Origin of the sequence: Ideonella flava, from assembly GCF_051857595.1 — a bacterium.
In the GTDB taxonomy this organism is placed as follows: Bacteria; Pseudomonadota; Gammaproteobacteria; order Burkholderiales; family Burkholderiaceae_C; genus Ideonella.
The window spans coordinates 115143-341917 of the sequence record NZ_JBPZHD010000010.1 but is presented as its reverse complement, the minus strand read 5'-3'; the positions used below and the strand labels follow the sequence as shown (position 1 = coordinate 341917).

General features: G+C 69.8%; 189 protein-coding genes and 2 tRNA genes (2 of these 191 cut by a window edge). 113 read left to right on the top strand and 78 right to left on the bottom strand.

Features of this window, described 5'->3' with window-relative positions; all coding sequences use genetic code 11:
* From ACS5PM_RS22930 to tatC, 5 genes are all read left to right on the top strand, one after another.
* On the top strand, window positions 1–345 hold the 3' portion of the coding sequence (locus ACS5PM_RS22930; RefSeq protein WP_439390067.1) for a DUF4870 family protein. Its footprint begins 30 nt before the window's first position; only the last 345 of its 375 coding nucleotides appear in the window; its start codon lies beyond the left edge, outside the window; the stop codon is at window positions 343–345.
* A 16-nt stretch (window positions 346–361) separates the two neighbouring features.
* Entirely contained in the window at window positions 362–709 is a 348-nt protein-coding gene (locus ACS5PM_RS22925; protein WP_439390020.1) for a histidine triad nucleotide-binding protein, read from the top strand.
* An 80-nt stretch (window positions 710–789) separates the two neighbouring features.
* Window positions 790–1035, top strand: coding sequence for a Sec-independent protein translocase subunit TatA (gene tatA, locus ACS5PM_RS22920; RefSeq protein ID WP_439390019.1), 246 nt, complete (start codon window positions 790–792; stop codon window positions 1033–1035).
* Between the two features lie 4 nt (window positions 1036–1039).
* Entirely contained in the window at window positions 1040–1549 is a 510-nt protein-coding gene (gene tatB, locus ACS5PM_RS22915) for a Sec-independent protein translocase protein TatB (protein ID WP_439390018.1), read from the top strand.
* A gap of 73 nt (window positions 1550–1622) precedes the next feature.
* Complete coding sequence (gene tatC, locus ACS5PM_RS22910; RefSeq protein ID WP_439390017.1) at window positions 1623–2393, top strand: twin-arginine translocase subunit TatC; 771 nt, start codon at window positions 1623–1625, stop codon at window positions 2391–2393.
* A gap of 12 nt (window positions 2394–2405) precedes the next feature.
* On the opposite strand, the gene ACS5PM_RS22905 is transcribed toward tatC, so the two are convergent.
* Window positions 2406–3584 carry a S1C family serine protease gene (locus ACS5PM_RS22905; RefSeq protein ID WP_439390016.1) on the bottom strand — a complete coding sequence of 393 codons (1179 nt, stop codon included), beginning with the start codon at window positions 3582–3584 and terminating at the stop codon, window positions 2406–2408.
* A 24-nt stretch (window positions 3585–3608) separates the two neighbouring features.
* Between ACS5PM_RS22905 and ACS5PM_RS22900 the strand changes: the two genes are divergently transcribed.
* A complete protein-coding gene (locus tag ACS5PM_RS22900) occupies window positions 3609–4358 on the top strand; it encodes a Nif3-like dinuclear metal center hexameric protein (protein ID WP_439390015.1) in 750 nt (249 codons plus the stop codon).
* On the top strand, window positions 4355–5386 hold the full coding sequence (pdxA, locus tag ACS5PM_RS22895) for a 4-hydroxythreonine-4-phosphate dehydrogenase PdxA (protein WP_439390014.1): 1032 nt from the start codon (window positions 4355–4357) through the stop codon (window positions 5384–5386). The genes ACS5PM_RS22900 and pdxA overlap by 4 nt, the downstream gene beginning before the upstream one ends.
* 4 nt (window positions 5387–5390) lie before the next feature.
* Here the strand turns inward: pdxA and mscL are convergent, their stop codons facing one another.
* Entirely contained in the window at window positions 5391–5822 is a 432-nt protein-coding gene (mscL, locus tag ACS5PM_RS22890; RefSeq protein ID WP_439390013.1) for a large conductance mechanosensitive channel protein MscL, read from the bottom strand.
* A gap of 262 nt (window positions 5823–6084) precedes the next feature.
* On the opposite strand from mscL, the gene petA reads away from it, so the two are divergent.
* The 6 genes from petA (at window position 6085) to ACS5PM_RS22860 (ending at window position 10414) form a co-directional block, all read left to right on the top strand.
* On the top strand, window positions 6085–6681 hold the full coding sequence (gene petA / locus ACS5PM_RS22885) for a ubiquinol-cytochrome c reductase iron-sulfur subunit (protein WP_439390012.1): 597 nt from the start codon (window positions 6085–6087) through the stop codon (window positions 6679–6681).
* 34 nt (window positions 6682–6715) lie between these two features.
* The gene (locus ACS5PM_RS22880; RefSeq protein WP_439390011.1) at window positions 6716–8143 is read left to right on the top strand and encodes a cytochrome b; all 1428 of its coding nucleotides are present in this window, start codon (window positions 6716–6718) and stop codon (window positions 8141–8143) included.
* Window positions 8144–8168: 25 nt separating this feature from the next.
* Window positions 8169–8933 carry a cytochrome c1 gene (locus ACS5PM_RS22875; RefSeq protein WP_439390066.1) on the top strand — a complete coding sequence of 255 codons (765 nt, stop codon included), beginning with the start codon at window positions 8169–8171 and terminating at the stop codon, window positions 8931–8933.
* Between the two features lie 150 nt (window positions 8934–9083).
* On the top strand, window positions 9084–9695 hold the full coding sequence (locus ACS5PM_RS22870) for a glutathione S-transferase N-terminal domain-containing protein (protein ID WP_439390010.1): 612 nt from the start codon (window positions 9084–9086) through the stop codon (window positions 9693–9695).
* A gap of 28 nt (window positions 9696–9723) precedes the next feature.
* Window positions 9724–10293: a ClpXP protease specificity-enhancing factor gene (locus ACS5PM_RS22865; RefSeq protein WP_439390009.1), complete on the top strand. Its 570-nt coding sequence runs from the start codon at window positions 9724–9726 to the stop codon at window positions 10291–10293.
* Window positions 10294–10338: 45 nt separating this feature from the next.
* A tRNA-Thr gene (locus ACS5PM_RS22860) sits at window positions 10339–10414 on the top strand.
* A gap of 19 nt (window positions 10415–10433) precedes the next feature.
* Here ACS5PM_RS22860 and ACS5PM_RS22855 read toward each other — a convergent pair.
* Entirely contained in the window at window positions 10434–10760 is a 327-nt protein-coding gene (locus tag ACS5PM_RS22855) for a hypothetical protein (RefSeq protein ID WP_439390008.1), read from the bottom strand.
* Window positions 10761–10778: 18 nt separating this feature from the next.
* On the opposite strand from ACS5PM_RS22855, the gene ACS5PM_RS22850 reads away from it, so the two are divergent.
* The 4 genes from ACS5PM_RS22850 to ACS5PM_RS22835 all read left to right on the top strand — a co-directional run bounded on the left by ACS5PM_RS22850 (window position 10779) and on the right by ACS5PM_RS22835 (window position 18279).
* Complete coding sequence (locus tag ACS5PM_RS22850; protein WP_439390007.1) at window positions 10779–11801, top strand: M23 family metallopeptidase; 1023 nt, start codon at window positions 10779–10781, stop codon at window positions 11799–11801.
* Between the two features lie 246 nt (window positions 11802–12047).
* The gene (gene secA / locus ACS5PM_RS22845; protein ID WP_439390006.1) at window positions 12048–14792 is read left to right on the top strand and encodes a preprotein translocase subunit SecA; all 2745 of its coding nucleotides are present in this window, start codon (window positions 12048–12050) and stop codon (window positions 14790–14792) included.
* Window positions 14793–14915: 123 nt separating this feature from the next.
* Window positions 14916–16166 carry an HlyD family secretion protein gene (locus tag ACS5PM_RS22840; RefSeq protein ID WP_439390005.1) on the top strand — a complete coding sequence of 417 codons (1251 nt, stop codon included), beginning with the start codon at window positions 14916–14918 and terminating at the stop codon, window positions 16164–16166.
* 10 nt (window positions 16167–16176) lie between these two features.
* The gene (locus tag ACS5PM_RS22835; protein WP_439390004.1) at window positions 16177–18279 is read left to right on the top strand and encodes a peptidase domain-containing ABC transporter; all 2103 of its coding nucleotides are present in this window, start codon (window positions 16177–16179) and stop codon (window positions 18277–18279) included.
* A 280-nt stretch (window positions 18280–18559) separates the two neighbouring features.
* On the opposite strand, the gene ACS5PM_RS22830 is transcribed toward ACS5PM_RS22835, so the two are convergent.
* Window positions 18560–20794 carry a tetratricopeptide repeat protein gene (locus ACS5PM_RS22830; RefSeq protein ID WP_439390003.1) on the bottom strand — a complete coding sequence of 745 codons (2235 nt, stop codon included), beginning with the start codon at window positions 20792–20794 and terminating at the stop codon, window positions 18560–18562.
* Window positions 20795–21038: 244 nt separating this feature from the next.
* Here ACS5PM_RS22830 and ACS5PM_RS22825 point away from each other — a divergent pair, with 244 nt between their 5' ends.
* The 8 genes from ACS5PM_RS22825 to ACS5PM_RS22790 all read left to right on the top strand — a co-directional run bounded on the left by ACS5PM_RS22825 (window position 21039) and on the right by ACS5PM_RS22790 (window position 27810).
* A complete protein-coding gene (locus ACS5PM_RS22825; protein WP_439390002.1) occupies window positions 21039–22649 on the top strand; it encodes a hypothetical protein in 1611 nt (536 codons plus the stop codon).
* A gap of 198 nt (window positions 22650–22847) precedes the next feature.
* Window positions 22848–23180 carry a hypothetical protein gene (locus tag ACS5PM_RS22820; protein WP_439390001.1) on the top strand — a complete coding sequence of 111 codons (333 nt, stop codon included), beginning with the start codon at window positions 22848–22850 and terminating at the stop codon, window positions 23178–23180.
* The gene (locus ACS5PM_RS22815; protein ID WP_439390000.1) at window positions 23177–23362 is read left to right on the top strand and encodes a hypothetical protein; all 186 of its coding nucleotides are present in this window, start codon (window positions 23177–23179) and stop codon (window positions 23360–23362) included. The genes ACS5PM_RS22820 and ACS5PM_RS22815 overlap by 4 nt, the downstream gene beginning before the upstream one ends.
* A gap of 120 nt (window positions 23363–23482) precedes the next feature.
* Window positions 23483–24712 carry a bifunctional glutamate N-acetyltransferase/amino-acid acetyltransferase ArgJ gene (gene argJ / locus ACS5PM_RS22810; protein ID WP_439389999.1) on the top strand — a complete coding sequence of 410 codons (1230 nt, stop codon included), beginning with the start codon at window positions 23483–23485 and terminating at the stop codon, window positions 24710–24712.
* Window positions 24713–24807: 95 nt separating this feature from the next.
* Complete coding sequence (locus tag ACS5PM_RS22805) at window positions 24808–25635, top strand: ABC transporter substrate-binding protein (RefSeq protein ID WP_439389998.1); 828 nt, start codon at window positions 24808–24810, stop codon at window positions 25633–25635.
* Between the two features lie 21 nt (window positions 25636–25656).
* Window positions 25657–26355 (top strand): amino acid ABC transporter permease, encoded by a 699-nt coding sequence (locus ACS5PM_RS22800; protein WP_439389997.1) that lies wholly within the window; start codon window positions 25657–25659, stop codon window positions 26353–26355.
* Window position 26356: 1 nt separating this feature from the next.
* Entirely contained in the window at window positions 26357–27079 is a 723-nt protein-coding gene (locus tag ACS5PM_RS22795; RefSeq protein WP_439389996.1) for an amino acid ABC transporter permease, read from the top strand.
* Window positions 27076–27810: an amino acid ABC transporter ATP-binding protein gene (locus tag ACS5PM_RS22790; RefSeq protein WP_439389995.1), complete on the top strand. Its 735-nt coding sequence runs from the start codon at window positions 27076–27078 to the stop codon at window positions 27808–27810. Before ACS5PM_RS22795 ends, ACS5PM_RS22790 begins: the two co-directional genes overlap by 4 nt.
* Before the next feature lie 13 nt (window positions 27811–27823).
* Here the strand turns inward: ACS5PM_RS22790 and ACS5PM_RS22785 are convergent, their stop codons facing one another.
* Genes ACS5PM_RS22785 through ACS5PM_RS22765 form a run of 5 tightly spaced genes read right to left on the bottom strand, consistent with a single transcriptional unit; the run spans window position 27824 to window position 29924 of the window.
* Window positions 27824–28240 (bottom strand): bactofilin family protein, encoded by a 417-nt coding sequence (locus ACS5PM_RS22785; RefSeq protein ID WP_439389994.1) that lies wholly within the window; start codon window positions 28238–28240, stop codon window positions 27824–27826.
* 1 nt (window position 28241) lies between these two features.
* Window positions 28242–28586 (bottom strand): hypothetical protein, encoded by a 345-nt coding sequence (locus tag ACS5PM_RS22780; RefSeq protein ID WP_439389993.1) that lies wholly within the window; start codon window positions 28584–28586, stop codon window positions 28242–28244.
* Window positions 28564–29097 carry a bactofilin family protein gene (locus ACS5PM_RS22775; protein WP_439389992.1) on the bottom strand — a complete coding sequence of 178 codons (534 nt, stop codon included), beginning with the start codon at window positions 29095–29097 and terminating at the stop codon, window positions 28564–28566. The genes ACS5PM_RS22780 and ACS5PM_RS22775 overlap by 23 nt, the downstream gene beginning before the upstream one ends.
* Before the next feature lie 36 nt (window positions 29098–29133).
* On the bottom strand, window positions 29134–29568 hold the full coding sequence (locus ACS5PM_RS22770; protein ID WP_439389991.1) for a polymer-forming cytoskeletal protein: 435 nt from the start codon (window positions 29566–29568) through the stop codon (window positions 29134–29136).
* A 29-nt stretch (window positions 29569–29597) separates the two neighbouring features.
* Window positions 29598–29924, bottom strand: coding sequence for a hypothetical protein (locus ACS5PM_RS22765; protein WP_439389990.1), 327 nt, complete (start codon window positions 29922–29924; stop codon window positions 29598–29600).
* A 392-nt stretch (window positions 29925–30316) separates the two neighbouring features.
* On the opposite strand from ACS5PM_RS22765, the gene ACS5PM_RS22760 reads away from it, so the two are divergent.
* The gene (locus ACS5PM_RS22760; RefSeq protein ID WP_439389989.1) at window positions 30317–31612 is read left to right on the top strand and encodes an MFS transporter; all 1296 of its coding nucleotides are present in this window, start codon (window positions 30317–30319) and stop codon (window positions 31610–31612) included.
* Between the two features lie 36 nt (window positions 31613–31648).
* Here the strand turns inward: ACS5PM_RS22760 and ACS5PM_RS22755 are convergent, their stop codons facing one another.
* Window positions 31649–32833, bottom strand: a complete 1185-nt coding sequence (locus ACS5PM_RS22755; RefSeq protein WP_439389988.1) for a choice-of-anchor tandem repeat GloVer-containing protein — start codon at window positions 32831–32833, stop codon at window positions 31649–31651.
* A 139-nt stretch (window positions 32834–32972) separates the two neighbouring features.
* On the opposite strand from ACS5PM_RS22755, the gene ACS5PM_RS22750 reads away from it, so the two are divergent.
* Together ACS5PM_RS22750 and ACS5PM_RS22745 are read left to right on the top strand one after the other, a co-directional pair.
* Window positions 32973–33569: a TetR/AcrR family transcriptional regulator gene (locus tag ACS5PM_RS22750; protein WP_439389987.1), complete on the top strand. Its 597-nt coding sequence runs from the start codon at window positions 32973–32975 to the stop codon at window positions 33567–33569.
* A gap of 88 nt (window positions 33570–33657) precedes the next feature.
* Window positions 33658–34362 (top strand): SDR family oxidoreductase, encoded by a 705-nt coding sequence (locus tag ACS5PM_RS22745; RefSeq protein WP_439389986.1) that lies wholly within the window; start codon window positions 33658–33660, stop codon window positions 34360–34362.
* A 2-nt stretch (window positions 34363–34364) separates the two neighbouring features.
* Here ACS5PM_RS22745 and ugpQ read toward each other — a convergent pair whose 3' ends face one another.
* Genes ugpQ through ugpB form a run of 5 tightly spaced genes read right to left on the bottom strand, consistent with a single transcriptional unit; the run spans window position 34365 to window position 39263 of the window.
* Window positions 34365–35114: a glycerophosphodiester phosphodiesterase gene (gene ugpQ, locus ACS5PM_RS22740; RefSeq protein WP_439389985.1), complete on the bottom strand. Its 750-nt coding sequence runs from the start codon at window positions 35112–35114 to the stop codon at window positions 34365–34367.
* Window positions 35111–36175: a sn-glycerol-3-phosphate import ATP-binding protein UgpC gene (locus ACS5PM_RS22735; protein ID WP_439389984.1), complete on the bottom strand. Its 1065-nt coding sequence runs from the start codon at window positions 36173–36175 to the stop codon at window positions 35111–35113. The genes ugpQ and ACS5PM_RS22735 overlap by 4 nt, the downstream gene beginning before the upstream one ends.
* 13 nt (window positions 36176–36188) lie before the next feature.
* Window positions 36189–37037, bottom strand: a complete 849-nt coding sequence (ugpE, locus tag ACS5PM_RS22730) for a sn-glycerol-3-phosphate ABC transporter permease UgpE (RefSeq protein ID WP_439389983.1) — start codon at window positions 37035–37037, stop codon at window positions 36189–36191.
* Between the two features lie 7 nt (window positions 37038–37044).
* On the bottom strand, window positions 37045–37929 hold the full coding sequence (gene ugpA, locus ACS5PM_RS22725) for a sn-glycerol-3-phosphate ABC transporter permease UgpA (RefSeq protein WP_439389982.1): 885 nt from the start codon (window positions 37927–37929) through the stop codon (window positions 37045–37047).
* Window positions 37930–37952: 23 nt separating this feature from the next.
* Window positions 37953–39263 carry a sn-glycerol-3-phosphate ABC transporter substrate-binding protein UgpB gene (ugpB, locus tag ACS5PM_RS22720; RefSeq protein ID WP_439389981.1) on the bottom strand — a complete coding sequence of 437 codons (1311 nt, stop codon included), beginning with the start codon at window positions 39261–39263 and terminating at the stop codon, window positions 37953–37955.
* A gap of 321 nt (window positions 39264–39584) precedes the next feature.
* Between ugpB and ACS5PM_RS22715 the strand changes: the two genes are divergently transcribed.
* From ACS5PM_RS22715 to ACS5PM_RS22650, 14 genes are all read left to right on the top strand, one after another.
* Entirely contained in the window at window positions 39585–43517 is a 3933-nt protein-coding gene (locus tag ACS5PM_RS22715) for a DUF3683 domain-containing protein (RefSeq protein ID WP_439389980.1), read from the top strand.
* Window positions 43514–43999, top strand: a complete 486-nt coding sequence (locus ACS5PM_RS22710; RefSeq protein ID WP_439389979.1) for an HIT family protein — start codon at window positions 43514–43516, stop codon at window positions 43997–43999. Before ACS5PM_RS22715 ends, ACS5PM_RS22710 begins: the two co-directional genes overlap by 4 nt.
* A complete protein-coding gene (locus ACS5PM_RS22705; RefSeq protein ID WP_439389978.1) occupies window positions 43996–45375 on the top strand; it encodes a hypothetical protein in 1380 nt (459 codons plus the stop codon). The genes ACS5PM_RS22710 and ACS5PM_RS22705 overlap by 4 nt, the downstream gene beginning before the upstream one ends.
* Window positions 45376–45396: 21 nt before the next feature.
* Window positions 45397–45798, top strand: coding sequence for a gamma-butyrobetaine hydroxylase family protein (locus tag ACS5PM_RS22700; protein WP_439389977.1), 402 nt, complete (start codon window positions 45397–45399; stop codon window positions 45796–45798).
* Between the two features lie 28 nt (window positions 45799–45826).
* Window positions 45827–46558 (top strand): bifunctional demethylmenaquinone methyltransferase/2-methoxy-6-polyprenyl-1,4-benzoquinol methylase UbiE, encoded by a 732-nt coding sequence (ubiE, locus tag ACS5PM_RS22695; RefSeq protein WP_439389976.1) that lies wholly within the window; start codon window positions 45827–45829, stop codon window positions 46556–46558.
* Window positions 46552–47601: a DUF535 family protein gene (locus ACS5PM_RS22690; RefSeq protein ID WP_439389975.1), complete on the top strand. Its 1050-nt coding sequence runs from the start codon at window positions 46552–46554 to the stop codon at window positions 47599–47601. The genes ubiE and ACS5PM_RS22690 overlap by 7 nt, the downstream gene beginning before the upstream one ends.
* 19 nt (window positions 47602–47620) lie before the next feature.
* Window positions 47621–48634, top strand: a complete 1014-nt coding sequence (gene galE / locus ACS5PM_RS22685; protein WP_439389974.1) for a UDP-glucose 4-epimerase GalE — start codon at window positions 47621–47623, stop codon at window positions 48632–48634.
* A 33-nt stretch (window positions 48635–48667) separates the two neighbouring features.
* The gene (locus ACS5PM_RS22680; protein WP_439389973.1) at window positions 48668–49192 is read left to right on the top strand and encodes a hypothetical protein; all 525 of its coding nucleotides are present in this window, start codon (window positions 48668–48670) and stop codon (window positions 49190–49192) included.
* A 24-nt stretch (window positions 49193–49216) separates the two neighbouring features.
* Entirely contained in the window at window positions 49217–50788 is a 1572-nt protein-coding gene (gene ubiB, locus ACS5PM_RS22675; protein ID WP_439390065.1) for a ubiquinone biosynthesis regulatory protein kinase UbiB, read from the top strand.
* Between the two features lie 110 nt (window positions 50789–50898).
* Complete coding sequence (locus ACS5PM_RS22670) at window positions 50899–52353, top strand: high affinity choline transporter 1 (RefSeq protein ID WP_439389972.1); 1455 nt, start codon at window positions 50899–50901, stop codon at window positions 52351–52353.
* Window positions 52354–52448: 95 nt separating this feature from the next.
* Window positions 52449–52796, top strand: coding sequence for an FmdB family zinc ribbon protein (locus tag ACS5PM_RS22665; protein ID WP_439389971.1), 348 nt, complete (start codon window positions 52449–52451; stop codon window positions 52794–52796).
* A 34-nt stretch (window positions 52797–52830) separates the two neighbouring features.
* Entirely contained in the window at window positions 52831–53505 is a 675-nt protein-coding gene (locus ACS5PM_RS22660) for a DUF502 domain-containing protein (RefSeq protein ID WP_439389970.1), read from the top strand.
* A gap of 118 nt (window positions 53506–53623) precedes the next feature.
* Window positions 53624–55414, top strand: coding sequence for an aspartate--tRNA ligase (aspS, locus tag ACS5PM_RS22655; RefSeq protein ID WP_439389969.1), 1791 nt, complete (start codon window positions 53624–53626; stop codon window positions 55412–55414).
* Between the two features lie 78 nt (window positions 55415–55492).
* Complete coding sequence (locus tag ACS5PM_RS22650) at window positions 55493–56743, top strand: pectate lyase family protein (protein WP_439389968.1); 1251 nt, start codon at window positions 55493–55495, stop codon at window positions 56741–56743.
* Window positions 56744–56890: 147 nt separating this feature from the next.
* On the opposite strand, the gene ACS5PM_RS22645 is transcribed toward ACS5PM_RS22650, so the two are convergent.
* From ACS5PM_RS22645 to ACS5PM_RS22580, 14 genes are read right to left on the bottom strand one after another with little or no spacing between them, the layout of a single operon-like run.
* Window positions 56891–58195: an NAD(P)-binding domain-containing protein gene (locus tag ACS5PM_RS22645; protein ID WP_439389967.1), complete on the bottom strand. Its 1305-nt coding sequence runs from the start codon at window positions 58193–58195 to the stop codon at window positions 56891–56893.
* Entirely contained in the window at window positions 58192–59235 is a 1044-nt protein-coding gene (locus ACS5PM_RS22640; protein ID WP_439389966.1) for a tetratricopeptide repeat protein, read from the bottom strand. Before ACS5PM_RS22640 ends, ACS5PM_RS22645 begins: the two co-directional genes overlap by 4 nt.
* Window positions 59228–59656, bottom strand: coding sequence for a cytochrome c-type biogenesis protein (locus ACS5PM_RS22635; RefSeq protein WP_439389965.1), 429 nt, complete (start codon window positions 59654–59656; stop codon window positions 59228–59230). Before ACS5PM_RS22635 ends, ACS5PM_RS22640 begins: the two co-directional genes overlap by 8 nt.
* Window positions 59653–60180 carry a DsbE family thiol:disulfide interchange protein gene (locus ACS5PM_RS22630; RefSeq protein WP_439389964.1) on the bottom strand — a complete coding sequence of 176 codons (528 nt, stop codon included), beginning with the start codon at window positions 60178–60180 and terminating at the stop codon, window positions 59653–59655. Before ACS5PM_RS22630 ends, ACS5PM_RS22635 begins: the two co-directional genes overlap by 4 nt.
* Before the next feature lie 19 nt (window positions 60181–60199).
* On the bottom strand, window positions 60200–62146 hold the full coding sequence (locus ACS5PM_RS22625; RefSeq protein WP_439389963.1) for a heme lyase CcmF/NrfE family subunit: 1947 nt from the start codon (window positions 62144–62146) through the stop codon (window positions 60200–60202).
* Window positions 62143–62604 (bottom strand): cytochrome c maturation protein CcmE, encoded by a 462-nt coding sequence (gene ccmE, locus ACS5PM_RS22620; protein WP_439389962.1) that lies wholly within the window; start codon window positions 62602–62604, stop codon window positions 62143–62145. Before ccmE ends, ACS5PM_RS22625 begins: the two co-directional genes overlap by 4 nt.
* A complete protein-coding gene (ccmD, locus tag ACS5PM_RS22615) occupies window positions 62601–62768 on the bottom strand; it encodes a heme exporter protein CcmD (protein WP_439389961.1) in 168 nt (55 codons plus the stop codon). The genes ccmE and ccmD overlap by 4 nt, the downstream gene beginning before the upstream one ends.
* A gap of 14 nt (window positions 62769–62782) precedes the next feature.
* A complete protein-coding gene (gene ccmC, locus ACS5PM_RS22610; protein ID WP_439389960.1) occupies window positions 62783–63541 on the bottom strand; it encodes a heme ABC transporter permease CcmC in 759 nt (252 codons plus the stop codon).
* Between the two features lie 4 nt (window positions 63542–63545).
* Window positions 63546–64199 carry a heme exporter protein CcmB gene (gene ccmB, locus ACS5PM_RS22605; protein WP_439389959.1) on the bottom strand — a complete coding sequence of 218 codons (654 nt, stop codon included), beginning with the start codon at window positions 64197–64199 and terminating at the stop codon, window positions 63546–63548.
* Window positions 64196–64894 carry a cytochrome c biogenesis heme-transporting ATPase CcmA gene (gene ccmA / locus ACS5PM_RS22600; RefSeq protein WP_439389958.1) on the bottom strand — a complete coding sequence of 233 codons (699 nt, stop codon included), beginning with the start codon at window positions 64892–64894 and terminating at the stop codon, window positions 64196–64198. Before ccmA ends, ccmB begins: the two co-directional genes overlap by 4 nt.
* Window positions 64884–67049, bottom strand: a complete 2166-nt coding sequence (gene bamD, locus ACS5PM_RS22595) for an outer membrane protein assembly factor BamD (protein WP_439389957.1) — start codon at window positions 67047–67049, stop codon at window positions 64884–64886. Before bamD ends, ccmA begins: the two co-directional genes overlap by 11 nt.
* A 14-nt stretch (window positions 67050–67063) precedes the next feature.
* Window positions 67064–69982, bottom strand: coding sequence for a cytochrome c3 family protein (locus ACS5PM_RS22590; protein WP_439389956.1), 2919 nt, complete (start codon window positions 69980–69982; stop codon window positions 67064–67066).
* Window positions 69982–71784, bottom strand: a complete 1803-nt coding sequence (locus tag ACS5PM_RS22585; protein WP_439389955.1) for a cytochrome C — start codon at window positions 71782–71784, stop codon at window positions 69982–69984. The genes ACS5PM_RS22590 and ACS5PM_RS22585 overlap by 1 nt, the downstream gene beginning before the upstream one ends.
* Window positions 71784–72608, bottom strand: a complete 825-nt coding sequence (locus ACS5PM_RS22580; RefSeq protein ID WP_439389954.1) for a hypothetical protein — start codon at window positions 72606–72608, stop codon at window positions 71784–71786. The genes ACS5PM_RS22585 and ACS5PM_RS22580 overlap by 1 nt, the downstream gene beginning before the upstream one ends.
* A 188-nt stretch (window positions 72609–72796) precedes the next feature.
* Between ACS5PM_RS22580 and nudB the strand changes: the two genes are divergently transcribed.
* The 7 genes from nudB (at window position 72797) to ACS5PM_RS22545 (ending at window position 77724) form a co-directional block, all read left to right on the top strand.
* Window positions 72797–73291 carry a dihydroneopterin triphosphate diphosphatase gene (gene nudB, locus ACS5PM_RS22575; RefSeq protein WP_439389953.1) on the top strand — a complete coding sequence of 165 codons (495 nt, stop codon included), beginning with the start codon at window positions 72797–72799 and terminating at the stop codon, window positions 73289–73291.
* Complete coding sequence (locus ACS5PM_RS22570) at window positions 73288–74106, top strand: endonuclease/exonuclease/phosphatase family protein (protein WP_439389952.1); 819 nt, start codon at window positions 73288–73290, stop codon at window positions 74104–74106. The genes nudB and ACS5PM_RS22570 overlap by 4 nt, the downstream gene beginning before the upstream one ends.
* Window positions 74106–75404, top strand: a complete 1299-nt coding sequence (clsB, locus tag ACS5PM_RS22565; protein ID WP_439389951.1) for a cardiolipin synthase ClsB — start codon at window positions 74106–74108, stop codon at window positions 75402–75404. The genes ACS5PM_RS22570 and clsB overlap by 1 nt, the downstream gene beginning before the upstream one ends.
* Before the next feature lie 74 nt (window positions 75405–75478).
* The gene (locus tag ACS5PM_RS22560) at window positions 75479–76000 is read left to right on the top strand and encodes a class IV adenylate cyclase (RefSeq protein WP_439389950.1); all 522 of its coding nucleotides are present in this window, start codon (window positions 75479–75481) and stop codon (window positions 75998–76000) included.
* 2 nt (window positions 76001–76002) lie between these two features.
* Complete coding sequence (locus ACS5PM_RS22555; protein WP_439389949.1) at window positions 76003–76419, top strand: hypothetical protein; 417 nt, start codon at window positions 76003–76005, stop codon at window positions 76417–76419.
* 198 nt (window positions 76420–76617) lie between these two features.
* The gene (locus ACS5PM_RS22550; protein WP_439389948.1) at window positions 76618–77316 is read left to right on the top strand and encodes an MgtC/SapB family protein; all 699 of its coding nucleotides are present in this window, start codon (window positions 76618–76620) and stop codon (window positions 77314–77316) included.
* Window positions 77317–77319: 3 nt separating this feature from the next.
* A complete protein-coding gene (locus ACS5PM_RS22545) occupies window positions 77320–77724 on the top strand; it encodes a polyhydroxyalkanoate granule-associated phasin (RefSeq protein WP_439389947.1) in 405 nt (134 codons plus the stop codon).
* 24 nt (window positions 77725–77748) lie between these two features.
* Here ACS5PM_RS22545 and ACS5PM_RS22540 read toward each other — a convergent pair whose 3' ends face one another.
* From ACS5PM_RS22540 to hutI, 4 genes are read right to left on the bottom strand one after another with little or no spacing between them, the layout of a single operon-like run.
* Window positions 77749–78144 (bottom strand): DUF805 domain-containing protein, encoded by a 396-nt coding sequence (locus ACS5PM_RS22540; RefSeq protein ID WP_439389946.1) that lies wholly within the window; start codon window positions 78142–78144, stop codon window positions 77749–77751.
* A 29-nt stretch (window positions 78145–78173) separates the two neighbouring features.
* Window positions 78174–79559 carry a formimidoylglutamate deiminase gene (hutF, locus tag ACS5PM_RS22535; protein WP_439389945.1) on the bottom strand — a complete coding sequence of 462 codons (1386 nt, stop codon included), beginning with the start codon at window positions 79557–79559 and terminating at the stop codon, window positions 78174–78176.
* Window positions 79556–80377 (bottom strand): N-formylglutamate deformylase, encoded by an 822-nt coding sequence (gene hutG, locus ACS5PM_RS22530; RefSeq protein ID WP_439389944.1) that lies wholly within the window; start codon window positions 80375–80377, stop codon window positions 79556–79558. The genes hutF and hutG overlap by 4 nt, the downstream gene beginning before the upstream one ends.
* Window positions 80374–81594: an imidazolonepropionase gene (hutI, locus tag ACS5PM_RS22525; protein WP_439390064.1), complete on the bottom strand. Its 1221-nt coding sequence runs from the start codon at window positions 81592–81594 to the stop codon at window positions 80374–80376. The genes hutG and hutI overlap by 4 nt, the downstream gene beginning before the upstream one ends.
* A 184-nt stretch (window positions 81595–81778) precedes the next feature.
* Between hutI and ACS5PM_RS22520 the strand changes: the two genes are divergently transcribed.
* The gene (locus ACS5PM_RS22520) at window positions 81779–82795 is read left to right on the top strand and encodes a hypothetical protein (protein ID WP_439389943.1); all 1017 of its coding nucleotides are present in this window, start codon (window positions 81779–81781) and stop codon (window positions 82793–82795) included.
* Between the two features lie 73 nt (window positions 82796–82868).
* Here the strand turns inward: ACS5PM_RS22520 and ACS5PM_RS22515 are convergent, their stop codons facing one another.
* Complete coding sequence (locus tag ACS5PM_RS22515) at window positions 82869–83450, bottom strand: HutD/Ves family protein (protein ID WP_439389942.1); 582 nt, start codon at window positions 83448–83450, stop codon at window positions 82869–82871.
* Window positions 83447–84169, bottom strand: coding sequence for a histidine utilization transcriptional repressor HutC (hutC, locus tag ACS5PM_RS22510; RefSeq protein WP_439389941.1), 723 nt, complete (start codon window positions 84167–84169; stop codon window positions 83447–83449). The genes ACS5PM_RS22515 and hutC overlap by 4 nt, the downstream gene beginning before the upstream one ends.
* 94 nt (window positions 84170–84263) lie before the next feature.
* Here hutC and hutU point away from each other — a divergent pair, with 94 nt between their 5' ends.
* The gene (hutU, locus tag ACS5PM_RS22505) at window positions 84264–85961 is read left to right on the top strand and encodes a urocanate hydratase (protein ID WP_439389940.1); all 1698 of its coding nucleotides are present in this window, start codon (window positions 84264–84266) and stop codon (window positions 85959–85961) included.
* A 3-nt stretch (window positions 85962–85964) separates the two neighbouring features.
* Here hutU and ACS5PM_RS22500 read toward each other — a convergent pair whose 3' ends face one another.
* Entirely contained in the window at window positions 85965–87140 is a 1176-nt protein-coding gene (locus tag ACS5PM_RS22500; RefSeq protein ID WP_439389939.1) for a DUF5005 domain-containing protein, read from the bottom strand.
* Between the two features lie 32 nt (window positions 87141–87172).
* Between ACS5PM_RS22500 and hutH the strand changes: the two genes are divergently transcribed.
* From hutH to ACS5PM_RS22485, 3 genes are all read left to right on the top strand, one after another.
* Window positions 87173–88720 (top strand): histidine ammonia-lyase, encoded by a 1548-nt coding sequence (gene hutH, locus ACS5PM_RS22495; protein ID WP_439389938.1) that lies wholly within the window; start codon window positions 87173–87175, stop codon window positions 88718–88720.
* Window positions 88721–88768: 48 nt separating this feature from the next.
* The gene (locus ACS5PM_RS22490; RefSeq protein WP_439389937.1) at window positions 88769–89929 is read left to right on the top strand and encodes a hypothetical protein; all 1161 of its coding nucleotides are present in this window, start codon (window positions 88769–88771) and stop codon (window positions 89927–89929) included.
* A 155-nt stretch (window positions 89930–90084) separates the two neighbouring features.
* The gene (locus ACS5PM_RS22485) at window positions 90085–90402 is read left to right on the top strand and encodes a hypothetical protein (protein ID WP_439389936.1); all 318 of its coding nucleotides are present in this window, start codon (window positions 90085–90087) and stop codon (window positions 90400–90402) included.
* Here ACS5PM_RS22485 and ACS5PM_RS22480 read toward each other — a convergent pair.
* Window positions 90395–91696, bottom strand: coding sequence for a winged helix-turn-helix domain-containing protein (locus tag ACS5PM_RS22480; RefSeq protein ID WP_439389935.1), 1302 nt, complete (start codon window positions 91694–91696; stop codon window positions 90395–90397). The genes ACS5PM_RS22485 and ACS5PM_RS22480 overlap by 8 nt on opposite strands.
* A 91-nt stretch (window positions 91697–91787) precedes the next feature.
* Between ACS5PM_RS22480 and ACS5PM_RS22475 the strand changes: the two genes are divergently transcribed.
* The 3 genes from ACS5PM_RS22475 to ACS5PM_RS22465 all read left to right on the top strand — a co-directional run bounded on the left by ACS5PM_RS22475 (window position 91788) and on the right by ACS5PM_RS22465 (window position 97609).
* Complete coding sequence (locus tag ACS5PM_RS22475; protein WP_439389934.1) at window positions 91788–92405, top strand: choice-of-anchor R domain-containing protein; 618 nt, start codon at window positions 91788–91790, stop codon at window positions 92403–92405.
* A 135-nt stretch (window positions 92406–92540) separates the two neighbouring features.
* The gene (locus ACS5PM_RS22470; RefSeq protein ID WP_439389933.1) at window positions 92541–96224 is read left to right on the top strand and encodes a DUF2339 domain-containing protein; all 3684 of its coding nucleotides are present in this window, start codon (window positions 92541–92543) and stop codon (window positions 96222–96224) included.
* The gene (locus ACS5PM_RS22465; protein WP_439389932.1) at window positions 96221–97609 is read left to right on the top strand and encodes a DUF3999 family protein; all 1389 of its coding nucleotides are present in this window, start codon (window positions 96221–96223) and stop codon (window positions 97607–97609) included. The genes ACS5PM_RS22470 and ACS5PM_RS22465 overlap by 4 nt, the downstream gene beginning before the upstream one ends.
* Before the next feature lie 12 nt (window positions 97610–97621).
* On the opposite strand, the gene ACS5PM_RS22460 is transcribed toward ACS5PM_RS22465, so the two are convergent.
* Window positions 97622–98656 carry an asparaginase gene (locus tag ACS5PM_RS22460; protein WP_439389931.1) on the bottom strand — a complete coding sequence of 345 codons (1035 nt, stop codon included), beginning with the start codon at window positions 98654–98656 and terminating at the stop codon, window positions 97622–97624.
* A 16-nt stretch (window positions 98657–98672) separates the two neighbouring features.
* Window positions 98673–98933, bottom strand: a complete 261-nt coding sequence (locus tag ACS5PM_RS22455; RefSeq protein ID WP_439389930.1) for a hypothetical protein — start codon at window positions 98931–98933, stop codon at window positions 98673–98675.
* An 86-nt stretch (window positions 98934–99019) separates the two neighbouring features.
* Here ACS5PM_RS22455 and ACS5PM_RS22450 point away from each other — a divergent pair, with 86 nt between their 5' ends.
* Complete coding sequence (locus ACS5PM_RS22450; protein WP_439389929.1) at window positions 99020–99901, top strand: EamA family transporter; 882 nt, start codon at window positions 99020–99022, stop codon at window positions 99899–99901.
* An 81-nt stretch (window positions 99902–99982) separates the two neighbouring features.
* Here the strand turns inward: ACS5PM_RS22450 and ACS5PM_RS22445 are convergent, their stop codons facing one another.
* Window positions 99983–100336 carry a DUF1304 domain-containing protein gene (locus tag ACS5PM_RS22445; RefSeq protein ID WP_439389928.1) on the bottom strand — a complete coding sequence of 118 codons (354 nt, stop codon included), beginning with the start codon at window positions 100334–100336 and terminating at the stop codon, window positions 99983–99985.
* A gap of 98 nt (window positions 100337–100434) precedes the next feature.
* Here ACS5PM_RS22445 and ACS5PM_RS22440 point away from each other — a divergent pair, with 98 nt between their 5' ends.
* From ACS5PM_RS22440 to ACS5PM_RS22395, 10 genes are all read left to right on the top strand, one after another.
* Window positions 100435–101673, top strand: coding sequence for a 6-phosphofructokinase (locus tag ACS5PM_RS22440; RefSeq protein ID WP_439389927.1), 1239 nt, complete (start codon window positions 100435–100437; stop codon window positions 101671–101673).
* A gap of 42 nt (window positions 101674–101715) precedes the next feature.
* Complete coding sequence (locus ACS5PM_RS22435) at window positions 101716–102609, top strand: prohibitin family protein (protein ID WP_439389926.1); 894 nt, start codon at window positions 101716–101718, stop codon at window positions 102607–102609.
* 17 nt (window positions 102610–102626) lie between these two features.
* Window positions 102627–103877 (top strand): metal-dependent hydrolase family protein, encoded by a 1251-nt coding sequence (locus ACS5PM_RS22430; RefSeq protein WP_439389925.1) that lies wholly within the window; start codon window positions 102627–102629, stop codon window positions 103875–103877.
* On the top strand, window positions 103874–104449 hold the full coding sequence (locus ACS5PM_RS22425; protein ID WP_439389924.1) for a hypothetical protein: 576 nt from the start codon (window positions 103874–103876) through the stop codon (window positions 104447–104449). The genes ACS5PM_RS22430 and ACS5PM_RS22425 overlap by 4 nt, the downstream gene beginning before the upstream one ends.
* 5 nt (window positions 104450–104454) lie before the next feature.
* Window positions 104455–105090: a glutathione S-transferase gene (locus tag ACS5PM_RS22420; protein ID WP_439389923.1), complete on the top strand. Its 636-nt coding sequence runs from the start codon at window positions 104455–104457 to the stop codon at window positions 105088–105090.
* Between the two features lie 58 nt (window positions 105091–105148).
* Window positions 105149–105505: a cupin domain-containing protein gene (locus ACS5PM_RS22415; RefSeq protein WP_439389922.1), complete on the top strand. Its 357-nt coding sequence runs from the start codon at window positions 105149–105151 to the stop codon at window positions 105503–105505.
* 60 nt (window positions 105506–105565) lie between these two features.
* Window positions 105566–107155 carry an MFS transporter gene (locus tag ACS5PM_RS22410; RefSeq protein ID WP_439389921.1) on the top strand — a complete coding sequence of 530 codons (1590 nt, stop codon included), beginning with the start codon at window positions 105566–105568 and terminating at the stop codon, window positions 107153–107155.
* Between the two features lie 149 nt (window positions 107156–107304).
* Complete coding sequence (locus ACS5PM_RS22405; RefSeq protein WP_439389920.1) at window positions 107305–108222, top strand: hypothetical protein; 918 nt, start codon at window positions 107305–107307, stop codon at window positions 108220–108222.
* Between the two features lie 120 nt (window positions 108223–108342).
* The gene (locus ACS5PM_RS22400) at window positions 108343–109431 is read left to right on the top strand and encodes a sensor histidine kinase (protein WP_439389919.1); all 1089 of its coding nucleotides are present in this window, start codon (window positions 108343–108345) and stop codon (window positions 109429–109431) included.
* Entirely contained in the window at window positions 109428–110222 is a 795-nt protein-coding gene (locus tag ACS5PM_RS22395) for a LytR/AlgR family response regulator transcription factor (protein ID WP_439389918.1), read from the top strand. Before ACS5PM_RS22400 ends, ACS5PM_RS22395 begins: the two co-directional genes overlap by 4 nt.
* A gap of 268 nt (window positions 110223–110490) precedes the next feature.
* On the opposite strand, the gene ACS5PM_RS22390 is transcribed toward ACS5PM_RS22395, so the two are convergent.
* The 3 genes from ACS5PM_RS22390 to ACS5PM_RS22380 all read right to left on the bottom strand — a co-directional run bounded on the left by ACS5PM_RS22390 (window position 110491) and on the right by ACS5PM_RS22380 (window position 112881).
* Window positions 110491–111306: a mechanosensitive ion channel family protein gene (locus ACS5PM_RS22390; protein WP_439389917.1), complete on the bottom strand. Its 816-nt coding sequence runs from the start codon at window positions 111304–111306 to the stop codon at window positions 110491–110493.
* Window positions 111307–111350: 44 nt separating this feature from the next.
* Window positions 111351–111761, bottom strand: coding sequence for an OsmC family protein (locus ACS5PM_RS22385; RefSeq protein ID WP_439389916.1), 411 nt, complete (start codon window positions 111759–111761; stop codon window positions 111351–111353).
* Between the two features lie 82 nt (window positions 111762–111843).
* Window positions 111844–112881 (bottom strand): tetratricopeptide repeat protein, encoded by a 1038-nt coding sequence (locus ACS5PM_RS22380; RefSeq protein ID WP_439389915.1) that lies wholly within the window; start codon window positions 112879–112881, stop codon window positions 111844–111846.
* Window positions 112882–113198: 317 nt separating this feature from the next.
* On the opposite strand from ACS5PM_RS22380, the gene ACS5PM_RS22375 reads away from it, so the two are divergent.
* Window positions 113199–114116 (top strand): RNA polymerase sigma-70 factor, encoded by a 918-nt coding sequence (locus ACS5PM_RS22375; protein WP_439389914.1) that lies wholly within the window; start codon window positions 113199–113201, stop codon window positions 114114–114116.
* A gap of 56 nt (window positions 114117–114172) precedes the next feature.
* On the top strand, window positions 114173–114622 hold the full coding sequence (locus tag ACS5PM_RS22370) for a carboxymuconolactone decarboxylase family protein (RefSeq protein ID WP_439389913.1): 450 nt from the start codon (window positions 114173–114175) through the stop codon (window positions 114620–114622).
* A gap of 302 nt (window positions 114623–114924) precedes the next feature.
* Here ACS5PM_RS22370 and gcvA read toward each other — a convergent pair whose 3' ends face one another.
* Complete coding sequence (gene gcvA, locus ACS5PM_RS22365) at window positions 114925–115869, bottom strand: transcriptional regulator GcvA (RefSeq protein WP_439389912.1); 945 nt, start codon at window positions 115867–115869, stop codon at window positions 114925–114927.
* Between the two features lie 166 nt (window positions 115870–116035).
* Here gcvA and ACS5PM_RS22360 point away from each other — a divergent pair, with 166 nt between their 5' ends.
* The 3 genes from ACS5PM_RS22360 to ACS5PM_RS22350 all read left to right on the top strand — a co-directional run bounded on the left by ACS5PM_RS22360 (window position 116036) and on the right by ACS5PM_RS22350 (window position 117673).
* The gene (locus tag ACS5PM_RS22360; RefSeq protein WP_439389911.1) at window positions 116036–116299 is read left to right on the top strand and encodes a DUF2917 domain-containing protein; all 264 of its coding nucleotides are present in this window, start codon (window positions 116036–116038) and stop codon (window positions 116297–116299) included.
* A complete protein-coding gene (locus ACS5PM_RS22355) occupies window positions 116299–116910 on the top strand; it encodes a GNAT family N-acetyltransferase (RefSeq protein ID WP_439389910.1) in 612 nt (203 codons plus the stop codon). Before ACS5PM_RS22360 ends, ACS5PM_RS22355 begins: the two co-directional genes overlap by 1 nt.
* Before the next feature lie 79 nt (window positions 116911–116989).
* Window positions 116990–117673, top strand: a complete 684-nt coding sequence (locus tag ACS5PM_RS22350) for a hypothetical protein (RefSeq protein ID WP_439389909.1) — start codon at window positions 116990–116992, stop codon at window positions 117671–117673.
* Here the strand turns inward: ACS5PM_RS22350 and ACS5PM_RS22345 are convergent, their stop codons facing one another.
* Window positions 117674–118888, bottom strand: a complete 1215-nt coding sequence (locus ACS5PM_RS22345; protein ID WP_439389908.1) for a peptidoglycan-binding domain-containing protein — start codon at window positions 118886–118888, stop codon at window positions 117674–117676.
* 131 nt (window positions 118889–119019) lie between these two features.
* On the opposite strand from ACS5PM_RS22345, the gene ACS5PM_RS22340 reads away from it, so the two are divergent.
* Window positions 119020–120999: an alpha/beta hydrolase family protein gene (locus tag ACS5PM_RS22340; RefSeq protein WP_439389907.1), complete on the top strand. Its 1980-nt coding sequence runs from the start codon at window positions 119020–119022 to the stop codon at window positions 120997–120999.
* A 1-nt stretch (window position 121000) separates the two neighbouring features.
* On the opposite strand, the gene ACS5PM_RS22335 is transcribed toward ACS5PM_RS22340, so the two are convergent.
* Window positions 121001–123349 (bottom strand): YgiQ family radical SAM protein, encoded by a 2349-nt coding sequence (locus tag ACS5PM_RS22335; protein ID WP_439390063.1) that lies wholly within the window; start codon window positions 123347–123349, stop codon window positions 121001–121003.
* Window positions 123350–123644: 295 nt separating this feature from the next.
* On the opposite strand from ACS5PM_RS22335, the gene ACS5PM_RS22330 reads away from it, so the two are divergent.
* Window positions 123645–125579 (top strand): PAS domain-containing hybrid sensor histidine kinase/response regulator, encoded by a 1935-nt coding sequence (locus ACS5PM_RS22330; protein ID WP_439389906.1) that lies wholly within the window; start codon window positions 123645–123647, stop codon window positions 125577–125579.
* A 20-nt stretch (window positions 125580–125599) separates the two neighbouring features.
* On the opposite strand, the gene ACS5PM_RS22325 is transcribed toward ACS5PM_RS22330, so the two are convergent.
* From ACS5PM_RS22325 to ACS5PM_RS22305, 5 genes are all read right to left on the bottom strand, one after another.
* Window positions 125600–126184, bottom strand: coding sequence for a hypothetical protein (locus ACS5PM_RS22325; RefSeq protein ID WP_439389905.1), 585 nt, complete (start codon window positions 126182–126184; stop codon window positions 125600–125602).
* A 21-nt stretch (window positions 126185–126205) separates the two neighbouring features.
* Complete coding sequence (gene pdxR, locus ACS5PM_RS22320) at window positions 126206–127654, bottom strand: MocR-like pyridoxine biosynthesis transcription factor PdxR (RefSeq protein ID WP_439389904.1); 1449 nt, start codon at window positions 127652–127654, stop codon at window positions 126206–126208.
* Between the two features lie 64 nt (window positions 127655–127718).
* Complete coding sequence (locus ACS5PM_RS22315) at window positions 127719–128474, bottom strand: DUF1223 domain-containing protein (protein ID WP_439389903.1); 756 nt, start codon at window positions 128472–128474, stop codon at window positions 127719–127721.
* A gap of 94 nt (window positions 128475–128568) precedes the next feature.
* A complete protein-coding gene (locus ACS5PM_RS22310; RefSeq protein ID WP_439389902.1) occupies window positions 128569–131358 on the bottom strand; it encodes a TonB-dependent receptor in 2790 nt (929 codons plus the stop codon).
* Window positions 131359–131584: 226 nt separating this feature from the next.
* Window positions 131585–132661 (bottom strand): DUF748 domain-containing protein, encoded by a 1077-nt coding sequence (locus ACS5PM_RS22305; protein ID WP_439389901.1) that lies wholly within the window; start codon window positions 132659–132661, stop codon window positions 131585–131587.
* 137 nt (window positions 132662–132798) lie between these two features.
* Between ACS5PM_RS22305 and ACS5PM_RS22300 the strand changes: the two genes are divergently transcribed.
* The 4 genes from ACS5PM_RS22300 (at window position 132799) to ACS5PM_RS22285 (ending at window position 138956) form a co-directional block, all read left to right on the top strand.
* Window positions 132799–133632, top strand: a complete 834-nt coding sequence (locus ACS5PM_RS22300) for a DUF429 domain-containing protein (RefSeq protein ID WP_439389900.1) — start codon at window positions 132799–132801, stop codon at window positions 133630–133632.
* Complete coding sequence (locus ACS5PM_RS22295) at window positions 133629–136139, top strand: ligase-associated DNA damage response DEXH box helicase (RefSeq protein ID WP_439389899.1); 2511 nt, start codon at window positions 133629–133631, stop codon at window positions 136137–136139. The genes ACS5PM_RS22300 and ACS5PM_RS22295 overlap by 4 nt, the downstream gene beginning before the upstream one ends.
* On the top strand, window positions 136136–136537 hold the full coding sequence (locus ACS5PM_RS22290; RefSeq protein WP_439389898.1) for a YkvA family protein: 402 nt from the start codon (window positions 136136–136138) through the stop codon (window positions 136535–136537). Before ACS5PM_RS22295 ends, ACS5PM_RS22290 begins: the two co-directional genes overlap by 4 nt.
* A 130-nt stretch (window positions 136538–136667) precedes the next feature.
* On the top strand, window positions 136668–138956 hold the full coding sequence (locus tag ACS5PM_RS22285; RefSeq protein WP_439389897.1) for a YCF48-related protein: 2289 nt from the start codon (window positions 136668–136670) through the stop codon (window positions 138954–138956).
* Window positions 138957–139029: 73 nt separating this feature from the next.
* Here ACS5PM_RS22285 and ACS5PM_RS22280 read toward each other — a convergent pair whose 3' ends face one another.
* The 5 genes from ACS5PM_RS22280 to ACS5PM_RS22260 all read right to left on the bottom strand — a co-directional run bounded on the left by ACS5PM_RS22280 (window position 139030) and on the right by ACS5PM_RS22260 (window position 144423).
* Window positions 139030–139992, bottom strand: a complete 963-nt coding sequence (locus ACS5PM_RS22280) for an alpha/beta hydrolase fold domain-containing protein (protein ID WP_439389896.1) — start codon at window positions 139990–139992, stop codon at window positions 139030–139032.
* A gap of 135 nt (window positions 139993–140127) precedes the next feature.
* Complete coding sequence (rocF, locus tag ACS5PM_RS22275) at window positions 140128–141042, bottom strand: arginase (RefSeq protein WP_439389895.1); 915 nt, start codon at window positions 141040–141042, stop codon at window positions 140128–140130.
* A gap of 96 nt (window positions 141043–141138) precedes the next feature.
* On the bottom strand, window positions 141139–142041 hold the full coding sequence (locus ACS5PM_RS22270; RefSeq protein WP_439389894.1) for an LOG family protein: 903 nt from the start codon (window positions 142039–142041) through the stop codon (window positions 141139–141141).
* A 139-nt stretch (window positions 142042–142180) separates the two neighbouring features.
* Window positions 142181–142936: a HesA/MoeB/ThiF family protein gene (locus ACS5PM_RS22265; protein WP_439389893.1), complete on the bottom strand. Its 756-nt coding sequence runs from the start codon at window positions 142934–142936 to the stop codon at window positions 142181–142183.
* Window positions 142937–142983: 47 nt separating this feature from the next.
* Complete coding sequence (locus ACS5PM_RS22260; RefSeq protein ID WP_439389892.1) at window positions 142984–144423, bottom strand: S41 family peptidase; 1440 nt, start codon at window positions 144421–144423, stop codon at window positions 142984–142986.
* Between the two features lie 556 nt (window positions 144424–144979).
* Between ACS5PM_RS22260 and ACS5PM_RS22255 the strand changes: the two genes are divergently transcribed.
* From ACS5PM_RS22255 to ACS5PM_RS22220, 8 genes are all read left to right on the top strand, one after another.
* A complete protein-coding gene (locus tag ACS5PM_RS22255; RefSeq protein WP_439389891.1) occupies window positions 144980–145132 on the top strand; it encodes a hypothetical protein in 153 nt (50 codons plus the stop codon).
* Window positions 145133–145138: 6 nt separating this feature from the next.
* Window positions 145139–145753, top strand: a complete 615-nt coding sequence (locus ACS5PM_RS22250; RefSeq protein ID WP_439389890.1) for a hypothetical protein — start codon at window positions 145139–145141, stop codon at window positions 145751–145753.
* Window positions 145750–155694: a DUF6603 domain-containing protein gene (locus tag ACS5PM_RS22245; RefSeq protein WP_439389889.1), complete on the top strand. Its 9945-nt coding sequence runs from the start codon at window positions 145750–145752 to the stop codon at window positions 155692–155694. The genes ACS5PM_RS22250 and ACS5PM_RS22245 overlap by 4 nt, the downstream gene beginning before the upstream one ends.
* On the top strand, window positions 155694–157742 hold the full coding sequence (locus ACS5PM_RS22240) for a hypothetical protein (RefSeq protein ID WP_439389888.1): 2049 nt from the start codon (window positions 155694–155696) through the stop codon (window positions 157740–157742). The genes ACS5PM_RS22245 and ACS5PM_RS22240 overlap by 1 nt, the downstream gene beginning before the upstream one ends.
* A 1-nt stretch (window position 157743) precedes the next feature.
* Complete coding sequence (locus ACS5PM_RS22235) at window positions 157744–158790, top strand: hypothetical protein (protein WP_439389887.1); 1047 nt, start codon at window positions 157744–157746, stop codon at window positions 158788–158790.
* Window positions 158787–162902 carry a hypothetical protein gene (locus ACS5PM_RS22230; RefSeq protein WP_439389886.1) on the top strand — a complete coding sequence of 1372 codons (4116 nt, stop codon included), beginning with the start codon at window positions 158787–158789 and terminating at the stop codon, window positions 162900–162902. Before ACS5PM_RS22235 ends, ACS5PM_RS22230 begins: the two co-directional genes overlap by 4 nt.
* Window positions 162903–163060: 158 nt before the next feature.
* Entirely contained in the window at window positions 163061–166603 is a 3543-nt protein-coding gene (locus tag ACS5PM_RS22225; protein ID WP_439389885.1) for a hypothetical protein, read from the top strand.
* Window positions 166604–166643: 40 nt separating this feature from the next.
* Window positions 166644–172691 carry a DUF7379 domain-containing protein gene (locus ACS5PM_RS22220; protein WP_439389884.1) on the top strand — a complete coding sequence of 2016 codons (6048 nt, stop codon included), beginning with the start codon at window positions 166644–166646 and terminating at the stop codon, window positions 172689–172691.
* Between the two features lie 12 nt (window positions 172692–172703).
* Here ACS5PM_RS22220 and ACS5PM_RS22215 read toward each other — a convergent pair whose 3' ends face one another.
* The gene (locus ACS5PM_RS22215) at window positions 172704–174728 is read right to left on the bottom strand and encodes a multicopper oxidase family protein (protein WP_439389883.1); all 2025 of its coding nucleotides are present in this window, start codon (window positions 174726–174728) and stop codon (window positions 172704–172706) included.
* A gap of 164 nt (window positions 174729–174892) precedes the next feature.
* A complete protein-coding gene (locus ACS5PM_RS22210) occupies window positions 174893–176227 on the bottom strand; it encodes an NAD(P)/FAD-dependent oxidoreductase (protein WP_439389882.1) in 1335 nt (444 codons plus the stop codon).
* 102 nt (window positions 176228–176329) lie between these two features.
* On the opposite strand from ACS5PM_RS22210, the gene ACS5PM_RS22205 reads away from it, so the two are divergent.
* The 3 genes from ACS5PM_RS22205 (at window position 176330) to ACS5PM_RS22195 (ending at window position 180697) form a co-directional block, all read left to right on the top strand.
* Entirely contained in the window at window positions 176330–177583 is a 1254-nt protein-coding gene (locus ACS5PM_RS22205; protein ID WP_439389881.1) for a cation:proton antiporter, read from the top strand.
* Between the two features lie 168 nt (window positions 177584–177751).
* Window positions 177752–179446: a hypothetical protein gene (locus tag ACS5PM_RS22200; protein WP_439389880.1), complete on the top strand. Its 1695-nt coding sequence runs from the start codon at window positions 177752–177754 to the stop codon at window positions 179444–179446.
* A gap of 141 nt (window positions 179447–179587) precedes the next feature.
* Window positions 179588–180697: a patatin-like phospholipase family protein gene (locus tag ACS5PM_RS22195; RefSeq protein ID WP_439389879.1), complete on the top strand. Its 1110-nt coding sequence runs from the start codon at window positions 179588–179590 to the stop codon at window positions 180695–180697.
* Window positions 180698–180704: 7 nt separating this feature from the next.
* Here ACS5PM_RS22195 and ACS5PM_RS22190 read toward each other — a convergent pair whose 3' ends face one another.
* From ACS5PM_RS22190 to ACS5PM_RS22180, 3 genes are read right to left on the bottom strand one after another with little or no spacing between them, the layout of a single operon-like run.
* On the bottom strand, window positions 180705–181514 hold the full coding sequence (locus ACS5PM_RS22190) for a radical SAM protein (RefSeq protein ID WP_439389878.1): 810 nt from the start codon (window positions 181512–181514) through the stop codon (window positions 180705–180707).
* 34 nt (window positions 181515–181548) lie between these two features.
* Window positions 181549–182118 carry a 3'-5' exoribonuclease domain-containing protein gene (locus ACS5PM_RS22185; RefSeq protein WP_439389877.1) on the bottom strand — a complete coding sequence of 190 codons (570 nt, stop codon included), beginning with the start codon at window positions 182116–182118 and terminating at the stop codon, window positions 181549–181551.
* On the bottom strand, window positions 182115–182765 hold the full coding sequence (locus tag ACS5PM_RS22180; RefSeq protein ID WP_439389876.1) for a DUF7146 domain-containing protein: 651 nt from the start codon (window positions 182763–182765) through the stop codon (window positions 182115–182117). Before ACS5PM_RS22180 ends, ACS5PM_RS22185 begins: the two co-directional genes overlap by 4 nt.
* A 64-nt stretch (window positions 182766–182829) precedes the next feature.
* Here ACS5PM_RS22180 and ACS5PM_RS22175 point away from each other — a divergent pair, with 64 nt between their 5' ends.
* Both ACS5PM_RS22175 and ACS5PM_RS22170 read left to right on the top strand, forming a co-directional pair.
* The gene (locus tag ACS5PM_RS22175; protein ID WP_439389875.1) at window positions 182830–183186 is read left to right on the top strand and encodes a translation initiation factor Sui1; all 357 of its coding nucleotides are present in this window, start codon (window positions 182830–182832) and stop codon (window positions 183184–183186) included.
* A 92-nt stretch (window positions 183187–183278) separates the two neighbouring features.
* The gene (locus ACS5PM_RS22170; RefSeq protein WP_439389874.1) at window positions 183279–183701 is read left to right on the top strand and encodes a globin family protein; all 423 of its coding nucleotides are present in this window, start codon (window positions 183279–183281) and stop codon (window positions 183699–183701) included.
* A gap of 206 nt (window positions 183702–183907) precedes the next feature.
* On the opposite strand, the gene ACS5PM_RS22165 is transcribed toward ACS5PM_RS22170, so the two are convergent.
* Complete coding sequence (locus tag ACS5PM_RS22165; protein WP_439389873.1) at window positions 183908–185848, bottom strand: hybrid sensor histidine kinase/response regulator; 1941 nt, start codon at window positions 185846–185848, stop codon at window positions 183908–183910.
* A gap of 61 nt (window positions 185849–185909) precedes the next feature.
* Window positions 185910–186683, bottom strand: a complete 774-nt coding sequence (locus ACS5PM_RS22160) for a response regulator (protein ID WP_439389872.1) — start codon at window positions 186681–186683, stop codon at window positions 185910–185912.
* On the opposite strand from ACS5PM_RS22160, the gene ACS5PM_RS22155 reads away from it, so the two are divergent.
* Complete coding sequence (locus ACS5PM_RS22155; protein WP_439390062.1) at window positions 186682–187284, top strand: GNAT family N-acetyltransferase; 603 nt, start codon at window positions 186682–186684, stop codon at window positions 187282–187284. The two genes, ACS5PM_RS22160 and ACS5PM_RS22155, sit on opposite strands and share 2 nt — an antisense overlap.
* On the opposite strand, the gene ACS5PM_RS22150 is transcribed toward ACS5PM_RS22155, so the two are convergent.
* Window positions 187244–187318 (bottom strand) — tRNA-Arg (locus tag ACS5PM_RS22150). The genes ACS5PM_RS22155 and ACS5PM_RS22150 overlap by 41 nt on opposite strands.
* 158 nt (window positions 187319–187476) lie before the next feature.
* Here ACS5PM_RS22150 and ACS5PM_RS22145 point away from each other — a divergent pair.
* From ACS5PM_RS22145 to ACS5PM_RS22135, 3 genes are all read left to right on the top strand, one after another.
* Window positions 187477–189384, top strand: a complete 1908-nt coding sequence (locus tag ACS5PM_RS22145) for an alpha/beta hydrolase family protein (RefSeq protein ID WP_439389871.1) — start codon at window positions 187477–187479, stop codon at window positions 189382–189384.
* Between the two features lie 63 nt (window positions 189385–189447).
* Window positions 189448–190137, top strand: a complete 690-nt coding sequence (locus ACS5PM_RS22140) for a phosphoribosyltransferase (RefSeq protein WP_439389870.1) — start codon at window positions 189448–189450, stop codon at window positions 190135–190137.
* On the top strand, window positions 190134–191501 hold the full coding sequence (locus ACS5PM_RS22135) for an erythromycin esterase family protein (RefSeq protein WP_439389869.1): 1368 nt from the start codon (window positions 190134–190136) through the stop codon (window positions 191499–191501). Before ACS5PM_RS22140 ends, ACS5PM_RS22135 begins: the two co-directional genes overlap by 4 nt.
* A gap of 214 nt (window positions 191502–191715) precedes the next feature.
* On the opposite strand, the gene ACS5PM_RS22130 is transcribed toward ACS5PM_RS22135, so the two are convergent.
* From ACS5PM_RS22130 to ACS5PM_RS22110, 5 genes are all read right to left on the bottom strand, one after another.
* Window positions 191716–192270, bottom strand: coding sequence for a hypothetical protein (locus ACS5PM_RS22130; RefSeq protein ID WP_439389868.1), 555 nt, complete (start codon window positions 192268–192270; stop codon window positions 191716–191718).
* Between the two features lie 336 nt (window positions 192271–192606).
* A complete protein-coding gene (locus tag ACS5PM_RS22125; protein ID WP_439389867.1) occupies window positions 192607–196863 on the bottom strand; it encodes a translocation/assembly module TamB domain-containing protein in 4257 nt (1418 codons plus the stop codon).
* A gap of 61 nt (window positions 196864–196924) precedes the next feature.
* A complete protein-coding gene (locus ACS5PM_RS22120; protein WP_439389866.1) occupies window positions 196925–198910 on the bottom strand; it encodes an autotransporter assembly complex protein TamA in 1986 nt (661 codons plus the stop codon).
* A gap of 11 nt (window positions 198911–198921) precedes the next feature.
* Complete coding sequence (locus tag ACS5PM_RS22115; RefSeq protein WP_439389865.1) at window positions 198922–200091, bottom strand: vWA domain-containing protein; 1170 nt, start codon at window positions 200089–200091, stop codon at window positions 198922–198924.
* Window positions 200092–200133: 42 nt separating this feature from the next.
* Window positions 200134–202158: a S9 family peptidase gene (locus ACS5PM_RS22110; protein WP_439389864.1), complete on the bottom strand. Its 2025-nt coding sequence runs from the start codon at window positions 202156–202158 to the stop codon at window positions 200134–200136.
* A gap of 105 nt (window positions 202159–202263) precedes the next feature.
* Here ACS5PM_RS22110 and ACS5PM_RS22105 point away from each other — a divergent pair, with 105 nt between their 5' ends.
* The 5 genes from ACS5PM_RS22105 (at window position 202264) to ACS5PM_RS22085 (ending at window position 206001) form a co-directional block, all read left to right on the top strand.
* Window positions 202264–203295: an ABC transporter substrate-binding protein gene (locus ACS5PM_RS22105; protein WP_439389863.1), complete on the top strand. Its 1032-nt coding sequence runs from the start codon at window positions 202264–202266 to the stop codon at window positions 203293–203295.
* Window positions 203292–203879: an SCO family protein gene (locus tag ACS5PM_RS22100; protein ID WP_439389862.1), complete on the top strand. Its 588-nt coding sequence runs from the start codon at window positions 203292–203294 to the stop codon at window positions 203877–203879. Before ACS5PM_RS22105 ends, ACS5PM_RS22100 begins: the two co-directional genes overlap by 4 nt.
* Entirely contained in the window at window positions 203876–204307 is a 432-nt protein-coding gene (locus tag ACS5PM_RS22095) for a cupredoxin domain-containing protein (RefSeq protein WP_439389861.1), read from the top strand. The genes ACS5PM_RS22100 and ACS5PM_RS22095 overlap by 4 nt, the downstream gene beginning before the upstream one ends.
* 25 nt (window positions 204308–204332) lie before the next feature.
* The gene (locus ACS5PM_RS22090; RefSeq protein WP_439389860.1) at window positions 204333–205124 is read left to right on the top strand and encodes an ABC transporter permease; all 792 of its coding nucleotides are present in this window, start codon (window positions 204333–204335) and stop codon (window positions 205122–205124) included.
* 97 nt (window positions 205125–205221) lie between these two features.
* Window positions 205222–206001: an ABC transporter ATP-binding protein gene (locus tag ACS5PM_RS22085; protein WP_439389859.1), complete on the top strand. Its 780-nt coding sequence runs from the start codon at window positions 205222–205224 to the stop codon at window positions 205999–206001.
* A 38-nt stretch (window positions 206002–206039) separates the two neighbouring features.
* Here the strand turns inward: ACS5PM_RS22085 and ACS5PM_RS22080 are convergent, their stop codons facing one another.
* Both ACS5PM_RS22080 and ACS5PM_RS22075 read right to left on the bottom strand, forming a co-directional pair.
* Window positions 206040–206633, bottom strand: coding sequence for a GNAT family N-acetyltransferase (locus ACS5PM_RS22080; protein WP_439389858.1), 594 nt, complete (start codon window positions 206631–206633; stop codon window positions 206040–206042).
* A 122-nt stretch (window positions 206634–206755) separates the two neighbouring features.
* The gene (locus tag ACS5PM_RS22075) at window positions 206756–207610 is read right to left on the bottom strand and encodes an AAA family ATPase (RefSeq protein WP_439389857.1); all 855 of its coding nucleotides are present in this window, start codon (window positions 207608–207610) and stop codon (window positions 206756–206758) included.
* 99 nt (window positions 207611–207709) lie between these two features.
* Between ACS5PM_RS22075 and ACS5PM_RS22070 the strand changes: the two genes are divergently transcribed.
* A complete protein-coding gene (locus tag ACS5PM_RS22070; RefSeq protein WP_439389856.1) occupies window positions 207710–208378 on the top strand; it encodes a c-type cytochrome in 669 nt (222 codons plus the stop codon).
* Window positions 208379–208581: 203 nt separating this feature from the next.
* On the top strand, window positions 208582–210150 hold the full coding sequence (locus tag ACS5PM_RS22065) for an ABC transporter substrate-binding protein (protein WP_439389855.1): 1569 nt from the start codon (window positions 208582–208584) through the stop codon (window positions 210148–210150).
* An 84-nt stretch (window positions 210151–210234) separates the two neighbouring features.
* Here ACS5PM_RS22065 and ACS5PM_RS22060 read toward each other — a convergent pair whose 3' ends face one another.
* Window positions 210235–210669, bottom strand: coding sequence for a DUF1841 family protein (locus ACS5PM_RS22060; protein WP_439389854.1), 435 nt, complete (start codon window positions 210667–210669; stop codon window positions 210235–210237).
* 37 nt (window positions 210670–210706) lie between these two features.
* On the opposite strand from ACS5PM_RS22060, the gene ACS5PM_RS22055 reads away from it, so the two are divergent.
* Both ACS5PM_RS22055 and ACS5PM_RS22050 read left to right on the top strand, forming a co-directional pair.
* On the top strand, window positions 210707–211285 hold the full coding sequence (locus ACS5PM_RS22055; RefSeq protein ID WP_439390061.1) for a malonic semialdehyde reductase: 579 nt from the start codon (window positions 210707–210709) through the stop codon (window positions 211283–211285).
* Between the two features lie 150 nt (window positions 211286–211435).
* Complete coding sequence (locus ACS5PM_RS22050; RefSeq protein ID WP_439389853.1) at window positions 211436–212092, top strand: hypothetical protein; 657 nt, start codon at window positions 211436–211438, stop codon at window positions 212090–212092.
* Window positions 212093–212185: 93 nt separating this feature from the next.
* On the opposite strand, the gene kefC is transcribed toward ACS5PM_RS22050, so the two are convergent.
* Both kefC and kefF read right to left on the bottom strand, forming a co-directional pair.
* Window positions 212186–214045, bottom strand: a complete 1860-nt coding sequence (gene kefC / locus ACS5PM_RS22045; RefSeq protein WP_439389852.1) for a glutathione-regulated potassium-efflux system protein KefC — start codon at window positions 214043–214045, stop codon at window positions 212186–212188.
* On the bottom strand, window positions 214045–214671 hold the full coding sequence (gene kefF, locus ACS5PM_RS22040) for a glutathione-regulated potassium-efflux system oxidoreductase KefF (protein WP_439389851.1): 627 nt from the start codon (window positions 214669–214671) through the stop codon (window positions 214045–214047). Before kefF ends, kefC begins: the two co-directional genes overlap by 1 nt.
* A 78-nt stretch (window positions 214672–214749) precedes the next feature.
* Here kefF and ACS5PM_RS22035 point away from each other — a divergent pair, with 78 nt between their 5' ends.
* The 5 genes from ACS5PM_RS22035 to ACS5PM_RS22015 all read left to right on the top strand — a co-directional run bounded on the left by ACS5PM_RS22035 (window position 214750) and on the right by ACS5PM_RS22015 (window position 219165).
* Window positions 214750–215373 (top strand): nucleotide-binding protein, encoded by a 624-nt coding sequence (locus tag ACS5PM_RS22035; protein WP_439389850.1) that lies wholly within the window; start codon window positions 214750–214752, stop codon window positions 215371–215373.
* Window positions 215370–215828: a MaoC family dehydratase gene (locus tag ACS5PM_RS22030; protein ID WP_439389849.1), complete on the top strand. Its 459-nt coding sequence runs from the start codon at window positions 215370–215372 to the stop codon at window positions 215826–215828. The genes ACS5PM_RS22035 and ACS5PM_RS22030 overlap by 4 nt, the downstream gene beginning before the upstream one ends.
* A gap of 40 nt (window positions 215829–215868) precedes the next feature.
* Complete coding sequence (locus ACS5PM_RS22025; protein WP_439389848.1) at window positions 215869–216549, top strand: response regulator; 681 nt, start codon at window positions 215869–215871, stop codon at window positions 216547–216549.
* Window positions 216550–216829: 280 nt separating this feature from the next.
* Window positions 216830–218269, top strand: a complete 1440-nt coding sequence (gene ccoG / locus ACS5PM_RS22020; RefSeq protein WP_439389847.1) for a cytochrome c oxidase accessory protein CcoG — start codon at window positions 216830–216832, stop codon at window positions 218267–218269.
* A 95-nt stretch (window positions 218270–218364) separates the two neighbouring features.
* The gene (locus ACS5PM_RS22015; RefSeq protein ID WP_439389846.1) at window positions 218365–219165 is read left to right on the top strand and encodes a Crp/Fnr family transcriptional regulator; all 801 of its coding nucleotides are present in this window, start codon (window positions 218365–218367) and stop codon (window positions 219163–219165) included.
* An 18-nt stretch (window positions 219166–219183) separates the two neighbouring features.
* On the opposite strand, the gene ACS5PM_RS22010 is transcribed toward ACS5PM_RS22015, so the two are convergent.
* The 4 genes from ACS5PM_RS22010 to metG all read right to left on the bottom strand — a co-directional run bounded on the left by ACS5PM_RS22010 (window position 219184) and on the right by metG (window position 224178).
* Entirely contained in the window at window positions 219184–220044 is an 861-nt protein-coding gene (locus ACS5PM_RS22010; RefSeq protein ID WP_439389845.1) for a segregation and condensation protein A, read from the bottom strand.
* Complete coding sequence (locus ACS5PM_RS22005; RefSeq protein ID WP_439389844.1) at window positions 220041–220247, bottom strand: DUF3460 family protein; 207 nt, start codon at window positions 220245–220247, stop codon at window positions 220041–220043. Before ACS5PM_RS22005 ends, ACS5PM_RS22010 begins: the two co-directional genes overlap by 4 nt.
* Window positions 220248–220290: 43 nt before the next feature.
* Window positions 220291–221979, bottom strand: coding sequence for a SulP family inorganic anion transporter (locus ACS5PM_RS22000; RefSeq protein WP_439389843.1), 1689 nt, complete (start codon window positions 221977–221979; stop codon window positions 220291–220293).
* A gap of 147 nt (window positions 221980–222126) precedes the next feature.
* Window positions 222127–224178, bottom strand: coding sequence for a methionine--tRNA ligase (gene metG, locus ACS5PM_RS21995; RefSeq protein ID WP_439389842.1), 2052 nt, complete (start codon window positions 224176–224178; stop codon window positions 222127–222129).
* Window positions 224179–224283: 105 nt separating this feature from the next.
* Here metG and ACS5PM_RS21990 point away from each other — a divergent pair, with 105 nt between their 5' ends.
* The 3 genes from ACS5PM_RS21990 to ACS5PM_RS21980 form a co-directional block, all read left to right on the top strand.
* The gene (locus ACS5PM_RS21990; RefSeq protein WP_439389841.1) at window positions 224284–224790 is read left to right on the top strand and encodes a hypothetical protein; all 507 of its coding nucleotides are present in this window, start codon (window positions 224284–224286) and stop codon (window positions 224788–224790) included.
* Complete coding sequence (locus ACS5PM_RS21985) at window positions 224787–225146, top strand: arsenate reductase (protein ID WP_439389840.1); 360 nt, start codon at window positions 224787–224789, stop codon at window positions 225144–225146. Before ACS5PM_RS21990 ends, ACS5PM_RS21985 begins: the two co-directional genes overlap by 4 nt.
* A 178-nt stretch (window positions 225147–225324) precedes the next feature.
* Window positions 225325–226775: the 5' portion of a DUF1800 domain-containing protein gene (locus ACS5PM_RS21980; RefSeq protein WP_439389839.1), read on the top strand. The gene runs 322 nt beyond the window's last position; the window shows 1451 of its 1773 coding nt (coding positions 1–1451); it begins with the start codon at window positions 225325–225327; its stop codon lies beyond the right edge, outside the window.

Below are 226775 nucleotides of genomic sequence, written 5' to 3'. Positions count from 1 at the left end.
GACTCGCTGCGGACCATCGGCCACGTGAGCTACGCACTGCACGCCGTGGTGGCCGTGGGCGCCGTGCTGCCCGGGGTACAGGCCGCGACCCTGCTGCTGGTGATCGCGTTCGTCCTCGACCTGGTCAAACAGTCCGAGGCCGCGGGCTCCTGGCAGGAAAGCCACTTCCGCTGGCGCATCCGCAGCGTGCTCTGGGCCGGCGGGCTGTACATCCTGACGCTGCCGCTGTGGTTCCTGCTGGTCGTGCCGGGCTGGATCGCCTGGACCGGCATCTCGATCTGGTTCCTCTACCGCATTGCGCGCGGCTGGATGGCATTGAACGACCGCCGCCCGATGCCCGTCTGACTCAGGAAGCTTCCCGATGAGCACCGATCCGAACTGCATTTTCTGCAAGATCGTCGCCGGCCAGATCCCGGCGAAAAAGGCCTACGAGGACGACGACCTCATCGCCTTCCACGACATCCATCCCTGGGCCCCCGTGCACCTGCTGCTCGTGCCCAAGCGCCACATCGCCTCGATGGAGAGCGTGACGGAGCAGGACGGGGCGCTGATGGGCAAGCTGATGGTGCTGGCGCCCCGTCTCATGGCGGAGGCCGGCGTCACCGGCGGCTTCCGTCAGGTGATCAACACCGGCCGCGACGGCGGGCAGGAGGTGCATCACCTCCACATGCATGTGATCGGCGGCCCGCGGCCCTGGGCCAAGGGTTGACGACAAGACAGCGGCGGGGGTTGAACTGCACGGCCTGACCCGCACTCTTACAATCCGCAGTTGGTTTTTGGAGAAACGTCATGGGATCGTTCAGCATCTGGCATTGGCTGATCGTGTTGCTGGTGGTGGTGCTGATCTTCGGCACGAAGAAGCTGAAGAACGTCGGCTCCGACCTCGGCTCCGCGGTCAAGGGTTTCAAGGACGGTGTGAAGGGCGGCTCCGAATCGGGCGAGCCTCTGCCGCCGACCCAGCAGGTGAGCAGCAACCCGGGCGGCAAGCCGGTCGACAGCAACACCGTCGACGTCGAAGCGAAGAACAAGGTCTGACCGCTTGATCGACTTCGGATTCGACAAGATCGCGCTCATCGGCGCGGTCGCGCTGATCGTCATCGGCCCCGAGAAGCTGCCGCGCGTGGCGCGCACGGTCGGCCATCTTGTCGGCAAGGCGCAGCGCTATGTGGCTGAGGTCAAGGCCGAGGTCAACCGCTCCATCGAACTGGAAGAACTGCAGAAGATGAAGTCGCAGTTCGAGACGGCCGCGCGCGACGTGGAGACAAGCGTCCGCAACGAGGTCAACCAGGCCTCCGACGCCCTGTCCCAGAGCTGGAACGACGCGGCCGGGTCGCTCGGGTCCGGCCTGGCGGCGGGCGCCACCGAGAACAGCACCGCGTGGACGCCCGCGCCGCCGGCCTACCAGCACCCGCACAAGAACTGGCGCCTCAAGCGTGCCGCCATCCCCGCCTGGTACAAGCAGCGTGAAGGCGTTCGCCGTCACGTGCAGTCGGGCGCGGCGCGGGTGGCCCGCTTCCGGCCGCCCGGATCGACGGGCGGCGCCAAATGAGCCGTATCCGAACCATCGTGCAGGCTCCATCCCGCTGGGCGGGGCCGGCCGCAGCGCGCCCCGGGGTGCTGCGATGAGCACCGAGCCAAAGGACGAGCTCGAAGGCACCGAAGCGCCATTCGTCTCCCACCTCGTCGAGCTGCGCGACCGGCTGGTGCGCGCGCTGATCGCCGTGGGCATCGCATTCGGCATCCTGGCCGCCTATCCCGGGCCGGCGGGCCTGTACGACATGCTGGCCGCGCCGCTGGTTGCCACCTTGCCCCACGGCGCGACGATGATCGCGACGAACGTGATCTCGCCCTTCCTGGTGCCCTTGAAGATCACGCTGATGGCGGCCCTGATGCTCGCGCTGCCGGTCGTGCTCTACCAGCTCTGGGCCTTCGTGGCGCCAGGCCTGTACAGCCACGAGAAGCGACTGGTGCTGCCGCTGGTTGTCTCCAGCACCTTGCTGTTCTTCGCGGGGGTGGCGTTCTGCTACTTCTTCGTCTTCGGCAAGGTGTTCGCGTTCATCCAGAGCTTTGCGCCGAAGAGCATCACGGCGGCGCCGGACATCGAGGCCTACCTGGGCTTCGTGCTCTCGATGTTCATCGCCTTCGGCGTGGCCTTCGAGGTGCCGGTGGTCGTGGTGGTGCTGGCGCGCATGGGTGTGGTCAGCGTCGAGAAGCTGCGCGCCTGGCGCGGCTACTTCATCGTCGTGGCTTTCATCGTCTCGGCGGTCATCACGCCGCCGGATGTTGTCTCCCAGCTGTCGCTGGCGATCCCGATGTGCCTGCTCTACGAAGTCGGCATCCTGGCGGCGGGGCTATTCATCAGGCATACCCAGGCGCCGGAGACCGCCGAGTAGGTCGCAGCCGCCCTACTCCGGGTTGCGCTGAGGAGCCGAGGACTTTGGCCGCTGAGCGACCGTCACCTTCAGGTCCAGGGCCTTCTCGCCGCGCTGCACCCCGATGAGGGTCTCTGACCGCGGCTTGAGGGCCGCGACGGCGTTCATCAGCTGCGCGGTGTTGCGCACCGGCTTGTCCCCGATGCGGGTGACGACGTCACCCGGCTTCATCCCGGCACTGCTGGCGGGGCCATCCTGCAGCACGCCGGTGATCAGCACGCCTTCATGCACCGGCAGCTTGAAGCTCTGGGCAAACTCCGGATCGAGGTCGCGTGGCTGAACGCCGATCCAGCCCCGGGTGACCTGGCCTTCCGTCACGAGGCCTTCCATCACCTGCCGGGCCAGGTCGATCGGGATCGCGAAGCCTATGCCCATGCTTCCACCGCTGCGCGAATAGATCGCCGTGTTGATGCCGATCAGGTTGCCGTTGACGTCGATCAGCGCGCCGCCCGAGTTGCCCGGGTTGATGGCGGCATCGGTCTGGATGAAGTTCTCGAAGGTCGACAAGCCCAGCCCGCTGCGTCCCATGGCGCTCACGATGCCCGAGGTCACCGTCTGGCCCACGTTGAACGGGTTGCCGATGGCCAGCACCGCGTCGCCGATCTGCATCTGCTCGATGTTGCCCAGCGTGACGGTCGGCAGGCGATCGAGCTCGATCTTCAAGACCGCCACGTCGCTTTCCGGGTCCGTTCCGACCAGCTTCGCATGAGCCTCGCGGCCATCGGACAGGCGCACCTGGATGTCGTCCGCGCCCTCGATGACGTGGTTGTTGGTCAGCAGGAATCCCTCCGGCGAGACGATCACGCCCGATCCCAGGCCGACCTGCGGCTCCTGGCGGGCGGGGTGCTGGCCGAAGAAGAACCGAAACCACGGATCCTGTGATCTCGGATCGGCGGATGCCGGAGCGCGGCTGGCCGTGACGCTGACCACTGCCGGCGCGGCCCGCCGGGCGGCTGATGCGAGGGGCTGGTTGGGCACCCCACCGGTGGCCAGCGAAACCGGCACGCTGCTCGTGGGCGATGAGGTCAGCACCTGGACGCTGCCCGGGCTCAGGCCGCGCTGCAGCCATTCCGGCTTGAACGTGCCGACGACGAACAACAGCGCGACGGCGACCGTCACCGTCTGGGAAAATACGAGCCAGATTCTGCGCATGGCGTGCAAGAGGTGGGGTATCCGATGGCTGCACGGGCCGAGGTCGAGACGTTCCTTCAGCAACTGCTGGCACCGGAGCGGTTCAAGGATTATGGGCCGAACGGTCTGCAGGTGGAGGGCCGCGCGGAGATCCGCAAGGTGGTCTCCGGCGTGACCGCCAGTCTGGCCCTGATCGACGCTGCCGCGCAGGCCGGAGCCGACATGCTCCTGGTCCACCACGGTCTGTTCTGGCGCGGCCAGGACGGCCGGCTGACCGGCTGGCTCAAGGCGCGGGTCGAGCGGTTGATGGATGCCGGCATCAATCTCTTCGCCTACCACCTCCCACTGGATGCGCACCCCGAGTTCGGCAACAACGCTCGCCTCGGGATCGAACTGGGCCTGCAGGCCGATGGCCGCTTCGGCGAACAGGACCTGGGCTTCATCGGCCATGCGGGGGGGGCTATCGAACTGAAGGAGTTGCAGGAGCGGGTCGCCCAACGCCTGCTCCGCCCACCGTTGGCCGTGCCAGGCGATGGCCGGCCCCTGCGCCGCATCGCCTGGTGCACCGGCGGGGCGCAGGGCTACTTCGAATCCGCGATCGCCGCGGGCGCCGACGTCTATCTCACCGGCGAGATCTCCGAGCCGCAGGCGCACCTCGCGCGCGAAACCGGCGTCGCCTTCCTGGCCTGCGGCCACCACGCGACGGAGCGCTACGGCGCGCCGGCCGTGGCCGGGCACCTGGCCCGCTCGCTGGGCATCGAGCACCGCTTCATCGAGATCGAGAACCCCGCATGAGGATGATCGATCAACCACTGTTGGTGACGATGGGCGACCCCAGCGGCATAGGCCCGGAAATCATCGCCAAGGCCTGGGCGTCAAGCCAGTTGGGCGGAGCCGTCGTGTGCGGCGACCTGCAGGTGATGCGAAGGGCGCTGGCGACGACCGGCATCACCCGACCCGTCGCGGCGCTGGATTCACCAATCGATCTTCCGGCGGTGCCGGAGGGGGCCCTCCCGGTCTGGCAGCCTGAAGGACTGCCCGCTGGCCTGTCAGGCCTGCCCTGGGGGCAGATCTCGCCGGCGGCTGGCGCCGCGGCCGCGCGCTGCATCGAATGCGCAACGGCCCAAGTGCTGGCGGGGCGTGCGCGTGCCCTCGTCACGGCGCCGATCCACAAAGAGGCGCTGGCAGCCGCGGGTGTCGACTTCCCCGGCCACACCGAGATGCTGCAGGCCCTGGCGGCGCGCCACGCCGGCCTCGGTCAAGCGCCCGCGGTGCGGATGATGCTGGCCAACGAGGAACTGCGCGTCGTGCTGGTGACGATCCATGTGTCGCTGCGGCGGGCGATCGATCTGCTCGACACGCCGGGCATCCTGCAGACCCTGCGAATCACCCACGAGGCCGGCCGCCGATTCGGCCTGGCCGCGCCGCGCATTGCCGTGGCTGGGTTGAATCCGCATGCCGGGGAGGGCGGCCTGTTCGGGGACGAGGAACTGAGCATCATCGCGCCCGCCATCCAGGCCGCCCGCGACGAGGGGATCGACGCGAGCGGCCCTTACGCACCCGACACGGTCTTCATGCGGGCCCGCCACGCCGCCGGCCATCCCGGCGAGTTCGATTTCGTGGTCGCCATGACGCACGACCACGGCCTGATCCCGGTCAAGTACCTGGGGGTGGAGCACGGCGTCAACGTCACGCTGGGCCTGCCCTTCGTGCGGACCAGCCCGGACCACGGAACGGCCTTCGACATCGCCGGGACGGGTCGGGCGGATCCTTCCAGCCTGGTGGCGGCCACGGCCATGGCGTGCCGGCTGGCCGCCGCGTGAGGGATCAGGCGCTCGGCCGTGTGCGAATAGCGTCGCGGATCTCGCGCAGCAGCGTCACGTCCTGGGGCTCGGGAGCGGCGGCGGGCGGGGCGGGCTCCTCCTGGCGGCGCTTCAGGCGATTGATCTGGCTCACCATCACGAAAATGATGAAGGCCAGGATGGCGAAATTCAGTGCCACCGTGACGAAGCTGCCGTAGGCGAAGACGGCGCCTGCCTTCTTGGCCTCGGCCAGCGTGGTGGCCGTCTGGCCTGCCAGGGGGATGAAGTAGTTGGAGAAGTCCAGCCCGCCGAAGATCAGCCCGACGAACGGCATGATCACGTCGGCGACCATCGAGTCGACGATCTTGCCGAAGGCCCCTCCGATGATGACGCCGACCGCGAGGTCGACGACATTGCCCTTCATCGCGAATTCCTTGAACTCGGTCGCGAATCCCATCTGAAGACTCCTTCTGGTTGGTGGATCGATACCCGCCCGGGCGCGTCGAGCGGCGGTGCCGGCCGCAGTATTGCCGCCTGACGTGCCGTGTCAATGCAGGGTTGGCTCCGTGCACCCGGCGCCACAGGGCAGCGGTAAAGCAGTGTGTCTTGTCAGCTAAAATGCCGGATTGCCCGAGACCCGATCGCAAATGGGATCGTTCCGACGAGCCCTCTTGATCGCGGCGTCATCCCAGTCTTCAAGAGCTCCAAAAAGGACCCCCATGAGTGATAACGCGGTGGACCAAGGCAAGCGCACGTGGCTGATCACCACCAGTTGCGCAGGTGCCGTGGGCGGAGTGGCGGCGGCGGTGCCCTTTGTCAGCACATTCGCGCCATCCGAGCGCGCGAAGGCCGCCGGTGCGCCCGTCGAGGTCGACATCAGCGCCCTGAAGCCGGGGGAGAAGATGACTGTGGAATGGCGTGGCAAGCCGGTCTGGGTGGTCCGCCGCACGCCCGAGCAACTCGCCGAGCTGCCGAAGAACGATGCGCAGCTCGCCGACCCGATGTCCGAGCGCAAGGCTTATCCGATCCCTGCCTACGCCAAGAACGAGGCCCGCTCCATCAAGCCGGAGTACCTGGTGGTGGTCGGCATCTGTTCGCACCTCGGTTGCTCGCCGAGCGACAAGTTCGCCTCGGGCGCGCAACCCTCGCTGCCGGACGACTGGAAGGGCGGCTTCCTCTGCCCCTGCCATGGCTCCACCTTCGACATGGCCGGTCGCGTGTTCAAGAACAAGCCCGCGCCAGACAACCTCGAGGTGCCGCCGCACATGTACCTGTCGGACTCCCGCATCCTGATCGGCGAAGACAAGAAGGCCTGAGGCCTAGGCACGACCCGACTCAAGAAAGGCAACCATGGCTGAATTCAAAGTCGCGCCGGCGGACGCGCCGCTCGCCCAGAAGGTCACCGTCTGGTTCGAGAACCGGTTCCCCACCGCGTTCGACGAGTACAGGAAGCACATGTCGGAGTACTACGCTCCGAAGAATTTCAACTTCTGGTACTTCTTCGGTTCGCTGGCGCTGCTGGTGCTGGTGATCCAGATCGTCACCGGCATCTTCCTGGTGATGCACTACAAGCCCGACGCGGCGCTCAACGCCGCCGGCGTGCCGGTGGCCTTCGCCAGCGTCGAGTACATCATGCGCGACGTGCCGTGGGGCTGGCTGATCCGCTACATGCACTCGACGGGCGCGTCGGCCTTCTTCATCGTGGTCTACCTGCACATGTTCCGCGGGCTGATGTACGGCTCCTACCGCAAGCCGCGCGAGCTGGTCTGGATCTTCGGCTGCGCGATCTTCCTGTGCCTGATGGCCGAGGCCTTCATGGGCTACCTCCTGCCCTGGGGCCAGATGAGTTACTGGGGCGCGCAGGTGATCGTCAACCTGTTCGCCGCCGTGCCCTTCGTCGGCAATGACCTGTCGCTGCTGATCCGCGGCGACTACGTGGTCGGCGATGCGACCCTGAACCGCTTCTTCAGCTTCCACGTGATCGCCGTGCCGCTGGTCCTCATCGGGCTGGTCGTCGCCCACCTTCTCGCGCTGCACGACGTGGGTTCGAACAACCCGGACGGCATCGAGATCAAGGCGAAGAAGGACCCGGCCACCGGCATCCCCCTCGACGGCATCCCCTTCCATCCGTACTACTCGGTGCACGACCTGATGGGCGTGGGGGTGTTCCTGATCGTCTTCTGCGCGATCCTGTTCTTCGCCCCGGAGCTCGGCGGCTACTTCCTCGAATACAACAACTTCATCCCGGCCGATCCGCTGAAGACGCCGCCGCACATCGCGCCGGTGTGGTATTTCACGCCGTTCTATTCGATGCTGCGCGCGACCACCGACGACATGATCAAGGTGCTCGACGTCGTCATCGCGCTGGGGGCCATCGCCACGGTGCTGCGCGGCCGTCTCGGCGGCGCGGCCAAGGTGGGTGTGCTGGTCGCCGCCGCGGTGGGCATCCTGCTGCTCCATCTCTTCGACGCGAAGTTCTGGGGCGTGGTGGTCATGGGCGGCGCGGTGATCATCCTGTTCTTCCTGCCCTGGCTGGATCACAGCCCCGTGAAGTCGATCCGCTACCGCCCGGGCTGGCACAGCCTGCTGTACGGCGTCTTCGTGGTCATCTTCCTGATCCTGGCGTACCTCGGCATCCAGCCCCCTTCGGCCGCGGGCACCATCGTGTCGCAGGTCGGCACCCTGTTCTACTTCGGCTTCTTCCTGCTCATGCCCTGGTGGAGCCAGCTCGGCACCTTCAAGCCCGTGCCTGAGCGCGTGACCTTCCATCCGCACTGAACCGGCAGGAGAGCACCACACCATGATCAAGAAACTCGTTGCCGGCTGGATCGCCGCGCTGTGCCTGGTCAGCGGCGCCTTCGCTTCCGAGGGGGGCGTGGTCTGGGACAAGTTCCCGACCGAGCGGATGACCGACCTGGCCTCGCTGCAGAACGGCGCCAAGCTGTTCGTCAACTATTGCCTGAACTGCCACGGGGCCTCGTTCATGCGCTTCAATCGCATGAAGGATCTGGGCCTGACCGACGAGCAGATCAAGGACAATCTGATGTTCAGCGCCGACAAGGTCGGCGAAACGATGAAGGTGGCGCTGGAGCCCAAGCAGGGCAGGGCCTGGTTCGGAGCCGCGCCGCCCGACTTGTCCGTGATCGCACGCTCGCGTGCCGGCCAGGGCACGGGTGCCGACTATCTCTACACCTACCTGCGCACCTACTATCGGGACGACTCCACGGCAACGGGCTGGAACAACCTCGCCTTCCCTAGCGTGGCCATGCCGCACGTGCTGTGGGAACTGCAGGGCCAGCAGCGCGCCGTCTTCGAGGAGGTGTCCGATCCGCATGACCACGAGAAGACGGTCCATCGCTTCAAGGGCTTCGAGCAGGTCACGCCAGGAAAGCTCAGCCAGGCCGAGTACAACTCGGCGGTGGCCGACCTGGTCGCCTTCCTGCAATGGATGGGTGAGCCGGCCCAGGCCCACCGCGTCCGCCTCGGGGTCTGGGTCCTGATCTTCCTCGCGGTCTTCACCTTGTTCGCCTGGCGCCTGAACGCTGCCTATTGGAAAGACATCAAATAGCCGCCCATGACCGGCCGGCGGCGTGCCAAGCCGCCCGGCCTGCCGCGCAGTGAGCGCCCGCCGGCGCCACTGCGTTTTTCCGTTTCAGGCCCCGCATCGGGTCGAATCGATTTCGCTTTTCTCGACTGCTTCGAAAAGGAGCCCACCGCCATGATGGTGCTTTACTCCGGAACCACCTGCCCCTACTCGCACCGCTGCCGTTTCGTCCTGTTCGAAAAAGGCATGGACTTCGAGATCCGGGACGTCGACTTGTTCGCGAAGCCCGAGGACATCGCGCTGATGAACCCGTACAACGAGGTGCCCATCCTCGTCGAGCGCGACCTGATCCTGTACGAGTCGCACATCATCAACGAGTACATCGACGAGCGCTTCCCGCACCCGCAGCTGATGCCGGGTGATCCGGTGGCGCGGGCCCGCGTGCGCCTGTTCCTGTTCAATTTCGAGAAGGAACTGTTCTCGAACGTGAACCTGCTGGAAGGCCGCGGCATCAAGGGGACCGACAAGCAGCTGGAGAAGGCCCGCGCGCAGATCCGCGATCGCCTGACCCAGCTGGCGCCGATCTTCCTGAAGAACAAGTTCATGCTGGGCGACGACTTCTCGATGCTCGACGTGGCCATCGCGCCGCTGCTGTGGCGCCTGGACTACTACGGCATCGACCTGTCGAAGAACGCCGCGCCGCTGCTGAAGTACGCTGAGCGGATCTTCTCGCGCCCGGCCTACATCGAAGCGCTGACGCCTTCCGAGAAGGTGATGCGCAAGTAAGCGGGTTGCACCCGGCAAGCCAAGCCTCATGACCGCCACGCCTCCGACGACTCCGCCCGCACCGCCGACGGGCCCTGACCACCAGGGCACGTCGACCCGCCCGTACCTGATCCGCGCCCTGCACGACTGGTGCACCGACAACGGCTTCACCCCGTACCTCGCGGTGTTCGTCGATGGCAGCGTCCAGGTGCCCGTCGAGTACGTGAAGAACAACGAGATCGTCCTCAACGTCGGCTTCGAGGCCACCAGCGGCCTGAAGCTCGGCAACGACTACATCGAGTTCAAGGCCCGCTTCGGCGGGGTGGCGCGGGAAATCATCGTCCCGGTCGACCACGTGGTGGCCATCTACGCCCGGGAAAACGGCCAGGGGATGGCCTTCCCGATGCCGTCCGGTACGCCGGAGGGGGCACCGGCCGGGCTGGCCCTGCCCAGCGAAGGCGGCGAGGCCAACGGTGCCCGTCCGGGGCGCGGTCTCCGGCTGGCCCGGACCGAAACGACGAGTGGCGTGACTGCCACACCCGCGTCTGCGGCGGACGCCGGCCCCGGCGACGACGAGCCGCCCACGCCGCCGCGTCCTGCCCTCAAGCGTGTGAAGTGACCAGGCCGGGTCGGACGACCCGCCTAGAATCAAGCACTTGGCCGTGCCGGCTTAGCTCAGCTGGTAGAGCAACCGCCTTGTAAGCGGTAGGTCATCCGTTCGATTCGGATAGCCGGCACCATTTTTCGCGCGCGAGGCGTTCAGGCCTGCGCTGATTGAACCTTCACCCGGAGTGCAGTAGGCTTCCAGCCCCGCTCGGCCAGTGCCTGCTCGATGGCCGGCAGACATTGGCGAAGCTTGGCGGCCACCGCGCCGTTGGGCACGAGCAGGTTCCAGCCGGTCTCGTCCAGCACGCCTGCGCGCACATGGGGTTTCAGCCCCGCGGGCAGCACCTGGCGAACGGTCTCCATCCGCGCCTCGGCTTCCTTCAGCCGCTGCAGCAGCTGAGCCAGCGTCGCGTTCGCGCCGAGCGCTTCGTGGATCGGCCGGGTGTAGGGGCCGGGCGGTGAGGGAGCGGCAGGGCACATCGGGCAAGGAGTTTAGCGATGCAGATCTTGATCACCCACAGCAGCCTGGCGCGGACCCGGGTGCTGAGCCTGAGCCGATGGCAGATCAGCGTGGGACTGGCCAGCCTGGTGGTGGCGCTGCTGCTGCTGTCGGGGACCGTCTACCACTTCGTCTTTCTCAAGGCCGCCCGAGAGGGGTGGCCGGTGGTCAGTCAGCTGGTGCGGCTGGTGGTGCGCGACGAGATCGCGCAGCGCGAGCGCTACATGCAGACCAACCTCGACGCGATGGCGAAGAAGGTCGGCGAGATGCAGGCCCGCATGATCAACCTCGAGGCCATGGGCGAGCGCGTCACCGGTCTGGCGGGCGTCAAGCCCGAAGAACTCAAGGCGCTGCAGCGGCCGTCCTCGCCACCCGACCGGTCCGGCCGCGCCCCCGGCCAGGGCGGGCCGTATGTCCCCCTGGCCCATCCCAGCCTCGAACAGCTCGACCAGACCCTGAACGCCCTGGACCAGGTGGCCGACCAGCATGGCGATGTCTTCACCCTGGCCGAATCGCGCCTGTTCGAGTCGCGCCTGAAGGCCCTGATGGTTCCCAACTCGCGGCCGGTCGACGCGCCGGTCGGCTCGGGATTCGGATTCCGGATCGATCCCATCACCGGCCGTACCGCATTGCATACCGGACTGGACTTCTCTGCAGAGCCGGGCACACCGATCCTGGCCGCCGCCGGCGGCATGGTGGTCTCGACGGACTTCCATCCACAGTACGGCAATCTGCTCGAGATCGACCATGGCAATGGCTTGACGACGCGCTACGCCCATACCCAGCGCATCCTGGTGAAGGTGGGTGACCTGATCAAGCGCGGGCAGGCCGTCGCGCTGGTCGGCAACACCGGCCGGTCGACCGGGCCGCACCTGCACTTCGAGGTGCTGGTCGACGGCGTGATGCAGGACCCGGCCAAGTTCCTGGCGGCCGCATCCCCGCCGGCGATCGCGGGGGCTGCATCGGGAGCGGCGGCGGTCTCGACCGCGGCGCTGGCCATCGCGCCGTCGCGGCGCCATTGAGGGCGTCCACCAGGACCCGGGTGCTAAACTCGCCCGCTTTCGCGCCCGTGTCCGCCCGGCCTTCGCATGGCCGCCAGCAGCCGGGCGCGCCGCATAACGATTCAGCTGTCCCAGGGGCGCCACGGCGCGCAGGCTGACCTTGCAGAACGGGCCATGCGGCCCCAAGTCAGCAGGCGATCCATGGCTCGCCGACTCGGCGCCTCGCCGGTCCGGACCCGACCGACAGACTTCACCCCCGCGCGCCGCATGTTGCCCAAGCTCCTGACCCAGATTTTCGGCAGTCGCAACGACCGCCTGCTCAAAGGCTACCGCCGCACGGTCGAGGCGATCAACGCGCTGGAGCCTTCCCTCGCGGCGCTGGACGACGCGGCGCTGAAGGGCAAGACCGCCGAATTTCGCGAGCGGCTGGCCAAAGGCGAGACGCTGGACGACCTGCTGCCCGAGGCCTTCGCCGTGGTGCGTGAGGCGAGCAAGCGCACGCTGAAGATGCGGCACTTCGACGTGCAGATGATCGGCGGCATGGCGCTGCATGCCGGCAAGATCGCCGAGATGCGCACCGGCGAGGGCAAGACGCTCACGGCCACGCTGGCGGTCTACCTCAATGCGCTGCCCGCCAAGGGCGTGCACGTGGTGACGGTCAACGATTACCTGGCCCGCCGCGATGCCGAATGGATGGCGCGCGTCTACAACTTCCTCGGCATGAGCGTGGGCGTGAACGTCCCCGGCATGGATCGCGCCGAGAAGCAGGCCGCCTACGGCTCGGACATCACCTACGGCACCAACAACGAATACGGCTTCGACTACCTGCGCGACAACATGGTCCACGACGCGGGCGACCGCGTGCAGCGCCACCTGTCGTATGCCATCGTCGACGAGGTCGACTCGATCCTGATCGACGAGGCGCGCACGCCTCTGATCATCTCCGGCCAGGCGGAGGACCACACCGACCTGTACGTGCGCATCAACTCGGTCGTGCCGAAGCTGAAGAAGCAGATCGGCGAAGCGGACCTGCGAACGGGCGAGGGCGTGATCGAGGCAGGCGACTTCACCGTCGACGAGAAGAGCCACCAGGTCTTCCTGACCGAAGAGGGCCACGAGAACGCCGAGCGCATCCTTTCCGAGGCGGGCCTGCTGGCGGAAGGCGCGAGCCTGTACGACCCGGCCAACATCACGCTGATGCACCACGTGTACGCGGCGCTGCGGGCCAACCACCTCTACCAGCGCGACCAGCACTACGTGGTGCAGAACGGCGAGGTGGTCATCGTCGACGAGTTCACCGGCCGACTCATGACGGGCCGCCGCTGGTCCGACGGCCTGCACCAGGCGGTCGAGGCCAAGGAGGGCGTGCAGATCCAGAGCGAGAACCAGACGCTCGCCTCGATCACCTTCCAGAACTACTTCCGGATGTACGGCAAGCTGTCCGGCATGACGGGCACGGCCGACACCGAGGCCTACGAGTTCCAGGAGATCTACGGCCTGGAGACGGTGGTCATCCCGCCCAACCGGCCGACCATCCGCAAGGACGACCTGGACCTGGTCTACAAGACGGCCCGCGAGAAGTACAACGCGGTCGTCGACGACATCCGCAGCTGCCACGAGCGCGGCCAGCCCGTGCTGGTGGGCACCACCTCGATCGAGAACTCGGAACTCATCTCCGGCCTGCTGCAGAAGGCCAAGCTGCCGCACCAGGTGCTCAACGCCAAGCAGCACGCGAAGGAGGCCGAGATCATCGCCCAGGCCGGCCGGCCCGGCGTGATCACCATCGCCACCAACATGGCCGGCCGCGGCACCGACATCGTGCTGGGCGGCAACGTCGAGAAGCAGATCCAGTTCATCGAGGCGGACGAGAGCCTGCCGGCCGACGAGAAGGCGCGCCGCATCCAGCAACTCAAGGATGAATGGCAGGGCCTGCACGAGAAGGTCAAGGCCGAAGGCGGCCTGCGCATCGTCGCCACCGAGCGCCACGAAAGCCGCCGCATCGACAACCAGCTGCGTGGCCGCTCCGGCCGCCAGGGCGACCCGGGCGCCTCGCGCTTCTACCTGTCGCTCGAAGACCCGCTGATGCGCATCTTCGCGGGCGACCGCGTCAAGGCCATCATGGAAAGGCTGAAGATGCCCGAGGGCGAGGCGATCGAGGCGGGCATCGTGTCGCGCTCGATCGAGTCGGCCCAGCGCAAGGTCGAAGCCCGCAACTTCGACATCCGCAAGCAGCTGCTGGAATACGACGACGTCTCGAACGACCAGCGCAAGGTCATGTACCAGCAGCGCAACGAGATCCTGGAAGCGAGCTCGCTGGCCGACCAGATCACCAACCTGCGCAAGGCGACGATGACCGACGTCGTGCGCACCTACGTGCCCGTCGAAAGCGTCGAGGAGCAGTGGGACCTGCCCGCGCTGGAGAAGGTCCTGCGCGACGAGTGGCAAGTGGACGTGGCGCTGCAGCCTCTCGTCGAGGCGAGCGACTCCATCACCGACGACGACATCCTCGAGAAGGTGATCCAGGCGGCCGACGCCGCCTTCGAGGGCAAGCTGCAACTGGTCGGCGCCGAGCAGTTCACGCCGTTCATGCGGATGGTGCTGCTGCAGTCGATGGATTCGCACTGGCGCGAGCACCTGGCGGCGCTGGACTACCTGCGCCAGGGCATCCACCTGCGCGGCTACGCCCAGAAGAATCCCAAGCAGGAGTACAAGCGCGAGGCCTTCGAGCTGTTCGCGCAGCTGCTGGACGTGGTGAAGATGGAAGTGACGCGCATCCTGATGACCGTGCGCATCCAGACGCAGGAGCAGGTCAGCCAGGCGGCCGAGGCCATCGAGGAAAGCGCCGACCGCATCTCCAACGTCACCTACACCCATCCCAACGAGGACGGCAGCGTCAGCAGCGAGGCGGATCCCGCGACGCTTGCTTCGCAGGTCCCGCGCGTGGGCCGCAACGACCCGTGCCCCTGCGGCAGTGGCAAGAAGTACAAGGCCTGCCACGGGCGTCTCGCCTAACGTTCAAGTGCCGTGGATCGCGAACCGCCGATTCACGCGCGCCTTGAGCAGAGCCGGCTCGGCAGGGCTGCTCAAACCCCAGCGGGGGGCGGCCCGGGACACGCTCCCGAGCCTGGGGGCACCTTGTTCCGCATCGAGGCGGTCGACCACCAGCGCCAGCGCTTCCACGGCACCGTCGTTCTGGCGCGGCCTTGGTCCTTTGGGGCAATCACGGCGCTGCTGACCTTGCTGGTGGCAGCGCTGCTGGTGTTCGCCTGGAAGGCCGGGTTCACGCGCAAGGAAGTCGTCACCGGCATCGTCGTGCCCGACCGAGGCGTGATCCGCCTCGTGGCACCGCAGGCCGGGCGGGTGCAGGAGGTGAAGGCGGTGGCCGGGCAGGCCGTCAAGGCGGGAGACGCCCTGTTCGTCGTGCGCGACGAGCGCGTGGCCTCGACCGGCGCGAGCCGGGGCGACATCAGCCGCTCGCTCGCCGACCGCCTGCAACGCCTGGAGAGCGAAGCGCGCCAGCAGGAAGAACTGGCCACGCTGCGACAACGCGACCTGCGCGCTCGCGCCAGCCATCTCGAGGCGAGCCTTCGGCAGCTGGCCGAGGAGCGGCGCATCCAGCAGGAGCGTGCCAATGTGCTGAGCCGCGTGGCCGAAGGCCAGGCCCAGCTGGCCCGCGAAGGGATGGTCAGCCCCTTGCTCGCCGAAGCCAAGCGCGCCGAGGCGCTGGAAGAGCAGGCGCGCCTGGCGCGGCTGGACCGCAACCGCCTCGACACCGAGGGCGAGCTGGCGGCCGTGCAGGCCCAGCGGGGCGAGGCGCCTGTGCAGGCCGAGCGCGAGCAGTCCTCCCTTCGTCGCGAACTGGCGGCGCTGCGCCAGCAGATGGACGAGAGCGATCTGCAGCGCGAAGTGGTGGTGCACGCGCCGGACGACGGCGTGCTGGCCGCCGTCCTGGTGGAGCCGGGCCAGGCCCTCGATGCGGCGGCGGAGCTGGCGCACCTGGTGCCCAAGGGGGCCCAGCTGGTGGCCGAGCTGATGATGCCTTCGCGCGCGGCGGGCCAGGTGCAGCCGGGCCAGGCGGTGCAACTGCGCTTCGAGGCCTATCCCTACGAGCAGTTCGGCCTGGTTCCCGGCCGGGTGAGCAGCGTCTCCCTGAGTCCCGTGGCGACGGCCGAACGCACGGCCGGGCTCGTCTCGCCGACGACCGGCGGCGCAGCAGCCGTCTACCGCGCCCGGGTCGACATCGACATGGCCACGCTGCGCGAACGCACCGGCCAGGCGGTGCCGTTGCGCCCCGGCATGCTGCTGCAGGCCAGCATCGCGCTGGAGCACCGGACGCTCATCGAATGGGCCCTGGCGCCGCTGCTGGGCGTGGGGCGATCGCTGTGAGTTGCCCCGCATGACCGGGCGCCTGTTTGCCGGCTGGGGTCACCGGCTGCCGGTGATGATCCAGACCGAAGCCACCGAGTGCGGCCTGTGCAGCCTGGCGATGGTCGCCCACTATCACGGCCACCGGGCCGACCTCGCCCAGCTGCGGCTGCGCTTCGCCATCTCGCGCAAGGGTGCGACGCTGGAGGCGCTGATGCGCATCGCCGAGGCGCTGGGGCTGCAGACGCGTGCCCTGCGGCTGGACATGGATCAGCTGCCGCAGCTGCAATTGCCCTGCATCCTGCACTGGGACATGAACCACTTCGTCGTGCTCCGCTCGGTGAATGCACGCGAGGCGGTGATCCACGACCCGGCGGTGGGCGAGCGGCGCATGGGGCTGGCCGAGTTCGGCAAGCACTTCACCGGCGTGGCGCTGGAGGTGAGCCCGGGGCCGGGCTTCGTGGCGCAGGAGGAGGGCCCGCGGGTCTCGCTGCGCGGGCTGATGGGCCGCGTCAGCGGCCTGGGGCGGGGGCTGGCGCAGATCGGCCTGCTGGCGGCGCTGCTGGAGATCGTCACGCTCGCCACGCCGTTCTACCTGCAGTGGGTGGTGGACCACGTGCTGGTCAACGGCGACGAGGACATGCTGACCGTGCTGGGCCTCGGCTTCGCGCTGTTGGTGCTGGTGCAGGGCGTGATCCATGCGGTGCGGGGCTGGTTCGTCATCGTGCTCGGCACGAGCCTGAACTTCCAGTGGCTCGGCAACGTCTTCGCGCACCTGGTGCGCCTGCCGCTGGACTTCTTCGAGAAGCGGCACATCGGCCACATCCTGGCCAGCTTCGGCGCGGTGGGCACCATCCAGCGCACCCTCACGACCCAGTTCGCCCAGACGGTGGTCGACGGCCTGATGACCGTCGGCACGCTCGCGATGATGCTGGCCTACAGCCCCCAGCTGACCGGCGTGTCGCTCGCGGCGATGGGCGCGTACGCGCTCCTGCGGCGCGCGCGCTTTCGCGCCCAGCGGGAGGCGGAGGCGGAGCAGATCGTCCACACGGCACGCCAGCAGACCCACCTCATCGAGACGGTCGGTGGCATCCAGAGCGTGCGGCTGTTCGCCAAGGCGGACGTGCGGCGCGCCGGATGGCTGAACATGCTGGCCGACGAGTTCAACGCCGGCCTGCGCGTGCAGCGCCTCACGCTGGGCCAGGACACCGCCCGCGTGCTGCTCGCCGGGCTGGAACGCGTCGTGGTGGTCTGGCTGGCGGCACGCCTGGTGCTGGCCCACCAGTTCACCGCCGGCATGCTGTTCGCCTACCTGGCCTACCAGTGGCAGTTCTCCACGCGGGTCGCGGCGCTGGTGGACAAGCTGGCCGAGCTGTCCATGCTCAAGCTGCACGGCGAGCGCCTGGCCGACATCGTCTGGCAGCCGCAGGAGGACGCCACGCCGCTGCTGCCCGCCGAACAGGATCTCGACAAGCTCGAGATGGCGGTGGAGATGCGCGGGGTGGCCTTCCGCTACTCACCGACGGAGCCGCCGGTTCTGCAGTCCGTGGACCTGCGCATCGAACCCGGCGAGTGCGTGGCCGTGACCGGCCCCTCGGGCTGCGGCAAAACCACCCTGGTCAAGGTCATGCTCGGCTTGCTGCCGCCCACCGAGGGCGAAGTGCACGTCGGCGGCATGCGCCTGCAGCAGCTCGGCCTGGCGAACTACCGGCGGCTGGTCGGCACGGTGATGCAGGAGGACCGCCTCTTCTCAGGCTCCATCGCCGACAACATCTGCTTCTTCGACCCCGATCCGCAATGGGATCGCATCGTCGAGTGCGCCGTGCAGGCCGGCGTAGAGCGCGAGATCGCCTCGATGCCTATGGGCTTCCACACGCTGACCGGCGAATCCGGCGTCGGCCTTTCCGGCGGGCAGAAGCAGCGCATCCTGCTGGCCCGGGCGCTTTACCACCGGCCGCGGATGCTGGTGCTCGACGAGGCGACCAGCCATCTCGACCTGGGCAACGAGCGCTCGGTCAACGACACCGTGCGCGCGCTGAACCTGACCCGCATCGTCGTCGCCCACCGGCCCGAGACCATCGCGATGGCGGACCGGGTGCTGGTGATGAAGGACGGGCGGCTGGTGGAAGGGTGAAGGAAGGCGCGCCGAACAGCTCGTGGCGCGCCGAGGGGGCGTCAGCGGGTGGGTTGGGCGCCGAGTTTGGGGTCGTTGGGCACGCTGAGCGTGGGCGAACCCATAGGTCCGCCGGAGACCTGTTTCGTTTCTTTTGGCGTCAGCACCCGGATGGCAGGCACGGGAGCCTTCTTAGTCGTTGACATGTTGTCCTCCTTGAATCGACGATAGACATCGCCCGCCCTCGACGTGATCCGTTTAAGGCAGACGGCCCGCGCGGATGGCGTCAGGCCGGTCGATGCTAGAAGGCGCTCCCGGGCGCGGGCATCCCCAAGATGGGTGGCGTTCGATTCGGCACAGGGCCGTCGGCCAACAGGTAACGGGTGCTGGGCCCCTTTCCCGTTTGCACCAGCAGTCCTCGTTCTGCCAGCAGCCCGAGGTGTTTGGATGCGGTCGCCAAGCTGACGACGGCGACCTCGGCATAGGTGCTCTTGTTGATGCTGCCTTGCGCGAGAACGTGCGCCAGGACCAATTGGCGGCGGTCGCTGCGTAAAAGGTCGTCGCTGTGTTCAGCCCAGGTCTGCGAGAGGCGTTGCTCCCTCGTGAGATCCCGGGTGAAGGCCTGACGCAGGGCATCCAGTTCGGGCCCGAAGTCTTCCTGCAGGCCGTGGCGCTGAGCCAGCGCCAGTGCGCTCTCGCGCTCCTTGGCCGCGATCGCGAGGTAGGCGCGCGCGATGGCCAGGTGGGCGCGCACCTGCTGGGCTGCCCCCTGCGGCATGGCCAGGCTGGTTCGAAGGCGCTGGATGTCGGCCATTTCCTCGAAGTGGGCGGCGTACTCGACAGGGATCAGCCTGTCCGGGCCGCTAGACGTTCCCAGCGTTTCCTCTTTTAGTGTGCGAACCGAAGACCCAAGGCCTGGCGTGTTGTCTTCGGCACTCAGTCTTGCCGCCATGGCCGCATGCCGGTCGCCGAGCACCTCGTCGTCGCGCTGCCCCTTGTGCTGGAAGCGCTTGTAGTAGGCCTCGGCGAGGTTGTAGTGTGAAGCTCCGAGGTGCGCGCGCAGCCCGGCAGTCTCTTCAATACGAAGCGCTTCCTGATACTGGTCTATCGCCTGGTCCAGCTGTCCAAGATAGAAGTAGGCGACTCCCAGGTTTCCGTGGGCGCCCGCAAGGACGTCAGGCTCGACCATCATCTCGCGTGCAGCATCGATAACACGCCGGCCGTAGTCCAGCGCGCGTTCAAAATCCCGTGCCTCACCATAGATCAGGCTTAGGTTGCGATACGTGTTGAGCACGGCGCGTTGATCGCCCAGGCGCTCGTAGACGATCAGCGCCTTGTGCTTGTGCTCCAGCGCTCGCCCGGTGTCGCCCAGGCAGCGCCAATACTCGCCCCAGGTCTGTTCCAGTGGCGCCAGGATGTCGCCCGGCAGGTCGTGCTCGCGGCCCAACTGCTGGGCCTGGTCCAGCAAGGCCTTGGCGCGAGGATTGTTGCGGCGCAAGTGCAGCCATGCCAGACGCACGACGCAACTCGCGTACTCCTGCACCGCTCTCATTCGCTCGGGGTGGCCGGTCTCCGAGAGGACGCGCCGGAGGTGCTCGACGGCTTCTTCGTAACACGCAAAGGCGCGGTCTCGATCACGCGTTTCGTGAAAGCGTGCGATGGCCGCGTGCGCCACGCCGAGGCGCAGCGGATCCGCCAGATCGTGCGCTTGGCGAAGCCCGCGGCGCAGCGCCTCCTCCTCGCGGACGCTGTCATGTCGGTAGCGCCAGATCTGCGCCCGGCGCAGCGCCAGTTCGAAGCGTTCGGCTGGGCTGAGCGGAGACTCGACCTCGACCGCTTCGAGAAGCGCATCGGACTCGGGCGATCCGGCGACTTCGGTGCCGTGGTGATGCAAGGCATCGAAAAGTCCGCCGAAGTCGCCCGCCTGCCAGAAGTGCCAAAGCGCATCGGCTACCCCACCGTTCATCAAGGCGGTGCGCGCCTGCGCGCCGTGCCAGGCCTGCCAGCCGGCTTCGGGCTGAAACAGGGCCCGCAGTTCTGCGTGCGCCGCTCGGCGCAGCTGCAGGCGCTGGATGCCGGTGGGCGCTGGATCAGCGAAGACATCGATCAGTTGGCGCCGACCTTTGTCGAGGTAGCGGTAGAGCGTGCTGTGGCCGATTGCCCACAGGCCGCACAGATTCTCGATGGGCGATTCATCCGCACGCCGGTGGTATCGGGAAGGGAACGAGGGCACTGGCAGGAAGCCGTGATGGCAGGCGATCGCCAGCAGTGGCCGCCAGCTGGTGCTGGCGAGCCATGCATGCTCCTCGATACCCTCCAGTCCCGGGCTCTGATCCGGCCGCAGCTGTGACAAGCCCCAACGCATCAGCACCAGGAGCGACAAGGCGGTCCGACGTGGAGCCGGCAGCGCGTCGCCGAGGGTGTGCGTGACTCCAGCCAGCCAGCGCTCCTGCAGCAGACGCCGCAACCGCGTGTGGCGCTCGGGCAGCTCACCCAGGCTGCCGCGCCGGTACGCGTTGAGCCCAGCACCGAGCAAGGCGCCTATCGTCAATCGGGAGGTATGGGAGCGAGGCGACGGCATCGGGTGGCCTCAGGCTAGGGGGGCGGTCGGGCGACCTCGGCGTGAATCGTTCAGCAATCGTCTAGCAGCCGGGCCATTTCGGCCGCCGGCCATGCATGGGGATGGTAATGGCTGCGGCATATGGTGTTCGTGCCGTTGCATGCCGCCACAGCAGGCGGGTGCGCGCGTCCATTCATCCAATCCAAGAGGAGAAACCGCCGTGGCCCTACCCAATCTGTCCGACACCGGTGCCAAGACCGAAGGCGTGGTGCTTGCCGTCTACGCGCCGTTCGGCTCGGACGACGTGCTGAGCACCTTCCCGGACAACCTCACCGCGTCCGTGCAAACCCACCCCTTGGTGGCGGCCCTGAAGGGCGTGGCCACTGCGGGCGTTCATGTCGTGGCGTTGATCGACCGTGTCGAGGACAACTCCTGGCTGGTCGAGATTCCGGCTGGGCAGCCGGAGGCGATGCAGATCGTCTCGCGCTGGAAGCACGACTTCTCCTCGGAGCGCACGCTGGCCGGCTTGATCGCCCAGGCCCACGAGCGCTGCCCGCGTGCCGCGCTCGTTCTTGCCCTCGAAGGCCACGGCGCGGGCTACCTGCCCGATGTAAATCGGCGCAACCTGACATGGAGCCGCGTCACCGAAACAGGCAAGTTCGAATGGCACTTCTCCGACAAGGATTGCGCGCCGGTCCATCCCGATGGCAGTCCCGTGCTGCCAGCCGGATATCCGGGCTTGCCTGCGGGCTATCCAGGCCTGCCGGCGAACAGCACTTACTTGTCAACCTGGCAGCTGGGGGAGGCGCTGCGGATGGCACGTGACCTCGGTGCCCCGCGCGCTGGGGTCATCCACTTCAACAACTGCTTCAACATGTCGGTGGAGGTGCTGCACACGGTGGCGCCGTACGGCGTCTGCGCCACCGGCTACAACAACTACAACTTCTTCACTTCGGGCGCGGCCTACCCGGCCGTCTTCCAGCGGCTTCAGCAGGCCGGCACCGCCACCTGCCAGCAGCTGGCCTTGTGGTTCGCCGAGGAGAACCACAAGGCCCTGACCGCCAAGCCGCGTCACCCGACGGTGGGCGGCGTGGTCGCCCTGTCGCGGATGCCGGGCATTGCCGATGGAGTCGACCGGCTGTCCGACGCCTTGATCAAAGCCCTTCAGGGCGCCGCCCCGGGCGACCGGCCGCAGGTCGTCGGAATGATCCGCCAGGCCATCCTGGAAGCCCAGCAATACGACTCCGAGACGGGCTGGGAGCTGGAGACCCCCGACCAGCTCACCGACCTGCGCAGCCTGGCGGCGACGCTGCAGACGCAGGCCACCGGCTATCCCGCCATCCAGAGCGAGGCTGCAGGGCTGGTCAAGCTTCTAGACGGGATCAAGGCCTATGGCGACAACGACGTGCCTTGGCTGGACGAGACCGACAAGATCCGCTGGGACTTCAGTTCGCCGTTGCTGGCCATGAACATCTTTCTGCCGGACCCGCTGCGCGACGGCGTCTGGGACTGGCGATCGACCTACTACGTGGATGTCAATCCGGACCAGAAGGCGCCGCTGCAACGCGGTGTGATCGACTTCCTGAAGGACACCACCTGGGTCGACTTCCTCGTCGAGTACCACAAGGACGTGCCGTTCAAGGCCTTCCACGTCGGCTCCATCCCGCGGCTGCCGGGATTCAACCCGCGGGCCGAACCGGCGCCGCCGGAGGGCAAGCCGCCGGGTGGCGGCGACGGCGAGAGTTGCGGTCGTCCGCGGCAGCCCTGGCCGCTGGGAGCGATCGCACGCCGACTGCTGACCTGGTTGGAGCGGCACGGCGAACGCACCTGAAGTTAGGGGGGTGGATGGCCGCGCAATCGTCTGGTTTTCGTCTGATGTCTTGAGCCGATCAGTGCCTGGAGTGCATCGAAACGGGAAGGCCGGCGCAGTGCAATGAACACCGTGCCGGCCGACATCCCGACGGCGCTCCAGGCAAGGTGCCGACAGAGACGGCACCGATCACCGCACATCACAGGAAGGAAGATGCCCATGAACACCCTCGAAGACATGCTGCTCGCCGAACAAGCCCGCTGCCGCCAGCTGGCGCGCGAGTACGCCGAACTCGGCACGGCCGCCGCCTTCGCCCGCGCCCTCATCGAAGAATGCCTGCGCGCCGCCGAGGAGGCCGTGCAGTCGAAGCACCTGGTCGCGATGCAGCGCGTGCTGGAGCGCCTGCTGCGCTTCCAGACGCTGAACCACCTCGCTATCCAGCTTTCGCACGGCACGCAGCAGAAGAGCGTGCCGGTCGCGCGCCCCGCGGCCTGGCAGCGCGGCCCCCTGCGCATGCAGGAGCAGTTCTTCACCTGGACGAGGGCGGCATGAACGCGCTGCTGACCCCTGAGATGGCCGTCTGGGCGCCCGAGGACGCCCTCACCGGCCAGCCCGAGCACGCCCTCGCAGCGGCGGACCGCAAGGCCGCCCGGCTGGGAGGGGTCGTGCTGGGGGTGGCGCTGATGTCGGTGCTCGCGGCCCTCGTGCTGTCGATGTTTCCGATCGCCAATTGAACGACGCTGTCTGAACGACGCTGACAGGGAGAGTGACCGGGGCGGCTGCACCACCAGTGCGGCCGCCCCGCGTCCATAGAATCGCGGGCTCCCACCCTTCGATTCACCGGACACGCCACCATGCCCGTCAATCTCGCCGCTCCCGACCCGTCGTCCCTCGCGCCCGTGGCCGGGGTGAGCCTGGGCATCGCCGAAGCCGGCATCCGAAAGGTCAACCGCAAGGATCTCGTCGTGGTCACGCTGGCCGAAGGCTCGGCGGTGGCCGGCGTCTTCACCAGCAATCGCTTCTGCGCCGCACCGGTGCAGGTCTGCCGCGAGCACCTGGCCGGCGGCCAGGGCATCCGCTCCATCGTGGTCAACACCGGCAATGCCAACGCCGGGACTGGCGCCGACGGCCTGGCCCGCGCACGCCGCACCTGCGCGTCACTCGCCACGCACCTGGGCGTCGCGCCCGAGCAGGTGCTGCCGTTCTCCACCGGCGTCATCATGGAGACGCTGCCGGTCGAGCGCATCGAGGCCGGCCTGCCCGCCGCGCTGGCGGACCGCTCGCCTGCGAACTGGGCCCGCGCCGCCGAAGGGATCATGACGACCGACACGCTGCCGAAGGCCGCCTCGCGCACGCTGACCATCGCCGGGCGCGAGGTGCACGTCACCGGCATCTCCAAGGGCGCCGGGATGATCCGGCCCAACATGGCGACGATGCTCGGCTTCGTCGCCACCGACGCGGTGGTGGACGCGGGCTTGCTGCCTGGCCTGGTCAAGGCGGCGGCGGACGAGTCCTTCAACCGGATCACGATCGACGGCGACACCTCGACCAACGACTCCTTCGTCCTGATCGCGACCCAGCAGGCGGGCCACGCGCCCATCACCTCGCTCGCGAGCCCCGAAGGCCAGGCGTTGCAGGCGGCGGTGTTCGCAGTGGCACGCGAGCTGGCCCAGGCCATCGTGCGCGACGGCGAAGGCGCCACCAAGTTCATCACCGTGCGAATCGATGGCGGCCGCAGCGAGGCCGAGTGCCAGCAGGTGGCGTATGCCATCGCCCACTCGCCGCTGGTCAAGACGGCCTTCTTCGCCAGCGATCCCAACCTGGGCCGCATCCTGGCGGCAGTCGGCTACGCCGGCATCGAAGACCTCGACCAGGCCCTGATCGACCTGTACCTGGACGACGTGCATGTCGCCCGCGAAGGCGGCCGTCATCCGGCCTATCGCGAGGAGGACGGCCAGCGCGTGATGAAGCAATCCGAGATCACGGTGCGGGTGGACCTGCACCGCGGCGGCTCGAGCGCCACCGTCTGGACCTGCGACCTCTCGCACGACTACGTCAGCATCAACGCCGACTACCGGTCCTGAGAAAGCCTCGCGGCTCGCGGCGCGCGAGCGGAAACCGCATCTGCATAGTCGGTGCGATCCTCCTATAGTCGCCTCTCCACCTAGGAGAGCAGACCATGAACAACAGGATCCGCTTGCTGGCCGCGACCGTTGCGGTGGCCCTCTTGCCGCTGGCCGCCCAGGCCGACCAGGTCGCCGACGTCAAGGCCAAGGGCGAGCTCGTCTGCGGCGTGCTCGGCACCGACGACCCGTTCAGCTTCGTCGACCCGAAGTCGCGCGAGATCGTCGGCTACGAGGTCGACCTGTGCAACGCGATAGCGAAGAAGCTGGGCGTGAAGCCGTCGCTCAAGCAGCTCGCCGTCGCGGCCCGCGTGCCCGAGCTGCAGCAGGGCCGCGTCGACATCCTCGCCGCCTCGCTGACCCACAACAAGGAGCGCGAGGCGCTGATCGACTTCTCGCTGTCGACCTTTGTCACCGGTCAGAAGGTCATGACCAAGAAGGCCAGCGGCATCACCCAGCCTTCGCAGCTGGCCGGCCAGAAGGTGCTCACCGTCAAGGGCTCGACGATGGAGCAGAACATCAAGAAGGTGGTGCCCGCCGCCGAGATCGTCTCCTTCGACAACAGCCCGCAGGCCTTCCTGGCCTTGCAGCAGGGCAAGGGCGTCGCGTACGTCAACGACGAGACCTCGCTGATCGACGATTTCAGCAAGCTCGGCGCGGCGCAGAAGGACTACGTGATCCTGCCCGCCAGCATCAGCACCGAGCACCTGGCGCTGGGCCTGAAGAAGGGCGAGACGGGCATGAAGACCCTGGTCGACGGCGTGCTGCGCGACATGGAGAAGTCGGGCGAGGCCGACAAGCTCTTCGCCAAGTGGTTCGGGCCGGACACCAAGATGAAGTTCCCGTCGCGGCCGTTCAAGTACGAGACCGACAAGATCGACTGACGCGGCCGCGCCGCTCGCTCGATGGCGGATTTCGACCTGGCCCTGCTGACGACGGGGCCGTACCACGCGCAGCTGGTCGCGGGCTTCTGGTTGTCAATCAAGCTCGCGGCCGGCACGCTGGTGCTGGCCCTTCCGTTGGCCCTGGTCGTGGCGGTGCTGCGCATGACGCCCTCGCGGCTGCTGGCCGGCATCGGCTTCGGCTTCGTCGAGGCCATCCGCAACGTGCCGCTGCTGGCTCACATCCTGTTCTGGTACTTCGGGGCGCCCGAGCTCTTGCCCGAGGGCCTGAAGCAGTGGCTGTACCGCGGCAACATCGAGGTGGCGGCGGCGGTGATCGCGCTCACGCTCTACACCGCTGCCTACATGTCCGAAGACATTCGCAGCGGCGTGCGCAGCGTGCCCCGAGAGCAGCTGGAGGCGGCGCGTGCGCTGGGCTTCGGCTTCTTCACCAGCATGCGGCTGGTGGTGCTGCCGCAGGCGCTGCGCATCACCGTGCCGCCGCTCATCTCGCAGACCCTGAGCGTGTGGAAGAACACCAGCATGGCGATGGTGGTGGGCGTGGGCGAGCTGCTGTACCAGGCCCAGCAGGTGGAAAGCGCCACCTTCCGCAGCTTCGAGTCCTTTGCCTTCGCCACCGCGTCCTATCTCGGCGTCTCGCTGCTGATCACTGGTCTGGCCGTGGCTTACGAGCATCGCGTCCAGGGCGCGAGGCGGCACTGAGATGATCGAGCTCATCCAGGACTATTGGCTCTACTTCCTGGTCGGCCAGTACCCCAAGGGGCCGCTGGGCGGGCTGGCGCTGACCCTGCTGCTGGCTTCACTGGGCCTGGTGCTGGCCTTTCCCATCGGCGTCGCCCTCGCGCTGGCTCGGGTGAGCCCCTTGCGAGCGTTGCGCTGGCCGGCCATGGGCCTGGTCTACGTGGTGCGCGGCACGCCGCTGTTGATGGTGGTGTTCTGGGCCTACTTCCTGATCCCGAGCCTCACGGGCGTGAAGACCAACCAGTTCGCCACCATGCTGGCGGCGCTCGTTGTCTTCGACGGCGCCTACCTGGCGGAGATCATGCGCGCCGGCATCCAGGGCCTGCCCAGAGGGCAGATGGAGAGCGCGCGCTCCTGCGGGCTGTCGTGGCTGCAGGCGATGCGGCTGGTGATCCTGCCGCAGGCGCTGCGCAACATGCTGCCGTCCTTGATCAACCAGTTCGTCTCGACGATCAAGGAGACCTCGCTGGGCTACGTGGTGAGCCTGGCCGAGGTGTCCTTCATCGCCTCGCAGATCAGCGCGCAGGTGCTCACGCAGCCGGCCGAGATCTACGGCGTGCTGGCGCTGACCTACTTCATCCTGTGCTTCGGCCTTTCGCGCTGGGCCTTCTGGCTCGAGCGTCGGCTGGCCCGCCGCCGCACGGCTGTGCCGGCGGCCGAACAACCCCCGGTGCCCGCCGCATGATCGAACTGCAGTCCGTCAACAAATGGTTCGGCGACTACCACGCGTTGGTCGATATCACCGGCCAGGTCGCTAAGGCCGAGGTGGTGGTGGTCTGCGGGCCGTCCGGCTCGGGCAAGTCCACGCTGATCCGCACCCTCAATCGCCTGGAGCCGATCCGCTCGGGCCGCATCACGATCGGCGGGCAGGACATCCACGCGCCCGGGCTGGACATCAACGAGTTCCGCTCGCACATCGGCTTCGTGTTCCAGCAGTTCAACCTCTTCCCGCACTTGTCGGCGCTCGGCAACTGCACGTTGGCGCCGATCCAGCTGCGCAAGCTGAAGCCTTCGCAGGCGCGCGAGCGTGCGATGGCGCTGCTCGAGCGCGTGGGCCTGGCCCACAAGGCTCACGCGATGCCGCATGAGCTGTCGGGCGGCCAGCAGCAGCGGGTGGCGATTGCCCGTGCGCTGGCCATGCAGCCTCCGTTGATGCTTTTCGACGAGCCCACGAGCGCGCTCGACCCCGAAATGGTGGGCGAGGTGCTGCTCGTCATGCGCGACCTGGCGCGCGACGGCATGACGATGGTCTGTGTCACCCACGAGATGGGCTTCGCTCGCGAGGTGGCCGATCGCGTCTGGTTCATGGACGCGGGCCAGGTGCTGGAGCAGGCGACGCCGTCGGACTTTTTCAACCGCCCGCAGCATCCGCGGGCGCAGAAGTTCCTGTCGGATATCCGCTCGCCGTTTCAGTGAGCCCGGTCGGAGGCTACTCCGCCGAGGGCACGTCCATGTCGCCGCGGAACTCGATCTTGCCGCGCAGGCGGGCCCGCGGATGGATGTCGATGAGGGCGTCGTAGAGCGCGTCGCCGAGGAGGGTGGACGAGCCGGTGAGCTCCAGCGTCTTGCGGGCGATGACGGTGCCGCGCACCTTGCCTTCGATCAGGACGTGGTCGGCCTCGATGGTGGTGCCTTCGACGACGCCGGTCGCGCCGACGTGCACGGTGCCGCCGGTCTCGAAGCGGATGTCGCCCTTGAGCCAGCCGTCGACCTTCAGGCCCAGGTCGACCTTGGCGCTGAAGGTGCCCTCGAACTGCGCGCCTTCGGCGACCAGGCTCGAGATGTTGTTCAGCTGCTCGGCCGGCACCAGACGGGCCGGTGCGCGGTGGTTGTCAGAGCCGTTCACGTCAGGGTTCTCCTCGCGGGGTAGGGCCAGGGGCGGAGGGCGATTTTGCCTGAGCGCCTGCGGCGGCGGCAGGCCCGTTCACCAATGTTTGCAGCCGGGCGGGCAGGGGGTGTTCGCGCCACCACAGGGCCCAGGACAGCTCGACCAGGATCAGCAGGGGCAGCGTCCACAGGCTGAGCTTGTAGAGCCCGAAGACGACCCAGCGCGCACGCAGCCGCCTTCGCGCGACCTGGGTGTTGCGCTGCGCCGATCGGGCCAGCGCCGCGCGGCGGAGCTCCTCGCTGGTGGCGACCACCGGGCTCGCCTTCGGCGCGCTGCCGTCCTCAGCGGACGGGTCGGCCGGCATCGCCCTCGGGGCGCACGCGCTCCAATTGGGCGTTCAGGTCGGCGCCGTTGACCTGAAGGTGCGTGTAGCGGATGCGGCCAGAGACGCTGGCCGTGTCGTGGAGCGAGACCCGGCCGCCAGCGGCGTCCAGCGTGCCGACGGCCTGGCCGAGCACCGAGATGTTGCGGGCGCGGATGTCGCCCACGACCGTGCCCGTCTGGGTGATGGTCACGTGGCCGGTGCCGCCTTGCAGCTCGACGTCGCCCTGCACTTCGCCGGCGATGGTGAGCGAGCCTTCGATGCGCGCGCTGCCGACGAACGACAGGCTTTCGCCGATCGTGGACACGCGCGAGGCGCTTTCGGCGGAGGGCATCACCGCCTGCATGCGCGGCAGCAGCGTGGGAACGCGCTCGACCTCGGGCATCGGCTGCCCCATGGGGACATGCACCTGGACTTCCGGCGCGCTGGGCTCGCCGGTGCTCTGGTCAGGATTGACGTCGGACGGCAGGGGGGACTCGTCGTCGTGGGCCATGGTCGAAGGGTCGCGCAGAGGGGGAATCCGGATCTGTCAGTCGCCGTGCAGGATGGGCAGCGACTGGCCATGGCGCAGGGTACGGAAGGGCCCCTGCAGGACCGCTCCATCATACATGCGCAGTTTTGCGGCGATCAGCGTGCCGGTGCTGACGCCGCTGCTGGCCACATAGGCCGTGCCCTGGCATTCGATCTCGGTTCCTTCGTCGACATCGTCCTCGGTTTCGGTGGCTTCGCCCAGCTGGCCCAGGAGGTACAGGTCGCCGAGGATCCGAAAGCGCCCAATGAGGCGCGCGTCGTGCCAGACGACCAGGCGCCCGGCAATTTCGCCCACGCCTTGCAGCGTGCCCTGCAGCAGCACGCCGCCCTTGAAGAGGAAGTCGCCGGCCAGCACCGTGTCCGCCGCGATGCGGTTGACGATGTTCATCCTGACCGGGTCGATGACCAGCGTGTCCTGCGTCTTGTCGAGCAATCCTCGGCCCTCGTTTGACTAATCCGGCGTCAGCGCGCGAAGCGCTCGAACAGCCACCACAGCAATGCGCTCCACAGCGCCAGGATTCCCACCAGGGCCAGCACCATCAGCCGGCGCCGGGCCCGGGCCAGTGCATGGGTGGACACCGGCTGGCCAAGTCCCGCGTCGCCTTGCAGCGGCGAGACCAGGCCCCGTGCGGCGTGGCCCAGCAGCTCGGCCTGCGCCTCGAGCAGATGCAGGCGCAGGCCGCGCGCCGGCTCGCGCCGGATGCCTGTGCTCGGCCCCATCTCGACGACGACGGGTTCGCCCACCACCTGCTCGGTGAAATAGCGATCGATCGCCTCGCGGTCCTGCATGGCGTGAATTATGGGCGATGGTTACGCGCCTCCCTACCTTGTACGACGCTGCGCCTTGCCTGCATCCGTGGCCCGCTGCTAGGATGCGCCCTCGCATTCGCGTACCTTCCTGCCTTCTTCCGATGAAGCCCTCCCTCGCCATCAACCGACGCTGCTGCGGTCACCGACCGGCAGTCGCGTTCGTCGTCATGGCGGGAGTGATCCCGCACTAGCGGCACTCGGCTTTTCGCCCTGCAGTTCGGGCGTTCCGCCGGGTCCCCTCGGCGGAAGAACCGGAAACGGCCCCCTCCCTCTTTCGCTGCCTTTTGCTCTCGCGGGCCTTGCCTTACCCAGGCGAGGCGCCCGCCGTGGCCGAGAAAGTCGATCGACCCATGAGGTCCTGGATCCAAGACATGAAGAGCCGGCTGCGGCTGGCACCTGACGACCTCCTGCGCGGCGCGGTCTACCGCCGCCTGTGGACGTCCATCCTGATCAGCTCCCTGGGCGGACAGGTGACGATGCTCGCGCTGCCCCTGACGGCGGCCGTCCTTCTGCAGGCCACGCCGACGCAGATGGGCCGGCTGACGGCGATGGAGATCTTGCCGTTCATCCTGTTCTCGCTGCCGGGCGGCGTGTGGCTGGATCGCGTGCGCAAGCTGCCCGTCTACGTGGCGGGCGAGACCCTGCTGGCCTTCACCGTGGCGAGCGTGCCTCTGGCGTGGTGGCTGGGATGCCTGGCCATGCCCTGGCTGTACGCCGTGGCCTTCACCATCGGCACGGTCTACACGGTCGCGGGATCGGCCGCGCAGGTGGTGCTGACCCAGGTGGTCCCACGGGACAGGCTGGTCGAGGCGCATGCGAAGAACGCCCTGGCGAGTTCCGGTGCGGAGGTCGCCGGGCCGGGCGTGGCGGGTGCCCTCATCCGGCTGCTGGGGGCCCCGGTGGCGCTGCTGGTCGATGCCGTCGGACTGGTGAGCTCGGCACTGATCCTGCGGGGCATCCATGTCGTCGAGCGGCCGCAGGCGAAGGCAGGTGCCTCGGCCTTCTGGGCCGATCTGGTGGCGGGCCTGCGCTTCGTGGTCCACCAGCGATTGCTCGTCGCGCTGGCGGTATGCGTCGGGGCGCTTCAGATGTGCCACCACGCGGCGCTGGTGGTGCAGATCCTGTTCGCCACGCGCGTTCTCGGCATGGGCGAACAGGCCGTGGGCATGAGCTATGTGGGCCTCGGTGCGGGCACGGTACTGGCAAGCCTCCTCGGCGACCGCATCAGCCGGCGCGTCGGCCCCGGGCCTTGCCTGGTGCTGGGCTTCGCGATCAGTGGCAGTGGCTGGGCGCTGCTGTCGGTGGCACCGGCGGGGCCGGTCGGCGTCGCGGCCTTCGTCGCGATGCTGTGCCTGTTCGGCCTGGGCGCTGTGCTGGTGTTCATCAACTTCCTGGCCTTGCGCCAGGCCGTGACGCCGGCACCCATGCTGGGTCGCATGACCAGCACGATGCGGTGGCTGACGTTGCTGCCCGCCGGGCCGGGCGCGCTGCTCGGGGGCTGGCTGGGCGACCACGTCGGACTGCGCGCGGCGCTGGCCTTCTCGGGTGTGACCGCGCTGCTCTTGTCGCTGGTCGCGTGGCGCTGGGCGACCATCCGCGGCGTGCGCAGCCTGCCCCAGCCATCGCGTGTCCAGGGCGCCGAGAGCCTGGCCGAAGGCACGGTGTGATGGAGGCCGGCCGGGCTTGGCCCGGCCGGCCCGGTTTCAGGCTGGCTGCAGCCTGTACAGCACGCCGGCATTGCCCACGCCGCCGCTCTGGTTGGTGCCGTAGAGCCAGCCGTCCGCGCCGAGGCGCAATGCGCCGACCGGCGTGGCCCCCCCGGCGCCGGTGCCGTCGAAGCGGTGGATGAGCGTCACCTTGCCCTTGCGGCTCATGCGGAAGACCGTGCCGTAGCTCTGGGGGGCATGCCCGCCTTCGACGGTGGTGCCGTACAGCACACCGTCGGGCCCTTCCACCAGCGCGCAGCGCGGATAGGCGCCATCGTTGTCACCGCCTGCGAAGTGATGCAGCGTGGTGAACTTGCCCTGGGCCGTGAGCCGATAGGCCACGCCTCGGCTGAAGGCGCCGCCGCCGGAGGTGATGCCGTAGAAGTGGCCGTCGCTGGCCAGCAGCAGCGAGCCCCCCGGGCCGCTGCCGTCCCACGGATGGTCGAGCGCCTTGACGACCTCGAAGCCGCTGCCATCGGTGTTCATCCTGAAGAGGGTTCCCTTGTTGCCGGCCCCGCCGAAGGGGTTGGTGCCCCAGAGGCGCCCGTCCGGGCCGAACACCAGCGCCGATTCGCAGCCGCTGCCGTCGGTGTCGTTGTTGAAACGGTGGAGCTCCTTGAGCTTGCCGGTGCCGGCGTTGAAGCGGAACACGGAGGCCCGAGTGGTGCCGTAGAAGACGCCGGGCTTGCCCTCGACGAGCGAGCCCTGCGGCGAGAACAGGTTGCTGTCGGCGAGGAACTCGCAGCGCATTTCCACCTGCTCGTACGGGTCCATCGTGTAGATCGTGCCGCGGAACTCGGCGCCGCCGAAGGAGCTGGTGCCCCACAGCATGCCGTCGTGTCCCATGACGAGGCCGGACTCCGGAGCCGAAGGGCCGCTGTCGCTGTAGGCGAAGTTCTGCACGACGGCGAAGCTGCCGTCCTCGGGCGACCAGCGGTAGAGCGTGCCCAGCCCTTGCTCGCCGCCGGCCGCATGGATGCCGTACAGCATGCCATTGGTGCCGAAGGTCGGGCTGCCCACGGCGCGGGAGCCTTGGTCCCAGGTGAAGCCGTGCAGGGCCTCGAAGGTCCAGCCGGCGGCGGTCTGGCGGGCATGGGCGAGACGGGGCAGGGCCAGGGCGCCGCTGGCGCAGGCCATACCGAGAAGCGCTTGGCGGCGAGAGATGGGACGGGCAGCGTGCATGGGTGCCTCCTTGGACAGGGTGGGCGCCATGCTGGGCAACTCGACACTCGCCATCCATCCCTAACCGAACCTGCAACCTGGGGCGGTTGACGAAGCACTCACCGTTGAATATGATGATCGTCATATAACGACGTTTCACATGAGCCGCACGCCCAACGCCCGCAAGGAAGAGACCCACGAGCGGATCCTCGAGGTCGCTTCACAGGCCCTTCGCCAGCAGGGATACGACGGGGTCGGCGTCGCCGACGTGATGAAGAAGGCCGGTCTCACCCACGGCGGCTTCTATGCCCACTTCGGCTCGCGAGAAGTCCTGCTGGCAGAGGCGCTGGAGCGCGCGGGGCGCGACAGCCTCGCCGCCGTGGGGCGCGCTGCCGCGGCCGGGACAGAGCAGGGGGCGAGCGCCTTTCGCGCCTTGGTGGAGGCCTACCTCGACCCCGCTCATGCCGATGCGCCGGCGTCCGGTTGCCCGGTGGCCGCCCTGGGCTCCGAGATGGCGCGGCAGTCGCCGGCACTGCGCCAGGCCTCGGCGGCACGCGTACAGGCGCTGGTCGGCGCCGTGCGCGCGACCCTCCCGCGCGGAGGACGGTCCGCGGCGCTCGCCGTGGCCAGCACCCTGGTCGGGGCTCTGCAGCTGGCGCGTGCGTTGGGCGATGGGGCAGAAGGCCGCGCAGCGCTGGCCGCTGCCCGCAAGGCGCTCATCCAGCAATACGACGAGCCCTACGCCACGCCCCCCTGAGATCTCGTGAGTTCCTTCCCGTCGTTCCGTTCGCCCATGAATATGATAAGCGTCATATTCCTTCATTCACCTCAACCTGGAGATCTTCATGAACATCGACAACGCCGTGGCCCTCGTCACCGGTGCCAACCGCGGCCTGGGCCTGGCCTTCACTCGCGAATTGCTGGCCCGCGGCGCGCGCAAGGTCTACGCGGCGGCACGTGATCCGGCGTCCATCACCCTGCCTGGCGTCGTGCCGCTGAAGTTGGACGTGACGAGGCCGGAGGAGGTGGCGGCCGTGGCCGCGCGGGCGGGTGACGTGACCCTGCTGGTCAACAACGCTGGCGTAGCGCACGTCGGCTCCTTCATGGCCGAAGACAGCGAAGAGGTCGCGCGTCGCCAGTTCGAGACGAACTTCTTCGGCATGCTGCGGATGAGCAAGGCGTTCGCCCCCGCACTCGCCGCCCAGGGCGGCGGGGCGATCGTCAATGTGCTGTCCATCGTCTCGTGGATCAACGGCGGCCAGCTGGCGGCCTACGCGGCCAGCAAGTCGGCAGCATGGTCGCTCACCAACGCCTTGAGACATGAACTGTCGGCGCAGAAGACGCAAGTGCTGGCGTTGCACATGGGCTTCGTCGACACGGACCTGGTGAGGGCGATGGACGTGCAGAAGACCAGCCCCGAGCTCATCGTGCAACGAGCCCTCGACGGCCTGGAGTCGGGCCTGGACGAGGTGCTGGCCGACGAGGTGACGCAGCAGGTCAAGCTGGGCTTGTCGGCACAGGCGGCGAGCTACCTCCCGCAGCGGGGCTGAGCTCAGTCCGGAGCGAAGCGGTCGATGGCGTCGGTGATGATGCCGTCGAGGCCCAGTGCCCACAGCGCCTCGGCTGCACGCGGTTCGTTGACCGTGTAGACCAGCGCTCGCAGACCCGCCGCCCGTAGCGTGTTGAACAGCGTGGCGTCCATCAGCCTGTGGTTGGTGATGGCGGCGACGCAGTCCAGTTGCCGGGCCACGTCGAGCCAGCCGGGCCAGTCCTTGTCGACCAGCAGGGCTCGCTGCAGCTGCGGTGCCACTTCACGGGCCCCGGCGAGTGCCTCGGGACGAAAGGACGACAACAAGGGAGGCCTGTCGCTGCCTGCCCAGAGCCGCTCCACCTCGGCCGCCACCACCCGGCCGGTGCGCTCCTCGTCGCCTTCGGTCGGCTTGATCTCCAGATCCAGCCAGTGGCCGTTGCCGCGCATCCAGGCCGCGACCGCTGCCAGGCTCGCGGGCGGCTCGCCCGCATACGCCGGGCTGTGCCAGCTGCCGGCGTCCAACAGGGACAACTCGCTCCACGATCGATCCGCGGCACGACCGGTGGCGTTGGTGGTTCGCTCCAGCGTGCTGTCATGCAGCAGGAAGGGCACGCCATCCGCCGAAAGCTTCACGTCGCATTCGAAGGCCCGGTAGCCGTGCGAAGCGCCGAGGCGGAAGGCCGCCATCGTGTTCTCGGGCGCCAGCTTGCCGGCGCCGCGGTGGGCTATCCAGCGCGGATGGGGCCAATCGGGCAGGGCAGGGGACGTCATCCCACGCGGCGGCCGCTGCCGCGGTCGAACCAGTGCAGGTGATCCGGCGATGCGGCCAGCGCCAGGCGCTCGCCGACGACGGGCGCGCGATCGGTGCTGGGGATCCGCAGCGTGAAGGCGGCACTGCCCAGGCGGCCATGAACCAGGCGCTCGGCCCCCAGCATTTCGACCAGCTCGACCTGCAACGCCCAGCGGCCCTCGGGCCGGATCTCGGCATGCTCGGGTCGCAGGCCGAGCGTGAGCGGCCCCGCCTGGGGCGCGGGCCGAGGCAGGGGCAGCACGACATCGCCCAGCGCGAACCCATCGGGCCTCGCCTCGCCGGTCAACAGGTTCATGGGCGGCGAGCCGATGAAGCTGGCGACGAAGGTGGTGGCCGGGCGGGCGTAGACCTCCTCCGGCGTGCCCACCTGCTCCATCACGCCGGCGTTCATCACGATCATGCGATGGGCCAGCGTCATGGCCTCGACCTGGTCGTGGGTGACGAAAAGCGAAGTCACCTTCAGCTCGGCATGCAGCTTCTGGATCTCGAGCCGCGTCTGGGCTCGCAGCTTGGCATCCAGGTTGGACAACGGTTCGTCGAAGAGGAAGACCTGGGGCTGGCGCACGATCGCGCGGCCCATCGCCACGCGCTGGCGCTGCCCGCCGGAGAGCTGGCGCGGCTTGCGGTCCAGCAGGTGGCCCAGCTCCAGGATGCGCGCGGCCTTCTTCACCCGCTCGTCAATGTCGGCCTTGGGGCGCTTGGCGATCTTCAGCCCGTAGGCCATGTTGTCGTAGACGCTCATGTGGGGGTAGAGCGCGTAGTTCTGGAAGACCATCGCGATGTCGCGTTCCGCCGGCTCCAGCCGGTTGACCACCCGCGGACCGATGGCGATCTCGCCGCCGGTGATCTCTTCCAGCCCTGCCACCATGCGCAGCAGCGTGCTCTTGCCGCAGCCGGAGGGGCCGACGATGACGATGAACTCGCCGTCGGTGATCTCGGCATTGACCCCGTGGATCACCTTGTTGGCATGGGCGCCGTGACCGTAGGTCTTCTCGACGTTGCGAAGCGAAATGCTGGCCATGGGGTTGTGCGTTCTATTTTTCGGCGTCGACGAGGCCCTTGACGAACCACTTCTGCATCAGCAGCACCACGAGCGCAGGCGGCAGCATGGCCAGCATCGCCGTGGCCATCACCAGCGGCCACTCGGTCAGCGCATCGCCGCCGACGATCATGCGCTTGATGCCGATGACCGTCGTGTACATCGACTCGTCGGTGGTGATGAGCAGGGGCCAGAGGTACTGGTTCCAGCCGTAGATGAACTGGATGACGAACAGCGCCGCGACGGACGTGGCCGACAGCGGCAGCAGCACGTCGAAGAAGAAGCGCATCGGGCCGGCGCCGTCGATGCGCGCGGCTTCGGTGAGCTCGTCCGGCACCGTCATGAAGAACTGGCGGAACAGGAAGGTGGCGGTGGCCGAGGCGATGAGCGGCAGCGTCAGGCCGACGTAGGAGTTCAGCATCGACAGGTCCGACACCACCTTGAAGGTCGGGATGATGCGCACCTCCACCGGCAGCATGAGGGTGACGAAGATCATCCAGAAGAAGGTGCGCCGCAGCGGGAAGCGGAAGTAGACGATGGCGAAGGAAGCGATGATCGAGATGGCGATCTTGCCGATCGCGATCATCAGCGCCATGGCCAGGCTGTTGAGCATCATGCGGCCCACCGGAGCGCCGGCCCCGCGGGTGGAGCCGCCCGTCAGCACCTGCACGTAGTTCTCGAGCAGGTGGCTGCCGGGCGTCATCGGCATGGGCACCGTGAGCACCTCGTCCAGCGTGCGCGTCGAGGCGACGAAGGTCACGTACAGCGGGAAGGCCACCACGGCCACCGCGGCGATCAGCAGCACGTGGGTGAGCAGGTCCAGGCCCTTGCGGTTCTCGATCATCCGGCCCTCACCCGTACTGCACCTTGCGCTCGACGAAGCGGAACTGGACCACCGTGAGCGCGATCACGATGATCATCAGGATCACCGACTGGGCCGACGAGCCGCCCAGGTCGGCCGACTTCACGCCGTCGGTGTAGACCTTGTAGACCAGGATGTTGGTGGCCTGGGCCGGGCCGCCGCCGGTGGTGGCATCGATCACGCCGAAGGTGTCGAAGAAGGCGTAGACGATGTTCACCACCAGCAGGAAGAAGGTGGTGGGCGACAGCAGCGGGAAGACGATGGTCCAGAAGCGCCGCACCGGGCCGGCGCCATCGATGGCCGCCGCTTCGATCAGTGACCGGGGGATGGCCTGCAACCCGGCGAGGAAGAACAGGAAGTTGTAGCTGATCTGCTTCCAGGTCGCGGCCATGACGACCAGCAGCATGGCCTGGTCGCCGCGCAGCACCCAGTTCCAGTCGACGCCCAGCTGGCGAAGGACGTAGCTCACGACGCCGATCGACGGCGCGAACATGAAGGCCCACAGCACCCCGGCCACCGCCGGGGCCACGGCGTACGGCCAGATCAGCAGCGTGCGGTAGACCATCGTGCCGCGGGTCACGCGGTGCGCCAGCACGGCCAGGCCGAGCGAGATCGCGATGCCTAGAGAGGCGACGAGCACGCTGAACAAGGCGGTGGTCTGAAACGAGGCCAGGTAGGCCCCGTCATGCACCAGCGCGGCAAAGTTGGTCAGGCCCGCGAACTCGGTGCTCTCGCCGAACGGGTCCTGCAGCTGGAACGAGTACCAGAGCGCCTGCAGCGCCGGCCAGAAGAAGAAGACCAGCGTCACCGCGATCTGCGGCAGCACCAGCACGTACGGCAGCCAGCGGCTGCCGAAGGCCACGCGTTGACCCATGGGAGGCGCCCGGCGCTAGCGGCTCATTCCTTGGCCGTGGCCTCGAAGCGGCGCAGCAGTTCGTTGCCACGGCGCGTGGCATCGTCCATCGCCGCCTGGGCCGACTTCTTGCCCGCGAAGACGGCTTCCATCTCTTCTTCGATGACCTCGCGGCCCTGCACATAGTTGCCGAAGCGCAGGCCCTTGGAGTTGGCGGTCGGCGGCTTGTTGTTCAGCTGGCGAACGGCGATGTCGGCGCCCGGCACCTTGTCGTAGTAGCCGGCCTTGCGGGCGGCATCGTAGGCGGCGACGGTGATGGGCACATAGCCGGTGTCCTCGTGCCATTTGGCCTGCAGGTCGGTCCTGGACAGGTAGTTCAGGAACTGCGCGGCGCCCTTGTACTCGGCCGCCGACTTCTTGCCCATCACCCACAGGCTGGCGCCGCCGATGATCGAGTTCTGCGGCGCGCCGGCGATCTCGTCGTGGTAGGGCAGCATGTTCACGGAGAAGGCGAACTTGGCGTTCTTGCGGATGTTGGCCTGCGCTCCGGAGCTGGAGGTCAGCATCGCGCACTCGCCGCTGAAGAACTTGGCCTCGGCCTCGTTCTTGCGGCCCGCGTAGGTGAACCAGCCGTTCTTGGCGAAGTCGGCCAGCATCTGCACGTGCGCCACGTGGGCCGGCGAGTTGATCTTGAACTCGGTCTTCAGGCCGCCGATGCCGTTCTCCAGCGTGGCGATGGGCAGGTTGTGCCAGGCGCTGAAGTTCTCCACGTGCACCCAGGCCGGCCAGCCGGTGGTGTAGACGCAGGCCTGGCCGCTGGCCTTGAGCTTGCCCGCGACGATGCCGAACTCCTTCCAGGTGGCGGGCGCCTTGGGCTCCAGGCCGGCCTTCTTGAAGGCATCCTGGTTGATGTAGAACACCGGCGTCGAGGAGTTGAACGGCATCGACAGCATGTTGCCCTTGCGGTCGGTGTAGTAGCCGGCCACCGCCGGCAGGTAGACCTTGGAGTCGAAGGGCTGGCCGGCCTCCTTCATCAACTGCTGGACCGGCTTGATCGCGCCCTGGGCCGACATCATCGTGGCCGTGCCCACTTCGAACACCTGCACGATCGTCGGCGGGTTGCCGGCGCGATAGGCGGCGATGGCCGCGGTCATGGTCTCGGGGTAGCTGCCCTTGTAGACGGGCACGACCTTGTAGGCCGATTGCGAGGAGTTGAAGCCGTTGGCAATCTCGGTGACTCGCTCGCCGAGCGCGCCGGTCATCGCATGCCACCACTGCACCTCGACCTGTGCTCGAGCAGATCCGGTGGCCGCGATCAGGGTGGTCGCGAGGGTGGCGGCAAGCAGTGGACGCATGGGGTCTCCGGGGGTTGAGGACACGAACCGAGCCCGGCAGTGTGGCCGGCCCGTGTGACAGTCCGGTTTCTGTCACAAGCCCCTGCGCCGTGGCACTAGGGCAAGCCCTCGCGAGTCCCTGGACCGCGTCGGCCCGGCGTCCGCGACGGACGGCTCCGATCGGGCGCCGCATCGATGCCGGCGCACAAGCCCCGCAAGCCCAGGGCCCGGGCAGCCCTGCGGTAACATGAGGCCTGCGTCATACCCTGGCGCTCCCGCGTGATTTCCACTCTCGGCGGGACAGGCCCACCGAAGGCCTTGCCGCCGGCTCGCCCCAGGCCGATGAACGCTCCCATCCCCCTGAATCTGCATGCGAATGAGCTGCAGAACACCGCCGCCGCGGCCCCGCGGCTGCGGGAGATTCCGTACAACTACACCTCGCTGTCCGACCGCGAGATCGTCCTGCGCCTGCTGGGCCCGCGCGCCTGGGGCGTCCTGGATCGCCTGCGCGAGGAGCGCCGGACCGGCCGCTCCGCCCGCATGCTCTACGAGGTGCTGGGCGACATCTGGGTCGTCCAGCGCAATCCGTACCTCGAAGACGACCTGCTCGACAACCCGAAGCGCCGCCACCTGCTGATCAGTGCGTTGCACCATCGGTTGACCGAGATCGAGAAGCGAAGGACGCCGGGCGACGACGCCGAGCGCGATGTCTTCGTCGGCGAGCTGCTGGAGTCGGCACGCGGCGCCGTCGAGCGTTTTGCCGGGCGTTTCGCCGAGGTGGCGGCCCTGCGCCAGCGCACCCGCAAGGCCCTTGGCCGGCACACCGCCAAGGACAACATCAAGTTCGACGGCCTGTCGCGCGTCTCGCACGTGACCGATGCCACCGACTGGCGCGTCGAGTACCCCTTCGTCGTCCTCACGCCCGACTCCGAGGCCGAGATGGCCGGCCTGGTCAAGGCCTGCATCGAGCTGGACCTGACCATCATCCCGCGCGGCGGCGGCACCGGCTACACCGGCGGCGCGGTGCCGCTGACCTGGAAGAGCGCCGTCATCAATACCGAGAAGCTCGAGGCGATGACCGAGGTCGAGATGGTCGCGCTCCCCGGGCTGGAGCGGCCGGTCGCGACGATATGGACCGAGGCCGGCGTCGTCACCCAGCGGGTGGCCGATGCCGCCGAGCGCGGCAACCACGTCTTCGCCGTCGACCCCACCTCGGCCGAAGCCAGCTGCATCGGCGGCAACATCGCCATGAACGCCGGCGGCAAGAAGGCCGTGCTGTGGGGCACCGCGCTGGACAACCTGGCCAGCTGGCGCATGGTGACGCCCGAGGCCACGTGGCTCGAGGTGGTCCGCCTGAACCACAACCTCGGCAAGATCCACGACGTGGAGGTGGCCAGCTTCGAGCTGCGCCATTACGACGCCTCGGGCAAGAAGCTGGAGCGCACCGAAAGGCTGGACATCCCGGGCCGCGTCTTCCGCAAGGAGGGCCTCGGCAAGGACGTGACCGACAAGTTCCTCGCCGGCCTGCCGGGCGTGCAGAAGGAAGGCTGCGACGGCCTCATCACCTCGGCGCGCTGGATCGTGCACCGCATGCCGGCGCACACGCGCACGGTGTGCCTGGAGTTCTTCGGCAACCCGAGGGAGTGCGTTCCGTCCATCGTCGAGATCAAGGACTTCATGTTCGCCGAGGCCAAGCGCGAGGGTGGCGCCATCCTGGCCGGCCTGGAGCACCTCGACGACCGCTACCTCAAGGCGGTGGGCTACACCACCAAGAGCAAGCGCGGCACGCTGCCCAAGATGGTGCTGGTGGGCGACATCGTCGGCGACGACCCTGACGCCGTCGCCCGCGCCACCAGCGAGGTCATCCGGCTGGCCAACGGCCGCTCGGGCGAGGGCTTCGTGGCGGTTTCGGCCGATGCGCGCAAGAAGTTCTGGCTGGACCGCAAGCGCACCGCGGCCATCAGCAAGCACACCAACGCCTTCAAGATCAACGAAGACGTGGTGATTCCGCTGGAGCGCATGGGCGAGTACACGCTGGGCATAGAGCGCATCAACATCGAGCTCAGCCTCCACAACAAGCTGGCGCTGCTCGACGGGCTCGAGGCCTTCTTCCTCAAGGGCAACCTGCCGCTGGGCAAGACGGACGACGCCGGCGAGATCCCCAGCGCCGAGCTGCTGGAAGACCGGGTGCAACAGGCGCTGGCGCTGGTGCGTGATGTGCGCGGGCTGTGGCAGGGCTGGCTGCAGGGCCTGGACATCGTCCAGCCGGACGACCAGCGCAGCTATTTCGACCAGATCCAGGACGGCTCGCTGCGCGCGTCGTGGAAGCGCCAGGTGCTCGCGAGCCTGCAGGGCATCTTTGCCGGTGCCGCCTTCACGCCCATCGTCGAGGAATGCAAGCGCATCCACCAGCAGGTGCTCAAGGGCCGCGTCTGGGTGGCGCTGCACATGCACGCCGGCGACGGCAACGTGCACACCAACATCCCGGTCAATTCCGACAACTACGAGATGCTGCAGACAGCGCACGGGGCCGTCGCGCGCATCATGGTGCTGGCCCGTTCGCTGGACGGCGTGATCTCGGGCGAGCACGGCATCGGCATCACCAAGCTCGAGTTCCTCACCGACGACGAGATCGGCGGCTTCGCGGCCTACAAGTCGCGCGTCGACCCGCAGGGGCGCTTCAACAAGGGCAAGCTGCTGCGCGGCCAGGCCCTGGCCGCGCTAGGCGATGCCGACGTGCACGAGGCCGACCTCAGCCACGCCTACACCCCCAGCTTCGGCCTGATGGGCCACGAGTCGCTCATCATGCAGCAGAGCGACATCGGCGAGATCGCCAACTCGGTCAAGGATTGCCTGCGTTGCGGCAAGTGCAAGCCGGTCTGCGCCACCCACGTGCCGCGCGCCAACCTGCTGTACAGCCCGCGCAACAAGATCCTCGCCACCTCGCTGCTGGTCGAGGCCTTCCTCTACGAGGAGCAGACGCGCCGCGGCGTGTCCATCCAGCACTGGGAGGAGTTCGAGGACGTGGCCGACCACTGCACGGTCTGCCACAAGTGCGCCTCGCCCTGCCCGGTGAAGATCGACTTCGGCGACGTGTCGATGAACATGCGCAACCTCCTGCGCAAGATGGGGCAGAAGAGCTTCCGGCCGGGCAATGCCGCGGCGATGTTCATGCTCAACGCGACCAACCCGCAGACCATCAAGCTGGCCCGCATGGCCATGGTCGACGTGGGCATGAAGGCGCAGCGCATCGCCCACGACGTGCTCAAGCTCGCCGCCCGCAAGCAGTCCAGCGCGCCGCCGGCCACGGTGGGGGCCGCCCCGATCAGGGAGCAGGTGATCCACTTCATCAACAAGAAGATGCCCGGCGGCCTGCCCAAGAAGACGGCACGCGCGCTGCTGGACATCGAGGACAAGAACTACGTCCCCATCATCCGCGACCCGGCCTCCACGACGCCCGAGACGGAGGCGGTGTTCTACTTCCCCGGCTGCGGCTCGGAGCGCCTGTTCAGCCAGGTGGGACTGGCCACCCAGGCCATGCTCTGGCAGGCGGGCGTGCAGACGGTGCTGCCGCCGGGCTACCTGTGCTGCGGCTACCCGCAGCGCGGCTCCGGCCAGTACGACAAGGCCGAGAAGATCATCACCGACAACCGGGTGCTCTTCCACCGCGTGGCCAACACGCTGAACTACCTCGACATCAAGACGGTGGTCGTCTCCTGCGGCACCTGCTACGACCAGCTGCAGGGCTACAAGTTCGAGGACATCTTCCCGGGCTGCCGCATCGTCGACATCCACGAGTTCCTGCTCGAGAAGGGCATCACGCTGCCTGATGCCGGCAGCGGTGGCGCCACCTACCTCTACCACGACCCCTGCCACAGCCCGATGAAGCTGCAGGAGCCGATGAAGACCGTCCGGGCCCTGATCGGCGCGGGCGTGGTCAAGAGCGAACGCTGCTGCGGCGAATCCGGCACGCTGGGCGTGTCGCGACCCGACATCTCCACGCAGGTGCGCTTCCGCAAGGAAGAGGAGATCCGCAAGGCCGAGGCCGAGCTGCGCGGCAGCGGAGCGCTGGGCCCCAAGGAGGATCTCAAGATCCTGACCTCCTGCCCCAGCTGCCTGCAGGGCCTGTCGCGCTACGAGGGCGACCTGCAGAACGGCCTGCTGGAGGCCGACTACATCGTGGTCGAGATGGCGCGCAAGATCCTGGGCGAGAACTGGATGGTCGACTACGTGGCCCGCGCCAACGCCGGCGGCATCGAGCGGGTGCTGGTATGAGCTGCGAGCTGTGCTCTGCCACCGGCTCGACGGCCTGGATCGAGGTGGCGGCCGACGATCGCCTGCGCATCCTGCGGGTGCTGGATGCGCCGGACTATCCGGCGTTCTACCGGGTGGTCTGGCGGACGCACGTGGCGGAGTTCACCGATCTGTCGCTTCCCGATCGCCTGTATTGCATGGAGGCGGTCGCCGGGGTCGAACAGGTTCTGCGCGAAGCGCTGGCTCCGACCAAGATCAACCTCGCGTCGCTGGGCAACGCCGTGCCGCATCTGCACTGGCACGTCATCGCACGTTTCGCGGATGACAGCCACTTCCCGCAACCCATCTGGGGCGTGCGCCAGCGCGATCCGGCGCCACCTGCCGGCGAACGCCTCGCGAAGCCAATGAGGATGGTTGATCAGTCCGTGCAGGCGATGCTCGCGGGTTTGCCGGCGCGCTTGGTTAGGATCGGGTCATCCGCTCATCCAACGCCCGCACCATGATTCGTGTCGCCCGTGCCCTGCTAGCCCTGACCGTGGCCATCGGCCTGTCTGCCTGCGGGGGCTCGGACGGCAGTCCCGATCTCGGCAGCGATGCCAGCCTGGCCGTCACCAATTCGTCGCCCGAGACGGTGAACGCCGGCGAAACCATCACCTTCACGATCACGGTCACCAACTCCGGTCCGGCCGCGGCCAGCGACGTGACGCTGGTGCACCATCTGAGCGGCGCGCCGGCCATCGGGTCCATCACTTGTGCGTCGACCGGCGGCGCTGCCTGCCCGGCGGCGCTGGGCGAGTCGATGTCGCTCGCCAGCTTCCCCGTCGGGGGCGGCCTCGTGTTCACGATCGAGGTGCCCGGTGCCGCCGACATCATCGGTCCCGTGACCAGCGCCATGATCGTCGAGGCCGCGGCCGACACCGACCACAGCGACAACACCGGAGAGTCGACGACGATTGCCGAGGATCTGCGCAACGGCGACTACACCGTCTACGCAAGCAACGGCCGCCAGTACGTCCTGACGCTGGACTTCAACAACAAGTCCTGGGCCATGGAGGGCCAGCAGGTCGTGCAGGCCGGCACTTTCGCCCTCGACGCCAACGGCGTCGACTACGTCATCGCCGGCGCCTCGAAGTTCCGCCTGAACAGCGAAGGCTTGATCGTCGGAGGCTTCGACTTCAATCTCACCGGCAGCACGCACATCTATGACCACGGCGTGCGCCCCTTCGTGGCCTCGCGCACCTTCACCACCGAGTACGCCCCGCTGGTCGGCACGAATTTCAATCTGCTCGGCATCAATCTGCGCCGCAACGACAGCCTCGAATCGGTGGTCACGCCTGCCACCTTCGGCAACGGCGTGCTTCAGGTGTGCCTGGCACCCGTCCCGGTGACGGTGGCCCTGTGTCCCACCCAGGCGCTGGCCAGCTACACCCTGGCCGTGGTGGGCACCGAGATCCGGGGGGTCGACTCGGTGCACGACGATGCGATCCACTTCCGCCTCGCTCGCTCAGGTTCGTCTTACATCCTGTTGCGCTCGGAGGATGCTGCTGACGAGTCGGGCCGGCAGTTCCGCGTGGGACTGGTCGACACCAGTGGCCTGGCGGGTGGCACCTTTGCCGTCAGCAGTACCCGCGCGCTCTGGGGCACGAGCACTCTGACCGACAGCCATTACGCCTTCAGCGGCACGGCGACGGACGGCACGACCGTGAACGAGACGTCCGAACTCAGCGCCTTGACCAATGCCGGGCCCGCCGGCCTTCGCCGCGGCGATCGCTCCACCGATTCCGCGCCTATCTTCGTGGCGCAGAACGACCCGCTGATGGTGATGCTGGGGGTGGCCGACGGTGCTGCCGAAGGCACGCTCGACATCGGCCTGCGCTGACTTACCCGGGAGAGGAACGCCATGGCCCATCCGCAGCCGACCGCCCTGACCGTCCACCAGGCCTCGCGCCAGCTGGAAATCACCTTTGACGACGGCCGCTCGTTCCGCATTCCCTTCGAGCTGATGCGCGTCTATTCGCCTTCGGCCGAAGTGCAGGGCCACGGCCCCGGACAGGAGGTCCTGCAGACCGGCAAGCGTGACGTGGGCATCGAATCGATCGAGGCGGTCGGCCACTACGCGGTGCAACCCCGCTTCTCCGACGGCCACGACAGTGGCATCTTCACCTGGGAATACCTCTACCGCCTGGGCGCGGAGCAGGCGGAATATTGGCAGCGCTACGAGCGAAGGCTGAAGGAAGCCGGCTTGGAACGCGATTTGCCGATGCCCGTCAAGGCGGGTGGCGCTTGCGGCCACCATCATTGAGGGGCCCCGGCAGGGGAGCGAAGAACACATGACCCAAACGCATTTCGGTTACCAGAGCGTCGACGAGGCCGAAAAAGCCCGTCGCGTCAAAGGCGTGTTCGATTCCGTCGCGTCGAAGTACGACGTGATGAACGACCTGATGTCGCTCGGGATGCACCGGGCATGGAAGGCCTACACCGTCGCGGTGGCCAACCTGCACGAGGGCGACCGGGTGCTGGACATCGCCGGCGGCACGGGCGATCTGGCGCGGGCCTTTGCGCGACGGGTGGGTGCCAGCGGCCAGGTGGTCCATACCGACATCAACGAAGCCATGCTGCGCACCGGCCGCGATCGCCTGCTCGACGACGGCCTGGCGCTGCCGACCACGATCTGCGACGCCGAGCGCCTGCCCTTTCGCAGCGGCAGCTTCGACCTGGTCAGCGTCGCTTTCGGGCTGCGCAACATGACCCACAAGGAACAGGCCCTGGCTGAAATGGGCCGCGTGCTGCGAGAAGGCGGGCGGCTGCTGGTGCTGGAGTTTTCCAAGGTGGCCGAGCCGCTGCGCAAACCCTACGACTGGTACTCGTTCCAGGTCCTGCCCAAGCTGGGCCGGCTGGTGGCGGGCGATGCCGAAAGCTATCGCTACCTGGCTGAATCGATCCGCATGCACCCGGACCAGGCCACGCTCAAGGCCATGATGAAGGCGGCGGGCTTCGGCCACGTCGATGTCCACAACCTAACAGGCGGCGTGGTGGCCCTACACGTCGGCATCAAGTGCTGAGCCGACGTGCGGGCCGGCTGCTGTTCCACCCGGCATGGTGGCAGGGCCTGAGCCTTGTGGCCGGCTTCGTCCCCAGCGAGATGACCGGCCTGCCGACCGCCGTCGAGCCGGCGCTGGCCATCTGGCTGGTGGTCTGGCAGGCGGCGCGCCAGGCGTATCCCTCGCTGAATCCGATTTCCCTCCTCAGGCGCCTGCGCTTCATCGGCCAGGCTTGGCGTCGCCGCCGTGAATGGCGGGCGTTGCGCAACGTGTCCCCGGGCTCGCAACTGGCGGCGGTGATGGCCGCCCGCAGGGGCTTGGTCCACCTCATCGCCTGGCCGTATCTGCACCGCGCCTGGTCGGTTCGCCAGCGGGTGGACACGGTGGTTTCGCACTACCGGCAGATCGATGCCGCCCGCTGGCTGCAGGTGCCGCTGGGCACGCGCAGGGTGCTGGCCACGCTCGGCGAGCCCGACGCCGGCATCACCCTGCAGATCGACCAGCCGGACTGGCTGGCGCAGGAAGGCGAGCTGGCGCTGAGCCTTTTCGACGGTGACCTGCGCCTGTATTCGGTGGCCTTCTCGATCGGCCAGCGCAAGGGGCGCCCGGTGGTCTACATCGGCGCCATCCAGGGCCGCTCCGTGGAGGGTGCCAGCGAGCGCTACGCCGAGTTGACACATCGCTTCCACGGTTGCCGCCCGCGCGACCTGCTGCTGCTGGCCCTGTTCATGCTGGCCGCGGAGCTCGGCATCGAGCACGCCTACGGCATCTGCGATTACTACCGGCATTTCCGCCAGCCGCGCCTGCTGGCACGGCTGGACAAGAACATCAAGACCGCGGACTACGACGAGATCTGGCGCGACCGCGGTGGCGTCGAGACGGTGGATGGCTTCTACGAGATGGCCACCTGCTTCACGCCGCGCCCCCTGGACGACGTCCCGGCCAAGAAGCGGGCCATGTACCGGCGCCGGTACGAGATGCTCGGGGGCCTGCGTGAGGGCCTGCACAATCGGGCCCTGGCCAACCGGCTGCCCGATCAACTGATCCGCACCCCCGCCCGGTGACCCGCCGGGTCACCGCTCGATGCCCACCGTCCTTCTCACCGGTGCCGCCGGCTACATCGGCTCGCACACTTGGCTGGCGCTGCAAAGCGCCGGCTTCGAGGTCGTCGGCCTCGACGATTTTTCCAACAGCTCCGCCAGGGTGCTGGATCGGCTGAAAGAGCTGGGCGGCCGCACGCCGGTCTTCGAACGCGCCAGCGTCACCGACGCAGCCGCCCTCGACGGTGTGTTTTCCCGCCATCGCATCGATGCGGTGGTGCATTTCGCGGCTTTCAAGGCCGTCGGCGAGTCCACCGCCCAGCCGCTGAGCTACTACGCCAACAACGTCGGCGGCCTGGTGTCCACCTGCGAAGCGATGCGTCGCCATGGCGTCAAGACCATGGTGTTCAGCTCCAGCGCCACCGTGTACGGCGAACCGAAGTACCTGCCCTACGACGAGGTCCATCCGCTGGCCGCCATGAACGTCTACGGCCGCACCAAGCTGTTCGGAGAACAGATCCTGCGGGACCTGGAGGCGTCCGATCCGGCGTGGAAGGTCGCCTGGCTGCGCTACTTCAACCCGGTGGGCGCGCACGAGAGCGGGCGCATCGGCGAGGACCCGCGGGGCACCCCCAACAACCTCATGCCCTATGTCACCCAGGTGGCGGTGGGGCGGCGGGAATTTCTGCAGGTCTTCGGCGGCGACTACGACACGCCCGACGGCACGGGGGTGCGCGACTACCTGCACGTGATGGACCTGGCCGAGGGCCACGTGGCGGCTCTTCGCCACTTGCTGGAGCAACGGGCCTCGGCCACGGTGAACCTGGGCACGGGGTCGGGGACCAGCGTGCTGCAGCTCGTGGCAGCCTTCGAACGGGCCAGCGGCCGGCCGATTCCCTACCGCATCGTCGAGCGCCGCCCCGGCGACCTGCCGGCCTTCTGGGCCGACGCCACGCTGGCGCGTGAGCTCCTGGGCTGGCAGGCCCGGCGCGACCTGGCGGCCATGTGCGCCGACAGCTGGCGCTGGCAAAGCCGCAACCCGACAGGCTATGACTGAGGGCCGCGGGGGCCCCTCCTACAATCCCCGGTCATGGCAAACCCTGTGACCGACCTGCTGCTGCCCGCGGCGACCGAGCGCTTCATCCTTCTGGCCAACCATGTGCTGTCCAGCTCGCCGGCGGCCACCGAGCGGCTGAAGCCCCATCTCGGCCGCCGCCTGCGCATCGAGGTCGAGAACTGGCGTGTTCCGCTGCCACCGCCGCCGCCCCTGACGTTGCGCATCACGCCGGCCGGCCTCTTCGAATCCGCCGCCGAAGGCGAGGCAGGGGCCGAAGGCGCGCCGGAGTTGCGTCTGAGAGTCGATGCCGCGCATCCCTTCGAAGCCGCCCGGCGTGTGGCCACGGGCGAGCTGCCCGCGCTGCAGATCGAAGGCGACGTCGCCTTCGCGGCCGACGTGAGCTGGGTCGTGGCGAACGTTCGCTGGGACATCCCGGCCGACCTCGAGCGGGTCTTCGGCCCTCTGGTCGCCGGCGGCCTGGCCAACCTGGGCGACAAGGTGGCAGCCACCGCGAGAACGCTGGCCGAGGGCGCCGCGAGCGTCTGGCGCAAGCCCTAGACGCGCCGCACGGTCGCCTCCATGCTGCGCTTCGTCCTGCGGCTGGTCCGCATCGTCTTCACGCTGCTGCGGTACGGCGTCGACGAGCTGGCGCTGTCGGGCTTTCGCGAGCACCGCATCCGGATGTTGGCCGGCGTCCTCACGCTGGGCCGCCGGTTCGAGCTGCCGCCCGGGGTGCGCCTGCGGATGGCGCTGGAGCGGCTGGGGCCCATCTTCATCAAGTTCGGACAGGTGCTTTCGACGCGGCGCGACCTGCTGCCGCTGGAGATCGCTGACGAACTGGCACGCCTGCAGGACCGGGTGCCGCCGTTCCCCGCCGTCCAGGCGCGGGCCATCATCGAGGCCGAACTGAGGCAGCCGCTCGAGGCCGTCTTCGCTGAGTTCGACGACGTGCCGGTGGCCAGCGCGTCGGTGGCCCAGGTGCACTTCGCCGTGCTTCGGGATGGCCGCGAGGTGGCGGTGAAGGTGCTGCGCCCCGGCATGCTGGCAGTGATCGACGACGACCTGGCGATCCTGCACCTGCTGGCGCGCTGGGTGGAGCGCCTGTCGGCCGACGGCCGGCGGCTGCGCCCGCGCGAGGTCGTCAAGGAGTTCGACGTCTACCTGCACGACGAGCTGGATCTGGTGCGCGAGGCCGCCAATGCCGCCCAGCTGCGGCGCAACATGGCCGACCTGCCGCTGATCATCGTGCCGGAGATGCACTGGGACCTGTGCACCCGCAACGTCTGCGTGATGGAGCGCATGACCGGCGTGCCCATCAGCCAGGTGGCCCGCCTGCGGGACGCCGGCGTCGACATCAAGAAGCTGGCCCGCGACGGCGTCACGATCTTCTTCACCCAGGTGTTCCGCGACGGCTTCTTCCACGCCGACATGCACCCCGGCAACATCCAGGTCAGCGTGGAGCCGCAGACCTTCGGGCGCTACGTCGCGCTGGACTTCGGGATCATCGGCACGCTGACCGAGACCGACAAGGAATACCTGGCGCAGAACTTCATCGCCTTCTTCCGGCGCGACTACAAGCGGGTCGCCGAGCTGCACGTCGAATCCGGCTGGGTGCCGCCCAGCACGCGGGTGGATGCGCTGGAGGGCGCCATCCGCGCCGTCTGCGAACCACAGTTCGACCGGCCGCTGAAGGACATCTCGCTGGGCCAGGTGCTGATGCGCCTGTTCCAGACCTCGCGCCGCTTCAACGTCGAGATCCAGCCCCAGCTCGTGCTGCTGCAGAAGACCCTGCTCAACGTCGAGGGCCTGGGCCGCCAGCTGGACCCGGACCTGGACCTCTGGACGACCGCCAAGCCCTTTCTCGAGCGCTGGATGGACGAGCAGATCGGCGGCCGCGCGTTGCTGCGCCGGCTGAAGGACGAGGCGCCCCACTACGCCCGCCTGCTGCCCGAGCTGCCGCGCCTGCTGCACGACGCGCTGGCCGGGCGCATCGGCCACACGTCCCGCCCCACCGACGACACCGCCCTGCTGGCCGAGATGCTGCGCGAGCAGCGGCGCACCAACCGCCTGCTGGCCGGGCTGACGTGGGGCGTGGCCGGCTTCCTCCTCGGGGCCCTGGCTGCCCGCTACGCGTTGCTCTGGGCCGGGACCTGACGAAGTCTGCGAGGCGGCGCTGGCATGCCTCGTGCTGCGGTTGGCTTCGTCCCGGCCCGGCGGCGACCTGATAATGCCGGCCGCCTTCCGAAGTTATCTCTCGCCAGCCCATGAACTCCATCCTGATCACCTTCGTCGTGCTCTACCTGGTCGGCACCCTGGCCCTGGGCGTCTGGGCGGGCACCCGGATCAAGAACACCAGTGACTTCGCGATCGCCGGCCGCAGCCTGCCGCTGATCATGGTGGTGACCACCACCTTCGCCACCTGGTTCGGCGCCGAGACGGTGATGGGCATCCCGGCCAAGTTCGTGCAGAGCGGGCTGGGCGCGATCGTGGAGGACCCGTTCGGCGCCGGCATGTGCCTGGTGCTGGTGGGCGCGTTCTTCGCCACCAAGCTGTACCGCCAGAACCTGCTGACCATCGGCGACTTCTACCGCCAGCGCTTCGGCAAGGGGATCGAGGTCTTCTGCTCCTCGGCCATCATCCTGAGCTATCTGGGCTGGGTGGCCGCGCAGATCACCGCGCTGGGCCTGGTCTTCTCGGTGCTCACCAACGGCGCGATGAGCGAGACCGCCGGCATGATCGTCGGCACCCTGGCGGTGCTGATCTACGTGGTGATCGGCGGCTTCCTGGCGGTGGCCTGGACCGACTTCATCCAGATGATCGTGCTGGTGATCGGCCTGTCGATCATCGCGGTCTTCGCCAGCGACCTGGCCGGCGGCACCGGCCCCGTGCTGGCGATGGCCACCCAGAAGGACCTGTTCAAGTTCCTGCCGGAGCCGAGCTTCACGGACGTCGCGATGTTCATCGGCGCCGGGCTGACCATGATGCTGGGCAGCATCCCGCAGCAGGACGTCTTCCAGCGGGTGATGTCGGCCCGCAACGCCGAGACGGCGCGCAACGGCGCCATCATCGGCGGCCTGAGCTACATCCTGTTCGCCTTCGTGCCCATGTTCATCGTCGCCAGCGCCGTCGTCGTGATGGGCGACAGCGCGATGGACATGGCCCAGAACGACTACCAGCGCCTGCTGCCGACCTTCGTGCTGACCAAGATGCCGCTGATCATGCAGATCCTGTTCTTCGGGGCGCTGCTGTCGGCCATCAAGAGCACCTCGTCGGCCACGCTGCTGGCGCCTTCGACCAGCTTCGTCGAGAACATCGTCAAGAACCTGCGCCCGCGCATGTCCGACAAGCAGCAGCTGCTGGCCATGCGGGTGACCATCGTGATCTTCGCCGGCCTGGTGCTGCTCTACGCGATCGCGATGAAGGGCACGCCCATCTACGACCTGGTGTCCGCGGCCTACCAGATCACGCTGGTGGGGGCCTTCGTGCCGCTGGTCTTCGGTCTTTACTGGAAGCGCGCGACCACCCAGGGCGCCATCTTCTCGCTGGTGCTGGGCATCGGCGTCTGGCTGGTCTACTTTCCCCAGGTGTCCACGCTCGGCGAGAGCTTCCCCGGACAACTGGCCGGCCTGCTGGCGGCCATCGTGGGCATGGTGGGCGGTTCGCTGATGCCCCAGGTGGTGAAGAACCGGCACGAGCGCCACGTCGCCACGGTGGCTTGAAAAACCGGGCACAGGCCTCAGTTGGGTCATCGCGCGGGGGTCGGCTCCTCGGGGCCGCCCCTTATAATTTCCCGTTTTGAATCAAGGGTTTGGTCATGCCGATCTACGCTTATCGCTGCGCCGCCTGCGGCCATTCGCGTGATGTGCTGCAGAAGCTGTCCGACGCGCCGCTGACCTCCTGCCCGGCCTGCGGAGCCGAGGAGTTCGCCAAACAGATCACCGCGGCCGGCTTCCAGCTCAAGGGCTCGGGCTGGTATGCGACCGACTTCCGCAACAACAACGGCGGCGCCAAGGCCCCCGCGGCGGCCACCGGCGACGGTGCCGGCGCGAACAGCGGTTCCGCCGCCAGCGCCCCGGCTTCCGGCGGCGACAGCGGCGCGGCTTCGGCCAGCGCCTCCCCAGCCGCGGGTGGCGCCTGCGGCGGCTCCTGCGCCTGCCACTGAGGCAGCCGCCCATCGCCGCGCCACGGGACACCGCTTGAAGAAATACCTGCTCGCCGGTCTGCTGACCTGGCTGCCCCTGGCGATCACGATCTGGGTGCTGCTGTGGATCCAGGGTCTGCTGGACGGCATGTTCAAGGGCCTGTTGCGCGTGGCGCAGGCGGTCCTGCCCGTGGGCGCCACCGAGACGCTGCAGGGCCTCGGCCAGTGGCCGGGCCTGGGCGTGCTGGTGATGGTGGCCCTGCTGTTCATCACCGGCGTCTTCGTCACCAACCTGTTCGGCCAGTGGTGGCTGAAGCAGTGGGATGCGCTGATGAGCCGCATCCCCATCGTCCGGTCGATCTACAGCTCGGTCAAGCAGGTCTCCGACACGCTGTTCTCCAGCAACGGCAATGCCTTTCGCGAGGCCGTGCTGGTGCAGTATCCGCACGCCGGCTCCTGGACCATCGCCTTCGTCACCGGCCGCCCGGGCGGCGAGGTGGCGGGCAAGCTGCCGGGCGAGCACGTGAGCCTGTACGTGCCGACCACGCCCAACCCGACCTCGGGCTTCTTCCTGATGATGCCGCGCTCGGCCATCCACGCCCTGGACATGAGCGTCGACGAGGCGCTGAAGTACATCATCTCGATGGGCGTCGTGGTACCGCCCCCGCCTGCGCCACCGGCCGGCCACCTGGCCCTGCCGGAGGGGGCCGACCCCAATCGGTTGGGCTGAGCAGCCGACAGCGTCCGGCGCTCAGTCCTGAGGGTTGACCACCCCGCCCCGACAGCCTTTCAATCGCTATTTCCCGAATCCTTCGGATGCCTGCGCCGCAGCAGGCTGGAGTGCACTCATGAGAACAACGTATTGCGGCCTGGTCAGCGAAGCGCTGATGGGCCAGACCGTGACCCTGATGGGCTGGGCCCATCGCCGTCGAGACCATGGCGGCGTGATCTTCATTGAACTGCGTGACCGCGAAGGCCACGTGCAGATCGTCTGCGACCCCGACCGGCCGGAGATGTTCAAGACGGCCGAGAGCGTGCGCAACGAGTTCTGCCTCAAGGTCGTGGGTCTGGTGCGTGCCCGCCCGGCCGACAAGGAGAACACCAACCTCGCCAGCGGCAAGGTCGAGGTGCTCTGCCATGAGCTCGAGGTGTTGAACGCCTCGATCACCCCGCCGTTCCAGCTCGACGACGAGAACCTGTCGGAGACCACGCGCCTGACGCACCGCGTGCTGGACCTGCGCCGCCCGCAGATGCAGAAGAACCTCATGCTGCGCTATCGCGTGGCGATGGAGGTGCGCAAGTTCCTGGACGCCAACGGCTTCATCGACATCGAGACGCCGATGCTGACCAAGTCGACGCCCGAAGGCGCGCGCGACTACCTGGTGCCCAGCCGCGTGCACGACGGCCACTTCTTCGCGCTGCCGCAGTCGCCGCAGCTGTTCAAGCAGCTGCTGATGGTGGCCGGCTTCGACCGCTACTACCAGATCACCAAGTGCTTCCGCGACGAGGACCTGCGCGCCGACCGCCAGCCCGAGTTCACGCAGATCGACATCGAGACCTCGTTCCTGAACGAGGAGGAGATCCGCGGCATGTTCGAAGGCATGATCCGCACGGTCTTCCGCAACACGATCGGTGTCGACCTGCCCGGCTACCCGGTGATGACCTACGCCGACGCCATGCACCAGTACGGCTCCGACAAGCCCGACCTGCGCGTCAAGCTGCGCTTCACCGAGCTGACCGACGTGATGAAGGACGTGGACTTCAAGGTCTTCTCCACCCCCGCCACCACCAAGGGCGGCCGCGTCGTGGCGCTGAAGGTGCCCGGTGGCGGCGAGATGAGCCGCGGCGAGATCGACGGCTACACCGAGTTCGTGAAGATCTACGGGGCCAAGGGCCTGGCCTGGATCAAGGTCAATGACGTGCAGAAGGGCCGCGAGGGCCTGCAGTCGCCGGTGGTGAAGAACCTGCACGACGCCGCGATCGCCGAGATCATCGCCCGCACCGGCGCCTGCAACGGCGACCTGATCTTCTTCGGCGCCGACAAGGCCAAGGTGGTGAACGACGCCATCGGTGCCCTGCGCGTGAAGATCGGCCACAGCGAGTTCGGCCGCAACCGCGGCCTGTTCGAAGACAAGTGGGCGCCGCTGTGGGTCGTCGACTTCCCCATGTTCGAGCACGACGAGGGCGAGGACCGCTGGAACGCGGTGCACCATCCTTTCACGGCGCCCAAGGACGGCCACGAGGACCTGATGGACACCGACCCCGGTGCCTGCATCGCCAAGGCCTACGACATGGTGCTCAACGGCTGGGAGCTGGGCGGCGGCTCGGTGCGTATCCACCGCGCCGAGGTGCAGAGCAAGGTCTTCAGCGCGCTGAAGATCACGCCCGAGGACGCCCAGGTCAAGTTCGGCTTCCTGCTCGACGCGCTGCAGTACGGCGCGCCGCCGCACGGCGGCCTGGCCTTCGGCCTGGACCGCATCGTCACCATGATGACCAAGGCCGATTCGATCCGCGACGTGATCGCCTTCCCCAAGACCCAGCGCGCCCAGTGCCTGCTGACCGGCGCGCCCAGCCTGGTCGACGAGAAGCAGCTGCGCGAATTGCACATCCGGCTGCGCAACGCCGCCCCGGCCGCCTGAGCGCCCGCTCAGCTCCGGTGAGCGACAAACGGGCCCCTCGTGGGCCCGTTTTCTTGGGCCCCACTGAAGAGGAATGTCGTGGGGAACGTTCGATCAAAGCTGGCGCGTTGCCAGGGCCTGATGCTGGCCGTGCTGGCGTTGACCGCCTGCGGTGGAGGGTCGGGTGACCACGACACCGGGACGCCTGTGCCCGGGCCGTCGCCGTCACCCTCTCCACCACCCTCCGACGGCAGCGCGGTCCTGGAAGCCGCCCCCGAATCCGGCTGGGCAGCCGGTGCCACCGGCGGGCAAGCCGCGACCGCCTCTTCCGTCTACACCGTGAGCACGGCCACCGAGCTGCTGGCCGCCATCAGTGCAGGCGACGGCAAGCCGGTGATCATCAAGGTCAGCGGCACGATCGACATGGCGGCGGCCGACAACGGCGGTGCGTTCACCAGCCGCTCCGACCAGAGCACGCGCTCCAGGGTGCCGCTCAAGAGCAACACCACCTTGATCGGCGCGGGCACCGATGCCGCGCTGGTCAACGGCTGGATCCTGATCCGCAGCGTCGACAGCGTCATCGTGCGCAACCTGCGCATCGTGAACCCCTGCGACGTGGCGCCCGAGTGGGATCCGGACGATGGCGACACCGGCAACTGGAACGGCGAGTTCGACGGCCTGACGATCGAGGGCGCGACCCACGTCTGGATCGACCACAACACCTTCACCGATGCGCCGCTGACCGACGACAAGCTGCCGATCGAGAACGGCAAGACCAAGCAGTGCCACGACGGCGCGCTCGACATCAAGAGCGGTGCGGACTACGTCACCGTGTCGTCCAACCTTTTCGACCGGCATGACAAGAACAATCTCGTCGGTTCGTCCGACAGCGCCGCCTCGACCGATGAAGGCCACCTGCGCGTCACCTTCACCGGCAACCGCTTCAGCGCCATCACCCAGCGCGCGCCGCGGGTGCGCTTCGGCCAGGTCCACGTCTTCAACAACCTGTACGAGGGCAGCAAGAGCGACGCCGTGTACCCGCATGCCTACAGCCTGGGCGTGGGCTACAAGGCCAAGATCATCGCGGAGAACAACGTCTTCGAGATCACCGGTGCAACCAACTGCGCCGACATCGCGACCAATCCCGGCTCGTCCAGCAAGAAGGGCGCGATCACCGACAGCGGCTCGACGCTGAACGGCGCGGCGCTGTCGCTGTCGGCCTGCGATTTCGACACGGCCGTGGGCTGGACGGTGCCCTACGCCTACCAGTCGGTGCTGTTGCCGGCCTCGGGCGTCGCGGCCTCGGTGCGGGCCAACGCCGGCGCCGGCAAGCTCTCGGTGCCTTTGTAAAACGCCCGGCCGGGCTCAGCGCGAGGCGAGCGGCGCGGGCAGCGATGCGGCGTGAGCCGGCGACCACTACCACCGCCGGCAACAACACCGTCGAAGGTTGCCGGATGGATTTCAACAAGCAGTAGCGCATCGGAACGTGGGCGCCGCTCACGCCGTGCCGTGCTTGGTCTCGAACCGGATGCCGATGTCCTTCAGCAGCGGCGTCGGCAGCAGGCCGCCGGCGCAGACGATGACCTCGTCGTTGGCCAGCCGGGCCTTCGTGCCGTCGGTCGCGCTCAGCACCACCTGGGAAGGGGCGATCGATTCCACCTCGCTGCCCAGGCGCAGGTCGATGCGGCCCTCGTCGGCCAGGCGTTGCAGCCGCTCGCGGTTCTTCGCCTTCACGCGCGAGAAGGCGACGCCGCGGTAGCTCAGCGTCACGCGCGTGCCGGCCTCGCCGGCCAACGCGATAGCGGCTTCGAGGGCGCTGTCGCCGCCACCGACCACCAGCACCGCCTGGCCCTCGTACTGCGCCGGGTCGACCAGCCGGTAGGCGACCTTGGGCAGCTCCTCGCCGGGAACGTCGAGGGTACGCGGGGTGCCGCGGCGGCCGATCGCGAGCAGGACGGAGCGGGCGCTCAGCGTGCCACGAGAGGTGGTGACGACGAAGCCATCGCCACGGGCCTCGATGCCCAGCATGCGCTCGCCGAAGCGGATCGAGAGCTCGAACTGCCGCACGACACCGTGCCAGAACTCGAGCAGGCGCTCCTTGCTGACCTCGGTGAACTTCACCTGGCCGACCTTGGCCAGCACCACCGGCGCCGTCATCGCGACCTTCTGCCGCGGGTAGTGGAAGATCGAGCCGCCGAGCGAGGCCTCCTGCTCGATGACCTCGTAGCGCAGGCCCTTGTCGACCGCGGCGAGCGCCGCCGAAAGCCCGGCCGGGCCGGCGCCGACGATGAGCACATCGAGCTGGTCGCCCCGCCTGGCGCGGCCGCGTTGCGCAATGGCCTCCATCGCCTGCCGCCCCTGCTCGGCGGCCTTGCGGATCAGCCCCATGCCGCCCAGTTCGCCGGCGATGTACAGGCCCGGCATGTTGGTCTCGAACTGCGGCGTCAGCAGCGGGATGTCGATGCCTCGCCGCTCGGTGCCGAAGACCAGCGAGATCGCGTCGAACGGGCAGGCCGAGTGGCAGGCGCCGTGGCCGATGCAGGCCGAGGCGTTGACCAGCGTCGCCTTGCCCTCGACCATGCCGAGCGCCTGCTCGGGGCAGGCTTTGACGCAGGAGCCCGAGCCTATGCAGCGTGAAGGGTCGACGACGGGGTGCAGTGACGGCGGTTCGTTCAGCCCGGCTGCCACCGCCTCGGCCAGCGCTGCGGCATGGCGGCGCTCATGCCGTGCGCGCCACCACAGGTGCCCGCCGACAGCCAGGACGGGCAGCAGCAGGTAGGGCCAGGCGGCCAGGGCGTTCACGGCACGACGTCGGCGATGACCAGCTTCACGGTGCTCGCCCCCGGGGCCATCGGAGCGGAGACGGCCTCGAGATCGCCCGGCTGCGGCATGGCCTGGCCTGAGCGGGAGATGCGTGCGCCCACGACCACCCGGCTCGCCTGGCTCAGTCGCGCCTGCGGGCTCATCGCGAGGCTGTCGTCGAGCACGAAGTCGAACGGCAGCTCGCGCACCCGCTTCTTCAAGATGGCCAGTGGCATGCGCGAGCCCTCGGCGGGGCGGGCGAAGACGAAGACGGTGTCCTCGGGGCCGGCCTTGGCGGCCAGCGCAGGCGCGAGCTCCACCCGGCCACGGATGGTGGCGCCGGCCGCCACGGGCGCGGTATCGGCGGCCGGCGGCGGCAGGCCGGCGAGCTGGCGCGCCTCGGCCACGTTGTCGCGGGCCTGCTTCACCAGGTCGCTGCCGGGCGGGCCCACGCGAACGGCCTTCTCCCAATGCCGCACCGCCGCGGCGTAGTCCTTGTTCTCGAAGGCCACCGTGCCGGCGAGCATCAGCGCCTTCAGGTTGTCGGGCTCGGCCGACAGGGCCTGTTGCACCAGCTGCGCCGGCTCGCCGTCGAAGCGGCCGTCGCGTGTCACCGCCAGCGCGTCCGCGAGGTCGGCCAGCGCCTGGGCGTTCTTCGGCTCCAGCGTCAGCACGTGGCGATAGGCTGCGATGGCCGGCTCGAACTGGCCCAGCACCGCGTACGAACGGCCGAGCATCAGCCAGCCCTCGGCGTTGCCGGGCTCGTTGCGCATGCGCGCGGCGAGCTGGTCGACCATGCCCTGGATCTGCGCCAGCGTCATCGAATGGGCGGACGAGGCCGGCGGCTGCGCGTCGGCTGCCGTCACCGGTGGGGCGGGCGGCCGCGCGCCGGGCCCGGTGTTCCAGCCTTCGCGGCTGCCCAGCCACCAGGTGCCGGCCGCGCCGAAGGCGGCGACGAAGGCGACCAGGCCCCAGACGAGGCGGCGCGAGGGGTGGGTGGAGGCGGTGCGGGCGGGGAGGGCGGAGGTGGCGTCAGTCATCGGCAGGTTCGGGTTCGAAGGCTTCGTCCGGCAGGCGGCCGCGCCGGCGCAGCACCATGGCGAGCGCCACCAGCCCGGCGGCCAGCAGCAGGGCGGGGCCGAACCACAGCAGCGCGGTGCGGCTCGTCACCGGCGGCCGGTACAGCACGAAGTCGCCGTAGCGGTCGGTCATGAAGCGGCGGATCTCGTCGGGGCTGCGGCCGGCCTGGAGCTGGTCGCGGATCTGCTGGCGCAGGTCTGCGGCCAGCTCGGCGTGCGAATCGGCCACCGTCTGGTTCTGGCAGACCACGCAGCGCAGTTCGTCGGCGATGGCCATCATCCGGGCCTCCAGCTCGGGGTCGTCGGCGGCGGGGCGCGCGGTCTGCGCGGCGGCGGAGCAGGCCAGCAGCAGCGCGGCCAGCCACATGATCACGCTCCTCATGCCGCGAGCCTTTTCAGCAAGGGCTCGACCTTGTCGCGCAGCACCTCGGGCGTCAGCGGGCCGATGTGCTTGTAGCGGACCACGCCCTGGCGGTCGATCACGAAGGTCTCGGGCACGCCGTAGACGCCGTAGTCCAGTCCGATGCGGCCCTGGGGGTCGAACAGCGAATCGGTGTAGGGGTTGCCGAACTGCTGCAGCCATTCGGTGCCGGCGGCGCGCTCGTCCTTGTAGTTCAGGCCGATCAGCGTCAGGTCGCGGCCGCGGGCGAACTGCACGAGCACCGGGTGCTCGTCCCGGCAGGCGCCGCACCACGAGGCCCAGACGTTGAGCATCCAGACTTTGCCGAGCAGGTCCTCGCGGCGGAGTGCGCGGGCCGGGTCGGCCAGCGTGGGCGCGGCGAAGGCGGGGGCCGGCTTGTCGATCAGGGGCGACGGCACTTCGCGCGGATCCAGCTTGAGGCCCACGGCGAGGAAGCCGGCCAGCGCGAGGAAGATGGCCAGGGGGATCAGCGTGCGGGCCTTCATGCGGCCTCCTTGGCAAGGCTCATGCGGCGGCTCCCATCGTCGGAGCGGGCTGTGCAGCCTCGGCCCGGCGGCGGTAGCGGCGGTCGCTCGCCGCGAGCGCGCCGCCTGCGGCCATGATCACCGCGCCGAGCCAGATCCAGATCACCATCGGCTTGTGCTGCAGGCGCAGCGTCCAGGAGCCGTCGTCCTGCGGGTCGCCGAGCGAGACGTAGAGATCGCGGATGGGGCCGGTGTCGATGGCGGCTTCGGTCATGGGGTTTCGCTGCACGCGGTAGACGCGCTTCTCGGGGGTCAGGGTCGTGAGGGGCTGGCCGTTGCGAGTCACCTCGATGCGCGCCTGCACCGCCTGGTAGTTGGGTCCCGGGGCGTCGGCCACGCCCAGGAAGCGGAAGGTGTAGCCGCCGACCTCGGCCGTCTCGCCGATGCGCATGCGCACGTCGCGTTCGGCCTCGTACGTCCGCACGGTCGTCACGCCGACGATGAAGGCGGCCACGCCCAAGTGGGCGACCCACATGCCGAGCTGCGCCCGGGTCAGCAGGCGCCACTGGCGGCGCCAGCCGGCCGCGTCGACCACCACGCCGGCGGCGACCCAGGTGCCCAGTGCGTAGCCGGCGACCGACCACGGCGACGCATGGCCCGCCGTCGCCGCCACCAGCGCCGGCACGAGCACCGCCGCCACCGCCGCCCAGCGCAGCCGCCGGGCCAGCGAGGGCAGCGCGTCGCCCTTCCAGCGGGCCAGCGGGCCGGCGCCGAGCAGCACCAGCAGCGGGGCCATGAGCCAGCGGAAGACGGTGTCGAAGTAGGGCGGGCCGACCGAGATCTTGCCCAGGCCCAGGGCGTCGAGGAACAGCGGGTACATCGTGCCGAGCAGCACGGCGCCGGTGGCGCTCAGCAGCAGCACGTTGTTGAGCAGCAGGCTCGTTTCCTTCGACACCATCGAGAAGCGCTGCCCCAGCCCCACGGTCGACGCGCGCCAGGCGTAGAGGGTGAGCGAGGCGCCGACCGCCACCACCAGGAAGGCCAGGATGAACAGGCCGCGGCGCGGGTCGGTCGCGAAGGCATGCACCGACGAGAGCACGCCCGATCGCACGAGGAAGGTGCCGAGCAGGGACAGGGAGAAGGCGAGGATCGCGAGCAGCACCGTCCAGGCCTTGAAGCTGCCGCGCTTCTCGCTCACGGCCAGCGAGTGGATGAGCGCGGTGCCCACCAGCCAGGGCATGAAGGAGGCGTTCTCCACCGGATCCCAGAACCACCAGCCGCCCCAGCCGAGCTCGTAGTAGGCCCATGCGCTGCCGAGCGCGATGCCCAGCGTCAGGAAGATCCAGGCCGCGATCGTCCAGGGCCGTGACCAGCGGGCCCAGGTCGCATCCAGCCGGCCGCCCAGCAGCGCCGCGATGGCGAAGGCGAAGGCGACCGAGAAGCCCACGTAGCCCATGTAGAGCATCGGCGGGTGGAAGACCATGCCCGGGTCCTGCAGCAGAGGGTTCAGGTCGCGCCCGTCGCGCACCGGCGGCAGCAGGCGCTCGAAGGGGTTCGAGGTCAGGAGCATGAACAGCATGAAGCCCGCCGACACCAGCGACATCACCGCCAGCACGCGGGCCACGAACACCTGCGGCAGCGTGCGGCTGAACGCCGCCACCGCCTGCATCCACACGACCAGCATCGTCACCCACAACAGCAGCGAGCCCTCGTGACCGCCCCACACGCCGGCCAGGCGATAGGCCAGGGGCAGCGCGCTGTTGGAGTTGGAGGCCACGTACAGCACCGAGAAGTCGTTGCGCACGAAGCTCGCCGCGAGCGCCACGAAGGCGCCGAGCACCAGCAGGCCCTGCGCGAGCGTCAGCGGCCGCGCGAGGCTCATCCAGTCGACGCGGTGGCGCGCCGCGCCGGCCAGGCCCAGCGCCGCCTGGGCCAGTGCGACGGCGAGCGCCAGGATGAGGGCGATCTGGCCCAGTTCGGGGATCATCGGCCGTTCTCCACCAAGGTCGGCGCGGCCTGGGGAGCCTGCGCCTGCGCCCGCTTGAGCGCCTCCGCCGCCTCGGGCGGCATGTAGTTCTCGTCGTGCTTGGCCAGCACCTCGCGGGCGACGAAGACACCGTCGGGGCCCAGCGCGCCTTGCGCGACCACGCCCTTGCCCTCCTTGAACAGGTCGGGCAGCAGGCCGGTGTAGGCCACCGGCACTTCGCGCTGGGTGTCCGTCACGATGAAGCGGATCTGCACGCCCTCGCGCTGCACGCTGCCGGCGCGCACCAGCCCGCCCAGGCGGAACGGCCGCTGCTGCGGCGCCTCGCCGGCCGCCACCTGCGTGGGCGTGAAGAAGAACACCAGGTTGCTGCGAAAGGCGTTCAGCACCAGCGCGGTGGCGGCGGCCAGCGCGAGCAGCACGCCGGCCGCGATCGCCAGGCGCTTGCGGCGGGGCGTCATTCTTCGCCCTCCGCGATGCGGCGCGCGGCCTCGGCGCGTGCGCGGCGCAGCCGGGCGCGCACCGCCACCGCCTCGGCCACCAGCAGCACCACGCAGGGCAGCCAGGCGCCCCAGACGAACAGGCCGTGGCCATCGAGCCGCAGCAGGGAGGACAGATCGTTCATCGGTATCGGAGGGTTCAGTACGGGGTGGCGGCCCAGGCGGCGCCGGGCTCCTGCTCGAGGCTGAGCGCCCGGGCACGCGTGAGGGAAGCAGCGATCGCATGGGCCCAGAACGCCACCGTGCAGAGCGCCAGCGCGAGCAGCATCTGGCGCGCCATCGTCGGCGCCGCGGTCATGCTGATGGAGGCGCCCTGGTGCAAGGTGTTCCACCACTTCACCGAAAAATAGATCACCGGCACGTTCAACGCGCCGACGAGCGCGATGAGCGCGCCGGCCTGCGCCGCGCGGCGGTCGTCGTCGATGGACTCGACCAGCGCGATGTAGCCCAGGTACAGCAGCAGCAGGATCAGCTCGGAGGTCAGCCTCGCATCCCAGACCCACCAGGTGCCCCAGGTGGGCTGGCCCCAGAGGGCGCCCGTCCACAGTGCCATGGCGGTGTAGAGCGCGCCGGAGGGCGCCAGGGCGCGCGCCAGCCGCGAGGCCATCCGCACCTTGAAGACCCAGCCGACCACCGCCCACAGCGCGACCGCCAGGTAGCAGACCATAGACAGCCAGGCGGCCGGCACGTGGATGAAGAGGATGCGGTAGGCCTCGCCCTGGGTGGCGTCGGTGGGCGCCACGAAGAAGCCGACGTACATCCCGGCCAGCCCGGTCGCGATGGCCAGCACCCAGCACCAGCGCGCCACCTGGGCGGCCAGGCCGTCGAAGCGCGCGGGCGAGGCGAACCTCGTCCAGCGCGCGGGTGAGGTCGAGGGCGTGGCGGTGGCCAGGTTCATGGGTTCATTCCATGGCGATGCGCAAGGCGGCGGCGGTCAGCGGCGGCGCCAGCAACGCGGTGAGGATCAGCAGCGCGGCCTGCAGCGACAGGCCCGCCTGCGCCGGCTCGCCGTTCAGCGCGGCGAGGACGGCGCCGCTGCCGAAGACCAGCGTGGGCATGGCCAGCGGCAGCACGAGGAGGAAGACCAGCGCACTGCCGTGCCGCAGGCCCAGCGCCAGCGCGGCGCCCAGGCCGCCCAGCAGCGCGGTGACCGGCGTGCCCAGCAGCAGACTGGCCAGCAGGGCGAGCACGGCCGGGCCGGGCAGTCCGAAGGCGAGCCCGGCCAGGGGCGCCAGCAACACCAGCGGGGCGCCCCCCAGCAGCCATTGGCCGAGGATGCGTTCGGCGACGAGCGCGGTCAGCGATCGCTGGCCGAGGAGCATCTGTTCCAGCGAGCCGTCGGCCAGGTCGGCGCTGAACATGCCATGCAGGGCCAGCAGCATGGCCAGCAGGGCCGAGGCCCAGACGACCCCCGGCGCCACCCGGCGCAGCAGGGCCGGCTCGGCGCCGATGCCGAGCGGGAACAGGCTCAGGGCCGCCACGAAGAAGGCCAGCGGCAGCAGCCAGCCGATGCGATGGCGGGCGGCGGCGCGCAGGTCGCGCGAGAGCAGGTTCATCCGCCCATCGCTTCATGCGCCACCGCCGTCATGGCGGGCAGCGGGCCCGACGGCGCCAGGTCGAAGGGGCGGATGCGCTCGCCGGCCAGAGGCGTGTGGCTGGTCAGCACCACGGCGCCGCCACGATCCAGGTGCGTGTCGAGCCAGGCCTCGATGCGACCGGCGCCTTCCAGGTCCAGCGCCTCCAGCGGCTCGTCCAGCAGCCAGGTGCGCGGCTCGTCGTCGAGCATCAGGCGCGCCAGCGCCGCCTTGCGCCGCTGGCCCTGCGAGAGCGTGCCGACGAAGCTGTCGATCCGGCCGGCCAGGCCCACCTGATCCAGCGCGTGGGCCATGCGCTCGCGCAGGGCGCGGCGATCGGCCGTGCCCTCGGCATGCAGGCCGGCGAGAAAGCCCAGCGCCTCGCCCACCCGCAGCTCCTGCTTCAGCGCATTCGCGTGGCCGATGTAGCGCAGCCGGCCGCGCTGTGCGGGCGGCAGCGACTGCACCGGGTGACCCTCGAAGCGCACGTCGCCTTCGGCCGCCGGGACCAGGCCGGCGAGGATGCGCAGCAGGCTGGTCTTGCCGCAGCCATTGGGCCCGCGCAGCCACAGGCCCTGGCCGGGGGCGAGCCGCAGTGCGAGGCCACGGAACAGGCGCCGCCCGCCACGATGGCAGGCGACGTTCGAAGCCTCCAGAACGCCTGCCTCAGAAATCAAGTCGGTACCCCAAGGAGTAGTACAGCCGGGTCGAATTCTCGTTCTGTTGGGCGCTGTGCGTCCGGCTGCCTTCGATGTTCACGTCGCCCTCGAGCACCCACTTCGGGCCGCCGCGCCAAGTCACGCGCAGCCCGGGGGCCCAGCGCGAGGTGCGCACGCCGCTGGGCCCGTCCTGCTGGTACCAGCGCAGCGAGGGCTCGAGTTGCCAGCGCTCTGCCACCACTGTGAGCAGGTTGTACGACGCGAGCCAGCCGTCGTAACTTGGTCCTTTGACGGCGGTCAAGTTGAAGACGTGCGTGTCGCGCTCGGAGTACAGGTTGGTGGCGATGGCCTGCAGCGAGGCGGTCCAGATGTCGCCCGTCGCCGGGATCCCTTCGGGCAGGATGCCGGGCACCGGGGCGATGGCACCGACGTTGGTCAGGCGGACGTCGGCGCCCAGCTGCCAGTGCTCGTCGATCGGCGTGGTGACGCCGGCCAGGCCTTGCGTGGCGTAGGCCGTGGTGGCCACGACCTGCTGGCGCAGCTGGTCCAGCGTCAGGCCGGCCGCGAGCAGGTCGCGCAGCCGCCTGGGCAGGATGGCCGAGTTCGGGTCGGCCGGGAAGAACAGCGCGTTGCCCAGCATCAGCATGGGCGTGGCGCGGCGGTCGTACAGCAGGTTGACGACCGTGTTGCCTTCGCTGGTCCAGGTGCCCTGCACGGACGCGATGTTCACGCCCTGCAGGGTGGTGTCGTACTCGTACTGCGAGAACACCGAGACGCCGGGCTGGAAGTAGCGCAGCTCGGTGCCGACGGCCCGGCGGTCGACCTCGCCGTCGATGGTCTGCTGGATCGCGTAGAAGCTGCCGCCCAGGCCGGGCAGCAGCGAGTCGCCATCGAGGGAGGCGCCGTAGAAGCGGCGCCGGGTGTCGAGCAGCTTCTCGGTGGGCTGGCCGGCGACCACGTTCAGTTTCCAGTGGGGAACGAAGCTCCAGCCGAGAAGTGCGCCGTCGAAGCGCCCCAGCACCCCACCGCCGAGGCCGGACTGGCGGCCCAGCCTGGCCGAAAGGCCCGGTCCGGCCTCCTTCCAGTCGACGTACAGCGCGGTCAGCCGGTTCTCGTCGGCCTGGTCCGGCATGAAATCGGAAGTGAAGTTGTCCCGGAAGACGAAGCGCACGTCGCGGGCCTCGTCCTTCATGCGCCAGTTCACGTCGACGCTGCTGAGCAGCTGCTTCTGGTCGATCGCGTCGAGCGTCTCGTCGGAGATCACGACGGGGATCTGGCCTTCGAGCGGCGTGTCCTTCAGCTGGGTGCGCGTCTTCGAGTTGCCGCCGTAGTAGTACTGCGAGACCGCGCCGATCAGCGTGGTCGTCTCCTTCTTCTTCGCAGCCTTGGCCTCTTCGGCGGAAGCCGTCGCGGCGCCGGGTGCAGAGGGCAGGCCGGCGAGCGTGACGCGGGCCTGGTCGGCGTCGGCGCCCTCGGGGTAGAGCTGGAGGAACAGCTCCAGTTCGCGCCGGGCGCCGGCCACGTCGTTGTCGGCCAGCCGCGCCTGCGCGACCAGCGCCTGGGCTTCCCGGGTGTGGCGGTTGGGCGGCAGGTTGAGGGCCTCGTTCAGCGACTCGATGGCCAGGGCGCTCTGCCCCTTGGCCAGGGCCTCGCGCGCCTGCGTGAGCAACTCGGCGCCGCGGGCCTCGACCTGGGCGTCGAGGCCGACGGGCGCCGGCGAAGCGAGCGGTGTCGACGAGGGCCTGGCCACGGCGCGGGCGAAGGCCGCCTCGCCCAGCCCCTCGAGCACCACCTCGATGCTGCGCCGGTCGGCACCGCCCTGCACGTGGAACTTCGCCGGAGGCGCCAGACGCACCACCAGCCGCCGGTCGCGCTCGCCGTTCCCACCCTCTTCGGTGATGGTCAGCTTCGGGATGCCGTCGCCGCCGATGGTGCGGCGCTCGCCGTCGATGAAGTTGGGCTTGTCGCGGCTGGGGACCACGTCGTAGACGATCTGCACCAGGTCGCTGGAGCGCGCGGCCACTGCGCGGCGGAACTGCACGGGCACGTTGAAGCGCACCACCACCACCGCATCCGCGCCATCGCGCCGCAGCTCCACCTCCTCCATCACCTGTGCGTGTGCCGTGGCGACCCATGCCGCCAGCGCCAGCGGCGCCCATCGTGCTGCTTTCATTCCCGTCCCTCTGATCAATCCCATTCGACGTAGGTCTTGCCCTTGGTCCCCAGCGGGCGGTGGCAGCCGGACTCCGAGCAGTCCAGCGGCGTGCGGCCACGCGCCTCGTGGGTCAGCGACTTGCGCTCCATGTCGCCCAGGTAGTTGGTGCCGCTCGCGTGGCAGCTCTTGCACCAGCCGGCGCCGCCGCCCTGGCTGCCGTTGTGGTTCATGCGCATCGACGACCAGCTCGTGGTGGTCTGGTGGCAGGCGTTGCAGTCCATGGCCGCTCCGTTGAGGAGCTGCGCCTCGGGGATGTGGTTGGTCGGCTTGGCCTGCAGGCCCTGGCCCACGTAGGCCGCGGTGTGGCAGCTCTTGCAGGGCTGGCCGGCCAGCAGCGAGTGGTTGGTCGTCACGGCGGTGCCCCAGCCCGCCTGCGAGCGGTGGCAGCCGTCGCACTTCACCGTGGGCACCTGGATCGGGATGTGGCCCGGCGGCTTGCCCGTCGCGACGTTGCCGTTGTGGCAGGTGTCGCAGGTGCCGGAGCCCACCTGGTTGCCCGGCGCGTGCTGGTACTGCACGAGGGTCCAGTTGCTGGTCGACTTGTGGCAGCTCTCGCAGGTCGTCACGCCGGTGTGGATCGCATCGGCCGGCTTGCCGCGGGCGCCGAGGAAGGCGCCGGTGTGGCAGGTGGCGCACTGCGTGCTGGTCGTGAAGTAGGCGTGGAACCGGCCCGGGTTCCAGCTGCTGTAGCCACTCTTGTGGCAGGCGTCGCAGTTGGCGGTGGCCGAGACGGTGACCAGCTGGTAGGGCACGTGGTTGCCCGGCTTGCCGTCGGCGGGCGGGTAGGTGCCGGTGTGGCAGCTCGCGCACTGCGCCGTGACGACGACCTGGGTGTGGTTCCACTTGGTCGGCTTCCACGCGGTCACGCCGTGGCACGAGTAGCAGTTCGTGGTGCCCACCGGGATGTGAGTTCCCGGCTTGCCGGGCGCGGATACGCCGTTGTGGCAGCTCGCGCAGTTGGTGTTCTGGTTGTAGCCCGAGTGGTCGACGTTGGCGTTGGTCCAGCTCGTCGTGTTGTGGCACTGCTCGCAGGCCGTCACGCCGTTATGGATGGGCGTGGCCGGCTTGCCCCGCGCGCCGAGGTAGCTGCCGGTGTGGCAGGTCGAGCAGCTCGTGCTCACGCTGTAGTACGCATGGAACCGGCCCGGGTTCCACGAGGCATAGCCGGTCTTGTGGCAGCCGTCGCAGTTGGCTGAAGCCGCCGGCGGCACCAGCGCATACGGGATGTGGTTGGCCGGCTTGCCGTCGGCGGGCGGATAGCCGCCGGTGTGGCAGCTCGCGCATTGCGCGGTGACGACGACCTGGGTGTGGTTCCACTTGGTGGGCTTCCACGCGGTGACGCCGTGGCAGGCGTAGCAGTTGGTCAGGCCCACCGGGATGTGCGTGGCAGGCTTGCCCGGTGCGTTGCTGCCGTTGTGGCAGCTGGCGCAGTTGGTGGCCTGGTTGAAGCCCGAGTGGTCCACCTGCGCGCCGGTCCAGGATCGCGTGTTGTGGCAGTTCTCGCAGGTCGTGGCATTCGCGTGGGTGGCGTCGGCCGGCTTGCCGCGGGCGCCGAGGTAGGAGCCGTTGTGGCAGCTCGCGCAGTTGGCGGTGACGCTGAGGTTGGCGTGCAGCAGCCCGGGGTTCCAGCTGCTCGTGCCGCCCTTGTGGCAGCTGTCGCAGTTGGCCGAGCCGCCGCCGGGCACCTGGGTGTACGGGATGTGGTTGGAAGGCTTGCCGTCGGCCGGCGGATAGCTGCCGGTGTGGCAGCTCGCGCATTGCGCGGTGACGACGACCTGGGTGTGGTTCCACTTGGTCGGCTTCCACGCGGTGACGCCGTGGCAGCTGAAGCAGTTGGTCGCGCCCACGGGGATGTGCGTGGCCGGCTTGCCGGGAGCGTTGCTGCCGTTGTGGCAGCTGGCGCAGTTGGTGGTCTGGTTGAACGCCGCATGGTCGACCTGGGCGCCAGACCACGAACGCGTGTCGTGGCAGTTCTCGCAGGTCGTGGCATTCGCGTGGGTGGCGTCGGCCGGCTTGCCGCGGGCGCCGAGGTAGGAGCCGTTGTGGCAACTCGCGCAGTTGGCGGTGACGCTGAGGTTGGCGTGCAGCAGGCCGGGGTTCCAGCTGGTCGTGCCGCCCTTGTGGCAGCTGTCGCAGTTGGCCGAGCCGCCGCCCGGCACCTGCGTGTACGGGATGTGGTTCGCCGGCTTGCCGTCTGCAGGCGGATAACTGCCGGTGTGGCAGCTCGCGCATTGGGCGGTGACGACCACCTGGGTGTGGTTCCACTTGGTGGGCTTCCACGCGTTGACGCCGTGGCAGCTGAAGCAGTTCGTCGCCCCCACGGGGATGTGCGTGGCGGACTTGCCCGAGGCCGTGCTGCCGTTGTGGCAACTGGCGCATGAGGTGGCCTGCGTGAAAGCGCTGTGGTCGGGCTTGGCCCCGGTCCAGGTGCTCGTGTTATGGCAGCTGTCGCAGGAGGCGGTCGTGGGCAGGTGGTCGCGCGGCTTGCCGGCGGCGATGTTGCCGTTGTGGCAGCCCTGGCAGCTGCCGGGCGCGATGCCGGTGTGGCTGAAGCGCGCGCCGGCGAAGCGGCGGGTGTCGTGGCAGCTGTCGCATGCGGCGGAGGTCGGCATGTGCTGCGCCGGCATGACGGTGTTGTCCTGGGTCCAGCGGGCTCCGGCCGTGTGGCAGCTGGCGCAATCCTTGGGCGTGCCCTTGAAGACGCCCTTGAGGTGGCAGGACTCGCATCGCTCGTTGACGTGGGCGCCGGTCAGCGGATAGCCGGTGGTCGAATGGTCGAACTGGCGGCCGGCGGTCGTCTGGGCCGAGGCCGGCAGCGCGAGCAGCAACCCGAGCAGAAGGGCAGCCAGCAGGAGCCAGCAGGCCGAGCCGGCGAGGACGAGGCGTTGCATCACGGACGGTCTCCCGGCTTCGGCGCGCTGGCGGCCGGGCGGCGCGTTCGCACGGTCCTCCAATCCGATGTGCCATGGCAGGTCTCGCAGCGCGCACCGAAGGCGCCTTCGTGGGCGTCGTCGCGCCGGTGGCAGGCGATGCAGTCGCGGCCGACGGCGGCGATGGCGGCACCGGCCGGCGCGCTCTCGCGGTGGCAGTCGGCGCACTTCGCCCTGGCATGCGCGCCGTCGAGCGGCCAGCGGCCGTCGCGTCCGTGGTCGAAGCGGACCAGCGGCCAGGCGCGCGCGTTGTGGCAACTCTCGCATTTCACGCCGAGGCGGGCCTCGTGGCGGTCGTCCTTGCGGTGGCAGCCGATGCACTCGCGCGCGGCATCGCGGTAGCGCGGGGACGCGTGGCAGCTCTTGCACTCCACCTTCAGGTGGGCGCCGACCAGGGCGAATCGCGCGCGGCCATGGTCGAAGCGGGCGTCGCGCCAGCGCGTCTCGCCGTGGCAGCTTTCGCAGCGGCTGTCGAGCTGACTTTCGTGGCGGTCGTCCTTGCGGTGGCAGCTCAGGCAGTCTGCGGGCGTGTCACGGTAGTGCGTGGCATCCGCATGGCAGGCCTTGCATTCGGCCTTCAGGTGGGCGCCGCGCAGCGCGTACCGCGTGACGGCGTGGTCGAAGCGCGGGATCTTCCAGCTGCGCTCGCCGTGACAGGAGGCGCAGGCTTCGCCGAGCGTGGCGCGATGCTTGTCGTCGGCGCGGTGGCAGCCGATGCAGGTCGACGGGACCTCGCGGTACGCCGCGCTCTTGTGGCAGGACTTGCACTGGGCATCGCCATGCTTACCGAGCAGGGGGAAGCGGCTGCGGTCGTGGTCGAAGCGGCCCACGGTCTTCCAGCCGGCCTCCTGGTGGCAGCTGGCGCATTCGGTGCCGAGGCTGCCCTTGTGGGTGTCGTCGGCTCGATGGCAGGCGACGCAATCGGTGCCCGGCTTGTCGCGGTAGAGCGGGCCGGCGTGGCAGCTGTCGCACTTGACCGCGCGGTGCTTGCCGCGCAACGCGTAGCGGGTGTCGGCATCGTGATCGAAGCGGGCAGGGCGCCAGGCCTTCGCGTCGTGGCAACTGTCGCAGCGCTCGCCATAGCGGCCCTTGTGGCCCTTGCGTTGGTCGTCCTCGCGATGGCAGCCGATGCAGACTTGCGGCGCGTCGGCATAGGCCTGGCCGGCGCGGTGGCAGTCCTTGCATTTCGCGTCGGCATGTCGGCCTGCGAGCGCGAACCGGGTGCTGCCATGGTCGAAGCGCGCCTCGGGCCAGCGGTTCTCGGTGTGGCAGTCGGCGCATCGCGACCCGAGCGCGCCCTGGTGGACATCGTCCTTGCGGTGGCAGGCGGCGCAGTCCTGCGGCGCCTCGCGCCAGCGCTTGCCCGCGGCATGGCAGGTGACGCAATCGACGACCCTGGCGTGCGCGTGGCGCAGCGGCCAGTCGGTCTGCCGGTGATCGAAGCCCTTCCGGTCGAGTGGGGCGATCTGCATGTCACGCCCCTTGTGGTCGGTGTGGCAGGCGCGGCAGGGCTGGGGCTTCAGCCGGCCGTGCAGGCCGGTGCGGGCCCGCAGGTCGCCGCCGACGTCCTTGTGGCATTCCAGGCAACGTCCGTCCTGGGCTGCCCGGTCGAATCGCACGTGGCAGCTCGCGCACTGGTCTTCCGACTTGGCATGGCCGCGGATCACCGGCCCGGGCGAGAGGGCCGATTCCAGGCTCTGCGCGGCGCCGCACGAGGCGGCCAGCCACAGCAGGAGGCCGAGGGCGAGGCGGCGCCAGCCCATCAGTACGCATGCACCGCAATGACATGCACCACGGCGCAGGCCACCATCACGTAGACGAAAGGCAGGTGCAGCACGTGCCAACCGGCGAACAGCCGCTCCCACGCGCGCAGCTGCACGACGCGAAGGGTCTGTTCGACGTGGTGCTCGGCATGGCGCTGCCAGTTCGCACGGATCTCCTTCCGGCGCCTGGCATCGAAGGTGGCGGGCGCGTCGCGCAGCGCGCTCTCGATCAGTTGGTGGACCTCACGCCGCGCGGTGCGGGCAGCGCGTCGGCTGTCCCGAAGCAGGCGCACCGGTCCGGCGGCCGGCGTGGCGAGGGCCGCGGCCTCGAAGGCGAACAGCCGGTCGCGAACCTGGGGCGCCAGGGCCAGCGAGGTGGCCAGGCGTTCGTGCGTGGCATGCAGTCGCCTGCGCAATTCGGCCAGCTCGGCATGCCGGCCATCCAGCCCCTGGTGCACGTGGCGGTACAGGTAGCGCCCCACGACCCCGCTGGCGGCCACGACCAGCATCGAGGCCAGCGCGATCGCCGCGTTCAGGGACCCCACCCGGAAGTTGCAGTGGACCAGGATCAGCCAGGGTCCGAGCACGCCCATCAGCATGTGGAAGACGAACCAGTGCCTCGTCGCCCCGAGCGTGCGCAGGCTGCGCAGGCGCTTGCGCAGCGGATAGGCGAACAGGGCGAGCAGGGCCGTCCCGCCGGCGACCCCCAGCCAGTAGCCGGCCCGGGACGCCGCGTCCAGGCCCAGCACCTGGCCGACCGCCCAGGCGGATCCGAGGGCCAGTACGGCAAGGGCGAGCGGAGCAAAGGCAATCGGGGCAGGCACGGAACTGGCCAAGGACGGAAAGGGATGGATGCGAGGTCATGAACGTGCATGTCGCGCAGGGCAGTTCGGCAGGCTATCGAACGAATCTTGGCGAATCCTTAAGGCGCCTCTGCAGGCGTGTCCGGGCGTGTCCAGGTGTGTCACGGGCCCGGCGCACCTTGCCGTGCGTCTGCACTACCATCCCCGACATGAGCGTAGTGACCGCAAACCTCCGCCCCTTCAAGCTGCCGGAGTCCGTGCTGGTCGTCATCCACACGCCCGAGGGCCGGGTGCTGTTGATCGAGCGGGCCGATGCGCCGGGCTACTGGCAGAGCGTCACCGGCTCCAAGGACCTCGACACCGAATCGCTGATCGAGACCTGCCGCCGGGAGGTGGAGGAAGAGACCGGCATCCTCATCGGCAGCCCTGAAGTGCCCCTGGCGGCGCTGAACGACTGGCAACTCGCCAACCACTATGAGATCTACCCGCGCTGGCTGCACCGCTACGCGCCCGGCGTGACCCACAACACCGAGCATGTCTTCGGCCTGGTCGTGCCCGACGGCACGACCGTGCGCCTGGCCCCACGCGAGCACACCGCCTACGCCTGGCTGCCCTGGCGCGAGGCGGCTGACCGCTGCTTCTCGCCGTCCAACGCCGAGGCCATCCTGCTGCTGCCGCGCTTTTCGACCCTGCCCACCGCATGAACGCCCGCGTCACCAGCCCGGCCGGAGTGCCCGGCTTCGCCGCCTCCACCTTCACGACGCAGGTGCTGCGGGTGGCCACCTACAACATCCACAAGGGGGTGCGCGGCGTGGGGCCGCAGAAGCGGCTGGAGATCCACAACCTCGGCCTGGGCATCGAGGCGCTGGATGCCGACCTCGTGTTCCTGCAGGAGGTGCGCCTGTTCCACGCGCGCGAGGCGCGCCGCTTCGACCACACCTGGTTCGGCTGGCCCGAGCAGGGGCAGGCCGAGTTCCTCGCGCCGCAAGGCTACGAGTCGGCCTACCGCAGCAACGCCGTCACCCGTCATGGCGAGCACGGCAATGCGCTGCTGTCGCGCTGGCCCATCGGCGACATCGGCCACCACGACGTGTCGGACCACCGCTTCGAGCAGCGCGGCCTGCTGCACGTGCCGGTGACGTGGCAGGGCATGAAGCTGCATGCGGTGGTGGCCCACTTCGGCCTCATCCACGCCAGCCGGGTGCGCCAGGTGCAGCGCCTGGCCCAGTTCATCGAGGCCGAGGTGCCTCCCGGCGAGCCGGTGCTGGTCGCGGGCGACTTCAACGACTGGGGCGAGAGGCTGGACACGCTGATGGGCGCGGTCGGCCTGAAGCGCGCCATGGCCCCCGAGGGGCAGCCGGGAGCGCGCGTGACCTTCCCGTCGCGGGTGCCGGTGTTCGCGCTGGACCGCGTCTACATGCGCGGCTTCCGCTGCCTTTCGACCATGGTGCCGCGCGGCAATGCGTGGGCCCGGATGTCGGATCACCTGCCGCTGGTCGCCGAGCTGGAGCCCGCCTGATGGCGTCGAGCGACGACGTCGGGGAGCGAGCCCAGCGCCCTCATCCCGCCGCCTGGTATGGCCTGCCGCTCCCCCAGTTCCTGGGCAGTAACGAGGCACGTCTGCTGCGGGGCGGCGACGAGCTCTTCCCGGCCCTGATCTGTGCGATCGACGGCGCGCTGCACGAGGTGTGGCTGGCCACCTACATCTTCCACGTCGACGAGGCGTCCGAGGCGATCGCGCGGGCCCTGGCGCGCGCGTCGCGCCGACGGGTGAGGGTGCGCTTGGTGGTGGACGGCTTCGGCACCCACCGCGCGCTGCCGCAGCTGCAGCGCTGGCTGGCCGGCAGCGGGGTTTCGCTGGCCGTGTTCCGCCCGCTTGAGCGCTGGTGGAACTGGCTGCAGCCGGGCCAGCTGAGGCGGCTGCACACCAAGCTTTGCGTGGTCGACGGCACGCAGGGTTTCGTCGGCGGCATCAACATCATCGACGACCGCAACGACCTGAACCACGGTTTCGGCGACGCGCCCCGGCTGGACTTCGCGGTGGCCTTGCGCGGCCCGGTGGTCGCCCCCATAGAGCAGACCGTGCGCGCGATGTGGACCCGCGCCGCCTTCGGCCATGACTGGCGCGCGGAGGTGGTGTCGATGGCACGAAGCACAGAGCCGCTCACGCAGGCCCGCCGGCTCATGCGGCGCCTGCGCATCCTGCCGCCCGAGACCCCGACCGCGGTGGCCGACCTGAGCCCCGTGCGTGCCGCCTTCCTGGTGCGGGACAACCTGCGCCAGCGCCGCTCCATCGAGCGGGCCTACATAGACGCCATCCGCACCGCGCACAGCCGGATCGACATCGTGGTGCCGTACTTCTACCCCGGCCGCTCGTTCCGGCGCGTGCTGGTCAAGGCCGCGCGCCGCGGGGTGCGGGTGCGGCTGCTGCTGCAGGGCAAGGTCGACTACCGCATGGCCGGCCTGGCGGCGCGGGTGCTCTATGACGAGCTGCTGGCCGAGGGCGTGCAGATCTACGAGTACCAGCCGGCCTTCCTGCATGCCAAGGTGGCCGTCGTCGACGAGAGCTGGGCCACGGTCGGAAGCTCCAACATCGACCCGCTGTCGCTGCTGCTGAACCTCGAAGCCAACGTCGCCATCCTGGACGAAGAGTTCGCCGGTGCGCTGGCGCAGGCTTTCGACCTGGCACTGACGCAGTCGCGCCAGGTCGTCGAGGCGCCGTACCGCAAGGGGGCCCTGGCGGTGCTCGGCCGGGGCTTCGTGGCCTGGGCCGCATACTGGTACCTCCGCATGGCCGGGGTGACCGGAAAGTATTGAACCCCCCGAGGAAATGACTGCGTCATTCCGGCCCCCAGGGGCCAAACAAGGCGGCAAAGCCACATTCGCTTGAGATGCCACGAAACATAGAGATCAAGGCGCGCATCGACAGCGTCGAGCAACTGCAGCCGCGCGCGGCGGCATTGGCGGACCAGGGGCCGATGCAGATCGCCCAGGACGATCGCTTCTACGAATGCGCGAACGGACGCCTGAAGCTGCGCCGCTTCTCGGCTGATCGCGGCGAGCTGATCTTCTACCGGCGCGCCGACGAGCAGGGCCCGAAGGAATCTTTCTACCTGCGCTCGCCCACCAGCGACCCCGAAGGCCTGCACGCGACGCTGGCTGCCGCCTGGGGCGAGCGTGGGCGCGTGGTCAAGCAGCGCACGCTGTATCTCGCCGGCCGCACCCGCATCCACCTGGACCGTGTCGAAGGCCTGGGCGACTTCCTCGAGCTGGAGGTCGTGCTGGCCGATGACGACCTCGCAGAAGAGGGCGTGCGAGAGGCGCATGCCCTGATGGCGATGCTCGGGGTGGAGCCTTCCCAACTTGTCCAGGGCGCCTATCTGGATGCGCTCGATCAAAGGAATTCCGCATGACCATGGCACGCCGTTTTTTCTGTGTCCTGTCCGTCGCGGCCCTGACGGCTTGCGCGGCGACGGGTGCCCCGGCCGAAGGGCCGAGCTACACCGTCGGCGTGGTGCAGGGCCAGCGCTCGGTGATCTCCAGCGAGAACCTGTCGCTGGAGCTGACGAGCGTCGACGACAGCCGCTGCCCCCCGAAAGTGCAGTGCATCCAGGCGGGCGCCGTCTCGGTGACGCTGCGCCTGCAGCAGGCGGGCGCGGCCTCCGAACTCATCACCCTGGGCACGCCGGGCACCGCGCTGCGGCCGGCCGAGGGCAGGATCCTCGGCTACCACCTCATCCTGCAGGACGTGAGCCCGCGGCCCGCCGACGACGGGCAGGCCGTCGCCTACCGCGCCACCCTGAAGGTCGTACGCGACAGCCGCTCGCGCTAGGGAAGGGCACGGACCCCTTGTCATGCATGCGTGAGCCTCCCTCTCGGAGGGAGGCTGGTGGGAACCCAGTGCATGCTGGAACCCCCTCGTGGAGGGGGCCGGGGGAGCCCAACATTCAGCCGCGCCCCCGCCTGCGGGAATGCTCGTTGCCTGAGGCCTTCGTCGGGGTGCCTTCGCGCCCTGTTGGTTTCAGGCCCGATGGATCCAGATCTCGTTCGCATTGCTTTGCACCTGGGCGGTGCCCTGCTCGCCGGCGGGGTGATCGGCCTGGAACGCAGCTTTCATGGCCGGCCCGCGGGCTTTCGCACCCATGCCCTCGTCTCGCTGGCTTCGTGCCTGCTGATGACGGTGCCGATGTACCAGGCCTTGTGGCTGCCGCCGAACGTGCCGACAGACGCCTTCCGCACCGACCCCACCCGCATGGCGCAGGGCATCATGACCGGCATCGGCTTCCTCGGCGCTGGCGTCATCTTCAAGGAAGGCCTGTCAGTTCGCGGGCTGACCACGGCCGCATCCATCTGGATCACCGCCGCCATCGGCATCCTCATCGGCATCGGCTTCTACCCGCCGGCGGTGCTGGCCACCGTGATGACGCTGGGCACCCTGTCGCTGTTCCGTTGGATTGAAGACCGCATGCCGGCGCACTACTACGCCCAGCACGTGGTGCGATTCCAGCGCGGCCGGACGTGGCCGGAGGCCCAGTTGCGCGGCTTTCTTCAGGCCCAGGGCTTCACCGTGGCCAACATGACCTACCGCGCCATCGACGACGAAGACCTGGGTTTCGAGTACCGGATGGTGGTGCGCACGACCCAGCAGGAAAACATGTCGCAGCTGGCCGCCGCGCTGCGCCAGCGTGACGACGTCAGCGCCTTCCGCCTTTCACCCACCGGAGATTGACCCGTGGCACGACGCTCCCGCTCACAGGCCCTGGCCACCCAGGCGGCCGAGCTCGCCTTCGCCGCGCCCCAGGTGGTGGCCCACCGCCTGGGAAGGATGGCCCTGGCCGGTGCCCGCCCTTCGGCCCGTGACAGGCGCGAGTTCACGCGCATGAGCAGCGAGAAGTCCGACGCCTTCGCCGAATCCTGGCTCGCGATGGGGGCCACGGCTTGGCGCCTGCAGCTGGACTTCTGGCTCAGCTGCTGGGGCCTGGGCTTCTCGCCGTGGCTGGGCCGGGGAGGCAAGCGAACACTGAACAGCCTGGCCGACAGCCAGCGCGCGGCGGTCGCCATCCTGGCCAGCGGCCTGGCTCCGGTGCACCGGCGCGCGGTGGCGAATGCGAAGAGACTGGGACGGGTGGGCCGCTGAGCTCTCGAGGCGCCCGGGCGATGCTCAGGAGACCGCGGGCGGCTCCTCGCCGAAGCGGTTGGGCCCGCGGGTGCCGGGCAGGAAACCGTTGACGATCAGCGCCCAGAGCTGGCCGACCACGGGGATCAGCGCGATGAGGACCCACCAGCCGGACTTGTCGCGGTCGTGCCATCGCTTGACCGAGATGGCGATCGCCGGCCAGGCGATCAGCAGGTTGACCCAGCGTTCGGCGCGATCGGCGTGGACGCCCGCGATCTCCAGCAAGGCCATGCCGACCATGCCCACCACCAGCAGGGCCAGCACGCCGTGCAGCCAGAAGCTGCGCCGGTTCACCCGGCCGCGAAGGCTGAAGTACAGCCGGTGCGGCGGCATGGCCTCGGCCAGCAGGGGCGTTTCGTGGTGGTGGGTCAGCGCGAACATGGGCCCGGTATTTTCCATCCGTCCGGTGCTCATTCGCTGCCCGCCCACAGGCGCTGCATGACCGACTCGAAGTGCCCCAGGCGCTCGGCCGCGCCGCGCTGCTGGTGCTCACGCACGACCCAGTCGCCGGCCACCATCACGTCGCGCCAGGGGCGGCCCGGGCTGGAGAAGACGAGCGCGTCCAGCAGCCGGCCGGGCGGGATGCCGGCCAGGCTCGCATCGCCCAGGTCGACCACCAGCAGGTCGGCTCGGGCGCCGGGGTGGATGCCCCAGCTCGCTTCGCCGGCCGCCGAGGCGCCGCCGTCCAGCGCGCTTTGCCACAGCCGTTCGGCGGTGGCGGGTTGGCCGGCTTCGGGCGCGGCGCAGACGTTGCGGGACTTCAGGCTCAGGCGCTGGCCGTAGTCGAGCCAGCGCAGCTCCTCCCGCCAGGCCCGGGTGACCTGGCTGTCCGAGCCTATCGCCAGCGGCACGCCGGCCCTGAGCCACGCCGGCAAATCGGTCAGGCCGTCGCCCAGGTTGGCTTCGGTGCTGGGGCAGATCACCGCCGTGCTGCCGCAGTGCGCCACGGCCAGGATCTCGGCGCGGTTGACGTGCGTGGCGTGCACCAGCTGCCAGCGTGCGTCCAGCAGGCCTTGCTGGGCGAGCCATTCGACCGGGCGCAGGCCGGTGGCGGCCAGGCAGTCGCGCACCTCGGCGGGTTGCTCCGCGACGTGGATGTGGATCGGCCCGTCGAAGCCCTCGGCCAGCGCTTGCAGCCGGTGGATGGACTCCGCCCGCGCCGCGCGCAGTGAATGGATCGCGACACCGGCTGACAAGCGGGCGTGGCGCTGTTGCTGCACCGCCGTGGCGGCGGCCCAGACGTCTTCGGCGCCCAGGTGGAAGCGCGCCTGGTCCGGCCGCAGCTCGGGCAGGGCGAAGCCGGCGCGCTCGTACAGCACGGGCAGCACGGTCAGGCCGATGCCGACCTCGGCGGCGGCCTCGACCAGCGCCTGGATCATGGCGTGACGCTCGGGGTAGGGCCGGCCTTCGGGCTGGTGCTGGACGTAGTGGAACTCGCAGACCTGGGTGTAGCCGCCGCGCAGCAGCTCGCCATAGAGCTGGGCCGCGATGGCGCGCAGCATGGCCGGGTCGATGGCGCCGGCCACGCGGTACATGCGGTCGCGCCAACTCCAGAAGTCGTCGTCCTGGGTCTCGCGCCGCTCGGCCAGCCCGGCGAAGGCACGCTGGAAGGCGTGGCTGTGGGCATTGACCAGGCCCGGCAGCACCGGGCCGGCCAGCGGCGCGACACCCTCGGGCAACGGGGTGTCGGGCTGCACCTTCTGCCAGCGGCCCAGGCCGTCGATCTCGAGCAGCACCGATTCGCGCCAGCCGCCCGGCAGCCAGGCACGTGAGGCCCACAGCGTCTGCTCGTTCATGCCACAGGACTCCAGTCCAGCAGGGTCTGCACCAGCGCGCGCAGCACCGGCGCCAGACGCGAGGCGCGCAGCGGGTCGATCGCGAAGGGCTCGGTCTCGTCCATGTAGGTGGACCAGCACATCTCCAGCTGGACCGCGTGGATGCCTTGTTCGGGCCGGCCGTAGTGGCGGGTGATGTGGCCGCCCTTGAAGCGGCCGTCGACCACCTGGGTGAACTCGTTCTGGCTCTCGAGCACCTCGGCCAGTGCCCGCCGCAGCGAGGGCGCGCAGCTGCGGCCCTCGGCGGTGCCGAGGTTCAGGTCCGCCAGCTTGCCTTCGAACAGCCAGGGCAGCTCGCTCTTGATGCTGTGGCCGTCGAAGAGGACGGCGTGGCCGTGCTCCTCCTTCAGGCCGGCGAGCTCGGCGGACAGCGCGTCGTGGTAGGGCTGCCACCACTGCGCACGGCGCTCCTCGATCTGTGCCGGCGTGGGCGCCATGCCTTCGCGGTACAGCGGCTCGCCGGTGAAGAAGCGCGTCGGGCACAGCTCGGTGTTGTTGGCCCCCGCGTACATCGGCGTGTTCTCGGGCGGGCGGTTCAGGTCGATCACGTAGCGCGAGACGCGCGGCACGATCATGCTGGCGCCCAGGTCGTCGTGGGCGAAGGCGTACAGCGCGTCGAGGTACCAGTCGGTGTCTTCGGCCTTCAGCGCGCGCTCGGTGTACAGCGGCTGCAGCGGCTCGGGGATCTGCCGGCCCACGTGGGGCAGGCTGACCAGCAGCGGCTGCGTGCCGCGCACCAGGCGGAAGACGGGCGTGTCGATGATGGTGGGAGCGGTCATGCGGTGCGATGCAGGTGGGAAGGTGGCACGGTCTGCCCGCCGGCCACGACGGCCGTGCACGGGTTGTGACCGAAGCGGTAAGCCAGCTCGTTCGGATGCTCGGCAGCCCAGACGGCAAAGTCCGCGCGCCAGCCGGCTCGCAGCTGCCCGTGGCTCGCGCCCAGCCCGAGCGCCTGTGCGGCGTGGCGCGTCACGCCGGCCAGGGCCTCTTCGGGCGTCAGGCGAAACAGGGTGCAGGCCATGTTCAGCATCAGCAGCAGCGACAGCGTGGGCGAAGTGCCCGGGTTGTGATCGGTGGCGATGGCGATGGGCACGCCGGCCTTGCGCAGCGCGGCGATCGGCGGCAGCTTCGTCTCCCGCAGGAAATAGTAGGCGCCCGGCAGCAGCATCGCCACCGTGCCGGAGGCCGCCATGGCCGCGACGCCGTCATCGCCCAGGTACTCCAGGTGGTCGGCGCTGAGGGCGCCAAGGCGCGCCGCGAGAGCGGCCCCGCCCGAATCGCTGAGCTGCTCGGCGTGCAGCTTCACCGGCAAGCCCAGTGCCCGGGCCGCTGAGAAGACGCGTTCGACCTGCGCCGGGGTGAAGGCGATGCGTTCGCAGAAGCCGTCGACCGCGTCGACCAGCCCTTCGGCATGCCACTGCGGCAGCCAGGCACAGACGGCTTCGATGTAGTCATCGGCACGGCCCTCGAACTCCGGCGGCAGGGCGTGGGCGGCGAGCGAGGTGGTGCGAACCGTGATCGGCAGGGCCGTGGCCAGGCGGCGGGCCGCCCGCAGGCAGCGGGCCTCGTGCTCCAGGCTGAGACCGTAGCCGGACTTGATCTCCATCGTCGTCACGCCTTCGGCGAGCAAGGCTCTGGCGCGTGCCAGGGCGGCGCTGAACAAGGTCTCGTCGCTGGCGGCGCGGGTGGCGGCGACGGTGGAGCGGATGCCGCCGCCGGCGCGCGCGATCTCCTCGTAGCTGGCCCCCTGCAATCGCATCTCGAACTCGCGCGCGCGGTCGCCGCCGTAGACGAGATGGGTGTGGGCATCGATGAGGCCGGGGGTGACGAGCCGGCACTGCAGCTCGATCACCTCCGCCTCTTCGGTGCCGCGCCGCGCTTGCCAGGCGGCCTCGGCCTCGGCCGAGGGCCCGACCCATTCGATGCGCTCGCCTCGCGTCAGCAGGTCGCCTTCGGGCAGCCAGCCCCAGGCGGGCTCGCCGGCCGCGGCCGACATCGTGGCCAGGCGACCGCCGCGCCACCAGCGCCAGCGGGAATCAGGGGAGTCTTCAGCAGGGGCAGTGCTCACGTCCGTTGACTTTGCAAGCTAGGGGTGGAAACACCGGAGAGCTAGGGGTGAAGACCTCGGGGTGGGGGACCCTAAGATCGATTGGCATCGATACATCACAGGGAGACAACACATGCCGACATGCTGGACCAGCGCGCGTCGGCGCGCCTCGATCGCCTGCGTGGGGAGCTTGGTGGCGCTGTGCGCCACGCTGGCTGCAGGGGCGGCCGCGGCCCAGCCCGTGTACAAGATCCACGTCCTGATGGCCAAGACCGGCGTGCGCCCCTTCCTGGCGTGGGACATCAACAACCAGGGCGAGATCGCCGGCGTCGGCGTCCGCACCGAAAGCCGCGAGGAAGTCGGCATCCGCTACCGGCATGGCGCGACGACGGAGCTGCCGGACAGCATCGACGCCGACATCTTCGACATCAACGAGGGCGGCGACATCCTCGGCTGGATGTTCCTCGAAGCCCGGGGCTACCTCTGGCATGCCGATGGCACGCGCGAAAAGATCACCGGCGACATCCGGCCCACGGGCGTGAACAGCGCGCGCCAGGTGGTGGGCAACACCTGGATCGGGGTGGGGCGGGCCGTGCTGTGGGACCACGGCGTGCTGACCGACCTGGGCGACCTGGGGGGATCTTCCGAGGCCTCGAAGATCAACGACGCCGGCCACGTGACCGGTGTCTCGTGGTTGGGAAACGGCGCCGAAAGCCACGCCTTCGTCTGGCGCGACGGCGTGATGCAAGACCTCGGCCTGCTGCCCGGCAGCGGCGGCTGGTACAGCGGGGGTTCGGCGATCAACGAGCTCGACCATGTCGTCGGCCGGGCCAACGACCGCAACGGCAACGTGATGCCCATGCTGCACGACGGCACGACGATGCGCCGCCTGCCCCCGCTCGATGGCAGCGAGGAGTTCGAGCCGTCGGCGATCAACATCCACGACGAGGTGGTGGGCACCACGGCGACGAGCAGGGCGGTGCTGTACCGACGTGGCCACACCTACGACCTGAAGGCCCTGCTCGATGCGAGCGGCGCCCGCTGGGAGCGGCTGACGCGAGCCGACGGGATCAGCGACCAGGGACAGATCGTCGGCACGGGCAGGGTCGACGGGCGGCTGCGCGCCTTCATTGCCACGCCTGTGAAGTGAGCCCGCGGCGACGCAGCGGCGCAGGCGGCCCACCGTATCCGGCTTCACCGGCACCCTGGGCCTGCGCGCGGACTCAGGCATGGCGGGCCAGCTCCAGCCACCAGGCTCGCAAGGGGGCGCTGCCGGACGCGCCTGTCCGCCAGGCGGGTTCGGCGGCTTCCGTCCAGGCCAGGGTGTTCGACGCCAACTCGAACGCGCCGGTCCGGCCGCTCAGCACCGCCGCCGAGGCGGTGTAGAGGCCCCACCACCGCGCCCACAACGGCGCCATTTCGCCGGCCGCGGCGGGCCGCAGGGTGACGCGGCCGGCGGCCTGGCGGGCCATGAGGTTCAGGTCTCGCGTCGGCCCTTCGATCAGGCGGCAGGAGGGTGCGGCGGCGCCGTCGAACTGCAGCGGCAGGCTGTCCGGCGTGAGCACCCGCTCGCCGTCTTCGAAGCCGAGCACCACGCCGGCGCCCTCGAGCACCGTGAAGCAGCGCTGCACACCGGCGAAGGCCGAGAACGGGCCGTCCTGCTCGATCTCGGCCACGCTCACGCGCAGCAGCCAATCGGCACCCGAGCCCGGCGGCCAGGCCAGCAGCTCGCGCGTGACGCCGCCCCCATTGCGCCAGGGCTGCGGCGCGACGCCTGCCAGCTCGACCACGTTCAGTCCGGTCATGGCGTGAACTGCCCCTCGATGCCGTAGCGCGTGCCCGGGTGCACCAGACGGGCGATGGTGATGGCGCTGTCGACGCTGAAGGTGCGACGCACGATGATGAGGCAGGGCTCGCTGGTGGCGATGCCGAGCAGGCGGGCCTCTTCCCTGGTGGGCCGGGACGCCTCGATAGCGTACTGGGCGCGCCACAGGGCGGTGGCCTCGAACAGGTAGTGCGTCGGCGTGGTCCGGGTGAAATCCTGCGCCAGGTAGTCGGGCGCCGAGGCGGGGTTGACGTAGCGGTCCTCGCACTGCAGCGGGACCCCGTTCTCCAGGTGCACGATCAGCGTGTGGAAGACCGGCGCCCCGGGAGGCAGGCCCAGCTGGCCGGCCAGGCCGTCGGTGGCGGCAACCTCCTCCTGGGCGATCACGCGCGCCTCGTGGCGGTGGCCTCTTTCGGCGATCTCGTCGTGCAGGTCGCGCAGGGTGAGGGTGGACGAGACCTTGTGCAGCTGGGCGGCGAAGGTGCCCACGCCCTGCACCCGATCGATCAGCCCTTCGCTCTGCAGCTCTCTCAGGGCGCGGTTGACGGTCATGCGGCTCACGCCGAACCGGGCGACGAGCTCGGCCTCCGACGGCATGAGCACGCCGGGCGGCCAGTCGCCCGCGGCCAGCCGGCCCTTGAGGTAGTGCTTGACTTGCGCGTAGGGCGCCATGCCGGTGGCGGAGGCAGGGGAAACCATGGGCCCGGATGCTACTTGCCTAAACTTGTCTAGACAAGTAGAGTTCACCCCCATTCGACCGTCGCCCTTGCCTGAACCCGACCCCGGAGTGCCCATGAACGACCTGTCCCAGCCCCGCCGCGCCGTCGCCCGCCCCGTCAAGGCCCCCACCGGCAGCACGCTGCACTGCCGCAACTGGCTGATCGAGGCCGCCTACCGGATGATCCAGAACAACCTGGACCCCGCCGTGGCCGAGAACCCCGACGCCCTGGTGGTCTACGGCGGCATCGGCAAGGCCGCGCGCGACTGGGATTGCTTCGAGGCCATCCTGGAGTCGCTGCGCCGGCTGGGTGAGGACGAGACGCTGCTGGTGCAAAGCGGCAAGCCGGTCGGCGTGTTCCGCACGCACGCCGATGCGCCGCGCGTGCTGCTGGCCAACTCCAACCTGGTGCCCAAGTGGGCGACGTGGGAGCACTTCCACGAGCTGGACCGCAAGGGCCTGATGATGTACGGCCAGATGACCGCCGGCTCGTGGATCTACATCGGCAGCCAGGGCATCGTGCAGGGCACCTACGAGACCTTCGTCGAAGCCGCTCGCCAGCACTTCGGCGGCACGGCCCGCGGTCGCTGGATCCTGACGGCCGGCCTCGGCGGCATGGGCGGCGCGCAGCCGCTGGCCGCCAGCTTTGCCGGCTTCTGCTCGCTCAACATCGAGTGCCAGCAGTCGCGCATCGACTTCCGCCTGCGCTCGCGCTACCTCGACGAGCAGGCCAAGGACCTGGATGACGCGCTGGAGCGCATCCGCCGCTACACCGCCGAGGGCAAGGCCATCTCGATCGGCCTGCTCGGCAACGCGGCCGAAGTGCTGCCCGAGCTGGTCAAGCGCGCTGAAGCCGGCGGCCTGAAGCCCGACCTCGTCACCGACCAGACCTCCGCCCACGACCTCGTCAACGGCTACCTGCCGGTCGGCTGGAGCGTGGAGCAATGGCGCGAAGCGCAGGCCGACGCCTCCCGGCACGCCACGCTGCGCGACGCCGCGGCGCAAGGCTGTGCGGTGCACGTGCAGGCCATGCTGGCCTTCCAGGCCATGGGCATCGCGACGGTCGACTACGGCAACAACATCCGCCAGGTCGCCTTCGACCAGGGCGTGAAGAACGCCTTCGACTTCCCCGGCTTTGTGCCGGCGTACATCCGACCCTTGTTCTGCCAGGGCAAGGGGCCGTTCCGCTGGGTGGCGCTGTCGGGCGACCCCGAGGACATCCGCAAGACCGACGCCAAGATGAAGGAGCTGTTCCCTGAGGACAAGCACCTGCACCGCTGGCTCGACATGGCCGGCGAGCGCATCGCCTTCCAGGGCCTGCCGGCGCGCATCTGCTGGATAGGCCTGGGCGAGCGGCACCGCGCGGGCCTGGCCTTCAACGAGATGGTGAAGTCGGGGGAGCTGAAGGCGCCCATCGTGATCGGCCGCGACCACCTGGATTCCGGCTCCGTCGCCTCGCCCAACCGCGAGACCGAGGCGATGAAGGACGGCTCAGACGCCGTCTCGGACTGGCCGCTGCTGAACGCCCTGCTCAACACCGCCGGCGGCGCCACCTGGGTCAGCCTGCACCATGGCGGCGGCGTCGGCATGGGCTACTCGCAGCACTCCGGCGTGGTCATCGTCTGCGACGGTACCGACGCGGCGGCCAAGCGCATCGAGCGCGTGCTGTGGAACGACCCCGGCACCGGCGTGATGCGCCACGCCGATGCGGGCTACGAGGACGCTATCGCCTGTGCCCGGGATCGCGGCCTCAAGCTGCCGATGATCGGCTGATCGTCAGGGCAGCGGCAGCTTGATGAAGCGCGGGCGATAGATGTCTATGCCGCCGGCCTTGAAGTTCTCCCAGAAGTCGAACGTGTTGACGTGGTAGCTGATCAGCAACTCGCCCGGGGCCGAAAGATGCGGATGGGCCTTGGCGCCGTAGACGAAGGTGTTCGCCGTCAGCTTTTCTTCCGGGCACAGCCAGATCGGGATGGGCTTGCCGAAGGGGCCGACCGGGGAGCTGCCGTAGCGCACGGCGATGGTGCCGGAGATGGCATCGAGCTGATGCACGACGAGGTAGCGGCCGTCCGGCAGCGGCGTGACGCTGAGCTCCGCGCCCATGCGGTTGGCCACTGCGGCCGCCTTGTTGATGTCGGTCGCCCAGAGCTTGCCGTTCCAGAAGCGCCAGGCGCCCGCGTTGGTGACCTGGTCGGGCCGCACCCGCGCGACGAGCAGCTTCTTGTTGTAGTCGTCCGAGCGGACGCCGTAGACGTAGACGAAGCCATCGGGGTTCGGCGCGCCGGCCTGCTCGGTCAGCGGCATCGTCGCCACGCCGAAGGCGATCTCGCCCAGCGTGCCGTTGCGCGGCGCGAACAGCGGCAGGCTGCGGCGGGTGTAGCTGCCGAGGAAGGGCGCCGCCTCGGTGGCTGGCGCGGTCAGCAGATCCACCCCGACCTGCCTGAAGTTGAAGTCCCCGCCGTCGCCCGGGCCCATGCGGGAGGCGAAGAGGCGCACCTGCCCCTTCCACACCAGGCCGTCGCCGGGCCAGTACCACTGGTCGGCCTGGAGCGGCTTGACCATGGAGGCCGCCCGGCCATCGGCTTCGCGGCGGACGTTGAACTGCAGGGCCGCGGCATCGGCCGTCGCGCCGGTCAGCATCGCGCTCGTGTTGTTGACCATCACCGTGCCGCCGATGCGGCTGCCGTCCGGATGGGTGCCGCCCACGAAGCTGTCGGAGAACAGGATCAAGGTCTTCGTCGAGCTGCCGCTGCCGAAGCGCTCGTCGCCATTCATGGGAATCGTGTAGACGCCGTCGGCGCCGCTCCAGCCATCGTTCACGCCGAAGGGCGCGTTGAACAGGCCCGTCCATTCAGGCGCCGCCACGGCGCTGTAGGGTGGCACATCGGCAGCGACCGCCACCGCCCATGCTGCCAGCAGTGCAGCCGCTGACATCAGTCGTTCGAACTTCATCCAGCCATCCTAGATCCCAGGACCCGAAAACCATGTCCATGCTCACCCTCACTCCCGGACAGCTGACGCTGGAGCAGCTGCAAGTCATTCATGCCGGCGCCGCGAAGATCTCGCTCGTCGAGTCGTCACGCGATGACATCGCTGCCAGCGCCGCCATCGTGCAGGCCGCGGCCGCCGGCGATGCGCCGGTCTACGGCGTCAACACCGGCTTCGGCAAGCTGGCCAACCAGCGCATCAGCGCGGCCGATCTCGCCACGCTGCAGCTGAACCTGATCCGCTCGCACTCGGTGGGCGTCGGCGAGCCGCTGTCCCCCCCGGTGGTGCGGCTGATGCTGGCGCTCAAGGCCGCGAGCCTGGCGCGGGGCGCCTCCGGCGTGCGGCAGGTGGTGGTGGACACGCTGCTTGCGGTGTTCAACGCCGGCCTCGTGCCCTGCGTGCCGAGCCAGGGCTCGGTCGGCGCCTCGGGCGATCTGGCGCCGCTCTCTCACATGACGCTCGCGCTGCTGGGCGAAGGCGAGATGCTGGTGAACGGCCAGCGCAAGCCCGCGGCTGCCGTGCTGGCCGAGGCCGGCATCGCGCCGCTGACGCTGGAGGCCAAGGAGGGCCTGGCGCTCATCAACGGCACGCAGACGAGCGCCGCCCTGGCGCTGCATGCCTTCCTCAGCTTCGAGCCGGTGCTCGAGTCGGCGCTCGTGGTGGGCGCGCTGACGGTCGATGCCGCACGCGGCAGCGATGGTCCCTTCGACCCGCGCATCCACGCGCTGCGTGGCCAGCCCGGCCAGATCGACGTGGCGCAGTACTACCGTGCGCTCCTCAGCGGAAGCGCGATCCGCAAGTCGCACGAGGAGGGCGATGACCGGGTGCAGGATCCGTACTGCCTGCGCTGCCAGCCGCAGGTGGTGGGGGCGTGCCTGGACCAGCTGCGGCACGCATCGCTGGTCCTCGTGCGGGAAGCGAACGCCGTCACTGACAACCCTTTGGTCTTCGCCAACGACGGCGCCATGATCAGCGGCGGCAACTTCCACGCCGAGCCCGTCGCCCTGGCCGCCGATGCGATGGCCGTCGCGATCGCCGAGGTCGGCGCCATCGCAGAGCGGCGCATCGCCATGTTGATCGACACCAGCGTCTCGCGGCTGCCGGCCTTCCTGACCTCCAATGCCGGCCTGAACAGCGGCTTCATGATCGCCCACGTCACGGCCGCCTCGCTGGCCAGCGAGAACAAGTCGCTCGCCCACCCGGCCAGCGTCGACAGCCTGCCCACCTCGGCCAACCAGGAGGACCACGTCTCGATGGCCACCTTCGCCGCACGCCGGCTGCAGCCGATGATCGCCAACGTCGCGCACATCCTGGGCATCGAGCTGCTGGCCGCCGCGCAGGGCATCGAGTTCCTGAGGCCGCTGAGGAGCTCGCCCGCTCTGGAGCAGGCCCATGAGCTGCTGCGCGCGCAGGTGAGCTCCATCGACGTCGACCGCTACCTCGCGCCCGAGATCGAGCGCGCCACCGAGCTCGTGACGAACGGCACGCTGTCCTCGGTCTTCCGGGCCTTGCCGCAGATGCCCAGGCTCTGGATCCCGGCCTGAGGCCGGCAGCGCTGGTATGGTCGGCCGCTGCCGATCAGGGAGGGAACCATGAAGGCATCGAAAGCCATGCAGCGAGTGGCGCTGCTGCTGTGTGCAGTGTGGGGCGCCACGCTCGCGCAAGCCCAGACCTACGAGATCCGCACCCGGCCCATCATGCGGTCTTCCTGGGCGCCGGGCGAGTCCGTCGTCTGGGAGCTGACGCAGCTCTGGGGCGACCCGAACGACGAAACGGCCATCGATCCGCAGCTGCGCAAGGAGATGGAGGCGCTGCGCGCCGGCCCGTTGCAGAAGCTGTATCTGCGCGCCAAGGACGAAGCCGGCTGGATCCAGCGCTCGGAGTCCGGCGGCACCTACGAGCAGTCGGGCCTGCGTTCCGCGGCGCGGATGATGAACTGGGCCGCGATGGCGGCCTTCACCTTGCCGCTGGAGCACCGCATCACCCTGGCCCGTGCATCGCTGGGCCTGCTCGATTCAGTGCCGGCCTGCGGTGTGGCCGGCTGGCACGGCGTGGCCTGGGCCGAGGTCGGCGAGGACACGCTGACCCGAATCAGCCCGGCCGACCGGACGGCCCTGGTCGCGGCATGGGCGGCCTTGCTCAAGGCCGCGACCGAGGTCCGCAGCCTGCCGCAGCGGCCGGCGACCACCATGGCCGATCGCATCCGCACCTCGGGCGAAACCTTGCCCGCGCCGCTGGCGGCGCGCTGGACGGACAGGGATGCCGGCGGTGTGCTGGGCAGCGGCGAGGAGAGGGCACTGGATTGCGCGCTGGCGGCCTGGTGGTGGCCCAAGGTGGCCGCTCTGCCGACCGCCGCGCAGGGCGCAGAGGTCGATGCCATGCTGCTGACCGCGATCGACAACGAGCTGGGCCGGATCGACCTGAACGAGCCGGCACCGCATTTCGGCCGCTTCGACCACACCGAGCCGGGCGTCGAGGGCTTCCCGCCGTATGCCTGGCGGCTGGGCCTGCGAGCCGAGGTGACGGTGCGGGTGCGTCTGGATGCGAAGCTGCGCCCGCTTCGGGCCGAGGTCCTCAAGCGCGAAATCGGATCGCCCGCGTGGCTGCACGGCGACCTGCCGCTGCTGCCCGAACGCCTGTTCGATCGTGCCTCGCGCGAGCGCGCCTTCGAGCTGATGATGACGCCGCGCCAGGATGGCAAGCCACGCAATCCCGACGGCGAGGATTTCCTCCTGGCCTGGAACCTCAAGTAGGACAGCCTCATCGCCTACACAGGCGGTTCGTATTCCCACGTAACCCGTCAGGTCGTGGCAGGACCGGATCCTGAGATCCGGCCCGTTTCTCCACACCAGAACGTCACGGGATCGGGAACGTTCTGTCAGTGACTGTCATCCGTTAGGGATCAGTGATGACAACGGTGGCCCGTTCAAGGGCAAGTCCGACCAGGCGGTGCGCGAAGATCATCTCGACCAGCAACGCGTTCGAGATCGATGGCGCATCGGCCTGCAGCCAGGTCGTCAAGAACCCGGGTTCCTCGAGCAAGAGCGGCGCCATCGTCGATTCGGGCTCGCTGCTCAACGGGGCAGCGCTGAGCCTGTCCACGCAGTGCAGCTTCAGCAGCGCGGTCGGCTGGACAGTGCCCTACTCGTTCACCGCCACGCCGGCGAGCGAAGTGAAGGCAAAGGTCGTCGAAGAAGCCGGTGCCGGCCACTTGACCGTCAACTGACCGGTTCTTCGCCGAACACGCCTCGCAGCAGCGCCCGACCCACCGGGTGCTGCGGCAGCCAGCCCGCATGGGCCGGGTCGCGCAGCACCATGGCCAGCATGCCGCTGCGGTCGTCGTAGGCGCGCTGCAGCAGCGCGGCGGCGCGGTCGAACTCGCCGAGGGCGGCCAGCGGCGCCGCGTACAGCGTCGCTTCGCCCGGCGTGGTGCGCGTGCACAGCAGGCTGGCGTCGATGATGTCCAGCGCGCTTTCGCGACGTTGGAGCCGGGCCAGCACGAAAGAAAGCACGGTCCAGACGAAGGGCGGCGTATCAGGTCCTTCCGACAGGCGCCAGGCCGGCGCCTCGATGTCCGGCGTGGGCGCCACCATGGCGCGCATCGCCAGGGCGAAAGCGACCATGAGCAGTTGCCCGGGGTTCTCCGCCAGAGCCGCGTCGGCCTCGGCGAGCCCCTCCTGCCCTCGCCCGGCTTGCACCAGCGCGCGCGACAGCGTCATGCGCAGCAGCGGCGCATGGGGCGACAGGTGCAGCGCGGCGCGCAGCTGATCCACCGCCCGTGCGGCCTGGCCGGTGAAGAGCAGGTGGCGGCTGTGCGTCAGCAGGGTGTCCGGGTCGTCCGGACGGCGCTGCAGCGCTTCGGCGTGGGCCTTGGCGGCTTCGTCGAAGCGCCAGGCCATGTCGAGCAAAGTGCCGCGCGCACTGGCCAGGCCCGGGGTGGCCGCGTCTGTCCGCTCGGCTTCGGCCAGCACGGCCAGGCCCTCGCCGACCGCGTCCGCCGTCGCGAGCTGGCCCCAGCCCACCGCGGCGCCCAGGGCCTCGGCCAGGGCGACGCTCGCCGGCGTGTAGCCGGGCTCGCGCCGGACCAGCTCCCGCAGGAGCCCGACCGCCCGGCCCACGGCCGCCGGCGTGCGCTGCTGGGCGAGCTGGCGGGCGTGCAGGTAGGCATCAACGGTGGCCTGGCTCGCATCAGCAGCCACCGCGAGGCGCGGGTGCCCGGCCGACCGCGCCGTCGGAGCAGCGCCCGCGTCCAGCCGGTAACCCGTGCCGTAGACCGATTCGATCGCGAGGCCGAAGGGCACGAGCGTCCGGCGCAGGCGGCTGATGCTGCGCGCCAGGCTCTCGTCGGACATGGTGCCGCCGGCCCAGGCCGCCTCGGCGAACTCATTCTTGTGCACCACGGCGGGCCGCCGCTGCAGCAGCAAGGCCAGCACCGCGCGTTCTTTGGGGGCGAGGTCCAGCGGGCGGCCGTCGGCGACGGGAAAACCGGCTTCGTCCAGCGCCAGCACGGCGGCAGTCATTCGGGATTGTCGGGAGGCGATGATCAGGATTCGGTCAAGCTTGCCACAGTCGGCGTGCCTAGCATGGGGCATCACCTGAAGGAGCACACGCATGACCCTGCGCCTACGCATCACCGCCCTGGCCGCCCTGGCCGCGGCCTGCCTGCTGACGACCGGCACGGCCAGCGCCGCCAGCAACGGCGAGGCCTGGACGAAGACCGTCCCCATCGTCGACACGCCCGGGCCCGGCGGCCTGCTGGGCTTCAACGGCTTCGACGTCTTCGCCGAGCAGGCCGTGGCCGCCCGCTTCACCGTGCCGGCCGATGCCGACTATCGCCTGGCCCGCATCGGGCTCTGGATGATGAACAACAGCGAGACCGAGCAGCGCAAGCTGCGCGTGATGGTGCAGACCGACGCGCTGGACGAAGGCGGCCCGGAGTCCCTGCCCAGCGGCGTGGAGCTCGAGCGCTGGTCTGCCCCGGTACAGACCCTCGGCTGGAGCCCGGTCGAGCAGTTCTTCGTCACCCGCAGCGGCCCGCTGCTCAAGGCCGGCCGCTCGTACTGGGTGGTGGCGGGTTCGATGTCGCCGCCCTTGATCGACCCGGTGTGGACCTTCGCCAAGAACGGCAACATGTGGACCACCACCAGCCGCGACGGCGCCTGGCAGACGGCCGGCAACGGTGCCGCGCTGACGCTGCGCGTCGACGCCCATCGCGTCAAGGCGCCCTGAGCCGGTCGTAGCACCCGGCGATACGTCGGGTGGCCGCTCGAAGCACCCCGGGCCAACCCGGTCGAGCACCCGCTGGGGTGCCTCGCATAATCCCCGCCACTTCAAGACCAGACTGAAACGGCGAGGGGTGCGGCCATGAAGACCGTGTTCGGCATAGTCGGGATCCTCGTCGGCGCGATGCTGGCGGGATTCCCCGGGGCGGTGGTGGGGCTGTTCCTGGGGGTGGGCGGGGCGCTCGTCCTGCAGCGCCAGGGCCCCCGTGAGGAGCCGGGCGAGAAGCCGGGCGCCGCGCCGTTGTCGCTTCAGGCACGGGTCGCCCAGCTGGAGCAGCAGGTCCAGGCCCTGCGGGCCGAGGTGATGCGGCTGAACCAGCACGCCGGCATGGCGTCATCGCCGGTCAGTGCAGAAGCGGCGTCAGCGTCACTGGCGGTGCCGTTGGATGAAGCCCCGCCGCCCATCGAGCCGGTGCGGCCGGTTCCCGTGGCGGTGCCTGTGCCAGTGCCGGTGCCGGTCGCCGCCGTTCGACCGGAGCTCTCCGGGCCGCTGGCAGCCATGGCCGCCACTCCCGCGCGGGCCAGCGTGCCCGCGCCCGCCACGCCTTCCGTGCGTGCACCGATCGCGCCGCCTCCGGCGCCGCGGCCTCCCGCCCCTCCGCTCAAGGATCGCCTGCCGCCCTTCCTGCGCGACTGGATCTTCGGCGGCAACACCATCGTCAAGGTCGGCGTGCTGGTGCTGTTCCTGGGCCTGGCCTTCCTCCTGCGCTACGCGGCCGAGCGGGTCACGGTGCCGCCGGAGCTGCGCTATGCCGGCGTCGCGCTGGCCGGCATCGCGCTGCTGGCCCTGGGTTGGCGGCTGCGCGGCCGGCGCGATGCCGCGGGCGGCACCGGCTACGGCCTCATCCTGCAGGGGGCCGGCATAGGCGTGCTGTACCTGACGACGCTGGCCTCGCTCAAGCTGCACGGCCTCATCCCGCCCGAGGCGGCGTTCGCCTTCCTGCTGGCGGTGACGGTGCTGAGCGCGGTGCTGGCGGTCGCCCAGGATGCGCCCTGGCTCGCCTACGTGTCCGCGGCCGAGGGCTTCGCCGCGCCGGTGCTGGTGTCGACCGGCGGCGGTCACCACCACGTGCTGTTCGGCTACCTCGCGCTGCTGGACATCGGCGTCTTCCTCATCGCCTGGTTCAAGGCCTGGCGGCCGCTCAATCTGGTGGCTTTCGTCGGCACCTTCACGCTGGCCGGGGCCTGGGCGCAGGGCCATTACGAGGACACGCTCTACGCGGGCGTGCAGGGCTGGCTGCTGTTGTTCTTCGTGCTGTTCACCGCCATCGGCGTGCTCTTCGCCCGCCGCGCGCTGGCGCTCGGGCGCCAGCCCGACCCGACGGACCCGCTGGCGCGCCGGGCCGCCGAGGCGCTGGCGCAAGTCGGCCGGGTCGACAGCGCGCTCGTGTTCGGCGTGCCGCTGGTGGCCTACGGCCTGCAGTACCTGCTGGTCAGGGACTGGGCCGACGGGCCGGCCTGGGCCGCGCTCGGCTTCGCCTTTGTCTACCTGCTGCTGGGCGGCGTGACGATGCGTGGAGGCGGCCCGCGCTACGCGCTGCTGGGCGAGGCCTACGTGATCGTCGCCGTCATCTTCGGCACGCTGGCCATCCCGCTCGCGCTCGAGGGCGAGTGGACCGGCGCCACCTGGGCCATCGAGGCGGCCGGGATGTACTGGCTGGGCGCGCGCCAGCACCGCGCCTATGCCCGTGCTTTCGCACTGCTGGTGCTGGCGTTCGCGGCCTTGCGAACGGCCAGCGCGCTGGGGGTCGACGACTCGATCGGCACGCCGCTGCTCACCGGTTCGGCGCTGGGGCTGGCCCTGCTCGTCGCTGGCGCACTCGCGATGCATGCGGTGAGCGTGCGTGGGCGGACACGCGAAGTCGCACCGGTGGCGGCCTGGGAGTCGGTCGGCGAGGCGGGCAGTCTCGGCATCGGCCTGGCCGCGCTGGCGGCGATCGCGTGGATGCTGCTGGTTCCTCGCTGGGCCGGTGTCGCGACCTCGGCGCTGGCGCTGGCCGTGGCGTTCGTGCCAGCGCGCTGGCGCAGCCCAGCGTTGCCCTGGTCGGTGGCGGCCCTGCAGACGCTCGCCGTGTGCGGCTTCATCGCCACGCTTCATGTGCTGCACGGCCAGGCCATGCTGGACAGCGGCTGGGCCGGCCTGGTGGCGGCCCTGCTGATCGCGGCCAGCCTGTTGGCCACGGCGTGGCTGGCGATTCCATCCGCCGTGCGCGAGCGGCTTCGCGGTGCTGCGCCGTCGGACGAGCCGGTGGCCTGGCCGCTCGGTGCCACGGTGGGCCTGCTGGCCGGCATGGGCGCGATCGGTGCGAGCGTGCTGTTCGTCCTGCCGGCCGACGAAGCGGCGCGCGTGTGGCCGTGGCTGGGCGTGGCGGCGCTGTGGGCCGGCGCCAGCCTGCGGCATCGGCCGCTCGCGATCAGCGGTGCCGTCTGGCAGGCGATCTCCGGCATGGCCTGGCTGGTCTTCGCCGATTCGCCCTGGTCGTTGGCGGTGACCGGCACGACCTTTCTCACGCCGCTGGCGATCACCTTCGCGGGCCTGATCAGCGGCGACTTGCTGCACGCCGTATCGCGACGTGCGGTGCCGAAGGCCATGCCCGCTGCCGTGGCCCTGCAATGGCTCGCCCTCGTCTGGGCCCTGCTGTGGTGGACCCAGGTGCTCCCGCCCGAGCTCTGGCGCGGCCTGCAACGCCAGACGACCGACTGGCCGGGCTGGTGGGCCACCGTGCTCGGCGGCTGGGTGCTGCTGAGCTCGGTGGGGCTGGCGCTGCTGGCGCGCTGGCGTGACTGGGCTGTCCCGGGCCAGGCGACCTGGGCCACGCTGCCCGCCTGGGCGATGGTGGCCTGGCTGCAACTGGTGCTGGTCGGCGACGCGCCTCATGGCCACGGTGGCTGGCTGCTGTGGCCGCTGGCGCTGGCGTGGCATGCGGTGCTGCTGGGCTGGCAGGCGCGATGGGCGACGGTCCGGCTGCGGGTGCCCTTGCACGTGGCGGGGTTCTGGCTCTTCCTGGTGCTGGCCGCGCGTGAGCTGCAGTTCGGCCTGGCGCAGGTCGGCGAGCCCGGGTCGGCCTGGGCCGCGCTGGGCTGGGTGGTGGTGCCGGCACTGGCCCTGGCCGCGCTGACTCGGCCCGGCGTGCAGCGGCGCTGGCCCGTCGTCGAGTTCCGCGAGGCCTACCTGCTGTGGGCGGCTGCGCCCGTGGCGGCCTATCTGCTGCTGTGGGTCTGGCTCAGCAATGGCCTGCCCGGCGATGCCGCGCCGCTGCCCAACCTGCCGCTGCTGAATCCGCTGGAGCTCGGCCAGGTTCTGGTGCTGCTGGCGCTGCTGCTGTGGTGGCGTGGTTTGCCGGCGGCCGGCCAGCATCGGCTGCCGGCGCCGGCGGCCCTGGCGGGCCTGGGGCTGACCGGGTTCGCGCTCTATACCGCTGTCGTGCTGCGCGCCTGTCATCACCTGGCTGGCGTGCCCTGGCAGGGCAGTGCGCTGTTCGCATCCACGCTGGCGCAGGCCTCGCTGTCCGTCGCCTGGGCGCTGCTCGGCGTGGCCTTGATGGTGCTCGGCCACCGGCGGGCGCATCGGGGGGTGTGGGGCGCCGGGGCGGGGCTGCTGGCGGTGGTCGTGTTGAAGCTGTTCTTCATCGAGCTGGCCGACCACGGCGGGCTGTACCGCATCGTGTCCTTCATCGTCGTCGGTCTGCTGTTGCTGCTGGTGGGCTACTTCGCGCCGGTGCCGCCGAGGCGTGCCGAGCCGGCGCCGGAAGGGGAGGCGGCATGAAGCGGGGGTTGTGGGTCCTCGCGCTGCTCGCCGGCGCCGTCTCGCGGGCCGGCGAGCTCCCGCTGCAAGTCGAAGGTGAACAGGCGTACCACCGCCTGGAGATCCCGCTGGCCGTGCGCGCCCAGGCCTCACGCGCGGACCTGGGCGACCTGCGCGTGCTCAACGCGGCCGGCGAAGTGCTGCCGTTCGCCTGGGTGGACGAGGAGCGCGGCGTGACCGCGAGTTCGCGGCGCCAGCCGGTGCCGCTGTTCAAGGCGCCGGCGGCGGCCTCGGCCGTCGAGCCCTCCCTGCAAGGCGGCTGGCTGATCGACCTGCGCGCCATCGGCGGCGCGCCGCAGGAGCTGCAGCTCACGCTCGCCCCGGGCAGCCGTGGCGTCTATGCCTTCATGCTCGAAGCCAGCCCCGACCTGCAACGCTGGCACACGCTGCAGGCCGATGCGCAACTCGTCTCGCTGGAGCACCAGGGCCTGCGACTCGAGCACAGCAGCTTCGACCTGGCCGGAGTGCCCCCGGGCAGCAGCTTGCGCCTGCGGCCTCGGCCCGGCAGCGAAGTGCCGCCGCTCGCCGGTGCGCAGGTGGTGAGCGTTTCGCAGCGCAGCGCGGTGCCGGAGTGGCAATGGAGCGAACCCGTCCTCCCCAGTCGCTGCGAGCCGCGCTGGTGCGACTACCCGCTGCCGCGCCACCTGCCTTTGCAGCGCCTGCAGGTCGAGCTGGCGCAGACCAACACGCTCGCGCGGGTCCAGGTGCTCGCGCAGCCGGAGCTCGACGACGACGCCCAGTCGAACGACACGACGCGCCGCCTGCACCACCCGCTGCACGGGCAGGTCAAGGCGCTGCGCCACAAGACCGCACCCGACCCGGCCACGCGCGAGCCCGTCTGGGAGAGCCTGGCGAGCGGCACGGTGTACGCGCTCACGCTGCAGGGCCAGGACCTGCGCTCGACGGTGCTGCCCATGCCCGGCGGCCACTACAGCCACCTGCGCCTGCAGCCGACGGGCGGCATCGCCCAGCTCGGCAGCCCGGCGCCGGCCATCCGCGTGGCAGGGCGCGCCACCAGCCTGGTCTTCCTGGCCCGGGGTTCGGGGCCCTACCGACTGGCCTGGGGCCAGACCTCGCCCGACGCTGCCTTGCCGGCCCGCCTGTCCCTGGCCGAGCTGATGCCGGGCCGCAAGGCTGCAGACGCCTTGCCCGAGGTCAGTGCCCGCCCGGCCGCATCACCTGCGCCGGTGGCCGCGCCGCCTCCCGTGGCCTCCGCGCCAACACCCGCCGTGCCGGCCCGCAAGCTCTGGCTCTGGGGCGTTCTGGTGGCGGCGCTGGGGCTGCTGGGCGCGATGGCGTGGGCGCTGTTGAAACCGGCGACCGCGCGGTCCTCCAAGGCTGCTTAGCAGGGACAGGCCCTAACCGAGCCGCAGACCCTCGGCCGGCTGGATCGCCCCGACCTCGATGCCGTTCCAGTTCTTGAGTGGCACGCGCACGAGGTCCTTCATCAGCTGGGCATCGGCCTCGTCGCGCTGAGCGAGGGCCTCGATCACGGCGGCCATCGCCACCTCGGCCGCGCGCGCGCCCTGGCCGTCGTCGATCTTGATCGCCACGCCCAGGCCGCGCGTGGGCAGGGCGGCGCAGTACACGCCCTCGGCGCCCACCTTGCAGAACACGCGCTCGCCGAAGTGCTGCATGACCCGGGTGTCGAAGCGGCCGCTGCCGCCGACCATGAACGGCGCCCGGGCGACGGCCTCGCGCAGGCGCCTGGCCGCGGCTGCATGTGACGGCGCCAGGCCCTGGCCGGTGCCGAAGCGGGCGAAGCCGCGCGCCAGCTGCCGCAGCGCGATGCCGAAGGTCGGGATGGAGCAGCCGTCCGTCCCCACGGGAGCTCGATCGAGGTCGCAGCCGGTGGCAGTGGCCAGCGCGGCGCTGATCTCGCGCATCACCGGATGGTCGGGCTGGACATAGCCGCGTACGAACTCCGCCGGCTCCCGCCCCGCTTGCAGGGCCATCAGGCAGCCGACGCAGACGAAGCCGGCATGCTTGCCGGAGCAGTTGTTGTGCAAGGGGCCCGGGCCGTGGCGATGGCGGGCCAGGGCCCGGGCGGCGGCCTCGTTGTAGGGCCAATGGGTGCCGCACTCGAGGGCCGACTCGTCCAGCCCTGCTGCCGCCAGCGTGGCCGAGGCGGCCTGCGCGTGGACGGGCTCGCCGGTGTGGGAGGCGCAAGCCAGCGCGAGGGATTCGTCGCCCAGGCCGAAGCGCTCGGCCGCGCCGCTGGCCACCAGCGGCAGCGCTTGCAAGGCCTTGACGGCGGAGCGCGGAAAGACCGGGTTGTCGATGTCGCCGAATGCGGTGTGGACCGCGCCGCCCGCATCCACGATGGCCAGCGCACCGCGATGGAACGACTCGACCGTGCTGCCGCGCAGCACGTTCACCAGCACGGGGTTCACCGACGAAGCCGGCCGCTCAGGCCTGACGCTTGGCCGCGGCCTGGTGCAGCTTGTGGCTGGTGCGCGTCTTCTTGGCGTGCTTGGCCGTGACGGCGTGGCCGCCCTTGGCAGCGCCCTTGGCGTGGGTCTTGCGCGCATGCGCCTTGGCAGCGTGCTTGCTGCCGTGGGCGGCTGCGTGACCGGTGCCGGCCGGCTGGGCAGGCGCCGCGACGGCGGCACAGGTGAAGAAGGCGGCGGCAACGGCGGCGGCCAAGGCGGCGCAGGGGCGGATCGACATGTCCAGAATCTCCGAGGGCAAAGGCATTCGCGACCGGTGCGCGAACTCGGCGGGCATTGTGCGCCCGCCCGGCACAATGCCCCCGCATGTCCTGGTTTGCTCTGGCCCTGGTGCTGGTGGCCGCGTTGCTGCATGCGGCCTGGAACGTGGCGGCGAAGAAGGCCGGCGGCAACCGCCACTTCGTCCTGATGGGCGCGCTGCTCATCGTCGTGCTGTGGGCTCCGCTCGGGCTGTGGCTCGGCTGGCGAGAGCTGCCCCGCTGGGGCCTGACCGAATGGGCGCTGATCGTCGCCAGCGGGCTGACCCACCTCGTCTACTTCAACGTGCTGCTCAAGGGCTACCGCGAGTCGGACCTGACCGTGGTCTATCCGGTGGCGCGCGGGACCGGGCCCCTGCTCAGTTCGGTGGGCGCGATGCTGCTGCTGTCCGAATGGCCGAGCCTCGTCGGACTGGCGGGCCTGGCAGGCATCGTGGGCGGGATCTGGCTCATCGCCGGCGGGCCGGCGTTGTGGCAGAAGGCGCATGACCCGGCCCAGCGCGCGCGGGTCAGGGCCGGGCTGGGCTGGGGGGCGCTCACCGGCGTGCTGATCGCCGGCTACACCCTGATCGACGGCTATGCGGTGAAGGTGGTGCTGATCTCGCCGATCCTGGTCGACTACTTCGGCAACCTGGCGCGCATTCCCTTCATGATCCCTTCGACGCTGAAGGACTGGGCGGGCTTTCGGGCCGCCTGGGCCACGCTGTGGCACTACGCCTTGTTGATGGCAGTGATCAGCCCGCTGGCCTATGTGCTGGTGCTCTACGCGGCGCAGCGTGCGCCGCTTTCGCACGTGGCTCCGGCGCGGGAGGTCTCGATGCTGTTCGCGGCCCTCATTGGCGGGCGGATGCTGGGTGAAACCGACCGCGGCTGGCGCGTCGCGGGGGCGGCCCTGATGGCCGCCGGGGTCATCGCCCTGGCGATCGGTTGACACCCGGCGTGGAGTACCACGCCACCCTCCGAGAGGGTCCACGGCCGCTTCGGAGCGGCCGCGCGCTGGCCGCGTGGTGGATCACAGCCCCAGGTAGACGGCGGCCAGCGCGAGTGCGGCGGGCAGGGCCTGAACGAAGAGGATCTTGCGCGAGGCGGTGGCCGCACCATAGACCCCGGCGACGACCACGCACAGCAGGAAGAAGATCTTGACCGGGTTGCCGGCGGCGCCCTGGCTCAGGCCCCACAGCAGGCCGGCGGCGAGGAAGCCGTTGTACAGGCCCTGGTTGGCCGCCAGCACCTTGGTGTCGGCCGCCCGCTGGGGCGTGTTGCCGAAGGCCTTGAGGCCGGCCGGCTTGTCCCAGAGGAACATCTCGAGCACCAGAAAGTACAGGTGCAACAGGGCGACCAGGGCGATCAGGACGGTGGCGATCATCGGCTCTCTCCTCGGGGTGGCGGACTATGGTTGTGGCGCGGATGATGCCGCACAATGCCCCGGCATCGGCTGAACCATCGTTCATGAAGGAGGCGTGCATGTCGTCGAACGCCGGCAAGGTTCTCGTCGCGCAAGGGGGCGGCCCCACCGCGGTCATCAACCAGTCGCTCGCCGGGGTGGTGCTGGAGGCCCGAAGGCACCGCGGCATAGAGCGCATCTACGGTGCCCGCCACGGCGTGCGCGGCATCGTCAACGAAGACTTCTACGACCTCACGCAGGAGACCAGCCACAACCTGGAGCTGGTGGCCAACACGCCGTCCTCCGCGCTGGGCTCCACGCGCGACAAGCCCGATCTCGCCTACTGCCAGAAGATCTTCAAGGTCCTGCAGGCGCACGAGATCGGGCACTTCTTCTACATCGGCGGCAACGACTCGGCCGATACCGTGCGCATCGTCAGCGAGGAGGCCCAGGCCGCAGGCTACGCCCTGCGTTGCGTCCACATCCCGAAGACGATAGACAACGACCTGGTGGGCAACGACCACACGCCGGGCTTTCCGAGCGCGGCGCGCTTCGTGGCGCAGGCCTTTGCGGGGGCGAACCTCGACAACGCCTCGCTGCCTGGCGTGTACGTCGGGGTGGTGATGGGGCGGCACGCCGGCTTTCTCACCGCGGCCTCGGCGCTGGGCAAGAAGTTCCCCGACGACGGGCCGCACCTGATCTACGTGCCCGAGCGCGTCTTCGAGCTGGAGAGGTTCCTCGCCGAAGTGAAGGAGGCTCAGCAGCGCCACGGCCGCTGCGTGATCGCGGTGTCCGAGGGCATCCACGATTCGAGCGGCAAGTCCATCGTCGAGCAATTGGCGAAGGACGTAGAGCGCGACGCGCACGGCAACGTGCAGCTCTCGGGCACCGGCGCGCTGGCCGACCTGCTTTGCGAAGAGATCAAGTCGAAGTTGGGCATCAAGCGCGTGCGTGGCGACACCTTCGGCTACCTGCAACGCTCCTTCATCGGCTGCGTGTCGGACGTGGACCAGCGCGAGGCGCGCGAGGTGGGCGAGAAGGCGGTGCAGTACGCGATGTGGGGCGACGCACAGGGCAACACGTCGGGCTCGGTGGCCATCAAGCGCACCGGCTTCTACTCGGTCGACTACGAGCTGCAGCCGCTGCAGGCGGTGGCCGGCAAGACGCGCGTGATGGAGGACGAGTTCATCACCGGATCGGGCACCGACGTGACCGATGCCTTTCGCCTGTACTTGCGCCCGCTGCTGGGCTCCGGCATGCCGGATGCCTTCCGGCTGCGGCGTCATGTGGTGGACAAGCGGCTCGGCGAAGGCCGATGACACCCGATCAAAAGAATCATCAACCACTGGAGGGAATAGAGGATGGAGTTTTCGTCGCAGAGGGTGGGCGCCCGTGGCCTGGGCCGCATCGTTGGGGGCGTGCTGCTGCTGATCGTGCTGGTGTTCCTGTGGCCGTTCTACTCGGTGCCCACGGGCAGCCGCGGGGTGGTCACCCAGTTCGGCCGCATCGTCGGCATCGAGGGTGAGGGCCTGGCCGTGCTGCCGCCCTGGCAGAAGCTGCACAACTTCAGCATCCGCGCGGAGAAGGCCGACATCGAGAACGCCGAGGGCAGCACCAGCGACACCCAGCCGGTCAAGGTGAGCATGACCGTGCGCTACAGCATCGCCACCGACCGCGTGGCCGAGGTGTTCGAGAAGTACTCCCACGACGGCGACCTGTCGTCCTACGTGCAGACGGCGACGCAGGAGATCTTCAAGGCCGTGACGGCCCGCTACACCGCGCCCGACCTGATCTCGCAGCGGGCCAAGATCTCGGGCGACATCAACGCGGCGCTGCGCGAGAAGCTGGCCATCTACGGCGCCCAGGTCATCAACATCGACATGCGCAACTTCTCGTTCTCCGACTCGTACATGCACGCCATCAACGACAAGGTGACGCAGGAGCAGCTGCGCCTGGCCGCGGAGAACAAGCTGCGCACGGTGGAGGCCGAGCAGAAGCAGAAGGTCGCGGTGGCGGAGGCCGAGGCCAACGCGCGCAAGGCCCAGGCCGATGGCGAGGCTTATGCCAACCTGGCCATCGCCCGCGCGCAAGCCGAGGCGCTGCGGGTGCAGAACGCCGCGCTCTCGCAGAACAAGGACGTGCTGGAGCTGCGCCGCATCGAGGTCGAGCGCGTCAAGGCCGAGAAATGGAACGGGGCGCTGCCGCAGGCCATCTACGCCGGTGCGCCGGTGCCCTTCCTCAACGTCAGCAAGTAGGCCCCCAGGAGCCGCCCATGTCGCTGCTGTTCGCCAACGCCCGCGTCTTCGACGGCCGCAGCGGCGACTGTGCCGAGGGCCTGTGGGTGCGCGTCGCCCACGGCCTGATCCAGGAGATCTCGACCACGCCGCTGCCGGCGCCCGAGGGTACGCAGGTGATCGACTGCGCCGGCGGCACGCTGATGCCGGGCCTCATCGACTGCCACGTCCACGCCTTCGCCAGCGACGTGGCGGTGGGCAGGATAGAGAGCGCAGGCGATGCCTATCGCACCGCGCACGCGGTGCGAATGCTGGGCCATGCGCTGGACTGCGGCTTCACGACGGTGCGCGACATAGGCGGCGGCAACCACTCGCTGTGGCGTGCGCTGGCCGAAGGCCTCGTGCGCGGTCCGCGCTATTTCTACGCCGGCAAGATCTTGTCGATGACCGGCGGCCACGGCGACATGCGGCCCATCGACGAGCGGCCACGCTACGAAGCCGTGTGCGGCTGCGCAGGCGCCGGTGCCAACGTGTTCGCCGTCATTGCCGACGGCATGGACGCCGTCCTGCGCGCCACGCGAGAGGAGCTCCGCCAGGGCGCCCACTGCATCAAGATCATGGGCTCCGGCGGCGTGGCCTCGCCCACCGACCCGATCTGGATGAACCAGTACCGCGAGGACGAGATCCGCGCGATCGTCAACGAATGCACCGAGCGCCGCACCTATGTCTCGGCGCACTGCCATCCGGCCTCGGCCGTGCGGCGCTGCGTCGAGTTCGGCGTGCGCTGCATAGAGCACGGCACGCTGATCGACGACGACACCGCGAGCTTCGTCGCCGAGCGCGGCGCCTTCATCGTGCCGACCCTGTCCATCATCTTCGCCCTGGTCGAGCAGGGCCGGGCGCTGGGCTTCCCGCCGCAGAGCCAGGCCAAGGTCGAGCAGGTCTTCGAGCAGGCCATCTCGGGTCTGGAGGCGATGCGCCGGGCGGGCGTCAAGCTCGCCTATGGCACCGATTTGCTGGGCAGCACCTACACCGACCAGTGCCGCGAGTTCACCCTGCGCTCGCGGGTGTTCACGCCGCTGGAGATCCTGCGCCAGGCCACTTCGACCGCGGCCGAGCTGCTGATGATGGACGGCCGCATCGGCTGCATCGCGCCGGGCGCAGAGGCCGACCTGCTGCTGGTCGATGGCGACCCCCTGGCCGACATCGGCCTGCTGGCCGCCGACGGCCGTCACCTTCGCGCCATCGTGCGTGCCGGCGAACTCGTCAAACGGGAGACCACTGCATGAACACCTCCATTCGCCTAGGCGGCTGCGCGCTGGCGCTGGCTCTGGCCGGCTGCGCCGGCGGCCGCACCCAATCGCCGCCGGCGCCCATCACGAGCAGCAGCGACAAGCCGGGTGCGGCCGAGTCCGCGGTCGGCCAGGCGGTGACCTCGCCGCTGTCCGACCTGAACCTCGTCCAGGCCAACATCCCGGCGGTGCTGAGGGAGGCGCACAAGTCGCCCTACGGCTCGCCCGCCGACACGAGCTGCGAGCAGCTGGCCCAGCAGGTGAAGGCGCTCGACGAGGTGCTGGGCACCGACCTGGACGAGCCGCCCACGCCCGCCAACCCAGGCCTCGTCGAACGAGGCAGCAAGGAGGTCGGCAACGCCGCCGCCGGCGCCCTCAAGAGCGCGGCCGAAGGCATCGTGCCGTTCCGCGGCTGGGTGAGAAAGCTCAGCGGCGCCGAGCGCTACTCCAAGGAGGTGGCGGCCGCCATCGCCGCCGGCACGGTGCGCCGCGCCTACCTCAAGGGCCTGGGCGAGGCGCGCGGCTGCGCCGCCCCGGCCGCCCCACAACACCACGAACCGAAGGCCTGACGACGATGGAACTGGTCGGCATGCTGGATTCGCCGTACGTGCGGCGGGTCGCCGTTTCGCTGCAGCTGATGGGGCTGCGCTTCAGCCACAACAACCTGTCGGTGTTCCGCACCTACCCGCAGTTCGCGGCCATCAACCCGGTCGTCAAGGCGCCCAGCCTGGTCTGCGAAGACGGCGAGGTGCTGATGGATTCGACGCTGATCCTGGACCATGCCGAGTCGCTGGTGCCGCTCGAACGGCGGCTGATGCCGGCCGATCCGCGCGAGCGGCAGCACGCGCTGCGCCTCGTCGGCCTGGGGCTGGCCGCGCTGGAGAAATCGGTGCAGATCATCTACGAGCGGGCCATCCGCCCGCCCGAGATGCAGTACGCGCCCTGGGTCGATCGCGTCAGCGGGCAGCTCAAGGCGGCTTGCCGCGAGCTCGAGGATGAAGTGGCCAGGCGCCCGTTCGCGCCGGCCGCCGAGCGAATCGACCAGGCCGGCGTCACGACGGCGGTGGCCTGGACCTTTCTTCAGGCCCTGGTCGCCCCTTTGGTGCCGGTGGCGGAACACCCGGCGTTGGCCGCCTGGGCCGACCAGGCCGAGCAACTGCCGGCCTTCCGCGCCGCCCCGCACAGCGAGGCGGCGATGCAACAGGCGTGAAGGCGCGGGCCCGTTCCTTGCCGGCCCCATTCCCATCGACTACCCAGGAGCGAATCCCATGGCCCTGCCCCATGCGCAATTGCTCGACGTGATCGGTGTGCGCCCCCTGGGCGACAAGCTGATCGATTCCTTCTCGACCAGCCTGATCAAGACCGACCGGCTCCAGCTGCTGCATCTGGTGCTGCCGGCACGGCACGACGTGCCCGAGCACCACGTCGAGCAGGAGTGCAGCATCCACTGCCTGGAAGGCGACGTCGAGGTGGCCATGCCCGGCGGATCCCGCCGCCTGGCGCCCGGTGACCTCATCGTGCTGCCGGCGCGGCAGAAATACTCCCTTCGCGCCCGCGAACTCGACTCGGCCGTGCTGATGACCTTGCTGTTGCACCACGGCGATGCCGGCCCCGGCGCGCCCTGAGGCTGCCGCGACTGGCGCTGCCGCCACGGGGGGACCGGCCGCAGGCCGTAGGGGGCATGCATGACCCACATCGGCCGCCCGCCCTGCGACGCAGGCGCGATCCTCCACCCTGCTTCGGGGGAGGCCGCCGCATCGCCGCCCTGCAGCGCGGCCGGCCGTCGCTGGACCATGCTGGCCGCGATCCTGGGCTCGGGCATGGCCTTCGCCGACGGCACGGTGGTCAACGTCGCGCTGCCCGCCCTGCAACGCACGCTCGGCGCCACGGCTTCCGAGGCGCAATGGGTGATCGAGGCCTACGCGCTGCTGCTGTCGGCGCTGCTGCTGGTGGGTGGAGCGCTGGGAGACCGCTACGGCCGCCGGCGGATCTTCATGATCGGCGTGGCGATCTTCGCGGCCGCCTCGCTGGCCTGCGCCCTCTCGGCCACGCCGGGCCAGCTCATTGCCGCGCGCGCCGTGCAGGGCCTGGGCGCGGCACTGCTCGTGCCGGGCAGCCTGTCGCTCATCTCGGCCAACCATGCCGAGTCGGAGCGCGGCGCGGCGATAGGCACCTGGTCGGCCTTCAGCGGCATCACGGCAGCCATAGGCCCCGTGCTGGGCGGCTACCTGATCGACCACGCCTCGTGGACCTGGGCCTTCCTGATGAACCTGCCGATCGGCGTGGCGCTGTTGCTCATGCAGTCCCGCGTGCCCGAAAGCCGCGGCGGCGCGGCCGGAGCGCAGCGCCCCGACGTGGCCGGCGCGCTGCTCGCCACCATCGGCCTGGCGGGCCTCGTCTTCGCGCTCGTCGAAGCGCCCGGGCGCGGGTGGATGGCGCCGGTGGTCCTTGCCGCCGGCCTGGGCGGCATCGCCGGGCTGGTGCTGTTCATCGTCGTCGAAGCCCGCAGCCGCGAACCGATGCTGCCGCTGTCGCTGTTCCGCAATCGCCACTTCAGCGCCACCAACCTGCTGACGCTGCTGCTGTATGCGGCGCTGGGAGGCGGCCTGTACTTCGTGCCGCTGAACCTCATCCAGGTGCAGGGTTACGGGGCCACCGCGGCTGGCGCGGCGATGCTGCCCTTCATCGCCATCATGTTCCTGCTCTCGCGCTGGGCCGGCCGGCTGGTGGATCGCTGGGGCCCACGCCGGCCGCTGGTGCTGGGCCCGGCGATCGCGGCGCTGGGCTTCGTCGCCTTTGCCCTGCCGGGGGTGGGTGGCCGCTACGTCACCACCATCCTGCCGGCGATGGGCCTGCTGGGCCTGGGCATGGCGATCACGGTCGCGCCCCTGACCACCACGGTCATGAACTCGGTGGGCGAGGCCCGGGCCGGCATCGCCTCGGGCGTCAACAACGCCGTCTCGCGGGCGGCGGGCCTGCTGGCAGTGGCCGTGCTCGGCGTGCTGATGGCGGCCCGTTTCGAGCCCCGCCTCGAGCATGAGCTGGAGATGGCGCGCCTGCCACCGGCGGTGGTGCAGGCGGTCTGGCAGCAACGCGACAGGTTGGCCGCGGTCGAGGCGCCCACGGGAACGCAGCGCGCCGCAGCCGATCAGGTCAAGCAAGCGGTAGGCAAGTCTTTCATCGATGGCTACCGCGCGGTGATGCTGGCCTGTGCGGCCCTCGCCTTGCTCGGCGCGGGCAGTGCGGCGCTGCTGATCCGCCGATCGCGGACCTAGGCTCGCGTCCGCGACCTCACGACGAAGGCTTCTTGCCACCCGCGCGGCGAGGCCCGATGCTTCGCGACGAAGTACCGGGCCTGCCTCGGAACGCGGGCGACGCTTTCCGGGCGAGGACGCATCCACTCTTCGCGCAAAGGACGAGCTTCATGAGCACCTCGGCAGCTGCCGGAACACTTCCAGGCGACCTTCTTCGACTCGGCGCACGAATGGCGGCCGCGGCAACCGTGCTCCTGCTGGCCCCCGGCGCCGACGCCCAGGTGCTGTACTTCGGGGCCAACGTGCGGGTGTGTCTCTCGCACCTCGGCCATTGCAAGTACCGCTCGATCGGCGAACCCGGCCAGGTCTCCTCGCGCAAGAGCGGTGACTGGAGCCTGCCGGTGAGCCACGCGGCCGGCGAGCAGTCGGGGCGGGCCGGCGCCGGTGGAAGCTACGGCGCCACGACCTTCGACCTCACCCTGTCATCGTCAGGTTCGGCGGATACCCCTGGCAACTTCGCCGCGTGGGGATTGGCAGACGCTCACACCTACTACGCCGACACGGTGCGCATCGGGTCGGATGTGTTGCCCCCCGGCACGCCGGTGACCTTGCGGGTCGAGAACCTGATCGACATCGCGCTGAAGATGTCCGGCGACGCGCAGGGCTCGGACACTTCGACCGATGCCGATCGGTACGTCTGGTACCGCTTCACCCTCTGGGGGCCGCAGGGAGACCGCCCGGTCGACATGACCTGGTGCACCCGGGCCAGCGGCGACGGCTTGCCCGACCCCGACTGCAAGCTGAGGATGAAGCATCAGGACCATGAGCTGTACGTGAAGGACGTCGAGATGCGGGTGGGCGACCAGTTCGCTGTCGACGTCGAGTCGGCCACCCAGGCCTCCGTCTATGCCAGCTGCAGCACCCGGGGCGAGGACGAGCGCTGCAGCGCGATCGCGGGCACGTCCGTCCGAGGGCCGCAGAAGCTGGCGAGCCACCGGATCACCATCACGCCGATGACCGATGGGGTGCAGGTCATCGGTATCAGCGGACATGACTGGAGCCAGGGCGCAGGGCAGGACGCCCGTTAGCCGCGGTTCGTCTGCGCCGGCCGTGGCCCGGCCTCGCGATGGCGTGGCCGGTCGGTTGGCCACTGGCGCGTTGCGCCGGGGGCGGGCATGCTGGTGTGACGTCTTCTTCCGGATGCCTTCGTGATCGCCGCCGAAACCCTGCCCCCGCGCGACTACAGCCGCCTCGTCACCTGGCGCCGGCTGCGCGTGACCTTGATCGCCGCGGTGCTCCTCGGGCTGATGCAGAGCGCGACCTCCAGCGTCACCCCGGCCTATGTGTGGATCGCCCGGGCCATGACGGTCGGGCTGCTCGCGATGCTCGCCTTCGGCCTGTTCGAACAGTGGCCGGCGCGCCTGAAGCCCTGGCTGGCCCGCTGGGTGTGGCAACTGATGGGCGTGGTCTTCTCGGTTCCCTTCGGGGCCTGGTTCGCGTACTGGTGGACCACCGGCGGCAATGCCCACTGGTGGGAGGATCGCCTGCGCATGACGGGCTTCGCCGGCCTGTGCTTCATGGGGATCCTCTTCGCGCCGTGGATCGCGTTGACGGCGATGGTGCGCCAGCGCGATGCCCTGGCGCGCGACCAGGCCCTTCGCTTCCAGCTCGAGCGTAGCGAACTCGAGCGCCAGGCCCTGGATGCGCGCATGAGGCTGCTGCAGGCGCAGGTGCAGCCGCACTTCCTGTTCAACACGCTGGCCAACGTGCGGGCGCTGGTCAACACCGGGTCGCCGCGCGCCAGCGAGGTGCTCGACAGCCTCATCGCCTACTTGCGCGCCGCGGTGCCGCGGCTGGACGAGCCCGACGCCACGCTCGGCCAGGAGCTGCAGCTGGTCAAGGCCTACCTGGAGCTGATGCACATGCGCATGCCGGACCGCCTGCAATACAGCCTGCACGCCGACGAGGGCACGTCCGCGCTGCGCTGCCCCCCGATGGCGCTGCTCACCCTGGTCGAGAACGCCGTGCGCCACGGCATAGACCCGGGCGAGGAGGGCGGGCGCATCGAGGTGCACGTCGCATTGCGCGAAGGCCGCTGCAGTGCACGCGTCATCGACACCGGGGTCGGCCTGCAGCAGGCGGCCGAGGGCCTGGGCACCGGCCTGTCCACGCTGAGAGAGCGCCTGCAGCTGGCCTTCGGCGGCGACGCGCGCCTGAGCCTCACCGGCCTCGTCCCGCACGGCGTGTGCGCCGAGATCGACTTCCCCGCGCAGCGGGTTTCAGGAGGAGTGACGTGAGCCTGGACCACCCCACGGCGCTGATCGCCGACGACGAACCGCTGCTGCGCGAGGAGCTCACGCGCCTGCTGGCCGAGGCCTGGCCGGCGCTGGAGATCGTCGCGCAGGCGCGCAACGGGCGCGAGGCGGTGGAGATGTTCGAGGCCCTGCAGCCCGACATCTGCTTTCTGGATGTGCACATGCCGGGCGTCTCGGGCGTGGAGGCAGCGCGACAGATCGGCCGCCGTGCGCACCTGGTGTTCGTGACGGCCTTCGACCAGTACGCCCTCAAGGCCTTCGAGCATGGCGTGTTGGACTACCTCGTCAAGCCGGTCGAGCCCGCGCGCCTGGCCGACACGGTCTCGCGCCTGCAGGAGCGCCTGGGCGCTGCCTTGCCAGCACAGGCCACCGAGGCCTTGCTGCAGCAACTGGCGCAGCACCTGCAACAGCGCGGCACGCGCCCCTCCGACGGGCCGCTGCGCTGGATCCGCGCATCGGTCGGCCCCAGCCTGCGGCTGATCCCGGTCGACGAGATCGACTTCCTGCGCTCGGACGAGAAATACACCCTCATCGCCTGGCGCGGCGACGGCGGCCAGCCCGCCGAGGCGCTGATCCGCACGCCGCTGAAGGAGTTGCTGGTCCAACTGGACGCAAGCCAGTTCGCGCAGGTGCATCGCTCGGTGGTGGTGAACCTCAAGGCGGTCAGCCACGTCACCCGAGGCTTGAACGAGACGGCCGACATCCACCTGAAGGGCCGGCGAGAAGTGCTGCCCGTCAGCCGCAGCTACCTCCATCTCTTCAAGCAGATGTAGAGGCCGGGCAATGGCCATGGCCATCGGCCATGGCCTGCGGCCGAGTGTTCAGCTCCCCCGAGCCCCCTCCAGGAGCGGGGCTCCAGCAAGCAATGGGCTCCCACCAGCCTCCCTCCGAGAGGGAGACTCCAGCATGATTGACGAGTGCCCGTGCCCTTCGAAGGACTGGCTAGTGCCCTCCTCGCGGAGGAGGGCTGGGAGGTGTTGTCGAACTGGCTGGAGCCCCCGCTGCCAACGGCATAGAAGTGTGAGCGAACCACTCACACTTCTACGCCACCTTGATGTCGTGCAGCTTCAGCGCATCGCTGATCGAGAAGTACAGGCGACTCAGCACCTCCTGCCTGGCGAACTGCTGGCCGTCGTACCAGACCCAGAGTTCGAGCCCGATCGCGGCGCCGCCGAGGGAGGTGAGGGCGACCTGCGGCTTGGGTTCGGCATGCACGTCGGCGACGTGGGCGGCCTCGACGAGCAGCTTCTCGACCAGTCGAACGTCCGAGCCCTGGGCCACGGTCACCGGCACCCTCAGCCGCACCTCGCGGTCCAGGAAGACGTAGTTGGTGACGTTGTCGGTGATGAAGCGCTGGTTGGGCACGAGGATGGTCGTGCTGTCGGCCGTGACGATGGTGGTGCGGCGCGCGCCTATCGAATGCACCAGGCCCTCGACGCCGGCGATCTCGATCCGGTCGCCGACCTGGATCGGCCGCTCCAGCATGATGATCAGGCCGCTGATGAAGTTGCTGATGATGTTCTGCAGGCCGAAGCCCACGCCCACGCCCAGTGCGCTGGCCACCACCGCGAAGGCCGTCAGGTTGATGCCGGCGTTCTGCAGGATCAGCATCGCGCCCACCACCAGCACGGTGTAGTGCACCAGGCCAATCACGGCCAGGCGCTGGCCTTCGATCATCTGGGTGCGGGAAAGCAGCTTGCCGAGCGTGTAGCGGCTGAGCCGCCCGGCCACCATGAGCAGCAGCCAGGTCCAGATCGCGAGCTTGAAGAGCGACGAGACGGTGATCTCGGCCTGTCCGAGCATGAACAGGCGGATGTCCCACATGTCGAGGTGGGTGCGCAGGGCGGTGAGGTCCATGGGCGGCCCCGCAGCAATCGCCGTGCGAATCGCGTGAACAGCCGTTACTGCGGCGCCGGCGCGAGCTCGGTGGTGACCTCGGTGGTCGCCTGGGTCATCAGCTTGTGCAGCGGGCACTTGCCGGCCACGGCGAGGAGTTCGTTGCGCTGCGCATCGGTGAGGTCACCGGTGAGCGTCATCACCACCTTCAGCTTGTAGTTGCCCTGGCGCTCCTGGCTGTCGTCGCGATCGACGGCGACCTGGATGTCGTCCAGCGGGATCTGCTTGCGCCGGGCATACCAGAGCACGGTCAGGGCCTTGCACGCGCCGAGCGCGCTGTCGTAGAGCTCGTGCGGGTTGACGCCTAGGTCTTCACCGCCGTTGGCCGGCGGCTCGTCGACGGACAGGGTGTGGTGCCGCACCTGGACGTGGTGCTGCATTGCTTGCGCGCGGTTGCGCTTGACGAGGATGGTCATGGCGTGGCCTGGGTGAAGGGATCCGCGATTGTGATGCCCGCCTCGGGCGTGCAGACGCCTCGCCGCCGCGGCCTCGCCCTGCCTACAGGCCGACGGCCTGCAGCGCCTTGCGCAAGCGGTCCCGCGAGCCCGGGTCCACCAGCGGGTAGTTGGCGAGCCACTCCTCGGCGCGCAGATCCGGATCGAGCTGCAGGGCCTCGGTGACCTGCCATCGCGCCGCATCGTCACGGCCGGCGTCGTGCTCCGCCGCGGCCATGTACAGCCTCGCCTCCACGTTCTGCGGGTTGCGTTGCAGGGACTGCGCCAGATACTGCCTCGCCTGGCCGGTGTTGCCGAGAAAGTAGTACGCGCGGCCCAGCAGCAGCAGGTACAGCGAGGTGGCATCGCGGTTCAGACGCAGCGCCTGCTGTGCCAGGCGCAGGGCGCGCGCCGGCTCGCCGACGTAGATCTGGATGGCGGCCTGCAGCGCCAGGGCGTCGGCATACGACGAGTCGAGCCACAGCGACTGGTCCAGCTCCTGCAGGGCTTCGGCGTGCCGGCGCTGCAGCATCTCGACATAGGCCAGGGCCCAATGCGTCTCTGCCTGGTCGGCGCCCAGCTGGACGGCTTGCGTCGCCAGTTCGCTGGCGCGCTGCAGGGCGGCGCCGGCGTCGGCCTCGGCGCCCCAGCCGTGCTGTTGCTCGAGGGCATAGGTCATCGCGAGCCCGGCATAGGCGCGGGCGAAGGCAGGGTCCTGGCGGATGGCCGACTCGTAGAGCCGGCGGGCGGCGGCGTTGGTGTCCGGCCGCCGCAGCTGCAGTGCGGCCTGGGCCTGCTGAAAATCCTGCGACGCCTGCGGGTGACTGGCGCCGCTGCCCGTCCGGTCGCTGGCCGAACCGGCAGCGGCCGGGGCGGGCACAGCCCAGATATCGGGCGACTCGGACTCGTCGCCTCGCGGGCTCCACAGGCCCAGGGTGGCGGCCACGGTGACGGCCACGACCACCGGGCTGGCCAACCACAGCGGGCGCCAGTCGCGCCGGGTTTCGCGGTTTCGCCGGCTGCGTGCGGCGCGGCTTCGCAGCAAGGGGACATGACTCACGCCCTTGGGCGGGCCGGGCGGCACACAGACCTGTTCACTCATCGCGGGTTCACCGAGGGCTCATCGATCGATGGGACGGCTACGCGCGCCGCAGCCTGGCTTGTGGCGGGGGCTGCCCATGTCGCGCGGAGCGCGCATCCTAAGGCCGTGCGGCGGCGCAATTGTCATGAAGCATCTACTTTTTGTCCCCTGTTTGATGAGCGGGGGCCCGCGCAACAGGAATGTCGCTTGCTCGAATGACGTTTTGACGCCAGGCGACGGGTGTCGCTCTCCGGCCTTGACCCCCGCGGGAGCGGCCCGGCTGTCACAACCGGCGCTGCCGGTTCGTCTGATGGGAACCCGCCACTTATGCTGGACCCATGTCGACTGACCCCACCTCCGCCGACCCCGTCTTCACCGCCGCCCGCCCGCGCCTGTTTGCCATCGCCTACCGCATGTTGGGCACGCGCGCCGACGCCGAGGACGTGCTGCAGGACGCCTGGCTGCGCTGGCACCGCACCGACCCCGGCACGCTGCAGTCGGCCGAAGCCTGGCTGGTGACGGTGGTGACGCGGCTGGCGATCGATCGCCTGCGGGCCGCCAAGGCCGAGCGCGAGGCCTACGTCGGCTGGTGGCTGCCCGAGCCCCTGGTCGAGCAGGCCGACCACCGCACGCCCGAAGCTGCGATGGAGCTCGCCGGGGAGCTGTCGCTCGCGCTGCTGTGGGCGATGGAGCGGCTGGCGCCGGAGGAACGCGCGGCCTTTCTGCTGCGCCAGGTCTTCGAGCATGACTACGACGAGATCGCGGCCCTGCTGGACCGCAGCGAGGCCGCCTGTCGGCAGATGGTTCATCGCGCCACCGAGCGCGTGCAGCAGGCGCGGCCGCGCTTCGAGGTGCGGCCGGACGCCCATCGGCGCCTCGTCGAGAACTTCATGCGCGCGGTGTCCAGCGGCGAGCGGCAGGCGATCAAGTCCCTGCTGGCGGATGGCGTGACCGTCATGGGCGATGGCGGCGGCAAGGTGCCGACCTTCGGCAAGGTCCTGCTGGGTGCGGACCGCATCACCAACCTGTACTGGGCCCAGTCCCTGCGGCTGGGCGATCAGGTGAGCTACCGGCTGGCCCTCATCAACGGCGAACCTGGCCTGCTGCGCTATGTCGAGGGTCGTCTGGAATCGGCGCAGGCCTTCGTCACCGACGGCGAACGCATCCACGCCATCTACACCGTGCGCAATCCGGACAAGCTGGCCGCGATCCCGACGACCCTGGCTGTCACAAGCGCCGAAGGCCGCCCGTCTTGATGGTCAGGAAGGCCGAATGAGCGGCCGACCGGCCACTCAACCCAGAAGGAACGACCATGTCAACCCACGCTCCGCGCATCGCCTACCACCAGCTCGCCCCCAAGGCCTTCCAGGCGCTGTACAACCTGTCGAACATCGTTCACCAGAGCTCGCTGGGCAAACGCCTCGTCGACCTCGTGCTCCTGCGCGTGTCGCAGATCAACGGCTGCGCGTTCTGCATCGACATGCATTGGCGCGACTTGGTCAAGCAGGACGCCGACCCGCGCGAGCTCAACACGCTGCCCGGCTGGCGCGAATCGCCCTTCTTCAGCGAGCGCGAGAAGGCCGCGCTGCGCTGGGCCGAGATCATCACCGCCACTCCGCACAGCGATGCCAGCGACGAGGAGTTCGCCCGGCTGCAGGTCCACTTCAACGACGCAGAGATCGCCGACCTGGGGTTCACCATCGCGACCATCAACGCCTGGAACCTGCTCAACGTGGGCTTCCGCAACCCGGTGCCAGCCTGAGGCGCAGCCTCAGGCTGGCAAAGGCAATGGCCATGGCCAAAGGCCATGGCCTGCGGCCGCACATAGGCTCCCCCAGCCCCCTCCGAGCGGGGGCTCCAGCATGCAATGGGCTCCCACCAGCCTCCCTCCGGGAGGGAGGCTCCAGCATGATTGACGAGTGGCCGCGCCCTTCGACGGACTGGCTGGAGCCCCCGCTTGGAGGGGGCCCATGTACGGCCTCTAGCGTGTTCCCACAGGGAGCACGCTAGAGGGGGCTCGGGGGAGCTGAACATTCGGCCCCGCCGCCTAGGGAGCCGAGCTCCCTAGGCGGCGGTGGCGGCCGGCACGGCCGCCGCCGCCTGCGCGACCAGCCACTGCTCCAGCGCCCGCACCGCGGGCCGGGCCCGTGCGGCCGGGTCGGTGACGATGTAGTAGCCGCGCGCCGAGGCGGCTTCGCCAGCGAACGGTGCCACCAGCTGCCCGCTCTTGAGCAGCGCATCGACCAGCGGCCGGCGGCCCATGGCCACGCCGTGGCCGGCCAAGGCGGCCGCGATGGCCTCGGCATAGTTGGTGAAGCTCAGGCGCGCGGCCGGCTGCAGGTCGGCCAGGCCCATGGCGGTGAGCCAGGGCTCCCACTCCATCGGCATGCCGCCCACGTCGTTGTCCATCTCGATGTGCAGCAGCGGATGCCGCGCCAGGTCGGCCGGTTCGCGCAGGGGGTGCTCGTTGTCGCTGAGCAGGCGCGGGCTGCACACCGGCTGCAACGCTTCGTCGAACAGTCGAGTGGCGCCCGGGATCTTGCCGATCTTGGCGAAGCGGATGGCGAGGTCGAAGCCGTCTGCCGCGAGGTTGCGGTTGTCGAAGGTGGCGTCCAGCCGCACGTCGACGCCCGGGTGGCTGCGGGTGAAGCCGGCCAGGCGCGGGATCAGCCACAGCGCTGCGAAGCCGGGGGTCGTGGTCAGCGCCAGCACCTCGCGCCGGGTGGGCGTGCGGATGTCGCGCACTGCGCCTCGCAGCGTGCCCAGCGCGCTGGTGCATGCGGTGAACAGGCGCTGGCCGTCGGCGGTGAGGGCGAGGGCGCGGTGGCTGCGTGTGAACAGAGCCACGCCCAGGTCGTCCTCCAGCGCCCGCATCTGCCGGCTCATCGCGGACTGGGTGACGAAGCGCTCGGCCGCGGCGCGGGTGAAGCTCAGGTGGCGCGCGGCAGCCTCGAAGGAGGCCAGCAGGTCCAGCGGCGGCAGCTTGTCGGGCAGCTTGAGGTTTTGCATGCGTGGCGGGAATGCTTGAGGTTCCGAATCATCGTTTGTCAGCCGCACCCGGGCGGCCGCATATTCGCTCCACGCCGACGCTGACGCAAGAACTCTTGGGCAGCGTCACATGCATGCCGACCACGCATGCGGAAACCACCCCATCAGGGCCTCCCGGGAGTCCGTCATGTTGATCACCGCCCGCTCCACCCGACTGCTGATCGAACCCGGCCAGAGCACGCGACTGAGCGAGGCCCGTGCGGCTCGACTGGCCAGCGTCGCAGGAACCTTGTGGGTCACCGTCGACAACGATCCACGCGACGTGGTGCTCGAGGTCGGCGACAGCTTCGAGATCCCGGACGATGCCTCGCTCCTCGTGTCGTCCCTGGGCGGCCCGGCGGTCATGGACCTGCTGCCCGGGCCGCTGCGCCTCGTGGCCGGAGCCGCGTGATGGACGCCTCGGCCTTCATCGAGCAACTGCAGGAGGGCGTGGCCCCGCCGACCTTCCGCATCCACCGCTACCCGGCCGGCATGATCGACCGGCTCAACCTGCCGGGCCAGCGGTCGGTCGTGTTGCGACCCATCCTGCCGCAGGATGCCGACGCCGAGCAGCGCTTCGTCACCGGCCTGTCGCTGGCCAGCCGGCACAAGCGCTTCCACGTGGGTCTGCGCCAGCTCAGCCCGAGCACGCTCAGGCAGATGACCGAGATCGACTACCGCGACCACGTCGCGCTGGTCGCCCAGGTGCAGGACGACTCGCGCGCCCCGGATGCCGAGCCCGAGATCGTGGCCGACGCGCGCTACGTGCGCCTGGCCGGCACGAACGAGGCCGAGTTCGCCATCGCCGTGGCCGACGAGTGGCAGAGCCTGGGCCTGGGCCGCGCGCTGATGGCCCGCCTCGCCCGTCACGCCAAGGCACAGGGCCTGGACGCGCTGGTGGGTGATGTGCTGCCCGAGAACCGCCGCATGATCGTGCTCATGCGCGGCCTGGGCGCGACCACCCGACCGCATCCGGACGGACCTTCGCTGGTGCAGGTGGTCTACGGGCTTGCGTCCACGTGACCCCCCCGCGTTGCGGAGTCGCCGGCAACTCGTGAGAGCATGCCGGCTTGTGCGCTGCGAGGGCCTTTGCCTTCAGTTCATGGACGACGACATCGACACCCGCCTGGGCCCCGCGGCCGGGCACTCCAGGGTGCAGGCGAAGCGGGATCCATGCTCCGGGTTCAGCTACCTGCGGGTGGACCCTCCACGGCCAGCTTCCCAGGTCGGCGTTGTCTTCCTGCATGGCGCTGGCGAGCGAGGTGGCGACCCTCGCCGGGTTCTCGACTATGGCTTGCCGGCGACCCTGGTGTCAGGCACTCATGCCATCGACTCGCCGGTGTGCTGCCCTCATCTCGAGGCCGGGGAAGCGTGGGACCCGGCATCCGTCGCCCGCTTCATGGCATCGCTGCGCGGTGAGTTCCAGCGCATGGTCCTGTGCGGCTACAGCCTCGGAGGATCGGGCGCGTGCGATGTGGTCGCTGCGTTCGGGACGATCGCCGAGCTGACGATCGTCCTGGCGGGCCAGGGCACGCACGCGCCCGGCGATGTTCCCCTCGATGACCGCGTGCTCTTCATCGAGGGCGAACACGATGATTGGCCGGATACCTCTGTCCTTCGCCTGGCACTCGCCGACCGCGGCCGCCCGTGCACGCACGTGATCGTCGCCGGCGCCGGTCACTTCATCGCCGAATCGGCGATGGAGCAGGAGGCCGTCGTCGCCGAACTGGCCGCGCTGGGGGTCACCTACGGCCGGCGGAGCCCGCCAGAGCTGCCGGCCGATTGATCAGGCCAGCCCGACCGCCTTGGCCACCCGCTCGCGGTTGGTGGCCATGCGCTCGGCGAGCACGGGCGACATCGCCAGGTCGGCCTCGGGCAGCAGCGTGTACTTCACCGTGTTGCCCGGCAGGTCGCTCGCCAGGGCGGTGACCAGGTCCACCACGACGTTGAAGGCGCCGCGTGTCTTCTTCGGATTGGATTGCAGCTCGTCCTGGTTGATGGCGGCGAAGGCCGCGCAGTCGATGAGTCGGCCGTCCGGCGCCAGGTAGACGCTGCCGTTGATCACCTGGCAGCCCTCGGACCAGGTGGCCACGTCGCGGTTCTGCCCGCGGCCGCCCCAGTGGATGTTGATGGTGGTGTTGGCCTCCAGGCCGTGGGCGAGGTCGCCCTCGTCGAGCCGCTTGTCGGCCGAACGCACGACCAGCACGCCGTTGGCGAGCGGGCGCAGCGCGAGGTAGGTGGACTTGTGCCAGCCGAAGCGGTAGTCGTGCTGGCCCGGCACGAGGAAGGGCAGGCCCTTGGGATTCTGGGTCGCGCCCGGTTCGGTCGAGCCCTGGAACTTGAACACCAGGCCCTTGACCAGCAGCACGAAGAGGTCGTCGAACTTGCCGGTGATCTGCTCGCGCCGGATGCCCACGAGGTGCACGTGCCCGGCGCCGGAGGTGTCCCATTTCGCCGGCGCCAGGGTGTCGGTCGGCTTGCCGAAGGCGCCGACCATCTGCGCGATGCGGCTGGGGGCGGCGGACTGGCTCTCCTTGGCGTGGGCGATCAGGCCCAGCCAGTCGGTGTACTCGCCGGCGGCCAGCGTGCCCGCACGCCAGGCCTCGATGGTGGGAGCCCAGGCCGTCTGCAGGCCCTGGTCCAGCCAGCGGCGCAGATGACCCTGGGTGACCGGTCCGAAGCGGCCGTCCGGCACCACGCCGGCCTGTCCCTCGAACGAGCGCAGGTATTCCTGGAACAGGCGGATGGCGGACTGGGTGCGGTAGCCGCAGATGCCGTCCGCCTGGCCCCCGGGGAAGAAGCCGATCTGCTTCAGCGCCTTCTGCACGTCGGCGATGGTCATGGTCACGCCGGCATCCGGCGCCATCGGGCGCACCTGGATCTTGTCGATCCCGGGCTTCACCTCGGCCAGTTTCAGCTGGGTGAGTCGCTCGAGTTCAGTGCAGTAGGCCTGGCAGGCGGCGTCGGAGACGCCGGCATCGTGGCAGCCGAGTTCGATCATGGTCGAGCCTCCTGCGGCCGCGGACGTGGGCCGCGCGGCGAAGTATGGCGCTGCCGTCCCGGCGGCGCCTCCCCTATCTCTATCATGTCGGCCGCGGATGCGACGCCGAGAATGAGGGAAGAAGGACAGGGATGGGCGCGGGAATGATCGATTGGCGGCACTGGCTGGCAGCCGCTGCGCTGCTGGCTGGCTTGAGCGAGGTCCGGGCTGCCCTCCCGCTGGAGGCCTTTGCCGGGCTGCCAGCGGTCGACGAGGTGACCTTGTCGCCTGACGGCGAGCGCTATGCCGCGCTGATGAACGTCGGCAAGGAGACGGTGCTGATCACGCGCGAGCTGATGGGCAGCCCACCCGTGAAGGCGCTGCTCAAGACCGACAACCGCGAGTTCCGCTTCCAGTGGATCCGCTGGGTCAACAACGAGCGCCTGGTGATGAGCGTGATGTACCCGAGCCAGCGCGGCTGGGTCGAGGTGGCCGAGACGCGGCTGCTGTCGATCAAGCGGGACGGGACGGGCGTCAACAACCTGGTGCGCTACAGCCACTTCGATGACCATCGCGAACGCGCCCAGTTCCAGGATCGTGTGGTGGACTGGCTGCCGGAGGATGGCCACCACCTCCTTCTGCAGCTGACCGACACCGGTGAATCCACTCCCGGCGTCTACCGCGTCGACGTGGACACCGGGCGCCGTGTTCCGGTCCAGTCCGGCCGGTCCAACGTGTACGAGTGGATCACCGACCTTTCGCACCGCGTGCGAGTGGGAATCCGGCAGCGTGACGCCCAGGTGGAGGTGCTGGTCTGCAACCCCGACGGGTCGAACTGGCGCACCGCCTGGTCATTCGGCCTGTTCGACCGCGAGGCCGTCTGGCCGATGGGCTTCGGTACCGATCCGAACAGCTTGTATGTCCATGCCGATCATGAGGGACGCCAGGGCATCTTCGCGGTGGACCTCGCTGACCCGCGGTTGCCCCGAAAGCTGCTACTGGCCAACGAGCGCATGGATGTCGGTGGCAGCCTGATGCGAGCGCCCGGGACGCATGAGGTCATCGGCGCACGGGTGGGGCTGCACGGCGACGCCACGGTCGGCATCTGGGACGAGGCCACGAAGCAGTTGCTGTCCTCCATCGACCAGGCGCTGCCGCAGCGGCGCAACCACCTGCTCGAACTGAGCGAGGATGGCAAGCGCTACCTGCTGTACTCCTCGGGCAACGGCGTGCCCGGCCAGTACTACGTCGGCCTGAAGGACGAAGGCACGCTGAGCCTGCTGGTCGAAGAGTATCCGGCGCTGTCCGGCCTCGACCTGCCGCGCAAGCGCAGCCTGACGATCGGCGCGCGCGACGGTACCCGTCTGCCGGTGCTGTTGACCTTGCCTTCCGGGAATCCATCGCCCAAGGGGCTGCCCACCGTGCTGCTGCCGCATGGGGGCCCCGTCGCGATGGACTCGAACGACTTCGATCCGCTGGTGCAGTTCCTGGCCGACCGCGGCTACGCCGTGCTGCAGGTCAACTTCCGCGGCTCGGCGGGCTTCGGGCATGCGCACATGAGTGCCGGCCTCAGGCGCTGGGGGCTGGAGATGCAGGACGACCTGACCGACGCGGTGAAGTGGCTCACCGAAAGCGGCGTGGCCGACCCCGCCCGCGTGTGCATCGTCGGCGCCAGCTATGGCGGCTATGCTGCGCTGATGGGTGGCGCGAAGACGCCGGAGCTGTACCGGTGCGTCGTCAGCTTCGCGGGCGTGAGCGACCTGATCGATCTCGGTGCCCATGAGGCCCAGTTCGTCAACGGCCGCGGGGTGTATGCCGAACAGGTCGGCTCGCTGTGGTCGGACAGGGACCGGCTCAAGGCCACCTCGCCGAGCCGCCTGGCCGGGCAGTTCAAGGCGCCGGTGCTGCTGCTGCACGGCACGCTGGACCGCAGCGTGCCTTTCGAGCAGAGCGAAACCATGGCCGATGCACTCAAAAGCGCCGGCAAGCGATTCAGGTTCGTGCGGCAGGAAGGCGGCGACCACCACCTGAGCGGCCAGCTGCAGCGCACGGAGTTCTACCGGGAGGTCGAGGCCTTCCTGGGCGAGCACCTGGCCGCGCCGGCCGCCGCGGCGGCGCCGGCCAGCCGCTGAGTCAGCGCCCGGACTTGCGCGCCGGCGGCTTTCCTGGCCGCGCCGGCTGGCTGCCGTTGTCCCGCGGCGGCAGGCCGGTGTGCTGGGTGAGGATGCGGCCCTTGACGGGCTGCGCAGTCTTCAAGGCAATGCCCTTCTTGGCACCTGGCGCCGGCGTCGAATTGCTGCGCCGCGCGCTCTGGTAGCTGCCGTCGGTGGCGGGCTGCCACGTCGGGATGAGGTGGTGCTTGCCGTTGCCGATCAGGTCGGCGCGGCCCATCTCCTTCAGCGCCTCGCGCAGCAGCGGCCAGTTGTTCGCGTCGTGGTAGCGCAGGAAGGCCTTGTGCAGGCGCCGGCGGCGGTCGCCGCGGACGATGTCCACCGTCTCGCCACCCCGGCCCGGGTCGCGGTGGATGCCCTTCAGCGGGTTCAGGCCGGTGTGGTACATCGCCGTCGCCGTGGCCATGGGGCTGGGGTAAAAGGTCTGCACCTGGTCGGCGCGGAAGCCGTTGCGCTTGAGCCAGAGCGCCAGGTTCATCATGTCCTCGTCACTCGTGCCCGGGTGGGCGGCGATGAAGTAGGGGATGAGGAACTGCTGCTTGCCAGCCTCCGCGCTGAACTTGTCGAACATCGCCTTGAACTGGTCGTAGGCGCCTATGCCCGGCTTCATCATCTTCGACAGCGGCCCGCCCTCGGTGTGCTCGGGCGCGATCTTGAGGTAGCCGCCCACGTGGTGCTGCACCAGCTCCTTCACGTACTCGGGCGACTTGACGGCCAGGTCGTAGCGCAGGCCGGAGCCGATGAGGATCTTCTTGACGCCGGGCAGCGCGCGGGCGCGGCGGTACATCTTGACCAGCGGGCCGTGGTCGGTGCCGAGGTTGGGGCAGATGCCGGGGTAGACACAGCTGGGCTTGCGGCAGGCGGCCTCGATCTCGGGGCTCTTGCACGCCAGGCGATACATGTTGGCCGTCGGGCCGCCGAGGTCGGAGACGACGCCGGTGAAGCCCTTGGTCTTGTCGCGCATCTCCTCGATCTCGCGGATCACCGAATCCTCGGACCGGCTCTGGATGATGCGCCCCTCATGCTCGGTGATGGAGCAGAAGGTGCAGCCGCCGAAGCAGCCCCGCATGATGTTGACCGAGAAGCGGATCATCTCCCACGCCGGGATCTTGGTCGCGCCGTCGTGGCTGCCCTTCTCGTCCGCGTAGGCCGGGTGCGGCGAACGGGCGTAGGGCAGGTCGAAGACGTGATCCATCTCGGCGGTGGCGAGCGGGATGGGCGGCGGGTTGATCCAGACCTCGCGCGCCGTCTTGCCTTCGCCATGGCGCTGCACCAGCGCGCGGGCGTTGCCGGGGTTGGTTTCCAGGTGCAGCACCCGGTTGGCGTGGGCGTAGAGGACCGGGTCGCTGCGGACCTGCTCGTAGCTCGGCAGGCGGATGACCGTCTTCTCGCGCGGGGGCATCGCCACGCGGCCGGTGGCGGCGGGCCGGCGGCTCACCGGCAGGGCGATGGTGGCCTCGCGCGGGATGCCTTCGCCCGGCTGCTGGGGCTGGGCGGATGAAGCGGGGCCTTTGAGGAGCGCAGGCTGATCGGATGCCTCGCGCGCGCAGGTTTCGCCGGCCTCTTCCCACCCGTATGGGTTGATGTGATCGTCGATGCGGCCGGGACGGTCGACCTCGGTCGAGTCGAGCTCGAACCAGCCTTCGGCGGTGGGGTCGCCGGCGCGGCGGATGAAGGCGGTGCCGCGCACGTCGGTGATGTGCTCGACCGGCTCGCGAGCGGCCAGGCGATGCGCAATCTCGACGATGGCGCGTTCGGCGTTGCCGTACAACAGCAGGTCGGCCTTGGCGTCGACCAGGATGGAGCGCCGGACCTTGTCCTGCCAGTAGTCGTAGTGGGCGATGCGGCGCAGCGAGCCCTCGATGCCGCCCAGCACGATGGGCACGTCGTTGAAGGCCTCCTTGCAGCGCTGGGCGTAGACCAGGCTCGCCCGGTCGGGCCGCTTGCCGCCGACGTTGCCGGGGGTGTAGGCGTCGTCGCTGCGGATCTTCCGGTCGGCGGTGTACCGGTTGATCATCGAATCCATGTTGCCGGCGGTGACGCCGAAGAACAGGTTGGGCCGGCCCAGCGCCTTGAACGGGTCGGCCGATTGCCAGTCGGGCTGGGCGATGATGCCGACGCGAAAGCCCTGCGCCTCCAGCACCCGGCCGATCACCGCCATGCCGAAGCTCGGGTGGTCGACGTAGGCGTCGCCGGTGACGATGACGATGTCGCACGAATCCCAGCCGAGCGCCTCCATCTCGGCCCGGCTCATCGGCAGGAAGGGCGCGGTGCCGAAGCGCCGGGCCCAGAACGGGCGGTAGGCGGTCAGCGGCTTGGCGCCCTTGGCCGCCGGGGCGGCGGGCGGCCGGGGGGAGGGGCGGAGGGAGGTGTCGGAAGAAGGGGCGGTCACGAAAGCGGCGGCTATTGCCGTAAAGAAGCGGCCAACCCTCTATTGTCGTTCGACCCGGGTTTTCGCGCTCGCGTGTGGATTCGGCCCTTTGCACTCCCGTGGCGCACCGTGCATTCGGCACGTTTGTCCCCAGACACAGCAGGGCATGACGATTGCTCCCCCTTCTCAAGTTCCGCGGCCGCGAGCCGCCCGTCTGCCGAACCGATCCCAGCTGATGACGCCCACCACGACGCTGCCGAACCCGCCGCCCGATGAAGCAGAGCTGAGATCTTCCGAGAAGAGCTTCCGGCTGCTGGTGGAAAGCGTCAGCGACTACGCGATCTTCATGCTGGACAGCGAGGGGCGGGTGGCCAGCTGGAACGCGGGAGCCCAGCGGATCAAGGGCTACCGGCCGGAAGAGATCATCGGCCAATCCTTCGAGCGCTTCTACCCGCCTGAAAAGGTGGCCGAGGGCTGGCCACGAGAGGAACTGCGCCGCGCCATCGCCAACGGCCGCATCGAGGACGAGGGTTGGCGCGTCCGCAAGGACGGCTCGCGCTTCTGGGCCAGCGTGGTCATCACGGCGCTGCGCGATCCCAGGGGCCGGCTGCAGGGCTTCGCCAAGGTCACGCGCGACCTCACCGAGCGGCGCAAGCAGGAAGAGGAGCTGCGGCGCAGCGAGGAGCAGTTGCGCCTGATGCTCGAGGCCGTCAAGGACTACGCCTTGTTCATGCTGGACACCTCGGGCCGCGTGCTGACCTGGAATGCCGGCGCCACGGCCATCATGGGCTACACGGCCAGCGAGGTCCTGTCGTGCCACTTCTCGATGTTCTTCCCGCAGAACGACGTAGCGGCCGGGCGGCCCGAGCAGGAGCTGGGCCAGGCTTTGCGCACCGGCCGCGCCGAGCTGGAAGAGCAACGGGTCCGCAAGGACGGCAGCCTCTTCTGGGCCAACGTGATCATCACGCCGGTGCTCGATCGCGACGGCGTGCTGCGAGGCTTTGCCAAGGTCACCCGCGACCTGACCGAGCAGCGCCGGCTGCTGGAGCTCGAGCGCGCCAGCCGGCACATGAACGAGTTCATCGCCATGCTCGCGCACGAGCTGCGCAATCCGCTGGCGCCCATCCGCAACGCGGTCAACGTGCTGCGCATGCAGCCCGACCTGCCGCCCGTGGTCGACCGCATGGGCGACATGATCGACCGCCAGGCGCGGCAGCTGACGCGCCTGGTCGACGACCTGCTCGACGTGGGCCGCATCGCCACGGGCAAGATTTCACTGCAGCGACAGGACCTCGACTACCGTGAGATCGTGCTGGCCAGTGCCGAGGCGGCGCGCCCCTTGATGGCGGCCAAGCGCCACCAGCTGCAGGTGGAGGTGGCCGAGCACATCCCCATGCGCGGCGACCCCACGCGCCTGGCGCAGGTGCTGCACAACCTCCTGTCCAACGCCGCCCGCTACACGCCCGAAGGCGGCGAGGTCATCCTGACGGCGACCGTGGTCGGCTCGCGCAGCATCACCCGCGTGCTCGACAACGGACAGGGCATCGCACCGGAAGCCCTGGAGAGCATCTTCGGCCTGTTCGAGCAGGAGCATGGCGTGGAGCGCAACCCTTCGGAAAGCAGCCTCGGCATCGGCCTGACCCTGGCCCGCACCCTGACCGAACTGCACGGCGGCAGCCTGACGGCCCACAGCGAGGGCCGTGGCCGGGGAGCCAGCTTCGAGCTGGTGCTGCCGTGCCAGCCCTCGTCCGGGACGCGGGAGGCGGGGCGGGGCAGCGCTCCGCAGCGGGCCGACGACATGCGCGTGCTGGTGGTCGACGACAACCACGATTCGGCCGACTCCATGGTGATGCTGCTCGAGCAGCTGGGTCACGAGGCGCACGCCGCCTATGGCTCCGAGCAGGCCCTGCAGCTGGCCGGCACGGTGCGCCCTACGCTGATCCTGCTGGACCTGAACATGCCCGGAGAGGGCGGTTTCGAAATCATCCAGCGCCTGCGGGCGCGACTCGAGCACCCCGTCTACATCGCTGCCATGACCGGCTATGGCCAGCGCGCCGACCGCGAACGCACGCGCGGCGCCGGCTTCGACGAACACCTCACCAAGCCGGTGGCCCTGGACCCCCTGGTCAAGGTCATCCAGCGTGCGGCCCGCCGCGCGTCGGCCAGCTAGCTCGACGAGCTGACGTGTCTCTAGGCGTGGGCTGGCGGATCCGGCTCTGCCGGTCCATCCACGCGAGCCCCAGGGTCAGGAAGGGCGCCTCGTGGGTGCCCGGGGGCGGGCCTTCGGCAGGGGGCCGTGCCGACCCATCGTTTGGCAAGCCAGGCGATCGGCAGGCCGACGAAGAAGAGGTGGCTGCCGATGTCCGCGACCCGCCAGCTCCACATCGTCGGGGGCGGCATGGCGCGCGACAGGGGCAACACCACCAGGTGCATCACGCCGTACAGGACCAGCCCGTAGGCCAGGCCGCTGGCCCACGCCGGCGGCCGCAACAGGGCCGGCCAGCGCAGCGCCATCACGCCGTAGGCCAGGGCCATGCTGCTGGCGATGAACAGGTGCAGCGCCACGCCTAGCCAGGCCGTCGGTGGTCCGCCGCTGAAGGCCTCGCGGCCGAGCAGCCCGGCCGAGACGCTCTGGAAGATCGCCATCGGCGTGCTGCCCCGCGCGATGCCCCAGTAGGTGCACGCCAGCGTGGCATCGAGCAATGCTGCAGTGCCGCCGGCCAGCAGGGTGAATCGCAGCAGGCGTTGCAGCGCGGACGAGGTGTCGGTCGGCATGTCGGCCCTCCTTCTTCGGGGTCACAGGGCTTCCAGGGCGCGGGCGAGCAGCCGGCCGGCGGACTCGATCTCGCTGGGCGAGAGCGCGGCGAAGCCGAAAAGCAGGGCCGGCGCGGGCGGGGGGGCCACGTAGTGGTCAGACAGGGGATGCAGGCCCAGGCCGAGCGAGGCCGCTCGCGCGACGAGCGCCGCGGGCTGGGCGGCGGCGCGACCCTTGAGCCAGCCGACCAGATGCATGCCGGCGTGGCCATCCTGCAGCGACAGTGCCTCGCCCGCATGCAGGTGAAGCGTGTCGACGAGGGCTTTGCGCCTGGCGCGCAGCGCACGCACCACGCGCCGCAGGTGCCTCTCGAACCCGCCACTGCTCATGAAATGCGCCAGGGCCGCCTGCTCTATGGCCGGACAGCCCATGTCGGCCAGGCGCTTGGCATTGACGAAGTCGTGCCGCAGTCCCCTGGGCGCCACCAGGTAGGCCAGCCGCAGCGACGGCGAGAGCACCTTGGAGAAGCTGCCGATGAAGATCACGCGGTCGCCCTTGTCGATCGAGCGCAGCGCGGCCACCTGCCGGCCGTCGTAGCGCACCTCGGCGTCGTAGTCGTCCTCGACGATCCAGCTGTCGTGGCGGTCGGCATAACGCAGCAGTTCCTGCCGTCGCCGCTGGCTCATGACGGCGCCGAGGGGGAACTGGTGCGAGGGCGTGACGAAGACGAGTCCCGGCCGCTGGTCCGGCAACTTCGATGTGACCAGCCCCAAGCGGTCGACAGTCACGCCGAGGACCCGGGCCCCGTGGGCGCTCAGCGTCTGTCGCACCGAGAAATAGCCGGGTTCCTCCACCACCGCGGTGTCGCCCTCGTCCAGCAGCACGCGGGCCGCGAGGGACAGCCCCTGCTGGGTGCCGGCGACGATGATCACGTCCTCGGGCGTGGCGACCACCGCGCGCCGTGTGCGCAGGTAGTCGCACACCGCCTCGCGCAGGACCGGCAGCCCTTGCACCGGCGCATAGCCGGGCCCGGTATACAGCGCTGCGCGGGCCAGCTCGTTGCGCCACTGCTCCGGCAGCAGGGCGTCGGTGAAGGGCTCGCCGTACTGCAGGTTGTAGCGAAGTCCGGGCCGGTAGCGCCAGCGCGCGAATTCCGGTTCCAGCTCGCGTGCACGCCGCGCGTAGTCGGATGGCGCGGCGGCGCGGGCGTGGTCTTCCATCGGCGCGGCTGCGGCAGGCAAGGCGGCCGGCGGCGGCAGCTTGTCGGCGATGAAGCTGCCGGCCCCGATGCGCCCTTGCAGCAGTCCCACCGTGCTCAAGTGCTCGTAGGCGGCCCGGACGGTGTTGCGCGCCAGGCCGAGCGTCTGGGCCAGCTCGCGCGTGGCAGGCAGGCGCGTGCCGCCGGCTATGCGGCCCTGTTGCACGGCGTGCCGGATGGCACGGCTGAGCTGCAGGTACTGCGGGCCTTGGCCGTCGAGGTCGAGGTGCATGGCGGGTCCTTGTCGCTGGCATGAGCTCGTCAACGAAAAGGAGTGTGGCAGGCCAATGGCGGCATCACGGGCAACGGGCCCAGGTGGCGTTGAGCACCTTGCCCTCGACATCCTCGGCCCAGGCGACGAGGTCGATCTCGCCCTCGGCCGCGGGTGGCGTGGACGCGGCGGGCAGTTGCAGGCGCACAGTGCGCGGCGGCGCTTCACCCGACGCCGCCAGCGGCCCGGTCGCGCTGCGCACGACATGCCCGTGCAGCAGCGTGAGGCCCTGGTTCTCCCCCTGCGAGACCTGCGAACTCAGTCCGCTTTGCAGCAGCACGGCCTGCCACCTCAGCGGCGTGGGAGCGGCCGCCCCTGCGTCGATCCCGAGCTGCAGTTGCCAACCTGCGTCGCTGCGATCGACCTGCGTGAATGCGAGCGTCAACGCGGGCGTTGCAGACGCTCCCCGCAGCACGCGCGAGCGAAGAGTCCGTGCGTCGCGCCAGTCGTTGAAGGCCGCGCCATCCAGGTAGACCTGGGGCGTGGCGACGATCTTCGGCCCGGGCTGCCGCATCGCCAGGGACTGGTGCCGCCGGCTCGACTCAGGCAGCGCAAACCGGTCCTTCCAACCCTGGGCATCGAAGTAGTCGACATGCCAGACGATGGCAACCTGCTCCGGCCCCGGCGCGAGTCCCGCGAACAAGCGTTCGGCCGGCGGGCAGGCATCGCAGCCTTCCGAACTGAACAGCTCGGCGAGCACGCGCTTGCCGGTGGCCGGCGCGAGGCGGCAGTCCAGGGGTGCAGCACTGGCAATCCCTACCGATAGGGCGCAGACCGTCACGCCCAGCCATGGGCGTGCGCGGATCCGGCTTCGCCGGTCCGCTGCGCGAGCCCCCTTGGGGGGCAGCGACCAGAGGGAGCGTGGGGGCACCATTTCAAAAGGTCCAGTTCGCACGCAGGTAGACGAAGCGGCCTCGCGGGTCGACATAGCTCGGGTCGTAGCCCGCCTGGAAGAAGGACTGGCCGCCGTTGTTGGTGTAGGGCGGGTCGGTGTCGAGGACGTTCTTGACGCCCAAGGCCAGCTCCAGCTGCTTGTTGACGCGGTAGCCGGCCAGCACGTCATAGGTCGTGTACGAGGAAACGTGGTGGTAGCGGTAGGCCGGGTCCTCGGTGTCCTCGAAGGTCCCGGGGACGTCGCGGTAGCCGGTCTGGAAGTTCTGCGCCAGCGTGGCCGACCACGGGCCCTGCCGCCAGTTCAGCGCGAGGTAGTGCTTCCAGCGCGGCACGATGCCGGCGGCGTTGGCGCTGGCCAGGCTGTTGGCATCGGCGATGCCGGGCGAGAAGGTCCCGTCGAGATCCTGCACGTCGTAGCGGTGGAACCAGGTGCCGGTGAGGTTGACGCTGAAGCTGCCGTACTCGGTCCTGGGCAGGCGCAGCTTGGCGTCCAGGTCCACGCCCTGGATGCGCGTCTGGCCCAGGTTGAGCGCGAACTGGTCGATGCGAACGATGGGGCCAGGCAGGTTGGGGAATTCGGGCTGCACGGGGCCGCGGTGCACGAGGTCGCCGAAGCGATCGATGTCGCCCAGGATGGTCGCCACCGGCACGCCCGCGATGATGGTGTTCTTCAGGTGGATGTCGAAGGCGTCCAGGCCGATCGACACGCCACTCGCCGGCTCGAGCACCAGGCCGATCGTCGCGTTGCGGCTGCGTTCGGATTGCAGGTCGGGGTTGCCGCCGGCCAGGATGGGGAACTGCGTCGCGCAGTCGTTGGAGCTGTTGTTGCCGTCGATGCCGCAGCGCAACGGGTCGTTCTGGCCGTTGGCCGACACGCCGCTGACCTGCGGGCCGTAGAGGTCCGTCAGGCTGGGCGCGCGAAAGCCGCGGCCCACCGAGGCGCGCAGCAGCAGCTGCGGCATGGGCTGCCAGCGCAGGCTGGCCTTGGGCGTGGTGGCCGAACCGGAGCCCTGGTACTTGTCGTAGCGCACCGCGAAGTTGGCCTCGAAGCCCTTGACCAGAGGCGCGTTGAGCTCGCCGAACACGGCGGCGACCTTGCGGGAGCGGTCCACCGGCAGGAAGTTGCCGCCGTAGCCGGTGATGTCGCCCGACTGGATCGCGGCGCTCGGCGAGGACTCGTACGACTCGCGCCGGAATTCGCCGCCCAGCGCCAGCCCGAGTCCGCCCCCGCCCAGTGGCATGAGCTCGCCGGAGACGCGGGCCGCGAGGCTCGTCAGCCCCGTCTTGTTGACATAGGAGTTGCCGTGGTACTGCGTGTCGTCGATCAGTGCCTGCACGTCGGGCGTGTTGGGGCCGAAGAAGTTGACCTGGCCGCTGTTGAGCAGCGGCAGGATCTTGCTGTAGGCGGGGAAGCCGCCGTTGACGTCTTCGGTGACCTTGGACTCGCTGTGCAGCAGCGCGGCGTCCACGTCCCAGCCGCGCCAGCTTCCGCGCACGCCGAGCACGCCGCGCACCGGCTCGATGGTGTCGGTGATGTCGCGCGGGCCAGTGGCCACGGATCGGTAGCGCACCAGCACGTCGGGCAGCGGGTTGCCCGCACCGACGATGCCCTGCACGAAGTCGGTCGGGTAGTACGGCGAGTCCGGCTTGAGCACGATCGTCGCGTTGCCGTTGTAGGGCGCGACGTTGAACAGCGGGTGGTGGGGCGGCAGCGCGAACTGGTCCGAGATGGGCACTGGCTGGATGACGGTGTTGACCTCGTTGCGGGCGATGGAGAACTCGCCGAAGGCCTCGAAATCCTGGCCCAGCGGGACGATGGCGTTGGCCATGAAGCCCAGGCGCTCGGTGGGCGGCACGAGCTGCACATCCGGTGCGGGGTCGTAGCGGCAGACGGCAGGGCCGAAGAACGGGCTGGACACCGAGGGCGCGCATTGGTCGGGCGCCATCGGGTTGTAGCTGTGGCCGTTGAAGAAGATGTTGGCCGGGAAGGAGTTGCCCGAGGTCGTGTCGTTGTTGTGGGCGACGTTGACGCTCGACCTCGCGAAGTCGCGGTCGCGGCCGAACAGGCCTTGCTCCTTCTGGTAGGTGCCGATCAGCGTGATGTTGTAGCCGTCGCTGGCCGCGTCGCCGTGGCCCCAGACGGCGCTGAAGCGGCCGATGCCGCCATCGCCCTGCGTCGAGGCGCCGTACTCGAGCGACAGTTCGCCGCCACGGTAGTCGCGCCGCAGCACGAAGTTGATGACGCCCGCCACCGCATCGCTGCCGTAGATGGCCGAGGCGCCGTCCTTGAGGATCTCGATGCGTTCGATGGCCGCCAGCGGAATCGAGTTGACGTCCACCGACACGCTGTCGCCTATCGCCCCGAAGGCGCTGACGCGCCGGCCATTGATCAGGATGAGAGTTCGCGTGCCCGACAGGCCGCGCAGCGAAGCGCTGGAGATGCCGCCGGTGGTGGCGCCGGCGGCCATCGAGGGCGTCACGATGCCGTTGCTGGTGGCGGCCGAGATGCGCGTGAGGAGTTGCTCGGTGGTGGCCGCGCCGGTGGCCTGGATGTCCTCGCGCCGCAGCACCTGCACCGGCAGCGCGGTCTCGGCGTCTATTCGCTTGATCGAAGAGCCGGTGATCTCGACTCGCTGGGGTTTGTCCGCGGCGGCCTCGGGCTCGTCGGCCGAGGGGGTCTGCGCCGCAGCGGGCCAACTGGTCCAGATGGCGCAGGCGATGCACGTGGCACGCCAGGCGGTGCAGGCCAGACGAGGGCGGAGCGATGGCATCACGGCGGTCTCCCCCGGATCGACGGATCCGTTTCGGGGCCGATCCTAGGAGGGCCCATTCGTGCCGAAGGGCCCAATCCGCCAGGGGCCCAAGGGCCCAATCGCCACCGCCGCTGTGGTTCGCTCCTGGGTGCTCCCGCCGTCAAGGGCGTGCGCGGATCCGGCTTTGCCGGGCCGCTGCGCGAGCCCCCCCGGGGGGCAGCCCCCGGCAGGGGGCGTGGGGGCCTCAATGCCCGAGCAGCCCCTTGAAGACCTTCTCCACGCCCTCCACCACGCCCTCCATGCTCACGCCCAGCGCGTCGGCCAGGCCGGCGCCGAAGCGCATCGCCAGGCTGTCGTTGACCGAGAAGCCGGGGTCGTCGAGCCGGCCTTCGAGGGTGAAGTTCAGCTCGATCGTGTCGCGCTTCTTCAGCGCGGCGAGCGCGGCCTGGCGCGACATGCCGGCGAAGCGGCCCACCACGCCGGAGCCTTCGGCGAGTTCCAGGCCGGACAGCCGCAGGTGCCCGGGCGCCTTGAGCTTCTGGGCCTGCACGCGGGCGTCCATCGCGAGGTCGAGCTGGCCCTTCTTGACGCCGCCGTCGGCCACCTTCAGGAGATAGGGTTGCAAGGCGAGCAGGTCCGCCCCGCGCAACTCGCCGTGAAGTTGCGCGTCCCGCGTGGAAGGTGTCAGCGTCCCCTTGAGTTCGAGCTGGCCATCGTGCGTCGGGCCCTTGAACACGGCGTCGAGGTCGAGCTTCATCGGCTGGTCGAAGGCGGGCACGGCCAGCGTGTCGAGCTGCGCGTTCAGGTCGGCCAGCTGCACCCGATGCGGGCGCGCCAGCTTCAGGCTCGCGTCGTAGAGATCGACCTGCGCGCGGCGAAGCACCACGTGGTCGATGAGGACCTGCGTCGATGGCGCACTCGCTGCGGCAGCGGGCTGGGCCGGGGCACGCGACTCGAGCATCGAAGGCAGCAGCCGGAGCTTTCCCTCGCGCGTGCGCAGCAGCACCAAGCGCACGTCGTCCACCTCTATGCGTTGCACTCGCCAGGCGCCGCCGAAGGCACTCGCCAGGTCGGGCCGCACTTGCACGGTGCCGGCGTGCAGCTCCTCGTCGGCCGGCCAGCCGGGGCCGGCGGCGACGTGCAGGTCGCGCACCGTCAGCCCGGTCAGCCCGAGCTCGATCGCCCCCACGCTGGCGCGCGGCCCCAGCGCCTGCCGCAAGGCGCCATCCAGCCGCTGAAGGGCGACGTGGTAGGCGGCGAACAGCGCGGTGACGAAGACGAGGGCGGCGATGGCCAGGAGGAGCAGGCGGCGACGGGACATGCCGATATTGTCCCGGCAGCCCGCCGGGCGGCTGCTCAGGCGCACGCCAGCGTGCAATGGCGACCAGCGTGCTGCCTGCTCCCGTCCGTTGCGCTCACGGGCCCCAGAATGGTGGGCCGATGAAGACGCCTGCGCCCATGCCTGCCTCCCCGCGCCTGCTCGGCGTCGATTTCTCCAGTGCACCGCGTGCGGCCAAGCCCATCGTGGCCGCCTGGGGCCGGCGCGCCGGGGTGGTCGTGCGGCTCGAGGCACTGCAACGGCTGCCGACACTGGAGGCGTTCTCGGAGCTGCTCGCCACGCCGGGCCCGTGGGTCGGTGGCTTCGACATGCCTTTCGGTCTGCCGCGTGAGCTGGTGGAGCAGCTCGGCTGGCCCAGCGAGTGGGCCCCGCTGATGCGCCACTACGGCGCCATGAGCCGCGAGGAGATCCGTGCCGCCTTCGCCGGCTTCTGCGCCGCGCGGCCGGTCGGCTCGAAGTTCGCCCACCGGGCCTGCGATGGACCCGCCGGGTCGTCGCCCAGCATGAAGTGGGTCAATCCGCCGGTCGCCTTCATGCTGCATGCGGGCGTGCCGCGCCTGCTGCAAGCTGGTGTGCACCTGCCCAGCGTGCATGCGGGCGACGAAGGCCGGGTCGCCCTCGAGTCCTACCCGGGCCTGCTGGCGCGCGAACTGATCGGGTTGCGTTCGTACAAGGCCGACGACAAGGCTCGGCAGACGCCCGAACGCCTGATCGCCCGCAAGGACATGGTCGAGGCGTTGGAGCAGGGGCGCACGCGGCTCGCCCTGCGCCTGAGGCTCACGCATGCACAACGCGATGCGCTGGTGGCGGATGCGACCGGCGACTCGCTCGATGCCGTGCTGTGCCTGATGCAGGCCGGTTGGGCCAGCGAGCAGCCCGGTTTCGGCCTGCCGGAGGGCCTGGATCCCCTGGAGGGCTGGATCGTCAGCGCGCCGCGCCCGGAGCTGGCGTGAACCTGCAGGCGCGCGCCGACGCCTGGTTCGCCCGCCGCGGGTGGCAAGCCTTCGACTTCCAGCGCGAGGTGTGGACGGCCATGGAGCGCGGCGAAAGTGGCTTGCTGCACGCCAACACCGGCGCGGGCAAGACCTACGCCGTCGGCTTCGGCGCCATCGGCCGCATCCCGGCTTCGGCAAGAGCCGCGCCGCCGCTGTCGGTGCTGTGGATCACGCCGATGCGCGCGCTGGCGGCCGACACCCTGCGCGCGCTGCAATCCCCGCTGTCCGAACTCGCGCCTGCGGCCACGCTCGGCCTGCGCAGTGGCGACACGCCGTCGGCCGAACGCGCGAAGCAGGACAAGCGCTGGCCCACGGTGCTGGTGACCACGCCCGAGTCGCTCAGCCTGATGCTCACGCGGCCTAACGCTCAAGATGAGCTGCAGCATGTGCAGACCGTGGTTGTCGACGAATGGCATGAGCTCATCGGCAGCAAGCGCGGCGTTCAGGTGCAGCTGGCGCTGGCCCGCCTGTCGCTATGGAACCCGGGCCTGGTCGCATGGGGCGTGTCGGCCACGCTGGGCAACCTCGGCGAGGCGATGGACACGCTCCTGGGCCACGAGCCGCCGGGGCGAGGCCGCCTGGTGCAGGGGCGCGTCGACAAGACGCTGACCATAGACACCCTGCTGCCCGACGAGCCCGGCCGCTTCACCTGGGGCGGCCACCTCGGCGCGCAGATGCAGCCGGCGGTGGTGCGCGAGATCGAGGCCAGCGGCGGCACCACGCTGATCTTCACCAATGTGCGCTCCCAGGCCGAGATCTGGTACCAGCTGCTGCTGGCCGCGCGGCCCGATTGGGCCGGCCAGATCGCGCTGCACCACGGCTCGCTGGACAAGGAGGTCCGCGAGTGGGTGGAGCTGGGCCTGAAGAACGGCACGCTCAAGGCCGTGGTGGCGACGTCCTCGCTCGACCTCGGCGTGGATTTCCTGCCCGTCGAGCGGGTGCTGCAGATCGGCTCGGCCAAGGGCATTGCGCGGCTGCTGCAGCGCGCCGGCCGCTCGGGCCATGCGCCTGGCCGGCCCAGCCGCGTGACGGTGGTGCCGACGCACACGCTGGAGCTGGTCGAGGCGGCCGCCGCGCGCGAGGCGGGGCAGGCCGGGCGTGTCGAGCAGCGCCGCTCGCCCGACAAGCCCCTGGACGTGCTGGTCCAGCACCTGGTCACGGTGGCCCTGGGCGGCGGCTTCACCGCCGACGCGATGTACGACGAGGTGCGCCGCGCCTTCGCCTATCGCGGCCTGACGCGTGACGAGTTCGACTGGGCGCTGACCTTCGTCGAACGCGGCGGCGCGAGCCTGGCGGCGTATCCCGAGTACCACCGCGTGCGCTGGGTCGAAGAGGAAGGCAAGTACCGGGTGCCCGACCGCGGCATCGCGACGCGCCATCGCCTGCAGGTGGGCACCATCGTCGGAGACACCGCGATGAAGGTGGCCTGGCTGTCCGGCGGAACACTGGGCACGATCGAGGAAAGCTTCATCGCCCGTCTCTCGCCCGGCGACTGCTTCGTCTTCGCCGGCCGCGTGCTGGAGTTCGTGCGCACGAAAGAGATGACCGCCTTCGTGCGCAGCGCCTCTAAGCCCAAGGGCCGGGTGGCGGTATGGAACGGCGCGCGCATGGCGTTCTCGAGCGAGATGGGCGATGCCGTGCGCACGGTGTTGGAGCGGGCCGGCAGCGGGGAGGGCGGCGCCCTCGTGCTGGACAGCCCCGAGCTGCGCGCAGCCGGGCCGATGCTGGATGCGCAGCGCCGGCTTTCGCGCCTGCCCGAGCCGGGCCGCCTGCTGGTCGAGCGCTACCGCTCGCGCGAGGGCCACCACCTCTTCGTCTATCCCTTCGCCGGCCGCCACGTGCACCTGGGCCTGGCGGGGCTGCTCGCGTGGCGACTGGCGCGCGACGAGCCCAACACCTATTCGCTCGCCTTCAACGACCTGGGCTTCGAGCTGCTGGGCGCCAAGCCGATCTCGACCGAGGCGCTGGAGGATGGTCGCGCCTTCACGCCCGAGCACCTGCTGGAGGACGTCCTTGCCAGCCTCAATGCCCGTGAGCTGGCCCAGCGGCGCTTTCGCGAGATCGCGCGCGTCGCCGGCCTGGTGTTCACCGGCTACCCCGGGGCGAACAAGGGCCTGCGCCAGCTGCAGGCCTCGTCATCCCTTTTCTACGAGGTGTTCCGCAAGTACGACGCGGGCAACAGGCTGCTGGGGCAGGCGGAAAGCGAAGCTCTTTCGCAGGAGCTGGAGATCGGAAGGCTTCGCGGCGTGCTGGACGACATGTCGAGCCGCGTCATCCGCTGGGTCGAGCTGAAGGCGCCGAGCCCTTTCTCGCTGCCGCTGATGGTCGAGCGCCTGCGCGAGCGCCTGAGCAACGAGAAGCTCAAGGACCGGCTGGAACGCCTGCTCGCCGACGCCGAGCGCAGGCTCGCCCTGCCGGAGGATGAGGTGCGGCAAGGCCCGCGTTCCTACAATCGCAGCCCATGAGTCTTTTCGGCAAGGCCTGGCGGATCAGCGGCACGCACCGCCTCGCGACCTACCTCATCGCGCTGTGGAAGCTCACGCGCCATCCCGAGGCGCCACGAGGGGCGAAGTGGCTCGCCTGGGGCGTGCTGGCCTATGCGCTCAGCCCGATCGACCTCATCCCGGACTTCATCCCCTTCCTGGGCCAGCTCGACGACATCATCCTCATCCCCCTGGGCGTGACCCTGGTCGTCAAGCTGGTGCCCAAGCCCGTGTGGGAGGTCTGCCTGAGCGATGCCGAAGCCCACGCGGAGCGGCTGCCGAACCTGTGGTGGGGCGCGCTGCTGATCGCCCTGGTGTGGGCGCTGATGCTGGGTCTTGTGGTGTGGTTGGCGGTGCACTTCCTCTTCAGCGGGTTTTGACGATCCGGCCCGGTTTCGATGAACGTTTGTTGAAGCGTCGGCGGTCCCCGGCAACATAAAATTACACGTTTGACGAGGGCGCCGGGATGGCGCCTCGAACAACACCGGGCCAGACCCGCGGGGAGGGATGATGAAGATGATGCAAAGCCGGCGCCTTGGCGCAGGACTGTTCCTGGGCCTTTGCCTGTTCCTGAGTGCCTGTGGCGGCGGGTCGAATGACTCGCCCCCGCCGGACGAGCCGACGGCCCTGCCGGCCTCGGTGGCCATCACCAGCGGGGCCCGGCTGGAGGCCGGGACGCCGGTGCAGTTCGCGAGCGACGTGGAGAATCCACCGCCCGGCCTGCAGTTTCACTGGGATTTCGGCGATGGCATGTCGAGCGCCGAGCCGTCTCCGAGCCACCGGTTCCGCGCGCCCGGCGACTACCAGGTCACCCTCACGCTCGGCAACGAGGCGGGACAGACCCGCAGCGCGAGCCAGGCTGTTTCCGTTCGCCGCTTCTCGGTGGTTCAGGGCCTGCCTTGTGCGCAGGCTGATGCCGGCTGGTGCTGGCAGAACCCGCAACCCACCGGCAACTCGATGGAAGACATTCGATTCATCGATGGACAGACGGGGTGGGCCGTCGGTCAGGCAGGCCAGATCCTGAAGACCGTCGATGCAGGGGCGACCTGGTCGGCCCAGGTGTCCAACGTGACGACCGTCTTGAGCAACGTCCGTTTTGCATCCTCCACGGTGGGCTGGGCGGTCGGAAACTCGGGCGTGGTGGTGCGGACCGAAGATGGCGGCCTGACCTGGTCGCGGCAGGCGGGCAGCACGAACGCGGATTTCGGCAGCTCCAGCCTGGAGGTCCTGGACGAGCAACGGGCGATCGTGACTCCCGGCTACTACAGCAGCGCGCGCTACACGCTCGATGGGGGGCAATCGTGGCTGGACGCTTCGCTCCGCCCTGACCAGGTGACCGCAGACGGAACCCTTTGGAAGGTGGAAAGCGGATTCGTGCTCAAGGCCGCCCATCTCGGCGCCGAGCCAGCGGTCGTCTCGTTCAGCGAAGTCTCCGCAGGGCGGTACGTTCGCCAGTTCAGCATGGGCGACACCTCGCACGGGCTCGTCTCCCTCGACGACTTCACCGGAGTTCCCCACTTGCGGCGCACCGTCGACGGTGGGGACACCTGGATGACCGTCCCGGCCACCGGGTTGCCGCAGCGCCCCGACTACCTGAAGCAGTTCGGGCCGAGCGTCGCCTGGTCGGTTGCCGGCGGACAGCTGCTGCGCAGCACGGATGGCGGCCAGTCCTGGCGCCCCGTCAGCGTGCCATCGGACGTCGACCCCTACGAGCTGTATCACGTGACCGCCTACGACGCCGTGACGCTGTGGTTCATCCATGACGGTGGGTGCTACGTCACCGTCGATGGCGGTGCGAGCTGGGCGCTGTTCCGCGTGGACTCCGAGCGCGGCTCGTTCGTGCCGATCGAGCTGCGGGCCACCCCGGCCGGTTGGTGGCTGAGCTATGGCGAACGCGTCTATCGTTCTTCGGACGGCGGGGCCCACTGGACCCAGTCTCTTGGAGGAGCACAGGAAGAAAGCTCCGCCCTGCTGTCAGCCGTCTGGTTCTTCGACAGCCGTCGCGGCCTGGCTGCCGGGCGGGACGGGTGGCTGATGCAGACCGAGGATGGCGGCAAGCACTGGCAACGAAGGACTCTGACGGGAGAGCACACGTATTCGGACCCGCGCCTGCAGTTCATTTCACCGGCACTGGGATGGATGTCGGGACACTGGGGCGTGAGCAAATCCACTGATGGCGGTGCAACGTGGATGACGCCGCTCACGGATGCGCGACTGGCTGGTGTGCTGGACTTTCACTTCGTCGACGCCCGTGAAGGATGGGCTGTGGCCCCGGACGGCAGCATCTTCCACAGCGGCGACGGAGGTGACAGCTGGAGCTGGCTGTCCAGTCTGCCGAGCGCCCGCGCCATCCGCTTCATCGATGCCCAGGTGGGGGTGGTCGCCTGCGATGGCGGTCGTGTCTATCGCACCGTGGATGGCGGAGTCACCTGGAGCGAGCGGCCGGCCGGCGAATACAAGTATCCCGAGCGCATCACGTTCTCCGATGCGAACACCGGATGGATCGTCGGCGGCAACGGCGCCGTGATGGTGTCACGCGATGCGGGGACGACGTGGAGCGACCTGGCCACGCCCACGCAGGTCACCCTCCACGACGTTCGCTTTGCCGACTCGCTGCACGGTTGGATCGTCGGTGACGAAGGCCTGGTGATGTCGACCAGCGATGGTGGCGTGAGCTGGTCCGTCCAGGCCAGCAGTGCTTCACGCTCGTTGCGGGGCGCGTTCTTCCTCGATGCCTATACCGGATGGATAGTCGGCGACGGCGACGCCGTCCTGGCCACGGCCACGGGCGGGCGTTGATCGACCCCTGCGCGCCGGCCAGGGCGCAAGCCGTGTGCTGACGCCTGCGGGTCCGTGCCCCGCCCCTCGGGCGTCAAACATTCGCCAGCAGCAACTTCGTCCAGAGGAAGGGCTGGATCGTGCCCCACCACTTGTCGAACAGGTTCATCGACGCGGTGTGGGTCATGTTGGCCTGGGCGACCGGCGTGCAACTGCCGCCGCCGCCGTTGATGGCCGCGCAGGTGGGCAGCACGTTGCCGGACCAGGTGGCGCCTGTCTCGCTGTCGGTCGGGTTGGCGTGGAAAAGCAGGACCGGAGCGTCGCCGGCCTCGTAGGTCAGCAGTCCGCTGTTGTCGGCGTACTGGTCGATCAGCGTCGCGCCGGTCGTCACGACGGCTTGCACCTTGGAAGAAATGCCGGCGTAGGGCGGATAGGGTGCCGTGCCGCCCAGGGTGTCGGCCTCGACCGCGATCGCCAGGGCCAGGCCGCCTCCGGCAGAAGTGCCGACGATGGCGACTCGAGATGCATCGATGTGATAGGTCGACGCGTTCTTCTTCAGGTAGCGGATGGCATCCATCGCGTCCTCGGCGCCCTGCACGATCGCGGCCTGGCGGCGCTCGGCGCTGGTGGTGTTGTCCGGCGTCAGGCGGTAGTTGATCGAGGCCGTGACGAAACCGGAGCGGGCATAGCTGACCGCATCGCCGACGATGTAGTCATCGTCCTTGTCGCCGCCGTTGTAGCCGCCGCCGTGGATGAACACGACCAGAGGCATGGGCGTGGCGCCCGTTGCGTTGGGCGGCACCCAGACGTTCATGGTCAGGGTCAGCTCGTCGGTGCCGACCTCCTGCGCCTTGCGCGAATCAGAGGTGTACTGCTCGCCGTTCGCATTCGGCCGGCGCGAGTACTCGACGTTGCTGTAGGTCTTGACCTGGGCCGCCTGGTACACGGCCGACTGGAAGAACGCGCCGACACCCTGGGAGCCGTTTCCGCCCCCGCCGCCGCAGGCGGAAAGCAGGCCAAGCACCGAGAACGCCAGGATCGAGACAAAGTTGCGCATGGGGATCAGACGTGATTGGACAGGGCCGATTCTCTCCAGATCCAGCAACGCCCATGCCCACGCGCCGGTTCGCCGTGGTGAGGACCTGTTACGTCAAGTTTTGTGTCCACGGCGCCCCATCCCGGGGCGTCGTCATCACTTCCTCATGAGCGTGCTCTTGCCGAACAGGCTTTCGATCAGGTCGACGGCAATGGTGGCGGTCTTGTTGCGCACGTCCAGCGCCGGGTTCAGCTCCATCACGTCCAGGCTGCCCATGCGGCCGGTGTCGGCGATCATCTCCATGCACAGCTGCGCCTCGCGGTACGTCGGGCCGCCGGGCACCGTCGTGCCGACGCCGGGAGCGACGTCGGGGTCGAGGAAGTCGACGTCGAAGCTGACGTGCAGATGGGTGTTGCTGTCCATCGTGGCCAGCGCGAGCTCCATCGTGTGGCGCATGCCCATCTCGTCGATGTAGCGCATGTCGAACACCTCGAGGCCGACCTCGTGGACGAATTTCTTCTCGCCCGCATCGACCGAGCGGATGCCGATCTGGCGGATCCACTTCGGGTTGATGGCCGGCACCTGGCCACCGATCTCGATCAGCTCCTGCGGGCCGAAGCCGCACAGGCAGGCCACCGGCATGCCGTGGATGTTGCCGCTGGGGGTCAGCTCGTGGGTGTTGAAGTCGGCATGCGCATCCAGCCACAGCACGCGCAGCTTCTTGCCGGCCTCCCGGCAGTGGCGCGCCACCGCGCTGATGGAGCCCAGGCCCAGGCAGTGATCGCCGCCCAGCAGGATGGGCATGCGGCCGCCGGCGAGCTCGCCATGGACGGCCTCGTGGACCAGGCGGTTCCAGGTCACGACCTCATCCAGGTGGCGGTAGCCGCTCACCGGGGCCTGCCAGGGATTGGGCGGGCCGTTGAGGTTGCCGCGGTCGACCACCTCCAGGCCGTGGCTCTCGAGGATGGGGCCGATGTTCGCCACGCGCAGGGCCTCGGGCCCCATGCTGGCACCGCGGGCGCCGGCACCGATGTCGGTCGGCGCGCCTATGAGAGAGACTTTCTTCAGCATGATGGCGGGCATTGTCCGGGGTTGGTGGCCGAGGAGTATGCGTTCAGGGCCGTCTTCGACCGGATTTTCGACGGCGCCCTTGGCGTCACCAGCAATTCACAGGCCGGCCGGGTCCCCGTCGTTGCCGACCTCGTCGTCATCCAGGCCGTAGTCCTCGGCCAGCACGCTCCAGGCCTCCTCGGCCGTCTCGACGAAGCGGAAGAGCTTCTCGTCGCCCGCGCTGATCATGCCGGTCTCGATCAGCAGCTCGAAGTTGATCAGCCGCGTCCAGAACTCGCGCCCGAACATGAGGATGGGCCGGCGCCGGCACTTGCCGGTCTGCATCAGCGTCATCGCCTCGAAGAGTTCGTCCAGGGTCCCGAAGCCGCCAGGGAAGGCCACCAGGGCCACCGAGCGCATCAGGAAGTGCATCTTGCGCAGCGCGAAGTAGTGGAAGCGAAAGCACAGCTCCGGCGTGATGTAGGCGTTCGGCTGCTGCTCGTGCGGCAGGACGATGTTCAGGCCGATGCTCTTGCCGCCGGTCTCGTGCGCGCCGCGGTTGCCGGCTTCCATGATCCCCGGGCCGCCGCCGGTGCACACATAGATCGGCCTCGCCATCCGGCGAGAGCGCTCGGTCACCAGCGCGGCGAAGCGCCGTGCCTCCTCGTAGAAGCGGCTCATGGACAGCTGGGTTTCGGCGCGGCGCACGGCGGCTTCGTCCGCGGCGGCCCGGGCGTCGGCCAGGCGCGATTCGGCCACCTCGCGCGGCGGGATGCGTGCGCTGCCGAAGATCACCACCGTGCTGCGCACCCCCTGCGCCTGCTGGACCATCTCGGGCTTGAGCAGCTCCAGCTGCATGCGGACCGGCCGCAGTTCCGGCTGCAGCAGGAACTCGGTGTCGGTGAAGGCGAGGCGGTAGCTGCTCTCGGGGCCGTCGTACAAGGGCGGCGGTACGGAGACCTGCGCTTCCTCCTCGGCGCTGGGAAAGTTTCGGGCGGTCAGGTCGACGGCGGTGTCCATCTCGTGTCTTGTGCAGAAGAGGGGCGACGAGCTTACTCTCAGCCTGATCGATCAGCGCTGGCCTCGGTCGTCGACGGGCCGCCCCTGGACGACCGATCCCCTCGGGGGACCGACGCCGAAAGGCGGCGTAGGGGCCGAATCAATTGCGGTATGGCGCGCAGACCGGGCAATCCGCCTGCCGCGCCAGGCGGATCTCGTCCCAGCGCATGCTGCGTGCATCCAGCATCAGCAGGCGCCCGGCGAGGGATTCGCCGACGCCGGCCAGCAGCTTCAGGGCCTCGGCCGCCTGCATGGTGCCGACGATGCCGACCAGCGGTGCGAACACGCCCATCAGCGCGCAATGCGCCTCTTCGGTGGTCGCGTCCGGCGGGAAGAGGCAGGCGTAGCAAGGTGCTTCGGCCTGCCGGGTGTCGTAGACCGAGATCTGGCCGTCGAACCGGATGGCGGCGCCGGCCACCAGCGGCTTGCGGTGCTTCACGCAGGCGGCATTGACGGCGTGCCGGGTGGCGAAGTTGTCGCTGCAATCGAGCACGACGTCGGCCTCCGCCACCAGCGTGTCGAGCAATTCGGCGTCGGCCCGGGTGCACAGCGTGCGCACGTCGAGCGTGGGGTTGATGGCCAGCATCGCCGCACGGGCGGATTCGGCCTTGGGCGTGCCGACGCGGGCGAGGTTGTGGGCGATCTGGCGCTGCAGGTTGGTCAGGTCGACCGAGTCGTGGTCGACCAGGGTGATGCGGCCGACGCCAGCGGTGCCCAGGTACAACGCCACCGGCGAGCCCAGGCCTCCGGCGCCTATGACCAACGCATGGGACGCCAGCAGCCGGGCCTGGCCTTCGATGCCGATCTCGTCGAGGAGGATGTGCCGCGAGTAGCGCAGCAGATCGTCGTCGCTCATGGGCGCCGACGACGACGGCTCGGCCCCTTCGGGCGGCCGAAGGGGGCTCACTGCTCGGCGGTCGCCTCGGGCGCGCGCTCGGTCATGGTCTTGCTGACCATCACCGGGCGGTTCTTCAGCCGGTTCAGCGCCTGCGCGAGCTGGAAGTCTTCCGTCGTGCCGAACTCGGGCAGCGGCTTGATCGTGCCGTCCTTGATCTTGGCGGCCTGGTCTTCCAGCTTCTTGCGCGCCTCCTCGCGGGCCTTCTCGCGCGCTTCGTCCTTCTCTTCGCCGTTCATCAGGTGCTTGTCGAGGTCGGCCTCGCGCATGCGCAAGGCGGCGAAGACGTTGCCCTCGGCGGTCTCGTCGAGCCAGACGTCGGGCACGATGCCCTTGGCCTGGATGGAGCGGCCGCTCGGCGTGTAGTAGCGGGCGGTGGTGATCTTCAGGGCCGTGTCGCCCTCCGGGGTGAGCGGGCGCACCGACTGCACCGAGCCCTTGCCGAAGGTCTGCGCGCCCATGACGATGGCGCGGTGGTGATCCTGCAGGGCGCCGGCGACGATCTCGCTGGCCGAGGCCGAGCCTTCGTTCACCAGCACCACCAGCGGCACCGACTTCACCGCCGCGGGGAGGCCGCGCAGCGGGTCATAGCCGCGGCGGGCGTAGATCTCGGGCGAGGCGGTGTAGGTGGCCTTGGCGTCGGGGATCTGGCCGTTGGTGCTGACCACGACGACGTTGGTGGGCAGGAAGGCGGCCGACAGGGCCAGTGCGCCCTCGAGCAGGCCGCCCGGGTCGTTGCGCAGGTCGAGCACCAGTCCCTTGATGTTCGGATCCTGCTTGTACAGGTCTTGCAGCTTGGTCGCGAAGTCCTCGACCGTGCGCTCCTGGAACTGGCTCACGCGCAGCCAGGCGTAACCCGGCTCGACCATCTTGGCGCGCACGCTCTGGGTGAGGATCTCGTCGCGGACGATGGTGACGGTGAAGCTGCGGTTCTCGGCCTTGCGGAAGATGGTGAGCGCCACCTTGGTGTTCTTCTCGCCGCGCATGCGCTTGACCGCCTGGTCCATCGCCAGGCCCTTGACGGCCGTGTCGTCGATCTTGGTGATCAGGTCGCCGGACTTCAGGCCGGCCTTGAAGGCGGGCGAGCCTTCGATCGGGGAGACGACCTTGACGACGCCGTCTTCCATGCCGATCTCGATGCCGACGCCGACGAACTTGCCGCTCACGGCCTCGCGGAATTCCTTGTAGGACTTCCTGTCGAAGTACTGCGAGTGCGGATCGAGGCCGGCAGCCATGCCGGTGAGCGCATCGGTGATGAGTTTCTTCTCGTCGACGGGCTCGACGTAGTCGCTCTTGAGGATCTCGAAGGCCCGCGCCAATTGCTGCATTTCTGCCAGCGGGATGGGCGCGTAGTTGTTGCGGGCGATGGCCGTGAGCTGCATCGTGGTCAACGCGCCGGCCACGGCCCCGAGGGTCAGCAGACCCGTTACTTTCAGTTTGGCACCCATTCGTCCCGCCTTCGTGCGCGCCCCATTCCGGCGGGGCGCATGCCAGGGAAGTATAGGACTCGAGGTATTCCTGAAGTTCCCGTTACCGAAGAAAAGTTGCTTGAACGACGTGGCAAAAGTCGTGAGCGGGCACTTACAAATCGAATTGAAATCGGCTGGCTCGGCAAACCCTAGGGGGTTTCCCTTGCTCGGGGCTCCGGTCGCTGCCGTTGCGGTCCCTGTGTCACGCCGGCAGGCCAAACCGCAGTCTGGGCAACTCCCGGGCCCGCCGGCCGGTTTTGGGTCGGCCGTCCCCTAACCCTGGGGATGGGGACGACCCGGCGTCCGCCGTACGGTCGCGCCTGTACCGCATCCGGCCCGCCACTCCAGGGCCCACGACGAGATCGGCGAGAGGGATTCGCCGGTGAAGCCGCCGATCCGGCGGCCAAGAACCGCGACGCACGCCGGCAGGCGTTGATCGATTCTTCTTCAGCAGGCCGCGCTCGCCGACGCAGCGCGATGAAATGGTTCGTCCCGGTGCTGCCCCAGGCCAGCCGGGCCGCCGGGAGCCGTGCCCATGGACTTCATCGAGCGCTTGTTCGGCTGGTCGCCCGACGACGGCAGCGGACTGTTCGAGTTCCTGCTCTTCGCGATCCCGATCGGCGGCTTGCTGTACCTGGGATGGCGCAAGCGCCAGGCTCGGCAGGCTCGACGCAACCGCAAGGACTGAGCGTCCATGGCCGACTCCGTCGCACCGGAATTCGAGCGCTTCATCGACGCCGAGCGGCGTGCCAAGCGCGTCGCGGCCCTGCCGGGCCGCATGGTCGAGGGCCAGGTCTTCGAGCCGGTCTTCGTCGAGCAGGGGCAGGCGAGCGAGCTGATGCGGGTCGCCGCGCGCCGCGCCGTCGGCTTCTACCGGCCGACCCAGCGCACCGAGGTGGTCTGGGTCGATGGCGACCGCGAGCTGGCGGTGGGCTTCGCGGGGGTCGAGATCAAGATGACCGACGGGCTGCTCGGCGTGTTCATTCCCGTCCGCTGCGACCAGACCGGCCCGGTCGTCATGCAGGTCGCCTTCGCGGTGGGCTCCGCCGGCAAGCCGGGCGGGGTGTTCGCGGCCGCGCACCGCCGCCCCTACGGCCCCGAGCTGATCGTCACCGTCTGGGGTGACGCGCTGGTCGCCTTCGCCTGGCAGTGCGTGCTGGGCCTGGTCAGCCAGATCGCCGGCGCCACCGGCAAGGACGCGCGCGGCAACGTGCTCGTGCCGGTCGAGTTCATGGCCGATGCCAAGGGCCTGCAGATCGTGCCGATGGCGCGCTACCGCTTCAGCGGCTCGAGCGGACTCAAGACATGACTGCCTTCTCCAAGGACGAACTGGGCGTTCTCGGCAACCTGGCCGTCGCGCTGGGCTTGTTCACCGACGAAGGCCCCAACCCGGATTGGTTCAGCCACCCGGAGGCCTCGCTGAAGAAGGTGCTGGCCAACGACGAGCAGCGTGCCGCGCTGATAGCCTTCGTCGACGAGGTCTTGGGCGGGGCCGACCGGACGACGGCCCCCAACGGCGTGATCTGGCTGCCCATCGTCAGCCTCGAGAACCCGGACCTGACACTGTCGTTGACCATCGACGAGCAGGTTTCCAGCAGCCTCCTGCACATTGGCGTGGGGCTGCTGGTGCGCACCAGCAATCCCGACTCCACGAGCTCGATGTCGGTGCCGCTGTTCTGCGCCCGCAAGGGCGACGGAGCGGCGCTCGGAGCGGGCGAGCGCCTGTTGCTGGGCCAGCCCGGCGGCCGCATCCGCCTGGCCACCGGCATCACCATCGACACCGCGCCGCCGGTGCCCGGCCAGGCGCGGCTGGGGGCGATCGGCCTGGAAATGGAGCTGCCGACGGCGGGCGGCGACGCGCCACCGGTCTTCGGCCTGAGCCTGACGGACTTCCAGCTGCCGGGCGCTGCCCAGCCGCAGGACCTGCGCGTGGTGGCCGACGGCACCGACCAGATCGACGACGCCCTGCTCGGGCTGGTCCTGGCGCTGCTGAAGGCCCAGGCGGACGCGCCCGGCGCCGATCCCGCCGTGGTCGCCGTCGGCGGCCTGCTCGGCCTGCGCAGCGGCGATGCGGTGCCCGACTTCCCGCTCGCGCTGCTGCCCACGCAGGGCACGCAGGCGCTGGCGAACTGGGCGCACGGCATCCTCACGACCCAGGCGCAGATGGAGGATTGGGTCGGCTACCTCGCCACGCTGCTCGGCGGCGTCATGGGCAGCCCCCGGGTGGCCTTCGACCTCGGCGGCGATGCCGACCTCGTGCTCGATCTGCTCGTCGACGACGGCCCGTCCGGCCACGCCCGCCTCACGCCGCAGCTGAGCATCCTCCTGGGCGGCGACGACGTCAGCCTCGAGGCACAAGCGGCCCTGTTCCGCATCGACCTCGTCACCGGCCAGGCGCAGGCGCTGCCCTCGCTCGGGGTCTGGGCGGTCGCCGGCAGCCAGGCCAGTCCGCTGGTGGATGTCGCCAACCCCGAGCCACTGCACGTCGATGCGCTGCGCCTGGGTTTCGGCATCGACGAGCAGCGTCGCCTGAACTTCGTGCTCGCCGCCGACAAGGTGCAAGTCGGCGCGCACAGCTACCCGACGCTGGACCTGACCTCGCCCGATGCCCTGATGGACGTGGCCGGCAACGCAGTCGAGGACATCCTCGCCGAGCTGCTCGAGGGTTGTGGCGATGCCGAAGCCGTCGTGCGCTCGCTGCTGGGCCTGAACCCGCCCAACGGCGTGCCGGCCGTCACCATCAGCGCACTGATGGCGGACCCGCTGGCGGCGGTGTCGGGCTACTGGCAGGCTCTCGTGGCGGCGCCGGCGGCGGTCACCCAGGTGCTGGCGCAGGTGCGCGATGCACTGGCCGACGCCAGCGAAGCGATCACCTCCGTCAAGGGCACCGGCAGCCCACTGGACCCGTGGCGCGTGCCGCTGATCGGGCCGCTCGAACTCGAGTTCGCGGCCAGCGGCAGCGCCTTGACGATCGCCCTGGCTGCCACCACCAGCGTCGATGAACTCGGCCAGCACTGCACGGTCGTCGACACTCGCTTCGCCGTGACGCTGGCGCGTATCGACCTGGCGGCCCGCACTGGTGCGCTGATGCCCGGTGTCGAGGCCCTGCTCACCGCTCGCGAGCGGGGCGTCGACCCGCCGCGGGTCACGCTGGCGCTGGGCGACCTTTCCGCCCTGACGGCCGCTGGCGTCGGGCTGCGCCTGGCCTGGTCGCCTGCCTCGGGCCTGGCCGCCGAGCTGGCGGCGCCTGAACTGACACTGCACCGCGGCAGCCTGTCGCTGCCTCTGGCACTTCCGGTGGTCGGCGCCGACGGCCAGGTCAGCCTGCCGCCCGACGCGTGGGAGGGCGTCGAGACGCTGGTGGGCTACCTCGGCGAGTTCGCCGGCGGCTTCTTCGGCCAGCTGATCGATGCGCTGGGCTGGGATATCGATGCGCCCGGGCTGCAGGGGCGGGCCGATTCGGTGCGCCTGCATCTGGCCGACCTGATCGACGATCCGGCCGTGGCCCTCGCGGCCTGGCTGCCACCGCTGGCGATGAGCGAGATGGGGCCGCAGGCCCTTTCACTGCTGGCCGACCTTTTCGCCGGCTCCGGCCCGGTGCGCGGCCTGCTGGCGGGCACCGGCCATCCCGATGATCCGTATCACCTGCACCTGGCCGACGGGCTGCCCGAGGTGGCCGTCTGGTTCCCGCCGCAAGGGCTGGAGCCTCGCCTCGTCGCCGCGCCGCGCGAGCTGCAGCAATGGCGCCCCGGCGACGCGGCCCTGCCGACGGCGACGCTGGCCGCGGCCCTGCAGGCCGAGGCCGAAGTGGCGCCCGAAGTGTTCGACCTCGTCGACGGCCGCGACCTCGCCGCGGGCCTCGAGGCCATGCTGCAGCGCTGGGCGGGTGGCGACGGCCGCGTGCTCGCGCCCGCCAACCCGCCGGCTGGTGTCACCGTGCGCAAGGCCGGCGTTGCGGTCGGTCAGTTGCCGGCGCGGTTGAACCTGCAGGACCTGATCGGCCGCGTGCCGACCACCGCGCTCTTCGTCGCGCTGAAGAGTGACGCGGCAGCGGCGACTTGGCTCGCGGCAGTGCCGGCGAGTCACATCGTCGACCTGAGCGCGCCTGGCCTGGACGCCAGCATGTTCACTGCGCCGGCGGCCGCCACGGGCGATTGGCTCGTGCTGCTCGCGGGCCGCGCTGATGCGAAAGTGCCTGGCAGCGCGACCGACGGTACGCCGGAGCAGGCCGCACGGCTGCACCGGGTGCTGGAGGTGCTGGCTGATGTCAGCACTGACATCGCGGTCGTCGCCTTGGCCGGGGCCGGCCATGCCGCACGCCTCGCGGCCGAGGATTGGACCGAGGTCACCGACCTCGTGACGCTCGGCACGCCGCTGGGCGCAATCTCGCTGACGGCGATCTCGAGCCAGCCGACGGCGGATGCACTGCGCCTGCTGCACCGCCTGCTGCCGACGCCGCCAGACCTCGCGTCCGGCGACATTCCCGAGGACGACGACCTCGCCCTCGGCCGCGCCCTCGTCAACTCGATGATGGAGCTGACGACCGTGGCCGATGCCGGCGTGGAGCTGCGCCTGCCGGTACATGCCCCGCCGGCGCCGCGCGCGGGGCTGAACCTCGTCGCGGTGTTCGGCGCGGTCACCGAATCGCAGGTCGGCCGCGCGATGACATCGATCGTCGCCGCCGGCCTGGCGGAGCGCGCCCGTGCGCGGGCGGCCCAGCCGCTGCCCGAACCGACCGGCGTGCAGGCCGGCCTGCGCTACGTGCTGGCGCCGGACGACACCGGCAGCCTGCGCGTGCGGGGCGATGCGCTGCTGACCCTTTTCAGCTACGACGCCGAGGCCGAGGCGATCGACACCACGCCGCAGCTACGTACACGGCTGCGTCTGTCGGATAGGCTCGGCTGGCTGGCCGCGACGCCCGAGCTGGAGCTGCGCCAGTTGAGCGCCGAGCTGCGCTTGCCGCTGGACGGCAGCAGCACGGGGCGGGGCCGCATCACGCTGCTGGACGGGCGCGTGTTCGGCTCGTCCTGGGAGCGGCTCGTCGCGGGCAACACACCGGATGCGGTACCGCTGTTGCCGGAGGCGCGCAGCTTGCTCGCGGCGGCTGCCCAGCGCCTGACGGCCGACGCGGCGGGCGCGTCTTCGCTCGCCTTGCGGCAGCTCTTCGCTGCGCTGGGAGTGGTCGCACCTGACGGCAGCCTGGTCGGCGATGCGGTCGACCAGTTCTGCCATGACCCTGGGGGTCTGGTGCGTCAACGCCTGAGCCAGCAACAAGCCGCGATCTCGGCGGCCATCAGCGGGCTGCTCGGGCCGCTCGGCGCCGACATCGACCTGCAGACGCAAACCGTCCAGCTCCACGGCGGCAGCGATGCCCACGGCCGCTTCGGCTGGCAGTCCAACCTCGGCTTCTCGCCCTCGACCGGGCTCACCGGTCAGCTGTGGTTCGGCCCCTCGACGCCCGTGCAGCCCACAGGCAGCCTGCAACTGGTGGCCGACCTGAACCCGCTGCAGATCACGCTGCACTGGCAGCAGGGCGGTGGCGGCACCGAGGCCATCCCGCTCTGGCCGCAGCCCGATGCGCAGGCCATCGCACGCGCCATCGCCAAGGCGGCGCCGAGCCTGGGCGGCCATGCGGCACTGGAGCTGATGCGCGGGGCCGACGAAGCGGCGCGCCCGGTCATCGACGCGGTGCTGGATGCCCTCGGCCTGCTGCGCGGGGCAGCCGGCGATGCCGAGCGTGCCCTGCGCCCGCTGGCGGGCCTGCTGTCCGACCCGGCGGGCTGGCTGCGCAGTGCCGATTCGCTGGCCGCCAACCCCGGCAAGATCCAGGGCCTGTTCGACGCGCTGCGCCCGCTGCTGGGCGTGGGTGGTGCACCGGGCTCGCCGGTGCCGCTGGCCAACGGCGTGTCACTCAGCGTGGTGGCCGACGGGCCCGGCGCACGGCTGTCGTTCGATGTGGATCCGACGGCCTGGGCCGCGCCCAACGGCATCGCGGGCCGGCTCGCGGCGGGCGTCGGCGCTTCGCTGAAGCTGGGCCCGTCCGGCCCGCCCACGCTGGGCCTCGCGGCGCACGTCGGGTTGACCGGCGCTCCCTCCGGCAAGCAGGCGATCCACGCGCTGCTGCAGGCGGGCGGCGGCGCGCCGTCGCTGCAGTTGTTCCTGCGTCCCGCCAGCGGCGCCGACATCCCGCTGCTGCCCTTCGCCGGCCTGGGCTCGCTCGCCGGCCTCGCGCAAGCGGCCTTGCCCTTCGTGCTGGACAAGATCGTCGAGCAAGGCGGCACGGCCGGCTCGCTGGTGGCGCAGGTCGGCGACGTGATGGGCTTGCGCGACGACACGCCGAAGTTCGACGGCGCGGCGCTGCAGGCCTGGGCCGCGAACCCGGTCGCGGCGCTCGGGATGGTGACGAGCCAGCTGAACACGCTCGTCACGCCGCTCAACAACCTCCTGCAGCCCCTGGGCGGCATCACGGTCACCGGAGCCAGCGACGAACTGAGCCTGACGGTCAACGGCTTCACGCTCGGGTGGAACGCGACCGACAAGGCGGTGAGCCTGGGCGGCGCGAACATTCCGGTGCCCGGGATCGACAAGATCAGCTTCCTGGTGACGGTGAACCACACCGGCCTGAAGGAGCTGAGCGCCACGCTCGGGCCGGCGGCCATCGATGCCGGCGGCGTCACGATCCGGCCCTACCTGACGGTGGCGGCCGGCACGGATCCGGAAGGCGACCGCCGCGTCGCCGTCGGCATGGCGCTGGACGACAACCGGCGCTTCGCCCTGCGCTGGCTGCTGGACACGCAGCAGGTGGCGCTGGTCTCCAGCACCGGAGCCTTGCCGAACCCGGCCGAGATCGCCAACGCCGCGCAGGTGGCCGCGCGCATCGTCGAGGTCGTGGCCGACCTGGTGGCGGCCGTGGCGATGGCGCAGCAGCCGGTCGAGGACCTGCTGGACACCGCCGTCGGCACCGCGAACAAGAAGGTGCGCGACCTGCTGGCCGGCGTGCTGCTCGACCAGAACGACACCCACCAGCTCATCCCGGGACTTTTCGATCCGCTGCCCGCCACCTGGCTCGGCCGGCTGCACCAGCTCTTCGTCAACCTGGCCGGCGCGGCCATCACCATAGACGTCGGCGACTTCAACGTCGCCATCACCACCGACCCGACGGTCAACGCCATCGGCGTGCAGGTGGGCGTCACGGATCGCTTCGAGCTGCTCACCGGCGACGTGATGCTCTGGCTGGAGAACGACGACAGCTGGATCACGCCCAACCCGCCGGGAAACGGCGGCCTGTTCGTCGGCATGCTGGATTCGAACGGCGCGGCCTTCAAGCCTTGCCTGGCCGTCAACGGCCTCGGCCTGCGGGTGGGCAAGAGCTCTGGGCCGTTGCTGGACATCGGCCTGTCGCTCGATTCCATCGCGCTGCACGCTTTCGCGGGCATCGACGCGACCGGTGCGCACAGCGGTGGCGTGCAGCTGCAGTTCTCGAACCTCGCGGTTTCAGCCAGCGGGGCGCAGGGCAGCAACGGCATCGCGCAGGGCGTGATGAAGGACACCGGCCCGACGCCGCCCAAGCCCGCCTTCTCGCCGGCGCTGGCGATCCAGGTGCACCAGGGCAGCGGGGTGAAGGTGACGCTGCGCGCCGGCGACCCGCCGGGCCCGTGGTGGATCGCGATCCAGAAGGGCTTCGGCCCGCTGTACCTGGAGCAGATCGGCTTCGGCGCCACCGAGATCAACGGCCGCATCGAACGCATCTCGCTGCTGATGGACGGCTCGGTCTCGATGTTCGGCCTGACCTGCGCGGTGGACGACCTGCAGATCACCTACCTCACGACCGACGGCGACTTCTTCAACGCCGCCAACTGGCAGGTGGACCTGGCGGGCCTCGCCGTCTCGGCGGACATGGCGGGCGTGCAGATCGCCGGGGGCCTGCTCAAGCAGACCACGCCGGTCGGCATCGAGTACCTCGGCATGCTGCTGGGCCGTTTCGGTGTCTACGGCCTGACGATCTACGGCGGCTACGGCGAGGGCAACGTCAACGGCGAGAAGTTCACCGCCTTCTTCGCGGTGGGGGCGGTCATCGGCCCGATCGGCGGGCCGCCGGCCTTCTTCCTCACCGGCATCGGCGGCGGCCTGGGCATCAACCGCCGGCTGGTGGTGCCGACCGACCTGTCGAACTTCGGCGACTACCCGCTGATCCAGGCGCTGGACATCGCGGCCAAGCCGCAGGACCCGATGACCCAGCTGCGCTCGCTGGGCCAGTACTTCCCGATGCAGAAGGGCACCTTCTGGTTCGCGGCCGGGGTGTCCTTCAACAGCTTCGCCCTGGTCGACGGCATCGCGGTGCTCGGCATCCAGGTGGGCGACGGCCTCGACATCAACCTGCTGGGCCTGGCCCGCATGGCGCTGCCGCGGCCGCAGGTGGCGCTGGTGTCGATAGAACTCGCGCTGCTGGTGCGCTTCTCGAGCAGCGAGGGCGTGCTGTGGGTGCAGGGGCAACTGACCGACAACTCCTGGATCCTCTACCCCGACATCAAGCTCACCGGCGGGTTCGCCTACGTGATCTGGTTCAAGGGCGAGCACCAGGGCGAGTTCGTCCTGACGCTGGGCGGCTACCACCCCGACTTCCACCGCGAAGGCTATCCGGTGGTGCCGCGCCTGGGCCTGCGCTGGAGCATCGGCGACGCGATCGTCATCAAGTCGGGCAGCTACTTCGCGCTGACCTCCGAGGCGGTGATGGCCGGCGGCGATTTCGAAGCCTCGGCCCACTTCGGGCCGGCCTGGGCCGAGCTGAAGTGGGGCGCCCACGGGATCATCTACTTCGACCCCTTCCACTACCACGTCAACGCCTACGTCAGCATCGCGGCCGGTGTCACCATCGACACCTGGATCTTCGGCGAGGTGACGATCTCGGTTCACCTGGGCGCGCGGCTGGACGTGACGGGGCCGGACTTCCACGGCGTGGCCACCTTCGAGGTGGGCCCGATCGAGTTGAGCGTCGAGTTCGGCGGGCCCGAGAAGTCCTCGCACGTGCCGATCAGCGGCCAGGCCTTCATCACCAAGTACCTCGACGCCGGCGACAACAGCGAGGCGGACATCCATGCGCTGATGACCTCGTTCGGCGCCACGCCCTCCAAGGGCGGCGACGAGGCGACGCCAGACGGATCGGCGGCGAAGCCCTTCGTGGTCGTCTGCGAATTCGGCCTGACCTTCACCAGCACGGTGCCGGCCACGAGCGTCCGGCGGGCGAGCAACAACGGCAACGTCGACACGCAACACGCGCCGAGCAAGATCCTCGGCGTGGCGCCCATGGACGACTTCGAGAAGGCGCCCGACATCGTCCTGAACCCGCAGATCGTGCTGACGTGGCAGCGCGCGGGCGCCACCGAGGCCTTCCCGTTCGAGGTCGCGCCGCGGCCCTTCGGCCGCTTCCCGTACGGCGTGTGGGGCCCGCCGCAGGACCAGAACAACCGCAAGGTGCCCCAGGCCGAGATGGTCGAGGCGCTGAACGAGCTGTCGCTGTCCAGCACCGCCACGCCCTCGCCGGGCGGGCCGGAGATTGCCTACTTCCAGGTCGAGACCGGGCCGCGCAAGCCCTTGCCCTTCACCCGCCGCGCCGTCGATGCGGCGCAGGTGAAGGCCAGCGCGAAGGCGGTGTCCGACCTCGTCACCGAGCCTGCCAGCGTGAGCGCTGCCTTCGAGAACGCGGGCCGCTTCATGGCCGGCACCGTAACCCCGACGGCCCTGGCCGCGCTGCGCGGCGAGCGCCAGGCGCCGCCCTTGCTGGGCACGCTGACCCAAGGCCTGGATGACACCGCCCTGACGACCATCCCGGGCGTCGCGACGAGGCCTCCCGGCAAGGTCTACGACCACTTCATCGACCCGCCGGTGGCCGTGGGCCTGCTCTCGGGCGTGAGCGCCAACCTGCGCGTCGCGCCGCCGGCCCGCACGACGGTGCGCGACTCGGCGCGCGCCTGGCGGGTGGCGCCGCCGACGCTGGCCTCGGTCGAGGCGCAGCGCAGCGCGTCCATCGCGGCGCGGCTCGCGCTCGCCGACGTGCCCGCCGCGATGCAGGGCCGCACCGGCACCCTGTTGGGCGTCGCGGCCGTGCCACCCAGCGGCGTCGCTCACGCCGCGCCTGCCATCGTCGCGCGGCCGGGGGCCGGCGGCAGCGAGTCGCTCGGCCAGTTCAGCGCCGGCCTGGTGCAGGCGGGCCTGAACCTCCAGCGTGGCGCCAAGGCTGTCGGCCGGGCCGAGGTGCCGCCGGCCGCCTCGGTGCTGGTGCCGGGCCAGATGGTGGTGATGAAACTGCCGAACGCGCGCGCCGATGCGGCGATCGGCGCCGAGCGGCCGCAACTCGGCGTGAACGGTGCGCCGGCCCGAGTGGTGCTGCTGGGCCATGGGGGCGTGCTGCTGGCCGACCGGCTCATCGGCGGCGAGGGCAACGCGCCGTCGCTGCCGATCACGCAGGGCGCCGAGCGCATCGCGGCCATCGCCCAGGGCCTGGCCAGCCGCGAAGGGCTGGCGCCCGCCGGAGCCGGTCTGCTCGGCTGGCATGCCGGCCTGCAGATGCCGTACCTCGGCTGGGCCACGGCGCTCGGCCCGGGCTGCGTCGTCAAGGCGCACACGACGCCGCTGAAGATGCACCGCGAGAGGCGCGACGCGGGCTGGGTGGGCGGCGCCGAACTCGCCCGCGGCACCAGCACCGTCGTCACGAGCTTCAGCGACGCGCCCAACGTCGTGGTGGTGGTGCTCGACGATCCGGCCGCCTTCGGCCACCAGCCGACGGGCCGGCAACTGCTGCTGGGCCTCGGCGGTGCCGAACGCTTGCGTGACGCCGCGGGCCGCGAAGTGCCGCCGCAGCTGCTGGCGATGGAGAACCGCAGCGTGCTGGCCTACGAGATCGTGCCCGAGGGCGACAGGCCGGTGGTCGTGACCATCGCCACCGACGAGGGCTGGTCGCTGGTCGGCGTGATGGCCTCGGCCGAGCTCGATGCCAAGGGCGCGATCGCATTGATTTCGGCGCGCGGCCTGGATGCGGCGCTGCAGCCCTTCTCGCAAGGCGTGGCCGGCGGTCCCGGAAGCCAGCTCGTCTGGCTGGGGCCGACGCGCACCGAGGGCGAACGCAAGCTGGCCAAGACCCGCGCGCAGGGCCGCCAGCCGGCACTGGCCGCGGCGGTGGCGTCTTCGGTGGTTTCCGCGGCCACCGGCGCTCCGGCATCGCCGCGCACGGCGTCACGAGGAAGGAAACGCTGATGCCCAAGACCGGCTATTTCGTATTGCACGCCAACGTCAAGCCCAAGGTCACCGCGGGCTCCTACGACCTGGTGACAGAGCAGACGGGGCTGCCCTTCGACGTGGCCACCGAACATACCCACATCAAGGTGAGCTCGCCGCGCTACACCATGCCGACGGACCAGATCCTGTCGACCTTCCCGCCCGCCAATGCCGAAGGCGCATTCGGCGACCGGCTGCCGCAGATCGTGCTCAAGCGGCGCACGCTGCCGTGGGAGCGCAACCCCGAAGAGAAGTCGCAGACCTCGGACACGCCGTGGCTCGCGCTGGTGGTGGTGGCCGAGGGCGAGGCGCAGCTGTCGACGGCGACCGCAGTGGCGAACTGCATGACGCCGGCCATCCCGCTGCTGGAGCCGAGCGACCAGGACGTCGACCAGGGCCTGTACCTCGCGGTGACCGAGACGGTGGTCAACAAGATCTTCCCGACCATCGAGGACCTGCCGCTGCTGACGCACGTGCGCGAGGTCGACATCAACGACACCGAGCTGGCCAATGGCGACGACGACGGCTGGCTGGCGGTCGTGCTGGCCAACCGGCTGCCGGTGTTCGACAAGGCCAACGGCAAGCCGGTGCGCTACATGGCGTGCCTGGTCAACGTGGAGGCGCAGCTGCCGCACCTGGCCAAGCCGCAGGCGGCGGTGGACGAATTCACTTTCGAGCTGGCGCAGGACTGGCGCGTGCTGGCCACGCTGGACCCGAAGATCGGCGTCGACCCGCGGGTGATGGGTGGCGTCGACATCGGCGGCCTCGCGTTGCCGGCGCAAGGGCTGCAGCAGCACGGAGCGCGCGCGTCGCGGTCGTCCAGGTCGGCCAAGGCCGCGAAGGTGCAGGGCGCCCAGCAGTTCGCCGCCGGCTCGCTGCCGCGCGCTGGTGGCGGCCTCGACGGGGCGGCCTCGATGAAGGAGCCGGCCTACGCCAACCAGTGGAAGCAGGTGACGCAGGAAGTGAACGCAGCGGCGCTGGACCCGAACGCCAAGGTGCTGGTGCGCGACACCATGGCCGCCGGCTTCCGCCTGCCGATCGAGGTCTTCGCGCTGGAGACGGTGTACCGCTTCCCGGTGCTGGCGCACTGGTCCTTCACGACCACCGAGGGCGCGACCTTCGAGACCCTGATGCAGGGCCTGGACGTCGGCCTGCTCGGCACCCTGCCCGAGGCCGACCCCAAGGCGCCGCCCGCGGCCCGGCCGCCACCCGAGGTGGTCGAGACCGGCCACATCGGCCTGGATCACCGCACCCGCCGCGGCGATGCGTCCCGTGCCTGGTACCGGGGGCCGATGGTGCCCTTCCCGATGCTGCGCGACGGCGACAGCGGCAAGCCGCTGCTGGCCCACGCGTCAGACCAACTGCGTCGCGTGGTGCCCGACGGCCGCGAGGATCTCGCCCTGGCCGCGGCCTTCGAGATCGGCCGCTTGCTGGCGCTGTCGCAGCTTTCCATCGTCTCGGCACTGCTGCGCTTTCGCAACGAGCAGTTCGGCATCGCCCGCCTGCGCGAGACGCTCAGCCATGTCATCCCCTACAAGCTGCCGGAGCTGGTCGACTCGCGCATCGACTTCGGCCGCTTCGTGGCCATGCAGTTCATCGGCGACCTGGTCGTCAACCCCGAGACCATGTTGGGCCCGCGCCGCCCGGTGGCCGACCCGGGGCGCGAGTTGAAGATCGACGGCGACCTGGATGCGGTGATCGCCGCGGGCCTGGGCATCGACCTCGCCGCCATGAACAAGCTGGCCGATCAGGTCGGCGTGCTGGGCGCGGTGGCGCGCACGCCGGTGTCGGTGGCCGCGGCGACGGACGGCCTGACGCCGGCCCTGGTGGCCGATCTGCACGCGACGCTGGATGCGAGCCTGGCCGGCGTGCTGAACGTGGCGATCCCGCAGCAGAAGCTGCAGGTGCCCAAGGGCGCCAGGGTGGCCAAGGGTGCGCGTCCGGCCCAGGCACAGCCCGATGCGCTCGATGCTCTGATCAGCCGCGGCGAGGCGCGCCACGACGAGAAGGAATCCAAGGGCTCATGACATGCTGAAGAACCTCAGTGCCGACCTGGTGATCGACGCGGCGATGGCGGCGACCCAGAAGTACGTCAGCCTCGTGCTCGACAACGACCCCGACGATGGCGAGCACGTGGTGCCCGGCGAGCTGCGCCGCTTCTTCGGCCGCCTGCGGCTTCTGCACGGCGTGCCCTTCAGCTACCTGGTGCCCGACGCCGCGCTGCTGCCGATCGAGTCGATCCGCTTCTTCTACATCGACCGCTCCTGGACCGATGCGCTGGTGCAGGGCGCGCTGAGCGTGGGCACCATCACCACCTCCGACCGAAGCCAGCTCGAAGCTGTCTACCCCACGCTGCGCAACGAGATCGACGAGGCCGAGCGCTTCGCCCGCCAGCCGCAGGGTGAGGAGATGCTCAAGGCCGGCAGCGGCACGATCACGGGCTTCCTGCTGCGCTCGCGCGCGGTCTCGGGCTGGCCCAACCTGCATGTGCGGGCCTATTCGCGAGACGTGGTGAAGGACGACGCGCTGACCACCGAGGCCGAGTCCAACCCCGAGCGCATGAAGGTGCTGCGCATGGAGCGCCTCGCGCCGGCGGTGCTGCTGGTGCTGTTCGACGGCGTGCCGGCGGTGGTGCACATCGAGGAGCCGCGCCAGGGCATCCAGTTCGGCGCGCGCACCGACAAGAACACCCCCTTCGGCACCCGCAAAGTGCGCCTGCGCGACAAGAACACTGGCAACCTGGTGAACAAGGACGGCTCCAAGTCCGAGCCGACGGATCCGTTCACACCTGACAACTCGGTGGTCGTGCCCTTCCGGCCCAACGCGCCCGGCGTGATCGACCTGGCCAAGCTCAACCAGCGCCTCGCGGCCGCGGCGCCGCCGGTCGGGCCGCCGAAGCTGCCGCCGCAGGAATTCGCGCTCGAGATGCTGCGATTCCCCTATCGGCAGGTCTTCGGCGACCCGAAGGAGACCGAGGGTTCGCAGTTCTACGAGCTCGACGCCTTCCAGGTGGCGATCGGCCTGAGCGAGTGGAAGGACCAGGTCATCAACTACATGGAAAAGGTGCAGCCATGAAGCGCGCTAGCAGCGGCAAGGCGGCGCCGCTCGACCGGCTGGGCACGCCGCCCTTGCTGCGCCAGGGCGACCTGCGCGTGCAGCTGCCGCCCGAGGACACGCGCCAGCTGCTGCGCGACAAGCGCTTCCTCGCGGCCGACCGCGCCGCGATGGACATCGGCGAGATCGCCACCTGGGACAAGTACCTGCTGCGCGAGCGGCGGCTGCTGGTGCCGATCGACGTGCAGGCGCTGTACATCCCGCCGGGCCACAAGGAAGCCTTCGTTCGCCTGCCCATGCTGCTCGCCGACCCGAACGGCGAGGACCTGAAGAACCCGGAAGACGGCTTCCCGCCACCGTTCGCCGAAGGCACGCCGCGCCCGGCGGGCGTGCACCTGCACTGGGCCATGCCCGACGCCCTGCTGCGCGGCAAGCTGGACCAGCGCGACGACGGCAGCGTCAACCGGCTCACCTTGCCCCGCCTGCCCGACCGCTGGGTGGTGCTGCGTGCGCTGCTGCCGCTGGGTTCGCGCGAGGTGGTGCTGAGCGGCTGGGTGCTGGAGGCCGACCGCGCCGCGGCCATCCCCTTGGGCAGCTGGACCGAAGGCGGCAGCGCCTCGCAGAACGCGCCCATCGCCGGCGTGCCGGTCGATCGCGAGCGGCTCACCGGCACGGTGGGCGGCTCGGTCAGCTGGGCCGCGGCCTACGACGCCGTGCTGAACCGCTTCGCCCTGCACGACCCGCTCACCGACGTCGCGACCCTGGCGCCCAAAGGCGTCGACGACAACTGCGCCGCCTACCTGGTCGCCGGCTGGTGGAGCGACCCCGCGCTCGATGCGCTGGATGCCGCCCGCAGCGATGCCAGCCTGCACGAGCTGCTCGACAAGCTGCGCTGGCGCCTGCTCTACGAGTGGGGCGACGAGCAGTGGGCGCTGCAGGAGGCGAAGGCGCAGTTCGACCTGAGAAAGGCGCTGGGCCTGACGACGGCCGAGCGCTGGTCCAGCCCTCGGCCGTTCGAGGTGCCGGACGTGCCGCTGCGCAAGGCAGCGCAGCAGGTCTCCGCGTTCACGCCCATCGCGTCCACGTTCATCGAGCAGCCGGTGCTGCAGGCCAACTCCGCCTTCGCCGCCGACGCGGCTCACCGCTATGTCGCCGAGCCCTGGCACCTGCGCTCGTCGCTGCTGCACGGGGCGATCTACGGCGTCCCCGTCTCCGGCACCGTCCTCGTCGACCGGCGGCCTTCGGCCTCGACCCTGTCGGTGGCCATGGGCCACCACGACGACGACCTGCTGGCCGCCTTTGCCGCCCCTGCTCAGGCCAACCCCGAGCAGCGCCGGGCCACCGAGCGTCTGCTCGGGGCCTTCACCGCGCAGAAGGTCAACCGGCTCGGCTCCCCCGACGGCATCGCCGAACTGGAGGACCGCGAGCACGCGGTCGCCTTCCAGTCGCTGCCCAGCGGCTCGGCCGGCAGCGACCGCTACCTGCAGCGCGTGCAGACCGGCGGCGTCGGCGGCCTCGGCCTGGGCCGCTCGCGTGCTTCGCAGGCCGGCATACAGACACGGGCCTTTGCGCAGCAGAAGGCCATGAAGTCCAAGGGCCTGCAGGCCAAGGCGTTCGGGGGCGGCCAGCAGGTCGTCAGCAGCCAGATGGCCTTCGCCACCCAGTACAAGCCGACGCTGATCGAGGCCAGCGCGGCGGTGATCAAGGACCTGTCGCGGTCTCGCGTGGGCGAGGTGCTCACGCCGACAGAGGCGCGCGTGGTCGACCGGCCGGCGCCGCGCTTCACTTTCCCGACCGAGCCGATGGTCGCCATCCGCGGGGCCTCGCGCAGCCTTCGCCATGGCAACGACGGCCGCGGCTCGGCCGATGGCAAGCTCACCTGCCGCTGGCCCTCGCACGTGATCGACGAGATCGCTGGCGTGATCGCCAAGGACCGCTTCGTGCGCTCGCTCGGCAACGGCTCCATCCCGCCGGAGGTCACCACACTGGCGCGCGAGCTGCTGCTGCACGACCCTTACCACCACGCCTGGCTGGCCAACGCAGTGGCGCCTTCGGACGAGATCCGCGGCGCGGTCTTCCGCCGCCTGCAGGCCGAGTCGGTGATGCGCTTCCGCGCCGACGGCACCTACGACGGCGCGACCATCGCCTTCCACCCCACCGCGGCCAAGACCAAGGCCGCGCGCATGCGGGCCAAGGCCGCCGGCGGCAACGGCTTCTCGCCCATCGAGCCGGGCGTGCGCCAGCAGCAGACGATGATCGCCGACGAACTCGCGCGCTTCTCGCTGTACAAGGGTGCCGACCCCGACCTCGTCGGCGTGACGACCTGGGCCCAGCCCTGGGTGCCGATGTGGCTGGAGTGGGAGCTCAAGGTCGAGGGCCTGGACCCGCCGACGCTGGAGGCCTGGAAGCTCGGCGCGGTCGATCTCGACGCCGACACGACCGACATCACCGGCGACAGCGTGGCACTGCGCGGCCGCGCCCAGCTCACGGTGGGCGCGGCGAACACCCTGCACGACGCGATAGCCGACTGGCTCAAGGCCGAGGACGCGCTCGATGCCACCCCCGGCGGCGGCCTCATCGACGAGAAGACCGAGGACGCCTACCGCACGCTGGACGAGGCCGTGCTCAACCTCGACATCGTCACCGCGGCCCTGGACGGCGTGCGCAACCAGCTGCTCGGCTTCGCCGCGTCCGATGGACTGCGCCGGCCGGCCAACGCGGGCGGTGGCGTGGACCACCCCGCGCCTCTGCAGGCGCCGCACGCGCTGCTGGCCGGCTGCGTCACCTTGAGCAAGGCACGGTTGCTCGATGCCTTCGGCCGCACGCTCGACGTGCCTTTGACCACCGTCCAGGTGCCCACGCGCTCGGTCCGCACCGAGCGGCCCGGCGCGCTGGAGATGGCCCCGCGCCTGCTGCGGCCGGCGCGCTGGCTGCTGCGGCTGGTGGACTCGGCGACGCCGCTGGGCGCCGAGGGCGTGGAAGCCCGCGTCGACCAGATCGAGGCGGCGCTGCAGGTCAACCCGGTCGCCGGCTTCGTGATGCCCGACCACCTGGACGAGAGCCTCGAGGTCTTCGGTGTCGACGGGGCGCCGATCGGCGAGCTGTTGCACGAGGCGGCCAGCGGCGGCGTGATGTGGGAGATCGCGGCCGGCCGCACCGGCCCCGCGGATGCCGGGCCCTTGTTCGACTTGTCGCCGAAGCAGCAGGTGCTGGGCCGCTTCGCCGCTGGCCTGGTGGCGGCCGATGCCGCGGCGCGCGCCGGGGCACCGGCCGACGTCGAAGACGTCACCACCGAGTCCGCGCTGTCGGCCTTGCTGCGAGCCATAGACACCACGCTGTGGAGCGTCGACACCTTCGCCGCCATGGGCAGCGAGCACGTGGCCGGGCTGGTGGGGCGGCCGGTGGCGGTGGTGCGCGCGCAGCTGCGGCTGGAGCTGCGCCCGCCGGTGGACGTGGACCTGTCCGACCTGGATCGCGCGGCCGAATGGGAAGCGGCCGAGCGAAGGGCGAGGGCGTATGCCTTCCCCGTGCGCATCGGCGAGATCACCCGCAGTGACGACGGACTGCTCGGCTTCTTCGTCGACGATGATTTCTCCCGCTTCCGCCTGGTCGACAAGGCCATCGCCGGGGCCGCCACCGAAAGCGGGCGCAGCCGCGGCCAGCTGGGCCTGTACGCGCAATCCGCCGGCCTGCCCGCCAAGAAGCCGATCACGCATCCCTACATCGCCGGCAAGGACGAGGACGACACCCTGCTGCTGCACCTGGGCCAGACCGTGACGCTCACCCTCTTCATGCACCCTTCGGGCAAGGCGACGCTCAGCTCGGGCGTGCTGCCGCGCAAGGCGCTGGCGCTGGCGCGCGATTGGGTCGGCCCCGGCCTCGCCGCCATCGCGCCTTCGCTTCGAACCGGGCCGGTGCTGGTGGAGACCGACCTGGCCAAGGACGGCCAGGTGCGCCTGCCCAAGGTCTCGGTCTTCGGCAAGGACCAGAACTTCCTCTGGCGCGACACGCCCGCCACCTGGCGCACCGACGCCATCCTGGCCGCCACGCAGACGGCGCTGCTGCCGGACACGCCGGCGGAATTCAGGGAAGGCTGGATCCGCGTCGCGCCCGACAAGCCGAAGGAGGAGTGAGCGATGAGACATCCTGGGTCAACCCCCTGTTGGCGGGCCGAGCGCAGGGCCGCTCCCAAGCCGGCCGCTCCCTGGCGTGATTCGTCCACTGGACGAATCACGTCCGCGGTCGCCCCCTCGGGGGATCGGCCGACGTACCCGTCGGGCGAGGGGCTCCAATGAGCCGCTACGCCTGGCCTGCCTCGCCGCGTCACGAGAACGACGACCATCCCGCCGAACGGGGCCGCTTCGTGCGCCGCACGCGTCGCGAGTTCGACCCCGATGGCGCCCGCGAGGCGGGCCGCAAGGCGCTGGTGCCGACCCGTGCACTGTCGCGAGGTGGGGTCATGCCCAAGGCGCCCCCGGTGGGCGGCGACCCGTTCCTGTGGCAACCGCTCGGACCGGTGAACGTGACGGGCGGGCAGACGATCGGTGCCGCGCGCGTGGCCGGCCGGGTCAACATGCTGGCGGTGCACAAGGACGGCGAACGGCTGTACGCCGCTTCGGGCAATGGCGGCGTCTGGTACAGCAAGGACGGCGGGTCGAACTGGGTCTCGCTCGGCGGCTTCGCCACCACGCCGGTGGCCGGCATCAAGCGCCCCGCGCAGCGCAATGCCTGCGGCTCGATCGAGGTGGCCTTCGGCGCCACCGAGGCCGACGACGTGGCCTACCTGGGCACGGGAGAGACGACCCATTCGTTCAGCGGCCAGCCCGGTCGTTCCGAGGCCGGCATCGGCATCCTGGTGGCACAGCACCCGGCCACGGCCGGCGTGGACGACCCGTGGGTCCGCGAGGCGAAGAACCTGGTCAACGAAGGCGTCTGTCGCATCGCGCTGCAGCCGGGCGGCAACGGCGTGGTGGCGGCCACCACCATCGGCCTGTTCCAGCGGCCGGCCGGAGGCGGCCTGGACTGCGTCTGGACCAAGCTGACGCAGACGCCGTTCGACACACTGTCCGACAAGTGCTCCGACGTGCTGTGGACCAAGGGCGATGGCGCGACGCGGCCCGAGCGCCTGTGGGTCTGGGTGCAGGAGGGCGCGCAGCCTGGCCTGTGGTGCCGCGACGCCGGCGCGGGCGAGTTCAAGCGCATCGTCCCGATGGCCTTGTTCGCCGACGGCAGCGGGCCGCGCGGGCAGCTCGCGCGGGTTCCGGCCGACGTCTCGCCCACGCAGTTCTACGCCCTGTGCGACACGAGCGGCACCAACGCGCCGCAGCTGATCCGCGTGAAGTGTCCGGGCAACGCGCAGCCCACCTTCGAGCTGGTCACGGCGGGCGTACCGCCCATCATGGGGTCGGGGCAGGGCTTCTACGACATCGTGGTGGCCGCCCACCCCAGCGTGGCGGATCGCGTGGTCATCGGGGGCTCGACCTTCGCCGCGACCGAGCCCGACGGCACGCCCATGCTGGCCAGCGGCAACACCGACGACGCCGCGGTGCTGGTCGGCGAGGTGGCGATGAACGCCGGGGCGCTGACCTTCGGCTCGCCGAACCCGCCGCTGATGCTCGGGGTCAACGTGCACGCCGACGTGCACGACATCGTCTGGACCAACAACGGCAATCGGCTGTGGGTGGCCTGCGACGGCGGCGTGTTCCGCTCGGACAAGCCCGGCACGGCGGTGAGCTTCTACGCGGTCAACAACGGGCTCGCGGTGATCGAGTCCAACTACATCGCCTGTCACCCCACCTGCGAGGGCTTCATCGTCGCCGGCCTGCAGGACAACGGCGTCATCACGCGCCGCTCCAACTCGCACTGGCGGCACGACGGCGACGGCGACGGCGGCGGCGTGGCACTCGATCCGCTGAATCCCGGCCGCTACTTCCGCCAGTACTTCCGCGGCGGCTGGGAAACGGTGCCGGCGCCGGGCAGCCTGCCGGTGACGCAGGCCGAGAACGACAAGGCAGCGTTCTACTCGGAGGCCGCCGCGATCGCCGCGCAGCGTGGCGCCGCGAACTTCAGCCAGCTCATCGTCGGCACCCGGCGTGTCTGGTACTCGGAGGACTTCGGCAGCACCTGGTTCACGCTGCCCTCGGGATCCACCAGTGCCGTGGCCAACGCCACCATCGGCCTGGATGCCTTCGGCCAGGTGATCCGCGTGTGCCGCTGGCAGACGCCGGACGTCGCCTGGGTGCTCGGCGAGACCAAGCTGATGCGCTACGCGCGCACGGCCAACGCCAGCGCGCCCGGCACCTGGGGCGCGACCGAGGTGCGGCCGGTCGACGTGGTGCCCGGCGGCAAGGAGAAGAAGCGCCCGCCCGTGCCGCCGTCGATGAACGACGCGACCATGTGGACCGACATCGGGGTCAACCTCGACGGCCCGGGGGCGGTGCGCGGCACGCTCGGCGCCCTCTACCTGGGCACGACCGGCCACGAGACCAAGCCCGAGGTCGACACCCTGTGGTGGTTCGACGGCACCGACAAGTGGGTCCCCACCAAGCTGCGCACCGACCCCAAGGGCGTGCCGGCCCCGGTGGTGGCCATCGCCTGCCATCCCGACTTCCCGCAGGACGTGTGGGTGGGCACCACTGTCGGCGTGTGGCATGGCGTGCGCACCGACCACGGCGCCGATCCACCGACCTGGGCCTGGAACGGGCGGGTGAACGGCCTGCCCGAAGCGGCCGTGGAGGACCTGCAGATCTTCAAGGACGGCACGCTGGTGCTGCTGCGCGCCGGCATCGCCGCGCGGGGGATCTGGGAGCTGCGCCTGGACCAGCCGACGCTGGTGCCCAAGACCTACCTGCGGGCCCACGACGACGACCTGCGCTACCGCGATCGGGCGGTCGAGAAGAAGCGCGACCTGGTGACCGACCGCTCCTGGCACGGCAGCCCCGACGTGCGGCCGCGGCGCGCGCCGGTGTCGCTGGCCAACCCGGCCTCGCTGCCCTGGTTCCGCGGCTCGCCCGCCGTCGAAGAGGAGATGTTGCGTCGCTTCCAGAGCGCCCTGCGCGCCAGCCGCAACGATCCGCGGGTACAGCCCACCGGCCGCTGGGACGCGTACTTCAACGAGGTCCTGCGAGACCTGGGCGCAGCGATCGCCCCACCGCCACCGCCACCGCCCGCGCCGCAGGTGCCGCCGGCCGGCGCCGTCCTCATCGACAACGCGTTGTGGAACGGCGCCATGGCCGTGCCGGCGAACGCCACCGCGGAGCCTTGGGGAAACGGTGTCCCCACCGAGGCCGACCTGGCCGATTTCGCGCTGAAGCTGGAGGAGGGCGATGCCACGCAGGCCTCCTGCGCCCTGGCGCGCGCGCCGCACAAGGTCGACGTGGTGGTGCACCACCGCGGCGGCTTCGCGGTGGGCGGCGCCACCGTGCGCGTCACCCTGCTGAAGTGGGTCGACCCGGCTGCCAGCTGCGCGGCGCAGTGGAACGATGCCTCCACCTGGTTCTCGGCCGACCTGCCGTGGTTCGACGCCGTCAACCAGGTGCTGAACTCGGCCGACGGCAAGACGGCCCTCGCGCTGACGGCCGGCTGGAGCTTCGTGCTGGGCGCGGCCGGTGAGTCGCACCGCCTCGACCTGACGGGCCAGACGATCAACAACGTCCAGCCCGGCATCGCCAGCTTCGACCTCGACCTGGCCACCGCCACGCCGGACAGCCTGGTGCTGCTGGTGGCGGTGATCCGCGTCGGCAGCGACATCGCGCTCGGCGGCAATGTCAAGCTGCGGGACCTGGCCTTGACGAACCCGAATGTCGCCGTACGCTCGGTGCACGTGAAGCTGTAGCGCTGGCGAAAGTCGCGGCGCCGGCAGGAGGAGACAGACGATGGCCCGCACGATCACCATCCAGCTCACCGGCCGCGAAGAATCGCCGACGCTGCCGCCGCTGCTGACCCGGGCCAGCCGCGGCCTCGACGGCCAGCCCGACCCCTTCCTGCCGGCCGACTACCTCAGGCCCACCGCGACCTACGACGTGGGCGCCAGTGCCCGCAGCGCGGTCGCCGCCGCGACGGTGAAGCGGGAAGCGAGTGCCGACGAGCTCATCGTGCTGGAGCTGGCCGATGGCGGCACGCTGGTGACCAGCGTGGCCCAGCTGCGCGAGACGCTGGAGCGCACCCATCCCGACTGGCTAGAAGGCGAAGAGGGCATCCCGCTCGAGAAGCTGCGCGCCACCTGTGCCTCGCCCGGCCGCGGTCTCGGCGAGGCGCTCGGCGGCCTGGTCAGCAAGGTCTACACGCTGGTGGCCGGCGAGGCGCAGGACGCCGTCATCGACGCCGCCCTCGGCTGGCTCAAGGACAAGGGCCTGCAGCCGGCGGAGCTGGGGGTGACCTGGTTGGGCACCCAGGCGCTGATGTGGGCGGTGGAGTCCAAGCTGGTCGACAAGCCCGGCGTCTATCACTGGGTGGGTGGCACCGGGCGGGAGGACCGCTTCGAGCCGCCGCGCGAGGCCGAGCTGGCGGACGTGGCCGCCAAGGGCGAGCCGATGCTGGTCTTCGTGCATGGCACCGGCTCCAGCTCGCCCGGCAGCTTCGGCGACCTGCGGGTGGGCGACCGCGACCTGTGGAACGCGCTCGAGCGCCACTTCACCGGCGGCATCTATGGCTTCGAGCACCACACGCTGTCGGCAAGCCCGATCGACAACGCCCTGCAACTGGCCAGGGCCCTGCCGGCCGGCGCGCGGCTGAGCCTGGTCTCCCACTCGCGCGGAGGCCTCGTCGCCGACCTGCTTTGCCTGGGCGAGTTCGATGCCGTCATCGAGGCCTACGGGCGGCCGAAGAACCTGCCGGGCATAGGCGAACTCGATCCCGACAGCGATGAATCCAAGGCCATCGTCAAGCAGTTGGACGACGCCTACGCCGATCAGCGCAAGACGCTGCGCCTGCTGGCGGCCGAGCTGCGGGCCAAGAAATTCGTCATCGAGCGCTACGTGCGCGCGGCCTCGCCGGCCAACGGCACCAAGCTGGCGAGCGGCAACTTCGACGTCTTCCTCTCGGGCCTGCTCACGCTGATCGGCCAGGTGCCGTTCTTCTTCGGCAGCCCGTTCTACGCGGCCTTCAAGCGGGTGGTGATCGAGATCGCGAAGAACCGCACCAACCCGCACCTGGTGCCCGGCATCGAGGCCATGCTGCCGGATTCGCCGATGGCCCGGCTGCTGCGCGACGCCCCGGTGCGCGAGGGGCTGGCGATGTCGGTCATCGCCGGCGACATCGAGGGCGGCAACCTGCTCAAGCGCCTGGGCGTGCTGCTGACCGACATGCTGATCTTCGACCGCGAGGACAACGACCTGGTGGTCAACACCCCCGCCATGCTGGCCGGCATCGCGCCGCGTATCGATGCCCGCGTGATCTTCGACCGCGGGGCGGATGTCTCGCACTTCCGCTACTTCACCAACACCGGCACGCGGATAGCGCTGCGCGACTGGCTCGTCGCGAAGGAGCCGCGGGCGCTGGAGGCCTTCCGCCCCTTGCCCAACCCCGAGGACTATGCGGCAGCACTCGTCGCCGCCAGCCGCGATGCGCTGGCCACCGACAAGCCGGTGGTCGTGGTGCTGCCGGGCGTGATGGGCTCGCACCTGCGGGCCGGCCGCGACGACCGCGTCTGGTTCGACCCGCTGGACATCGCCGCCGGCGGCCTGGCCAAGATCGCCTGGGGCCGGGCCGACGTCGAGGCCGACGACCTGTTCGAGATGTTCTACGGCGAGCTGTGCCAGGCGCTGGCCGACAGCCATCGCGTCGAGCGCTTCGCCTACGACTGGCGACAGCCGCTAGACGTGCTTGGCGAACGCTTCGGCGAGTTCGTCGACCGGCTGATGAAGCAGACGCAGCAGCCGATCCGGTTGCTCGCCCACAGCATGGGCGGCCTGGTGGTGCGCGCCTGCATCCACCGCCGCCGGCCGGTGATGGATGCATTGATGGCGCGCGACGGCGCGCGGCTGGTGATGCTGGGCACGCCGCACCAGGGCGCGCACTCGATGGTGGAAAACCTCATCGGCAAGGGCGACACGCTGCGCATGCTGGTGCGGCTGGACGTGACGCACAGCATGCAGCAGGTGCTGGACATCGTCGCGGGATTTCGCGGCGCGCTGCAATTGCTGCCCAAACCTGGCTTCACTGACATGTTCCAGGGCCAGAGCGACGGCGGCGAGTTCCACGACTACCAGCAGCAGTCGACCTGGGAAGACTTCGTGCCCAAGGTCAAGGACTTCTGGTTCGGCAACGGCCAGGTAGGGCAGCCGACGCAGGAGGTGCTCGATTCCGCGGCCTGGCTGTGGCGGCAGGACGGCATGCAGCGGCCTGCCTTGCCGGCAGCCTACGAAAAGCTCGCCGTCTACGTCTTCGGCGTGGCCCGCAACACGCCTTGCGGCGTGCGCGAGATCGATGGTCGGCTGAAGATGGTCGGCACGACGCATGGCGACGGCACGGTCACCTGGGAGTCGGGCCGCATAGGCGGCATCGGCCAGTTCTTCTACATGCCCGCCGAGCACGGCGACCTGCCGGCGACCAAGGAGTACTTCCCGGCTCTCAAGCAGTTGCTGATCACCGGCACCAGCAACCTGCTGTCGGCGACGCCGCCGGCGAAGCGGGCCATCGAGCAGCCGCAGCCCCTGGCCTACGACGCCGGCCCGCCCAGCGTGGACGATGCCCAGGTGATGGGCCGCGTGCTGCTGGGCGGCTCGGCACGCAACCGCCTTCAGCCGCGCAGCAAGCGCCGGCTGGACGTGCGGGTGCGGGCGATGGACCTGCACTTCCTCTCGCAGCCCATCATGGTCGGCCATTACGAGCGCGACCCGATCGCCGGCCCGCAGGCGCTCATCGACCGCGAGCTGCTCAGCGGCGACCTCACCGAGCGAAAGAATCTGGGCCTGTACGCCGGCCCTCTCGGGACCGCGACGGTGGTGCTGCGCGTGCCCAACGAGGCCGAGCGCCTGCGCGGCAGCATGCGCGGCGCCATCGTCACCGGCCTCGGCCCCTTCGATGGCTCGCTGGGCATCGCGCAACTGACCGAGGCGGTGGTCGCCGGGACGCTGCGCTACCTGCTGCAGGTGATAGACGTGCTCGGCAAGTCGGAGCGCGAAGTGCCGCTGGCGACCCTGCTGCTGGGCTACAACTCGTCGGCCAACCTGACGGTCGAGGCCTCGATGGAGGCCCTGGTGCGCGGCGTGATGGAAGGCAACGCCCGCTTCTACGAGACCACGCGGCTGAACATACGCGTGGGCCGGCTCGACATCGTGGAGCTCTACATCGACACGGCCATCACGGCGGTGTACGCGCTGCGGCACCTGGAGGCGCGGCTCGCGGCCCAGGCCGAGCAGCACCAGACGGAGCTGGTGTGCCAGCGCCAGCTCGACCGCGGCGAAGGCATGCGCCAGCGCCTGTTCGACGGCGGCCGCACCAGCTACTGGCCGCGGCTGATGATCACCGGCGCGATCGGCGACGAGGCCTACGAATCGGTCGTGCCCGCCTCCGTCTCCGATGCGCCGACCACCCTCGTGGCCGACACCCTGCGCTTCGTCTACGTCGGCCAGCGCGCGCGTGCCGAATCCAAGCTGCACCAGCGCCAGCCCGGCCTGATAGAGCAGCTCGTGCGCCAGCAGATCCACGACAAGCTGTGGAGCGAGGACTTCGGCCGCACGCTGTTCCAGCTGATGGTGCCGCACGACTTCAAGGGCGCCGCGCGCCAGCTCGACAAGGTGGTGCTGGTAGTCGATCGCGCCACGGCCAACCTGCCGTGGGAGCTGATGCTGGCCGACGACCCCACGCGCACCGACGACGACAAGCGACCCCTGTCCTTGCGAACGGCCGTGGTGCGCCAGCTCGTCTCCACCGAGTTCCGCCGCCAGGTGCGCCAGAGCTTCGAGCGCACGGCGCTGGTGATAGGCAACCCGTCGGTCAAGGGCTTCGCCAAGGCCTTGTCGCGGCCGGATGCGCCCATCGCCGCCGATCCGCCGGACCTGCCCAGAGCGCAGGCCGAGGCCGAGGCCGTGGCGCGGCTGCTCGGCGCCATGGGCTACACCGTGCGGCCGCTCACGGGCGGCGAGCCGGCCAATTTGCTCCTGCCGGCGCTGTACCACCAGCCCTGGCGCATCCTGCACATCTCGGCCCACGGCGTGTTCGGCGTGCGCCATCCCGACGGGCGCTGGCGCAGCGGCGTGGTGCTGTCCGATGGCCTGTTCATCACGGCGGCCGAGATCGACGCGATGGAGGTCGTGCCCGACGTCGTCTTCCTCAATTGCTGCCACCTGGGCACGGTCGATGTCGGACGGGCCGGCAACAAGCTGGCGGCCAGCATCGCGCGGCAGCTGATCGAGATCGGCGTGCGGTGCGTGGTGGTCGCGGGCTGGGCTGTCGACGACGAAGGCGCGCGCCGCTTCGGCGAGACCTTCTACGAGCACCTGCTGCGCCGGCGCCAGCCCTTTGGCGAATCGGTGCTCGAGGCCCGCAAGGCGGTCTACGAGAACAACCCGCTCGACATCACCTGGGGCGCCTTCCAGGCCTATGGCGATCCGGCCTGGCGCGCCGAGCCCCAGGCCGAGGGCGGGGACCGCGGCGAGGACGACCACTTCGCCTCGCCGGAGGAACTGCTGGACGAACTGGCCCGCATCCGCGCCACGCTGGCGCGGCGCAGCGATCGCCTGAGCGACCGTGACTCCCGCGCGCAGATCACCTCGCTGACCGCGATGCTGCGCGACCGCACCCAGGCCGGCTGGCTCGACGTGCCGACCGTTCAATCCGCCCTGGGCCTGACCTGGTTCGATCTGGGCGAGTTTGAGCGCGCCCGGCTGGCCTTGACGCGCGCCGTCCAGGCCGAGGATGCCGAGGGCAAGGTGCCCATCCACGACATCGAGAAGCTGGCCAACGTCGAGGCCCGCCTGGCCGAGCGCATGGCCTGGAACGAGGTCCGCGCGATCTTCGAGCCGCCCGCGCCGGGCACCCCGGCCGCCGAAGCGCCGGCTGCAACCACCGTCAGCGGCCCGTACGGAAGGACCTCGGTGGCGGCGATCGAGACCGCCGAGTCCCTCATCGATGGCGCCATCGAGCGCCTGCAGACGCTGGACCGGCTGGTGGGCACCCCCGACCGGCCGCCGTTCAACCCGGAGCGCAGCGCCTTGCTGGGCAGCGCCTACAAGCGCCAGGCCAACCTGTACGCCTTGCGCCTGCTGGCACAGGAGCGCGTGCGGCAGGAGGCCGGCGCGAGCTCGGCGCGCAAGGTGGCCGTGTTCCAGCTCGCCGAGGGTGCGGCCGAGGGGCTGCGCCGCGCGCTGGAGGCCAGCATCTCCGCCTACCGGCGTGACGAATGCAGCGCCGGCAGCCGCGAGTTCTCGGCCTACCTGGCCCTCAACCGCCTGGCCCTGGACGCCATCACGGCCTGGCGCAGCGAGGCGGAGAAGCAGGCCGCGATCGAGTTGGCGCACGAATGCCGCCGCTACGCCGCCGAGAGCTTCGGCCGCACCGCCAGCCCGTGGGACGCGATGATGCAGCCCGAGGCCCTGCTGGTCGAGCGCCTGGTGGACGGCAGCCTGGCCGGGCAGGGCGACGCGGCCCATGCCGCGCTGGAGGAGCTGGCCGCCGCCTACGGCCAGGCGCTGGCCAACGTCACCGTGAAGCCTTCGCAGCTGGACTCCATGCTGTCGCAGATGGAGCTGCTGTCCCGCTTCCTGGACGCCTGCGGGGTGGCCGAAGAGAACCCGGCCTACTGCCGCGTGGCGACCCGGCTGCTGGAGCTGCTGCAGCGCATCCGGCCCGGCCGCCCGCCGCGCAACGACCGGCCGTCGATGCGCTCTTCGGCCAGGCCGGCGGCGACTGCGCCGGCGCCGGCGCCGGTGGCCAGGAAGGCGAGCGCCCGCAAGACGCCGGCCCGGCCTCGCAAGCGCTGAGGGCGCAGCTGCCTACGGCTTGTCGGCCCGCACCCGGATGCGGGCCATCATCCCGTCGTCCACGTGCTCGCCGATGTGGCAGTGGTAGGCGAAATCGCCCGCGACGGTGAACGGGATCTCGAGCTCCACGGCATGCGTCACGCAGGCGCCGGCGCGCCACTCGTCGACCGAGCGGCACAGGCCGTCTGCGTGCGGCACCGGTACGTTGTCGTGCAGCACGCCGCCGCGATGCTCGACCGTGCGGCCGCCCACCACGTCGCGCGACAGCAGGCTGAACTTGGTCTGGTGGATGTGGAAGTTGTGGTCCTCGCCGGCGATGTTGACGATCTGCCAGCGCTCGACGGCCGGCGTGTTGCCAGGCCCCAGCGGCACGCAGAGGGTGGGCGTGTCGGGGTTGAAGGGCGCGATGCTGAGGAAGGTGCCCGGCACCGCGTTGCCGTTCTCGTCCAGCTCTTCGTAGCCCAGCCCGAACTCGATGACGCCGCCGGGCAGGAAGCCCATGAAGATGCGTCGCTTGTGGCCCGGCGCGAGAGGCTGGCAATCGGCCTCGGGGCGGAACAGCGCGTTGCCGGCTTTGAGCTCGCTGCTCAGGCGCCGCGGGTCTCGCAGCGCGGCGTTGGCATCGCCGGTCACCGACAGCATCTGCGGCGCCCTGGCCGAAGCGGTGCCGCGGAAACTCACGCGGGCCAGGTCGATGTCGGGCCAATGGTCGCCGGCCGGGCCGGTCTTGACGTTGGCTGTGTAGAGCGTGGCGGTGGCGTTGTCACCCGCCGGCGCCAGTCGCCCGGCGGCGTCGCGGTGCGCCACCCACAGCTCGACGCGCGAGCTGGGCATCAGGAGGACGCGGCTGGCGCACAGAGGCTTGTGGGCGAGCTTGCCCGGCACATCGGCGGGGCAGGGCACGGCCTGGATGCGGGTGCCGCTCATGGTGCGCAGCTCGGCGCTGGTCGCGTTCGCGTCGGGCTCGACCGCCACGCCGTCGACCGCCAGCACCTGCATCAGCATGTCCTGTCCGCTCGCGTCGTCGCGCAGCCCCAGGTCGTAGCTCACCGTCGCCGAGCCGGTGGTGATGCGCCAGATCTCGCCGTTGCCGGAGGCCACCGGAATGTGCGGATAGACCTGCCCGTTCAGGCTGAAGAACCAGCGCCCGCCGCCGCTGGGCTCGCCGTGCATGCCGAGGCACGAGCCCTGGCGCGTGTCCCCATCCTTGACGGCCTTGGGCTTGCAGAAGGCCGGCACCGCCTGGGTGAGGATGCGGTTGCTCTTGAGCACCTGCGAATCCTTGAGCAACAAGTGGCGCACCGGCAGCGTCTGCAGGAAGGCGCCGCAGTCGGCGTCCTTGCACAGGTAGTCCGCCGGGTGGCCGACGGTGATCACGCCCGACAGACCGGAGTTCAGCTGGTTCAGCGTCAGGCCGTGCAGGTGGGCGTGCATCCAGAACAGGCCCGAGGGGTGGCTCTTCGGGATCTTGATCTCGTAGTCGGTGGACCCGAGCCGGACGTCGCCGTGCAGGATGTCGTCGCCATCCGGCGGCGGGTTGTCCGGGTTCAGCGTCATCACGTAGATGTTGTCGCCGTACGTGGGCGACTTGCGCGTCGGCCAGTGCGGCGAGACGAGCATCCCGTGCGTGTGCAGGTTCGTCGGGTTGGAGGCCAGGTAGTGGAAGCCCCGCTCGCGCGCGTGCTCCGAATCGAGCACCACGGGCAGCTTGTTGACCAGGTGCATCTTCAGCGTGTCGCCGGGCTGCAATTGCAGCCGCGTGCCGCCGTAGAGGTTGGTGCCCGGCGGCCTGGCGGGGCACGTCTCGCTGCCGTCGGTCGGGCGCGGGCAGATGTCGTAGACCCAGCCCTCGGGCTGGTAGGGCGAGAAGGTGGTGATCGGCTCGGGACGCGCGACGACCAGCAGGTCGAGCATGCCGTCCTGGCCTTGCAGCACCGGCAACTCGGCCAGCGTGGCGGCCGCGGCCGGCAGTGCGGCAGCGAGCCACGTCGACCAGACAGCGAACAGGCAGAAGTGGGAGCGCAGGCGCAACGACATCGAACAGCCTCCGGCGGCGGCATGGGGACCGGAGGATTCCAGCACAGGGCCTGCGGGCGGCCAAGCTGCGAGCGTGGGGGAGGGCGCCTCCGACAGGGCCGGAAGGCGGACCGTCGAGCCTGGCCTTTGAAGTTTCTTGACGATTGGCCGGCCCGCCGCGCGGCTCAGTTCGTCTCGGCGTCCGCCCTGATGATGGTCTCGCCCTTGAGCAGTCCCATGTCGCGGAGGTTGAAGCGGTGGCGCTTCCAGCCCTCGTAGGTCCGGCGCCAGTTCTTCAGCGATACCACGTAATACACCACCTTGAACATCAGCAGCGACAGGCGGTAGGGCAAGCCGTGGCGGAGGTCCGCGGCCAGCAAGGACATCAGCCCCTGCTTGACCTTGAACGTGTTCTTCGGGTGCATGAACATGTCGCGGATGGTCGGGTTCGTCACGCGGTAGATGAACCACGAATAGTCCCGAGGGCCGGCACGCATGCGCTTCTCGACAGCACGCCGCGCGGCCGGCAGCTGTTCGGGACGGTCGAGCGCGGTGGCCACGAGCTCGGCGCCGTCGAAGGCGCTCTGCATCGCCAGGAAGACGCCCGACGAGAACATCGGGTCGATGAACGTGAAGGCATCGCCGACCAGCAGGTAGCGATCGCCCGTCGCATGCGTGCTGGCGTAGGAGAAATTGCCGGTGGCATGCACCGCGTCGTCGACGAGCGTCGCTTCCTTCAGCCTGTCGTGCAACTCGGGGCACAGGGCGATGGTGTCGAAGAAGTAGTCCTTGAGCGGCTTGTCGCGGGCCTTGAGGTAGTAGGCCCAGCACACCGCGCCGACGCTGGTGGTGCCGTCGGCGAGCGGGATGAACCAGAACCAGCCGTGCTCGAACCAGCAGATGCTGATGTTGCCCTCGCGCTTGCCGGGCAGGCGCCGCGCGTTGCGGAAGTGGCCGAACAGGGCGGTGCTGTTGTGGTCCGGGTTCTTCTTCTTGGCCTTGAACTTGGTCGCCAGCACCGTGTCGCGTCCGCTCGCGTCGACGACGAAGCGCGCACGCCAATCCGACTTCGTGCCGTCTTCAAGAGTGGCCTGCACCGAGGCTCCGGTGTCGTCGAAACTCACCTGCCGGACCTTGGCGCCTTCTATTGCCAGGGCACCGGTCTTGGCCGCGTTCCTGAACAGCAGCTCGTCGAGCTCGGACCGGCGCACCTGCCACGCGGAATCCTTGGACGGGTCCCAGCCCTCGCTGAAATCCACGTAGCTGCGTTCATCGTGATCGGGCGGCACGAACTCGATGCCGAACTTCGGCATGCCGATCTTCTCGACCTGCTCCCGCACCCCCAGGCGTTCGAACAGTTCCACGTTGCCGGGCAGGAGCGATTCGCCGATGTGGAAGCGCGGGTGGTGGTCCTTCTCGAGCAGCACGACGCGGCGACCCTGGCGGGCCAGCAGTGCGGCGATCGTCGATCCGGCCGGGCCGCCGCCGATCACCAGCACGTCACATTCCTGTTTTTGCATCGCGGCATTATTTAACATGGGCTCTCGCCTTCCGGTCCGAGGCGGCCCTCCCATCGCCTGCCCGGACCGCCCGCGCGCGCCGCGCCTGCCGGAACCACACCCATGTCCACCACCGTGCTGCTGATGCAGCTCATCACCATCCTCGTCACCGCGCGGGCCTGCGGCTGGCTGCTGCGCCACGTGGGCCAGCCCGGCGTCGTCGGCGAAATGGCGGCGGGCCTGCTGCTGGGCCCGGTGGTCGCGGGCGCCCTGTGGCCCGAGCTGCACGCGCAGCTGTTCTCCAAGGCATCGCTGCCGGGGCTTTCCGCCTTGTCGACGCTGGGCCTGGTGCTCTTCATGTTCGTGATCGGGCTGGAGCTGCGTGCTCAGCACGGCATGAAGGCGCAGTTGAAGGCCGCCGGCTGGGTGGGCCTCATCAGCACGGCGGTGCCGATGGTGCTCGGACTGGCCATCGCGCCCGTGCTCCATCCCACGCTGGCTCCGAAGGGCGTGGCGTTCTGGCCCTTCGCGCTTTTCCTGGCGGTGGCGCTGTCGATCACCGCCTTCCCGGTGATGGCGCGCATCCTGAAGGACAGGGGCCTGTCGCGCACTTCCTTCGGCCAGCTGTCGCTCAGCGCTGCGGCCGTCGTCGATGTGTTCGCCTGGGTGCTGCTGGCGCTGGTGGTGGCGCTCGCTGGCGCGGGTGAAGGCTACGCCGGATTGCTGAGAACGACCGGCGGAGCGGCGGCGCTGTGTGTCTTCGTGTTCCTCGTGCTCAAGCCCGGCTATGCCTGGCTCCTGCGCCGGTATGCGCCGGCCGGCGAGGCTTCTACGACGGTGCTGGCCGCGCTCATGATCGGCCTGCTCGGCTGCGCCATGCTGACCGAGTGGCTGCACCTGCACGCCGTGTTCGGGGCGTTCCTGTTCGGCGCCTGCCTGCCCCGCGACGACCGCCTTCTGGATTCACTGGCCAAACGCATAGAGCCGCTGTCGATCGTCGTGCTGATGCCGCTGTTCTTCGCGCTGGCCGGCCTGGGGACGACGCCCGGCGCGTTCTCCGGCACAGGCTTCGGCGCCATGGCCCTGATCCTGGGGGTCGCCGTGGTCGGCAAGATCGCCGGTGGCGCCGTGGGCGCGCGCATCGCCGGCTATGGCTGGCGCGACAGCCTCGCCACGGGGACCCTGATGAACGCGCGCGGCCTGATGGAGTTGATCGTCATGAAGGTCGGGCTGGACGCCGGCCTGATCGGGCCTGAACTCTTCACCTTGCTGTTGCTCATGGCGCTCGTGACGACGGCCATGACCGGCCCGTTGATCAATCTTTGCGCCGGCCGCGCACAGCTCGAGCCCGACCGCGACGCCCGCGTCAACGCCTAGGGAGCCGGCCGGGTCAAGCTCCGCCCGGCCCGCCGCTTGCCGCAATACCCGAGAGCCGCATGGGGCCGGCAGGCGGCTGCGGCAAGATGGGCCGGTGTCCCGGCACGCTGCACGAAATGCCGGCAGCGACTGACGCACGGCCCGTGCCAAGCGATCAAGGAAGCTTTGATGAACCGCCCCGACATCGACCTCGTCTTCGGCCGAGGGCGCCTGCGCATGGCCACGGGCCAACATGTGGAGGTTTTTCGTGAGGAGTCGCAACCGGGTGAAAGGCGGCGCTACAGCAAGCGCTTCCTCGTCACCCAGGCGGGCGACCTGCGCCACTGGACCGAACGCGAGGCCCACATCCTGACGCGCCTGGCCGGCCTCGGCGTCGCGCCCATGGCGCTGGTCGAGCCTTTCGATCACGGCGCGTATGGCCGGCTGGAGCTGCTGAGGACCTACGACGCCGGCGTGACGGTGGACCACTGGGCGACCTTGCTGCCCGTGCAGCGGGATGGCACGCGATATCGGCATGTGTTCGAGGATTGCGCCCACTGGTGGGCGCTGGCGCGCCACTGCCTGATGGCACTGGACACGCTTCACGAGGCGGGTATGGTCCACCTGGACCTGAAGGCCGACAACATCTGCATTCCGCTGGACCCGGAGGGCTTCGACCCGGCCGTGCCCGGCGCGGTGTTGAAGCCCCGCTTCGAGGAGCTGGCCTTCATCGACTTTGCCTTCTCGCTGATCCTGGACGAAGGCCTGGACCAGCCGCTGCCGCTGGCAGGACAGACCGAATACGACTACCAATCGCCACGCCTTTTCAACGCGCTCGAGGCCGGCCGCAAAGGCGACCTGACGGCGACCCGGCAGCTGGACTGGCGTTGCGACATCTTCAGCCTCGCGGCGATGCTGCGGCGCTACCTGCCGGGCTCGGAGGCGTCACCGCAGGGCAGCTGGACCCTGTGGCATCTGGAGCAGGCGCGCGCCCTGATCCGCCGATTGCTGGAGGCCCACGATGCGAACGAGCCGGCGCAAAGGCCTCACCAGGCCCTGATCGCGTTGACGAAACAGGCGCTGGCCGACGCCGAGGTGTCGGCTTCGCTGAAGCGGGGCTGGGTGCTCGCGGGCGACGGCGCATCACCGGCATCGGACCTGGCCACGCCGCTCACGCGCGTCGCCTTGCCAGCCAGCTCCGGCATGCCGTTCCCCGAACCGGAGATGGCTGCGGAGGCCCATTTCGCCGCAGGGCGCCAGCCCGCCGCTCGACGAGCGGCCTGGACGCAAGGCTGGATCACGGTGGCGGCCATCGGGGTGCCGCTGCTCGGCACCTGGTGGTGGGCGATGCAGCCGCGGCCGTCCACGGAGCAACGCGCGGATGCGGCACTGAGGGCGCCAGCGGAGGCGTCGAGCACGGCGGCCCTGTTGCCTGCTCCGAGGGCCGCATCGGCGCCGGCGCTGCCGCCATCACCTCCACCTTCACCCGTCGTGACCACCCGTCCGCCTACCGGGCCCGCTGAATTGGACGCAGCCACTGCACAGACCACGGCCAGGTCCGAGCCACCGACCGCACCGCCGGCGGCCATAGAGCCTGCAAGACAGACCGCACCGCCTCGGATGGCCGCCGCCCCGCCCGCTCCGAAGCCCGCAGCCGAAGAGCGCACCAGGGCGACCACGCGCAGCCGAGGGGCCGCGCCGTCGCCAGCCGCACCGGCAGTGCCGGAAGGCCGGCTGCCGGTGAACCAGGCCGAGCGCGAGCGCGCCCTCGAATGGCTCGACAAGCGCGGCCCTTCGCCCCGGCCTGGCATGACGATGCCGCCCGCCCCGGTGAGCGAGCCGGCTTCGGCGCCCAAGCCTTCAAAGTCGGCGCCGCGCCCCTGAAGCGGTCCGGGCCCGGATGTCGCCCCCGGCGTGGGGCGTATCACCTTGCTTCTTGCAATGACTTGCCACCGATAGACATAAGGGAAAACCCCATACTCGCCGGCTATCGTGGGTCCTTCGACCTGCTGCGAGGGAGATTGATTGAACGACAGCACGGCTTCCATCCCGCGCCAGGGCCTCGGCCCGGCAGCCAGCCTCGTCCCCAGCCCCGGGGTCCTCTCGAGATGGTGGGAGGGCCTGCGCAGCCGGCCGTCGCGACTCAACCTGGCCCTGCAAGGCGGTGGGGCGCATGGCGCGTTCACCTGGGGGGTGCTCGATGCGTTGCTCGAGGACCCGCGCCTGCAGTTCGAGGGGTTGAGCGGCAGCAGCGCCGGCGCGATGAATGCCGTGGTCCTGGCCGACGGCTGGCTGAAGGGCGGACGAGAAGGCGCGCGGCGAGGCCTGGGCGATTTCTGGACGGAGGTGGGGCGACAGCTGCCTGCGGGGATGGTCACGCAAGGCGAAAGCGACGCCATCGACCTGGCACCCGCCAGCAAGCTGCTGGCGAGCTGGGCCGGGTATTTCTCGCCCTCCCAGATCAACCCGTTCGACCTCAATCCCTTGCGCGCCCTGCTCGAGCGAACGGTCGATTTCGATCGCCTGCGTGCCGCGAGTCCGTTCAAGCTGTTCATCGGCGCCACCCACGCCGGCAGCGGCAAGCTGCGGGTGTTCCGGGAGAACGAGCTGTCGGTCGAAGTCCTGCTGGCATCGGCCTGCCTGCCCAGGATCCACCATGCCGTTCAGATCGACGGCGAGCCCTATTGGGACGGCGGCTACTCGGCCAACCCGGCCGTGTTTCCGTTGTTCTACCACTGCGATGCACGCGATGTGCTGCTGGTGCTGCTGAGTCCGCTCAAGCGCGAAGGCACGCCGCGAACCCTGGAAGAAATCGAGGCCCGCATCGCCGAGCTGGCCTTCAGCGCCCACTTCATGCGGGAGATGCGCATGTTCGCCCAGGCCACGGCCTTCGCGCGGCCGAGCTTCCTGACGCGAGGCCGACTCGAAAGGCGCCTGAGGCAGATGCGGTTCCACATGATCGATTCGAACGATCTGCCGAGCCTGCAGCGCACGGATACCAAGCTGCTGGCCTACGGTCCCTTCCTGGAGCGCTTGCGCGAGCAGGGCCGCGAACGTGCGGTGGCCTGGCTGTCGGGTGATGCCGCGGACATCGGCCGCCGTTCGACGCTCAATGTGAACGAGCGCTTCGGCTGAGGCGCCGTCAGCCGGGGGTCGCGACGGCCCTCACCGCGACCCGCTTTCTCTCCAGCGTGCTCCCGGGGATCACCCCCAGCACCGTGTCCATCGCTTCGCTGGCCCGCTCGAGCACCACGCGCCCATCGGCCTCGATCACATGCAGCGGCTGTGACGCGAAGTCGAGCCAACGCACGTCGAGCCGGCCTTGCAGGGCATGCCGCTTGCGCCGCACGCGCTCGCGCAGGTGGATGCGTTGCGCGGCGGTCAGGCCGTATTCAGTTTGGGTTCGGTAGCCGCTGCCGCGGGGGATGAAGGGCAGGATGCTGAGGCGCCGCACGCCCTGGGCCAGGCAATAGTCCGCCACCCAGTCCAGCACCCATTCGGCGCCGGCCACGACCGTCGTCTGCACGTGGGCCGATACGCCGGCGGCCAGCAGCTCGCGCAGGTGCCGGGTGGCGAGGTCGAAGGCGGGTCGGCCGACGATGGTGTCGTGGTGGGCCCGGTCGCCGTGCAGGCTCAGCTTGACCTGGGCCTGCGTCGTGCGCAGGGCGCTCAGCAGCGGGTCGGGCAGCACGATGCCGTTCGTCGTCAGGCGCACGGCGCAGTGACGGGCCTGCGCGTGGCCCAGCAACTCCGGCAGGGCCGGGTGGATGGTCGGTTCGCCGCCGCAGAAGTGGATGGTGTGCACGCCCTGGGCGGCGAGCCAGTCCAGGCGCTGCTTCAGGAGGTCGGCCGCCGGGTGGGCGCCGTCGGGTGGCGCGAGGCAGAACCCGCAACGCGCATTGCAGTAGCGCGTCACTCGAAAGCACACCGTTGAAGGCAGACGCAGGTCCATGGCGGCGACTCTCCCTGGCCCGGCGTGGCCCGCGTCAACGCTGCCGGCTCTCCGCGAGCATGTTGCAAAAGAGTGCGCCCTGCTCTATGGCATCGTCAAGCGCCACGTGGCTGTGCGGCAGGTCGTCGAACCAGCGCCTGGGCATCGCACTCTTGGTGCTGCGGCGATAGTCGCGGCGCAGCATGACCATGGCCATGGTCTTCACGTCGAGGGCGGAGAAGCTGAACGGGCTGCGTCCGGCGAAGCGCATCAGGTACCAGTAGACGAACATGAAGTCGAAGGCGGCGGGATAGCCGACGAACACGGGCAGGCCGGGCAGGGCCTCCAGCCATGTGGCGTAGTCGGTCATCGCCACCTGCGGCGGGCGCTGGTCGGTGCGCGAGGCCTGCCAGGCCTCGGGATGCTTCGCCCACCAGGCCATGGTGTCGGGGTGGCCCGCAGCATCGGGCAGGGCCTCCAGGTTGGCCGAGAAGGTGGCCACCAGCGTCTTGTCGGCCAGGTAGGCGGCGGACGCGAAGCTCAGCATCGAGTGCGGGCCGGGGATGGGGCCATCGACCTCGACATCGGTGCTGACGTAGATCTCGGTTCGAGTCTTGTCGTTCATGCGTTGGCAGTATCCGCGCAGGCCAGGCCGTCGCGCAGCCAGCGGGAGACCTCCGCCGGGCCTCGCTTGACCAGCGCCGTGTTCCAGTCCTTGCAGCGCGGGGGAGGCAACAGGCGGCGCACGTGCGGAAGCCGTTGCGCATACAGCGCCGCTTCGCGCTCGCCGGGCCGGTTGGCATCGAAGCCGATCCACGCGAGGCGCCCGGTGCATACCCCGGGCAGCCAGGGCGCCCACCGGCCTATGGTGGCCACCGCGCTGCGGCCGCAGGCGGCCAGCGCCAGGGCGTCGAAGAGGCCTTCGACGAGGATCAGCGGCTCGCCATGCCAGCCATCGCCGACGCACGTGACGCCTCCGCCGAGGCCGACCGTGAGCATCTTGTCCTGGCCGCGCAGGGTCGTCAGGTATCGGCCATGCACCGCCACCAGCGCTCCGGCCTCGTCTCGCATGCCGACGAGGACGGCTGCGCGGCCATCCCAATCCGGATCGAAGCGCAGGCCGGCAGCGTGAGCGATGGCGAGCGGGATGCCGCGCCGCTCGACGTAGGCCTGGCCCGGCGTGCCTTCGAGCGGGAACGCGCGCGCCAGGCGCTCGGCCGGTCGTTCGCCGGAGCGAGGCATGCACACGGGGTCGCAGTTGAGGCGGTGCATGCACGCGCTTGTAGCACCCACGGGAGGCGGGCGATCAGGCGCACTCACGCGACAATCCGGCCTCATGAAGCAACGCGGCACCGGTGGCCTGGTCTATTCCACGGAAGGCGGGCAGATGTGCCCCGGCTGCCGGCGACCGGTGGCCCAGTGCACCTGCGCCGCCACGCCCGCGCCGCGCGGCGACGGCGTCGTGCGGGTCAGCCGCGAGAAGCAGGGGCGCGGCGGCAAGACGGTGACGGTGGTGCGCGGGCTGGTACTCGATGCCGAGGCCCTGTCCGCCTATGGCCGCAAGCTGCGCAGCGCCTGCGGCAGTGGCGGGACGGCCAAGGACGGCATCGTCGAGGTGCAGGGTGACCATGTCGAGCGGGTGATGGCGTTGCTACAGGCCGATGGGCACACCGTCAAACGCGCTGGCGGATAGCGCCCCAACAAACGAAACAAAGGCGCCCCTGCCGGTGAAGCACCGCTGAAACGCCCGCGCCCGAAGCTGGCGGCCTCACACAGGAGACCGCCATGAACGCCCAGCAAGTCCGACTCGTCCGCGAAAGCTTCGCGCTCGTGCAGCCCATCGCCAGCCAGGCCGCGGCGCTGTTCTACGACAACCTGTTCGACAGCGACCCCTCGCTGCGCGGCATGTTCCGCGGCGACATGGTCGCGCAGGGCGAGCGCCTGATGAGCATGATCGGCGCGGCCGTCGGCCTGCTCGAACGGCCCGATGCGCTGGTGCCGGTGCTGCGCAACCTGGGCGGGCGGCATGTCGGCTACGGCGTGCGTGACCACCACTACGCCACCGTCGGTGCGGCCCTGATCGAGACGCTGGAGCAGGGGCTCGGAGATGCCTTCACGCCCGAGGTTCGCGAGGCCTGGGTCACGCTCTATGGCGTGGTCAGCCGCACGATGATGGAAGGCTCGCTGGAGACCGCAGACGCGATCTAGCCGGAGATGGGACGGCAAGGGCCGCCCCCATCTCCGGCCTGTGGCCGAATGTTGGGCTCCCCCGGGCCCCCTCCAGGCGGGGGTTCCAGTTTGTCGGACAGCTCCCTCCAGCCTCCCTCCGCGAGGGCGGCTCCAGCATGCTGGACGAGCCGGCCGGGTGGCCGGCAGTGATCGGCCCGGAGGGCCTCTTTCCTCAGGGCGCAAGGTCAGCCGAACAGCGCGGCGACCTTGGCCAGCAGATCGGCGCGCGAGAAGGGCTTGTCCAGCGAATCGCAGTGCGCGCTGCGCAGGAAGCCGCGGGCGTCCGGCGAGAGCGTGTCGCCGGTGACGAACAGCATCGAGCGGGCCAGGTGCGGCTGGCGCGTGGACACTTCGCGCCACAGGGCCGCGCCGTCCATGTCGGGCATGCGCAGGTCGGAGACGATGGCGTCGAAGCGCGCGAGCTCCAGCATCTCCAGCGCGACCGCGCCGGATTCCGCCGTGGCCACCTCGTAGCCGGCGCCTTCCAGCATCTCGCGCATCAGCGCGGCGAGCTCCGGCTCGTCATCCACCACCAGCACCCGCGACTGGGGCGAAGTGCCCGGCGAGGCGTGGAGTTCGCCGGGCGCGGTGTCGGGTGCCGCCTCGCCGCTGATCGGCAGGCTCAGCCGGAAGCAGGCCCCGCCGAGCGTCGAGTGGGCCTCCAGCACCAGTTCGCCTCCGTGGGCGCGCGCCAGCGAGCGCGACACTGCCAGCCCGAGGCCGGTGCCTATGCCCTCGGGCTTGGTGGTGAAGTAGGCATCGAAGACGTGGGCGCGCAGGTCGGCCGGCACGCCGGATCCGTTGTCCTCCACCCGCAGCCAGACGCGCGGCTCGCGGGTCTCCCGCCGCGGCTCCAGGCCCGACTGGATGCGCACCCGGCGCGGGCCCTCCCGACCCGCCAGCGCCTGCTGGGCATTGACCAGGAGGTTCATCACCACCTGGCCGATCTCGTCGGTGTCGGCGATGACCGGCGGCAGCGCCCCGCCCAGCGCCAGCTCCAGCTCGATGCCGTGCGTGCGGTAGCCGTACTGCAGCATGTCTGTCGCCGCGCGCACCATCTCGTTCAGGCTCACGGGCGCACGCTGGCTGGGCCGGCTGCGGGCCATGTTGAGGAAGGTGCGCACGATGCGGCCGCAGCGCTCGGCGGCCTCGCGGATGCGCTGGGCGTCGGCCCGCAGCTGAGGGTGGTCTTCGCAGCGCTCCTCGAGCAGGCTGGCCCGGCCCATCACGATGGCCAGCGGGTTGTTCAGCTCGTGCGCCACGCCGGCGAGCAGGCTGCCCATGGCGGTGAGCTTTTCGCTCTGGCGCAGGGCCTCGCGCTGGCGCTCGATCTCGCGGTTGGCCTGCTGGACCTCGGTCATGTCCATCAGCGAGGCGGTGTAGCGCACGGCGCCGTGGACGTCGGTGCGCCACAGCACCATCTCGATCGGGAATTCGCTGCCGTCGGCGCGCAGGGCGTGCAGCTGCACGCGCCGGCCCAGCAGCCGCGGCTCGCCGCCGGCCTGCACGCGTGCCATTCCCTCTTCATGCGGCACGCGAAAGCGCTCCGGCATCACCACCTCGCTCACGCGCTGGCCGAGCACGTCGGCGCGGCGGCGCTGGAACATGGCTTCGGCCGAGGGGTTGAACTCCACAATGCGGCCCTGGCCGTCGGTGGAAATGAGGGCCGCGAGGGCGTGGTCCACGATGGCCGATTTCAGGGCTTCGCTCGCCTGCAGCTCCTGCACCCGGGTGGCCAGCTCCAGCTCGTGCAGCTTCAGTTCCGTGAGGTCGCGGCCGAAGGCGATCACGGCGCGCACGGCGCCGCCGTCGGGCGCGTAGGGCATCAGGTGCTGCTGCAGGTAGTGGCGGCCCTGGGTGGGGTAATCGATCCATCCCTCCCAGCGCTGCGGCTCGCCGTGGAACAGCTTCTCGGCCACCGGCTCGAAGGTGCGGTGGATCTCCTCGCCCATCACCTCGGCCATGTGGCGGCCCACCGCCTCATCCTCCCGCAGGTTGAAGAAGTCGAGGAATTCGCGGTTGACGTAGAGGTAGCGGCGGTCGGGCCCGAGGACGATGACGCGGCCCGGGATGTGATCCAGCAGGGGACGCAGGCCCGCCAGGTCGGGTGGCAGGCCGCCGGTCATGGCGACACCGTGCGAGCGGCAGCCGGGCCTGCCGTGCGGCGACCAGCGAGCGGTGCGGGGCTCATGGACGGCGGCTTCCGGGATCGGCGGGCACGAAGACGTAGCCGACGTTGCGGACGGTCTTGATGAGCTCGGGCTTGTCGGGGTTGCGCTCGATCTTGCGGCGCAGGCGCATCACACGCAGGTCGATCGAGCGGTCGAACACGTCCCAGCCGCGGTGGTGCGCCTGCTCCATGATCTGGTCGCGGTTGAGCGGGCGGTTCGGGTTGCGGGCGAACAGAGCGAGCAGGTCGAACTCGGCGGCGCTGATCTCGATGTCGGTGTTGTCGGCGGCGAGCAGGCGGCGCTCGTCGAGGTCGAGCTGGCAGCTGCCGAAGGCGACACGGCGCGATGGCGGCGCGGCAGGGGCCGGGGCTGGCGTGGGCGCCAGGGCCAGGCCGGCGGCCGATTGCATGCGGCGCAGCACCGAACGAACCCGGGCCAGCAGCTCGCGCAGGTCGAAAGGCTTGGGCAGGTAGTCGTCGGCCCCGAGTTCCAGCCCGACGATGCGGTCGACCGATTCGCCGGCGGTGGTGAGCATCACCAGGCCGACGCCGGGGTGCGCGTCGCGCAACCAGCGCGCCAGGGACAGGCCGTTCTCGCCGGGCATGTTGATGTCGAGGATGGCGAGCGCCGGCAGCTCGGCAGCGATGGCCTGGCGGGCCACCGCCGCATCCGGCGCGCTGTGCACGGTGAACCCGTGGCGGCCGAAGTACTCGGCCAGCAGGGATCGCAGCTCCGGCTCGTCGTCGACGACCAGCAGCGTCGGTTGGCCAGGGCTTTCGGTACCGGGCATGGCAGGCTCCCCGCCGCAGCATCGCGGCGCGCCGAGTTTATCGACACGCACGCCGGTGGTCATGCCCGTTGAGGCAACATCGCCGCCCCGATCAGGAGACCTCGGAGCCATGACCGAACCGATCACCCGCTACGCCGGCCCGCCGGACCTCGACGCCGTCGCCACGCTCTTCGACGCCTACCGCCAGTTCTACGAGATGCCGCCGGATGCCGCCCGTGCGCGGGCCTACATCGCCGAGCGCATGCAGAAGAAGCAGTCGGTCATCCTGGTGGCGCAGGACGAGGCGGGCGCGATCGCCGGCTTCTGCCAGCTCTATCCGAGCTTCTGCTCGGTGCTGGCCGAGCCCATCCTGGTGCTTTATGACCTGTTCGTGCGGCCTGACGCTCGTCGCTCGGGCGCCGCGAGGGCGCTGATGCTGGCGGCGGAGCGCCATGCCATCGAGGCCGGCGCGGCCCGCATGGACCTGCAGACCGCCGAATCCAACCGGCCGGCGCAGGCGCTGTACGAGTCGCTGGGCTGGACGCGGGACACGGTGTTCCGTGTCTACACCAAGACGCTGGTGGCGCCCCCGGCAGGAATCGAACCTGCATCTGAGACTTAGGAGGTCCCCGTTCTATCCATTGAACTACGGCGGCGAGGCGTGGATTTTCACATGCCGGCAAGGTCTCAGACGCCGCGAACCCTCCCGATGAGCCGGAGCCGATGACAAAATTTTGGGTTTGATGCCGGGAGGGGCACCGTGGGCGAATGGATGCGGCGCAGGGTCGTCGGGTGGAGCTGCGCGTGGTTGGTGATGCCGGCGGCTTGGGCGGGCGGGGCCGAGCCCCTGTCGGTCATAGACGCCTACACCTCGGTCGGCATGAGCAGCGTGGCCCTCTCGCCGGATGGCAAGCACGTGGCCGCGATCGCCTCGACAGGCGCCAGCGGCATGGTGGTCATGATAGACACCGACACGCTGACCAGCCGCACGATCATCACGTCGAAGTGGGTGCAGGACGGGTTCTACAAGGTCAAGAAGGACCCGTTCAGGGTGCGCTGGATCACCTCGGAATGGCTGGCCGTCGACTACCCGTTCTCGGCCGAGGCGGTGGACCTGACCGGCCGGCGCGTGGCCGACCTGGGCACGCGCTCCATCGGCAAGGCGCCGGGCTCCCCTGCGGAGTCGCCGCTGATGGTGGTCTACGACGATGACAAGCACGAGTCGCTGGCGATCGTCGACATGAAGACGCGCAAGAAGCGCTCGCTGTCGACCCCCGGGTCCGGGCGGCTGGTGGACTGGGCATTCGACGACCAGGGGCAACTGCGGGTCGCCGCCATGGCGAACTCGAAGTTCTGGGAAGACAAGACCCTCGTGACCTGGTGGTACCTGCCGGTCGGAACGCAGCAGTGGCGCCAGCTCGAGGAGGTCGGCATCACCGACGAGCACTGGAGCGCGTTGCGCGCCTCCTCCCGTTCCGACGAGCTGGTGATCTCCTCCAGCGAGGGTCGCGACACCAGGGCCATCTTCACCTACGACCCGATCAAGCGGGTCCGGGGCGAGATGCTCGCCGGCCACCCGACGCAGGACATCCGGATCGTGGACGACCTGGACGCCGACGAGTACCGTGGCGTGGTGACCTACGGCATGAAGCCCCTGCGCTACTGGTTCGACGGCAAGCTGGCGGGACTGCAGGCCGCCGTGGACCAGGCGCTGCCCCAGCGGGTGAACGTGCTTTCGGGAAATCCGGAGGGACTGGTCCTGGTCTTCTCGTACGGTGACGTGGACCCCGGGCGCTGGTTCCTGCTCGACGTCCCCACCATGAACATGCGGCCTCTGCTGGTGGCGCGCTCGCGCCTGGATCCGGCGCAAATGCGTCCGATGGAGGTCATCTCCTATGCCGCGCCGGACGGGCTGCAGATCCCGGCCTATCTGACGCGTCCGGCGGGCGACGGTCCGAAACCCATGGTGGTGCTGGTCCATGGCGGGCCTGCCGTGCGCGACGAATGGGACTTCGATCCCGAGGTGCAACTGCTGGCTTCGCGCGGCTATGTGGTCTTCCAGCCCCAGTTCCGCGGCTCGGCCGGTTTCGGCAAGTCTTTCCAGCAAGCGGGCTACGGCCAGTGGGGCCTGGCCATGCAGGACGACATCACGGCTGGCGTCGAGCACCTCGTCAAGCAAGGCGTGGCCGACTCGCGCCGCATCTGCATCTACGGTGCCAGCTACGGGGGCTACGCGGCCGTCTGGGGCCTGGCCAAGACGCCCGAGCTGTATCGCTGCGGCGTGACGCTGGCCGGCGTGTCGGACATCGAGTACATGCTGACGGACTGGTCGGACTCCAATGCCGACAAGTCGTCGCGTGAGTGGATGCGCTTCACGGTCGGGGATCGCCAGCGCGACCGCGCGAAATTCGAACAGGTCTCGCCGTTGAAGCACGCCGACCGCATCCGGGCGCCACTGCTCATCGCCCACGGCGACGATGACGCGCGGGTGCCGATGTCCCATGCGAAGAAGCTGATGAAGGCGCTGGACGCGCAAGGCAAGCCGTACGAGTGGGTGATGCTCGACAACGAAGGCCACGGCATCCACTACCTGCGCAGCCAGTACAAGTTCAGCAACGCCATGCTGGCCTTCCTCGACAAGCACATCGGAGCCGGCTCGCAGGCCGCCGTGGATTCACCGCCCGTCGCCGCCAGGACAGCCGACTCGCCGACCAAGCCCTGACCGGATCATCCCGGCGGAATGCGGTTTGCCCCGCAGCGGTGGAGCGCTGCAGGGAGAGTCGCCATGTCCCCCATCGATGTCGTCTACCGAGACCGCCGCCATGCCGGGCGGATGCTGGCGCCATCCTTGACCGGCTACGCCCGGCGGCCGGATGTGATCGTGCTGGCGTTGCCGCGGGGCGGCGTGCCCGTCGCCTATGAGGTGGCCAGGGTGTTGCAGGCGCCGCTCGATGTCTTCCTCGTGCGCAAGCTGGGCGTGCCTGGCCACGAGGAACTGGCCATGGGCGCCCTGGCCAGCGGCGGCGTGAAGGTACTGAACCAGAACGTCATCCACATGCTCGGGATCGACGAGGCCGCGATCGAGGCGGAACTCCGCGCCGAGCAGGCCGAGCTGGACCGGCGCGAGAAGCTCTACCGCGCAGGCCTGCCGCCGCCCGAGGTGAAGAACCGCAGCGTGATCCTGGTGGACGACGGCCTGGCCACCGGCGCGACCATGATGGCGGCCGTCAGGGCCCTGAAGGTGCAGCAGCCCGCCCGCCTGGTGGTGGCGGTGCCCACGGCCTCGCGCGAGGTGTGCGAGCAGCTCCGCAGCGAGGCCGACGAGGTGGTCTGCGCGTCGATGCCGGACCCGCTGCGATCGGTCGGCCGCTGGTACGAGGATTTCACCCAGACCGACGATGACGAGGTGTGTGCGCTGCTGGCCGAGGCGCGGCAGTTCCAGGCCGAGGCCGACCCACGAGGAAACACGCGATGAGGATGCATCCCACGACTGCCGCACTCGACGGCCGGGCCGTCGACACGCTGCGCCAGGTGTTGCATCCGCTGTCCGGCGGCGAGCGCGACCACGATGCGCTGCTCGCGCTCATTGGCGACGCGCGCTTCGTGCTGATCGGCGAGGCGTCTCACGGCACGCACGAGTTCTACCGGGAGCGCGCCCTGATCACGCAGCGGCTCATCGCCGAGAAGGGCTTCAGCGCCGTGGCCGTGGAGGGCGACTGGCCCGACAGCTACCGTGTCAACCGCTACGTGAGGGCGTTGAGCGACGACGCCTCGGCCGAGGCCGCGCTGGTCGGCTTCAAGCGGTTCCCGACCTGGATGTGGCGCAACACCGTGGTCACCGAGTTCATCGACTGGCTGCGCGATTTCAACGACACCCGTTCGGTCGACGAGCGCGCCGGCTTCTACGGGCTCGACCTGTACAGCCTGCACGGCTCGATGAGCGCGGTGCTGCAGTACCTGAACGGCGTGGACCCGGCGGCCGCGCGGCGCGCCCGCGAGCGCTATGCCTGCTTCGACCAGTTCGACACCGACAACCAGACCCGCGGCCTGATGACGGGTCTGGGCGCGACGAGCGACTGCGAACGAGAGGTGATCGGCATGCTCGTCGACCTGCGCCGCCGGGCTGCCCGCCAGGCAGGCGAAGGCCGCGGGAGCGAGGAGCTGTTCGATGCCGAGCAGAACGCTCGTCTGGTGATGAATGCCGAGGCCTACTACCGCTCCATGTACCTGGGCCAGGTGTCGAGCTGGAACCTGCGCGACCGCCACATGATGGAGACGCTCAACGAGCTGGAGCAGCACCTCGGGCGCCAGGGCGGGGACAAGCCGAAGATCGTGCTGTGGGCGCACAACTCGCACCTCGGCGACGCGCGGGCCACCGAGATGGGGCGGCACGGCGAGCTGAACCTCGGGCAGCTGGTGCGGGAGCGGCATGGAGCCGATGCCGTGCTGGTGGGCCTGTCCACCCACTCCGGGAGCGTCACGGCGGCCAGCGAATGGGACGGCATGGCCGAGCGCAAGCTCGTTCTGCCTTCGCGGCGTGACAGCTACGAGGGCCTGATGCACGAAGTGGGGCTGCAACGTTTCATGCTGCCCCTGCGCGGCCATGGCGACCAGGGGGCGCAGCGCCAAGCGGGGCTGCTGAGCACGCCGCGCCTGCAGCGCGCCATCGGGGTCATCTACCGGCCGGACAACGAACGCCAGAGCCACTACTACTTCGCCCGCCTGGCCCAGCAATTCGACGCCCTCATCCACATCGACCAGACCCGCGCCGTCGAGCCCCTCGAACCCGATGCCGAGTGGAGCTCCGAAGTCCCCGAGACCTACCCCGCCGGCCTCTGACCCCGGTGCGGTTCAGCAACCCCTTCCGAGCGCGCGAAGCGCCGCTCCCTACCAGGGCGTGCGCGGATCCGGCTCTGCCGGTCCGCCGCGCGAGCCCCCCTGGGGGGCAGGCCCCGGAGGGGCCGTGGGGGTCAACAACTTCTCCGGCTCTGCCGGTCCGCTGCGCGAGCCCCGTCGGGGGGCAGGCCCCGGCAGGGGCCGTGGGGGCCCTATCTCACCACTTCTCGTGATACCGCGCCTTGGCCGAGGCCACGCAGACGTCCTTGCGCTCGCCCGCCAGGGTGTCGCAGCGCTCGGCGGCCAGCTTGTAGTCGGCCTTCATCTTGGCGACGGCGGCGTCATCCTGCGCCTCCATGATCTTCTGGTTGGCCTTGGCGTCGGCCTTGGCCTTGTCGCGCGCCGTCGTGGCTTCGCGCTGGCAGACATCCTTCGGCTGGCCGGCCAGGTCGTCGCAGCGTTCCTTCGCCACCTCGTAGCGGGCCTCGTAGATGGCCTCGTTCAGCTTGGCCTGGTCCGAGGTGGAGCCGCTGTAGTTGTAGTCCAGCCAGGCCAGCGCGATCTTCTCGTGGCCCTTGGCTTCTTCGACGCAGACGTCCTTGGCGTTGCCGGCCAGCTTGTTGCAGCCGTCCTTCTCGATCTTGTAGGTGGCCTTGATGTCGTCGCGGGCGCCGTTGAGCACCGACTTGGAGTAGTTGGTGGCCTGGGCGGCACCGCCGGCCGCAGCCAACGCGAGGGCCAGCAGGGCATGGGCGAGGGGGGTACGCATCATGGTTTTCTCCTTCATGCGATGAACACAGCTGATGGGCCGCCGGCGGGAAGTGCCGCGCACGACAGGCTGGCCCCGATAGTGGGCAGAAGTGATCGTGGCGGCCAGCGGCCAGTGCCGCGCCGTGCTGTAGGTCGAGCCCTACGAGCTTCGGTCCGGCTCGCCTCGAGCAGGGCCGGCCGCCAGGCCGGCTCGTCTAGACAAGCTGGAGCCTCCCTCACGGAGGGAGGCTGGAGGGAGCAGTCCATCCAGCTGGAGCCCTTCCCGGAGGGGGCCCGGGGGAGCCCACGTTCGTTCATCGAACCAGGGTTCCCGAGCGGCTTCTGCCGCCCGAGATCCCTAGTTCCAGCGCCAGGACCAGATCAGGTCCAGCGCGCTGTCTTCGCCCGATTGGGCTCGCACGGTGAAACGTTGTGCGACGCGGTAGATGAGCTGCCAGGTTCCCGCGGTGGCATTGATACTGCGCTCGTAGCCCACGTACCAGCGGCGGGAGAGCTGCTTGCCCAGCGATACGGTGGTGGTCTGCTCGGTGCCTTCGCCGGTCTGCCGAACGCCGAAATCCGAGAGCCCGATGGCCGAGAGGAAGGTGTCGGTCGGCGACTCGCCTTCGCCGGCCAGCAGCGCGAGCGCCGCGCGCTGCAGCAGGGCCGTGTCCGCGCGGCCCAGGCCATCGGACGCGCGGCCCAGCATCAGCCAGCTTAGCTTGTCGGTGTCGCTCATGTCCTGGTCGCTGTAGAGCTTGACGCGCGGGTTCAGCGCGCTGCCGCTCACCGCCACGCCCACCTGCACGTCGAGGTTGGGCCGCACGGCGAGGATGTCCAGCCGTGGGTCCTCGACCGGGCCGACGAAGGACAGCAGGCCCCGCTCGATCTCCAGCTTCTGGCCATAGGCCCGGTAGGTGCCGCGTTCGGCCCGCACGTCGCCGCGCACGGCGAGCTGCTTGCCGGGGTTGGTGATCTGCAGCGTGCCGCGCAGGAAGGTGTCGATGCCGCGGCCCTTGATGCGCAGCGCGGGGCCTAGATCCAGCGCGATATCGAGCTTGGTGGCCAGGTCGCGCTGCTCCGCGCCGGGCGTCGCGCCGGCGCCGTTGGCGGGCTCCGCCGTGGTGGACACGGGCGCTGCGCCGACCACGCGCACATCCTCGTCCAGCGTCGGCGCGCCGGCCCGGCTGAAGTCGATCAGCCCTTCGTCGACTCGCAAGCGGCCGCTCAGGTTGGCCGACTGCGGCTTCAGCGCCAGCGTCGCCTGGCCGGAGGCGATGAGGCGTCGATCCAGGCGTCCCAGCACGCGCAGCTTGTCGGCCTGCAGCTTCAGCTCGGCTTGCGGTTCGCTGCCCAGCGACGCTTCGCCCGTGACGGTGAGGGTGCCGTCCCCGCCGCGCCAGGAAAAGCGCTCGATCTGAGCATGGTCGCCGCGCAGGCTCACGTCCACCATGCCGTCGTTGAGCTGCACGCCTTGCAGGCCGTTGCGGACCTCCAGCTGGCGGCCGGTGAGGCGCCCGCTGAACTCTGGCGAGCCCCAGCGGCCGCCGAGCGTGGCGGCGCTTTGCAGATCGCCGCCCAGCCGCCAGCCGGGCGGCACCCAGGCGCCCCAGGCGCCGAGCTGCGCGACGTGGAGCTGGAACGTCCCCTCCAGCGGCGCTTCCGGTCCGGGCCAGCGGGCCTGCGGGGTCGTTCGCACGCTGGCCACGCCGGCCATCTCGCCGAGCTGGCGGCCGGCCAGTCCGGCCGTGAAATGCCAGGTGCCATCGTGTGCGGCGAGCGCGAGGCGCAGGTCCGTCAGCCCGAGGGCTCGGTGCGCGGTGGTGGTGTCGCGCACTTCGTCGGCGACGCTGAGATCGCCGCGCTGGCGCTGGAAGACGACGTCCGCATCGAAGCGATCGCCGGCGACGACGTTGATGTCGGCGCCCAGCACCAGGTCGCCCTTCCAGCCGAGTTCGGGCTGTGCGCGGGCCAGCAGGGGGGCGATCTCGAAGGCCTCCAGCTGCGCCTTCAGGGCCAGTTGCCCCGGGCCCGCGCCCGCGTGCCAGCGCGCCTCGCTCCACCGCAGCGCGGTGCCCGGCAGCACGAGTCGGCCGGGGTCGGCCTGCGCCTCGACGAGCTGGCCGTCGTCGTTCCAGGCGACGCCGAGGGCGAGGTCCTGTCCGGCCAGCCAGGGCTGGCCCGAGCCGTCGCCGGCACTGCCCTGGATCTGCTGCAGGCGGCCCTGCCAGCGGCCGGCATCGAGCGGCCTGCCGCCGGCCACCGCCGGTTGCCAGCGGCCGGTGGCTGCCAGCTGCAAGCGCGTGCCGGTGTTCGAGTGGGCGCCGAGCACCTGTTGAGCCCACACCGGTGGACGGGCCGGGCTCAGCAGGGACAGGTCGAAGCGGTGCTCCGCGAGGCTGCCCTGCAGCTCAGCCTGCAGCTTGTCCGCCGTGGCGACCTGCCAGCCCAGGCCCTCGCCCGACACCGTGGCGTGCAAAGGCGTGCTGCCCAGTCCGGTGCCTTCGGCCCTGGCCTCAAGCCGGCGCGCCTGCCAGGCCGGGTGGGTCAAGGCGGACGCGCGGAGCTGGCCCTGCCATTGCGGCGCCGCATCGGCCGTGGCCCAGCGGGCGCTCGCGTCGGCCTGCAGCGTGCCGGCGCGGGGCAGCCACGCGAGCGGATCGCCTTCGGCCAGGCCGCTCAGCCACGGGGCCAGGGCCGTGAGGGCTGGTGCCTCGACACGCAGGGTCACCTCGCGCGCCCGGCCGCTGCCGTCCTGCGCCGTGCCGCTGACGCGGTTGCCCGCGATTTCCACCCGGCCCTGCAGGCTCGCCGTGCCGGCGGCCTCGCGCCTGGCGTTCAGCTCGCCTTGCAGCGGGAGCCCGGCCCACTGGCTGGGCTGGATGGTCGCATCGACCTGCCCGTCGAGGCCGGTCCAGGCCGGCGCGGCGCTGCCCGGCGCGTGCCAGCGGCCTTCGCTGGCCAGGGTGGCGTTGAGGCGGTTCGCGCCCCGCCGACCGGTGGCCGGCGCGCCGGGCCACCACACCCGCGGCTCGAAGTCCTTGAGCTCTCCCTTGGCCTGCCAGGACCAGGGTCGCTCGGCGGCACCGAAGGCCACGCGGCCGCTGACACGGGCGCTGGCGTCGCCGGAGCGGGCGAGCGCCTGGCTCAGGATCGCTTCGCGGGCGTCGACCGTGGCCTGCAGCGCCAGCTGGACGGCCGGCAGCGTGACCGGCTGCGGCGGGGGCGCTGGCGCCGTCGACTTCTTCTTCGCGCCGGCTGGCGCAGGCGGCGGAGCGGGCGGGTCAAGCCGGCCATCCAGCTTGGCGTCGATCCGGGCACGCCAGCGGTCCATGACACTGGCGCCCGTCGACGACGCGGCGCTGGCGGCGGCCACGGGAGCCGAGGCCTTGTCGGCCGGCGCGGTCTCCCAGGCCGGCAGGCCGTCGAGCTCCAGTGCCACCGGCCCGGCGAGCGTCATGGCCGGCAGGCGCTTGTCCAGGGCCGCCGGGCGCAGGCCGGCCAGGGCGAGCTTGAGGCTGAGCTTCTCGCCGGGCTCGCTGCCCGCCGCGGGTGCCAGCGCGCCGGAGCCGCTGAGCTCGCCGCCGGGGGCCTCGCCACCCAGCTCCAGCGAAAAGGCCTTCAGGGTCAGCTCGCCCAGGGACCGCGGCTCGCCTTGCGCGGAGATCTGCAGGTGCCGCAGCGGCAGGCGACCCTGGTCCCACCGGCCCGGCGCGTCGTTCGTCAGGGTGGCCTCGGCCTCGGCAGGCTCCTTCAGGCCGCTGGTGCGTATCCTCGCCTGGCCGCGCAGCTTCGTCTGGGGCGCGCCGGCCTGCAGGGCCGACAGGTCCAGCGCCTGGGTGCGCAGGTTGAGCTCCGGCAGCGGCCAGGGCGCGAACGGCGCCAGCGTGGCATCTGCGTCCAGCGCCGGACCGCCGGCATCGCGGCCGGCCAGGTGGGCGCGCGCCTGCAGCCGGGCGAGCGGGCCATCGAGCTGCACGGTGGCCTGCCAGGGCGGGCCGACATCGCCCTCGCTGCGCACCTGCGCGTGCAGGCCGAGCGTCATGGGGGCATCGGCACCGATCTCGGCGCGAGCCTGGGCTTGCCAGCGCTCGCTGCGCACGCTGAAGGACTGCACGCGATGGCGGGCGCCACGGCCGTCGCCGAGGGCGAGCTGATCGGCCTGCAAGGCGGTCAGCACGGGGCCGTCGTCCACCTGCAGGCGCCCGACGCGGGCCTGGCCGATCGACAGCGACACCGGCAGGCGGAGATCGGCCGGCGCGGCGGCCGGCGTACCGCTGGGCGGCCCGGAACGCCAGCGCGCCTCGGCGGCGCCCAGCGTGTCCAGCCCGATGTGCAGCCAGGGCTCGCCCGGCATGGGGCGGGTGGTCCAGTCGCCGTGAAGTCCTTCGAGCAGGACGCCGCGCAGCTCCAGCGCGCTGCCCCCCGTTGCGTAGGTCAGCCGGTCGGCGGAGAGCCGGTTGCCGAGCAGCGAGCCTTTCAGGCCCTCGACCTTGAGCCCCGGGACCTGGGCCAGCAACCAGGCACTGCCGCCTTCGCTTCGGCCCAGCCAGGCACCGCCGCCGATGATGGCCGACACGAGCAGCAGCACCAGCACGCCGACGGCCAGCCCCACGGCCCGCCATGGACGGCGAGGTGGACGGGCAGAGGCAGGGGCGGCCGGATTCATCGCGCGGTCAGAAGGCGACACCCACGCTCAGGTGCACCCGCCACTGCGCGAGTTCCTGGCCGTAGGCGAGATCGAGCTTGAGCGGGCCCACCGGGCTGCGCCACCGTACGCCGACGCCATAGCCGACGGCCGGCTCGCGCAGGCCGGGCAGGGTGCGCTTCCCATCCGGGTCGCTGGGGTCCGAGGTGCGGCCCATGCTGTCGGCGGCACGGCCGGCGTCGACGAAGGCGGCCCACCAGATGCTGGGCAGGTTGCGCGAGATCGGGTGCGCGACCTCCACGCTGGTGGTGAACAGCAGCTTGCCGCCGGTCAGGCCGCCTTCGGGCGTCGTGGGGGCCAGGGTGCGGTAGTCGTAGCCGCGGACCGAGTCGTCGCCGCCGGCGCGAAAGCGCTGCGAGTCCGGCACGATGACGTCGTTCTTGGACAGCACCCCGCCGAGCTCCACGCGCGCCTCGCCGTAGAAGCCGCGCGGCAGCGGCCAATAGCCCGTGAGCCGGCCGTACAGCCGCGCGTACGGGCCGGGGGCGGGCTGCTCGCTCGCCACGCGCTGCGGTGCCTCGCCGGTGGCCCAGCCGGTGCCCATCTGCAGGTTCAGCGAATAGCCGCGGGTGGGCAGCAGTTCGTTGTCGAGGCGGCGCCAGGTGTTGTGCAGGTTGGCCGACACGGCCTTGAGCGTCAGCGGGTCGGTGCAGGTGCTGTCGACGTAGGTGCACTCGTTGCTGCGCTCCACCTGCACGAAGGCCAGGCGCTCCAGCCGGGGAAGGTCCTCGGAGCGGCCCAGGCGCACGCGTTGCGAGATGGTGCGGTCCTCGTCCGTCTTGAGCAGCTCGTAGGTGCCGCCGAGGAGGTAGCGCTGCATCTTCTCGTTGGGGTGCAGCGAGATCTCGCCGTCCCAGGCCTGCTTGTCGCGGCCGTACTCGATCTTGTTGCGGGCGGTGGCCGCGAAGCCGAACACGCGCCGGTGGATGTGCTCGGCGCTGACGCGCGGGCCCGTGTCGGTGCCGTAGCCCACGCCCAGCGTCGCGTTCTGCAGCGGCGCCTCCTTCAGCTGCACCAGCACGCGCGATTGCCCGACGGCGGCGGCGTCGGTGTCCAGGGTCACGACGGCCTGGTCGAACAGGCCGGTGCGCAGCAGCCGCTCCTGGTAGTCGAGCAGGCGCAACTCGGTCAGCGGAGCGCCTTCGCCGAAGCCCGCCAGTGCGCGGACCCGCTCGGCGTCGTGCACGGCCAGGCCCTGGACCACGATCGTCTCCGGCCCGCCGGCCAGGAAGAGCGGCCCCGAGTCGGCCACGGCGAAGATGTGCACCTGGGGCACCTGCGACCCTTCGCCCGGCGAGACCACCTCGGCGCTGGTGCCGCTCCAGGTGGCCGCGGCATAGCCCTCGGCGTGCAGGCGGGCGATCACCGCGTTCTTGGCGCTGGCCCAGTCGGCCTGGCGGAAAGCTGCCCCGACCGGCAGGCCCCAGTCCTGCAGCAGGCTGTTGTGCAGTTCGCGCGCGCCGCGGTCGCGGCGCTCCAGTGCGTCGCCGAGCTCGCCCTGGATGTCGATGACGAGCTTGTCGACCCGGGCCACCGGCCCCGGCTCCAGCGTCAGCACGACTCGCCGGCCCTGGCGCTCGACCTGGGCCTGCGCCGCGAAATAGCCCTCGGTCTGGACCAGCTGGCGCGCCTGCCCCGGCGCGGCGGCGATCAGGCGCGACCATTCGGCCTCGTTGATCTCGATGGCCGAGTCCGGCGCACTGGCGGCGGACGCGGCCGGGGCAGCGGCTGCGGGGCGGCTGGCTTGCTGGGTGGCGAGCTGGTCGGCGATGGCGCGGGCCAGGTCCAGGTGCCGCTCGAGCAGCTTGCGCAGGTCCCCGGGCGCGACGACCTCGAGCTGAGGCACCGGGCCGGTGGTAGTTGCGGGCGTGGCGACAGGCTGCGGGGCTTCTTCTTGCGCCCAGGCTGGCGCGGCCATGCCCAGGCAAACGCCCAGCACGAGGAATGGCAGCAAGCGTGCCCGCTTCATTTGCTCAGCAGGCGCATCGCTCCTTCGAGCCCGGCGAGGGTGAGCGGGAACATGCGCTGGTGCATCAGCTGCTGCATGATCGCGATGCTCTGCCGGTACTGCCAGACGCCTTGCGGCTCGGGGTTGATCCAGGCGTACTTGGGGAATGCATGCGTGAGCCGCTGCAGCCATTCGGCGCCAGGCTCCTCGTTGTTGTATTCGACGCTGCCGCCGGGCTGCAGGATCTCGTAGGGGCTCATCGTCGCGTCGCCGACGAGGATCAGCCGCCAGTCCTTGTTGTACTTGCGGATGATGTCCCAGGTGGGCGTCTTCTCGCTGAAGCGCCGGCGGTTGTTCTTCCACATGAAGTCGTAGACGCAGTTGTGGAAGTAGAAGAACTCCAGGTGCTTGAACTCGCTCTTGGCGGCCGAGAACATCTCCTCCACTCGGTGGATGTGCTCGTCCATGGTGCCGCCCACGTCCATCAGCAGCAGCACCTTGACCTTGTTGTGCCGCTCGGGCACGAGCTTGATGTCCAGCAGGCCTGCATTGGCGGCAGTGGCGTGGATGGTGTCGTCCAGGTCCAGCTCGAGCTCGGAGCCCTCGCGCGCGAAGCGGCGCAGCCGGCGCAGCGCGACCTTGATGTTGCGGGTGCCCAGCTCGCGTGAATCGTCGTAATCGGCGTAGGCGCGCTGGTCCCAGACCTTGACTGCGCTGCGGTTGCGCCCCGGGCCGCCTATGCGCACGCCCTGCGGGTTGTAGCCGCCGTGGCCGAAGGGGCTGGTGCCGCCGGTGCCTATCCACTTGCTGCCGCCCTCGTGGCGCTCCTTCTGCTCTTCGAGGCGCTTCTTCAGCGTGTCCATCAGCTCTTCCCAGCCCATCTTCTCGATGGCCGCCTTCTCCTCGGGGCTGAGCTCCTTCTCGAGGATCTTCTGCAGCCATTCGAGCGGGATTTCCTTGCCGAAGTCGGTCAGCATCTCCACGCCCTTGAAGTAGGCCGAGAAGGCGCGGTCGAACTTGTCGAACAGGGCCTCGTCCTTGACGAGCGTGGTGCGGGCGAGGAAGTAGAAGTCGTCGATGGACGGGCCGATGACGCCTTCCTTCAGCGCCTCGAGCAGGGTCAGGTACTCCTTGACGGAGACCGGCAGTTTGGCGGCGCGAAGGGTGAAGAAGAAGTCGGTGAGCATGGCGCGGGAGGGTCCGGGCGATGGTGCCACAGTCACGGCTGTTCAGCCTTTGGCCGAGGGCTTGCGCGGCCCGGGGTCATGCGCGGCCAGCCAGCCGAAGAACTCCTCGTGCCAGAGCTTCGAATTGCGCGGCTTGAGGATCCAGTGGTTCTCGTCGGGGAACCACAGCAGCCGCGCCTCGACGCCTCGGGCCTTGAGCGTGTTGTAGTACGCCAGGCCCTGCTGGTCGGGCACGCGGTAGTCGAGGGCGCCGTGGATGACGAGCGTCGGCGTCTTCATGGCGCCGGCGAAGGCGTGCGGGCTCTGGGCGTTCACCCGGGCCAGGTCGTCCCAGTACCAGGCGCCGAGTTCCTTGGCATGCCAGGCGTAGGCGTCGTCGGCGAACATGGCTGTCCAGTCGAAGCAGCCGGCGTGGCAGATGTAGGCGGCGTAGCGGCCGGGCTTCAGGTGGCCGTTCATCCACGCCACCATGAAGCCGCCGTAGCTGCCGCCGGTGGCGAACACGCGCCGGCGGTCGGCCCAGGGCTGCTTGAGCACCCAGTCGGTGGCGGCCTCGATGTCCTGCAGCTCCAGCTCGCCCCAGCGGTGGGTGATGGAGTCGAGGAAGACGTGGCCGAAGCCGGACGAGCCGTGGTAGTTCACGTTCACCACCACGTAGCCCTGCGCGGCGAAGAGCTTGTAGTTCCAGCGGTAGTGCCAGTGGTCGCCCGGGCCGGTGTGCGGGCCGCCGTGGAGCGTGTGCATCACCGGGTACTTCTTCTTCGGGTCGAAGCCCGGCGGGTAGAAGACCCACATCTGCACCTTGTCGCCCTGGGCGCCGGTGATCCAGCGCTCTTCGTGCGGGCCGAGCGAGTAGCCGGCGAGCAGGGCGTCGTTGAAGGTCTCGATGCGGCGCGGCTGCTCGCCCGGCAGATGGGCGGTCAGGCGCGCCGGATGGTCGGCGGTATCGGCCAAGGTCACCAGCGTGCCGGCGGCCTTGTCGAAGCCGCCGAGGGTGCCGCCCTCGACGACGATCTCCGCGCGGCGGTCGGCCAGGTCGAAGCGCCAGAGGTGGGTGCGGCCGCGTTGCTCGGCGAGGAAGAGCACGGCCAGGCCGTCCTCCTCCCAGCGCAGGGGCGGGTTGAGCTCGTGGTCCCACTCGGCGCTGACGACCTCCCAGCGGCGCTGCCAGCGCCCGCCTTCGCGCTCGATCAGCGCCAGCTGGCGCGGCATGGTGTGCTTGCGGCCCTGGTTGGCCGCCAGGAAGGCGAGGCGCTCGCCGTCGGGGCTGTAATGCGGGGCGGTGAGGTCCCAGGCCGGGTCGCGCGCCAACTCGGTGACACGGCGGCTGCGGACCTCCATTTCGGCGATCGCGTGGCAGGCATCCACCGGGTGCAGCGGCGAGAGGTCGTGCGAGAAGACGATGCGCCGGCCGTCGAACGAGATGTCGAAGGACTCGGCATCGGGCTCGGTGCGGCTGAGCTCGAGGCTGGTGCCCTCGAACAGGTCGACGACCTTGCCGCTCTCGACCTCGATCACGAGCAGGTGCGGCACCCGCCCCATGGGGATGAAGTGGTCCCAGTGGCGGTAGGTGGCCTCGCTGGTGGCGTAGCCGGTTTCCTTGCGGTCCTTCCAGGCCTTGTAGGCCTTGGCCTGGGCGGCGGCGCCGCGCAGCTCGGGCCAGACGTAGGAGACGAAGGCGATGCGCTTGCCGTCGGGGAACCACTTGAAGGCCTCGACTCCGGTCGGCACGCTGCCCACGCGGCGGGCCTCGCCGCCATCCGGGGGAATGACGTAGAGCTGGGGCTCGTCGTCCTTGTGGCCCTCCTGCTCGCGCCGGGCGACAAAGGCGATCAGGTCGCCTCGGGGCGAGAAGCGCGGGTGGCCATCCTTGTCGCCGGCGTGGGTCAGCCGGCGCGGCCGGCCGCCGAGGGTGGACAGCAGCCACAGCGAGGCGTGGGCCTTGTTCTCCCCCATGTCGTGCCGGGTGACCGACACAGCGGCCTGGGCGCCGTCGGGGCCGAGGCTGGGTGATCCCAGCCGTTCGACTTTCCACAATGCATCGACATCGAACTTCTTCTTGGCCATCGTGGATTTCGTTGAGGTCGGCCCCGGCATCGGGTGAGCCCGACAGTATGCCGCTCGGCGACAATGGCGGACCCGCTGGTCAGGTGGGTCTTCCCAGGTGAGCCGATGTCTTCTTACGCTTCTTTACCTGCTTCGCCGTCCCGCCGCCGCCTGCTGGGCGGGGCAGCCGCCGCATCGCTGCTGCCGACCTGGCCCGCTTGGGCCGCGCCCTCGCCGCTGCTGGTCGGCGGCCTGCCCGTCACCTGCAACCTGACCCTGCCCGTGGCCTGCACCGCGCGGGCCGCTGCCAACGCCAAGGGCGCCGCCCCGGCCTTCGCCTTCGAGTACAGCAAGTACAACGGCTGGCCGGAGGTGAAGGAGTCGCTGATGACCGGCAGCATCCAGGCGGCCTACATGCTGGCGCCGCTGGTGATGGACCTGGCCGACAAGAAGATCCCGGTCAAGATCGTCTCGCTGGGCCACCGCTCCGGCGCGGTGATCATGGTGCGCACCGATTCGCCTTACAAGAAGTTCAAGGATCTCACCGGCAAGCGCATCGCCATCCCGAGCCGCTTCGCCGTCGACTTCCTCTTCCTGCGCAAGATGCTGGCGCGCGAGGGCATGACGCCCAAGGACATCCAGATCGTCGAGATGCCGCCGCCAGACATGCCGGCGGCGCTCTACGCCAAGGCGGTGGATGCGTACTGCACCGGCGAGCCCTTCGGCGCTGCCGCGCAGCGGGCCGGCTACGCCACGCCGCTGCGCATGACGCGCGACGAGTGGCGCAACTACATCTGCTGCGTGCTGACGGTGCGCGAAGAGCTGATCCAGGAGAACCGCCCGCTGGTCCAGAACCTGGTCGACCACGTGCTCGGCGCCGGGCAGTGGCTGGACCAGCAACAGGCCAACCGCGACAAGGCGGTGGCCATCGCCGCCGGCCGCAAGTTCTTCAACCAGGATCCGAACATCCTGAAGTTCGTGATGGAGAACCCGACCGATCGCGTGACCTACGGCGACCTGCGGATGATCCGCGCCGAGTTCGACGAGCTGATGCAGCTGTCGATGGAGGCCGGCACGCTGAAGGCGCCCGTGCCCTACGAGAAGTACGTGGACGAGAGCTTTGCCAAGGCCGCCAAGGCGGCCCCGATCGCGCTGTGAAGGCTCGTGCTGCCCTGGGGGCGGTGGCGGTGTGCGCCGCCCTCGCCGTGCAGGCCGCCGGGGCGCCCGAGCTGAAGGCAGGGGTCTTCGATCCGCCGCAGCAGGCGCCCGAGCTGGCCGCGCTGAAGGCCACCGATGGAGGGGCCCTGGCCTTGTCTCGCTACCGCGGCAAGGTGGTCGCGCTGGTCTTCGGATTCACCCATTGCCCGGCGGTGTGCCCCACGACCCTGGCCACGCTGGCCGAAGCGCGCAAGGGCCTGGGCGCCGAAGCGAAAGGCGTGCAGGTCGTCTACGTGACGGTCGACCCCGAGCGGGACGAGCTCGCGGCCATGAACGCCTACCTGAGCGCCTTCGACAAGACCTTCGTCGGCGGCACCGGCACGCCGGCGGCCCTGGCCGAGGTCTTCAAGCGCTATGGCGTCACGGCGGTGAAGGTGCCCATGGCCGGCGGCGGCTACGCGATGAACCACTCCAGCTCGGTCTACCTGATCGACCGCGAGGGGCGGTTGCGCGCCCTGATGCCCTACGGGCACGAAGCCAAGGATTTCGTGCACGACTTCCAGCGGCTGCTGGCGGCGCGGTGAGCGCTCGGCGAATCGCCTGGTGGGCCGTCGGCCTGCTCGTGACGGTGCTGCTGGGCGGCCTGGCTTGGGCCGCCCTCGCGCCCGTCCGCGCGGATACGCGTGATGCCTTGTTCGTCATCCCCAAGGGCACCTGGGCGCGGCGCATGGCGGGCAACAAGGTCGAGATCCTGCCCGACCGCATCGACCTGACGCTGGGCCTGGACGACATCCTGCTGCTGCGCAACGACGACGAGGTCCCGCAGCAGTTCGGGCCGGTGGTCATCATGCCGGGGCAAAGTTTTCGCCTGCCATTCGAAGTGGCTTCGACCTACAGCTTCGCCTGCAGCGCGCATGCGAGCGGGCAGATGACCGTGGTGGTGGCCCCCACGCCGCCGCCCGGCTGGCCGCGGCTGCAATGGCGCTGGCGGCATTGGAGGGCGAGGGAATGAACCGTGGATCACGAAGGAGGGCGCGTTGAGCGCGAATGCAAGGACTGTCCACCCGCTGGGCGAGCGACTGGGCAAGGTGCTGCCGCCACTGATGGTGCTGGGCGTGGTCGTCGCCGTCTGGTGGGCCGTGGTGGTGAAGACCGAGAGCGCCATCTTCCCGACCCCGTGGCAGGTGGTGACGGGCGCGATGGAGCTGGTCGAGGACGGCACGCTGTGGGAGCACATCCGCGCATCGCTTTTCCGCGTCGGCGCGGGCTTCGGCCTGGCGGTGCTGGTGGGTATCCCCCTCGGTCTGTGGATGGGCTGGGTCGGCGCTGCCTATCGCACCTTCAACCCGATCTTCCAGATGCTGCGGCCGATCTCGCCCATCGCCTGGATCCCGGTGGCGATCCTCTGGTTCGGGGTGGGCGAGGTCTCGCCCATCTTCCTCATCTTCATCTCTTCGGTGTTCCCGCTGATCGTGCAGACGACCTCGGGCGTGCACACCATCGACCGGCGCTACCTGCGTGCCGCTGCCAACTTCGGCGTGCCGCGCTCGGTGCTGTTCCGACAGGTGGTGATTCCGGCCGTGCTGCCGGAGATCATCGTCGGCATGCGCATCGGCATAGGCGTGGCCTGGCTGGTGGTGGTCGCGGCCGAGATGATCGCCCTGCGCTCAGGCCTGGGCTACCTCATCATGGATTCGCGCAATGCCGGCAACCGCTACGACCTGGTGATCGCCGCGATGATCATCATCGGCACGATTGGCCTGATGCTGGACGGCATCACGCGGCTGCTCGAGAAGCTCAAGACGGTGCGGTGGCGCTATGTCCGGTGATATGAAACCCCCACGCCCCCCTGCCAGGGGGCTGCCCCCCGAGGGGGGAATGGAGCCCCCACGCCCCCCTGCCAGGGGGCTGCCCCCCGAGGGGGCTTTGGCAGCGGACTGGCAGAGCCAGATCCGCGCCAATCCCTTGGCTCCAAAGATCCAGGTCGATGCACTGCACAAGGGCTTCGGCGCCTTGCCCGTCATTGGGGGCGTGAGCTTTGCCATCGGGGACGGCGAGTTCGTTGCGATCGTCGGGCCCTCGGGCTGCGGCAAGTCGACGTTGATGAACACCATCGCCGGCTTCGAGAAGCCCGACAGCGGCGAGGTGAGGATCGACGGCGCACCGATGGCCGGCCCGAGCCCGCGCGGCATCGTGATCTCGCAGCACGGCTCGGTCTTCCCCTGGCTGACCGTGCAGCAGAACCTGATGTTCGGGCTGAACGGGGCACGGCACGAGACTGATCCGTCCGAGAGAGCCGCGCTGGCCGACCACTACGCTGCGATGGTCGGCCTGAAGGGCTTCGAGGCGCACTACCCGCACGAGTTGTCGGGCGGCATGCTCAAGCGCGTGGAGCTGGCGCGTGCCTTCATCGTCAAGCCTGAGATCCTCTACCTGGACGAGCCCTTCTCCGCGCTGGATGCGCTGATGAACCTGCGCATGCGCAACGAGCTGATGCGCATCCTGGAAGAAGAGCGCCACACCGTCCTGCTCATCACGCACGACGTGGACGAGGCCATCTACATGGCCGACCGGATCCTCGTGCTCTCGCCTCGGCCGACGACCATCCAGGCGAGCTTCGAGGTGAACCTGCCGCATCCGCGCCGGCTGGCCAGCCCCGAGGCGCAGGACTTGAGGGATGCCTTGCTGAAGGAGCTCGGCTTGTGACGCAGCTCCCGGTGCCGAGCTAAGGCGGAGCGCCCGCCTCAGCGCGGCCGGGCGAGCTGCCACTCGAGATGCGCGCGCACTTCGGGCCATTCACCGGCGGTAAGGCTGTACATCACCGTGTCTCGTACCGTGCCATCGCGCCGCAGCGCGTGGTGGCGCAGCACACCGTCCTTCTTCGCGCCCAGGCGCTCGATGGCGCGCTGCGAGGCGAAGTTGTAGTTGTCGGTTCGCCAGCCCACGAGCTTCGCGCCGAGGGTGTCGAAGGCATGGGTGAGCAGCAGCAACTTGGCAGTCGTGTTGACGGCCGTGCGCTGCGCCCGCCGGGCGTACCAGGTCCAGCCGATCTCGAGCCGGTCGACCGCCGGCACGATGTCGTGGTAGCTGGTGCTGCCCAGCACCTCGCCCGTGGCCGATTCGATCACCACGAACGGGAAGCGGTGGCCCGCCTCACGGTGCGACAGCGCCGCTTCGATGTAGGCCCGCGTGTTCGCCGGCTCAGGCACCGAGGTGAAGCGCAGGTTCCACAGCTCGCCATCAGCCGCTGCGCGCTTCAAGCCTTCTTCATGCTCCAGCCCCAGCGGCTCCAGCCGCACAGGTGCCCTCTCCAAAGTGACTGCTTGAACGTTGATCATCGGGCTGGTCCGGCTCGGGGCGCGCGCAGCGTCGCCCACTCCAAGGGCGTGCGCGGATCCGGCTTTGCCGGTCCGCTGCGCGAGCCCCCATGGGGGGCAGCCCCCGGGAGGGGGCGTGGGGGTCAACGGTTGTGCTTCTGCATGAAGACGAGCTTCTCGAACAGGGTCACGTCCTGCTCGTTCTTCAGCAGCGCACCCACCAGCGGCGGCAGCGCCACCTTGTCGTCCTGGCTGCGCAGGGCCTCGACCGGGATGTCCTCGGCCACGAGGAGCTTGAGCCAGTCCAGCAGTTCGGAGGTCGACGGCTTCTTCTTCAGGCCGGGCAATCCCCGCACGTCGTAGAAGCTCTTGAGGGCCGAGGCCAGCAGATCCTTCTTCAGGTTCGGGAAGTGCACGTCGACGATCCGGCCCATCGTCTCGGCATCCGGGAACTTGATGTAGTGGAAGAAGCAGCGGCGCAGGAAGGCGTCGGGCAGCTCCTTCTCGTTGTTGGAGGTGATGAAGACCAGCTGACGGTGCTTCGCGCGGATGGTCTGCCGCGTCTCGTAGACGTGGAACTCCATGCGGTCGAGCTCGCGCAGAAGGTCGTTGGGGAATTCGATGTCGGCCTTGTCGATCTCGTCGATCAGCAGCGCCACCGGCTCATCGGATTCGAAGGCCTGCCACAGCACGCCCTTGACGATGTAGTTCCGGATGTCCTTGACGCGCTCCGAATTCTCGACGTCAGCGAGCTGGCTGTCGCGCAGGCGACTCACCGCGTCGTATTCGTACAGGCCCTGGTGGGCCTTGGTGGTGCTCTTGATGTGCCACTCGAGCAGCCGCAGGCCCAGCGCCGAGGCGGCTTCTTCGGCCAGCATCGTCTTGCCGGTGCCCGGCTCGCCCTTGACCAGCAGCGGGCGCTTCAGGGTCATCGCGGCGTTGACCGCGAGCATCAGGTCAGGGGTGGCGACGTACTTGTCGGTGCCTTCGAATTTCATCGGGGCAGTATAGGGCGCCCCCTATAATCTTTGATCGACCGCAAAGGCGGGCCCCCTTTGTCAACACCGCTCGAACGAGAGCTCGAGAACGACCCGGCGATGAAGAACATGAAGGCAACTACCCTCTGGCTGGCCGTCGCGACCCTGGTGGGTGCAGCTTCCCTGGCCCACGCGCAGGAGATCAAGGGCGACGCGAAGGCGGGCGAAAAGAAGAACGCCATGTGCATCGGGTGCCACAACATCGTGGGTTACCAGGCGAGCTTCCCGGTCATCTACAAGGTCCCCAAGATCTCTGGCCAGAACGGCAAGTACATCGCCGCCGCGCTGGAGGCCTACCGCAAGGGCGACCGCAAGCACCCGTCCATGCGCGGCGTGGCCGGCTCGCTGACCGACCAGGACATCGCCGACCTCGCCGCCTTCTACGAGGCCAACGGCAAGGAAGCCAGCGCGGCCGCGGTGCCGGCCGCGGCGCCTGAAGCGCCGGCGGCGGTCAAGGACAAGCTGGCGGCCTGCGTGGCCTGCCACGGTGCCAACTTCAACAACACGACCGATCCGGCCAACCCGCGGCTGGCCGGCCAGTACGCCGACTACATCCAGGTGGCCCTGCGCTCCTACCAGACCGAAGGCAACCATATCTTCGGCCGCGCCAACGCGACCATGGGCGCCATGGCCAAGCCCCTGAAGGAAGACGAGATCAAGCAGATCGCCAGCTACATCGCCGATCTGCCCGGCGAGCTGAAGACGGTGCCGCACGGCAAGTTCCGCTGAGCCTTCAGGCGAACGCCTCCTGACAAGCCGCTGCCCATGCAGCGGCTTTCGTTTTTCTGACGCGGTGTTGTCCGCAGGCTTGCGCGGCGGGTCCTCTCCCGCCGTGCCGGCCGAAGCGCGGGAAACCCCGCGCCGCGTCCTGGCCCGGGCCTTGCCTACACTCGCCATCGCTTGCCCCATGAACGGGGCGTCGAGGAGAGCCGATGCATCGCCAATTCACCGCCGCGCTGATTGCGCTGGCCCTGGCCTCGGGTGCCGCCCAGGCGCAGACCTTCCGCTGGTCCGGCCAGGGCGATCCGCAGACGCTGGACCCGGTGTCGCAGAACGAATCCTTCACCAATGCCATGAACGGCCAGGTCTACGAATTCCTGGTGGCGCGCGACAAGCAGCTCGGCCTGGTGCCGGCACTGGCCACCGAATGGAAGCAGGACGGGCCCTTGAAGTGGACCTTCAAGCTGCGCCGGGGCGTCAAGTTCCACGAGGGCCAGCCCTTCACCGCCGACGACGTCGTGTTCTCGGTGAATCGGTCGAAGGAGAAGACCTCGCAGATCGCCCCGTACGCCGCCGCCCTGGGCGAGCCGAAGAAGATCGACGACTACACGGTCGAGTTCAATCTCAAGCAGTTCGATCCGATCTTCCTGGAGCACCTGAACACGGTCTACATCATGAGCAAGGCCTGGTGCGAGGAGCACAAGGTCACCAAGCCGCAGGACTTCACCAACAAGGAAGAGACCTACGCTGCGCTGCACGCCAACGGCACCGGCCCGTGGATCCTCGTCTCCCGTGCACCCGACATCAAGACGGTCTACAAGCGCAACCCGAACTGGTGGGGCAAGATCGAAGGCAACGTGCAGGAGGTGGTCTACACGCCGATCAAGAGCGACGCCACGCGCGTGGCGGCGCTGATGTCAGGCGAGGTCGATTTCATCCTCGACCCGCCGCCGCGCGACCTGGAGCGCCTGCGCAACACCGACGGCGTGAAGGTCATCGACGGGCCCGAGAACCGGGTCATCTTCATCGGCCTGGACCAGGCGCGCGACGAGCTGCTCTACAGCAGCGTGAAGGGCAAGAACCCGTTCAAGGACGTGCGCGTGCGCCGGGCGCTCTACCAGGCCATCGACATCGAGGCCATCCGCACCAAACTGATGAACGGCCAGGCCACGCCCACCGGTGCCGTGATGCCTTCTCCGCTGGGCGACTTCAATGATCCGGAGATCGAGAAGCGCCTGCCCTATGACCTGAACGCCGCCCGTGCGTTGCTCACCGAGGCAGGCTACCCGGATGGCTTCGAGGTCACGCTGGACTGCCCCAACAACCGCTACATCAACGACGAGCGCATCTGCGTCGCCCTGGCCGGCATGTGGGAGAAGATCAAGGTCAAGGTTCGCGTCAACGCCATGCCCAAGGCGACCTACTTCCCCAAGCAGGAGAAGCTGGACGTCTCGATGTACATGCTGGGCTGGGGCGGCTCCATCACCGATGCGGAGACCACCTTCACCCAGATCTACCGCAACCGCGGCACCGGCGGCATCGGTGACTACAACCGCGGCAACTTCAAGGACGACGAGCTCGACGCTCTGGTGGCGGCTTCCAGCAAGGAGGTCGACCCCGAGAAGCGCAAGGCCCTCATCAAGAAAGCCATGCTGCGCCACAACGAACAGGTGCACCACATTCCGCTGCACCGCCAGTTCATCCCCTGGGCGGCGCGCAAGAACGTCACCGTGGTGCACCGGCCGGACAACTGGCTCGAGTGGCAGTGGATCAAGATGTAGGGCCCCCACGCCCCCTTCCGGGGGCTGCCCCCCAGGGGGCGCTTGCAGCGGACCGGCAGAGCCGGAGCCGCGCAAGAAGCTTGGCTAATCCCGGGTCGCGCGTTGGCGAACCCTGTCGAGGTAGGCGATGCCGTCGGGCGGCAGGCCGCTGCGCTGGGACTCCCAGAGCATCTCGCCCAGGCACTCCATCACCTCGTGCTGGGCCTCGTGAAGCGAGCCGCGCCGGGCGGCCAGCAGTTCCACGGCCTGGCGGATGCCGCGGGGCTGGTCGATCGAGACCTGCTCGCTGATCGTCAGGTGCATCGCCAGGTGCAGGAAGGGGTTGGTGCGGCCCGCCTCCACGCTGTACTCGGCGGCCAGTGCGGCCTCCACGTCGGCCAGATCGGCGGCGTATTCGGGGTGCTCGTCGACCCAGCCGCCGGCCAGCGTCTCTATCGGTGACAGCGGCGTGCGCTGCTTCTGCTTCGCGGCCACTTCGCAGAAGAAGCGCCGCACGTCATGCTGGGAGGGCTGGAACATTCGACAATTGTCGCCTTTCGTGTCTTACCACCTCCCCATGCAGGTCACCACCGAACAACTCTTCACCGAAGCCCGCACCGCGCGAGCCTATCTAACCGGCGAGGTGCCCGACACCACGCTGCGCGCGCTTTACGACCACGTGAAGTTCGGTCCGACCTCCGGCAACTGCACACCGCTGCGCATCGTCTTCGTTCGCACGCCCGAGGCGCGCGAGCGTCTGGCGGTGTGCATGAACCCGGGCGGCAACCAGGCCAAGGTGCGCGAGGCGCCGGTCAGCGCCATCCTCGGCATGGACCTGGATTTCGTGGCGCAGTTGCCGAAGCTGTTCCCCCACACCGATTCACGCGCCTGGTACGCCGGCAATCCGGCCAAGGTGACCGACGCGGCCTTGCGCAACTCGCACATCCAGGTTGGCTACTTCATCATCGCGGCGCGTGCGCTGGGGCTGGATGCCGGTCCCATGGGAGGCTTCGATGCCGGTGCCGTGGATGCGGCCTTCTGGCCCGCCACGCCACGGCGCAGCATCGTCGTCTGCACGCTCGGTCATGCCGATGCGAGCCGGCAACGCCCTCGCGACCCGCGGCTGAGCTTCGAAGAGGCCTGCATCCTGGCCTGACAACAGGGCAGCGGAGGGGAGCGGATCGTGGGTCGAACGCATCCGCTCACCGCGCTCACGACTGGTCACGTTAGCTGTAGGAGCCTGCCGACAGCAGCTCGTGGCCTCGTCTCATGGCAGGCCTTCGGTCAACCCTTCAAGCTGAGGGCCATGGACAAACCGACCTACCCCCAAGCGAACTTTTCCGCCCTGGACGACGAGCGCGACACGGCTGCCCGGAGTTCCATGGATCTGCCACTCGATCGCGCCACGGCCCGGTGGGAGAGCCCCGGCAAGCGCAAGTTCATTCCCGCCGTCGTGATCGGTGTCGCCGTGGTGGGACTGGCCGTGGGCATGGACTACAAGTTCAGCCACAAGTCCGAGCAACCCACGACGACCTTGGCCCAGGGCCCGGCCGTCGAGTCGATGATCAACCAGGCCCCGCCGTCGGCGGGCTCGACCAGCAGCGAAACGACCACTTCGCAGCCGGCCGAACAGTCCGCCGCTGTACCGCCCCCGGACACCACGCCGGCCGCCGCGCCGCCGCCGCCGCCCACCCCGGCGCCGCGCGCCGAACGTGCCGAGCGTGCGGCTCCTCGCGCCGTGACTCCGGCCCCGCGCCCTGCGGTGCCGGATCCGGAACCGATGGCCGCGCCGCGCAGCATGCCCGCCGAAATGCCTGCGACGCCAGCGCCACCGGTGGTGACGCCCACTCCGGCTCCCGAGATGCCCGCGCCCGCGCAACAGGCGATCCAGCCGCCATCGCCGATGCCTGTCCCGCAACCGACGCCCGAGGCGCCGAGCAGCGACAAGCCCAGCGGCAACTGACCCCTGAGCTCGTGATCTGACCAAGAAGGCGGCCCCGTGCCGCCTTTTCTTCTATGGGCCCGGGCGAGCTCACGCACCTTGGGCGCTTGCCGTTCAGGCTCCCCCGGGCCCCCCGTCGTCCGCCGCATGCCAGCCGGTGCCTCCCGGTCGCTCGGCCTGGCGCGCGCGCTCCTGGGCAAACAATTCCTCCAGCTGCTGCCGGCCCAGCTTGGCCAGGGCGATGAGGTTGGCCTGGTCACCGCCGTAGTGCGGGGCCATGCGGTGCAACTGCCCGATGCTGTGACGGCGGAACTTCATGGCCAGCGTGCGAGCCTGGTGCGGCTCGAAGCCGACGGTCTCGAGCACCGTTCGCCCGGACATCAAGGCGGCATCGAAGGTCTCGCGTTCGACGTGCTCCACCCCCCGCCGGTGCAGTTCATACCAATGCTGCGCGTTGCGGGCCCGCACGACCAGCTTCAGCTCGGGGAAGTGCTGGCGCGCCACGTCCACCACCTTCAGGCTCTGCTCCATGTCGTCTATCGCCACCACCAGCACCCTGGCGGTCGCAGCGCCGGCGACGCGCAGCAAGTCGAGCCTCGTCGCATCGCCGTAGAAGACGCGCCAGCCGAACTTGCGCAGGCTCTCGACCTGCTCGGCGTCGTGCTCGAGCACCGTGGCCCGCAGGCCGTTGGCAAAGAGCAGGCGGCCGACGATCTGCCCGTAGCGTCCGAAGCCCGCGATGATGATGGGCGCGTCCTGCGCTTCCGAGATCGGCTTGGGCCCTTCGCCACCACGCCGGTCACCGAGGTGGCTGGCCCACCAGCGGTCTGCGGCGACCAGCAGCAAGGGCGTCAGCAGCATGGACAGCGCCACCGCTGCGACCAGCAATGACGAGGTCTGCGCCTCGATCACCCCCGCCTGGGCCGCGGCCTGGAAGACGACGAAGCCGAATTCGCCCCCTTGCGCGAGCAGGATCACGAACACCGCCCGCTCGGCCGGGGGAATGGGCATCAGGCGTCCCATGGCCCAGAGCACGACCGTCTTGAGCAGGAGGAAGCCTGCGACGATGCCCGCCACCCACCAGGGATGGGCCCACACCGCACCGAAGTCGATGCTCATGCCGACCGCGATGAAGAACAGGCCCAGCAGCAGGCCCTTGAAGGGCTCCAGGTCGGTCTCCAGCTCGCGCCGGTATTCGCTCTCGGCCAGCAGCACGCCAGCGAGGAAAGCCCCCAGCGCCATCGACAGCCCGACCGCCTGCATCAGCGACGCCGTGGCCACCACCAGCAGCAGCGAGGCGGCGGTGAAGATCTCGGGGGTCTTGCTGCCCGCGATCCAGCGCAGGGCCGGGCGCAGCAGCAGCCGCCCGCCGAGCACGATGAGCGCGATCACCGCCACGGCCTTCAGCGCCCCCAGCCAGCCGCCGCCCTGGGCGTGCTCGCCGGCGAGCATAGGCACCAGCGCGAGGATGGGGATGGCCGCCACATCCTGGAACAGCGCGACGCTGAGCACGCTTTGGCCCGAGGTGGTCGCCATCAGGTTGCGTTCGGCCAGCACGCCCAGGCCGATGGCCGTGGACGACAGCGCCAGCCCGAGCGCAGCCACCAGCGCCAGCCGCCATTCCGCACCCAGGGCCACGGCGGCGCCCCACATGAGCGCTGCCGAGCCCAGCGTCTGCACGGCACCCCAGCCGAAGATGGGCCGGCGCAGGGCCCACAGTCGCTGCGGCTCCAGCTCCAGCCCGACCAGGAACAGCATCAGCACCACGCCGAATTCCGCGAAGTGCAGCATCGTCTGCGGATCGGTCACCAGGTGCAGGCCCCAGGGGCCGATGACGATGCCGGCGGCCAGGTAGCCGATGATCGAGCCGAGCCCGGCCAGGCGCGCCAGCGGCACGGCCAGCACGGCGGCGCCGAGGTAGACCAGGCTGGTCAGCAGCCAGCTGGTGGAGGAGGCGTGCGAAGCGGCTTCCATCAGTCCTCCGGCCGGTCCCCGGCGGGGACGATGCAGCTGGTGTCGGCTTCGAGCTCGGCGAGCTCGGGCCAGTCCGGGTAACGGGCAAGACGATCGGCGTACAGCCCCGCGTGGGCGACCAGGTCCGACTGAGGCACCCGGTGCGCGCCGTGCATCACCATCGGCGGCAGGAAGCGCATGCCGGCCAGCGCGGCGGTCTGCTCGGCCGGTGGCCAGAAGGCATCGATGAAGTGCCGGTTGTGCCCGCTGGGGTGGTAGGCGGATTCGCCGCCGCCGGTGCTCACGACCAGCCACAGGTCCTTGCCTCGCAGGGCCGTGCCGCCCGGGCCGTAGGCCCAGCCCCAGCCGAAGACCTCGTCCAGCCACAGCTTGAGCAGCGGCGGCATGCCGTACCAGTAGAACGGGTACTGCCAGACCACCAGCCGCGCCGCGGCCAGCGCGGCACGCTCGGCCTCCACGTCGATCAGGTAGTCGGGGTAGAGGCGGTACAGGTCCCGCACGTCGGCCCGACCGGGCGGCAGGGCGCGCGCCGCCTGCAGCAGGGCACTGTTGACGCGGGAATGCTCGAGGCGCGGATGAGCCGCGAGCACGACGATCTCCGGCGGAGTCGGGGCGGGTGGAGGCATGGGTTGATCCGGGTCGGTCCGGGCGGGACCGGCCGTTACCATACCCGCGAAACCGATGGCAGCAGGAGGATCGAGCGCATGCCGGTGATCGCGATCGCGAATCCCAAGGGGGGCGTGGGCAAGAGCACGCTGGCCACCAACCTGGCCGGCGCCTTTGCGCGCCAGGGCCATGCGGTGATGCTGGGCGACCTGGATCGCCAGCAGTCGGCCCGCCAATGGCTGAAGCTTCGGCCCGATGCCGCGCCACGCATCACCCACTGGGAAATTCGCGAGGACACAGGCCAGGTGCGCCCGCCGAAGGGCACGACCCACGTGGTGATAGACGCCCCGGCGGCGTTGCACGGCAAGAAGCTCAGTGCGCTGCTGAACGTCACCGACATCATGCTGGTGCCCCTGCAGCCCAGCTTGTTCGACATCCAGGCCACGCATGCCTTCCTGTCGGAGCTGCGCGAGTTCCCGAAGAGCGCGCGCATCCGCCTCGGGCTGGTCGGCATGAGGGTGAAGGACCACACCATCTCGCAGGAGCGGTTGCAGGAGTACGCCGCGACGCTGAACGCGCCCATGGTGGCCACGCTGCGCGACACGCAGAACTACGTCCACGTGGCCGCGCACGGGCTGACCGTGTGGGACATAGCGCCCAGCCGTGTCGAGCGCGACCTCGCGCAGTGGGAGCCGCTGCTGGAATGGGTGGCCCGCGCATGACGGCGCGCATCCCGCGCCTGGCCGATCTCGCCGGCCTCGTCGGCGAGGAACTCGGGGTGAGCGACTGGATCACCATCGACCAGGCCCGCATCGACGCCTTCGCTGAAGCGACCGGCGACCACCAGTGGATCCACGTCGACGCCGAGCGCGCGGCCGCCGGCCCCTTCGGCCGCACCGTGGCCCACGGCCTGCTCACCCTTTCGCTGCTGCCCTGGTTCTACGCCAGCGCCTACGGCATAGACGACGTTCGCATGGGACTGAACTACGGCTTCGACAAGGTGCGCTTTCCGGCACCCGTCCCGGTGGGCAGCCGGCTGCGTGCGCGATTTCGCCTGCTCGCGTTCGAACCGCTTGCCGGAGGCGGTGCGCAGATGAAGGTCGAGGTGAAGGTGGAGCGGGAAGGCGGCGACAAGCCGGTGTGCGTGGCGGAGTCGATCTCGCGTTGCTTTGCCTGACCGCGCTACGATCGCCGCAGGGCAAAACAACAAAGGCGCCATGAAAGTCCTGCTGGTCGACGACCACCCCCTGATCCTGTCCGCCCTGAAGGCGATGATCGAGAACCTCGTGCCGGGGGTGGTGGTCAACGCCGTGTCCAGCGCCAAGGAGGCGCGCTTCACGCTGAAGGTGCAGCGTGACCACGACCTGATGCTGCTCGACCTGCAGCTCGGCGACGCCAACGGCTTCGACCTCCTGACCGAAGTCCGCAAGACCGACCCCGAGCTGTCGGTCGTCGTGCTGAGTTCGTCGGACCGTGCCAGCGACGTCATCCAGGCGATCGACCTGGGGGCCATGGGCTTCCTGCCCAAGCGCATGACCACTGAGGACCTGGCCGATGCCATCCGGCTGGTGATGGCCGGCGGCATCTTCGTGCCCACGATGAGCGTCAACCCCGTGCGCGACGCCGACGAGCCGGCGCCGGCCGCGGCGGCCGCACCCGCCGGCGGCGGCGATAGCCTGCCGTCCTTCGAGGAACTCGGCATCACCCCGCGGCAGGCCGACGTGCTGACCCTGCTGCTGCAGGGCAAGTCCAACAAGGACATCGCCCGCCGCCTCGGCTTGTCCGTCGAGACCATCAAAGACCACGTGCAGGCGGTGCTGCGCGCACTGGGCGTCAGCTCACGCACGCAGGCCGTGCTGGCGGTCGGCCAGATGACCCAGAGGCGACGGAATAAATAGGGCCCCCACGCCCCGTCCCGGGGCTGCCCCCCGAGGGGAAGCTCGCGCAGCGGAAGGAACGTTGGCCCCCACGCCCCCTCCGGGGGCTGCCCCCCAGGGGGGCTCGCGCTGCGGACCGGCAGAGCCGGATCCGCGCACGCCCTGGGTTGGGGAGGTCGGGCCAGGGGGCGGGCGACGACTGAGGGGTCGTGGCTTGCGCCAGATCAAACGCGGCGGCGGCAGCCCGCCTTGACGGAAGGCATCTCCGCCGAAAATAGGTGCATTCAATTTGCACCTTTCCATGGCCTGCCCCGATCTCGTTGGCGCGACTGGCGTCAGCAAAAGCACCACCGCCTCGATGCCGTTGTATGCGGCGCCGATCAAGATCTACCCGCGCAGCGTCACCGGTCGCTACGACCGTTGGCGATGGGTGATGGTGTGGCTCACCCAGGCCTTCTTCTACGGCATGCCCTGGCTGGCCTGGAACGGGCGCCAGGCCATGCTGTTCGACCTGGAGACGCGGCGCTTCTATGTCTTCGGGCTGATGTTGTTCCCGCAGGACTTCATCTACCTCGCCGCGCTGCTGGTCATCAGCGCCCTGGGCCTGTTCCTGTTCACCGCGGTGGCCGGGCGGCTGTGGTGCGGCTACGCCTGCCCGCAGACGGTCTACACGGAAATGTTCATGTGGATAGAGCGCCGGCTGGAGGGCGACCGCGGCGCGCGCATGCGGCTGGACAAGGCGCCCTGGAGCCTCGAAAAGCTGTGGCGCAAGGGCGGCAAGCACCTGGCCTGGGGACTGCTGGCCCTGGCCACCGGCTTCAGCTTCGTCGGCTACTTCACCCCCATCCGTGAACTGGCGAGCTCCGCCGCGGGGCTGCAGCTTTCGGGCTGGACGGTGTTCTGGATCCTGTTCTACGCCGGTCTCACCTACGGCAACGCCGCCTGGGTGCGCGAGCAGATGTGCAAGTACATCTGCCCCTACGCGCGCTTCCAGAGTGCCTTGATCGACAAGGATTCGCTGATCATCACCTACGACGCGACGCGCGGCGAGCCTCGCGGCTCGCGTCCGCGCCACACCGAGGCACGCGCCATCGGCCGAGGTGACTGCGTGGACTGCACCCTGTGCGTCCAGGTCTGCCCGACGGGCATAGACATCCGCAAGGGCCTGCAGAACGAGTGCATAGGCTGCGCCGCCTGCATAGACGCCTGCGACGGGGTGATGGACAAGCTGGGGGCGCCGCGCGGCCTCATCCGCTACGCCACGGCCCAGGGCATGGAGCGCGGCTGGACGCGACTGCAGATGCTGCGCCGCGTGCTGCGGCCGAGGGTGCTGGTCTACTTCACCGTGCTGTCGGCCGTGAGTCTCGCCTTCGTGCTCTCGCTTGCAACCCGCGCCCCCTATCAGGTCGACGTGCTCAAGGACCGCGCTGCGCTGGCGCGCCAGGGCGAGGATGGCGGCATCGAGAATCTGTACCGCATCCACATCGGCAACCGCAGCGAGCAACGGCAGACCGTGCGCCTGCAGGCCTCCGGGCTGCCGGGTCTGCAGGTGCTCGATGCCAGCGAAGTGGTGCTGGAGCCGGCGGGGATCGCCTCGCTGCCCGTGCGGCTGGGACTGCCGCAGGATCAGGCCGCGGCTGCAAGCCGGGGCTCTCATGCCGTGCAGCTGACGGTCAGCCGCGTGGACGGCCGAAAGAGCGACCAGGCCAGCGCGGCAGCGAGCTTCTACGTGCCGGAGTGAGGCCTCAGCAACGACCCTGAGGGGCCTCGCGCCGCGGCAACAAGGTTTGTGTTGTCGCAAAACCTCTTCGTCGAAGGCTCTCCACAGTCGGGTGCATGGACCTGGAGGACGACACCATGCTGCCGACCCACACACCGACTCACTCGCTGCCCGCCTTGCCGCAAGCGCTCGAATCGCGCGGCTGGAGCGTGGAACTCGCGCCACCCCTGTCGGAGGCCGAGCTGCTGCGCCGGGCCTTCGCACCGGCGATCTTGTCCGATGCCGTCGTGGCGCATCTCCTCGATGCGGCGCGGCTCGTGCGCTGCGCGCCGGGCCCCTTCCTCATCGCCACGCCCCGCCGTCCCGAGCCTTCCTGGTGGCTGCTCGCGCGGGGTCGGATCGCGCTGGGCGCGCGAGCTCCTTCCGGACAGTTCGTCGAGCGGCGCGGCATCGCCCCGGGCGAATGGCTGGAGACGGCCGGCGCGATGTCGGCCCCGGGCACCTGGCTGGAGGCGGCCGAATGCCGCACCGCGGTGGAGTTGCTGGCCATCCCGCTGGATTCGCTGAACGAGGCCTGCGCGATCGATCCGGCCTTCCCGCAGGCCTACGCCGCCGTGCTGGCGCGTCGCATCCGCGAACTCAACGACAACCTGCAGGACCTGACCGGGGCCGACGTGACCGGTCGCGTGGCGCGCTGGCTGCTGCGGCAAGCCTGCGAGAAGGATGTGGATGGGCTCACGCAGCTGCGGCTGACCGAGCGCAAGCAGGCCATCGCACGCCACCTCGGCACGACCTCGGAGTCGCTTTCGCGGGCGTTCAGGCGCCTGACCGATGACGGCTTGATCGCGGTGCGCGGCTACGACGTCACCCTGCATGACCTCGATGGCCTGCAGCGCCTGGCCTATCCGGCGGTGTGAACGCGAGGGGGTGGCGCCTCAGGCCGGCGTATAGGCGATGCGCACGTAGATGGGCGCGAAGGCCTCGGCCTGGGTGATCTCGAGCAGGCGCTCGCGCGCCAGCTCCAGCATGGCGATGAAGGTCACCACCATCACCGGGGTGCCCCGGCTGACGTCGAACAGGTCCTGGAACTCGACGAAGCGCTCGCCCTGCAGGCGGCGCAGCACCACGCTCATGTACTCGCGCACCGAGAGCTGCTCGCGCGAGATCTTGTGGTGCTGGTGCAGCTTGGCCCGCTTGAGGATGTCGAGCCAGGCGTCGCGCAGTTCGTCCACCGAGACATCCGGGAAGCGGGGAGCGAGCGACTGCTCGACCGTGACCTGGGCACGCCAGAAGTCGCGGCCCATCTGGGGCAGGGCGTCCAGGCGCGCGGCGGCCAGCTTCATCTGCTCGTACTCGAGCAGGCGGCGCACCAGCTCGGCCCGGGGATCCTCGGGCTCGGCGCCGTCGTCCGTCTTCTTGGGCGGCAGCAGCATGCGCGACTTGATCTCGATCAGCATCGCGGCCATCAGCAGGTAGTCGGCCGCCAGCTCCAGGTTGTGCTGGCGGATCTGGTCGACGTATTGCAGGTACTGCCGGGTGACATCCGCCATCGGGATGTCGAGGATGTTGAAGTTCTGCTTGCGGATCAGGTACAGCAGCAGGTCCAGCGGGCCCTGGAAGGCCTCGAGGAAGACCTCCAGCGCGTCGGGCGGGATGTACAGGTCGGTCGGCAGCGCGAACAGCGGCTCGCCGTACAGGCGGGCCACCGCGACGCCGTCGATCTCCTGCGGTGTGTCCACTTCAGGCGCCACCGGGGGCGGCAGGCCGGCCGCCGCCGCGCCCGCGCTCGAACTCACTGCTTCGGCTCGGTCTGGTAGACGTAGGGCTTCTGCGGCACCCGGGCGGCAGAGTATTCGGCCAGGGCTTCACGGTCCTGCGGACGGTCCCACAGCAGGCCGCGGCCGGCGCGCTGCTCGGCCTCCAGCGTGGGCTTCTTCGCCCTGAGCTCATCGATGAACTGGGTGACGTCGGACTTGTAGGGTTTCCAGAACAGCGGCATGGCTTGAGGCTCAGGCGGGTGAGGGGCAGGGCAACGGGCCATTTTAGCCGGCCGACCCTGACGGGGGGCCATCGTCCAGCCGGACATGCGCCAGCGTCGGCACGATGTTCTGCGCGCCGAGGATCGCCTCGAAGCCGGAGCGCCGCACCAGGCCAAGCGGCTGCTCGTTGACGTTGGCCAGCACCAGCGCGATGCCCCGCCGCTCGAGCACCCGATGGAGCTGCTCCAGCGCGTCCAGCCCCGAGGTGTCGAGCGAGATCAGCCGATGCATCTCGAGCACCACGGCTCGGGTGCCTTCGGGCACCTGCGATGGCAGGGCCTCGACCTTGCCGACCGCACCGAAGAACAACGCGCCGAAGAGTTCGAACACCTGCACGCCCGGCTGCAGCTCGCCGCTGGCATGGGGCGAGACGCGGAACAGGTCGCTCATCCGGTAGATGAAGAACGCACAGGCCGCCAGCAGGCCCATCTCGACGGCCACGGTGAGGTCGAAGACCACCGTCAGCACGAAGGTGCCGAGCAGCACCACGCGATAGGGCAGCAGGAAGCGCCTGAGGCGGGCGAACTCGCGCCACTCGCCCATGTTCCAGGCCACGAAGAGCAGGATGCCGGCCAGCGCGGCGAGCGGCACGTGCAGGGCGAGCGGAGCGGCCGCCAGCATGATCGCCAGCAGCGTCACCGAATGGATGATGCCGGCCACCGGGCTGGCGGCGCCGGCCCGCACGTTGGTGACCGTGCGGGCGATCGTGCCGGTGGCGGGGATGCCGCCGAAGAAAGGCGCGACGAAGTTGGCGGCGCCCTGGGCCATCAGCTCCTGGTTGGGATCGTGGCGCGGCAGCGCGGTGAGGTTGTCGGCCACCCGGGCGCACAGCAGCGACTCGATGGCACCGAGCAAGGCGATGGTGACCGTCGGAATCACCAGTTGCTTGACGGTGGCCCATTCGAAGGCCGGCAGGGCAAAGGCGGGCAGGGACTGCGGGATGCCGCCGAAGCGCGTGCCTATGGTCTCCACCGGCAGCGAAAGGAGGTGGGCTGCCAGGGTCGTCGCGGCCAGCGCCACCACCGTGCCCGGCAGCTGGGCGGCATGGCGCCGCAGCTTCTGCATCACGCCCACCGGGGCCATCGGCATGGCATAGGTCTTGGGCCACAGCACGACGATCGCGAGGCTGGCCCCGCCCACCGCCAGGGCCCAGGGATTGAAGGTGTCGAGGTGCCGCGCCAGCGTGCCGATCTGGGTGAAGAAGTCGGCGGGCAGCTTGGGGATGGCCAGGCCCAGCAGGTCCTTCACCTGCGACAGGCCGATCAGCACCGCGATGCCGTTGGTGAAGCCGATGACGATGCTGACGGGGATGTAGCGAACCAGCGCGCCGAGCTTCAGCAGGCCCATCACGAACAGCAGCACGCCGGCCAGCGAGGTGGCGATGAGCAGGTTGGCCAGGCCGTATCGCTCGACGATGCCGTAGACGATGACGATGAAGGCTCCGGCCGGGCCGCCGATCTGGACGCTGGAGCCGCCCAGGGCGGAGATGAGAAAGCCCGCGATGATGGCGGTGAACAGCCCCTGCTCGGGCTTGACGCCTGCGGCGATGGCAAACGCCATGGCCAGGGGCAGGGCCACGATGCCCACGGTGAGGCCGGCCCCCAGGTCGGCGAAGAAGTGCGAACGGCGATAGCCCGCCAGCGCGTCAACCAGACGTGGGCGGAAGCGGTGAAGTGAGATCGGCAGCGGCATGGGTCCTCCGGGAGACAGGGTGTGCGGCGATGACGAGCCGCACCGGAGGACCGCAGTGGTGGACGCGCGCCATGAAGCGGCGGCGTGGCGACAAGCCTGTCACCTGCGACTCGCGTCGCGCATGACCGGCCTGCCGCAGCGGGCGCATCAGCGCACCCGCATGCCCGGCTGGGCGCCGGGGAAGGGTTCGAGCACGAAGATGCCCGGGTGGCTCTTCTCGTCCGCATGGCTGGCGGCGAGCACCATGCCTTCGGACAAGCCGAATTTCATCTTGCGCGGCGCCAGGTTGGCGACCATCACGGTCAACTTGCCGATCAGGTCTTCGGGCCGGTAGGCGCTCTTGATGCCGGAGAAGACGTTGCGCGTGCGGCCTTCGCCGACGTCGAGCGTCAGCCGCAGCAGCTTGTCCGAGCCCTCCACGTGCTCGGCGTCGACGATCTTCGCGATGCGCAGGTCGACCGCGGCGAAGGTGTCGATCTTGATCTCGGGCCCGATCGGCTCGCCGCCCGGCAGGGCAGCGGCCTCGGAGGCCGCCGCCGGCGGCTCGAACAGCGCATCGAGCAGCTTCGCATCGACGCGCTGCATCAGGTGCTCGTAGGCGCCGATGGTGTGCGCGCCGAGCGCCCGGGCGGCATCGGCCAGGACCAGCGGCTCCACGCGCAGGAAGGCCTCGACCCTGGCCGCCATCGCCGGCAGCACCGGCTTGAGGTAGATCGTCAGCAGCCGGAAGGCCTCGATGCAGGTGCTGCACACGTCGTGCAGCGCGGCCGAGTTGTCGGGGTTCTTGGCCAGGTCCCAGGGCTTGTGCTGGTCGACGTACTCGTTGACCTTGTCGGCCAGGGACATGATCTCGCGCAGCGCCTTGCCGAACTCGCGCTCCTCGTAGAGCGACTCGACGGTGGTGCGGTGGGCCCGCAGCGTCTCCAGCAGGCTGGACCCTTCCACGCCGAGATCGCCCGACAGCGTGCCGCCGAAGCGCTTGGCCAGGAAGCCCGCGGCGCGGCTGGCGATGTTGACGTACTTGCCCACCAGGTCGGAGTTGACGCGGGCGATGAAGTCGTCGGGGTTGAAGTCGATGTCTTCGACGCGGGCGTTGAGCTTGGCGGCGATGTAGTAGCGCAGCCACTCGGGGTGCATGCCGAGCTCGAGATACTTCAGCGGCGAGATGCCGGTGCCGCGGCTCTTGCTCATCTTCTCGCCGCTGACGGTGATGAAGCCGTGCACGAAGACATGATCCGGCACCTTGCGGCCCGAGAAGTGCAGCATCGCCGGCCAGAACAGGGTGTGGAAGGTGGTGATGTCCTTGCCGATGAAATGGACCTGCTCCAGCGCCGGGTCGGCGAGCAGGGCGTTCATGTCCACGCCGCGCTTGGCGCAGTAGTTGGCCAGCGAGGCGAGGTAGCCGACCGGCGCATCCAGCCAGACGTAGAAGTACTTGCCGGGCGCATCGGGGATCTCGATGCCGAAGTAGGGCGCGTCGCGCGAGATGTCCCAGTCGCCCAGGCCCGACTTGCCTTCGGCATCGGTGGCGAACCACTCCCGGACCTTGTTCAGGACCTCGGGCTGCAGCCGGCCCGGCTCGTTCATCCAGCCCTGGAGGAACTCGACGCAGCGCGGATCCGACAGGCGGAAGAAGTAGTGCTCGCTGCTCTTGATCACCGGCGTCGCGCCGGACAGGGCCGAGTACGGGTTCTTCAGCTCGGTGGGCGTGTAGACCGCGCCGCAGACCTCGCAGTTGTCGCCGTACTGGTCCTTGGAGCCGCAGCGGGGGCACTCGCCCTTGATGAAGCGGTCGGGCAGGAACATGCCCTTGTCGGGGTCGAAGAACTGCTCGATGGTGCGCACGTCGATCAGCTCGTTCTTGCGCAGCGCGAGGTAGACCTCCTTGGCCAGTGCATGGTTCTCGGGCGCGTCGGTCGAGTGCCAGTTGTCGAAGGCGATGTGGAAGCCCTCGAGGTAGCGCTGGCGGCCGGCGGCCACCTCGGCCACATAGGCCTGCGGCGTCTTGCCGGCCTTCTCGGCGGCGATCATGATCGGCGCGCCGTGCGTGTCGTCCGCGCAGACGAAGTGCACTTCGCCGCCGCGCATGCGCTGGAACCGCACCCAGATGTCCGCCTGGATGTACTCCATCATGTGCCCGATGTGGAAGGGCGCATTGGCGTAGGGCAGGGCGGTGGTGACGAAGAGCTTGCGGGTCATGGCGGGGCGCCGGTTGGGAACGATGTCTTGTCGCCGTGGCGAAAATGTCGATTCTAGGCGCGCCCATTGCTCGAGCGACCCTGCCGCGCCTGTCCGGAGATCCTCATGAGCAAGGCACCACGCCTGTTGTCCTGGCCCGTGGCCGCCGTGCTGGCCGGGCTGGTCTCGGCCTGCACCAGCTACGGCACGGGATCGCTGCGAGGCGGCGACACCGCAAGCGAGGTGCTGAAGGACATGGGCCCTCCCACCGGGCGTTATCCTCTGCCCGGCGGCGGCAGCCGGCTGGAATTCGCTCGCGGCCCCTTCGGCAAGCACACGTACATGGTCGACCTGGACGCCGACGGCCACGTGCGCCACTGGGACCAGGTGCTGCGCGAGGACCTGTTCAACCAGGTCGTGCCCGGGATGACCAGCGAAGAGCTGCGCTTTCGCTTCGGCCGGCCCAGCCACGTGAACGGAATATGGCGTGGCGCCACGGTCTGGTCCTGGCGCTACGAATCGCCGTTCTGCCAGTGGTTCCAGGTGACGGTCGAGCCCTACGGTCACGTGCGCGACGCCGGCTACGGCCCCGACCCCTTGTGTGAAGTGAACGACCGCGACGACCTCCCATGACGATCCGACTGCACGGCATCCCCAACTGCGACACCGTCAAGCGCGCCCGCGCCTGGCTGACCGACCAAGGCGTGGCGCACGAGTTCATCGATTTCAAGAAGGCCGGCGCCAGCGGTGCCGACCTTCAGCGCTGGGCCGCCGCCGTCGGCTGGCAGCAATTGCTCAACCGGCAGGGCACGACGTGGCGCAAGCTGGACCCGGCCGTTCAGTCCGGGATCGTCGACGAAGCCAGCGCCCGCCGGCTGATGCAGGCTCAGACGAGCGTGATCAAGCGGCCGGTGGTCGAATGGCCCGGAGGATCGGTCAGCGTCGGCTTCTCGCCGGCCGAGTGGGAAAAGCGACTGACTCGGAACTGATTGTTCAATTTGTGACTGGCTGCAAGGGGTGCACCCGGGAGGGTGTACTGACCGGTCACAACTGGTGACGAAGGGCGGCCGGCTGGACCGGTTCGGCACTACATCATCGCCGGCTTCGGCCGATTCCGCATGCAGCGCTGCTCGGGTCGAGCAGCCCCTGCTGAAGCCGCTACCCACCATGATCGAACATCCCGACCGCGAGGGTCTCCCTCGTCGGCGCTGGCCTTGCGCTGGCCCGCTCAGCCTGATTGCCCTGGTCGTGCTCGCCGCCTGTAGCGGCGGGGGCGGCGAAGACAGCGCCGACACGCAGGAGGCCGAAAGGCGGCAGGCACAGGCCGCCGGGGCCGAAGGCCTGGGGGCGCTGGCAACGCAGGCCGATGCGGTCCGCCTCGCCCACCAGGCCACCTTCGGCCCGACCGAGGCGCTGGTGGCGGACATCCAGGCCAAGGGGGCCAAGCCCTGGATCGTCGAGCAGTTCGGCCTGGCCACTTCGCGCTACACGCTGGGCGGCGACGACTCGGCGGACAAGAACACCTCGCGCACCGACTTCTGTTCGCTGCCCGACCAGATCAACAACAAGAACTGCTGGCGCGACTACTACTCGGCCGAACCGCTGGTGTGGGACTTCTACCGCAACGCGGTGCGCAACCCGGACCAGCTGCGCCAACGCGTGGCGCTTGCCCTGTCGCAGCTGCTGGTGATCAGCAACGTCGACGTCGACGGCACCTACGGCCTGCGCCTGTACCACAACGCCCTGCTCAACGGCGCGCTCGGCAACTACCGCGACCTGCTGCGCAAGGTGGCCCGCTCGCCGATGATGGGCGAGTACCTGAACCACGTGAACAACGATGCCGCGGCGCCGAACGAGAACTTCGCCCGCGAGCTGCTGCAGCTGTTCACCATCGGACCCTGCAGGCTCAACACCGACGGCAGCCTGTACGGCGGCAGTTGCACGGCGACCTACGACAACGACCGCATCCGCTCCTACGCGTATGCACTGACCGGCTGGACGTATCCCGCCGGCGGCGCCAACCGCTGGGGTTGCTGGCCGACTGGCGCCAATTGCCACTACCTCGGTGGCGACATGGTCGAGGCGGGGGGCACGCTGCGCGACACCCAGTCACGCAAGCTGCTGCAGGGCGTCGTCGTGCCGGCCGGCTCGAGCGCCACCGCCTCGCTCGAGAAGGTGCTCGACAGCCTGATGGCCCATCCGAACATCGGGCCCTACGTCTCTCGCCACCTCATCCAGCAGTTGGTGACGAGCAATCCCACGCCGACGTACGTGGCTCGCGTCGCCAAGGCCTTCAACACCGGCCTGTACGTGGACATCGGCAGCGGCGTCAAGGGTGACCTCAAGGCCACCGTGGCCGCGGTCCTGCTCGACAAGGAAGCCCGCAGCGCCACCCCGACGGCGGCCGCCGGGCGCCTGCGCGAGCCGATCCAGTTGTTCACCGGCGCGATCCGCGCGATCGGCGGCAACACCGACGGCGCGGTGTTCGGCTACTGGCAGGGCGAGGCGCTGAGCCAGCATGCCTTCCGTTCGCCCACGGTCTTCAACTACTACGCGCCGGATTTCCCCGTCAGCGGCACCAGCCTCGTCGGCCCGGCCTTCGGCATCAACAACGCCAG

Bases quoted from the DNA above. Each gene is read 5' to 3' on its own strand.
- ccmC (WP_439389960.1), bottom strand. From the start codon at position 63,541: ATGAACCTGGCCACCGCCACGCCCTCGACCTCACCCGCGCGCTGGACG.
- ACS5PM_RS22450 (WP_439389929.1), top strand. From the start codon at position 99,020: ATGTCCTGGTTTGCTCTGGCCCTGGTGCTGGTGGCCGCGTTGCTGCAT.
- ACS5PM_RS22585 (WP_439389955.1), bottom strand. From the start codon at position 71,784: ATGGGCTGGCGCCGCCTCGCCCTCGGCCTCCTGCTGTGGCTGGCCGCC.
- ACS5PM_RS22130 (WP_439389868.1), bottom strand. From the start codon at position 192,270: ATGATGCGTACCCCCCTCGCCCATGCCCTGCTGGCCCTCGCGTTGGCT.
- ACS5PM_RS22515 (WP_439389942.1), bottom strand. From the start codon at position 83,450: ATGACCGGACTGAACGTGGTCGAGCTGGCAGGCGTCGCGCCGCAGCCC.
- ACS5PM_RS22350 (WP_439389909.1), top strand. From the start codon at position 116,990: ATGGACGACGACATCGACACCCGCCTGGGCCCCGCGGCCGGGCACTCC.
- ACS5PM_RS22115 (WP_439389865.1), bottom strand. From the start codon at position 200,091: ATGCTCACCGACTTCTTCTTCACCCTTCGCGCCGCCAAACTGCCGGTC.
- ugpA (WP_439389982.1), bottom strand. From the start codon at position 37,929: ATGGGTCAACGCGTGGCCTTCGGCAGCCGCTGGCTGCCGTACGTGCTG.
- ACS5PM_RS22165 (WP_439389873.1), bottom strand. From the start codon at position 185,848: ATGACCGGCGGCCTGCCACCCGACCTGGCGGGCCTGCGTCCCCTGCTG.
- mscL (WP_439390013.1), bottom strand. From the start codon at position 5,822: ATGGGATTCGCGACCGAGTTCAAGGAATTCGCGATGAAGGGCAATGTC.
- ACS5PM_RS22075 (WP_439389857.1), bottom strand. From the start codon at position 207,610: ATGAAATTCGAAGGCACCGACAAGTACGTCGCCACCCCTGACCTGATG.
- ACS5PM_RS22680 (WP_439389973.1), top strand. From the start codon at position 48,668: ATGGCAAACCCTGTGACCGACCTGCTGCTGCCCGCGGCGACCGAGCGC.
- ACS5PM_RS22750 (WP_439389987.1), top strand. From the start codon at position 32,973: ATGAGCCGCACGCCCAACGCCCGCAAGGAAGAGACCCACGAGCGGATC.
- ACS5PM_RS22550 (WP_439389948.1), top strand. From the start codon at position 76,618: ATGGATCCAGATCTCGTTCGCATTGCTTTGCACCTGGGCGGTGCCCTG.
- ACS5PM_RS22290 (WP_439389898.1), top strand. From the start codon at position 136,136: ATGAGTCTTTTCGGCAAGGCCTGGCGGATCAGCGGCACGCACCGCCTC.
- ACS5PM_RS22025 (WP_439389848.1), top strand. From the start codon at position 215,869: ATGAAAGTCCTGCTGGTCGACGACCACCCCCTGATCCTGTCCGCCCTG.
- ACS5PM_RS22370 (WP_439389913.1), top strand. From the start codon at position 114,173: ATGTCAACCCACGCTCCGCGCATCGCCTACCACCAGCTCGCCCCCAAG.
- ACS5PM_RS22905 (WP_439390016.1), bottom strand. From the start codon at position 3,584: ATGCGCAGAATCTGGCTCGTATTTTCCCAGACGGTGACGGTCGCCGTC.
- ugpB (WP_439389981.1), bottom strand. From the start codon at position 39,263: ATGCGTCCACTGCTTGCCGCCACCCTCGCGACCACCCTGATCGCGGCC.
- ACS5PM_RS22850 (WP_439390007.1), top strand. From the start codon at position 10,779: ATGCAGATCTTGATCACCCACAGCAGCCTGGCGCGGACCCGGGTGCTG.
- ACS5PM_RS22360 (WP_439389911.1), top strand. From the start codon at position 116,036: ATGTTGATCACCGCCCGCTCCACCCGACTGCTGATCGAACCCGGCCAG.
- ACS5PM_RS22780 (WP_439389993.1), bottom strand. From the start codon at position 28,586: ATGCCGGCCGACCCGTCCGCTGAGGACGGCAGCGCGCCGAAGGCGAGC.
- ACS5PM_RS21990 (WP_439389841.1), top strand. From the start codon at position 224,284: ATGAGCAAGGCACCACGCCTGTTGTCCTGGCCCGTGGCCGCCGTGCTG.
- metG (WP_439389842.1), bottom strand. From the start codon at position 224,178: ATGACCCGCAAGCTCTTCGTCACCACCGCCCTGCCCTACGCCAATGCG.
- ACS5PM_RS22800 (WP_439389997.1), top strand. From the start codon at position 25,657: ATGGCGGATTTCGACCTGGCCCTGCTGACGACGGGGCCGTACCACGCG.
- ACS5PM_RS22485 (WP_439389936.1), top strand. From the start codon at position 90,085: ATGACAACGGTGGCCCGTTCAAGGGCAAGTCCGACCAGGCGGTGCGCG.
- clsB (WP_439389951.1), top strand. From the start codon at position 74,106: ATGGCGTCGAGCGACGACGTCGGGGAGCGAGCCCAGCGCCCTCATCCC.
- ACS5PM_RS22250 (WP_439389890.1), top strand. From the start codon at position 145,139: ATGGCCGACTCCGTCGCACCGGAATTCGAGCGCTTCATCGACGCCGAG.
- hutH (WP_439389938.1), top strand. From the start codon at position 87,173: ATGTCCATGCTCACCCTCACTCCCGGACAGCTGACGCTGGAGCAGCTG.
- secA (WP_439390006.1), top strand. From the start codon at position 12,048: ATGTTGCCCAAGCTCCTGACCCAGATTTTCGGCAGTCGCAACGACCGC.
- galE (WP_439389974.1), top strand. From the start codon at position 47,621: ATGCCCACCGTCCTTCTCACCGGTGCCGCCGGCTACATCGGCTCGCAC.
- ACS5PM_RS22235 (WP_439389887.1), top strand. From the start codon at position 157,744: ATGCTGAAGAACCTCAGTGCCGACCTGGTGATCGACGCGGCGATGGCG.
- ACS5PM_RS22015 (WP_439389846.1), top strand. From the start codon at position 218,365: ATGGACCTGGAGGACGACACCATGCTGCCGACCCACACACCGACTCAC.
- ACS5PM_RS22540 (WP_439389946.1), bottom strand. From the start codon at position 78,144: ATGTTCGCGCTGACCCACCACCACGAAACGCCCCTGCTGGCCGAGGCC.
- ACS5PM_RS22065 (WP_439389855.1), top strand. From the start codon at position 208,582: ATGCATCGCCAATTCACCGCCGCGCTGATTGCGCTGGCCCTGGCCTCG.
- ACS5PM_RS22870 (WP_439390010.1), top strand. From the start codon at position 9,084: ATGATGGTGCTTTACTCCGGAACCACCTGCCCCTACTCGCACCGCTGC.
- hutU (WP_439389940.1), top strand. From the start codon at position 84,264: ATGAACGACCTGTCCCAGCCCCGCCGCGCCGTCGCCCGCCCCGTCAAG.
- ACS5PM_RS22665 (WP_439389971.1), top strand. From the start codon at position 52,449: ATGCCGATCTACGCTTATCGCTGCGCCGCCTGCGGCCATTCGCGTGAT.
- ACS5PM_RS22590 (WP_439389956.1), bottom strand. From the start codon at position 69,982: ATGCAACGCCTCGTCCTCGCCGGCTCGGCCTGCTGGCTCCTGCTGGCT.
- ACS5PM_RS22735 (WP_439389984.1), bottom strand. From the start codon at position 36,175: ATGGCCAGCATTTCGCTTCGCAACGTCGAGAAGACCTACGGTCACGGC.
- ACS5PM_RS22500 (WP_439389939.1), bottom strand. From the start codon at position 87,140: ATGAAGTTCGAACGACTGATGTCAGCGGCTGCACTGCTGGCAGCATGG.
- ACS5PM_RS22745 (WP_439389986.1), top strand. From the start codon at position 33,658: ATGAACATCGACAACGCCGTGGCCCTCGTCACCGGTGCCAACCGCGGC.
- ACS5PM_RS22070 (WP_439389856.1), top strand. From the start codon at position 207,710: ATGAAGAACATGAAGGCAACTACCCTCTGGCTGGCCGTCGCGACCCTG.
- aspS (WP_439389969.1), top strand. From the start codon at position 53,624: ATGAGAACAACGTATTGCGGCCTGGTCAGCGAAGCGCTGATGGGCCAG.
- ACS5PM_RS22405 (WP_439389920.1), top strand. From the start codon at position 107,305: ATGAGCACCTCGGCAGCTGCCGGAACACTTCCAGGCGACCTTCTTCGA.
- ACS5PM_RS22225 (WP_439389885.1), top strand. From the start codon at position 163,061: ATGAGCCGCTACGCCTGGCCTGCCTCGCCGCGTCACGAGAACGACGAC.
- ACS5PM_RS22380 (WP_439389915.1), bottom strand. From the start codon at position 112,881: ATGAGTGAACAGGTCTGTGTGCCGCCCGGCCCGCCCAAGGGCGTGAGT.
- hutC (WP_439389941.1), bottom strand. From the start codon at position 84,169: ATGGTTTCCCCTGCCTCCGCCACCGGCATGGCGCCCTACGCGCAAGTC.
- argJ (WP_439389999.1), top strand. From the start codon at position 23,483: ATGCCCGTCAATCTCGCCGCTCCCGACCCGTCGTCCCTCGCGCCCGTG.
- ACS5PM_RS22175 (WP_439389875.1), top strand. From the start codon at position 182,830: ATGAAGCAACGCGGCACCGGTGGCCTGGTCTATTCCACGGAAGGCGGG.
- ACS5PM_RS22240 (WP_439389888.1), top strand. From the start codon at position 155,694: ATGCCCAAGACCGGCTATTTCGTATTGCACGCCAACGTCAAGCCCAAG.
- ACS5PM_RS22865 (WP_439390009.1), top strand. From the start codon at position 9,724: ATGACCGCCACGCCTCCGACGACTCCGCCCGCACCGCCGACGGGCCCT.
- ACS5PM_RS22455 (WP_439389930.1), bottom strand. From the start codon at position 98,933: ATGTCGATCCGCCCCTGCGCCGCCTTGGCCGCCGCCGTTGCCGCCGCC.
- ACS5PM_RS22155 (WP_439390062.1), top strand. From the start codon at position 186,682: ATGGCAGGCTCCCCGCCGCAGCATCGCGGCGCGCCGAGTTTATCGACA.
- ACS5PM_RS22190 (WP_439389878.1), bottom strand. From the start codon at position 181,514: ATGGACCTGCGTCTGCCTTCAACGGTGTGCTTTCGAGTGACGCGCTAC.
- ACS5PM_RS22210 (WP_439389882.1), bottom strand. From the start codon at position 176,227: ATGCAAAAACAGGAATGTGACGTGCTGGTGATCGGCGGCGGCCCGGCC.
- ACS5PM_RS22135 (WP_439389869.1), top strand. From the start codon at position 190,134: ATGAGGATGCATCCCACGACTGCCGCACTCGACGGCCGGGCCGTCGAC.
- ACS5PM_RS22880 (WP_439390011.1), top strand. From the start codon at position 6,716: ATGGCTGAATTCAAAGTCGCGCCGGCGGACGCGCCGCTCGCCCAGAAG.
- ACS5PM_RS22415 (WP_439389922.1), top strand. From the start codon at position 105,149: ATGGCCCTGCCCCATGCGCAATTGCTCGACGTGATCGGTGTGCGCCCC.
- ACS5PM_RS22385 (WP_439389916.1), bottom strand. From the start codon at position 111,761: ATGACCATCCTCGTCAAGCGCAACCGCGCGCAAGCAATGCAGCACCAC.
- ACS5PM_RS22300 (WP_439389900.1), top strand. From the start codon at position 132,799: ATGCCTGCCTCCCCGCGCCTGCTCGGCGTCGATTTCTCCAGTGCACCG.
- ACS5PM_RS22330 (WP_439389906.1), top strand. From the start codon at position 123,645: ATGACGCCCACCACGACGCTGCCGAACCCGCCGCCCGATGAAGCAGAG.
- rocF (WP_439389895.1), bottom strand. From the start codon at position 141,042: ATGCTGAAGAAAGTCTCTCTCATAGGCGCGCCGACCGACATCGGTGCC.
- ACS5PM_RS22255 (WP_439389891.1), top strand. From the start codon at position 144,980: ATGGACTTCATCGAGCGCTTGTTCGGCTGGTCGCCCGACGACGGCAGC.
- hutG (WP_439389944.1), bottom strand. From the start codon at position 80,377: ATGACCGCTCCCACCATCATCGACACGCCCGTCTTCCGCCTGGTGCGC.
- ccmD (WP_439389961.1), bottom strand. From the start codon at position 62,768: ATGAACGATCTGTCCTCCCTGCTGCGGCTCGATGGCCACGGCCTGTTC.
- hutI (WP_439390064.1), bottom strand. From the start codon at position 81,594: ATGTCGGCCGCGGCCGGCGAGCCCGCCTGGGGCTGGCTGCCCGAAGGC.
- ACS5PM_RS21985 (WP_439389840.1), top strand. From the start codon at position 224,787: ATGACGATCCGACTGCACGGCATCCCCAACTGCGACACCGTCAAGCGC.
- ACS5PM_RS22215 (WP_439389883.1), bottom strand. From the start codon at position 174,728: ATGTCGTTGCGCCTGCGCTCCCACTTCTGCCTGTTCGCTGTCTGGTCG.
- ACS5PM_RS22140 (WP_439389870.1), top strand. From the start codon at position 189,448: ATGTCCCCCATCGATGTCGTCTACCGAGACCGCCGCCATGCCGGGCGG.
- pdxR (WP_439389904.1), bottom strand. From the start codon at position 127,654: ATGCACCTCGACCTCGACGGCCAAGGCCCGCAGTACCTGCAGCTCAGC.
- ACS5PM_RS22230 (WP_439389886.1), top strand. From the start codon at position 158,787: ATGAAGCGCGCTAGCAGCGGCAAGGCGGCGCCGCTCGACCGGCTGGGC.
- ACS5PM_RS22835 (WP_439390004.1), top strand. From the start codon at position 16,177: ATGACCGGGCGCCTGTTTGCCGGCTGGGGTCACCGGCTGCCGGTGATG.
- ACS5PM_RS22055 (WP_439390061.1), top strand. From the start codon at position 210,707: ATGCAGGTCACCACCGAACAACTCTTCACCGAAGCCCGCACCGCGCGA.
- ACS5PM_RS22440 (WP_439389927.1), top strand. From the start codon at position 100,435: ATGTCGTCGAACGCCGGCAAGGTTCTCGTCGCGCAAGGGGGCGGCCCC.
- ACS5PM_RS22700 (WP_439389977.1), top strand. From the start codon at position 45,397: ATGGCCCATCCGCAGCCGACCGCCCTGACCGTCCACCAGGCCTCGCGC.
- ACS5PM_RS22765 (WP_439389990.1), bottom strand. From the start codon at position 29,924: ATGCAGGACCGCGAGGCGATCGATCGCTATTTCACCGAGCAGGTGGTG.
- ACS5PM_RS22465 (WP_439389932.1), top strand. From the start codon at position 96,221: ATGAAGCGGGGGTTGTGGGTCCTCGCGCTGCTCGCCGGCGCCGTCTCG.
- ACS5PM_RS22795 (WP_439389996.1), top strand. From the start codon at position 26,357: ATGATCGAGCTCATCCAGGACTATTGGCTCTACTTCCTGGTCGGCCAG.
- ACS5PM_RS22410 (WP_439389921.1), top strand. From the start codon at position 105,566: ATGACCCACATCGGCCGCCCGCCCTGCGACGCAGGCGCGATCCTCCAC.
- kefC (WP_439389852.1), bottom strand. From the start codon at position 214,045: ATGGAAGCCGCTTCGCACGCCTCCTCCACCAGCTGGCTGCTGACCAGC.
- ACS5PM_RS22900 (WP_439390015.1), top strand. From the start codon at position 3,609: ATGGCTGCACGGGCCGAGGTCGAGACGTTCCTTCAGCAACTGCTGGCA.
- ACS5PM_RS22560 (WP_439389950.1), top strand. From the start codon at position 75,479: ATGCCACGAAACATAGAGATCAAGGCGCGCATCGACAGCGTCGAGCAA.
- ACS5PM_RS22185 (WP_439389877.1), bottom strand. From the start codon at position 182,118: ATGAACGACAAGACTCGAACCGAGATCTACGTCAGCACCGATGTCGAG.
- ACS5PM_RS22345 (WP_439389908.1), bottom strand. From the start codon at position 118,888: ATGATCGAACTCGGCTGCCACGATGCCGGCGTCTCCGACGCCGCCTGC.
- ACS5PM_RS22285 (WP_439389897.1), top strand. From the start codon at position 136,668: ATGAAGATGATGCAAAGCCGGCGCCTTGGCGCAGGACTGTTCCTGGGC.
- ACS5PM_RS22435 (WP_439389926.1), top strand. From the start codon at position 101,716: ATGGAGTTTTCGTCGCAGAGGGTGGGCGCCCGTGGCCTGGGCCGCATC.
- ACS5PM_RS22260 (WP_439389892.1), bottom strand. From the start codon at position 144,423: ATGGGTGCCAAACTGAAAGTAACGGGTCTGCTGACCCTCGGGGCCGTG.
- ACS5PM_RS22080 (WP_439389858.1), bottom strand. From the start codon at position 206,633: ATGATCAACGTTCAAGCAGTCACTTTGGAGAGGGCACCTGTGCGGCTG.
- ACS5PM_RS22280 (WP_439389896.1), bottom strand. From the start codon at position 139,992: ATGCGCAACTTTGTCTCGATCCTGGCGTTCTCGGTGCTTGGCCTGCTT.
- ACS5PM_RS22245 (WP_439389889.1), top strand. From the start codon at position 145,750: ATGACTGCCTTCTCCAAGGACGAACTGGGCGTTCTCGGCAACCTGGCC.
- ccoG (WP_439389847.1), top strand. From the start codon at position 216,830: ATGGCCTGCCCCGATCTCGTTGGCGCGACTGGCGTCAGCAAAAGCACC.
- ACS5PM_RS22630 (WP_439389964.1), bottom strand. From the start codon at position 60,180: ATGAAGGCCCGCACGCTGATCCCCCTGGCCATCTTCCTCGCGCTGGCC.
- ubiE (WP_439389976.1), top strand. From the start codon at position 45,827: ATGACCCAAACGCATTTCGGTTACCAGAGCGTCGACGAGGCCGAAAAA.
- ACS5PM_RS22425 (WP_439389924.1), top strand. From the start codon at position 103,874: ATGAACACCTCCATTCGCCTAGGCGGCTGCGCGCTGGCGCTGGCTCTG.
- ACS5PM_RS22805 (WP_439389998.1), top strand. From the start codon at position 24,808: ATGAACAACAGGATCCGCTTGCTGGCCGCGACCGTTGCGGTGGCCCTC.
- ACS5PM_RS22390 (WP_439389917.1), bottom strand. From the start codon at position 111,306: ATGGACCTCACCGCCCTGCGCACCCACCTCGACATGTGGGACATCCGC.
- ACS5PM_RS22775 (WP_439389992.1), bottom strand. From the start codon at position 29,097: ATGGCCCACGACGACGAGTCCCCCCTGCCGTCCGACGTCAATCCTGAC.
- ACS5PM_RS22145 (WP_439389871.1), top strand. From the start codon at position 187,477: ATGCCGGCGGCTTGGGCGGGCGGGGCCGAGCCCCTGTCGGTCATAGAC.
- ACS5PM_RS22790 (WP_439389995.1), top strand. From the start codon at position 27,076: ATGATCGAACTGCAGTCCGTCAACAAATGGTTCGGCGACTACCACGCG.
- ACS5PM_RS22640 (WP_439389966.1), bottom strand. From the start codon at position 59,235: ATGACTGACGCCACCTCCGCCCTCCCCGCCCGCACCGCCTCCACCCAC.
- ACS5PM_RS22705 (WP_439389978.1), top strand. From the start codon at position 43,996: ATGATTCGTGTCGCCCGTGCCCTGCTAGCCCTGACCGTGGCCATCGGC.
- ACS5PM_RS22445 (WP_439389928.1), bottom strand. From the start codon at position 100,336: ATGATCGCCACCGTCCTGATCGCCCTGGTCGCCCTGTTGCACCTGTAC.
- ACS5PM_RS22555 (WP_439389949.1), top strand. From the start codon at position 76,003: ATGGCACGCCGTTTTTTCTGTGTCCTGTCCGTCGCGGCCCTGACGGCT.
- ACS5PM_RS22265 (WP_439389893.1), bottom strand. From the start codon at position 142,936: ATGAGCGACGACGATCTGCTGCGCTACTCGCGGCACATCCTCCTCGAC.
- hutF (WP_439389945.1), bottom strand. From the start codon at position 79,559: ATGAACGAGCAGACGCTGTGGGCCTCACGTGCCTGGCTGCCGGGCGGC.
- ACS5PM_RS22755 (WP_439389988.1), bottom strand. From the start codon at position 32,833: ATGCACGCTGCCCGTCCCATCTCTCGCCGCCAAGCGCTTCTCGGTATG.
- ACS5PM_RS22170 (WP_439389874.1), top strand. From the start codon at position 183,279: ATGAACGCCCAGCAAGTCCGACTCGTCCGCGAAAGCTTCGCGCTCGTG.
- ACS5PM_RS22035 (WP_439389850.1), top strand. From the start codon at position 214,750: ATGCCGGTGATCGCGATCGCGAATCCCAAGGGGGGCGTGGGCAAGAGC.
- ACS5PM_RS22820 (WP_439390001.1), top strand. From the start codon at position 22,848: ATGAACACCCTCGAAGACATGCTGCTCGCCGAACAAGCCCGCTGCCGC.
- petA (WP_439390012.1), top strand. From the start codon at position 6,085: ATGAGTGATAACGCGGTGGACCAAGGCAAGCGCACGTGGCTGATCACC.
- tatA (WP_439390019.1), top strand. From the start codon at position 790: ATGGGATCGTTCAGCATCTGGCATTGGCTGATCGTGTTGCTGGTGGTG.
- ACS5PM_RS22430 (WP_439389925.1), top strand. From the start codon at position 102,627: ATGTCGCTGCTGTTCGCCAACGCCCGCGTCTTCGACGGCCGCAGCGGC.
- ACS5PM_RS22005 (WP_439389844.1), bottom strand. From the start codon at position 220,247: ATGCCGCTGTTCTGGAAACCCTACAAGTCCGACGTCACCCAGTTCATC.
- ACS5PM_RS22110 (WP_439389864.1), bottom strand. From the start codon at position 202,158: ATGGCCAAGAAGAAGTTCGATGTCGATGCATTGTGGAAAGTCGAACGG.
- ugpQ (WP_439389985.1), bottom strand. From the start codon at position 35,114: ATGACGTCCCCTGCCCTGCCCGATTGGCCCCATCCGCGCTGGATAGCC.
- ACS5PM_RS22855 (WP_439390008.1), bottom strand. From the start codon at position 10,760: ATGTGCCCTGCCGCTCCCTCACCGCCCGGCCCCTACACCCGGCCGATC.
- ACS5PM_RS22160 (WP_439389872.1), bottom strand. From the start codon at position 186,683: ATGCCCGGTACCGAAAGCCCTGGCCAACCGACGCTGCTGGTCGTCGAC.
- ACS5PM_RS22475 (WP_439389934.1), top strand. From the start codon at position 91,788: ATGACCCTGCGCCTACGCATCACCGCCCTGGCCGCCCTGGCCGCGGCC.
- ACS5PM_RS22520 (WP_439389943.1), top strand. From the start codon at position 81,779: ATGCCGACATGCTGGACCAGCGCGCGTCGGCGCGCCTCGATCGCCTGC.
- ccmB (WP_439389959.1), bottom strand. From the start codon at position 64,199: ATGAACCTGCTCTCGCGCGACCTGCGCGCCGCCGCCCGCCATCGCATC.
- ACS5PM_RS22270 (WP_439389894.1), bottom strand. From the start codon at position 142,041: ATGGACACCGCCGTCGACCTGACCGCCCGAAACTTTCCCAGCGCCGAG.
- ACS5PM_RS22715 (WP_439389980.1), top strand. From the start codon at position 39,585: ATGAACGCTCCCATCCCCCTGAATCTGCATGCGAATGAGCTGCAGAAC.
- ACS5PM_RS22490 (WP_439389937.1), top strand. From the start codon at position 88,769: ATGAAGGCATCGAAAGCCATGCAGCGAGTGGCGCTGCTGCTGTGTGCA.
- ACS5PM_RS22635 (WP_439389965.1), bottom strand. From the start codon at position 59,656: ATGAGGAGCGTGATCATGTGGCTGGCCGCGCTGCTGCTGGCCTGCTCC.
- ACS5PM_RS22670 (WP_439389972.1), top strand. From the start codon at position 50,899: ATGAACTCCATCCTGATCACCTTCGTCGTGCTCTACCTGGTCGGCACC.
- ACS5PM_RS22420 (WP_439389923.1), top strand. From the start codon at position 104,455: ATGGAACTGGTCGGCATGCTGGATTCGCCGTACGTGCGGCGGGTCGCC.
- nudB (WP_439389953.1), top strand. From the start codon at position 72,797: ATGAGCGTAGTGACCGCAAACCTCCGCCCCTTCAAGCTGCCGGAGTCC.
- ACS5PM_RS22355 (WP_439389910.1), top strand. From the start codon at position 116,299: ATGGACGCCTCGGCCTTCATCGAGCAACTGCAGGAGGGCGTGGCCCCG.
- ACS5PM_RS22030 (WP_439389849.1), top strand. From the start codon at position 215,370: ATGACGGCGCGCATCCCGCGCCTGGCCGATCTCGCCGGCCTCGTCGGC.
- ACS5PM_RS22305 (WP_439389901.1), bottom strand. From the start codon at position 132,661: ATGTCCCGTCGCCGCCTGCTCCTCCTGGCCATCGCCGCCCTCGTCTTC.
- ACS5PM_RS22060 (WP_439389854.1), bottom strand. From the start codon at position 210,669: ATGTTCCAGCCCTCCCAGCATGACGTGCGGCGCTTCTTCTGCGAAGTG.
- ACS5PM_RS22050 (WP_439389853.1), top strand. From the start codon at position 211,436: ATGGACAAACCGACCTACCCCCAAGCGAACTTTTCCGCCCTGGACGAC.
- kefF (WP_439389851.1), bottom strand. From the start codon at position 214,671: ATGCCTCCACCCGCCCCGACTCCGCCGGAGATCGTCGTGCTCGCGGCT.
- ACS5PM_RS22925 (WP_439390020.1), top strand. From the start codon at position 362: ATGAGCACCGATCCGAACTGCATTTTCTGCAAGATCGTCGCCGGCCAG.
- ACS5PM_RS22815 (WP_439390000.1), top strand. From the start codon at position 23,177: ATGAACGCGCTGCTGACCCCTGAGATGGCCGTCTGGGCGCCCGAGGAC.
- ACS5PM_RS22325 (WP_439389905.1), bottom strand. From the start codon at position 126,184: ATGCCGACCGACACCTCGTCCGCGCTGCAACGCCTGCTGCGATTCACC.
- ACS5PM_RS22220 (WP_439389884.1), top strand. From the start codon at position 166,644: ATGGCCCGCACGATCACCATCCAGCTCACCGGCCGCGAAGAATCGCCG.
- ACS5PM_RS22470 (WP_439389933.1), top strand. From the start codon at position 92,541: ATGAAGACCGTGTTCGGCATAGTCGGGATCCTCGTCGGCGCGATGCTG.
- tatC (WP_439390017.1), top strand. From the start codon at position 1,623: ATGAGCACCGAGCCAAAGGACGAGCTCGAAGGCACCGAAGCGCCATTC.
- gcvA (WP_439389912.1), bottom strand. From the start codon at position 115,869: ATGCAAAACCTCAAGCTGCCCGACAAGCTGCCGCCGCTGGACCTGCTG.
- ugpE (WP_439389983.1), bottom strand. From the start codon at position 37,037: ATGATCGAGAACCGCAAGGGCCTGGACCTGCTCACCCACGTGCTGCTG.
- ACS5PM_RS22480 (WP_439389935.1), bottom strand. From the start codon at position 91,696: ATGACTGCCGCCGTGCTGGCGCTGGACGAAGCCGGTTTTCCCGTCGCC.
- bamD (WP_439389957.1), bottom strand. From the start codon at position 67,049: ATGAAAGCAGCACGATGGGCGCCGCTGGCGCTGGCGGCATGGGTCGCC.
- ACS5PM_RS22000 (WP_439389843.1), bottom strand. From the start codon at position 221,979: ATGCCGCTGCCGATCTCACTTCACCGCTTCCGCCCACGTCTGGTTGAC.
- ACS5PM_RS22205 (WP_439389881.1), top strand. From the start codon at position 176,330: ATGTCCACCACCGTGCTGCTGATGCAGCTCATCACCATCCTCGTCACC.
- ACS5PM_RS22570 (WP_439389952.1), top strand. From the start codon at position 73,288: ATGAACGCCCGCGTCACCAGCCCGGCCGGAGTGCCCGGCTTCGCCGCC.
- ACS5PM_RS22310 (WP_439389902.1), bottom strand. From the start codon at position 131,358: ATGCCATCGCTCCGCCCTCGTCTGGCCTGCACCGCCTGGCGTGCCACG.
- ACS5PM_RS22625 (WP_439389963.1), bottom strand. From the start codon at position 62,146: ATGATCCCCGAACTGGGCCAGATCGCCCTCATCCTGGCGCTCGCCGTC.
- ACS5PM_RS22105 (WP_439389863.1), top strand. From the start codon at position 202,264: ATGTCTTCTTACGCTTCTTTACCTGCTTCGCCGTCCCGCCGCCGCCTG.
- ACS5PM_RS22375 (WP_439389914.1), top strand. From the start codon at position 113,199: ATGTCGACTGACCCCACCTCCGCCGACCCCGTCTTCACCGCCGCCCGC.
- ACS5PM_RS22760 (WP_439389989.1), top strand. From the start codon at position 30,317: ATGAAGAGCCGGCTGCGGCTGGCACCTGACGACCTCCTGCGCGGCGCG.
- ACS5PM_RS22200 (WP_439389880.1), top strand. From the start codon at position 177,752: ATGAACCGCCCCGACATCGACCTCGTCTTCGGCCGAGGGCGCCTGCGC.
- ACS5PM_RS22340 (WP_439389907.1), top strand. From the start codon at position 119,020: ATGGGCGCGGGAATGATCGATTGGCGGCACTGGCTGGCAGCCGCTGCG.
- ACS5PM_RS22180 (WP_439389876.1), bottom strand. From the start codon at position 182,765: ATGCACCGCCTCAACTGCGACCCCGTGTGCATGCCTCGCTCCGGCGAA.
- ccmE (WP_439389962.1), bottom strand. From the start codon at position 62,604: ATGACGCCCCGCCGCAAGCGCCTGGCGATCGCGGCCGGCGTGCTGCTC.
- pdxA (WP_439390014.1), top strand. From the start codon at position 4,355: ATGAGGATGATCGATCAACCACTGTTGGTGACGATGGGCGACCCCAGC.
- ACS5PM_RS22710 (WP_439389979.1), top strand. From the start codon at position 43,514: ATGAGCTGCGAGCTGTGCTCTGCCACCGGCTCGACGGCCTGGATCGAG.